Genomic DNA, 221370 nt, shown 5'->3' with positions numbered 1-221370 from the left:
CGTGCTGCAGCTTGGCGATCGCGTCGGGCGTCCACATGTGCTCCTCGCCGCGCGTGCGCCAGGCGTATTCGCCGCCGGCGTCGAGCATGTTGGCGAGCACCGGGTCGTTGCCGAACGCGGCCTTGTGCATGCGGATCGCTTCCTGGGCGATCTCGAACACGCCGATGCCTTCGACCCGGCTGGCCGTGCCGGTGAAGTACTTGGCTATCGTGTCGCTGTTGATGCCGATCGCCTCGAACAGCTGCGCGCCGCAGTAGGACATGTACGTCGACACGCCCATCTTGGACATGATCTTCGACAGGCCCTTGCCGATCGCCTTGACGTAGTTGTAGATCGCCTTGTCGGGGTTGAGGTCGCCGGGCAGGTCCTTGTGGATGGAGACCAGCGTCTCCATCGCGAGGTACGGATGCACGGCTTCCGCGCCGTAGCCGGCGAGCACGCCGAAGTGATGCACTTCGCGCGCCGTGCCCGTCTCGACGACGAGGCCGGCCGTGGTGCGCAGGCCTTCGCGGATCAGGTGCTGGTGGATGGACGACAGCGCCAGCAGCGCGGGAATGGCCACCTGCGTCGGCGACACGCCGCGGTCGCTGACGATCAGGATGTTGGCGCCGCCCTTGATCGCGTCGACCGCTTCCGCATTCAGCGAGGCGAGCTTGGCCTCGACGCCTTCGCTGCCCCAGGACACGGGGTAGGTGATGTCCAGCGTGTAGCTGCTGAACTTGCCGTGCGTGATCTTGTCGATGTCGCGCAGCTTGGCCATGTCGGCGAAATCCAGGATCGGCTGGCTCACCTCCAGGCGCATCGGCGGGTTGACCTGGTTGATGTCCAGCAGGTTCGGCTTCGGACCGATGAAGGACACGAGCGACATCACGATCGCCTCGCGGATCGGGTCGATCGGCGGGTTCGTCACCTGCGCGAACAGCTGCTTGAAGTAGTTGTAGAGCGGCTTGTCCTTGTCCGACAGCACGGCCAGCGGGCTGTCGTTGCCCATCGAGCCGATGCCCTCTTCGCCGGTCTGCGCCATCGGCGACATGAGGAACTTGATGTCCTCCTGCGTGTAGCCGAAGGCCTGCTGGCGATCGAGCAGGTCGACTTCGCTCGGCGGGATGGTGCCCGAGGTGTCGGTCAGGTCATCGAGCTTGATGCGCAGGTTCTCGATCCACTGCTTGTAGGGCTTGCTGTTCGCGAGGTTGGCCTTGAGCTCCTCGTCGTCGATCATGCGGCCCTGCTCGAGGTCGATCAGGAACATCTTGCCCGGCTGCAGGCGCCACTTGCGCACGATCTTGTTCTCGGGCACCGGCAGCACGCCGGATTCCGAAGCCATGATCACGAGGTCGTCGTCGGTCACGCAGTAGCGCGAAGGACGCAGGCCGTTGCGGTCCAGCGTGGCGCCGATCTGGCGTCCGTCGGTGAACACGATGGAGGCCGGGCCGTCCCAGGGCTCGAGCATCGCGGCGTGGTACTCGTAGAACGCCTTGCGGCGCTCGTCCATCATCGTGTGCTGTTCCCACGGCTCGGGAATCATCATCATCACGGCCTGCGACAGCGGGTAGCCCGCCATGGTCAGCAGCTCGAGGCAGTTGTCGAACGTGGCCGTGTCCGACTGCGTCGGGAAAGAGATCGGGTAGAGCTTCTTCAGGTCCGCCGCCAGCACCGGCGAGGACATCACGCCTTCGCGGGCGCGCATCCAGTTGTAGTTGCCCTTGACGGTGTTGATCTCGCCGTTGTGCGCCACGTAGCGATACGGGTGGGCGAGCGGCCACTCGGGGAAAGTGTTGGTCGAGAAGCGCTGGTGCACGAGCGCGAGTGCCGAGACGCAGCGCGGATCCTTCAGGTCGAGGTAGTAGGTGCCGACCTGGTCTGCCAGCAGCAGGCCCTTGTAGACCACCGTGCGGCTGGACATCGACGGGACGTAGTACTCCTTCGAGTGCTTGAGCTTGAGGTTCTGAATGGCCGCGCTGGCGGTTTTGCGGATCACGTAGAGCTTGCGCTCCAGCGCGTCCTGCACGATCACGTCGTGGCCGCGGCCGATGAAGATCTGGCGCAGGATCGGCTCCTTGGCCTTCACGGCGGGCGACATCGGCATCGTGTGATCGACCGGCACGTCGCGCCAACCGAGCAGCACCTGGCCTTCGGCCTTCACCGCGCGTTCGAGCTCCTGCTCGCAGGCCAGGCGGGATGCGTGTTCCTTGGGCAGGAAGATCATGCCGACGCCGTATTCACCGATCGGCGGCAGCTCGACGCCCTGCTTGGCCATCTCCTCGCGATACAGCGCATCGGGCATCTGGATCAGCACGCCCGCACCGTCACCCATCAGCTTGTCGGCACCGACGGCGCCCCGGTGATCCAGGTTCTCCAGGATCTTCAGGCCCTGCTGGACGATGGCATGGCTTTTCTCACCCTTGATGTGGGCGACGAAACCGACACCGCAGGCGTCGTGTTCGTTGGCGGCCGAATACAGGCCTTCTGCTTGCAACTGGGAAATCTCGGCGGCCGTCGTCATGGCGCCCTCCTGCGGTACGGACATAGGGAAAGCGAGCATACTGCGCCGCAGCAACCCTGCCAAGCAAAATAAATGGGGTCAGATTCCGATTAAATCGGGTCTGATTTAGTGCAAAGTTAATTGGGGACACATTAAACGCGCCTGTGCTTCGACCCCGAACCGCTGTGGCCTATCCCGCCCGCGGTCGTCCAGCCTTGGCTTTGGCTACGCGACGTTCGGTACGCCGCTGGAGGTCTGCCACATAGTCCGGCTCACCCAATGCCCAGCCCCGGAACGTCGCTTCGGTGAGCGCCTGCTGTTGCTGCGACCCTATGCCGCCGCGGACCAGCTCGGCATAGGCGATGTCGCGGGCGAACGGCGTATTGCCCAGCTCCCAGTACAAGGGATGCGGCGTGATGAGCTTGTCCGAGCGGCGGCCGACGTAGTGCAGATGACTCGACCACGGGTAATCGGCCGGATCCGCGACGAGCCCCGCCCTCACCGGGTTCAGGTCGATGTACACCATGCAGGCGAGCAGATACCGCTCCGCCTGGATCAGCGTCGACTTGTAACGCCCTTCCCACAGCGTGCCCGTGCGACCCTGGCGCGCATTGAAATAGCGCACATAGCTGCGGCCGAGCGCCTGCATCATCTGCGGCACGCCTTCCACAGTCGCAGGGGTTGCCAGCAGGTGGAAGTGGTTACTCATGAGCACATAGGCGTGGATCGCCACGCCGAATTTGCGTGCGAACTCCTCGATCAGTCCCAGCAGCGTTTCGTAATCGGGGGTTCCCGCGAAAATCGCCTGCCGGTTGTTGCCGCGCTGGATGATGTGGTGGGGGTAGCCCGGGAGAGTGAGGCGGGGAAGACGTGCCATGAGCGATCGGACCTTCGGCCCGATCTTAATTGGAATCTGACCCCCATTAGAGGCCGGGGTAGCGCAACGGCTGGAGAGACTGCAGGCCGAATTCGCCCAGGATTGCGCCCAGGTGATCGGCGGCCGCGCGTTTGCGCTGGCCGGTGTAGCTCGCAAGGATCAGCTCGTTCTTCAGGCTGTGCTCCCATCCGACGAGCTCCGTCACGGTGACGCTGTAGCCGCGCGCCTCGAGGTACAGGCAACGCAGGACGTTGGTCAGCTGGCTGCCCATCTCGCGCGTGTGGAGCGGATGTCGCCACAGTTCGGCCAGCGGTGTGCGCGAGAGCGACAGCGCCTTGTCCTTGCGCAGGCACGCCGCGATCTCGGCCTGGCAGCACGGCACGAGCACCATATGCCGCGCCTGCTTTTGCAACCCGAACGCGATGGCGTCATCCGTCGCCGTGTCGCACGCATGCAGTGCGGTGACGACATCGATTCGCTCCGGCAGCACGGCGCTGCCCGCCGCGTCGGCCGCGCTGATGTTCAGGAAGGACATGCGGTCGAAGCCCAGGCGCGTCGCCAGCTCCTGCGATTTCTCGACCAGCTCGGGCCGGGTTTCGATGCCGTAGATCCGGCCACGACCCAGCCGCTTGAAATACAGGTCGTAAAGAATGAAGCCCAGGTACGACTTGCCCGCGCCATGGTCGGCCAGCGTAGGCCCGGCATCGCGCTGCGGCGAGTCCTGCAGCACCTTCTCGATGAACTGCACCAGGTGATAGACCTGCTTGAGCTTGCGGCGCGAATCCTGGTTGATGCGGCCCTCACGCGTGAGGATATGCAGCTCCTTGAGCAGCTCGAGCGACTGGCCGGGCTTGAGCTCCAGCTGTTCCGCCACGTTCATCGGCTCGGCCCCACGTCCAGCGCATCCCAGCCCGCGCGTCCCATCCGGCGCAGCGTTTCCATGTTCGCCTCGTAGATCGATTCCGGATGGGGAAACGCCTCCACCGCGCGATCGATGCTGGCCTCGCGCAGCAGGTGGATCACGGGATGCGGCGAGCGGTTGGTGAAATTGGTGATGTCGTCCTCTTCGGTGCCTTCGAAACGGAAGTGCGGATGGAAGCTCGCGATCTGGATCACTCCTTCGAGCTTGCGCTGGCGCAGGGCACGCTCCGCCTGTCCCAGGAACTCGTTGAAATCGAGGAAATGCTGCAGGCAGCGGGGCACGATGAGCAGTGTCGTTTCGCGAACCTCAGGAGCGACGGCAACGAGCGCGTCGAGTTCCGCGCGCACGTCGGCGAGCAGCTGGCTGGTCTCCGTCGCCGCGCTCACGACATAGTGCACGAGCCCTTTCACGTGCACCGCCTTCGCGAAGGGGCACAGATTCAGCCCGATCACCGCGCGCTCGAGCCAGCGACGCGTATCGCGCACATACACGTCGTCGCTGGATGACATTTCGGGAAGGTGCTGCTGCTCCGGAGCCGACATTATCGACGCGCGCGAACGATCGCGTTGCCGATGAACCCGGCGAACAGGAAGCCCATCACTGCGCAGCCACCGGTCACCGCACCGCTCCACTGCCAGCCGCCCACCGACGATGCGACCAACGCCACGGCCGGCGGGCCGGCGAACTGTCCGATCGCGGACCATTGCTGCATCCAGCCCACGGTCGTGGAGATCGTCGATTCGCCCGGCGCCAGCCGCACCGCGAGCGAGAACAAGGTCGCCGGAACCAGTCCCCCGACCATCGAAAAGAGCAGCACGCCTGCATACCGCAACGACGCGGGCAGGTCCGCGTCGCCGAACGCGACCAGCGCGCCGATCGCCATGGCGGTGAACCCGGCACGCAGCAGATGCGGCGCGGCGACACCCGTTTGCAACAGCCGGCCGGCGGCAACATTGCCCACCATGTTCACGAGCGCAGCAAGCGCCGTTGCCGTGCCGGCGCTCGATGGCGCGAGCCCCGCCTGCGCATACATCGTCGGCAGGAACCCGATGACCGACAACCATTGCGCCGAGTACGCGGCGAAGCTCAGCGCGACCAGCCACGGGCCGCGCGACCGCAAGGTCTGACGCAACCGCTCCCCCCAGGGACGCGAGGGGGACACAGGCGCATGCCGCGGCGGGTCGGCAGGAAGCAGCATCCACAACAGCGCCGCCATGGCGAACGCGATCAGCGCCAGCAGTGCCCACCACCCGCGCCAGGCGACGAAGTGCATCACGGGCGCGCCGGCGACGAGTGCGAACGCCGTGCCCACAGGCATGTAGGCGCCCCAGATGCCCAAGGCCGCATTGACGCGTGAAGGCTCGACCAGCCGGCGGATCAGGCCCGGTGCGGGCATCGACGCCAGCAAGAAGCCCAATCCTTCGATGCCGCGCAACAGCATCAACGTGCCGGCATCCTGCGCAAACGCGCCGGCGGCGCTGGCGAGCGACAGGAGCAGCAGGCCGCCGGCCATCGTGCGCTTCAGGCCCAAGGTGTCGGCGCCCAGGCCGACAGGCAACCCGAGCAGCATGCCCGCGAACTGTACGAGCGATAACAGGAAACCCGCCTGAACCAGCGTCACGCCCAGCGCGTCACGCAACACCGGCAGGGCGGTGGGCAGCTTGCCGACGTGCAGCGCGGCCGCCACGCCACCGGCGACGACCAGCATCGCGGGATCGATTCGCCGTACGCTCACGAAAGCAGCTTGCGCCCCGTGAGCCGTTCGTGCTCGCGCGCGGCGAAGCGGTCGGTCATCCCGGCGATGTAGTCGGCCACGGATCGCGCGCGGTCCGGACGCGCCGCGAAATCGGCGGGCAGCTGCGCGGGATCGGCCATGTAGGCGTCGAACAGTTCGCGCACGACTTCCTTCGCCTGCGCGGTCATCGCCATCACCTGCGGATGGCGATAGAGGTTGTGCAGCAGGAATTGCTTCAGCGCGGCCGAAGCGGCACCCATTTGTCCACTGAACTTCACGAGCGGCGGTGCCCGGCGCGCCTCGTCGACCGAACGCGGGTCGGCCTGCGCCAGCAACGCTCGCGTCGTGTCGATCACGTCGTACACCTGTGCGCTGAGCATCCGGCGGATCGCCTCGTACAGCACGCGCCGGCCGCGAAGGTCCGGGAACTCACGCTGCGTCTCGGCGCGGAAGCGCTCGAAGAGATCGACGCCCTCGAGCTGTTCCATCGTGACCAGCCCCGAACGGACCCCGTCGTCGATGTCGTGCGCGTTGTACGCGATCTCGTCGGCCAGGTTGCAAAGCTGCGCCTCCAGGCTGGGCTGCGTGCGATCGAGGAACCGTCGCGCGACACCGCCCGGTTCGGCAGCTTCCAGCTTCTGCGCGTTGGCGCGCGAGCAATGCTTGAGGATGCCTTCGCGCGTCTCGAACGTCAGGTTCAGGCCGTCGTACTGCGGGTAGCGCTCCTCGAGTTCGTCCACCATGCGCAGGCTCTGCAGGTTGTGCTCGAAGCCCCCTTCTTCGCGCATGCAGTCGTGCAACGCGTCCTGGCCCGCGTGGCCGAACGGGGTGTGCCCCAGGTCGTGAGCGAGCGCGATCGCCTCGACCAGGTCTTCGCTCAGGGCCAGCGAGCGAGCGATGGAGCGCGCGAGCTGCGCCACCTCGAGGGAGTGCGTCAGGCGCGTGCGGAACAGGTCGCCCTCGTGATTGAGGAACACCTGCGTCTTGTAGACCAGGCGGCGGAACGCCGTCGAATGGACGATGCGGTCGCGGTCTCGCTGGAACTCGGTGCGCGTGGGCGCGGGCGCCTCGCGCCAGCGGCGCCCACGCGACTGCGCCGGATCGCAGGCATAGGGCGCAAGCCGCATGGCGTTCAGGCGCTGCAGCGCTCGATCACCTCGCGCACGACCGCGTCGGGCGCGCCGCGCATGATCGCGCTGCCGGGCCGCTCGATCACGACGAACTTCGTTTCGCCGGCCTCCGCTTTCTTGTCGACGCGCATGAGCTGGACGAAGCGATCGGCACCCAGCGAGGGCGCGCGGACGGGCAGTCCCGCCTTGTCGACCAATGCCGTGAGCCGCTGGACGAAGGCCGAGTCGATGAAGCCAAGCCGTTGCGACAGATGCGCCGCCATCACCATCCCGCAGCCCACCGCTTCACCGTGCAGCCACTGGCCGTAGCCCAGGCCCGCTTCGATCGCATGGCCGAAGGTGTGGCCGAAATTCAGGATGGCGCGCAGGCCCGATTCGCGCTCGTCCTGTCCGACCACCTGCGCCTTGATCTCGCAACTGCGGCGCACGGCGTGCGCGAGCAGCACTGGATCGCGCGCCATCAAGCCCTCGATGTTGCGCTCGATCCAGGCGAGGAAGTCCATGTCGGCGATCGGGCCGTACTTGATCACCTCCGCCAGGCCCGCGCTTAATTCGCGCGCCGGCAACGTGGCGAGCGTATCCAGGTCGCACACCACCAGCCGCGGCTGGTAGAAGGCGCCGATCATGTTCTTGCCCAGCGGATGATTGATCGCCGTCTTGCCGCCCACCGAGGAATCGACCTGCGCCAGCAGCGTCGTGGGCACCTGCACGAACGGCACCCCGCGCATGTAGCACGCAGCGGCGAAACCGGTCACGTCGCCAACCACCCCGCCGCCGAGCGCGTACAGCACGGTCTTGCGGTCGCAGGTCCTTTCAAGCAGCGCGTCGAAGATTCGGTTGAGCGTTTCCCAGTTCTTGTATTCCTCGCCATCGGCAAGCTCGACGACATGCACCTGCGGATGCCGCGACGCAATCGCGCGCTGCAGCCGCTGCGCGTACAACGGTGCCACCGTGGTGTTCGTCACGATGAGCGCCTGCGCGGATTGCGGCACATCGGCCCACACGCCGGCCGCATCCAGCAGCCCGGCACCGATCAGGATGGCATAGCCGCGGTCGCCGAGCTCGATGGCGACCCGCTCGCAGGAAACGGGTGAGGACATGCCCCGAGTTTAAGGGCGGGGCGGAAGCGAACCGGTGAGCTCCAGCTGCATGATGATCATGTTGACCAGCGTCGGCACGGTGGGCCGCCCGGTCTCGATCACGAAGTGCGCAGTTTCGCGGTACAACGGATCGCGCTCCGCGAACAGGTCGCGCAGGCGCCCCAGCGGATCGGCGACCTGCAGCAGCGGCCGGCCCTTGTCGTGGCGCACGCGCCGGAACACATCCTCGGGCGCGCTGCGCAAGTAGAACACGTGGCCCGAGGCACGCAGACGCTCGCGGTTGGCAGGTCGCAGCACCGCCCCGCCGCCCGTCGCGATCACACCCTCGCGCGTACACAGCTCGGCGATCACCTGCTCCTCGACATCGCGAAAGGCCTGCTCACCTTCGCGCTCGAAGAACGAACGGATCGAGCAGCCGATGCGCTGCTCGATCACGTGGTCCGAATCGCTGAAGGGCAACCCGAGCCGCCGGGCCAGTTGCCGCCCGACGGTGGACTTGCCCGAGCCGGGCAAGCCAATGAGGATCAATTTCACACCCGGGACATTAGCGCATCGCGGCCGCAGCCAGGATCACTTTCAGCGGGCGGGGCCGCGGTCCGCGATCATCTTCGGCGTGATGAAAACCAGCATCTCCTGCTTGTTCGTATCGCGGCTCCTGTTCTTGAACAGGTTGCCCGCGATCGGAATGTCACCCAGCAGCGGCACCTTCGTTTCCGTGTCCAGCTCGGTCAGCTCGAAGATGCCGCCGATCACGACGGTGCCGCCGTTTTCGACCAGCACCTGGGTCTTGACATGCTTGGTGTTGATGGCGATGCCCGCCGCCGTCGTCTCGCCGCGGCTGTCCTTGTTGATGTCCAGGTCGAGAATGATGTTGCCTTCGGGCGTGATCTGCGGCGTCACCTCCAGCTTGAGCGTCGCTTTGCGGAACGACACCGAAGTGGCGCCACTGGACGTCGCCTGCTGGTACGGGAATTCCGTGCCCTGCTCGATCAGCGCTTTCTGGTTGTGCGCCGTCACGATGCGCGGGCTGGACACCAGCTTGCCCTTTCCGTCGGCTTCGAGTGCCGAGAGTTCCAGGTTGAGGAACCGGCTGGCGGTCGCGTTGAACAGCGAAATGGCGAACGAGGCGGGGGCGAAGCCGCCAACGCCCGGGGAAGGCAGGTTCACGAACGGATCGGCGACGGTGCCCGTCGCACCCGTACCGGTGCCGGTCACCTGGCCACGCTGGGCCGCGACGGCATCGTAGGTCGAGCCCACCACGCCGCGGTTGCCGCCGCCGATGCCGAAGGACGGCACCTGCGCGCCAAGCTTCACCCCGAGCGACCGGCTGAACGTGTCGGACGCTTCCACGATGCGGGCCTCGATCAGCACCTGGCGCACCGCGATGTCCAGCTTGCCGATCAGGTCGCGCACCTGGTCCAGCTTCGACGGGATGTCAGTGACGAACACCTGGTTCGTGCGCGGCTCGGCCATGACGCTGCCGCGCGGCGAAAGCATGCGCGCCGCGCCGGTCCCGGTGCTGATCTGCGCGGCGATCTCGGCCGCCTTCGTGTAGTTCAGCTGGAAGGATTCGGTGCGCACCTGCTCCAGGCTCTGGATCGTCGCCTTCGATTCGAGGTCGAGCTTTTCCTTGGCGGCGATCTCGTCCTTCGGCGCGATCCACAACACATTGCCGGATTTGCGCAGGCCCAGGCCCTTCGCCTGCAACACGATGTCCAGCGCCTGGTCCCACGGCACGTCCTTCAGCCGCAGCGTCACGGAGCCGTTGACCGAGTCCGACGTGACGATGTTGAAGTTGGTGAAGTCCGCGATCACCTGGAGAAGCGACCGCACCTCGATGTTCTGGAAGTTCAGCGACAGCTTCTCGCCCGTGAAACCGGGACCCTGCGAGAGCTTGGTCGGGTCCTGCTTCACCTGGCGCACTTCGACCACGAACTGGTTGTCGCTCTGGTAGGCGCTGTGTTCCCAGGTGCCCTTGGGTTCGATGGTGACGCGGACGCGGTCACCGACCTGCGTGGTCGTCACCGTCTGCACCGGCGTGCCGAAATCGGTGACATCGAGGCGGCGGCGCAGGCCTTCGGGCAGCGAGGTCTTCAGGAAGTCGACCACCAGGTTCTGGCCCTGCTGGCGGATGTCCACGCCGATCTGGTTGCTCGGCAGCGCCACGATGACGCGGCCCGCACTGTCGGCGCCGCGGCGGAAATCGAGGTCACGCAGGGGTAGCACCTCGGTGTTGCGGCTTTCGGCGAACGCCGGCTGCTGCGTCACCGGCGCGGCAGCGGCCGCGACGGTGTCGAATACGACCAGCAGCGACTTGCCCTGCAGCTGCGCGCGATAGCCCGCGGGCGCCTTCAGGTTGACCACCAGGCGCGTGCGGTCGCCGGACTGCACCACATTCACCGAGCGTACGTTGCCCTGGTTGATCTCCACCGTGTTGCGGCCCATGCCGTTGGTCGCGCCGGGCACGTCGAGCGCCACGCGCGCCGGCGCCTGGATCGAGAAGCCGGCGGGAACCGCGGCGAGCGGCTGGGCAAAATCGATGCGGATGACTTCCGCGCCGCCCTGGATGGTGCCGGTCACGGCTTCGATGGCATTCTGCGCGCGCGCCGAGAAGGCCAGCCCGGTGGCGACCATCGCGAGCGCGAACGCCCAAGCCTGCCGCCAGGTGAGCATCTTGTTGTTCATTTCGACCTCTCTTGCAGTTGCAGTGTGGCTGTCCGCTCGGTCCACTCGCCCGCAGCGTCCTGCACGATCTCGCGCAGAACGACTTCGGTCTCGTTCACCTTCACGATCTTTCCGTAGTTCTGGCCGAGGTAGTTGCCCGGCTTGACCTGGTACAGCAGGTTGTCGATGCGCAGGAGCGCGACGGGGTGGCCTTCCTTGAGCAGGGATCCGACCATCTTCATGGAATCCAAGGGGAAAGCCTCCAGCGGCTCCTTGCGGCGCGCCAGCTCGGGGGCGAGCAGCGCCGCGTTCGACGTCGACTGCGCCGAGTCGCGCTTGAGCGCCTGCGTGAGCTTCAGGTTCGAGAACGGATCCGTGGCACCTTCCTGGGTGTACGCCTGCGGGGTGAATTTCTTCGGCTCGGGAATGGGCGTGACGTGCGGTTTCGTCGAGGCACGTTGCTGGTTCATCCATTGCTGGACTTCCTCCTGGCCGGAGGCACCGCAACCCGCGAGCGCGGCGGCAGCCGCCACGGCGGCGAGCAGATGGCGGCCTGTCATTTCTTCTTCCCTCCCTGGGCCTTGCGTTGCGCCGCCACTTCGTCGGGGTCGAGATAGCGGAAGGTCTTGGCCGTCGAATCCATCACCAGCGTGCCGTCCTTGCCCGGGGTGATCGCGAGGTTGTTCAGCGTCACGATGCGCGAAAGGTTCGCGATATCGGAGGCGAACGAGCCCACGTCGTGGTAGCGGCCGGTGACCCTCAGCGCGATGGGCAGCTCCGCGTAGTAATCGCGCACGCTCACGCTGCCCGGGCGGAACAGCTCGAAGCTCAAGCTGCGGCCCAGGCCCGCCTGGTTGATGTCCGACAGCAGCGCGTCCATTTCCGCCTTGCTCGGCAGCTGTTTTTCGAGCTGCGTCACGTACTGCTGGACCTGTTCACGCTGCTTCTTCAGCGCGTCGAGGTTGATCGCCTTGGCCAGCTTCGTCTTGTATTCATCGCGAAGCTGCAGTTCCTTCTTCTCGGCTTGCTGCAGTTCCTCGTCGGAGCTGTTCAACCAGAGAAACCACAGGGCCGTGACGATCGCTGCCGCGACCACGACGAACAGCGCGAGCTGCGGAAGGATCGGCCACGAAGGCGGATCATTGGGATTGAGGCCGCGGAACTGGCTGACCAGCAGCTGCTGGAGGGCCGAAGTCTTGGCGGGAGTGTCCTGCTTGGTCGCCATATCAGCTCCTTGCCACGCCGGATGCCGACGAGGCCGGCGCGGAAGCGCCGCTCGCCGCGGACGCCGCCTTCTGTGCCTCGCTCGCGCGCAGCAGCTTGACTCTCAGCGCGAAATTTGAAACACGCCGCGTGTCACGCGGCCCCAGTTGCACCGACGCTGCAGTGATCTCGCTCAGGTCCGGGCGGACGATCCACTGGCTCTTGCTGCCGAGGTTGCGCAGCAGCTCGGAGACCCGCTCGTTCGACTGCGCCATGCCCGTGATCGTGATCACCTGGTTCTCCTGCTTGACGCTCGTGAGATAGACGCCATCCGGCAACTGCGCCACCAGCTCGTTGAGGAGGTGGACCGGCAGGTTGCGGTCGGCCTGCAGGTCTTCCACGGCCTGCTGGCGGGCGCGCAAGGCGGCGATCTCGCTCTCCAGGCTCTCGATTTCCTTGATCTGGCCCTCGAGTGTCTTGATTTCCTTCTGCAGCAGCGCGTTGCGGCTCTGCTGGTTGGCAATCTGGGCCGCGTACCAGCCATAGATGCCCACGGCGACCAGGCCGCCGATCACGGCAGCGGCACCGAGCGACATGAAGAACGCCTCGCGCCGGCGTTTGCGGGCCGCCTCGCGGTGCGGCAGGAGGTTGATCAGGATCACTGGGTGAACCTCCGCATGGCCAGGCCACAGGATGTGAGATACGAGGGGGCCTCGCGGCGCATCTTCTTTTCGCGCACGCCGTCGCCGACCTGCATGCCTTCGAACGGGTTCGCGAGCGTGCAGGGGAAGGAGGTGTGCGCGGTCACCGCGTCGGCGAGGCCGGGCAGCGCCGCCGAGCCCCCCGCCAGCATGATGTAGTCCACCCGGTTGTGGGGCGTGCTGGTGAAGAAGAACTGCAGTGCGCGCGCCACTTCCTGCGCCATGCTGTCCACGAAGGGCTTCAGCACGCTGCCTTCGTAGTCTTCGGGCAGGTCGCCGTTGCGCTTCTTCGTTTCCGCTTCCTCCGGGGAGAAGCCGTACTGCCGCACGATCAGCTGCGTGAGCTGCGCGCCGCCGAACGCCTGGTCCCGGTCATAGAGCACTTCGTCGTTGCGGATCACCTGCATGCTGGTAGTGAAGGCGCCGACCTCGAACAGGGCCACCATGGTGTCCACGCCTTGCTGGGGCAACGCCTGGATCAGGCGGCCGGCCGCCAGGCGCGACGCATAAGATTCGACATCGATGATCAGGGGCTTGAGGCCCGCGGCTTCGGCCAGGCCCTGCCGGTCCTGCACCTTTTCCTTGCGCGAGGCCGCGATCAGGACCTCGACATCGCCACTGGACGTGGAGCTCGGCCCGATCACGCAGAAGTCCAGGCTCACTTCGTCCAGCGAGAACGGGATGTACTGGTTGGCTTCGGCCTCGACCTGCACCTCCAGCTCCTGCTCGGACAAGCCGCCCGGCAGGATGATTTTCTTGGTGATCACGGCCGACGGAGGCAGCGCCATGGCCACGTTCTTGGTACGGGTCCCGCTCTTCTTGACCACGCGCCGCATGGCTTCCGCGACTTCCTCGAATTTCTCGACGTTGCCGTCCGTGATCCAGCCGCGTTCCAGCGGTTCGATGGCGCAGCGCTCGAGCACGTAGTTGCCGCTTTTGTCGCGGCCGAGTTCCACCAGCTTCACGCTCGACGAGCTGATGTCCAAGCCCAGCAATGACGCGGACTGGCGGCTGAACAAGGACCCCAGTGAGATCACATCCGTCTCCTGAAACGCCATATTTCGGCGTGTAACAAACCTAAGACTTCACTTCAATGCTAGCAGTGACATCGTTGTCGGACAAAGAGATTTTCGATTTCCGGGAGTACCCCCCGTTGCCAAAAACCGACGTCGTTACCTGCCATACTGGTGAACCCCAACTACAACACGGAATCTCATCCGTGTGGCAAGCCCCCGGCGCCGACCCGCTTCGGCCGGACTCATCGGGGCTTCCTAAAATGACCGTCCACCCTCCTCGATAAGTCATGTCCTCAGAGCAATCCGCCGCCGACCCCGGCTCGCCGTCCCCGGCGCCCCGCCGCCCCATGAGTTGGGCTGTCCGCATGCTGCTGTGGGCCGCGGCCATCGCTGCCGCGGGACTGGCATGCCTCCTGATCGTCGTCGGCGTCGCCCTGGCGGTCGCGTATCCGAACCTCCCGGACGTTTCGGACCTGTCCGATTACCGGCCCAAGCTGCCGCTGCGGGTCTATTCGGCCGAAGGCATCCTGATCGGCGAATTCGGCGAGGAGCGGCGCAACCTCACGCCGATCAAGGACATCCCGAAGGTCATGAAGGACGCCGTGATCGCCGTGGAGGACGCGCGCTTCTATTCGCACAGCGGCGTCGACTATCTGGGCGTGCTGCGCGCGGGCCTGGCGAACCTGGGCAAAGCCAAGAGCCAGGGCGCCTCGACCATCACCATGCAGGTCGCGCGCAACGTGTACCTGTCGTCGGAGAAGACGTTCACCCGCAAGCTGTACGAAGTCCTGCTCACGTTCAAGCTCGAACACCAGCTCACGAAGGAGCAGATCCTCGAGATCTACATGAACCAGATCTTCCTGGGCAACCGTGCCTACGGCTTCGCGGCCGCGGCGGAGACCTATTACGGCAAGCCGCTGAAGGACATCACGATCGCGGAAGCCGCCATGCTCGCGGGCCTGCCCAAGGCGCCTTCGGCCTTCAACCCGCTCACGAACCCCAGCCGTGCGCATGCCCGCCAGCAGTACATCATCGACCGCATGGTCGACAACGGCTTCATCACGGCCGAAGAAGGCGAGGTAGCGAAGAAGCAGGAGATGCATTTCCGCAGCGCCTCCGAGCTGTCGGGTCCGCACGCCGAGTACGTCGCCGAAACCGTCCGCCAGCTGGTGCATGCCCAATACGGCGACGAGGCGTACACGCGGGGCCTGAACGTTTACACCACGGTGAAGGCCACGCAGCAGGAAGCGGCTTACAAGGCCCTGCGCAAGGGCATCATGGATTACGAGAAACGGCAGATCTACCGCGGCCCGGAGGAATTCATCGAGCTGCCGGCCGATCCGAAGGAAGTCGAGGATGCGATCGACGATGCGCTCGCCGACCACCCGGACAACGGCGACGTCATGTCAGCGGTGGTCCTGGAGGCGAATCCGAAGAAGATCGTGGCGATGCGCTCGGGCGACGAGCAGGTCGAGATCACGGGCGAAGGCCTGCGGCCCGCGCAGTCGGGCCTGTCGGCGAAGGCGCCGCCCAAGACCAAGATCCGCCGCGGCGCCGTGATCCGCGTGATGAAGACGCCGAAGAACACCTGGGAGATCACGCAGCTGCCCGAGGTGGAAGGCGCATTCGTCGCGATCGACCCGCGCGACGGCGCTGTCCATGCGATGGTCGGCGGCTTCGATTTCAACAAGAACAAGTTCAACCACGTGACGCAGGCCTGGCGCCAGCCGGGTTCGGGCTTCAAGCCGTTCATCTACTCGGCGGCGCTCGAGAAGGGCTTCACGCCGAGCACGGTGGTCAACGACGCGCCGCTCTTCTTCGACGCAGGGGTCACCGGCGGCCAGCCGTGGGAGCCGAAGAATTACGACGGCAAGTTCGAAGGGCCGATGCCGCTGCACACGGCGCTGGCCAAGTCCAAGAACATGGTGTCGATCCGGATCCTGCAGGCGGTGGGCACGCAGAACGCGCAGGAGTGGATCACGCGCTTCGGCTTCGACGCCGAGAAGCACCCGGCCTATCTCACCATGGCGCTGGGCGCCGGCTCGGTCACGCCGATGCAGATGGCCACGGGCTACGCCGTGTTCGCCAATGGCGGCTACCGCGTCAACCCCTGGCTGATCACCAGGATCACCGACCAGAAGGGCCGCACGCTCGTCGAGAGCCAGCCCCCGCTGCCCAACGAGTCGGTGCGCGCGATCGACGCACGCAACGCGTTCATCATGGAGCGTCTGTTGAACGAGGTGGCGCGGTCGGGCACGGCCGCCAAGGTCTACTCCACCTTCAAGCGGCCCGACCTGTACGGCAAGACCGGCACGACCAACGACTCGGTGGACACCTGGTTCAACGGCTTCCATCCGTCGCTGGTGGCGATCGTGTGGATCGGCTTCGACCAGCCGAAGTCGCTGGGCGACCGCGAGACCGGCGGGGGCCTGAGCCTGCCGGTGTGGATCAGCTTCATGGAAACCGCCCTCAAGGGCGTGCCCATCATGGAGCCGGCGGCACCCCAGGGCGTGGTCAACGTGGCCGGCGAGTGGTACTACGAAGAGTACGCGCACGGCGGCGGCGTGACGAGCATCGGTGGCAGCTCGGCGGACCTCCTGCCGCCCGGTTCGGCGCCGCAGCCCAACGTGCCGCTCGACCGCGGACCGCTCTCGTTCTCGGATGGAGCGGCACCGGCGCCGGCGCCGGCGCCCGCCCAGCGTTCGACGCCCGAGGATCGCAAGAGCATCCTCGACCTGTTCAGGAACTGAAGGTCAATCGAACGTGAGCGGGCGGCCGGCCTGCTCGCTCGCGTACTTCGACAGGTTGGCGAAGAACTCGCCGTTGCCCTTCGTGTCCAGCCACTGGCGGCCGTCGAACTTGTAGTGGAAGCCGCCGGCGCGCGCGGCCATCCACACCTCGTGCAGGGGCTTCTGCAGGTTCACGACGATCTGGCTGCCGGCCGGGAACGTGAGCGTGACCATGCCGCCGACGCGCTGGTTGTCGATGTCGGCGTCCGTCGCTTCGTTGATGCGGTCGCAGCCCGCTTCGACTTTCGCGAGCAGCGCCTCGGCACGGTCCATGTACTCGGGGTCGGTCATTACAATTTGCCGATGTTGAAGGTTGCTGCCATTCTAGGACTCGCGATTTTCCTTTCCGCCTGTGGGCAGAAGGGCCCGCTCTACCTGCCCACCGGTGAGGCCGCCGCCGCGCGCGCCTCCTTGCCGCAGACCTTGAACCCGATCCCTGCCGCCTCCGCGCCGGTCGAAACGGGCACTGGAACTGCCAACCCGGCGCCGCGCCCATGAACACGCTGCCCGGCCAACCGTATTTCCATTACCAAGGCGAGGAGCTCTTCGCCGAAGGCGTGAGCGTGGCCGAGCTGGCGCGCACCCACGGCACGCCGCTGTTCGTCTATTCGAAGGCATCCATGCTGTCCGCCCTGGCCGCCTACCAGCGCGGCTTCGCCGGACGGCGCGCGAAGATCTGCTACGCGATGAAGGCCAACTCGTCGCTGGGCATCCTGCAGGTGTTCGCGCAGGCGGGCTGCGGCTTCGACATCGTGTCCGGGGGGGAGCTCGAGCGCGTGCTCGCCGCGGGCGGCAAGCCGGCCGACATCATCTTCTCCGGCGTGGGCAAGACGCGTGCGGAGATGCGCCGCGCCCTCGATGCGGGCATCGGGTGCTTCAACATCGAGAGCGAAGCCGAGCTGGAAGTGCTGAGTGACGTGGCACGCATGGCCAGCAAGACCGCGCCGGTGAGTATCCGCGTCAATCCGGACGTCGATCCGAAGACGCATCCCTACATCTCGACGGGCCTGAAGGGCAACAAGTTCGGCATCGCGCATGACCGCACGCTGGCCGCATACCAACGCGCCGCGTCGCTGCCCGGCCTGAAGGTCGTGGGCATCGATTGCCACATCGGCTCGCAGATCACCGACGAATCGCCTTACCTCGACGCCATGGACCGCATCCTGGACCTCGTGGAGGCGGTCGAAGCCGCAGGCATTGCCCTGGCGCACATCGACTTCGGCGGCGGCCTGGGCATCACGTACAAGGGGGACGAGCCGCCGGCGGCCGACGACCTGTGGCGCAAGCTGTTCGAGCGCATCGACGCCCGCGGCTTCGGGCAGCGGCAGTTCATGATCGAGCCGGGGCGTTCGCTGGTCGGCAACGCCGGCATCTGCGTGACCGAGGTGCTGTATCTCAAGCCGGGCGAACACAAGAATTTCTGCATCGTCGACGCCGCGATGAACGACTTGCCGCGGCCCGCGATGTACCAGGCGTTCCATGCGATCGAGCCGGTGCGCAAGTCGCCGGGCACGACCGATACCTACGACGTGGTGGGCCCGGTGTGCGAAAGCGGTGACTGGCTCGGGCGCGACCGCCCTCTCGCCGCGCAACCGGGCGACCTGCTGGCCGTGATGTCGGCCGGCGCCTATTGCATGAGCATGGCCAGCAACTACAACACGCGCGGCCGTGCGGCCGAGGTGCTGGTCGCCGGCGACAAGGCTTTGCTTATCCGCGAACGCGAAACGGCTGCGGACCAGATGCGCTCGGAACGGCTCGCGCCTTCGTCTTGAGCCGGTCGGCCACGCGCCAGCCGAGCAGCGTCGCCAGGATCGCCGCGTAGACCGCGACTTCGGCGAAGTTGTGCTTGCCCGCGCGCATCCAGAAGAAGTGCAGGATCGCGAGGCCGGCGATGGCGTACACCAGCTTGTGCAGCGCTTGCCAGCGCTTCGCGCCGATCGCCTTCACGGCGCGGTTGAAGGATGTTGCGGCCAACGGCGTGAGCAGCACGAACGCCGTGAAGCCCACCAGGATGAACGGGCGCTTGGCGATGTCCCTGGCGATGTCGAACCACACCAGCTCCTTGTCGAACACGCTGTACGCGAGCAGGTGCACGCACACGTAGAAGTACACGAACAGGCCCAACATGCGGCGAAAGCGCGCCAATGCCGGCGTGCCGCTCATCACGCGCAGCGGCGTGACCGCCAGCGTGATGCAAAGAAAGCGCAGCGTCCAGTCGCCGGTCGAGCGGATCAGGTGCTCCTGCGGGTTCGCGCCGAGGTTGTTCGTCAGCGCGGCATACAGCAGCCACGCGAACGGCAACAGGCACAGCGCGAACAGCACCGGCTTCGCGGCCCGATGCAGCAGGACCTTCGACGCGCTCGCCATCAGTAGTTCTTCTTCAGGTCCATGCCGGCATAGAGCTGCGCAACCTGCTGCTCGTAGCCGTTGAACATCAGCGTCTTGCGGCGCTTGGCGAACAGGCCCTCGCCCTCGCCGATGCGCCGCTCGGTGGCCTGCGACCAGCGCGGGTGGTCGACGTCCGGGTTCACGTTGGAATAGAAGCCGTAAGACGTGAGCTGGCGCAACCCGCATTGGCTCTGGCGTGGGCCAGCGATGTGTGAGCGTGTACTAACCATGTGCTGGGCGTTCCGACAAGCGTGTCCGTTGGAACTCAGTCTAGGTCGATTTGCCATGCCGAGCCTTACAAGTGGCTTGAGCTACATTCCAACAAGCTCAGCATTGAGTAGGACGGGGAGGGGACCAGAGTGAAGAGATTACTCGCTAACGGCTACTTCCCGTCCGAACTGCCGCCGCCATTTCACACGCGCACCTATGCTGACTTTCTGCTCGCAAGCGCACCGCCCTCCCCGTTTACGCTGGACAAGAAGAAAGAGCCGCAATTTACGACACGGCCCGTCATGTACAACTTGGCCAGAGCGGGGACGCTCCGCCGACAGCTTGGCATTCCAAATCCTGTCAATTTCTACTTGCTCGCCAAAGTGTTGGACGGCATGTGGTCTGAGTTGTCGACTAAGTGGTATCCAAAGCCCGGGACGTCCCTGAGCAAGCCAAAGAAGACCCTAGTTGGGCAAACGCGGCGAGCGTTCGAATGGTCTGGCTCATTTTCAGAACTGCCATACCATCGTGCTCGAATTCGCACGGGAATGCGATACGGTCTGAGAACGGACATCAAGGGCTTTTACCCCTCGATCTACACGCATTCGATCCCGTGGGCTCTGCACGGCAAAGAAAAGTCGCAGCAAAACATTGGCTGGGAGAAGCTCCGAGGGAACAAGATCGACCGGCTGCTTCAAATCGGCCAATTGAAGCAAACAAAAGGCATTCCCATTGGGCCAGACACCTCCTATTTGGTCGCGGAAGTGCTGCTCACCAAATTGGACCGACTGATCGGGCGCGAAATTGGCGACCGCTACATCAGATATCTCGACGACTTTGAGTTTGCGTTTCCCACGTTCAATGAGGCCGAAAAGGGACTCGCGCGCTTCCAAGAAATCCTAAGTCAGTACGAAATGATGGCCAATGAGGCGAAGACAGAAATCTTCGAACTCCCGGCGGAATTGGATAACTCTTGGCCGAGAGAAATCCGGACCATGGCTTTGGCGGAGTCGAACAAGCCAGCTGCACAGCGAACGTTACTCGTCGACTTGTTCAATCGATCGATGGAGCTTCGGGGCGAAAACCTGGATCAAGGTGTTGTCCTCTATGCCGTTCGGAAGACCGCAGGCGTCATCGTTTCAGAAGACAACTGGCCGCTTTATCAACAGCTACTCTTCCAATGGGCGCAGGCAGAGCCTTCTGTGCTCCCCATCGTTCTGGACATCATTTCAACCTACAAAGGAGCCAACTACAACGTTGACACCGACGGCCTTGCGGAGTTGTTGTTCGTCATGGTGAACTTGCACGCTCCCCGAGGGCATACCAGCGAGATTGCTTGGGCGATTTGGGGTCACATTCTTTTCAACGTGAGTCTTGAGACTTCCGCTTCGACGACGGTGCGCCGCATTGACAACTCTGTCATTGCCCTGCTCGCGTTGGATGCGAGATCCAAAAAACTAATCGCCTCCAAGGCCCCAATCGGGGCATGGAAGAAGCACATGACGCCTGAATCGCTGCTTGGTGAGCAATGGCTTCTGTCCTATGAAGGGCGCGTCAAGAAATGGGTCCCCCCGGTCGCTTCCAAGGAGTATGTGAAAACTGCTCCCGGCTTCGGCTCACTGGCGCAGGCGAATGTCTCGTTCTACGACGACACGTGCTCCCTAACGTATCGTCCGCCGTCGATGCAGTTGCTTCGCCTGCGGTTGAAGATGATTGCGCAAGCGGCCGAAGACTATCCCGATTGAAGGATCGCTACTCTTAACGGATCAGGGCTTCTTGCGCTTTTCTTCCCATGTCTGCAGCACAAACATGGCGAGCGCGCCAGAGAGGTTTACTGCAAGCTCGGCATGTCGAGGACGTGGCTTCGCAGCGATCTTTCCTTTGCCGTGGGCATCGGAGAGTCGATTGCGGAGTGTGCCCAGACCCTCAACTGCGGCCGTGCAACCGCCAAGAATTTGCTTGAAAACCTCTTCGGTGTGCTGAGAGGGAGCGATGTTCAACCTTTCCGATGTCAGCCTGTACAACTTCGGTAAGTCATCCTTGTCGTTATAAGTGATGCTCTCTTCGTCTAGAACGTGCTTGCAGACGGACTCCAGCAGAGTTCGCGCAGAGGTGATCGCTCCTTCTACATCGCTGGAGCGGCGGTCAAGCGCCTTGTTCCAAGCTCCGGCAACATGCTCCGCGTCAAACTTCGTGAGCACGTCAGAGACAAGTGCGTCGGCGGGTGCCCTATTACCTTGCTCTAGATAATCCATCAGCGGTTGGAACGCCGCCCAAATGTACTCCCGCCTAGGCTGATACTGCCCCGACCGCTTTTTGATGTAGCTCCAGAACTGCATAGGGTCACGGCATGTCTTCACGAACGATGGGAGAAGCGATTCAATCGTCTTCTCCCTAAGAAGCTCGTTCCGTTCAAGCGAGAAGGCTAGGCCGTCGACGGCATCGCCGCCTGTCGCTATTGACAGCATCATGTTCGTAAGCGTCCGGTGATCCCGTTCTTGACGCCGCTATCCGGGGGCCAACACCATTGCCACCCGCCCGAGCAAACGCATGCCGAGCGAACAGGAGTTGGCCGTTCCTTTGCGAGCCTCAACGACCCCCATCGGCACGAGCGATGGGCAAGCGCATCGTGAAGATGCAGCCTACACCAGGGAGGTTGCGCACGCGCAGCTGCCCCCCCTGAGCCTCGACGCTGCGCAGGGCGATGGACAGCCCGAGGCCGAGGCCCGAGCGGTCGGCACCGCTTTGGGCAAAGGGACGGAACAGGCCGTCTTCTGCGCCGCCCTTCAGGCCGCCGCAATGGTCTGCCACCTCCACTTCCACTTCGTGCTCTCCGGCCCGGGCTTTCAACGTCACCAGCGTTCCCGACCGGGTGAACTTGAAGGCGTTCTGCAGGATGTTGCCGAGGGCGGCGAGGAGCAACGCGCGGTTGCCGGCCACCTGGATATTCGCATCCGCAACGTCCACCTGGAACTGCGCGCCCTTCGCCTCGGCGTACAGTTGCGCCGCCTCTGCTGCTTCCCGAATAAAGTCGGACAGCACGAATATCTGGGCGCCGGCGGCTTGCCGCACCTCGCTGATCGCCACAGCGATCAAATTCTTCATCTCCTGGATGCTGCGCTTCAGGACGCCGCCCGTCGCGCCAGAAACCGGCAAGTTGCTCTGTTCCAGTGCGGCAAGCGCCAGTGATGCCGTCAGGAGGGTGTTGCGCAGTTCGTGCGCCAGTGAGCCGAGGCGCTCGTTGCTCAGGTCCGCCTGCGCTCGCGCAACGGAAGCCTCCCACTGGATGCTGAACGCTGTCACGGCTTCGGCGATGGCGTTGTCAAGGCAGCGATTCAGGGTTCGGAACTCCTGGACGCCAAAAGGCGCGTCCATTTCAACGGCGAGATCGGTGATGGCTTGACAAACATCTCCATAGTCGTGGACCACCTGGTCGATGGAATAACCAAGCTCCAGCAGCCTGCGTCCATGCGCGACCGCGCTCACGCCCACTTCCGACTGCGTGCTCGCGTCACCGCCGGGCGAGCCGGAGATCTTGAGGCTCTCGACCGCCTCACCATCTTCTTCAGCCTTCAGCGTGCGTTCAAGCTGCTCCAGGAAAATCGGGATCCCGTTCTTCAGTTGTTCATCGGTAGCTCCACGGGCTGGCCGGCGGGCTACCTTGGCCTTGCAGCGCTCTATCAGCTCCGAGCGGTGGTTGCGCAGGAACGTGTGCATCATGGCTCCAATACGAGAACACGATACGCCCGCGCTGGGGGCGTGAAAACCGCTCTTGAACCGATGTGTTACGCGGCGTATCGCAGCACGACGGTGAAGTCTGCAGCTTCCCGGCCGCGTGTCGCCCTTTCGGGAGGATGCCAAGGGAACCGCGCGGTGCGCAGCGTAGGAGAAGGACCATTGCCGGTCGCGCGAATGGACGGCTGCCAGGACAAGGGTTCCCTCGGAGGATGGGACACCGCAGTACATCCAGCGGCCAAGGATCAAATGCGTAATCCATATATGACGAGGAATCCGTTCATGAGCGCATGGCTCAGTTCGGCGAACAAAGTACTGGCATCTGCTCGCGGCCAAAGCGCTGCTGCCGCAAAACGCCATGCCACTTCGATTCAGGCAGAAGCGGCCCGACAGGTGCTGGATTTCTGGAGTGGCAAGGTGGCCGCCCCGGCGGGGCGTAAGAGCAGAACACGGCCGTAGGCATCCAGCGTCGGCCTTCGCCCCCAGCGATCTCGCCGCCGCCAGGAGGACAACCGTGCAGACTACCGTGACACAGGCAGGCATCCAGGACGTGAGTTAAATACTCTTCGTAAGGCGCCCCCCGGCACTCCTCCTTTCACGAGAAAACCATGATGCTTCCCGATTGGCCCGTGCTGAACGCGGTCCTTGACTGGCTCGCGAACGGCATGTGGCGCCTGTCCTGGTGGCAGATCGTGCTGTACATGCTCGCCGCGACTCACATCACCATTGCTTCGGTCACGATCTTCCTGCACCGCAGCCAGGCGCACCGCGCCCTGGACCTGCACCGGATCCCATCACATTTCTTCCGTCTCTGGCTGTGGCTCGGCACCGGCATGGTGACCAAGGAGTGGGTGGCGATTCACCGCAAGCACCACGCCAAGTGCGAAACCGAGGATGACCCGCACAGCCCACAGACGCGCGGGCTCGAAACGGTCCTGTGGCGCGGCGTCGAGCTCTATCGCGCCGAAGCGAAGAACAAGGAGACGCTGACCAGGTACGGCCACGGCACCCCCAATGACTGGATCGAGCGCAATCTGTACTCGCGCTACACCTGGCAGGGCGTGGGCCTGATGCTGATCCTCAATCTGGTGCTCTTCGGCGCCCTAGGCCTGACGGTTTGGGCCGTGCAGATGATCTGGATTCCGCTCATCGGAGCGGGCATCGTCAACGGCATCGGCCACTACTGGGGTTACCGCAACTTCGAAACTGCCGACACCAGCACCAACATCTCGCCCTGGGGCCTCATCATTGGGGGCGAGGAGTTGCACAACAACCATCACACCTACCCGACCTCGGCCAAGCTCGCGGTCAAGAAGTACGAGTTCGACCTCGGCTGGGTCTACATCTCTCTGCTGCGCAGGATCGGTTGGGCCACGGTCAAGAAGGTGCCGCCCAAGATGCGGCTGGGTGCCATCCGTGCGGTGGCTGACGACAAGACGCTGGAGGCGCTGATCGCCAACCGGTACGAGCTGATGGCGACCTACGCAAGCGAGATGAAGCGGGTCTGCAAGGCCGAGATCGCCGGCCTCAAGGCCAGGCAGTCCGATTTCTCCGCGCTCAAGTCTGCCAAGCGCTGGCTGCACCGCGATGAAGATCGCGTGCCGGCGTCGGCTCGGTCGCAGCTGGCCCTGGCGCGTGCTGAGTACCCGGAGATCGACAAGATGCTCGCGATGCGCGAAGAGCTGCGCCAGATGTGGCTCAACACATCGCGGTCGCGCGAGCAGCTCGCCGCCGACCTGCAATCCTGGTGCCGTCGCGCCGAAGAAAGCGGCATCGTGGTCCTGCAGCAGTTTTCGATGCGCTTGCGTTCCGCGCACGCCTGATCCAGGTGTCCGCCCGCAGGGGCCACTCGGCCCCCTTTTACTTTTTCTTTAGGCGTCCCGCGTAGCCGCCCGGTAATCCCGTGTTGATGACGGTCTGCGGCCTCAGGCCGCAGCTTCAGCCGATGTCCAGCGGTGCGGCAGCAGTTCATCGATGCGGCTGGCCGGCTGCGTCGGCAAGCGTTCGAGCACGTCGCGCAGGTACGCGTGCGGCTCGTGCCCATTCATCCGGGCTGAGTGGATCAGGCTCATGATCGCAGCCGCGCGTCTCCCAGCGCGCAAGCTGCCGGCGAACAGCCAGTTCGAGCGCCCGATGGCGATCGGCCGGATCTGGTTCTCGACCCAGTTGTTGTCGGCCGGCAAGTCGGCGTCATCGATGTACCGCGTGAGCGCCCGCCATCGCCCGAGGCTGTAATCAATGGCCTTGGCCGTAGCCGACCCCGGCGGCACCTTCTGGCGCTGTGCCGTGAGCCAGGCGTGCAGTGCATCGGCGACCGGCCTGGCCTTTTCCAGTCGGATGCTTCGTCGTCGATGCGGGTCCTGGTCGGCGGCTTCGCGTTCGATCTCGTACAGCTTTGCGAACAGCGCCAGCGCCTGCTCGCCGACAGGGCTCTGGTGATTGGCCCAGAGCTCGTGGAACTTGCGACGTGCGTGCGCCAGGCAGCCGGCTTCGTTCACTCCGCTGGCGAACAGAGCCTTGTAGCCCGAGTAGTCGTCGCACACCAGCGTGCCGCGCCAGCCACGCTCGCCAGGATGGCCCAGGAACTGCGCCGGGTGCCGGCTCGCGCGGCTTTCAGCGAAGTCGAACACGACCAGCTTTGTCGGCTGCAGTTTCGCGCTGCAGTAGGTCCAAAGGTACGCGCGGTGCGTCTTGCCCGCACCCGGCTCGAGCATCGCGACCGGGGTCTCATCGGCGTGCAGCACGCGTTGCTGCAGCAGCTGCGTCCTCATCGCGTCGACCAGCGGCTGCAGCTGCACGCCGCAGCTTCCCACCCATTGCGCCAGCGTAGATCTGGGGATCGCGAAGCCCGCGCGCTCGAAGATCCCTTCCTGCCGATACAGCGGCAGATGGTCGGCGAACTTGGCCACCAGCACGTGCGCGAGCAGGCCGGCCGTCGGCACGCCCTTGTCGATCACGTGAGGCGCAACAGGTGCCTGGACCAGCTTCTCGCACCTCGCGCATGCCCACTTGCCCCGCACGTGCCGCTCCACCGTGAACACGCCAGGCTCGTAGTGGAGTTTTTCTGCGACGTCCTCTCCGATGCGCTTCATCTGACAGCCGCAGCTGCAGGTCGTGCTCTCTGGCTCGTGGCGGAACTCGCGTCGGGGCAACTGCGCGGGCAGGGGCTGCCGCTTGGGCTTGGAGATGTCGGCGGGCTTGCCCGGCGGGACGAGCCGCTCGATTTCCTCCGAGACGGCCTGCATGTCAGCATCCAGCATTTCTTCCAGCAGGCTGCGCTGCTCGCCATCGAATCGCTCGGATTGGGCAGCGAACTTCAGCCGCTTCAGCACGGCGTTCTCGTGCGTGAGCTTCTCGATGACCGCCTGCTTGTGCAGCAGGTCGGCCTGCAGGCGCGCCACCAGCTCGCGCAGCTGCTGCGCGTCGAGGCTGTCGGTGTTGTCCGCGGCGTTCACGGGTACCGATGCTGCCAGCCGCCCATGCTCGGCCGCCTCGGCAGATGCCTGTATTGCGCTACAGCACCGAGATCACGCCGGCCTCGCCGATGCGCTGCCATGCAAGTCCGAGCACGAGCGCATCGAACTGCGCACGCGTGAGCCCGACGCTCGGAGCTCCATCGTTTGTCCAGACGAAGCGGCCCTGGTTCAGGCGTCTGGCCGCAAGCCACACGCCGATGCCGTCGTGGACCAGGACCTTCAGTCGATTGGCCCTGCGGTTGGCGAACAGGTACGCGTGATGTGGGCGCGCCGCACCGAACACGCGCACCACCCGCGCAAGCGCCGCTTCGGTGCCGGCGCGCATGTCCAGCGGTTCGACGGCCAGCCAGATCGCATCGATCCGGATCACTTCAGCAGCTCGCGCATCCAGGCCGCACACTCCGCCGCTGCGGCCGCGGGCCACGTCACCGCCATGCGCGTTGCGCCATGCTGCAGCTCGATGCGGATGTCAGCTGCCGTCGCCGTTGGCGGCGCGGGCAGCGCCAGCGGTACAAAGCTGGGTGCTGGCGCAGACTCGATGGCGCCCGCATCTTGCCGCCGCCACTTGTGCACGACGTTGGCGTTGATGCCGTGCGACAGCGCCACGCGCGCCACCGAAGCGCCGGGCTCAGCACACTCGGCAAGGATCTGCGCCTTGAGCTCCTTGCTGTGGCGTCGGCGAGGCAGCTTCCTGTGATCTGTCATGGTGTCCATCTAACTTCTGAACCGACCCCCACAAGTTGGACACTTGAACCGCGAGAAGCTAAAGAGGTGCCTCTCGCAAACGAAACGACACTGGGCTGGTCCTCAGCCTCGTTTTGATTCTCTCCTCGTTGTAGTAGCGGATGTACTGTTGGATCCCGTCTGCCAGTTGCTCGATCGAGGCGAACTCATTCAAGTAGAAGAATTCGGATTTCAGAGTGCCGAAGAAGCTCTCCTTGATCCCGGCGACACCGTGTGCCTGGTAGCCAGCCACCCACGCTCGCAGCGAATGGAAGCCGACTCCGTGCGCTTCTGCGGTTGCTTTCATTCCGCGGTGCCCCGCCAGATAGGCCTTCACCGCTGCCAATCTGACCTTCTCCGAATACTTCTTCCTCGACATCTGATCCCCATGTTGTCGTCCAACTTCTGGGGGTCAGGTCACTTCTTGGTGGACACCATCCTTGCCGCTTATGCGCCAGCGCTCAAGGGTGAGATGGCCGGACGCTTACTCATGTTCTGCAACGATTCAGCGTGAAGCAACATGCTCTTGGGATCCATGGAGCGGCATTTTCTGCGACTGGGGCAGAATGCGCTACATGCCGAACATCGAACTCGCGAAACGGCTTGAAGAGATAGCTTGAAGGATGACGATGACTCCCAAAGAACAACTCCAGCAGCACCTCGCCAACTTAGAGAGCTATGTCGGCGTATTACAGAAGAAGATCGACCTTGCCGCTGTGGCGTTGCAGGCGACAGAAGCATCCTTCGGCCTCGAAGCCGCCCATGCCCGGTTGATTGAGGGACGTGCGCTGACAGTCGACGAACTCAAAGCATTGCAAGACGCCCGAAACAACTCCTGCGACTCGCTGACGCAAGCGCTTGACGGGATGGCCGCGCTTCGAAAAGAAATCGCAGAAGCACAGAACATCCTCGCTCGGTGGCGAGACTAGGCGTCGGCTTCCCACGCCACACGAGCATTTAGGTTCTCGAGCTGTCTCACTGTGGCCAAATTTCTGGCCTGATGGTGAACAGCTTTACACCCGGAGGCATCCTCGCGCCACCGCGTCTCGTGCCGCATCCCTCTCGGCCCTTTGTTCACGTTGGCTCGGCGCCCCAGCCGTACCCGCTCCAGCCGTTCTTGATCCGGTTCAAGATGGTGGTGCGTGCGACACCGCGAGCTTTACCTGCCTCAGTGAGACTTGGATAGCAAACTCCTGCTGCGATCACTGGCTTGCTGCGGTCGGGGAGCCGCGTGTGCGCCTTCCGTTTGATAGCTGCTCGTCGCATGCGTTGCTTCGTCTTCTTGGACTTCTTCTTGCCCGCGTGGACTTGGCGCAGCTTCTGCCGGCTCTCTTCGCTCCAGAAACCCGGGCCGGCTTCACGTCTGTTCTCCGTCTGCGTCTTGATGACCACATTCCCGACCGCGTAGGGCCCCACGTCAGGCCCGAGCCGTGCCATGCAGTATTGCTTTCCCTTAATGCCTCGCTGGTCCCACTTTCCACTTGCGAGCCAAACCCACTGCCACTCGGCAAACGACATGAGGAACGGAATACCCCGCTTCTTCGCCCCCAACCTGTGCTCGTAGAACGCTTTGAGCGCACGACAGTTGTTCTTTGTCGCCTTTACCGTCAGCTCCATCGCTGCTTCTCCTTGTTTTCTCCACTCTACTTAGCCGGTCGGCGGTAGTCAAAATTGGCGCGCGAACGAATGCCGCACCGTGGTGACTGCTCTTTGCGTTCACGTTTGATTGGGGCCACACCCGGCGTTCCACTCGGTTGCACGGCGCTATTGCCGTGTCAATTGAGGAAACTGCAATGTCGTCCACCAAAGCCCCGCAGAAGAACGCTTCCGCCACCCAACCCGCACAGCCGGCGAACAACCCGTCCGCGTTCTTGGCTTCGCTCGCAAAGCACGTCACGCCCATCGAGAAGCTGTCCGCGTCCCAGGTGCAACAGGATCCCCTGCTCGCGATGCGAACGCGCTTCGCCAACAAGGTCACCGAACAGATCAGGCTGATCCAGTCCGGTGCGCCGAAATCGCGCTGGTTCACGAAGCTTGTCGATGGCAGCTTCGAGCTGACCGTGCGGAACTCCAACATCGCGCTCTCGCTGGCGGACAAGACGCACTTCGCGGCCAAAGATGCCGCGGCCGCCATCGCATTCCTCGAAGCGATCGCCACCGGCGCGAAGGCCGGCGAACTGGATGCGCAGCTGAAGGCCACGACACGCAAGCCGCCGCAACGGAAACCCAAGGCCCCCAGCGCTGCCGCAGAGCAGAAGTAGTCCGCGTACTTCCTACGCGCTGCGGGCCCGTAATGGGCCCGCCAATCATGCCTACGGGCTTGTTTGTCGCGTAACACGACTCGCTGCACGAACTGCACGCGACAAATGCCACACCGCGCGACGCGCTCTTTCGCAAAAGGTGATTTCTCGGCCGCCTGATCCAACCATCCGTCTGTACCGCAACTCATTGAGGTACACGCGATGCACTTCCCGACAATCAATGAACAGTACGTCAATGACTACCTTGACCTGCTGGCCGTCGGCGCAACTCACGAAGAAGCCGTGCGCCAGGTCGCGCTCCAGAATGAAATTGAAGTCTCTGCCGTCGAAGCGGCCGTCGAGGAAGCGGAATGAGTTTCGCGCTCGGTCGCATCGTCTGCACCCGCGCACTGCTGGAGCACTTGGTCAAGATCGGGGACAGCACGCTGCCGTACGTCGAGAGGCACCGCAATCGCGTATGGGGTCTGCTGTCCTCCGAAGACAAGCGAGCCAATGACATGGCGCTGATCCGAGGTGAGCGTGTTCTGTCCAAGTACAAGCTCAAGGACCGTGTCAGCCACATCTACGTCATCACAGAGGCCGACCGCAGCTACACGACCCTGATGTTCTGCAACGAGTACTGACAATAAGCAGACGAGCGTCCGTCCGTTCGCTTCGGCTCCGCACCATCATAAATAGATGTGAAGGCAGCGGGCTAGGTTGCGCACGATTTCGTAGGGTTGGTGGGGGACGAGACGCCAATCAACCATACACAGAAAGCCACGTACTAGCCCTACGTGGCTTTCATCTTTTCCAGCCAAGGTCTGAGACACGCCAACTACGGGACGTGTAGGTGCAGGGGGTAAAGGACCTGCACTCGGGAGCAAAGACGCTCTTGTAAGACGAGAAGCAGCAATGCTTCCAGGCCGCCCTAGGTATTCTGGAGTGAACGAGAGTTCGCCAGACCTGCGCACTAGGGGACGAACGGCAGACGCGACAGACCCCGTAAGAACGGGTTGAGCGCAGGCGGTGCGACCAGCAGGAGCTGGGTGCCGTAAGAGGAGGATGCGTTAGCGGCGAACCTCTCCAGCAATGGGGAGGAGGATTAAGGGATACCTGCGTCCGTTGAATTGTTGAATGCAATCCCAAGTGACAAGCAATGCAGCGAAGCGGATGCGGAGCAGACGCTGAGTGAATGCGCAGTCACTTGCCGACACCTGCTGGTGCCGTGCAGTTGACCTCACAATGTCCGCGAGTATCCCATTTCAAGGCTGACCACTGGCGCTTGGGGCGGCTCTTTGTCCCGCGTCGACAACCTCCACGACGACACGCTACGCATGTCTTAGCTGCCTGCTCTTCGCTCCACTCAGAACAGGCAGGGCGCACGCGCTACGCCCTTCGGGCTGGCGGCGCTCGCAGGCTCGCTTGCCCGACGCGCTACGCCGCGTGACACACAGGTGTTCTGGAGGAAAGGCAGTGGGCAGGTGGTGGCGACTTGTTCGCCGAGTGATGGAAGCGAGTCGGCTCGACACACGATGTCAATGCCTAGGGAAAACACCAGCCTCTTGTTTTTATCTACCGTTCACCTACAGTTCTTGTAAGTTGCCACCTACAAGCCGGGTGGTTGCTGTCCGACAGGACGATCTAGAATGGCTGCGCCGGTCCCGAAAGGGACGCGACCCAAGCAAAGTGGTGTCGCCACAAGGCAAATCGGCTGGAAGTCCCAGCCGATTGCCTGAACCAACGGTTCAAGAGTTGGACCCTTCTGTGAAGTGCCCGTCTTAAGCAACGCAATCTTCTCACAGAGCGTCCTAGTCCTTGTCCGGAGTAGTACGTAACTGTATGCATGCACAGAAGGCTGTGCAGGAGATTGCCATGTCATCCAAGAACCCTCCGCCGCAGAAGATTGGCCGTGACGCGGAAACCGGCCAGTTCATTCCTGTGAAGGAAGCGCAGCGCCATCCGCGCACGTCGGTCGTGGAAACGATCCGCCGCCCGCCGGCGCCTGCGCCGAGCCGCAAGAAGTAAAGCGGCAGCCGGTCGGCTAGGCCGACCGGCCTTTTTTACTGCTGCGCTAGCGCGAATGACGAAGAAGCACGACGACCGCCGATCCAAGACTGGTCCCGGACAGCCCGACGACGATCGACGTGTATCTCGTGGCTCGAACGTCAAGATCGCGCGCGACTCAAGAACCGGCCAGTTCGTCCCTGTCAAGGAAGCGAGCAGGCGTCCGTCGACAACAGTTGTGGAGACAGTCAAGAAGGCTACTCCACTCAAAACGCCGAAAAAGAAATGAGCAACCTGTTTAACTGGCCAGGTCAACCTGACGATGAGCGCAGAAGCCCCATCCCCCGACCGGATGACAAAGGGAAGCCGCGGCCAAAGGGGTAGCCCTTAGGAGCAGCGCCAGAAGATCCACACGCCGAGGCCACTAAGGATCGGCGTGATAGTCGCGAGTCCGCGTATCCAATTGAGGCGCGTGCTCATGACATTGTTGCGCTTAACCGCCCGAGCGATACGTTCGTCGATGTTGCGCAGCTCGGCGTAGCGCCATTGATCGAACGTCCATCCATACGACGGACGCTCAAGGAGTTTTCCCGGCTGGTTATAGACAGCGGGGATTGGTGCAATCCGCAGGCACAAGAACACAAGCGCCATCGCGAGCACGGTCAACCAAACCCCAGCAACAACCGCCGCGATTGCACCTGCGGTCGCCTCATCGTCCAAAAGCTTCACAGCGTAAGCCCATGCCCCACCTGCGCCAGCAAGTAGGACGGTCAGTGTGGTGACCGCCTCTTTGGCAAGAGTATCAGCAGTCGCTAGCCGGCCTTTTAGGTTTTCGATCCCCGCCTTCTCGACCCAGTCATACTCGTCCTTCTCGAACGGGTAGCTGGGTGGCATTTCGCGCTGATCGCTGCTGCTCATGTCCTTCATCATAGGGCTTGAATCGCTAAATCCTCCGATGACGCCAAATGAAGGAGGTTTCGATGCGATGGACTACGAGGCGGCTTACGAGCGCTTGATCAGGCGAGCAAGGCAGAGACATCCATTCGGTACGAGCGAGCGGCATCACATCCTGCCGCTCTCGATGGGAGGGACAGACGATTGGGACAACCTAGTGCGCCTGAGCCCGCGCGAGCATTACGTCGCGCACCTATTGCTATTCCGAATTGGGCACCTCAATCAGATCTTCTCTGCGATGCTGATTTGTGAGCGGCATCGTCTGCGAAAGAGGCGGTGGCTCCGAAAGTGGCATGCGTGGGCACAAGCGCGTGTAATTCGAGAGGCGAACCGACGACGACTGATAGACAGGTGACAGCGTTCGGCCTCGGCTGCCCAGCGGCGGAACTAACCTCGCACCTTCGCGGCTTTCAGCATGCATTGGGAGAGCCGATCGAAGTGCTTGAGCGCCGCTTGCGTCAAGTCAATCTGCTTCCGGCGAGCATCTTCCGTTTCTGCCAGCGTGATCCATCCCTTTTCCCTCAAGGACTTGAGGCGGCTGTGGATGGTTGCCGGTGCGCCCAAGTCCTTCAGTCCCATCATGTCTCGCACGCAAAGGCGTTGCTCGCTCTGCCGCGCGAACGCAACGATACTGAGCATGCGCTCTTCTAGCGGGTCCAGCGCTGGCAACGTCGGCAGTCCACGTATGGCCTCCGCCAGCTGCAAGAACCGGAAATACACGTCTGCGGGCCGCGTACCCATGCATTGACCTATTGCTGAATGAATCGTTGCTAGCTACGCTCCCAGATTGTTCCGGGAATTGAATCGATTCTACCCAAAGTGCGGCACGAGGCATCTAGCCCTGGCTTCTTCGTCAGCATGGTCATCGTCACGATGGCGATGTTCCTTGGCGCCTTAGCCGTCAATGACTGGCTCTTCGCTCGGCTGGAATTTGTGCCAGGAATTAACTGGGTCTATTTGCCGGCAGGTGTCCGCCTGCTTTCGACCTTGCTGTTTGCCGAGGCGGGAGCCGTCGGCCTCCTGCTTGTGTCGTGGCTGGTCAGCTTCGTGTACTTCTTTCCGGATGACCACGTTCGCGCGTTCGTTGGCGGAATCTTGGCCACAGTAGCACCCTATGGCGTTTATCGCCTCGCCCAGAAGGTATATGGCCTTGACGCGTCGCTGCGAAACCTGACTCCCCGCCGCCTATTCGCCTTGATCATCGCCTATTCCGTAGCGAGCCCTCTCCTGCATCACCTCTGGTTCGCGCTGCGCGGCCAGGGCGACCTCTTGCGCGGATTCCTCGTAATGGCCGCTGGCGATCTTCTCGGGACGTTACTTGTCGTGTATGGCGCGAAGGCGGTGCTCCGCGCGCGCCCAGAGCTCCGAGGAAAGGCACGATAGGCGCGTTGACTGGCTACTGTACTCGTTATACCCTCCTTATCGTTCTGTTTTTTAGAACAGCAAGCTACGGAACGGAGAATCAGATGGAGAAGGAGCGAGCTCAGGAACCCCAGAGCAGTGTTTGGTTAGGTCTGTGGACAGGCAGCCGGTTGAAGACGCAACTAGGGGTGGCAGCATGCGCCGCCGTGCTGGCGGCGTGCGGGGGTGGTGCCGTCGCCCCCACGCAAACGAACATTTCCGCGCCCGTGTACGCACAGAGCGCGGAGCTCACCGGAGCTTCCATTCCCACGCGCGAATACCTGCCCGATGCCTCGGGACTGCGAACTTATATCGACTACGACCCCGAAGGGACGGTTGCGCAGGTGTTTCGCCTCTATCGCGCGGCGCTGGATCGGGAAGCCGAAGCCGCGGGGCTGGGGTGGTACGTCGACGTGATGGAAAACCGAGGTGCTGCCCTGCGAGACGTCGCTCTGGGCTTCATCAACAGTCCCGAGTTCAACGAGAAGTACGGCTCGCTGAACGACGCTGAGTTCGTCACACGCCTCTATGCCAACGTGCTCGGGCGCGCACCAGACCCGGGGGGCTACGAGTTCTGGACCACGCGGCTTGCGAATGGCGTATCGCGTGGAGACATTCTGCTGGGATTCTCAGAGTCGCCAGAGAACAAGCAGAACACGATCGCGTCGGTCATCAAGGGTATGCGTTTCACCGAGCCGGCTGGTTACGTTCCCGGCTTGGCGACTCCGCCGACGGTCATTAAGGTCCAGGCGACATCACAGCTCAACGCAAAGAACCTTGACATCGCGCCGCACGCCATCCCAACCTTTCCCACGACGTCCGACTACGCTGAAGTAGCGACGGGCGGAATCGCATTCGCTGACTTCCTGCGAGAGGGTCAGGTATCGGCGCTGATCGCAACGAATCACTTCAACACCGACGCCACCAAGCCTCCGACCGCCGGAAGGCTCTACGTCTTCAAGTACGTCAATGGCGTTCCCGTAGATGTCTCCAGCAGCGTTCTTGATAGCCAGGACGGCTGCGAAGCTCCGCGCAGAATCATCGTCGCGGACTTCAACGGTGATGGCCGTCCAGACGCATTTGTCAGCTGCCATGGCAACGAATGGGGCTCCGTTGGTACCTGGAAGGGAGAGCATCCTCGGTTCGTTCTGAGCCAGCCCGATGGCCGATACACGAACGTCGCTGCTGACTTCACGTGCTACTGCCATGCGGCAACTGCCGGTGACGTGAACGGCGACGGCAAGGTCGACATCGTCCTGAGCGACATGAACGCGATCTTTGTGCCGGCACCGAGCTACATGATGCTGATCAACGACGGCACCGGGCACTTCACCCTAAAACACAGCGGCGATGGCAGCTGGCTGGCACCAGCAGCCGATTATCAGGACTTTGATCGCCGCTACTACAAGGCGTCTTTCAACCTCGAGTTGATCGATGTAGACGGTGACGGGAAGCTAGATCTCTTCATGGGCAACAGCCAAACAGGCGGAGGCGACTACGTGCTGAAGGGTGACGGTTCTGGGAACTTCCTCAAGGTGCTTAGTGCGATGCCGAATGGCGGAAGGGAAGCGCTCAGCGTCGATGCCTCGTATGTCTCCGGCGTACTGTACGAATACCTCACCACAGCGGGAGGCTCTGCTGGCATTGGGTACATGGTGCGCAAGTGGTCGAGTGACTTCTCCAGCTTCACTATCCTGGTCGACACTCCCCTCGACAACGGAATAAACGACCCTGTGTTTCTGATGCCCTACAACGGCTCGCTGGTTCCGTACAACGCCCGATTCGGCCTGGCAGTCCGGCTAGAGTGAGCGAAGAGTCTGCTTGCGGTGGTCGCAGGCACTTCGGGCAAATGGATTGATCTCATAGTCACCCGAGTGCATCCTCTGGTCGTGTTACACGACCAGAGGATGCAGTGGCACTAACGGAACGAAACGGAATCTGGCACTGGCGGAAAATCATCCAGGGACATGCGTTCGCGAGAAGCACGAAGACCCACGACAAGAAGCTGGCCGAGCAGATTTCGGCGCTTTGGGAAGCGGAAGCGATCAAGGAGGTCGTGCTCAAGGGCACAAAGCCAGTCCTATCGCACTCGGTCATCAAGACCTTCCTCGACGCCCGGAAGGGAACCGGGGGGCATTCCAACGCCCAGGTCCATTTGAGGCACTTCCTTGCGCTGCCGAACGTCCGCATGGGCGATCTGACCCTCGCGCAGTTGCAAGGCGTGATCCAAAAGCGCCGCGATGCAGGGGCGTCGCACAACACGCTGGTTGTGACGGTGAGCTACTGGAATGCGGTCGTCCGGTTCGCCGAGGAACAGAAGTGGGGTACCGCGCCGAAGCTGCCGCGCATGTACGCAGAGAAAACGCGCGTTCGCTATCTTTCAGCCGAAGAAGAGGCTGCGCTGTTTGCTTCAATCGATCCCAACGGGCAGTACCCGGGCAAGTGCGCGGCGACCGACAAGGCCCGCCAAGATAACTCCGATTTGCTGCTCGCTCTGATACACACTGGCTGCCGCTACCGAGAGATCGCCCGTTTGACGTGGGCACAAGTTGACCTGGATGCACGAAAGCTGCGCATCCATCGGCAGAAGGGCGGCGTCGACAACACCCTCGTCATGAGCTCGAAGCTTCACGCCATGCTCGGCCGTCGCAAGGCGGGCGCACGCGATGAGTGGGTGTTCCCGACCAAGCGCCATCACAACAACAACCATGCGTGGTTACGCAAATCTCTTGCGCGCGCGGGCATTACCGAAGATGCCGGGCGCATAACGCTCCACACTGCGCGTCACACGTTTGCCTCGCGAATGCTCAATGGCGGGATGTCTCTGGTGGAAGTCCAGAGCTTGCTCGGACACAGAAGTATCCAGAGCACCATGATCTACGCGCACGTGGAAAGTGGTGCGGTAGCCGAGAAGGCCGCGCGCACCTTGGACCGAGTGTCCATAGCGCCCATGAAGCCCGTCGCGACTGCCCCCAAATTGACCGTCGTTCGTTAGCCTCGGGTGGAGCGGCCTTTCCAACAGCTTTGAGCCGAAGGGACCGTCGCCCGTACTTAGGCGCGAGATGTCCAGCATTTCGGTCATGAGCCGCCCCGCGGATGAATGGTCCGAATGCGGCACTGGCGAATCATGGCGATGCCGCCTAAGCTGCCAGGGTGTACCAGCCCCACCCCAGCCAAAAACTCACGGAGATGTTCCGTGCCAAGCCCTACCAAGGGGCCCGACCCGACACTGCAGAGTTCATCTTCGTGGGTCTAGATGCGAACTACGACGCAAACATCGAAAGCAGTCCGGCCTTCCTGCGCGTGCTCGAGTACCACGAGGACGGCGTTGCATTCTGGCGACGCCACAAGGTCCACCACCCGTTTCTTCTGCGCGACTACAAGGGCGACGGCCAACCGTATCACCTCAACTTCCGAAGAATCGGTTTCGAACCTGAGGACGCGGATCGCGTTTCGTTTGTCGAGCTGCTGCACATCCCAACTGTTGGGGGCAGTAAGCTGATGGCGAGCGACCTCGACTCGGCGCACCTGGACGAGTTGAACGCTCTCATCCTCCGCGGCCGAGCCGGGCGGAACGTCTTCCTATCGGACAAAGTGGTCCGGGTCATGCGGGCCAGCGGGCGCTTTCGCTGGCTACGCAGACCCATCGCCAACCAGGTGCTTCCTGTGCTGCACAGTCTCGGAGAGACCACAATCTACCAGCACCTGCACTTCTCCAACTATGGAGTATTCCAGGCACGCATGCTGCTCGAGGCGGCCGCTATAGCGCGACTGCGGACTGAGCCGACGCGCGTGAATTCTTGCGTGACATCCTGAAGCGCGCGCGTATCTGGATGCCGCGCGGCGCACCTCCTGTTCCTGCGTGTCGTCTGTTGAAGCCGTTCCAGTGCCACACTGAGAGACAGACAGAAGACGATTCCGCGCGTTCCGCCTGAAATTCTCGTAAATACATTTGGAGGTAATTTCCGATGAGATATTTTGAATTTGCGAGAATTTCAGAGTCGAGCGAGGCAGATTCGCGTGCCAAGCAGAGGGCGCGAGTTATCAAACGCTTGCGGCAACTCGATCGACGTCGAATCGAATCGCTAGCCAACGCGGCCCAACGCGAATTGCGCAGTCAATTTATTTCAGCCGAAGACCTGCATCGCTTCGACCTAGAGCAAGAATTGGAGAAATTGCGCTGACGGCGAGCGCGCCGCGCTGACTCCCGAAATACTGTGGCCGCGTGCTGCAATATTTTTTGTATTGCATGCCTCTTGCGAAGCCAGAAGGCATGCGGCTTTGCCGACGGTCTGCCGCGCCGTATGGAATTTGCGCGGAAACGCGCGGGAAATTCGGGAGGAATAGTACCTTTCGCGGACACCGGCTTGCGCGGGGGCATTCCTGCGCGGATCAGCGCGATGCGCGTTTACGTCTTCGGTCCGATACCCCGCGCCTGGTCGCTCTCGATCCGTTCCCCCACACCTTCTAAGGTCGCCAAGACTTTTTGGGCAGTCGCCACGTAGTCGCGGGCCGCGTCTTCGTCGGGCTCGAAGCGCGAGTGGGCGACCTGATTGCGCAGGCGGCTCAAGTCAAGAATGATCTTCAGCAGCTCCTTGGAGAAAATCTCGGAATTGTTGAAACCCTTGGCGATGGACAGCCACGTGCCCGACTTCGGCTCTTCACGTCGATATATGCGATGTAGCTCATATATGTAAGCCTCGATTGAGCGCCATGAGTCGAGGATCGCGGCTGTCGGCCGAATCGGTCCCACCAAGTACTGAGCGAGGTCATCGACGTTTGCCTCTTGGTATGGCACCGCCGCAGCCTTAGTGCTCCCCAGTTGTGCAGAAGGCTCGGGAATGTGACGCACTTCAGCCGCAACCTCCAGTACCTGCTCTGTAAAGTTCGCCTTCGTTCCGGCCGGACCTTCAATAGTTTTCAGCTTCCCAAGCAGCTTCTTGATGTCTTCCCTGAACAGCACTGCGACGATAACAACTGCGCAAGGCCAAGCCAAGTGACCTATGACCGTCGCCCAAAATTCGAGCCATTCCATTCCCTGTCCTCCTCCACCAATCCTAGCAGTGTGAAAACGGAGCCAGCATCTCGACGCTTCAAATTCACCTCTAGGTAGGAGCGCCACTGTCAAGAAATGGCCGCAGGTCGGGTGTCCAGTGACTTTGGAAGCGAAGTCCCGATCCATGTTCTTGTGATCTGGTTCGCAGAAATTTGCGCCACCGTTGGCGCTTGCTTCCGCTCCCAGTACGATGCTGAAATTCAAGGAGGCGGAATGCAGTGGATTTTCAAGCAGCCGAAGCTGGCTCGAATGGTCGGACAGGGGCTGTTCTCAGTTGCCGGATTCATCATCGTGTGCGGTTTGGTTGGTCGTGCAGGAATCACCGCAATCAACCAGGCGCGCTCGATCGGGAAGATGCCGCCCCTCACCGGTCTTTCTGAAGCGTATCCCATGTACCCGCTTTGGTGGGTGCCCGAGAACTTCGTCGGCTATGTGGTTTGTGCCGCCCTGGCTGGCGCAGGTGTCTACCTCGCGCTCAACGCCAAGTCTGTCCTCAAGACCATGGGCGACGGAAGGAGGCGCTATGGCTGACGTTTTCATTAGCTACAGCGCCAAGGACGAAGAACTGGCGCAGTTCGTCCGGCAGCACCTTCAGGCCCAGAAGCTTTCCGTGTTCATCGCCTCGCTGAGCCTGAATGCAGGGGAGCGATGGACACCCAAGATCGTTTCCGAGCTTAAGGGCGCTCAGTGGGTTGTCCTGCTAGCCACCAAAGACGCCCTCGTCTCGCCCAGCGTGCAGATGGAGGCCGGGGCCGCAATCTTCGGGGACAAGAACGTCGTTCCGATCATGTGGAACGTGAAACCCGAGGAAGTACCCCGCTGGATTTCGGACTACCAGGGCATCGTTCTGAACGACGCCACGATGGAGAACCTGGGCCTCCAAGTCGCTCAACTGGCCTCAAAGATCAAGGCGAACAAAGACGTTGGCTTCCTGATCGTCATGGGCATTGCCGCCGCACTGATGATCTTCGGCCGTGCCGGGTGAGGCTGACCGAAGCGCCACTAGCCTTAGCCAATTCGGCCCCTAGCAACTCGTAGAAGATCGGGCAGAGGTCAGCGTCCAACTCGCTTACCTCGATGCCGGGGATGAAAGGCTCGGGATCGTTCGCGGCGTCTTGCTGGAGTGCAGGCGCCAGTGCAGTTGCCGTTTTCATGGCCACAGATGATGCGAGCCCAAGTCCACTAGCCGCTGCGGATTAGCGCTGAAATTCCTGTGATGGAGCTCACTGAACTACGCGCTCAGCGAACTCTCGCCAGCAGACGCAGCTAGTTTCGGCCCCTGCTACAGTGGCGAAACATGGAGGCAGCGGTGACTACAGCACTTGGGGCGCGCGTGCGCACTCTGATTGACGACCGGCTTTTCAAGGCCTTTTGGGAAGCCGCAGAACACTTCGACGACCGCGACCTCGTCGTGTTCTTCGATGAAAGCGATCCCCAACCGGTGAGCGTCCTGCCTCGCAAGTCGATGATCGACGCGCCAGGACTGCCCGATGTTTTCCGCAACAAGATCCGCAGGCAGGCCGGCGATGCCGCAGTTCACCTCAAAGGCGCCGAGACTGCATTTTGGTTCATGGTCATGTTCGCTGACGGCGAAAGCACCTGCCTAGCGATCAACGCGAAGCCACTCGCGCCGGGCGGAACCGCCTAGCCACCGTACTGGCGGCTTCGCTGCCCTGCCTAGCGGCCAATCAGTGTCTCAAGCCGCTGCTGCAGAACCCTTTTCATCGCGTCGAGACCCTCGCCATTGTGAAGGTACGTGAGGGCCCGATGCGCCCTCAGGTCGAACGGGATGTCGTCGATGCTCTGAGCAATCAAGACTACATCTTTCCCCAGCGAGTGGGCGATTCCCGCTTCGTACAGCACGTTGGGATTCTTCCTGCTCAAGTCGCATACAACAATTCGAGCTCGACAGATGATGTTGATGATGTCTTGGATGATGGTGTGCTCTTCCCAAATGTCGTCCGCCCTTTGGCATCTCAGTCCGGCTCCCGCCGCCGCCTCCCCAATGGCTGCGTAGACGTTCTTGAATTCGGGCGAGAACGGCATCATCACTGCAACAAGTTTGCCGTCGCGCTCTTCCGTGAACTTGAACGCAGTGGGATTCAGCTGACTCGTCCCAAGCCGGTGCCGCAACAACACCTCGAAGAGGTCTACGTCCTTGATTGCCCAATGCGTCGTAGTCCACTCCCAGGACTTTGAGTCGCCGATGCCAAGCTCATTGCCGAAACTTTCAAGAACGTCATAGGGGATCGGCGGAATGTCAGGGTCGCCTACATAGTCAAGAACGTAGCCTCGTCCCTCGGGTCGAACGCGTGTGATGCGCACAATCCGCGCCGGTTCCGCGTCCGAGGACCGCTCACTAGCAAGCAGCGCAGGCAGATCACACACGGCATCCAGATCGAGCTTGCCGTCTGGCTTGAACCGCTCGACCAGCTCGTCCGACGTGTATTGGAATACGCGTCCGCCAATCATCGTGTCGCGGCTCTTGGCCCACCCCGAGCCTGAAATTAAGAGGTTATACAAAGTTCTCTCCGTGCGATGCCACCTTCAATCCTACCGGAAGGCATAGCAGCACCCTGATCCGCTGCGGCCGCTGTACTCACTGCGCCACTGCCTTCCCCATAGCCAGATGTGTAACGACGCGGTAGCATGTGCCTCCGGAGGGATGGCATGCCGGACGTAAACAACATTCTAGAACTGGACTTCAGCACGAAGTTGCAGGTCACGATCAACAACGAGAAGCCAGTTGTCCTCATTGACCTCACGATGGCATTGCTCGGCGTCAGTCAGCAGTTTGAGCGGTTCATCGAGTCAGAAACCAACGAGCAGCACCAGATTGGCAGTGAGCTGTACATAAAGGAAGTCCGCTCCGGGTCGATCATCGTTGAACTGATCGCACAAGCCGCGCCGGTCGTGCCTCTGCTCTGGACAGGCGGCAGTCTCAAGGAGTGGGTTGACTACGCCAAGAGCACCATCGAATGGCTTACTGGGAAGCTCAAAGACCCGCCCAAGGAAGTCACGAAGCAGGATTTGAAGCAGTGGAAGAACATTCTGGAGCCGGTCGCAAAGGACAACGGTTCACAGATGAACTTCTCGGTCTCGGATGGCGGGGTTGTCATCAACCAGTATTTCGTGAACTCTGTGCAGGCCAACGCCGCACAGAATCGCATCACGCGCGAGTTAGAGAAGCTAGAAGAGCCCGATGACCACGTTCAGCGCAAACGTGTCATGACCTGGCATCAGACGCGCTTCGTTGACGACTCTCCCACCGGAGACAAGGCGATCATCGAGAGCATCTCAAAGCAGCCGGTCAAGGTTCTTTTCGAGAACAACGCGGTCAAGAAGGCCATGCTTCATGGTGATGCTCGCTTCGGCAAGCCTTGGCACGAATTGGCCTATGTCGTTGATGTCCGCGTGCAGACGATCAATGGCGTTCCCAAGGCTTACACGATCCTTGATTTCCACGACGATGACACTTTCGATCCTGCCGCGTGAGGCAGAATCCGCCACATGCCAAACATCGCAAGCGTTCTTAAAGACGAAATCAGCCGCCTTGCTCGTAAAGAGCTAAAGGCCAATACGGAGAGCTTGAAGAGAGCAGTCGCAACCTATAGGTCCGAGATTGCTGCGCTGAAGCGCCGCATCGACCAGCTGGAACGTCAAGCAAAGAAGACGGCAAAGGCATTCCCTGCTAAGCCCCTAGAAGACGCTGAGAGCGACACTGCACACCGCTGGCGTGCAGCGGGGTTCGCACAGCACCGCAAGCGCCTAGGGCTCTCTGCTGCGGAAGCTGGCAAGCTGCTTGGCGTTAGCACGCTGTCCGTGTACAAGTGGGAGAGCGGGCAAGCGCGCCCCCGCGCCAAGTACCTCCCCGCTATCGCAGCACTGCGGTCGATGGGCAAGCGCGAAGCCGCTCGGCGTCTTGAAGCGCTTGTCGACTAGCAATAACGCACGGAGCCTCGCGCTCGGCTCGGCTAAGATTGTTGACGCTGGACGACAGCGTCACAAGCATGAGGGGAACGGTGTGTTGTTGAATCCTAAGAAAGCTCTGAACAAGGCGTTCCTTCGAGCGCCCTTGCAGAGGGAGCTGCTCGATCGTTTCAAGCAGAACTTTGCCGCGTTCGCTGACAAGCTCGATCACTCGGCCAGCGAGGAGTTCAACAAGAACATCCTCGCTGACTTCATCAAGGAGACGTACTACTCACCTGATTTCTACGTGAATGTAAGCGACAAGATCGATTTGGCGATTCACATCGGACCCGCATCTCAGACGCCAACCGGCGTGATCATTGAGACGAAGCGCGGAGATAACGCGAACGAGATGTGCCGGACGGACCGGCTCAACTCGAAGGCCATGCAGGAGCTTCTCCTGTACTACTTGCGCGAGCGGGTGGGCAAGTCGAACCACAACATTCGACATCTGTTGATTACGAATTTCCGAGACTGGTTCGTATTTGATGCCCATGAATTTGACCGCGCCTTTTACCGGAACCCCCAACTTCTCAAGCAATACCGCGACTTCTCCGAAGGACGGCTTGCGGGCACGACGACCGACTTCTTCTACCAGCACGTGGCATCGCCTGCCATAGCTGGAGTCGAATCGTCAATTGTGTTCACTTACTTCACGACGGCAGAAATTGAGAAGCTGATTAGGAAGGGGGACTCACAGGCCGAACGAAATCTCGTCCCTTACTTGAAGGTCTTCTCACCCGAGCATCTTCTTAAGCTTCCCTTTCAGAACGACAACAATACGCTGAACAAGGGGTTCTTCGACGAGCTTTTGCACATCATCGGCCTGCAGGAAACCCGCGATGGTTCGAAGAAGCTGATCACGCGGAAGAAGGCCGGAAAGCGAGACCCGGGTTCTCTGGTCGAAAACGCCATTAGTCAGCTCCAGTCACTTGATCGTCTTTCGTCGGTCAAGGGCCTAGCTGACTACGGCGAAACCGAAGACGAGCAGCTGTTCAACATCGCACTCGAGCTCTCGCTTTCTTGGATCAACCGAGTCCTGTTCCTCAAGTTGCTCGAAGCACAGTTACTCAAGTACGCACAGGGCGACCGCAAGTTCGCCTTTCTGAACTTCGACACGGTTCGCAGCTATGGCGAACTCAACGTGCTGTTCTTCCAGGTTCTAGCGGAGCCGGAAGGGTCGAGGGCACAGCACGCTAGGAAGAAATTTCCGCACGTTCCCTATTTGAACAGCTCGCTCTTCGAGATTACCGATCTTGAGAAGCAGACGCTCGTGGTCAGCAACCTCTTGGATGACGTTGCGCTAACTGCCCCACTACGAACTGTCTTCAAGGACGCAAACGGACGCAGATTCAGCGGCAGCAAGCCCACTCTCCGTTACCTCTTCGAGTTTCTCGACGCCTACGACTTTTCCAGTGAAGGCGCAGGGGAGATTCACGACAGCAAGGTCTTGATCAATGCGTCGGTCTTAGGATTGATCTACGAAAAAATCAACGGCTATCGTGAAGGCAGCTTCTACACGCCTGGCTTCATCACGATGGGCATGACCCGGGCGGCAATCACTCAAACGGTTGTCCAGAGATTCTCCGAGCGATTGGGGCACCCGTTCAAATCGCTGCATGACGTCTACAACGCCATTAAGGATCTTGGCGCAGCGAACGCGATCGTTAACAGCATTACGATCTGCGACCCGGCCGTTGGCAGCGGGCACTTTCTCGTTAGCTCCCTAAATGAAATGCTGTCCATCAAGTCGCAGCTAGGCATTCTTTGCGACAAGAGCGGAAAGCGACTCAAGGACTACGTCTTGTTGGTCGAGAACGACGAGCTTGTCGTTTGCGACGACGAGGGAAACGTCTTTGAGTACAACCCGGCAAGCACCGAGAGCCAGCGCGTGCAGGAGACAATTTTCAATGAGAAGCGACAACTCATTGAATCGTGCCTCTTCGGGGTCGACATCAACAAGAACTCGGTCAACATTTGTCGACTTCGACTGTGGATCGAACTGCTCAAGAACTCCTACTACCGTCCGGACGGCACGCTTGAAACGCTGCCCAACCTAGACATCAACATCAAGTGCGGGAACTCGCTGCTCAGCAGGTTACCACTCGATTCAGACCTGAAATCCTACCTGAAGAAGAACAAGACGACTCTCAAGGACTATAGAGCAGCGGTTCAAAAGTATCGGAACGCGGCGAACAAGGCCGAGAAGCGTGACATGGCGACTTTGATCGCGAAGATCAAGGGCAACTTTGGGACGGAGATTCTGTACAACGATCCACTCGCTCTCAAGGTGGAAACACTAAAGCGACAGATCAAGACGTTGGAGTTGCCTCAGAGCCTTTTCGGTGAGTCCAAGCAGGAGAAGCAGCAGCGAGAAGAGCGTCACAAGAAGCTGACTGCGGATCTCGCGAAGTTGCAAGCTCGGATTGTCGAAATCGAGAAGAATCAGATTTTCGAGCACTCCTTCGAGTGGCGAATCGAGTTCCCGGAGGTGCTGGACGACGATGGTGCGTTCGCGGGATTTGACGTAGTTGTTGGCAATCCGCCATACATCAGCGCGATCGGACTTCAGAAAATCATCGGACCAAGAGAGTACGCGCATCTGAAGAAGGAGTACGAGACTGCTCGTGGGACCGTCGATCTGTTCGTCTACTTTTTTGAGCTTGCAGGGCGCGTGGTCAAAGACCATGCCTCCATTTGCTACATCACGCCAAATCGCTACCTATCTGCCAATTACGGGGCGGAACTGCGGAAGTACCTGATCGAGCGTTTCACGTTCCAAGACGTTGTTGACTACTCTCGCGTGGATGTTTTCGAAGAGGCTGCGACTTACCCCGTCATCACGCACATCAAGAAGGGCCGAAGTGGCGATTACTCATTTCACGTCTACACCCAGAACGAAGGCGGGAAGAGCGAGGTTCGGGAGTTCCACTCCTCACAACTCACGTTCACTGAGGACCACAACCTCGGGTTCCTCTTGAGTGACAAGTACGACCTCGCGAAGAAGGTGGTCGCTGCGTCTGTTCCGCTTACCCGTGCCGGCCAAATCAACGCGACCAGCACCGCAGCGGAGGCTGACGAGTTCAGTAAGTTGATCACCGAAGGAGGCAAGGGTTTCAAATTGGTCAACACTGGAACAATTGACAGGTTCACTGCTCGTTGGGGAGCATCGTCACTCACAGACAAAAAGAGAGCCTTCAAGCGCCCGCGACTCCCGCGAGACCCCGCAGAACTTGGACCACGCAGGTACGAGTTGTATTCAGCTCCTAAGATCGTCTTTGCGAAGATTGCCCGCCGCGCGGAGGCTTTCTATGATGCAGACGGTGAGTATGCGTCGATAAACACCAACTGCATTCACACTTTCAGCAAGGACTTCGACCCCCTCTACGTCCTGGCATGGGTGAACTCTCGATTGTTTCAGTACGTCTACGAGTGCTTTTTCGATGGATTGCGTATGGCTGGAGGGTTTCTCGCATACTCGGCGCCCTACCTCTCGAGCATGTTCATCAAGGAAATCAGTCGCGGCAAGCAGCAAGACTTCGCCCGACTCGCGGAGAAGATCGCGGCTCTCGCAGCAGGCGATGAGGACTACAGGGAGCTTGAGCGAAGGCTGGATGCCGCGTTTTACGCGCTCTATGACCTGAGCGACGAAGAGGTTCAGTGGGTAGAGCGGTGTTTCGTTGACGCGGAGACCCCTGACCGGGTGCCTGAAGAGGTTTCCGAGTGAGCCGCCCGCACGGCACACCAGTCGCCCTCGCTCTCCCACTAAGCCTGCATTCGCTCGTGTGTTCTTTCTCCGCTGCCAAGATCCTGGCTTGATGGTCGAACAACGGCTTGGCACGCGGAGGGGCCGTGCACCACCACGCCTGCGTGTCGCAGATCGAGTGCTTGCGACCCTTCTTTGATGACGCCTGAACAGCAGATAGAAGTTATCTCCGAACGCCTCAGTCGATGGCCTTGGCCTCTGACGCGGGCTTGGCGACATACGCTTTTACGGGCTCGGATTCCGGTTCCCAACCGACGACTTCGGGGTAGGTCAGCGCTGCGATAGCCGCGTCTTCCTGCGAGAGCGTCCAATCGAAGCGGAACAGATAGAACTCGAAATCGTACTCGTCAGGATACGACGCATACGGATCGATGAATCGCCATCGGGTGTTAAAGCTCCAATCGACCTCTTCCGCTCCCTTGTCCGGGTCGGAAATCGTGTAGCCCTCGTCCCAATAGCGCTCCCCACGCATGCCGATGGGCCTGGAGTTCTTGATTCCGACGGACCGAGCGAGCCCCCTGCACCACGTGGACTCGAACACCTCGATGCCTTGCAAGGAATTGAATGAGGAAAATCTGCGCATCTCACGACGTACCTGAACGAACCACCTATAGACGAATCTCGCGTGGTCGTGCGTCCAATCCGGTCTAGCACGGACTGAAAAGCGGGCGCCGGGATGCCCAAGCAACTCCTTCGCCTCGTCGCTCCAGTCGTACCCAGTTAGGAAGCAATCGCAGGTCCACATCAGCGCCTCGACGCGCAGCAGGTCTGTCGAAAACAGGCTCAAGGCGTCACCCCGGCCAACTGCAACTGCGTTGTGAAGTCGCCGTAGTCCCGCACCGTCTGGGCGATTGCCGCGAGAGTCGCCGGGTCAAGCGTCATCCCCAATCCCTTGAGAATGTTTTGCCCGACAGCGATCAACGCCTGCGGATGCGGCAAATTCATCTCGATCTTTTGACAGCGCCGCGCAATGCTGCCATCGAGCGCAGGAAGGTCATTCGTCGTCAGAATGAAGATCGCGTGATCTGCCTTTCCCATCACCGATCGGAGGTTGGTCTGCGTCTGCCTAGCCAGCGCCTGCATCTCATCGAATATCAGGTAGCGGTAGCCGGCAAGTGAGCATTCGATCTCGGAGTTGATTTCGGCCTCGATCTCTTCCAGCAGCTTCGCAGGCTTGGTCTCGCCGCAGGGAACGAACTTCACCGCTCCGTCCAGCGTCTTTGCCTTGATGAAGTTCGCCGTCGCGGGAGTAGCGGGCAAGTGCCCGCTCTTCTCCAACATCGAGGGCAGCAACTTCGCCAGCGTCGTCTTCCCTGTGCCGTAGGTCCCGAACAGGCAGATGCCGTTGACGCCGCCGTTGAACACGGGGAAGGTCAGCTTCCCGTTCAAGATGCAATCCAGCAGATGCCGGTCCTTTGCATGCGTGAACGGGAAGTCGTTCAACGATGTTGGAACGAACATCAGGCGTTGTCCTTCTTCTTCGCCAGCGCCCACGCAACGCACACCGCGTTGATCGACGGGTTGTCGTGTTTCAGGACTCCGTTGACGATGAGGTCGCCGGTGTTCGTGTACTTGCCGATCACGACGACGATCTTGTCTTCGCTGTCAGGGCCGAACAACTTGCCAGCGGGCACGCTGCCCTTGTTCTCTTGCGCGAGCGCCGAGCGTGCCGCCTTGACGCGGGCCTCATGCAGCGCTTTGCCGTCTTGGCTGCGGTTGCCGTATCCGCGCGCACCTTCCCACCCGCCTTGTTCCTCCAGCCAGTCAGCGAGCTCAGCCGGTTTGACGCCCTGGTCGAACGCGTTCTTCATGGCGATGCCGTAGACGCTGACGCGGCGACGGCTCTCGTCTTCCGCACCGACGACTGCCTTCGTAACCCGGTGGAAGATGCTGGTGGTGTCCTTCGACCTCGCGTTGATCGACTTGAGGTAGTCGTCGAGCGCTTGCTTGAGCACCGTGCGTTCATCGTCAGGAGTCGCGTCTGATTCAATACGGTAGCCCATCGCATAGACCGTGCTGGCGAACCATTCGTGCTGTGCGCGATGCGTGCGGAGCAGCGCGTCAGTGATTGCCGTTTCGGTGCTGCCGTACTGCTTGCCCCAGACACTGAAAAGGCGCGAAGCCGCGCCGGCGGTGCCTTTCGCCGCCAACAGCTCGTCCAGCGTGAAGTCCTGCTGCACCGAGATCTGCGGCGGGTTGCCCGTCGAAGTCGTGGTGATGGTCTGAGTCATGGTCATGTGAGTCCTTTCAGGTTGTCCGCAGCGACTTGCTGCAATGGACGTACTGTGAGTCATCTCAACAGGTAAAGCTGCACACAGGTACAATGACGGCGTAGTTGTGTAGATCACGAAGATGGCCGGAGCCTCTCCGAAAGCGCCAGTTGGCCGCAAGTCAGTGCTCATGCCGACTGCCAAGGAGTACTCCTTGGAGGGGAAGCACGCCGATCAGAAGGACGCGAAAGCGCACTGGCTGTTCTTTCAATACCTGCGTTTCAGTCCTAGCTTCAACCTAGCCATTGAAGAGAGCGCAGGAAGACTCAGCGATGAGCAAAAGGCGAAGCTGCCAAAGGACTTTGACGAGGTAAGACGAACGCACGCATTGCTCGGTGACGTTCACCGCATCCTGTACCGCGACTGGTGGATAGAACGGGGGCTGAAAGCATTCGGGATGCCGGGCTTGAAGTCACGGATACACCAGCTGGCAACTTTCGGAGCGGGCGAAGACGTATCCGCTCCGGACGTTCAGCCGTTAATCAACTACCTATCCCAAACGCGAGTGGACGAAGCTTTACCTCGCGCAATAGTGCTGGCGATCCCCTTGGATCGCCCCAAGTCGCAACTGCTGCGGCAGCTCGGAGCTTTGCTAGATCGAGAAGCGCCAGCGCGCCCAACGCCGGTTACGCCTGCTTTGGTCTTGCAGGGCCGCCTTCGCCGCCCCGAACTCATGCGTGGTATCAATTTGCTGACAGTGCAAGCCTACTTCCCTGAATGGCCTCAATGGCTGGTTGCGGCGTATGTTGGCCTGTACCCCGACGTTGCCAAAGAGATCGACTGGAGACACCCCGAAAAAGCGGACACCGCTGACAAGAGCCAGATGATGAACGTCGCCAGCCGCGAGTTTAAGAAGTGCAAGGCCATCGCTGAAAACGCAGCGCGCGGTCGCTTCCCTTGCCAAGATTTTGTCGAACAAGCTGCTTGGGATTGGAGGGCGATCGGCAAACAGGTCAGGGCTCGTAGTAAGTGGCAGCAGGCAGAGGAAGCGCGCTTCCAAGAGTGAGAGTCGCTTTAGCGACCCGTCGTGTTACACGACTGACTTACTTAGGCACGACCGCTCAGCACCGCTGCTGCCTTTTCCGCCACTGCGCCAGTCTCGATGTGCGAATAGACCATCGTGCTGGTCAGCTTGCGGTGTCCCAAGAACTGCTGCACTTCCAGAATGCTCAAGCCGCCACGAATTAGACGGCTGGCCGCCGTGTGCCGCATCGTATGGAGCGAAATTGGAACTGACGTGTCGATGTTCGCGCGTTCAAGTGCGGCTTGCAGCCAGTTATGGTTGTTGTTGAACTTCTTCTTGCTGCTGAACACCCATTCGTCCGTCGCCACTGCCTTGCGACGAGAGAGCATCGCGTACACCTGATCCGACATGACGAGCGTGTTGTTGATTCCTCGCTTCTTGCGCAATACCAAAACCGTGCGCGATGTGAGGTCGATTTGGTTCCACTTCATTTCCGACGCTTCGCTGAACCGGCAACCGATGTGAAGCAGGAAGAGCAGCAGGTCTGAGTTGTCTTGCCGCGCACGGTCGGTCTTCGGGTTCTTGCCCGGATACGAAGCATTGGGGTCGATTGCCGCGAACAGGCGCGCCTCTTCGTCAGCAGTCAGGTAGCGCAATCGGGTCTGCTCTTGCTGCACTCGCGGCAGCTTCGGGCCAGTGCTCCACTTGCGCTTTTCGCACATCCGGCAGACGGCGTTCCAGTAGTTGGTCGCCACGACCAGCGTGTTGTGTGATGCCCCATCGTCACGCCGCTTGTCGATGACGCCTTGCACCTGTGCAAGTTGCAGTTCGTGCATGCGGATGTTGGGCAGTGCCCAGAAATGTTTGAGGTGATTGCGGCAGGAGTTGTAGCCCCGCGTGCCTTCGCGTTCTTTGAGGAAAGCATCGAGCGCTTCGTGTACGAGCGCGGGCTTGTGCCCCATCACAAGCACCTGCTGGATTAGCTCGCCCTCCCAAACTGATGCGATCTGCTCGGCGAGCTTCTTGTCGCCAGTCCTGGTCGTGCGAGCGTAGAGCTCTCCATTGACCATCTTCTTCCAGTGCCATATGCCGTTGCGCAGTGTTAGTGTCATCTCAGCCTCTGTTTTCCGAGGTCGAGACTGGAACGTCAGGCTGCGGCGAGATCAAGCACTATTTGTTTGCTCGCGATCCCTATTTGTTGGGTGCCTCTGTGCTAAATCTGTGCTAAACGGAGCGCTGCTTCAGAGGGAGCACCGTTGCGCGGGCCGCGCCAGTGACGACAAAGGCAGCCGAATGCCAGCGGAACTGTGCGACGTGTTTGTTGGTGCTCGCCAAAGCCCCCATGGAGCGTCTGCTCACAGCGTTAGTACTTGCGTGCTGAATCCATGCCCCAAAGCGTGGCAGGGCGTTCTGGCCAGTCCTAGGGGGATTCTGGCTAGTAGTTCTTCTTCAGGTCCATGCCGGCGTACAGCTGCCCGACCTGCGCTTCGTAGCCGTTGAACATCAGCGTCTTCGTGCGCTTGGCGAAAAGGCCACCGCCCTCGCCGATGCGGCGCTCGGTGGCCTGGGACCAACGCGGGTGGTCCACGTTCGGGTTCACGTTGGAATAGAACCCGTACTCGTTGGCCGCGGCCTTGTTCCACGCGGTCTTCGGCTCGTTCTGCGTCAAGCGGATCTTCACGATGCTCTTGGCGCTCTTGAACCCGTACTTCCAGGGCACGACGATGCGCAGCGGCGCACCGTTCTGGTTGGGCAGCACCTCGCCGTACATGCCGAAGGCGAGCATCGTCAGCGGATGCATCGCTTCATCCATGCGCAGGCCCTCGGTGTAAGGCCAGTCGAGGATGCGCGAGCCGACGAAAGGCATGGTCTTCGGGTCGGCGAGCGTCTCGAACTCGATGAATCTGGCGTTGCCCAGCGGCTCCACCTTCTCGATCAGCTTCGACAGGGAATACCCGACCCACGGCACCACCATCGACCAGCCTTCCACGCAGCGCAGGCGGTAGATGCGTTCTTCCTGCGCGCTGAGCTTGATCAGGTCCTCGATGCCGAACTTCATCGGCTTCTTCACCAGGCCGGTCACTTCCACGGTCCACGGCGACGTCCTGAGCGTGTGGGCGTTCTGCGCCGGGTCGGCCTTGTCGGTGCCGAACTCGTAGAAGTTGTTGTAGCTGGTCGCGTCCTTGTACGCGGTGGGCTTTTCCATGGTCACCGCGCCGTCGACCCTGGATGGCACCGCATCGAGCGGGGCCAGTTTGCCGGGCCGCTGCACCGCCGCGCGGGCATCGCGCGCCGCCCACGAAGCGAGGACCGAGCCTGCCGCGCCCGAGGCGAGGAGCTTCAGCAGCTCGCGCCGGCGTTCATAGACCCCGCGCGGCGTGATCTCGCTCGGGACCGGATGGATGAAACCGTCACTGGACATCTTGATCTGCATCGCCCCGCCTTTCCAAGGTTGCCGTTGGTCCGGCGGCCCCTGCGCAGTCTTACAGCCGCCCGTAGCTGTGCAGCCCCGACAGGAACATGTTGACCCCGAGGAACGCGAAAGTCGTCACCAGCAGGCCGACGCAGGCCCACCAGGCCGACACGCCGCCACGCAGGCCCTTCATCAGGCGCATGTGCAGCCAGGCCGCGTAATTGAGCCACACGATCAGCGCCCAGGTTTCCTTCGGGTCCCAGCTCCAGTAGCCGCCCCAGGCCTCGGCGGCCCAGAGCGCACCCAGCACCGTGGCGATCGTGAAGAACGCGAAACCGACGGCGATCGACTTGTACATCACGTCGTCGAGCACTTCGAGCGTCGGCGTGGCGAGATTGATGCGGCCGCGCGCCGCCACCAGTGCGGCGTCGATCAGGACCACCGTCGCGCCGATGCCCATCGTGCGGATCACGCTGCCGGTGGTATCGGGCGACAGTCCGCCGAACAGCAGGAACACCGCCGGCGCGAGGACGGCGAAGAACGCCGGGAACGCGACGAGGCCGATCCACAACGCGCGCGTACTCGCCTGCTTGAGCAGGTAAGCGAGCGAGACCATCGCTGCCAGCGAGAACGTGCCGTAGCCGATGAAGTTCGCGGGCACGTGCAGCTTCATCCACCAGCTCTTGAGCGCGGGCACCAGCGGCTGGATCTCCTGCGCCTCGCGCGCGAGGGCGTACCAGGTCATGAAGCCAACGGCGGCGCTGATCACGAGCAGCACGAAGGCGCCGAGGGCACGGGTCTGGTAGCGGTCCTCGAAGTAAAGATAGAAGACGGCCGTCAGCCAGCTGAAGAGCACGAAGACTTCGTAGAGGTTGCTGACCGGGATGTGCCCGATGTCGCTGCCGATCAGATAGCTCTCGTACCAGCGCACCATCGTGCCCACCAGCGCCATGGTCACCGCCGCCCAGACCAGGCGCGAAGCGATGCGGTTCATCACGGCAGCCTGGCCGCGGGCGAACATGCCGATCCAGTAGAACACTGTGCTCATGACGAACAGCACGCTCATCCACAGGATCGCGGACTGGCTGGAAAAGAAGTACTTGAGCCAGAACACGCTCTCGGCATTGGCCAGCGTGCCGTGGTAGGAGGCGATCGCGAGCAGCGATGCGCCCGCCATGACGAGCATCAGCACCCGCATCGGCCGCCAGAACCAGCCCACCCAGATCGCGGCCGGCACGGCGGCGACGAGGATGCCTTTCTCGTACACGTCCATGTACGGCGCATAGCTCGCGAACGCGTACGCGCCGCCCGCGATCGCGATCGCGGCGAAGAGCCAGTCGAACCAGCCGCGGTTCGAGAAGAATCCCGGGTTCAGCGTCAATGTGGTCGTGGCGGCAGTCATGATTTCACCCCGAGGAGTTGGTCCTTGAGTCCTTCGAATTCGCGGTCGGTGTCCAGCGTTCGCCGGTTGGTCGACAGCGCCATCGTGCAACGTGCTCCATTGTCCTCGCCGCGCACCCAGCACCAGACCCGGCGCTCCCGCACGTAAAGCATGGCAAACACGCCCAGAATGAGCAAGGCGCATCCGAGATACACGATCAGCTTGCCGGGCCCGCGCGTCACCTGGAACACGCTCGCCTGGACCTGCCTGAAATCCTGCAGCTCGAACGCCATGGGCACGGGATACGCGTTCACGTCCGACAGCGCGAGCACCGCCTGGGTCATGAAGCCCTGCGTCTTCTCGCTGGGCTCCAGCGGCTTCAGGCCCGCCTGTTCGCGCGTCATCTGGGCCAGCTCGAAGAGCGAGCCGTTGAGGATGCGCACCAGCACCTCGCCGGCGCGTGCACGCTCGCCTTCCGGCAGGTTCGCTTCCATGAAATCGGAAATCGCCTGCAGGCCGGCGACCGGCTTGCCGTCCGGTCCGGGCGGCGTGCCCACGCCGGCGAACATCGACAGCGCGCGATTGGCCGAGGCCGCGAGCTGGTCCGCGAGGCCGGGCTTGGCCGGATCGGTCGCCTTCCTCGCGTAGCGCTTCACGGCTTCTTCGCGCATCGCGGAATCCAGCAGCGCGAGGCGCAGGCGCATGAAGCCGTCGAGGCGACCCTGGTCGTCGGCGGGGATACGCAGGTAGCGGAACGGTTCGGCCGGCGTGTCCCGCACGCCCATCAGGAACACCGGCGCGCCCTCGCCCATGTCGACCGGCAGCATGTAGTTGTTGAATTCACGTGCCTGTCCCGCCGCGTCGCGCAACTTGTAGCCGATGCTCGGCCCGATGTTGTGCAGCTCCTTCTTCATGGCGGACTTGTTGGCCGCCCCGAATTGGGCGTCGATCGAGGAACGCAGGTCCACCTTGCGCACGTCGGTGCCCTGGTTCGCGGCACCCAGGTTCTCGACGTTGATGACGCGTAGGCCGGTGAATTCGAGCGTCATCTTCTCGGCGCCGGTGCCCTGGCCGCGGGTCAACTGGGTCGAGCTGCCGATCGTTCCTTCGACCTCGAACGGATGACCGCCGTTGATCGGCACGGCCTTGAGCTTCACGCTCGAGCCGCCGTCGTCGAAGCTCGACTGGTAGATCTCGACCCCGCGATAGCTGGCCGGATGGTTCACCTCGACGCGCGCCGGGATCGCTTCGCCCGTTTCGCGATCGTGGATCACGATGTCGCTGGCGAACAGCTTGGGCATGCCCGTGGAGTAATAGTCCACGATGAACTTCTTGAGTTCGATCGTGAAGGGCAGTTCCTGCACCAGGATGCCGTCGGACTGGTTCAGGATCGCGCTGCCCGACGCCGTGCCTTCGGCCACCAGGAGGTTGCCGCGGAAGGTCGGGTTGCTGGCGGGCAGCCGGTGCTCCGGCTTGACGTCGGCGATCATGCCGCCGCCGGTGTAAGGCGTCTTGCCACCGAGCCACATCTGTGCGCGCACGATCATGTCGCCGTCGAGCAGCCCGCCCAGGCACACGAGCACGATGGCGCTGTGTGCGGCCAAGTAACCGATCTTGTTGGCGCCGCCGCGCTTGGCCGCGACCATCCAGCCGGTCGGGCGCTGCTGCAGCCTGACCTTCCAGCCACCATGCACCAGCACCTGGCCGATGCGGCGAGCGGCGGTTTCGGGCGTTCCGGTCACCGGCGCCTCGGCCCGGTGATGGAACGCCCGCAAGCTCTGCTCGCGGATGTTCTCCTTGTACGCCTTCAGGTCGCTGACGATCTTCGGCGTGTTGCGCGCGATGCACAGCGACGTGCTGACCACCAGGAACGTGAGGATCACCAGGAACCAGCCGGCGCTGTAGACCGCGTTGAGCTTGAGCGCCATGAACAATTCCGCCCAGAAGGGGCCGAATTTGTCGACATAGTTCACGAGCGGCTCGCCTTGCTGCACGATCGTGCCGATCACCGACGCGATGCAGATCACCGTGAGCAGGGAGATCGAGAACCGCATGGATGACAGCAATTCGACCGCGACGCGCAGGCGCGGCGATCCGGTTCTCAGATGGAGGCCTTCGGTGGCGGTGGTCATCGGTCCCAAAAAGCAAAAAAAGGCGGGCCCCAGCAGGCGCCCGCCCTTCTTAGGCTAGTTCTTCGGCGGTTAGTTCAGTTGATTCAACGCAAGCCGGCGATGTAATCGGCCACGGCCTTGATTTCCCGGTCGCTGAGCTTGCTGGCGATGTCGGCCATCTGGGCGCTGTTCTTGCGCGTGCCGTTCTGGAAGGCCGTCAGCTGGGCGGCGGTGTAGTCGGCGTGCTGGCCCGACAGGCGCGGGTACTGGGCCGGGATGCCCGCCCCGTTCGGGCTGTGGCAGCCGGCGCAGGCGGGCACCTGCTTGTCGGCGATACCGCCGCGATAAATCTTCTCGCCGAGCTGGACCAGTTCCTTGTCCTTCGCGAAGCCCGGCTTGCCCTTCTGCGAGCCGGCCCAGAAGGCGATGTTGCGGATGTCGGCATCCGACAGTCCCGCGGCCATCGGCTGCATGATCGGGTTGACGCGCTTGCCGGCCTTGAAGTCCTGCAGCTCCTTCATGATGTATTCCGGATGCTGCTGGGCGAGCTTCGGGTTCGCCGGGACGCCCGAGTTGCCGTCCGCGCCGTGGCAAGCCGCGCAGGTCGCGCCGAATTTCGTGCCGCCTGCGTTCAGGTCGGGCTTGGCCGGTGCCGGCGCCGTGGTGGCCGGTTGCGGCGCGCTGCCATGGCCTTCCTGGGCCAGCGACGGAACGAACGGCGCCGCCAGTGCGGCAGCAATCAGCAGGGAAGCAATCGGCTTCATGGTGGCGTGATCTTTTTGTAGGCGCAAAACTTCGTGATTCTACAATGCGACCCATGGCCCCTCCCTCGCCCCCCGCCGCGGGCACCGCAGCGGCGCAGGCGCTGGCCTGGCTGCACACCGCGCGCTTCCTCACCACGGCGCCGCGCCTGGAATTCCTGCCGCCCGCCGATGTTCCCGAGATCGCGTTCGTCGGCCGCTCCAACGCCGGCAAGTCGACCTGCATCAACACGCTGACGCAGCAAAAGCGCCTCGCCTTCGCCTCCAAGACGCCCGGCCGCACGCAGAGCATCAACCTGTTCACGCTGGGCAAGCAGGGCATCACGGACGCCGTGCTGGCCGACCTGCCCGGCTACGGCTACGCAGCCGTGCCCAGGCAGGACAAGCTGCGCTGGCAACAGGTGATGGCCAACTATCTCGTGACCCGCGAAAACCTGCGCGCGGTCGTGCTGCTGTGCGACCCGCGCCTGGGGCTGACGGAACTCGACGAGGTGCTGCTGGAGGTGATCCGGCCGCGCGTCGAGCAGGGACTGAAGTTCCTGCTTCTGCTCACCAAGGCGGACAAATTGACCCGCAGCGAACAGGCCCGGGCGCTGTCGATTGCGCGACTGCAGTCGGCCGGTGGCGAGGTGAAACTGTTCTCCGCGCTCAAGAAGCAGGGAGTCGGCGAGACCGCCCAACTGCTTTTCGACTGGACGCACGAGGAACCGAAGCCATGATCGAAACCTTCCAGCAGCCGCTGCCGCACGGCATCACCCTGAGCTGCCGCGCGGCGGGCGAGCGCGGCCGGCCCGTGCTGATGTTCCTGCACGGCTTTCCGGAGGCGGCGTTCGCGTGGGACGAGTTGCTCGAGCATTTCGCGGCGGGCGGCTGGCGCTGCATCGCGCCCAACCTGCGCGGCTACGAGAAATCCTCGCAACCCCGGGAGGTCGAGCTCTATCGCGCGAAGTACATCGTGCAGGACATCGCGGCACTGATCGAGCTGCAGGGCGCACCGATCGAATGCCTCGTCGCGCACGACTGGGGCGGCGCCAGCGCCTGGAACATCGCCAACAAGATGCCGCAGTTGATTCGCAAGCTGGCGATCGTCAATTCGCCGCATCCGGGCACTTTCCTGCGCGAGTTGAAGACGAGCCCCAAGCAGCAGGCCGCCAGCGCCTACATGAACTTCCTGATTCGCCCGGACGCCGAACAGCTGCTGCGCGAGAACGGTTATGAGCGCCTGTTCAAGTTCCTCGCGCTGAAAGACGCCGAACAAGGCTGGCTCACCGAGGACCTGAAGCGCAAGTACCGCGACGTCTGGGACATGAGCCTGACCGGCGGGCTAAACTACTACCGCGCCTCGCCGCTGCGGCCACCGCGTGCCGAAGACGCCGCGGCATCGGCAATCGAGGTGCCGCGCGAGATGCTCACGGTGGATGTGCCGACGCTGGTGCTCTGGGGCATGGACGACATCGCGCTGCCGCCGGAACTGGTCGACGGCCTCGAGGACTACGTGCGCGACCTCACGCTCGAGCGCGTGCCGGGAGCCACGCACTGGATCGTCCACGAGCGGCCGCGGTTCGTGGCCGAACGGCTGGGCGCCTTCCTCGAGCGCTGAATCAGTAGACGGGCGCTTCGCCCGGCGGGCGGCTCTTGAAGCGCTTGTGCACCCAGTAGTACTGCTCGGGCATCCCGTCGATGTAGCCCTCGAGCCGCTTGTTCATCAGCGCCGTGTCGGCCGCGATGTCGCTGGTCGGGTACTGGTCCCACGCGGGCATCAGTCGCACCTCGTAGCCCTGGGGCGTCAGCTTCGTGAGCAGCGGCACCACCTTCGCGCGGCACAGCCTCGCGAAGCGCGGCAGCGAGGGAATCGTCGCCGCCTGGATGCCGTAGAACGGCACGAAGATCGAATCCTCCGCGCCGAAGTTCATGTCCGGCAGCAGGTACATGGCCGCACCGCCGCGCACCGCCGCGATCATTTCGCGCACGCCCTCGGAGCGGTGCAGGCCGCGCGAATCCCGCGCGAAGCGGTGCCGGCCCTCGAAGATCCATTCGTCGACGATGGCGTTCGACTGCCGCGTGTACACACCCATGATGCGGCGCTGCGTGAGCAGCGTGAGCGCCGTCACCCCTGCATCGAGCCCGAGGAAATGCGGCACGAACAGGATGACCGGCGTCTCGCCGTCGATCTCATGCACCGCGCCGGCCAGCGCGATCCGCTGGCGCACCATATCGGCCGGCGCATGCCACAGCCAGCTGCGATCCAGCCAGGCCTGTGCGAACGCGATGAAGTGACGGCGCACGACTTCGCGCCGCTGTGCAGCCGGCCATTGCGGGAAGCACAGTTCCAGGTTGCGGGTCGCGACGCGCCGGCGCGGGACCACCACCGCGTACAAAAGCAGCCCCAGGCCCGTCCCCATGGCGCGCACCACGCCCAGCGGCAGGTGCGCGATCGCGCGCATGAAGAGGATGCCCAGCCGGCTGATCACAGCGCAAGCTCCTTGCGCGGTTCCTTGTAGCGCGCGTAGCCCCACAAGTACTGCGCCGGGCATTCGCGGATCAGTGCCTCCATCCGTCGGTTCAGTTGCTCGGCAGCGGCGGCAGGTTCCTGGGCCAGGGGCTCATCCCAGGTCCGCACATGGATGCGGTAGCCCCGCCCCCGCGGGAGACGCTCGCCCCAGACCAGCAGCAGGAGCGCATTCGTCTGCTGGGCCAGGCGCGCCGGCAAGGTCATCGTGTAGGCGGGCTTGCCGAAGAACGGCGCCCACGCACCCATCCCCTGCGGCGGCACCTGGTCGGGCAGCAGTCCCACCGCTTCGCCCGCCTTGAGTGCCTTGAGCAATTGCTTGACACCTGCCAGCGTCGTCGGCGCCACCGCGAGGTTGGCGCGCACGCGCGCCCGGTCCACCAGCTCGCGCAGCCAGGGCTTGCGCGCCGGGCGGTACAGCACCGTCACCGGGCCGAACTGCCGCGCATAGCCTTGCGCTGCAGCCTCGAAACATCCCAGGTGCGGGGTGAGGAACAGGATGCCGCGGCCGGTCGCGCGCGCCGCGTCGACCACCTCTCCGCCGATCCACTCGATGCTCGCCGGCGCGCCGAACCACAGCCGCGGCGTTTCCAGGGCGAGTTTGCCGGATTCGGCCACGGCGGCGCGCACGTCGGGGAACCTGTAGCCGGCCTGCCGGACGTTCTCGAGGAAGCGACGCCTGTAGGTGCCCGACAACAGGAACGACAACCAGCCGACGGCAACGCCCAGCCCGTGCAGCACGGCCAGCGGCAGGCGCGCAAGGGCGCTGATCAGGATATTCACGAGCGGTTAGAATGTCCCTGTCGCCGAGTTACGGAACTACTTGCAGGGCGACGAAAAATAATTCTGCTAAAGCGTTCGCCTCAGGCTCCGGCAAAAGGCAACGCGCCTTGAAGCAAACACTGGAGTTTATCGAATGGCGAACGACTTTCTCTTCACCTCCGAATCGGTCTCCGAAGGCCATCCCGACAAGGTCGCCGACCAGATCTCGGACGCGATCCTCGACGCGATCTTCGCGCAGGACCCGCGCAGCCGCGTGGCCGCCGAGACGCTGACCAACACCGGCCTGGTGGTGCTCGCCGGCGAGATCACCACCAACGCGCACGTCGACTACATCCAGGTCGCGCGCGACACGATCAAGCGCATCGGCTACGACAACACCGAGTACGGCATCGACTACAAGGGTTGCGCCGTACTCGTGGCCTACGACAAGCAGTCCAACGACATCGCGCAGGGCGTGGATCACGCGAGCGACGATTACCTGAACATCGGGGCCGGCGACCAGGGCCTGATGTTCGGCTATGCCTGCGACGAGACGCCCGAGCTGATGCCCGCGCCGATCCACTACGCGCATCGCCTGGTGGAGCGCCAGGCGCAATTGCGCAAGGACGGCCGCCTGCCCTTCCTGCGCCCGGACGCCAAGAGCCAGGTGACGATGCGCTACGTCGACGGCAAGCCGCACAGCATCGACACAGTGGTCCTCTCCTCGCAGCACAGCCCCGAGATGAGCGACGGCAAGCACATGAAGCCGGCCTTCGTCGAGGCGGTGATCGAGGAGATCATCAAGCCGGTGCTGCCCAAGGAGTGGCTGAAGGACACGAAGTACCTGATCAACCCGACCGGCCGCTTCGTCATCGGCGGCCCGCAAGGCGATTGCGGCCTCACGGGCCGCAAGATCATCGTCGACACCTACGGCGGTGCCTGCCCCCACGGCGGCGGCGCATTCTCGGGCAAGGACCCGTCCAAGGTCGACCGCTCGGCGGCCTATGCCGCGCGTTACGTCGCCAAGAACATCGTCGCCGCGGGCCTGGCACGCCAGTGCCAGATCCAGGTCGCCTACGCGATCGGCGTCGCGCGCCCGATGAACGTGACCGTGTACACCGAAGGCACCGGCGTCATTCCCGACGACAAGATCGCATCGCTGGTGCACGACCACTTCGACCTGCGGCCGAAGGGCATCATCCAGATGCTCGACCTGCTGCGTCCTATCTACGAGAAGACCGCCGCCTACGGCCACTTCGGCCGCGAGGAGCCGGAATTCACGTGGGAGCGCACGGACAAGGCGGCCGCGCTGCGTGCAGCGGCCGGTCTCAAGTAATTGAGATCGGCAACCGCGCAGCGGTTCGGCAGCTTTGGTGAACACTCATATCGCGAAGCGATGTGATGTGGTCACACAAGGCGGCCGCGCTGCGTGCAGCGGCCGGTCTGAAGTAAGGAGCTACTCGAGCGCGGCCTGCTGCCGCTCGTACTCGCCGCGCTTCATGGCGACGTACTGGGCGCGGTCCATCTCGTGCAGCTGGCGGGCGTAGCGCTCGGTCGAATCGAACCAGGTCTGGATGCGCTTGTCGAGTTGCTGGTCCGGCGGCGCCGCGAGCGAGGCCAGGTGCGCGTCGATGGCCAGGTAATAGCGCATCACGTTGCGCTCGATCGCGCCGCGCACGCCGCCGATGTAGATCGGCTGGCCGTTGCCGTCGCGTCCGACAACGCTGAAACCCACCTTCGAGGCGCCCGCCGTCGAGAGATAGGCCTGCATCGCGAAACGCCCCATGCCGCCGTAGGCGTATGAATAGCCCAGGTGCATGAAGGTGCGGCGCCCGTCCAGCGGGACCGCCTCGAGCGTGATGCGGTAGTCGCGCGTGCCCACCGGCCCCGCCGCCGACGCGAGGCGGCCTTCGAAATACTCCGGTGTCGCGGCAACCTGCTTCAGGTCGAAATCGAGCCGGTAAGCCTCGCCGGCCGGCTGGTCCGGCTTGCGGCCGATGCGCATCACGAGCTTGGTGCCCTCGCCGTTGCGCACCGGGTGGCAGTACTTGGTGTTGAACGGCAGGATGAGGATCGCGCACCAGTCGTTCGGGTTCTGCAGGGAGCGGCTCAGCACCTCATAGGGATGGTCCAGCACCGCGTAGATGTCGCCGGTGAGCCTGTCGCCGGCCTCGGCCGAATCGATGAAGATCGGCCGGTGGTAGGGGTTGTTGCGCAGCTGCTCGTGCAACTCGTTGTACCTGGCGCGCAACTCGCCGGAGCCCGCCGAAGCCCCCAGCGCCGCGAAACCTAGGACGAACGCTGCCGCGGCTTTCGCCAGCCGCCGGGCGATGTGCGCAGGGGCGGTCGTCATGCGTGGTTCCTGTGTCCGTGCAGTTCGGTGGCATGCGACCGGCCGCGGCCGTCGTGCTCCTCCAGCACCTGCTGGACGTCGAACTGGATGCCCCCCGTGAAGAGCGAGTGGGGCTGCACCGCATACAGGTAACGACCGCGCGGCCCGAGTTCCAGGCACATGATGAGCCTGGGCTCGGCGATCTTTTCCCATTCGCGGATCAGTCGCGTGCGCACCAGGTTGTCGGCGCACTGCAGATATCGCAGCTTGTGGTGGTTGTGCGCGAAGTTCACCGCATCGAGATACGCGGACGCGCCCTTGTTGCGGGTGTGGAAGTTCGGCGTCAGGTCGATCGACAGCGTCAGCACGTTGGCCTCGACCTCCAGCACGAAATTGCGCCCCATCAATCCGTCGGTGCCCTCGCCGTACTTGTACGCGAGGTGCAGGTGCGACGGGGTTTTGCGCAGCGAATGCTTCATGGCGGTTTCCTGGCCCGAGATGCGAGATTGCCTCGCGCGACCCTGCCGGGCTGTAGGACGGTGCAGGCATCGGCTGTGGGTCGGCCCGGTGCGCGCAACCGCCGGACGGATCGGGGTTCTCCTACAGCCGGTCACCTGCTTCGCTGACTGTCCCGCTGGCGCCTCACCTGAAGATGGGGAATGGATTCATCAAGGAGTACACACCATGGCAGCTGAAGACAAGGACATGAATCGCGACCCGGTCACCGGCGAATCCGGATCGCACCCGGTCGGCACGGGCGTGGGTGCCGTGGGCGGCGCCGTCGCCGGCGCGGCGGCGGGCGCAGCGGGCGGTCCCGCCGGCATGGCGGTCGGCGGCGTGGTCGGCGCGATCGTGGGCGGGCTGGCGGGCCACGCGGCGGCGGAAGCGATTGACCCCACGGCCGAGGAAACACACTGGCGCGAGAACTACGAGCGCGAGCCGTATTACGAGCAGGGCCGCAGCTTCGATGACTACGCGCCGGCCTACCGCATGGGTGTCACGGGCCGCACGCGCTACGACACCTGGGATACCGCGGAGCCGCAGATGCGCGAGGAGTGGGAATCGAATCGCGGCACGTCCAGCCTCGATTGGGAGCGCGCCCAACCGGCCAGCCGTGCCGCGTGGGACCGCGTCGACTACTCCCTGCGCGGCGGCGCGACCGGCATGGGCGAGAGCGTCGACACCACCAGCATGGGCCACGCCAACGACCTGGGAATGCAGCCGCAGGGTGCCGCAGCGAAGGTCGGTGCGATGCAGAGCGCCGGCAACACGGGGGGCGACCGCGACGACGTCATCGACGTGCTGCAGGATCTGGTCGAGTGCTCGAAGGACGGCGAATACGGCTTCCAGGCCTGCGCCGAACAGGCTTCGAGCGCCGAGCTGAAATCGGTCTTCACGCAACGCGCGGACGACTGCCGCCGGGCCGTGCAGGAGCTGAACGACAAGATCCGCGAATGCGGCGGCAAGCCCAAGGAGCACGGCAGCGCGGCGGGCGCGATGCACCGGGGCTGGGTCTCCGTCAAGACGACCTTGTCGACCTACGATGACAAGGCGGTGCTGGAGGAAGCCGAGCGCGGCGAGGACAACGCCAAGGCCCGCTACATGAAGGCCCTGAAGGCGCCGTTGCCGGCGGACGTGAAACTGATCGTCGAGCGGCAGATGCAGGGCGTGCAGCGCAACCACGACCAGGTCAAGCAGCTGCGCGACCGCTATCGCGCCCAGGCCTGACCGGCGCAAGCCGCAATGGCGGATGACCGCTCATCCGGCGCACTCAGGACCTACCGCGAGAAGCGCAACTTCGAAGCCACGCCCGAGCCGGCGGGCGGGGGCGTGGCCAACGAGAAGCGACGCGCCTTCGTCATCCAGAAGCACTGGGCGACGCGGCTGCACTACGACTTCCGCCTCGAGCTCGAAGGCACGATGAAAAGCTGGGCCGTCCCGAAAGGCCCGAGCTATGACCCCGCCGACAAGCGCATGGCGATGCCGACGGAGGACCACCCGATCTCGTACAACAGCTTCGAAGGCACGATCCCGCCCGGCAACTATGGCGCGGGCAAGGTCATCATCTGGGACAAGGGCGTGTGGATCCCGACCGAAGACCCGCACAAGGGCTGGCGCGACGGGCGGCTCAAGTTCGAGCTGCAGGGCCACAAGATGCGTGGCCACTGGACGCTGGTGCGCATGAAGGGCCGCGGCGAGGGCAAGCGCGAGGACCCCTGGCTGCTGATCAAGGAACGCGACGAGTGGGCGCGGCCCGCGGGCGAATTCAGCGTGGTCGACGAGATGCCCGACAGCGTGAAGGATTTGGCCGACCGGCCACCGCCGGCGAAGCGCGCAGCCCGGCCTGCGTCGAACGGCCCGCCGGCCGGCGCGCGCAAGGCCGCATTGCCGGCCGATCTCCAGCCCGAGCTTGCGACCCCGGTCGACGAACCGCCCGCAGACACATCGAACTGGATCTTCGAAATCAAGTTCGACGGCTACCGGATGCTCGCACGCGCCGAGCGCGGGCGGGTGAAACTGGTCACGCGCAACGGCAACGACTGGACATTCAGGCTCGGACAGCTGAACGAGGCGCTCGAATCGATGGAGCTGCCCGACGGCTGGTACGACGGCGAAATCATCATGCCCGGCGCGCAAGGACCGTCGGACTTCCAGGCCTTGCAGGGCGCGTTCGACAGCGCGCGCACCGGCGACATCGTCTATTACCTGTTCGACCTGCCGCACTGCGCGGGTTACGACCTGCGGGAAGTGCCGCTGACCGAGCGGCGCGCCGTGCTCAGGCGCATCGTCGAGCGTCGTCCGCACGACAAGGTGCGCTTCTCCGAGGAATTCGATGCGCCGCCCGCCAAGGTGCTTGAATCCGCCTGCAAGCTGGGCCTGGAAGGCGTGATCGGCAAGCGCCGCGACAGCGCGTACGCGAACCGGCGCTCCTCGGACTGGATCAAGCTCAAATGCCATCAGCGTCAGGAGTTCGTGATCGGCGGCTGGACCGACCCGCAGGGCTCGCGCACCGGCATCGGCTCGCTCCTGTTGGGCGTGAACGACGAGGCGGGCCATCTGCAGTACGCCGGTAACGTCGGCACCGGATTCAACGAGGAAACGCTGCGCGACCTGCGCGCGCGTCTGGGCAAGCTCGCCAGCGACAGGAGCCCGTTCGCGCCGAATTCGACGATCCCGAAAAAGCCGCACTGGGTGAAGCCGGAGCTCGTGTGCGAAGTCGCGTTCGGCGAGTGGACGCGCGACGGGCGCATCCGCCATTCCGTGTTCCACGGCCTGCGCGAGGACAAGCGGGCGCGCGGCGTCACGCGCGAACGCGCGCAGCATAATGCGCCGGTGGACAAGCCCGCCCCCACGCCGCTGGTGCCGTCGGGCCTGCGCGTGAGCAATCCCGATCGGGTGATCGATGCCCAGACCGGCCTCAGGAAGATCGACATCGTCCGCTACTACGCGCTCGTGTCGCCGCTGATGTGGCCGCACCTGAGGGACCGGCCGATCGCAATGGTGCGCGCACCCGAAGGCATCGCCGGCGAGCTGTTCTTCCAGAAGCACATGGACCGCTACAGGATGGCCGGCATCGAGCCACTGGACCCCGCGATCTTCCCGGGCCATCCGCCGATGGTCTACGTCGCCCGACCCGAAGGCCTGCTGTCGGCGGCGCAGATGAACGTGATCGAGATCCACACGTGGAATGGAGTGCGCACGGCGATCGACAAGCCAGACCGCGTGACCTTCGACCTCGACCCGGGCGAGGGCGTGTCGTGGCCGCAAATCCAGGAAGCGGCGCAACTGGTGCACGCGTTCCTCGACGAGCTGGGTCTTCCGGGTTTCCTGAAGACCAGCGGCGGCAAGGGCCTGCACATCGTGGTGCCGCTGAAGAAGCAGTACGACTGGGACACCGTCAAGGACTTCTCCCAGGCGATCGTGCAGCACCTGGCGCGGACCATCCCCGACCGCTTCGTCGCCAAGAGCGGCGGCTCCAACCGCGTGGGCAGGATCTTCATCGACTACCTGCGCAACGGCTACGGCGCGACGACCGTCTGTGCGTGGTCGGCGCGGGCCCGGCCGGGTCTGGGCATCTCGGTGCCGGTGCGCTGGGACGAATTGCGCACGCTCAAGGGCGGCGCGCACTGGACCGTGCAGACCGTGCACCAACGGCTGGACGAAGGCAACGACCCCTGGGCTGATTACGACTCGAAGCGCGCGACCCTGGCACGGGCCATGAAGGCCATCGGGTTCAAGCGCGGCTGACCCAGGGCACGATGAGGCGGATGGCGGTACTCTCGCGCTCGATCTGCACGCCGTCCGCGCGGGCGAGTGCTTCGAGGTCTGCCGCCGTGATCGGCCGGTAGGGCGGCGCCGTGGAGAAGCCCGGCTCGCCGGCGGTCTGGCGCAGCGACAGGGTCATCTCCAGACCCGCGGGCCGGGCCTGGGCCGACAAGGAGATTTCCGCGGGCGGCGCGTACTCGTCGCTGAGGTGCACGAGCGCGCCGGTCACGGCGTAGCGGAAGGCGCTGCGTGCCACTTCGCCCTGCACTTCGGGGACGTCGTTGCGCAACGCGAAGCCCCGGAACGTGAAGCTCGTCGCGACCAGCGACAGGCATTCACCCACGCCGTCGGCCGCTGTCGTGGTGGCGCCCTCATCCGGCGCCAGCCAGGTCACGACGTCGATGCACGATGCGAGCGCCGCCCGCGCATAAGTGTTGATCTTGCCTGCCCCTTCGTGGACCTCGTCCAGGTTCGGCTCGGCGGCCTTCAGGCGGCGGTCCATGATTTCGTACACCATGCCGATCGGCTGCAGGTTGACCACGAGGTGGTGCCGCATCGATGGCGCGAGGCGGCGCAACAAGGCGTAACGCGCCGACTCGGCCGCTGCTTGCAGTGCAGCGGAGGATTCGGCGTGCGAAGGCGCAGGAGAAGTCATCGCGGGCGAGCGTAACACCGCAAGAGGTGTTGTCAAACCGCCGCCGGGCCGTGACACTTCGACATCAGCGGGTCTTCTGCTGCTTGTCCTGCCAGTGCGCGTAGGCTTCGTCCATGCGCTGGCGGCGCGCCGCGTCGGCGTCGCGGGAGGTGCCCGGGGCACCCATCGCGCGCGTGTCGCTGCGGTCGTCGCGTTTGGCGGTCTGGCGAGTCTTGTCGCCGGCGCGATGGAGCGCGTGCCGCGTCTTCTCGCCCAGCCGGTGCAGGCTGTCGCGCAATTTCTGGCCGGCCGTTTCGTGCCCCTGCTGTTCCGCACGGGCAGCATCCGTTCCGTGAGTCGTCTTGTCCTGCTGTGCGAAGGCAGCTGTTCCGCAGGCCAGCGCCGCGGCAGTGATCAGAGCTGTGGCTCTCATGTGGATTCTCCCGATTCGTTGCGTGACACTCCATCAAACGGCTTCACCAGGCCCCGGGTTGTCGGAGAAATCCGGCACGGCGAGTCAGAAGGACCGCCCGGGCGTCACTCGACCGTCACACTCTTCGCGAGGTTGCGCGGCTTGTCCACATCCGTCCCGCGCGCGCAGGCCGTGTGATAGGCCAGCAATTGCAGCGGCACCACGTGCAGCATCGGGCTGAGCGGCCCGTAGTGCTCGGGCATGCGGATGACGTGGATGCCCTCCTCGCTCTCGATGCGGGTATCGGCATCGGCCAGCACGTAGAGCACGCCGCCGCGGGCGCGTACTTCCTGCATGTTGCTCTTCAGCTTTTCGAGCAGCGCATCGTTGGGTGCTACCGTGACGACCGGCATCTCGCTCGTCACCAGCGCCAGCGGCCCGTGTTTGAGCTCGCCGGCCGCATAGGCCTCGGCGTGGATGTAGGTGATCTCCTTGAGCTTGAGCGCGCCTTCCAGCGCGATGGGGTAGTGCAGGCCCCGGCCGAGGAACAGCGCATGCTCCTTGTCGGCGAAATGCTCGGACCAGCCGATGATCTGCGGCTCGAGCGCCAGCACCGCCGAGAGTGCCGACGGCAAGTGGCGCATCGCCTTCAGGTGCGCGGCTTCCTGCGCGTCGGTGAGGCGCCCTTTCACCTGAGCCAGCGCGAGCGTGAGCAGGAACAGTCCCGCGAGCTGCGTCGTGAAGGCCTTGGTCGAAGCCACCCCGATCTCCACGCCGGCTCGGGTGATGTAGGCGAGCTTGCATTCGCGCACCATCGCCGAGGTCGAGACATTGCAGACGGTGAGCGTCTTGTTCATGCCCAGGCTTTGCGCATGGCGCAGCGCCGCCAACGTGTCGGCGGTCTCGCCCGACTGGCTCACCGTCACGACCAAGGTGCCGGGATGCGGCACCGATTCCCGATAGCGGTATTCGCTGGCGATCTCGACCTGCGTCGGGATCCTCGCGATCGACTCGAGCCAGTATTTCGCCGTGCAGCCCGCGTAATAGCTCGTGCCGCAGGCCAGGATCAGCACCTGTTCGACTTCCTTGAAGATGCGATGCGCCCCGTCGCCGAACAGCTCGGGCGTGATTCCCTCGATACCTTCGAGCGTGTCCGCCACCGCGCGCGGCTGTTCGAAGATTTCCTTCTGCATGTAGTGGCGGTAAGGACCGAGCTCCGCCGCGCCGCTGTGTGCGAGCACCGTCTTCACCGGCCTCGAGGCGGGCTTGCGGGCCGCATCGACGATCCAGTACTTGCCGAGCTGGACGTCGACGATGTCGCCTTCCTCGAGGTACACGATCTGGTCCGTGACGCCGGCCAGCGCCATCGCGTCGCTCGCGAGGAAGTTCTCGCCATTCTCCTTGCCGACGCCGAGCACGAGCGGCGAGCCCGCGCGCGCGCCGATGACCCGGTGCGGCTCGTCCTTGCAGAACACGGCGATCGCATAGGCGCCATGCAGTCGGGCCACCGCGCTCTTCACCGCATCGAACAGGTCGCCTTCGTACAGGCTGTCCACCAGGTGCGAGATGACCTCGGTGTCGGTCTGGCTCTCGAACACATAGCCGCGGGCTTGCAGCGACGCGCGCAGCTCCGCATGGTTTTCGATGATGCCGTTGTGCACGAGCGCGATGCGCCCGGGGCGCTTGCTCGCGCCCTCACCTGGCCCGTGGCTGAAATGCGGGTGGGCGTTGTGCACGGCCGGCGCGCCGTGCGTGGCCCAGCGCGTGTGCGCGATGCCGGTCATCCCTTCGAGGTGCTCGTCCTCGATCTGCGCCAGGAGTTTCGCGACCCGGTCCGTGCTGCGCGCGCGCTTGAGGCCGCTCGCATAGACCGCGACGCCGCACGAGTCGTAGCCGCGGTACTCCAGCCTCTGCAGGCCTTGCACGAGGATGGGAACGATGTTGCGGGTGGAAACGGCGCCGACGATGCCACACATGAGGAACTCCCGGAAAGATGCGGTCGAGGCACTTTAGGCGCCGACGAATGAAATGTGCTGGCTGAATTGTCGGCTTTTCGGAATACTATTGCATGAAAGTCTTATGATGGAATTCAATTCCTAAATTGCCGCCTAAATGGAATCATTGGACTCGGTCGACATGACCCTCCTGGACCAGCTCCAGGCCGACGCGTCGCTCACCAACCAGGAGCTGGCCGCCCGGGTGCACATCTCGCCCCCGACCTGCCTGCGGCGCGTGAAGCGCCTGCGCGACGCCGGCCTGATCGCCCGCGAGATCGCGGTCCTCGATCCGGACAAGCTCGCGCCGGTGATCGGCCACGGCCTGCAGGCCGTCGTGGAGATCACGCTGGAGCGACAGGGCGACGAGGAGCAGCAGGCCTTCGAGACGCGGGTGATCGCCGACGGCGCCGTGCAGCAGTGCTATCGGGTGTCGCCCGGGCCGGACTTCGTCCTCCTCGTGCACACGCGCGACATGCCGGGCTACCTGCAGCTGGCGCAGCGCCTCTTCACCAGCGATGCCAACGTTCGCAACGTCAAGGCCTACTTCAGCGTGAAGCGCGCGAAGTTCGATCCGCGCATCCCGCTCGCACGCGCGCCGGGTTGAGGCCTACTTCTTCTCGCCTTTTTGGGGCCGCTGCCAGTTGGCGATGGTCGCCTGCCGGCCACGCGCCACCGACAGCGCGCCCGCCGGCGTATCCTTGGTGATCACCGAGCCGGCTCCCACGGTGCCGCCCGCGCCGATCTTCACCGGCGCGACCAGCACGCAGTTGCTGCCGACGTGCACGTCGGCTTCGATCACCGTGCGAAGCTTGTTCGCGCCGTCGTAGTTCGCGGTGATCGAGCCGGCACCGTAGTTGACGCGCTCGCCCACGGTGGAGTCGCCCAGGTAAGCGAGGTGGTTCGCTTTCGCGCCGCGCGCGAGCGTGGAATTCTTGACCTCCACGAAGTTGCCGATGTGCACGTCGGCGCCGAGCTGCGCGCCAGGACGCAGCCGGGCGAATGGCCCGACCAGCGCGCCGGCGCCCACCGTGACGCCCGCCTTCTCGCCGTCGATGTGCGTGAACGGGTGGATCACCGCGCCGGCCTCGATCGTCGCGTTCGCGATCACGCAGTTGGCACCGATGCGCACACCCTCGCGCAGCTTCACGGCGCCTTCGAAGACGCAGTTGACGTCGATCTCCACGTCCTGCGCACACTCGAGCGTGCCGCGCACATCGAAGCGGGCCGGGTCGGCGATGCGCACACCCTGCTCCATCAGCCGCTCGGCTTCGCGGCGCTGGTACGCGCGCTCGAGCGCGGCGAGTTGCACCGGACTGTTCACGCCATCCACCTCCATCTGCTGCGCGGCCTTGACCGCGACGATGCCGGCGCCGTCCTTCACGGCCAGCGCGACCACATCGGTCAGGTAGTACTCGCCCTGCGCGTTGTCGTTGGTCAGGCGCGCGAGCCAGGGCTTGAGCCGGCTCGTGGGCACCGCCATGAAACCCGCGTACACCTCGCGGATCTCGCGCTGCTTCGCGCTCGCGTCCTTTTGCTCGACGATGCCGACGATCGAATCGCCTTCACGCAGGATCCGACCGTACCCGGTCGGATCGGGCATGTCGATCGACAGCAGCGCGAGCTTCTGGCCGCCGCAGGCGTCGACCAGTCGTCGGAGCGTGGAGGGATCGATCAGCGGCACATCGCCGTTGAGGATCAGGGCAATGCCGTCGTCGGGCAATTTCGGCGCGGCCTGCTGGATGGCGTGCCCGGTGCCGAGTTGCGGCTCCTGGCGCACGAACAGCGGGGTGGCGCCTTGCCGCGGCCAGCTCGCCACCGCGGCTTCGACTTCACCGGCGCCGTTGCCCGTGATCACCACGGTGCTGCGCGCGCCCAGGGCGTCCACGGTGGACATGACATGCGCCAACAGGGGACGGCCCGCCAGGCGGTGCAGGACCTTGGGCAGGCGGCTTTTCATGCGCGTGCCCTTGCCGGCCGCCATCACGACCACATCGATTGCTTTCATGCGCGGATTATCCGCGCCCGAGGCTCAATGCTCACCCTTGGAGTGCGACTTGCCTTCTTCCTCGGCCTGCTGGAGGTCGCGCGCTTCCTGCTCGGAGCGGGGCTTGGCGGCCTCGGCGTCCTTCTCGACGTCGTGCGTCTTCATGTAGTCGGCCTGGCGCTTGTTGTAGTCGCGCGTGGCTTCGTAGCTGCCTTCGCCCATCTGCTGCTCTTTTTTGGCACCGGGCTTGTCGCCTTCGTCGGGCGTGGTTTGCGGCTGCAGGATGCGGGGTGTCTTGTCGGACGGCATGGAGGCTCCTCTACTGCGGAGCGGCCAGCTTAGGAGCTCGCCCAACTGCGCGCTGCCGGATGGCCCGCCACCGCCGTGTCAGCGAGGGACTACGCCTGCAGCGATCGCCACATCTCCTGGTCGCGCTCCGCCGTCCAGACGCGCGGGTGCTTGATGCCGCGCGCTTCGTCGTACGCGCGGCTCACGTCGAAGGGCAGGCAGTGCTCGTAGATGAACACGTGGCCGAACACCGGGTCCATGGCCTTGCGGGTATGCGCCATGGTGGCCTTCAGGTCCATGCCCTGCGCCGCCGCTTCCTTCGCCGCCTTGAACAGCGTCTCGACCCAGCGCTTGGTGTAATCGAGCGCCTTGTTCACCGCGGCATTGCCTTTCATCGCCTCGCCGCGGCCGGGGACGATCGCCTCGGCGCGCAAGGCGCGCAGCGCTTCCAGCGTCGCGGGCCATTCCTCCAGGTGCGCATCGCCCGTGTAGACGCCGGCTTCGTACTCGACCAGGTCCCCCGAGAACAGCACCTTCTCTTCCTCGACCCAGGCGATCGTGTCGCCCCGGGTGTGGCCGGGACCGGGATGCCAGATCTGCACGCTCACACCGCCCAGGTCGACCGTCAGCCTGCCGTCGATCACCAGCGTCGGCCAGGTGAGACCCGGGATCGACTCGGCATTGCGAAACAGGCGCGGGAAGCGCTCCATCTCCGACTGCATGTCTTCCTTGCCGCGCTCGACGATCAGCTCGTACGTGCCCTGGCTGGCGATGACTTCGGTCGCGCCCTCGTCGACATAGGCGCTCGCGCCCAGCACGCGCACCGCGTGGTAGTGCGTCAGCAGCACGTACTTGATCGGCTTGTCGCTCACGCTGCGGATGCGGGCAATCAGGTCGCGCGCCATCGCCGGCGTGGCCGTCGCGTCGCTCACCATGATGAACTTGTCGCCGATGATCACGCCGGAGTTCGGGTCACCTTCGGCGGTGTAGGCCCAGCAGTGCTTGCTGAGCTGTTCGAACGTGATCTTCTTCTCGGACAGGTCGGCCCGGCTGGCAAATGCTTTGGACATGCCGGCGATTTTACCTATTCGTAATTGATTACGGATTGTTGAATCGCTGCAAGGCCGCGCATGCACGCGCGGCGACTTCCTCCGGCGGCAAGGTCCCATCGATCACGGCGACCCCGGGCTCGCCGGCCGGGTCTTCGAGGGCGGCGAACTGGCTCGCCACGAGGGCGGGCGGATAGAAATGGCCCGGCCGCGAGGCGACGCGCCGCTGCGCCTCTTCCTGCGAGAGCGCGAGATGGACGAAGCGGAGATCCGGGCTCGCGCGGCGCAGCCGGTCGCGATACGAACGCTTGAGCGCCGAGCAGGTGAGCACGGCGCCTTGCGGATGCGCGGCCAGCTCGCGCGCGAGCACATCGAGCCAGCCGGCGCGGTCGGCATCCGTGAGCGGCACGCCACGGGTCATCTTCTCGATGTTGGCAGGCGAGTGGAACGCGTCGCCTTCGATCAGCGGAAGGCCGAGCGAGTGCGCGATGCGCTGGCCGATTGCCGACTTCCCGCAGCCGGACACCCCCATCACGACGACGTGCCACGCAGTCATGCAGCCAGGCCTCGTTCCAGCATCGCGATCACGTCCTCGGCGAATTGCGCATAGCTCATGGCCCCGCCCGGGCGCAGCCAGGTGAAGGTCCAGTTGATCATGCCGAACAGCATCATCGTGACCGGCGTCTGGTTCGCGGGCGTCACCCGGCCGGGGTACGCGCGGCGCAGGAAGCGCGTGACCGCTGCGACCACGTCGCGCTGCCGGTTCAGGATCACTTCGCGTTGCGCTTCGCCCAGGAATTTCGTGTCATGCAGCAATGCCGCGTGGCGCGTGGCCGAATGCTCGTATTCGTCCAGGAAACAGCGCACCAGTTCATGCAGCGCCGAGCGGTCGTCCAGGTTGCGCCGCTGCGCCGTTGCCTCCACCTGGCCGATCACGGCCAGCAGGCGCTGCGTGTGGCGATCCAGCAGGTCATACAGGATCGCTTCCTTGCTCTCGTAATAGTGATACAGGCGCGCCTTCGACGTGCCGCAGGCCGCGGCGATGTCGTTCATGCTCGCCGCGTGGTAGCTCTTGTCGGCGAAGCACTGCGCCGCGACGTCGAGGATCTCGTCGCGTTTGAGTTCGTGCTGGGAAGATTTCGGCCGGGCCACCTCCCGAATCTAACCCACCCCCGAAGGGCCTGCGGCGCCTCCCCCGAATCAGGTCATCGCGCCGTGCTTGCGGCAGGCGCGTTCCTCGTACGTCTCGCGCGCGCCGAACGCCGACTGCCAGGCGATCGTCGCCAGCCCGGAGACCAGGCGCGCGGCCGCGTGGCCGCCGAAGACCAGCGCGAGACGCAGGTCCGCGAGCGGCTGCACCACGTCCTCGAGCCGCGTGCGGCGAATGGTCTTCGCCACGGGCACCGGGTCCCAGCTGAAATAAGCCGGGCAGCCTTCGTTCCACGATTCGATGACCACGCGCTGGCCGGGCATCAGGCGCAGCTGCTCGCCGACACCGAGCATGTGGTCGCCCGATTCGTTCAGCCGGCCATGGTGCGGCCCCTGGAAGGTGATCCACAGTCGGCCGTGCGCCACCTTCAGGACGCCCGTCTCGCGCGGCTCCAGGGTGATCGCACGTTTGGCCGCCAGCTTCCACGTGCCGGGCAGCGCGGGCTCGGCGCAGCAGGGGGTCAGGGCAGTGATCTGGGGCATCGCCATGGGGTTCTCCATTCAGTGACGTTTCGGCATTGAATGATCGTGGCGGATCGCTTGCCGGTCCAATGAAATACGGATAACCTATTGATTCCCGATTCGCATCAATCCAGGCCTCGCTGCTGTCAGGAACTGGCAACGCCGAATGCAACATTCGCAGACGCACCTTCGCACCCGCCCGATCTCGGCCGGGCACCTGCGCGCCTTCGAAGCGGTGGCGCGCCACCTGAACTTCCGCGCGGCATCCGAGGAGATGGCGCTCACGCAATCGGCCGTCAGCCGCCAGATCCAGTCGCTGGAAGAGGAAGTCGGCGTGCCGCTCTTCCTGCGCCACACGCGCGCGGTCGAACTCACCAGCGCCGGGGCGCAATTGCTGATGGCCGTGAGCAACGCCCTGCCGCGCATCGACAGCGCCGTGCGCCAGATCCGGCAGAGCGCGGGCCGCCGTTCGGTCGCGCTCACCACCTTCGCGTCCTTCGCCTCGATGTGGCTGATCCCACGGCTGGAACAGTTCCAGCGCGATCACCCGGACATCGACATCCGCATCGACGCATCGGACCAGACCCTGGACCTCGACGTCGCCGACGTCGACCTCGCCTTGCGCTACGGCCCGACGGCCACCATGCCGCCACACGCGGTGCGGCTGTTCGGCGAGCAGCTCACGCCGGTGGCCAGCCCCTGGCTGCTCAAGAGCGGCCCGGCGCTGAAGAAGCCCGCGGACCTCGCGAATTTCACCTTGATCGAGGCGGGCGACGCGCATGCCACGCACCTCGAATGGCTCACATGGCGGCGCTGGTTCGACGAGAACGGCCTGACCAAGTCGCAGCCCAAGCGCTGGCTCTATTTCAATTACGCCTACCAGATGGTGCAGGCCGCACTCACGGGGCAGGGGCTGGTGCTCGCGCGGCTGCCTATGATCGCGGAGGCGCTCGCCAATGGCGACCTGGTCGAGCCGCTGCCGCACCAGCGCATGGATTCGCCCATGGCCTACTGGATGATCGTCGGTCCGCGCAGCAGCCAGCGGCCGGAGATCCGGGCCTTCTGCGACTGGTTGATGGCGCAGAGCAAGGTGACGCGCCACGCGATCGGTGAAGTGCCCGACCCGGACACGGTGGACATGCTCGATTAGGCCTGTTCGGCCTGGTCTTCCTCTTCCAGCTGCTGCAGCAAATACAGCCGCTGGTACAGCCCGCCGTCGATGGCCATCAGCTCGGCATGCGTGCCGGTTTCCGCGATTCGGCCGTGGTTGAGCACGACGATGCGGTCGGCGTCGCGGATCGTCGAGAGGCGATGGGCGATCGCGACGATGGTCACCTTGCCGCGCAAGCCGTTCATCGCCCGCTGCACGACCTGCTCGGTCTCGGAATCGATGTGCGAGGTCGCTTCGTCGAGGAACAGGATGCGCGGCTGGCCCGCCAGTGCCCGTGCGATCGCGACCAGCTGCTTCTGCCCGACCGACAGGCGCGCACCGCCCTCGCCCAGCGGCGTGTCGTAGCCGTGCTCCAGCCCCATGATGAAGTCGTGGGCGTGCGCCGCGCGCGCGGCCGCCACGATCTGCTCGTCGGTGAGCTGGCGGCCCATCGCGATGTTCTCGCGCGCACTCGCCGCCAGCAGGAACGGGTCCTGCGGCACCAGGCCAATCACCTCGCGGAAATGCGTTTCGGCGATCGCATCGACCGGCGTGCCGTCGATGCGGATGCTGCCGGCCGGCGCCGGGTAGAAGCGCAGCAACAGCGACATCAGCGTGCTCTTGCCGCTGCCGGTGTGGCCGACGATGCCATGGAAGCTCCCGGCGGGCACCTGCAGGCTCAGGTCGTGCAGCACCGGCTGGCCGGGGTTGTAGGCGAAGGTGAGGCGGTCGATGCCGATCGCACCGTCGGTCACGCGGCCGTGTTCGGCGGCCACCGGCGTTTCGGCTTCCTTCAGCAGCGCATGCACACGCGCGGCACCGACCATGGCCTGCTGCAGCTGCGAGAACTGCATCGTGATCTGGATCAGCGGCTCGATGACGCGGGCGATGTAGTTGATGAACGCGTACAGCACGCCGATCTCGATGGCGCTCATCGCCTGGCCGCGCAACCCCATCACGGCGATCACGGTCGCGAGCAGCATCACGTTGAGCAGGTCCAGCACGGGCCGCAACAGCCAGGCGTTGGCGCGCAGCTCGCTCTGGCGGGAGCGGTAATGCGCCTCGTTCGTCGAGGCGAAGCGCTCGCCGAAGCGGCCGCCCGCGTTGGTGGCCTGCAGCACCGCCATGCCGCCGATCGATTCGGCGATCTGCGCATTCAGTTCGCTGCGCAGTTCGCGCGAGCGCGTCACGGCCGGCGCGGACAGGCGCTGGTAGCCGACCACGATCAGCACCACGGCCGGGACCAGCGTCGCGACGATCAGCATCAAGCGCCAATCGAGCCACAGCATGGCGATCATGGCGCCGGTCAGCACGATGATGCTGTCGAGCATCACGAACAGCACCTGCACGTACAGCGTCTTCACCGCCTCGGTATCGTTGGTGACGCGGCTGACGACCTGGCCGATGATGGCCTTGTCGAAAAAACTCATGGGCAGCCGCAGCACGTGGCCGTACACGTTCTCGCGGATGCGCTGCACCGACCGCATCGCGAGGCCCGCCAGCCGCGTGAGCTGCCGGTAGCGCAGCCAGCTCGCCACCGCGCCCGCGGCCAGTGCGCCGGCCAGCAGCCCGCCGATGGCGGCGAGGTTCGCGTCGTGCGGCAGCAGGAAGCGGTCGATGAAGGTCTTGCCGATCAGGGGGCCCAGCGCTTCCAGCCCGGCGGCGGCCAGCAGCCAGAGGATGCCTCGCACGAGGTGTGCCCGATCCGGCGATGCGGCGCGCAGCAACAGAGTCGCCGCGTCGCCCAGCGTGCGGCGGCGTTCCTTCGGCTCGCTCGGCAAGCCGGTGGTGGTGAGGGCTTCAGCTGGCATCGAGACTGGCCTGCAGTTGCTGGTAGCGCCACTGGCGGGCGTACCAGCCGTTGTGCGCCAGCAGGGCGTCGTGGTCGCCCTGCTCGGCCAAGTGTCCGCCCTGCAGCACCAAGATGTTGTCAGCATCGGCCACGGCGCTCAGGCGATGGCTCACGATGACCACGGTGCGGCCGACGCGCGTTTCGCGCAGGTGCGCCAGGATGCGCGCCTCGGTGTCGGTATCGACGGCCGACAAGGCATCGTCGAGCAGCAGCAGCGGCGCGTCCGCCAGCAGCGCCCGCGCGATCGCGACGCGCTGGCGCTGGCCGCCCGACAGCGTGACGCCGCGCTCGCCGACCGGCGTGTCGTAGCCCCGCGGCAGGCGCAGGATGTCCTCGTGCACGGCCGCCAGCCGCGCCGCGACCTCGATTTCCTCGCGCGTGGCGCCGGGCTTGGCCAGCGCGATGTTGTCGGCGACCGTGGCGGAGAAGAGGAACGCCTCCTGCGGCACCCAGGCGATCGCGCCGCGCAGCGCGGCCAGCGTGTAGTCCTGCAGGTCGATGCCATTCCAACGCAGCGTGCCGGCCTGCGGCGCGTAGTGCCGCAGGATCAGCCGCAGCAGCGTGGACTTTCCGGCGCCGGTCGGGCCGACCAGGCCGAGCGTGCGGCCCGCTTCCAGGCGCAGCGACACGCCCTCGAGGGCCGGCCTGCCCTGGCCCGGGTAGCTGAATCGCAGGCCTCGTGCCTCGACCGGCCCCGGCGTGACCGGCGCGATCGTGCCGTGGTCATCCACCGACAGCGGCGCATCGAGCACCGGCTGCAGCCGGGTCCACGCCGCCTTGCCGCGCTCCATCAGGGACAGCACCCAGCCGGCCGCGAACATCGGCCAGATCAGTTGCCCGAGGTACAGCGAGAAGCTCGTCAGCTGTCCGACCGTGAGTTCGCCGTGCCACACCAGCCAGCCGCCCACGCCCAGCGTGAGCACGGTCGCGGCAGCGAGCGTGAATCCCACCGCCGGCTCGTAGGCCGCTTCCCAGCGCTGCGCGTCGAAGCTCGCCTCCGAGGCCGCCGTCGCGAGTTGCGAGAACTGCGCCTCGCTGCGCGGCAGCAGGCCCAGCGCACGCACCGTGCGCACGCCCGAGAGCGTCTCCTGCACGTGGTCGTTGATCGCGCCGAAGCGATCCAGCGACAGCCGCCACGCCGCATGGACGTGGCGCGAGATCCACCAGAAGCTCCAGGCCATGAACGGGAATGGCAGCAGCGCGAACGCCGCCAGCCGCGCATCGACGCCGAGCGACATCATCGCGACGACCAGCACCAGCGTGAGCGAGCCGTCGAAGCCGGCCAGCATCGCCTCGCCCGCCGCCATCTCCACAGCGTCGATGTCGTTGGTGGCCAGCGCCATCAGGTCACCGGTGCGCTGCTTCTGGAAGAACTGCGGCCCCTGCAGCGCGAGGCGCGCGTACAGGCGCTGGCGCAGCTCGACCCCGAGGCGGTAGGCGGCACCGAACAATTGCAGCCGCCAGGCCACGCGCAGGAAATAGATCACGATGCCCGCGCCGACCAGTTTCACGAGCTGGAACAGCAGCTCATCCCCGGCGAGCGTGTGCGCCGCCAGGCCGTCGACCAGGTGCCCGATCTGCCGCGGGATCCAGACGATCAGGCAGGCGATGCACGCGAGCATGACGCCCGCGGCGGCATACGAACTCCAGTGGCGACGGAGGAACCCGCCGATCAGGCGATACAGCGACATGGAAAGTGAACGGGTGCGCGGGTCAGCCGACCGGCCAGACCACACCGTTGTCGTTGAGGATCGCGTCGAGCGGAACGTCGTGCGGTTCCGGCTCGAGATCGTCGACGTATCCCTGGGTGAACCCCATCCCGACGGTGTAGGGCTTCGGTTTCAGCTGCGCCAGCGTCTTGTCGTAAAAGCCGCCACCATACCCGAGGCGGAAGCCGCCGGGCCCGTAACCCACGCAAGGCACGAACAGCAACGTGGGTACCACGATCTCGGTGTCCTTCGGTTTGGGGATGCCGTAGGCGTCCTCCTCCATCGGGCAACCCGGGAACCAGGCGTGGAACTTCAAGGTCCCGTGCAATTTGTCGACCACCGGCAGGCCGATGCGGCGCAGCTGCGGCTCGTCCAGCAGCTCGCCGTCCTCCTTCCAGCGGTGCAGCGCCGGCAGCGGATCGAACTCGCCCTTGATCGGCCAGTAGGCGCCGATCACGGTGTCGGGCCGGTTCACCAGCCAGATGCGCATCACCCGCTGGAGCATGTCGCATTTCACGAGTCTGTCGGGCAAAGCCAGCCGCTCGGCGACCAAACGCTTGCGCAGGGCTTTTTTCTGTTCCGACCTGTCCATAATCGTGAATGATGTTCGCAAGGATTCTGACACTGATCGCGGCGCTGCTCGTCAGCGGCGCGCAAGCGCAGGTCAAGGGCGATGACCAGGTGGTCGACGCCTACCAGGCCTGGAAGCAAGGCGACCGCGCCAAGCTCGCGCAGCTGCTGCCGCTGGTGCAAGGCCATCCGCTCGAAGCCTGGGTGGCCTACTGGGAGCTCAAGTCGCGCCTGGAGACGGCCGCGCCCCAGGAAGTGCAGGATTTTTTCACGAAGTACGCCGGCACCTACCAGGAAGACCGGCTGCGCAACGACTGGCTGCTGCTCCTCGGGCAGCGGCGCGACTGGGCGAACTTCGCCGCGGAATATCCCAAGTTCCGCATGAACGACGACCGCGAGGTGCGCTGCTACGCCCTGCTGGTGTCCTACCTGAGCGGCGGCCCCTATTCGCCGGACGCGGTCGCCGATGAAGTGAAGCGCCTCTGGTTCGCCCAGCGCGAGGCCGACGACGGCTGCGCGCTGGCCGCCGCGCGCCTGCTGGCGGACGCGCAGCCCCCGCAGCGCCTCAAGGCCGCGGACGTGTGGCACCGCGCGCGGCTGGCGATGGACGCGGGGCGCGTGCGTGCCGCGCAGCAGGCGGTGCTGATGGTCGCGCCGGAAGCGGCGCAGCAGTTCGCCGAAATCAATGCCAGCCCGGCGCGCTTCCTCACGAGCAAGATCGCGGCCGTGCGCAAGGTGCGCAAGGAGATGGTGTCGCTGGCGCTGATCAAGCTCGCAGCCAGTGACCTCGACAGCGCGGCGCGCCTGCTCGACGACAAGTGGGGGCCGCAGCTCTCGCAGGAAGAACGCGACTGGCTCTGGGGCGTTCTCGGCAAGCAGGCCGCACAGCGCCTGTCGACCGATGCGTTGTCCTATTACGAGCATGTCTCGCGCGAGCGCAACCTCACCGACGACATGCTGGCGTGGAAAGCCCGCGCCGCACTGCGCACGCCGCAAGGGGCGCAGTGGCCCGTCGTGCTGAACGCGATCAACGCCATGGGCGAGGAAACGCGCAGCCACAGCGCCTGGGTCTATTGGAAGGCGCGTGCGCTGCTGGCCCGCGGCGGCGACGATCGCACGGCGGAAGCGACGGCATTGCTGCAGTCGATCGCGTCCGTGAGCGGCTTCTACGAGCAGCTCGCGCTCGAGGAGCTGGGGCAGAAGGTCACCATGCCGGCCAAGCCCGTACCGCTCACGCCGGCGGAGAAGGAGGCGGCGCGCCAGAACCCCGGGCTGAACCGGGCGCTGTACGCCATCGCGCTGGGCATCCGGCCCGAAGGCGTGCGCGAGTGGAACTACACGACCAACCTGCACGGCATCGGCGGCATGGGCGAGCGCGAGCTGTACGCCGCTGCGCAGCTCGCCTGCGAGCGCGAGGTGTGGGACCGCTGCATCGCCACCAGCGAGCGCATGAAGGCGGCGTACGACATCGACCAGCGCTACCCGCTGCCGCACCGCGAGCGGGTGGTAAAGCGCGCGCAGGAGATCGGCCTGGATCCCGCCTACGTCTACGGCCTGATCCGGCAGGAGAGCCGCTTCGTCAGCGATGCACGCTCGGGCGTCGGGGCGTCGGGCCTGATGCAGGTGATGCCCGCCACCGCCCGCTGGACGGCGCGCAAGCTGGGGATGGGCGCTTTCACCACCGACCAGCTGAGCGATCGCGACACCAACATCGCGGTCGGCACGGGCTACCTCAAACTCGTGCTGGACGACTTCAGCGGCTCGATGGCGCTGGCCGCCGCCGCCTACAACGCCGGGCCGAACCGGCCGCGCGCCTGGCGCAACGGCCCGATGGTCGAAGCCGCCGCCTGGGCGGAGAACGTGCCGTTCTTCGAGACCCGCGACTACGTGAAGAAGGTGCTCGCCAACACGACGATGTACGCGGTGATCCTGTCGGGGCAGCCGCAGTCGCTCAAGGCCCGGCTCGGGTACGTCGGCCCGCGCGACGCCAGCCAGCCGGAGCCGAACCAGGACCTGCCTTAGGCGTCGGGGCGGCATCAATCCGGCCGTCTTTTTTCATCAATCGCCGCCAGCGCGGCACGTAGCATCGCGGCCATCTCAACCGCAGGAGGCGCCATGCTGCAGCTCTACATCGGCAACAAGAACTATTCGTCGTGGTCCATGCGTCCGTGGGTGCTGCTCAAGCAGGCTGCCATCCCGTTCGAGGAGAAGCTGGTCAAGTTCGACTCGCTCGGCGATCCCGATTCGGCGTTCGGCAGGACGATCCGGAAAGTCAGCCCGGCCGGCCGGGTGCCGGTGCTTGTCGACGACGGCTTCGCGGTGTGGGATTCGCTGGCGATCGCGGAGTACGTCGCGGAGAAGTACCCGGCCAAGCAGCTGTGGCCGCAGGATGCGAAGAAGCGCGCCCGCGCCCGCAGCGTTTGCGCCGAGATGCACTCGGGCTTCGGCGCACTGCGGGACCACTGCACGATGAACATCGAGGCCTCGCTGCCCGAAGCCGGCGCGATCGTGTGGCGCGACAAGCCCGCCGTGCGTGCGGACGTGCAGCGCATCGTGCAGATGTGGACCGACCTGCTGGATCAGAACAAGGGCCCGATGCTCTTCGGCGAGTTCACGGTCGCCGATGCCTTCTACGCGCCGGTGTGCATGCGCATCAAGAACTACGCGCTGCCCGTGCCGGGACACATCACCGACTACATCCGCCGGGTGTGCGCGCTGCCGGGCGTGAAGGCCTGGATCGAAGACGCCCTGGAAGAGAAATCCTTCGTCGTGGAGGACGAACCGTACCGGGCGAAGCGATGACCGGCCCCGCCATCCGCCGCCCGCGCCAGTGGGGCCGGGTGCTCACGGCGATGGTCACGCCCTTCGATGCCACGGGCCGGCTCGACCTGGATGCGGCGCAGCGGCTGGCACGCTGGCTGGCCGCGCGCGGCAACGACGGCTTGGTGCTGGCTGCGACGACGGGCGAAGCTTCGACGCTGGCCGACGATGAGCGTCGTCACCTGATTCGCGCCGTGAGCGAAGCGGTGACGATTCCGGTCATCGCCGGCACCGGCAGCAACGATACGGCGCACACCGTGATGCTCACGCGCGAGGCGAAGTCGCTCGGCGCTGCGGGCGTAATCGTGGTCGCACCCTATTACAGCCGCCCGCCGCAGGCCGGCATCGAGGCGCATTTCCGCGCTGCCGCCGCGGCGACGGACCTGCCCGTGATGGTCTATGACGTGCCGGTGCGCACCGGCCGGCGTATCGCGGCCGACGTGCTGCTGCGCCTGTTCCGCGAGGTGCCGAACATCGTCGCCTTCAAGGACGCGACCGGCGACCCGCCGGCCGCCGCGGCGCTGGTTGCGCAGGCGGGCGACCGCTTCGACCTGTACAGCGGTGACGACAGCTCCACCCTGCCGCTCGCGGCGGTGGGCGCCGCCGGCATCGTCGGCACCAGCACGCACTGGACCGCGCCGCAGTTCCAGCAGCTGTTCGCGGCATTGGAGCGCGGCGACCTCGCCCAGGCGATGGCGATCAATGCGCGATTGATCGAATCCTTCGAATTCATCAACAGCGAGACCTCGGTCTTCTCGATGTCGATCAAGGCCATGCTGCGCGCGCTGGGCCAGGAAGTGGGCGAATGCCGCCTGCCCCTGCCGCCCGCGCCGGCCGAGGTGCACGCCCGGGCCAGGGACCTGGCCCTGCGGCTGGCGCTGTAGCAGACGCTAAACTGCCCGCCATGCAGACGTACATCGTCGGTGGCGCGGTGCGCGATGCCTTGCTCGGCCTGCCCGTCAACGACCGGGACTGGGTGGTCGTCGGCGCGTCGCCGCAGCAACTGATCGCCGGCGGCTTCCTGCCTGTGGGCAAGGACTTCCCCGTCTTCCTGCATCCCGAGACGCGCGAGGAATACGCGCTCGCCCGCACGGAGCGCAAGACGGCCGCCGGCTATCACGGCTTCGTCTTCCATGCCGAGCCGAACGTCACGCTCGAGCAGGACCTCGCGCGGCGCGACCTCACGATCAACGCGATGGCGCAGGACACGCAGGGCCGCATCATCGATCCGTTCGGCGGACAGCGCGACCTGCGCTCGCGCGTGCTGCGCCACGTGACCGATGCCTTCCGCGAAGACCCGGTGCGCATCCTGCGCCTGGCGCGCTTCGCCGCCCGTTTCCCCGATTTCGGCGTCGCGCCGGAAACCATGCAACTGATGCGCGAGATGGTCCAGGCCGGCGAAGTCGATGCGCTTGTCGCCGAACGCGTCTGGCAGGAACTCGCGCGCGGCCTGATGGAAAACAAGCCGTCGCGCATGTTCGATGTGCTGCGCGACTGCGGCGCACTCGCGAAACTGCTGCCCGAGGTCGAGCGCCTGTGGGGCGTGCCGCAGCGCGCCGACTATCACCCGGAGGTGGACACAGGCGTGCACCTGATGATGGTGATGGACATGAGCGCGCGGCTGAAGGCACCGCTGCCGGTGCGTTTCGCCTGCCTCACGCACGATCTCGGCAAGGGCACGACGCCCGCCGACGTGCTGCCACGCCACACCGGTCACGAGCAGCGCAGTGCGCAGCTGTTGCGCGCCGTCTGCGACCGCCTGCGCGTGCCCTCCGACTGCCGCGAACTGGCCGACGTCGTCGCCCGCGAGCACGGCAACATCCACCGCTGCGAGGGATACGGCGCCGCCGCGCTCGTGCGCCTGCTCGAGCGGTGCGACGCTTTCCGCAAGCCGCAGCGCTTCGGGCTCGTGCTGCTCGCCTGCGAATGCGACGCGCGCGGCCGCGCAGGGAAGGAAGAGAGCGGCTATCCGCCCGGGCCGCATCTCATGGCCGCGCTCTCGGCCGCGCAATCGGTCGCCACGCACGAGATCGCCGAAAGAGCGCAAGCGCGCGGCGTGAAAGGCCCGAAGATCGGCGAACTGATCCAGCACGCGCGCATCGAGGCCGTGGCGAAGTCCCTGTCATTGCGGGCTTGACCCATCTTTGCGGTTTATTTATCGCGGGTAGCGCGCGTCAGGCAGTGCCCGTCTGTCCTCATCTAAAAATCGGCCAGCCGGCCACCGCCTGACGCGAGCGACGCGCCGCGCTCGATCGACCCTCTCCGAACACCAGCGATGCAGGGTTGGCGGTCGGGGAGGGCTTTCGCAGGGCCATTCGCGCACCCCAGCGAGCAGTTCTGGCGCAATGGATGGAAAACGACGACTACACGAGCAGCGCGAGCGCCGCGTAATCACCGACGCGATCTTCCAACCCCGCGCCCACCAGGTCGCATTCCGCCGTGAGCGCCGGCAACTTGCCCGCGACCTCGCCCTTCAACTTTGGCAGCAGGTAATCGCGGTTGTGCCAGAACACGCTGCCGCCCAGGCTGATGCGCTGAAGGTCCAACGTGGCGATCAGGTTGTAGAGCGCGCGGCCGATCACCCGGCACAGCTCGTCGACCTTGGCTTCTGCTTCGACATCGCCCGCCTGCGCGCGACGGAAAAGCGTCGGCGCGTCCGCGCCGAAACGGCGCGCGATCGCGCTGCCGGCGGTGATGGCTTCGACGTCGCCGACGTTGCCGCAACCGCACAGCGCATCGCTGTTGTCGGAGACGAACATGTGGCCTGCGTGGCCCGCGTTGCCGTTCTTGCCGCGCAGCACGTGACCGTCCACGCACAGGCCGCAACCGATGCCGGTGCTCCACGTGACGTAGGCGCAATGGTCGAACCCCTGCAGCGCGCCCCAACGCCGCTCGGCTTCGAGCGCGGCCACGCAGTCGTTCTCCACGCGCACTTCGCGAAAGCGCTCGCGCAACGGCGCCTCGAGCAAGGCCGTCTTCCAGTCGTTGGGCAGCCCGCGCGCCGGTCCCGCGATGCCGCCGCAGATGTTGGGCGCGGCGATCTCGATCAGGCCATGGCGCATGACGAAGGGGCCGCACGACGAGACGCCGGCCCGCTCGACCGATGCGGGCGCAAGCCCCAGCTCGGCGCACGATTCGTCGACCATGCGGATGATCTGGCGGGCGAGCGCGTCGTTGTTGCCTTCCTTGGCCGTGGGCTCGCTGCGGTGCGCGAGCAGGTCCAGCCCCGCGCCGCTGTTGAGGCTCACCGCGACCTTGGTCCCGCCGATGTCGACGCAGGCTTTCATGTCAGCCTCCGCACGGCCGCCCGAAGGAGGCTGGGGCCCCCTCGGGGGGCAGCGCACTACACGAAGTGAGAAGCGTGGGGGTCAACATTTCTAGATCAATTTGGCAATCAGGCTGGCCACGGCGCTGAGCACCAGCGTCGACGTCAGCGGGATGAACCACTCGCGGCCCAGCCAACGGAACTTGAGGTCGCCGGGCAGGCGGCCGAAACCGATGCGTTGCAGCAGCGGCGTCAAGCTGTTGATGAGCACGAGCGCGAGGAAGACGACGACGATCCAGCGAATCATTCCGCCGGAGTGTGCCTCACTACAGGCGATCCGTGCGGTCTCCCTCGCGGAAACCGACCGCATCCCAGAACTCGCCGCGATGGAAAGCGATGACCTTGAACAGCTCGCCCATTTCATGTTCGGCGATGAGGCGGTGCCCCGCCGCGCGATCCGGCAGATCCGCATCGGCGAGGAATTTCGCCATTCCGCAGTTGAGCAGGAACCGGCCCTGCGTCGCATAGCCGAGTGTCGGCAGCCCCGCTTCCTGCGCAGCCACGGCGACGTCGGTGAAATTCACGTGCGCGGTGACGTCCTTCTCGCCGGGATCGACCAGTGGGTCCGGATCGCTCAGGTGCCCGCGATGGCACATCAGCGTGCCCATGTGGCGCTGCGGATGGTAGTATTCCGCCTCCGTGAACCCATAGTCGAGGAAGAAGGCGGCGCCCCGCTCGAGATGGTCGGCCAGCGTGCGCACGAACGCCTGCGCGTGAGGGTGGATTTCGGTGACGTAGTCGTGGGCACCTTCTATGTCGACCGGCGGGCGCAAGTCCGTGGGCTGGTCGCGCCAGACGAACGACTCGCCTTCCATCCCCACGCCGCGCTCGTGCCACTGGCCGCCGGTGCGCGCGAGCAGTTTCACGGGCATCGCATCGAGCACCTCGTTGCCGACCACCACGCCGCTGAAGCGCTCGGGCAGCTGCTGCACCCAGTTCACCTGGCGCGAGAAGGCGGCCAGCTTCGCGTGCTGGCGCTCCTGCAGGCTGGCCGACAGGTCGACGATGGTGTAGCGCTGCACGCGATCGCCCAGCTCGAACAGCAGCTGCTCGGCGAGCGCGCCCGACCCCGCCCCGAACTCCCAGATGTCATGGGTGCCCGTCGCCTCCAGCGCGTCGCGCACCTGCACGGCGAGCGCGCGGCCGAACAGCGGCGTCATCTCCGGCGCCGTGACGAAATCGCTGCCGGACGAAGGCATGGGGCCGAACTTGCGCGAGGCGTTGGCGTAGTACCCCAGCTGCGGCGCGTACAGCACCATCGCCATGTAGCGGTCGAACGGCAGCCAGCCGCCGGCGCGCCGGATCGCCTCGGCAACGAGCCGGGTCAGGCCGCGCTTTACACTGGCTGCTTCGGAAGTCACCGGTCTATTGTCCCCGAATGAACGCCCCGTCCGCGCATCGCACCGTCCTCGTCACCGGCGCCGCCAAGCGGCTCGGTCGCGAGATCGCGCTCGCGCTGGCAGCGGCGGGGTGGCAGGTGGCCGTGCATTACCGCTCCTCCGCGTCCGACGCGGCGAAGACCGTCGACGATTGCCGCGCCCTCGCGCCGCAGCTCACGTTCGACGGCGTCGCCGCCGACCTGGCCGACGAAGCCCAGGTGCGCGCGCTGGTGCCGCGGGTCGTGGAACGCTTCGGCACACTGGATGCGGTCGTGAACAGCGCGTCGGTCTTCGAGCACGATTCCATCAGGACCTTCGGCGCCGCGAGCCTGCAGGCCCACATGGCGACCAACACGATGGCCCCGATCCTGCTCGCGCAGGCGCTGCACGAGCACGTCACCGCCCGCGCGGCCGGCGGCGCGGTCGTCAACCTGATCGACCAGAAGCTGTGGAACCCGAACCCCGATTTCCTGAGCTACACGCTGTCCAAGGCCGCGCTGGAAGCCGCCAACACGATGCTGGCGATGGCACTGTCGCCGCACGTGCGCGTGGTCGGCGTGGCCCCGGGGCTCACGCTGCCGAGCCACATGCAGTCGCAAGAGAAGTTCGAGCGGCTGCATCGCCTCGCGCCGCTCGGTCATGCCTCCACCCCGCAGGACGTGGCGGGCGCCGTGCGATTCGCGCTGGAGAACTCATCGATCACCGGCACCACGCTGCTGGTCGACGGCGGCCAGCACCTGATGAAGTTCGACCGCGATTTTTCGCTGATGCCATGACCAAGGCAGGCACGCAAATCCTCACACTCACGGGGCTGCGCTTCGACGCGAACCTCGGCATCCTGGACCACGAGCGCGCGGCGCCGCAGCCGATCATGGTGGACGCGGAACTGAACCTCGGCACCCAGTCGCTGGTGCCGCGCGACGACGACATCAAGCACGTGCTGGACTACCGCAAGGTGCGCGCCATCATCATCGAGGAATGCACCGCCGAGCACGTGAACCTGCTCGAATCGCTGATCGGCAAGCTCGCCAACCGCCTGATGCAGTTGCCCGGGGTGATCGGCGTGCGCGTGAAGATCGCGAAGCTCGAGATCTTCGACGACTGCGAGGTCGCGATCCGGATCGAGACCGGGCTCTGGTAACCGACGACCCTTCCCATCATGAATCAACCGAATCCCCTCCTCGCCGACTGGGACGCGCCCTGGGGCGTCCCGCCATTCGCCGCCGCCCGGCCCGAGCATTTCGAAGCGGCCTTCGACGCCGCGATGCGCGAACACCGTGCGGAGCTCGATGCGATCGGCCGCAGCGCCGAAGCGGCGAGCTTCGAGAACACGCTGGCCGCCTTCGACCGCAGCGGCCGCAAGCTCGATCGTGTCGCCGCGCTGTTCTACAACCTGTGCTCCTCGCACACCTCGCCCGAGCTGCAGGCCGTGCAGCGTCGCATGGCGGTGCCGCTGGCTGCGCACCAGAGCGCGGTCTACATGGATGCCGCGCTGTTCGCGCGCGTGGCGGCCGTGTACCGGCAACGCGAACGACTGGGCCTGGATGCCGAATCGCTGCGCCTGCTGGAGCGCGTGCATCTCGATTTCGTGCGCGCCGGCGCGATGCTCGCCCCCGCGGCGCAGGCGCGCCTGCGGCAAGTGACGCAGGAACTCGCCGAGCTCACCACGGCTTTCGGCCAGAACGTGCTGCACGACGAATCGAGCTGGCAACTCGCGCTGGATGGCGAGGCGGACCTCGCAGGCCTGCCGGATTTCGTCCGCGCCGCCGCGAAGAACGCGGCGACCGAACGCGGACTCGCGGGCCATGCGATCACGCTGTCGCGCTCGTCCATCGTGCCTTTCCTCACCTTCTCCGAGCGGCGCGACCTGCGCGAGCAGGCCTGGCGCGCCTGGGTCACGCGCGGCGAGCATGCGGGCGACCACGACAACCGGCCGCCGGTCGCGCGCATCATGGCCTTGCGCCACGAACAGGCGCAGCTGCACGGCTACGCAACCTATGCCGATTACGCGCTGGTCGACCGCATGGCCAAGGAGCCGAAGGCGGTGTACCGGCTCCTGGACGACGTCTGGGAGCGCGCGAAGCCGGTGGTGGAAAGGGAGCGCGCCCAGCTGAAGGCCGCCGGGGCGCCCGCCGACCTCGAGGCCTGGGACTGGCGCTACTGGGCCGAGAAGGTGCGCCAGCGCGATTACGCGATCGACGACGCGCAGGTGAAGCCCTACTTCGCGCTCGACGCGATGGTGAACGCCGCGTTCGACTGCGCGCAGCGCCTGTTCGGGATCCGCTTCACGCCGCGACCCGACCTGAAGACGTACCACCCCGACGTCAAGGCGTACGAGGTGCACGACGCGCAGGGCCGGCCGGTGGGCCTGTTCTTCCACGACAACTTCGCGCGGCCGACCAAGCGCAGCGGCGCCTGGATGTCGAGCTTCATGGACCAGGCGCGCAACGGCGGCGAGACGCTGCCGGTCATCATCAACAACAACAACTTCGCCAAGGGCGAGCCGACGCTGCTGTCCTTCGACGACGTGCGCACCTTGTTCCACGAGTTCGGCCATGGCCTGCACGGGCTGCTGTCGAACGTCCACTACGCCAAGCTGTCGGGCACGGCGGTGCTGCGCGATTTCGTGGAGCTGCCGTCGCAGCTGTTCGAGCACTGGATGGAAGAGCCCCAGGTCCTGCGCCGGCACGCGCGCCACGTGCGGACCGGCGAGCCCATCCCCGACGCCCTGATCGACAAGCTGCAGGCCGCCCGCCGCTTCGGCCAGGGCTACGAGACCGTGCGCTACTGCGCGAGCGCGCTGGTGGACATGGCCGCGCACCTGCACCCCGACCCGGCGAGCATCGGCGACTGGTCCGCCTTCGAGGCGCAGGTGCTGCGCGAGCGGGGCCTGCCACCCGGCGTGGGCCTGAACCATCGGCTGGTGCACTTCCAGCACCTGTACTCGGGCGATTCGTACGCCGCCGGCTATTACGTCTACCTGTGGGCCGAGGTGCTGGATGCCGACGCGTTCCGCGCGTTCGACGAGGCCGGCGACCCGTTCGCGCCCGAAATCGCCGGGCGCCTGAAGCGCTGCATCTACTCGTCGGGCAACAGCCTTGAGCCCGGCACGGCGTACGAAGCGTTCCGCGGCCGGGCGCCGACGGTCGACGCCCTGCTCGCGCAGCGCGGCCTCATCGAAGCGCCCGACGACGCCCTGGAAACTTGACCGCGGTCAAGAAAGCAAAAACGATTCGGGTTTATCCGGAGTGCTGGAGACAGCGCAGCTCAGCCGTGCGGCGCAGAATGCCCCAGAGCCGGGGGACTCCGGCGGGAGATGAGGCGTGAAGTCATTGACGGACCCATCCAGGGACGATCCCTCCGCCTGGATGGATTCGACCGAGCTGGTCGACCTGCACGACACCAAGCTGCGCCTGAAGGCGCAGTCGTTGACGCAGCTGTGCCGCACCGATCGCGAGAAGGTGCTGGCGATCTACGCCGCGATCAAGCGCATCCCGTTCGCGAAACGGATGAAGCTGCGCCTGCGCACCGCGCATGAGGTGCTGCGCGCCAGGCAGGCCGATGCGGAAGACAAGGCCACGCTTTTCGTCGCGCTGCTGCGCGCCGCGGGCTTTCCCGCCCGCCTGTGCTACATCGAGCTGCACGGCGACATCCTGCGCGGGCTCACCACGGCCATCGCCAGTGCCGGCCGGCCGGTCGTGCAGGCGTGGTTCGACGATCAATGGCGCTCCACCGACACCTACATCTTCGACGCCCATTACGCGTCCGCAGCACGCGCCCGGCTGCGCGAGCTGAAATGGGAATGGGGTTACGGCCTGCACCGGCGCGGCCACATCGTCTGGAACGGGCGCGAGGACGCTTACCTCACGGGTGACGAGCAGGTCGCTGGCGAGATCTCGATGGGCGTGCTGGGCTGCTACCACGATCCGCACGACTTCCTCGTGTCGTCGGTGTGCAGCGAGCGTTATCCGCGCATGTCGCGCGCGCTGCGCTGGAACATGCTGGCTCCGGGCATGAACCGCGCCGTGACGCAGCTGCGCGAGTCGGATGCCGGCGGCAGCTCGCCCAGCCTGGGAACGATCTAGCCCTCGGCCGGGGCCACGCTCGCGCCTTCGATGCCGTGGCGCGCGAGCGCGTCGCGCACGAAGCCGCCCGCCTTCATCTCCTCGACGTAGCGCGCGAGGTAGGCCGCCGCGCCGGTCCCGCGCGAACGCGGGCAGCCCATCGCCTGCCGGATCACCATGAAGCGGCCCGGCAGCAGCCGCAGCCCGCCCACACGCTTCGCGTCGGCCTCCAGCTGCTGCTTCACGCCCGCGGCGATATCGGCCCGGTGCTGGATGAAATGGTCGACCACGGCCGGTGACGAAGGGGCGCGCGCGATCGTCGCATGGCCGATCTCGCGCGTGAGGTACAGGTCATAGGCGCTGCCTTGCCCCACCACGATGACATGGCCCGGCCGGTCCACGTCTTCGTTGCGCTGCAGCGGGGAGTCCTGGCGCACGAGGTAGGCGCCCTCGATCAGAACGTAGGGCGCCGTGAAGGCGATGTGCTCGCCGCGCTTCGGGTCGATGGCGAAGAAACCGATGTCGGCCTGCTCCGTCGCGACCGCGTCGACGGACTTGCCGGCCGTGTCGAGCACGACGAGTTCGAGCGGCACCCCCAGCCGTTGCGCGAAACCCGTCGCCAGGTCGATCGAGACACCCCGGGGCCGGCCGGCAGCGTCCCGGCCCGCGAGGATCGGATTGCCCAGGTTGATGGATGCGCGCAGGCGCCCGGTGGGTGCGAAGGCCTTGATGATCTCGCTCGGGGCGTTCATGGGCAGGTAGGATAGCCGCATGGCTCACGGCTTGAAACTCGGTTGCATCGCGGACGACTTCACCGGCGCGACCGACCTCGCGAACAACCTGGTGCGCGCCGGCATGCGCGTGGTGCAGACGATCGGCGTGCCGGCGCATCCGGTCACGGATGCGGACGCGGTCGTGGTCGCGCTGAAGTCGCGCACCATCGCACCGCAGGATGCGGTGGCGCAGTCGCTGGCCGCGCTGCACTGGTTGCGCGCCCAAGGTTGCCGGCAGTTCTACTTCAAGGTCTGCTCGACCTTCGATTCCACCCCGCGCGGCAACATCGGGCCGGTGGCCGAGGCGCTGATGCATGAACTCGGCGCGCCATTCGCGTGCGTCACGCCGGCCTTCCCGGAGAACGCGCGCACCGTCTACAAGGGCCACCTCTTCGTGGGCGACGTGCTCCTGTCGGAATCGGGCATGCGCAACCATCCGCTGACGCCGATGACCGACGCGAACCTGGTGCGCGTGATGCAGGCGCAGTGCCGGCACGAGGTCGGGCTCATCGCGCACGAGGCGGTGCGGCAGGGCCCGGAAGCGATCCGTGCTCGAATCGCCGCATTGCAGGCCGAGGGCGCGCGCTTCGGCATCGTCGATGCGATCGACGACCGCGACCTGCTGGCGCTGGGCCGTGCGATCGCCGACTCGCCGCTCGTCGTCGCGGGATCGGGCGTCGCGATCGGGCTGCCGCAGAACCATGGACTCGAGCCGTCCTCGCGGGCGGCCCAGCTGCCCCGGGCGCAGGGGCACGCGGCCGTCGTCTCGGGAAGCTGCTCGGTCGCGACCAACGCGCAGGTGCGCGACTTCATCGCGCGCGGGCTGCCGGCGCTCGCGCTCGACCCGATGCGCCTCGCGGCGGGTGCCGACCTCGCCGGCGAAGCGCTCGCGTGGGCACGCGGCCGGGTCGGCGACCAGCCGCTGCTCGTCTATTCGACCGCGACCCCGGACGAGGTGCGCGGCGTGCAGTCATCGCTGGGCGCCGCGCATGCCGGCGAGATGGTGGAGCAGGCCCTGGCCGCCGTCGCCAAGGGCCTGGTCGAGCTCGGCGTGCGCCGGCTCGTGGTGGCCGGCGGGGAAACATCCGGCGCGGCCGTGAATGCGCTCGGCGTTGCGCAGATGCGCATCGGGCCGCAGATCGATCCCGGCGTGCCGTGGTGCTTCGCGCGCGCGAACGCCTGCGGCGCCGACGTGCACCTCGCGCTGAAGTCGGGCAACTTCGGCTCGACCGATTTCTTCACCAAAGCCTTCGCGGCGCTCGCATGAACGACGAGAACTTCGCGCGCGAGGAGATCTGCCGCATCGGACGCAGCCTGTTCGAGCGTGGCTACGCGCACGCCACGGCAGGCAACATCAGCGTGCGGCTGGATGACGGCTTCCTGATCACGCCGACCGACGCCTGCCTGGGCTTCCTCGACCCGGCGCGGCTCTCGAAGGTGGACCTGCAAGGCCAGCAGGTCTCGGGCGCCCAGGCGAGCAAGACGCTGGCGCTGCACCGCGCGATCTATGGCGCGGCGGACGCACACTGCGTGATCCACACGCACAGCACGAACTGCGTCGCGCTCACGCTGGCGCCGGTCGAAGGCGACCTGCTGCCGCCGATCACGCCTTACTTCGTGATGAAGGTCGGCCACGTGCCGGTGATTCCTTACCACCGGCCGGGCGATCCGCGGGTCGCCGACCTCGTCGCCGCCCAGATCACCGCAGGCGCCATGCGCCGCACGCCCATCCGCGCGGTGATGCTCTCGCGCCTGGGGCCCAACGTCTGGCACGACACGCCCGCCCAGGCGATGGCCGTCCTGGAGGAGCTGGAAGAAACGGCCAGGCTGTGGCGCACCGCCGACCCGAAGCCGGCGCCGCTCGCGCGAGCGCAGATCGAGGAGCTGCGGCAGGCTTTCGGCGCCGCCTGGTAGCGGGCGATGCGAAAATAGCGGCATGAGTGCCGTGCTGAAGATCGAACGCGAGAGCCACAAGCTCGAAAAGCGCCTGTGCCGGCTCGCGGGCCAGGCGATCGCCGACTACAACATGATCGAGGCCGGCGACAAGGTGATGGTGTGCCTGTCGGGCGGCAAGGACAGTTATTCGCTGCTGGACGTGCTGCTCAAGCTGCGCATGCGCGCGCCGGTCGATTTCGAGATCGTCGCCGTCAACCTCGACCAGAAGCAGCCCGGCTTCCCGGGGCACGTGCTGCCCGGGTACCTGAAAGGCATCGGGGTGCCGTTCCACATCGAGGAGCAGGACACCTATTCCATCGTCAAGGACAAGATCCCCGAGGGCAAGACGATGTGCAGCCTGTGCTCGCGGCTGCGGCGCGGCATCCTCTATCGCGTGGCCGACGAACTGGGGGCCACCAAGATCGCGCTGGGCCACCATCGCGACGACATCCTGCAGACGCTGTTCCTCAACATGTTCTTCGGCGGCAAGCTCAAGGGCATGCCGCCCAAGCTCGTGAGCGACGATGGCCGCCACGTGGTGATCCGCCCGCTGGCCTACGTGCCCGAGAAGGACCTGGTGCGCTGGGCGGCGCACCGCGCCTTCCCCATCATCCCGTGCACCTTGTGCGGCAGCCAGGAGAACCTGCAGCGCAGGCAAGTGGGCGAGATGCTGCGCGAGTGGGACCGCCGGTACCCCGGCCGCCTGGACAACATGTTCAGCGCGCTGCAGAACGTCGTCCCCTCGCACCTGGCCGACGGAACGTTCCACGACTTCAAGAATCTGAAAGTGACAGGCGTGGCCAGTGATGACGGAGACAGGGCCTTCGACGAGGAAGAGTTCCCTTCGCCGGCCCCGCTGCCCAGCCTTCAGGTCATCCGGATGGAATGAATGAAAGCGTCGATGCTCACAGGATTCGCGCGGGCCGCGGCGATCGCCGCGGTGTTCGGTCTGGCCGGTTGCGCCACCAGCTATACGCTGGATAACACCGTCCAGTCGTTCAGCCAGTTCCAGGGCCCGCCCGCTGCGGCCACCTACCGGTTCGAGCGCCTGCCGTCGCAGCAGGATGCCGCCCATGCCCAGCTCGAGGCGCTCGCGGACCCGGCGCTCGATGCCGCGGGCCTGCGCCGCGACGACGCCAGTCCCCGCTTCTCGGTGCAGGTCAGCGCCCGCACGGCGCAGATCCTGTCGCCGTGGGCCGACCCCTGGTCGGATCCCTGGTTCGGCCCGGGGTGGGGCTGGGGTGGCTGGGGCTGGCGGCGCCACTTCGGCGCCGGCTTCGGCATGCATTACGAGCCGCCGTGGTATCACCGCGAAGTGGACGTGATCGTGCGCGAACTGGCCTCGAACCGCGTGGTTTACGAGTCGCGCGCGATCAACGATGGCCCCTTCTACGAGGGCGCGAAAGTCCTCCCGGCGATGTTCCAGGCGGCGATGCAGGGCTTCCCGAATCCGCCGGCGGGTCCGCGCGTGGTCAAGATCCAGATTCCCGCCTGATCCTTTCGACTCACATTTCGCAACTGAGCCTGACTGGCGCTGGCCGGACGGTTTCCTAGAATGGGAGCGTGGAAGCCACCCGCATCATCGCGATCCGCCATGGCGAGACGTCATGGAACGTCGATTCGCGCATCCAGGGCCAGCGTGATACCTGGCTGAACGAGACGGGCCGCTGGCAGGCGCGCCGCGTCGGCGAAGCGCTCGCCGACGAAGAGATCACCGCCGTCTATTCGAGCGACCTGGCCCGCGCCCACCAGACCGCGCAGGAGATCGCCGAGGCGACCGGCGTCCCGGTGGTGCCCAACGAAGGCCTGCGTGAGCGCGGCTTCGGGGTCTTCGAAGGCCTGACCTTCGACGAGATCCACCAGACCTGGCCCGATCACGCCCAGAACTGGCGCCGCCGCATCCCGGACTGGCAACCGCCCGAGGGCGGCGAGTCGCTGCTCGAATTGCGCGAGCGCGTGCGCAAGACCATGGAAGAGCTTGCCGCGCGGCATCCGGGCGAGCAGATCGTCATCGTCGCCCACGGCGGCGTGCTCGACACGCTCTACCGGATCGCCACGGGCCAGGAAGTGAATTCGCCGCGCACTTGGGAGCTGCCGAACGGCGCCATCAACCGCCTGCTCTGGACCCCCGAGGGCTTCACCCTCGTCGGCTGGTCGGATACTCAGCACCTGGACCAGCCCGCGAGCGACGATGCCACCACCTTCTGAAGCCCTGTCACAGCTCATCGGCCGCGGTGTCGGCGAGATCGACACGCCCGCGCTGGTCGTCGACCTCGATGCGATGAAGCGCAACATCGCGCGCATGGCCGAGTTCGCGCGCAAGCACGACGTCCGCTGGCGCCCGCACGCGAAGATGCACAAGAGCGCGGAGCTCGCGCGCCTGCAGCTCGCGGCCGGCGCGCACGGCGTCTGCGTGCAGAAGACGGCGGAAGCCGAGACGATGGCCGCCGGCGGCGTGCGCGACATCTACATCAGCAACGAGGTGATCGCCCTGCGCAAGCTGGCGCGCGTGGCGCAACTCGCGCACCGGCTGGACGCCGAGGGCGGCCGGCTCGCGATCGCCGTGGACAGCATCGAAGGCATCCGGCGGCTGGCGCAGGCGATGGAGGACATGCGCGCGCAGCTGCGCTCGGAGGCCGTCATCGACACTTTCGTGGAGATCGACGTCGGCCAGGGGCGCTGCGGGGTCGAGCCCGGCGCGGCCGCGCTGGCGCTGGCCCGCGAAGTGCGCGCGCATCCGGCGCTGCGCTTTGCCGGCCTGCAGGCCTATCACGGGCGCGCGCAGCACCTGCGCAGCGCGAAGGAGCGGCGCGACGCGATCGCCGTGGTGGTCCAGGACGTGGTCCATACGCGCCAGTTGATCGAAGCCGAAGGCATGGCCGTCGAGCTGGTCACGGGCGCCGGCACCGGCACCATGGTCTGCGAGGCCGCGAGCGGCGTCTATGGCGAGCTGCAGGCCGGCTCGTTCATGTTCATGGACGCCGACTACGCCGCGAACGAGCGCGACCCGGCGCAGCCGCAGTTCGAGCATGCGCTGTTCGTGAAGACGCAGGTCATCAGCACGCACCCCGAGCACGCCGTGTGCGACGCCGGGCACAAGAGCCATGCCATCGACTCCGGCCTGCCCAAGGTGCTGGCCATCCATGCCGACAGCGAGCTGGATTACTTCAATGGCGGCGACGAGCACGGCATCCTGCGGCCCACGCGCGCCGGCACGCGCGTTCCCGCGATCGGTCGCGCGCTTTGGCTGATCCCGGGCCACTGCGATCCCACCGTCAACCTGCACGACTTCATGATCGGCGTGACGGGCGGGCTCACCCACGGCACCGTCGAGCGCATCATCAGGGTTGACGCGAGAGGCGCCCTGACCTGAGCGCCTTCACAATCCTGGTATGTCACCGTACCAGGTCATCGTCCTCGCGACGCCGGTCTTCTTGCTGCTGATCGCGATCGAGCTCGCCTGGGGCCTGGCGCGCGGACGCAATACCTATCGCCTCGAGGACGCGATCACCAGCATCAGCCTGGGCATGCTGAGCCAGGTGACGCAGGTCTTCACGCGCGTGCTGCGCGTCACGATCTACACGGCCGCCTATGGCGCGATCGCGCTGTGGCACGACGACGCGTTCTGGATGTCGTGGTACGGCTGGCTGCTCGCGCTGCTGTTCTACGACTTCTGCTATTACTGGCTGCACCGCTGCGGCCACGAGAGCGCGATTTTCTGGGCCGCCCACGTGGTGCATCACCAGAGCCAGGACTACAACCTCTCCACGGCCCTGCGCCAGACCAGCTCCGGCGCGCTGCTCGGGTGGATCTTCTACCTGCCGATGGCGATCGCCGGCGTGCCGCCGCTCGTCTTCGCGGTGGTCGCGCTGGTCGACCTGCTGTACCAGTTCTGGGTGCACACCGAGCACGTGCCGAAGCTCGGATGGTTCGACCGCTGGTTCTGCTCGCCCTCCAACCACCGCGTGCACCATGCGGTGAACGACCGGTACCTCGACCGCAATTACGGCGGCGTGCTGATCGTCTGGGATCGCCTGTTCGGCAGCTTCGCGGAAGAGCGCGAAAGATGCGTGTATGGCACGCGCAGCCCGCTCGACAGCTGGGACCCGCTCTGGTCGAACGCGCAGGTGTACTGGGCCCTCGCCAAGGATTGCTGGCACACCGGGAGCTGGCTCGACAAGCTGCGCGTCTGGATCAAGCCGCCCGGCTGGCGGCCGGCCGACGTCGCCGCGCGCTTTCCCAAGGAACCCTTCGACATCGCGAAGGTGCAGCGCTTCGAGCGGCCCATGTCCCGGGCGCTGGCGTGGTTCGCGGGGCTGCAGTTCGCGCTGCTGTTGTGCGGCGCCGTCGCGTTCCTGTGGAACGCGGAAGGCATGCCGTTGGCGCAAGCGGCCGTGTGGGTGCTGGCGCTTTCGGCGGCGCTGTGGGCGGTCGGCGCGGTGATGCAGGGTCGCCTCACGATGACCGAGGTGCTGCTGCTCGAGGCCGCAGCCCTGTCCACGGCGACGGCGGCCGCGGGCTGGATCGACCTGCACCGCGTGTTCAAGCCGCTGGCGATGGTGATCGCGATCGCATTCGTGGTGCGGCGCGGGCACGTGCAATGGGCACTGGCCGCGGCGCTCGCGTTTTCGCTCGTCGGCGACGTGCTGCTGCCGGCGCACTTCATTCCCGGGTTGGTGAGCTTTCTCGCCGCGCACCTTTGCTACGTCGCGCTGTTCACGCAGGACGCACCGTGGTTCGCCAGCCGCAGGGCGCTCGCGGGAACGCTGGCCGCCGCGGCGGCGATGTACGCGATCCTGTTCCCGCACCTCGTGCCGGTGCTGAAGATCGCGGTGGCGGCCTACGCGATCGTGATTGCCTGCATGGCGGCGCAGGCGATCGGGCGCGCGGCGGTCCTGAAGGATGCAAGCGCGGTCGGCGTCGCCGTGGGCACCGTGTTCTTCATGCTGAGCGATTCACTGCTCGCGATCGACAAGTTCGCGCTGCCGCTGCCGGTCGCGGAGTTCCTGGTGCTGGGGACGTACTACGCGGCGCAGATGCTCATCGTGCACAACGCGCGGCCGCGCGCCGCCACGTGCGCTCAGTCGCTGAACAGCTCGCCCGCGCTCCTGGGCGGTGTCACCCCGAGGTGACGGAAGGCGGCCAGCGTGGCGATGCGGCCGCGCGGCGTGCGCTGCAGGTAGCCTTGCTGGATCAGGTACGGCTCGATCACGTCCTCGATCGTGTCGCGCTCCTCGCCGATCGAAGCGGCGATGTTGTCCAGGCCCACCGGGCCGCCGTCGAAACGATGGATGACGGCCTCGAGCAGCTTGCGGTCCATCACGTCGAAACCCTGCGGGTCGACATCGAGCATCGCCAGCGCCTTGTGCGCGATGTCCTGCGTGATCTTTCCGTTGCCCTTCACGTCCGCATAGTCGCGCACGCGCCGCAGCAGGCGGTTGGCGATGCGCGGCGTGCCGCGCGAGCGCCGGGCGATCTCCTCGGCGCCCTGCCCTTCGATCGGCGCATCGAGCAGCTTCGCGCTGCGCCTGACGATGCGCCCGAGCTCCTCGGCCGTGTAGAACTCCAGCCGCGCGACGATGCCGAAGCGGTCGCGCAGCGGGTTGGTGAGCATGCCGGCCCGCGTGGTCGCCCCCACCAGCGTGAACGGCTGCAGGTCCAGCTTGATCGAGCGCGCGGCCGGTCCTTCGCCGATCATGATGTCGATCTGGTAGTCCTCCAGCGCCGGGTAGAGGATTTCCTCGACCACCGGCGACAGGCGATGGATCTCGTCGATGAACAGGACGTCGTTCTTCTCGAGATTGGTGAGCAGCGCCGCGAGGTCCTTGGGTTTTTCCAGCACCGGCCCCGAGGTCTGGCGCAGGTTCACGCCGAGCTCGTGCGCGACGATGTGCGACAGCGTCGTCTTGCCCAGGCCCGGCGGGCCGAACAGCAGCACGTGATCCAGCGCCTCGCCGCGCTTCTTCGCCGCGCCGATGAAGATCTCCAGCTGCTCGCGCGTCTTGGCCTGGCCCACGTATTCGTTCAGGAGCTTGGGCCGCAGCGCGCGCTCGATCGCCTCCTCGTTCGGCGACGCGGGTGCGGCCGACACCACGCGCGAGTCGGGCGCGGGCGCGAAGTCGTCGGTCTTGATCGTCATCGGGCGAGGGCCTTGAGCGCCTGCTTGATGCCCTCGCTCACGCCGATGTCCTTGGGCAGCGACTTGAGCGCCGCGGCCGCTTCCTTGTCGCTGTAGCCGAGCGCCACCAGCGCCTGCAGGATGTCGGTCTGCGCGTCGCTCGTCGCGATCGCGTTCGCGGCGCCGATGTCGGCGCCGAGCTTGCCCTTGAGTTCGAGCAGCAGGCGCTCGGCGGTCTTCTTGCCGATGCCGGGCACCTTCACGAGCCGGCCCGCGTCCTGCGCCGTCACGGCCTGCGCGATGTCGGCCACGCTCATGCCGCTCAATACCGCCAGGGCGGTGCGCGGACCGACCCCGGAAATCTTGATCAACTGGCGGAAGGTCTCGCGCTCGGGGGGCGAGCCGAACCCGAACAGGATCTGCGCGTCCTCGCGCACGACGAAATGCGTGAGCAGCGACACTTTCTCGCCCAGCGCCGGCAGGTTGTAGAACGTGCTCATGGGAACGTCCACCTCGTAGGCGACGCCCTGGCAGTCCACCAGCACCTGCGGCGGGTTCTTCTCGGCCAGCAGGCCCGTGAGGCGCCCGATCACGGGTTCACCAGCCCGCGGCGCGCGGCTTCGAGCGCAGCTTCGGCACGGGAGGACACGTTGAGCTTGCGGTAGATCTGCCTCACGTGGTCGCCGATGGTGTGGCGCGACAGGCCGAACTGCGCGGCGATCTCCGCCATGGTGTAGCCCTTGGCGACGCGCTGCAGCACCTCGGTCTCGCGCGCGGTCAGGTGCGCCTCTTCATCGAGCTGCTTGACCAGGGCCTGCCGCTTCTCGTTCGCGTTGGCGAAATACGCCAGCACGCGCCGGGCGATCGGCGGCGACAGCGGCGGCTCGCCCTGGCTGATGCGCAGCAGCTGCGACACCAGCTGGTCGCGCGGCTGGTCCTTCAGCAGGTAGCCGAACGCGCCGGCCTGGAGCGCGGGGAACAGGTGGTCGTCGTCGTCGTAGATCGTGACCACGACGGCCAGGGCGCGCGGCTGGTGCACGCGCAGCGCGCCCACGATGTCGCCGCCGTTGCCATCGGGCAAACCGAGGTCGATCAGCGCGAGGTCGAACTGTGATTGCTGGATCCGCGCCAGGCCCTCGTCGCGGCGCGCGACGGCGGTCACCTGCAGCCCCGGGAACGCCTCGCATGCGACTTCGCCGAGCCACTGGCGGATTTCGGGCAGGTCCTCGACGACGAGTGCGCTCTTCATGCCGCGTCGATCTTAGCGGATTGCATGCCAAGCGGCACCTGCACGACGAGGCGCGCTCCCCCGGCATCGGGGCGTTCGTGGCGCTGCTCGCCACCCAGCGTGCGGACGCGGCGCTCGATGTTGCCCAGACCGTGGCCGCCGCCGGCCCGCGTGACACCGCGGCCATCGTCCTCGATCTCGATGCGCATGGCGTCGCCCTCGAATGCGATCCGGATCGTGCAATGTTTCGCACCGCTGTGGCGGATGGCGTTCGAGACGGCTTCGCGCAGCACGCGCGTGAACTGCACGTGCAGGCGCGCCGGCAGCAGCAGCCCCGGCGGCGGGTCCTCGCACTCCCAGTGCGGCGCGATGCCGGCGGCGGCCAGGCGTGTGACACATTCAGAACGCCAGTCCGCGATCACGTCCTCCGCGGCCCCGGGCTCGCCCGACAGCCCGCGCACCGACAGGCGCATGTCCTCGAGCGCCTGCCGCGCCATCCCGGCGATGCGTTCGCGCTCCTGCGCCTTCTGGCTCGCCTGCGCGATCGTCAGCAGCTGCGCGCCCAGGTCGTCGTGCAGGTCCGACGCGATGCGGCGGCGCTCTTCGCGCGCGACACGCTCGAAGGCTTCGGCCGACACCAGGCCCTGCCGCACCAGCTCGCACAACTCGCGCGCGATGCGCGCGTCGGCCGGGTTGAACAGGCGCGCGCCGCGCTCGGGCAGCTCCAGCAGCAGTGCCTCGAGCGGCGCGGTCGCGGCCACGACCAGCTCGCGACCCGCAGCGGCGTGCGCCCCCGCCGGGGCCGGCACCATCCGCAGCGGTTCGAACACCGATTCCCACAGCGCGCGCCAACGCGCGTTCAGCACGCGCGCGTCGCCCTGCGCGTGCGTGACGATCTGCAGCACCTGCGGCAACACCGCGCGCGCATCGGGCAGGTTGCCGCGCAACAGCATGCGCCACAGCGCCTGCCGCAGCGGGAAGTAGACCCAGCCCGCGATCGCCATGGCGACCGTGAAGGCGACCTGCTGGCCCCAGTGCAAGGCGCTCACCAGCAGCGCGTCCAGCAGCACCACCAGCAGCCCGCCGAGGAACCACAGCCAGGCCCGCGGCCACCAGGCCTCGAGCTGGAACAGGCCGACGCGGCCGACCAGCGGCACCAGGCCCACGAACTGCAGCGCGACGGTCGCGAGCGTGAAGTTCTGCGACACCTTGACCACGTGGCCGGCGGCGCCGAGCGCATAGGCGACGAACTGGCCGGACAGGCTCGCCAGCAGCAGCAGGCCGAACCACTTGAGCTGTGCGCGCTGCTGGGCATCGTGCCGGCACGCGCGCCACTGCAGGGCATAGACCGTCGCAAGCGTCACCCCGAGCATCACGATCGGCAGGCGAAAGTAGAGCGTGATGCCCGGCCCCCATTGCCAGTGTTCCGTCGCGAGCGCCATGGCACACATGCCCGCCAGCGACCAGGGCAGCCACATGCCGCCGAGCCGCCGCGGATGCAGCCAGAACAACACGCACAAGGCGCCCACCGTCGTGAACCCCGTCAGGTGCGAGACCAGGTGCAGCGTGGGCCAGCCGAAGGGCGGCTGCGTGAGCAGGCGCGAGCCCCACGAGGCCGCGCACAGCACGCTGAAGGCGTAGCCGCCGCTGGACAGGACGTAGCACAGCGTCGCCGAGCCGCGCGGCTGGTAGATCCACATGCCCAGGCCGACGGAGAGGGACAGCAAGGCGACGCCCCATGGCACCCAGAATCGCAGCCCGAGTTCGCCCAGCGCATGATGCGACTGCGGGCGCACCTCGGTGACGCCGCCCGCGTGCTCGATGCGCACCGAAGGCTGGTGCAGGATGTCCCACAGCTGCGCGTGCCGCGCGAAGAAGTCGTTCTGGGCCGTGAACGTGTTGTGCACGCTGACGGTCTCGACCACCAGCGCGCGATCCATCGCCACGCGCACGCCGCCGGCCTCCATCGCCGTGATGCCGGACAGCGCAGGAACGCCGGCGCGCGTCGGCTCGCCGACGACACTGGACTGCGGACCCTCGACGAAGCGCCAGGCGAGCGACGGCTCCATCAGGTTGCGCACCAGCGGGGCCAGGCCCGCCGCGACGATCAGCGCGGCGGCGATCCACCACCGCAGCGTGCGGTTTGGCCCGACAATCAGCACCTTGACTCCACCCTCCGGGAAACCCATCCGTTGATTCTGCGTCATTCGTTCAGCCCGCCCAACAACACCCGCCTGGCCAACTTGTGCGGGCCGACCGACGAACACCTGCGCACCATCGAGACGGCGCTTTCGGTGCGCATCCAGCACCGCGGCGAGCAGTTCCGCGTCGAAGGCGCGAAGGCCCAGGCGCAACGGGCACTCGAGGTGCTCGAAGCGATGTACCAGATGGCGGGTCGCCCGATCGCGGCCGACAAGGTGCAGCTGATGGTGGCGAGCGAGCTGCCGATGGACGAGGACGACGAAGGCGCGATCGTCCTGCACACGCGCCGCACGGACCTGAAGGCGCGCACGCCCAACCAGAGCGTCTACCTGGACAACATCGCCGGCCACGACATCACCTTCGGCATCGGACCGGCCGGCACCGGCAAGACCTACCTCGCCGTCGCCTGCGCGGTCGATGCGCTCGAGCGCAGCACCGTGCAACGCATCGTGCTGACCCGCCCGGCGGTGGAAGCCGGCGAGAAGCTCGGCTTCCTGCCGGGCGACCTCACGCAGAAGGTCGATCCGTACCTGCGGCCGCTGTACGACGCGCTCTATGACCTCATGGGGTTCGACCGGGTGACCAAGGCCTTCGAGCGCAACGCGCTGGAGATCGCCCCGCTCGCCTTCATGCGCGGCCGCACGCTGAACCACGCCTTCGTGATCCTCGACGAGGCGCAGAACACCACGCCCGAGCAGATGAAGATGTTCCTCACCCGCATCGGCTTCGGCAGCAAGGCGGTGGTGACAGGCGACATCAGCCAGGTCGACCTGCCCAAGGGCCAGCTCTCGGGCCTGGTCGATGCCGAGCGCGTGCTCAGGCGCGTGAAGGGCATCGCCCACACGCGCTTCACCAGCGCCGATGTGGTGCGGCACCCGCTGGTCGCCCGCATCGTCGATGCCTACGACGCGGCCCGCAAGAACACCGATGCCTGAGGGCCGCTCGCTCGATTTCACCCTGCAGTTCGGGCGTTTCCCGGACGCGGCGGCCCACCGCAAGATCGTCACGCCCGCCAACGTGCGACGCTGGGTGGGCACCGCGCTCGATCGTGCGGCGGAGGTCGCGGTGCGCGTCGTCGGCGAGGACGAAGGGCGCGCGCTCAATCGCCAGTACCGCGGCAAGGACTACGCCACCAACGTGTTGACCTTCGACTACACCCGGGCGCCGATGGTGGTGTGCGACATCGTGCTGTGCGGGCCGGTCGTGCAGCGCGAAGCCGTGGAGCAGCGCAAGTCGCTGAGGGACCACTACGCGCACCTGCTGGTACACGGCACCTTGCATGCACAAGGCTGGGAGCACGAGACCAACGAGCGCGATGCGCTGGCGATGGAAGCGCTGGAGATCCTGCTGCTGGCATCGCTGGGCATCCCGAATCCCTACTGAAACGGATTGCGGCGGCGCGCGAAACGTGCGACAAGGCCGCATGAGCGCATGGCACCTGCTGGACAAGAAAATCGGAGGCGAGCGCCCGGACCTCGGTACGGACGAGCGGCTGCGCGAATTCGAAGCCGTCCCGTACGACGAGCGCATCGCGGCGGCGAGCACGTATGACGTGATCCGCCTCGGCGCGGCCGCCGATCCCGCCAGGCCGGCGCTGGTCTTCCTGCCCAACGCCGACCCGCAGGAGGCCGGCGTCACGATCTCCTATCGCGACTTCCTCGGCGGCGTGACGCAGGCCGCCAACATGTTCCACGCGCTCGGCGTCATGCCCACCGACGTGGTGAGTTTCCTGCTGCCGCTCGTGCCGCAAGGCTTCTTCACCCTCTTCGGTGCGGAGGCCGCCGGCATCGCGAACCCGGTGAACCCGCTGCTCGAGTCGCCGCAGATCGCCGAGATCCTGCGTGCCGCCGGCACGAAGGTGCTTGTCACGGCCGGCCCGGCAATGAGCGCCGAGATCTGGGCCAAGGTGGAGAAGATCCGCGGCCAACTGCCGCACCTGAGCGCGGTGGTGTGCGTGGGCGGCGCGCCGGCCGACGCCGCGGGCGTGTTCTCGTGGGATGAACTTCTCGAGGCGCAGCCGGCGGACCGGCTCGTGAGCGGCCGGCGCATCGTGCCCCAGGATGTCGCCGCCTACTTCCACACGGGCGGCACGACCGGCATGCCCAAGCTCGTGCGGCACACCCACCGCAACCAGGTCTACCAGGCCTGGGTGATCGGGCTGATGATCCCGAGCGACGCGATCCTGTTCGGGCTGCCGCTGTTCCATGTGGGCGGCGCCCTCACGCAAGGCTTGGGTTCGTTCGGGGCGGGCGCGACGGTGGTGGTCGTGTCGCCGGCGGGCTGGCGCAACCCGAACGCGGTGCGCCATGCCTGGAAGCTGGTCGAGCGCTTCAGGCCGCAGGTGTTCGGCGGCGTGCCGACGGTGCTCGCCGCGGCGCTGAACGTCCCGCTGGACGGTGCGGACGTGTCAAGCATCCAGTACTGCTCGGGCGGCGGCTCCGCGATCCCCGTCGCCGTCGCGCAGGCCTACCAGGCGCAGTTCCATGCGCCGGTGCTCGAGGTCTACGGCATGACGGAGACCTCGAGCGTGCACACGATCTCCTATCCCGACCGTCCGGTGCGCCTGGGCTCGGTCGGCCACGCGGTGCCCTACTCGCGCGTGCGCGTCGTCGAGATGAAGGGCGGCCGCTGGACCGATTGCGCGCCGAACGCGATCGGCGTGGTCGCGATGAGCGGGCCGGGCGTGTTCTCCGGCTACCTGTCGGACAAGCACAACCGCGACGCCTTCATCGAGCCGGGCTGGGTCGACTCGGGCGACCTCGGCCGCATCGACGAGGACGGCTACCTGTGGATCACCGGGCGCGCGAAGGACCTCATCATCCGCGGTGGCCACAACATCGACCCAGCGCCGATCGAGGCAATCCTGTTCCGGCACCCGGCGGTCGCCTTCGCCGCCGTGGTCGGCGAGCCCGATGCGTACGCGGGCGAGCTGCCGGTGGCCTATGTCCAGCTGAAACCGGGCGTGCCCGCCGATGCGGCCGAGCTCACGGCATTCGTGGCCGAACGCACACCCGAACGCGCGGCGACGCCCGTGCAGACCTACGTGATCGACGCGATGCCGCTCACCGGTGTCGGCAAGGTGTTCAAGCCCCGGCTGCGCTTCGATGCGACGGAGCGCAAGGTGACCCGGATGCTCTCGGACCTCGTGCAACCGGGAGTGGAGATCGGCATCGAGGCCGCCACGCATGCGGTCCATGGCCAGGTGATCACGGTGCGGCTGAACGGCGGCGGCGACGCCCTCGAGGCCGAAATCCGCCGGCGGCTCGCCCCGCTGGCCATGCGGCACGACATCAAGCGATCCGCATCGGGATCGTGACCGGCCCGTCGTTGACCAGGTGCACCTGCATGTCGGCGGCGAACTCGCCGGTCGCGACGGCGGGGTGCGCGGCGCGGGCCTGCTGCACGAAATACTCGTAGAGGCGCTTGCCTTCGTCGGGCGGCGCGGCATTGGTGAAACTCGGACGGTTGCCGCCCGACGTGTCCGCCGCCAGCGTGAACTGGCTGACGACCAGCAACGCCCCGCCGACGTCCTGCACGCTGCGGTTCATCTTGCCCGCCTCGTCGCTGAAGATGCGCAGCTTCAGGATCTTCGCGAGCAACTTGTCCGAATGCGCTTGGCCGTCACCGCGTTCGGCGCAGACGAGCACCAGCAGCCCCGCACCGATCGCGCCGATCGTCAGGCCGGCCACCTCCACGTGCGCGCGGCTCACGCGCTGGACCAGGGCGATCACAGCGGATCCTTCTCGTCGTCGAAATGCGCCTCGACGTCGCTGGGCAGCAGCTGGATCGTCGCGCGCAGCCCGGGCACCGCGCTCATGAGCGCCTGCTCGACCGCGGCGCGCACGGCCGCTGCCCGCCCCAGCGTCCAGTTGGCCGGCATGTGCATGTGCAGGTCGACGAAGCGCCGCTGGCCGGACCGGCGGCTCGAGATGTGGTCGAAGCGGATGGTCGGGTGCTGGAACGAAGCCAGCGTCTGCTCCACCACCTCCATCACTTCGGGCTCGAGCGCCTCATCCATGAGGCCTTGCGACGAGCGCCACATCAGCGTTGCGCCTTCGCGCAGGATGTTCAGGGCGACGCCGATGGCCACCGCCGGGTCCAGCCATTGCCAGCCGGTGAATGCGACCAGGGCCACGCCGATCACCACGCCGGCGGAGGTCCACACGTCCGTCATGAGGTGCCGGCCGTCGCCTTCCAGGGCGATCGAGCGATGGTGCCGGCCCGACTGCAGCATCGCCCACGCCAGCGCGCCGTTGAACACCGAGCTGAGCACCGAGAGCGCGAGTCCCCAGCCGAGAGCCTCGAGCGCTTGCGGGTGCAACAGGCGGTCGACCGCCGCCCAGATGATGCCGACGGCCGCGGCGAAGATCGCCAGCCCTTCGAAGCCGGACGAAAAATACTCCGCCTTCGTGTGGCCGTAAGGATGGCCGGAGTCGGCCGGCCGGCGCGCGATCGTCACCATCAGCAGCGCGAATACCGCGCTCGCCAGGTTGACCAGCGACTCCATGGCATCGGACAGCAGCCCGACCGAATGCGTGATCCACCACGCGAGCGTCTTGAGCGCGATCGTGACCAGCGCCACCGCGATCGACATGCGCAGCAGCAGCTGCGGGGAGAGCGACTCGATCCTGGACGCCATGCGCGCCATCAATGAATCGTCACGCGGGCGAACTTGCGCTTGCCGACCTGCACGACGTAGGTGCCGGCCGCAAGCTTCAGGCCCTTGTCGCCGACCACGTTCGAATCCACGCGAACGCCGCCACCTTCGATCAGCCGGTTGGCTTCGCTGGTCGAAGGCGCGAGGCTCGCCTGCTTGAGCAATTGCGCGATGCCCAGCGGCGCACCCGGCAGCATCACTTCCGCGATGTCGTCGGGGATCCCGCCCTTGCTGCGGTTGATGAAGTCCTGCTCGGCGGCATCGGCCGCGGCCGGGCTGTGGAAGCGCGCGGTGATCTCCTTGGCGAGCATCACCTTCGCGTCCTTGGGGTTGCGGCCGGCTTCGACTTCCTTCCTGAGTCGTGCGATCTCCGCCTCGCTGCGGAAGGACAGCAGCGTGTACCAGCGCCACATCAGTTCATCGGAGATCGACAGTACCTTCGCGAACATCGTGTTCGCGTCTTCCGTGATGCCGATGTAGTTGTTCTTGCTCTTGGACATCTTGTCGACGCCGTCGAGCCCTTCCAGCAGCGGCATGGTCAGGATGCACTGCGGCTCCTGCCCGTATTCGACTTGCAGGTGCCGGCCCATCAGCAGGTTGAACTTCTGGTCGGTGCCGCCGAGTTCCAGGTCGCTCTTCAGGGCGACCGAATCGTAGCCCTGCATCAGCGGGTACAGGAACTCGTGGATGCTGATCGAGGCACCAGCCTTGAAGCGCTCGTGAAAATCGTTGCGCTCCATCATGCGGGCGACGGTGTACTTGGCCGCGAGCTGGATCATGCCGCGCGCGCCCAGCGGGTCGCTCCATTCGCTGTTGTAGCGGATCTCGGTCTTCGCCGGGTCGAGCACCAGGCTCGCCTGCTTGTAGTAGGTCTCGGCGTTCGCCTTGATCTGCTCGGCCGAGAGCGGCGGGCGCGTCGTGTTGCGGCCCGAGGGGTCGCCGATCATCGACGTGAAATCGCCGATGAGGAAGATCACCGTGTGGCCCAGGTCCTGCAGCTGGCGCATCTTGTTCAGCACCACCGTGTGGCCGACGTGGATGTCGGGCGCGGTCGGGTCCAGCCCGAGCTTGATGCGCAGCGGCACGCCGGTGGCCTCGGACTTCGCGAGCTTCCTGAGCCAGTCGTCCTGCGGAATCAGTTCATCGGCGCCGCGCAGTGTCACGGCCATCGCCTCGCGGGTGCGGTCCGTGACCGGGAATTGTGTAACAGCGGCTTGATTCATAAGGGTTTTTTCGTGGCCGAGCTCGAGCGCTGCCGCTATACTGCGACAGCCCGTTGGACGACGTTCGATTCTAGTGTCGGCGTCTTTTCTGCCCGGCCGCGCCAACGCAGTTCCTGCGCGCGGACCGCCTACGCGGGCGTAGGCTCACGGCAGGCCACCTAATTCGGATCGGCACTTGATTCACGGTTTCGCCGCCGCTTGCGAAAGATTCAGGCTTCGGGCCGGCCACGCGCTGGAACACCACCCGAAGCAGGCGACGGCCGTCATCGCGCTGCTGCTCCTGGGCGGGGGCGGTGCCGCCTTCGGCGTCGCCACGCTCGACCCCGAGCCCGATCGCATCGCCGTCCACGACGTGCTGCAGGACGTCGTCCCGCTGCCGCTCGACGCGCAATTGCGCGAGCTCGAAGACCACAGCTTCAATCTCTATCGCACCGAGACCACGCGGGCCAGCGACACGGTGGAAGCGCTGCTGACCCGGCTCGGCCTGGCCGACGCGGCCGCCGCATCGTTCCTGCGCCGCGAGCCCTCGTTCCGCGCCCAGGTGCTCGGCCGCAGCGGCCGCGCGGTGTCGGTGGAGGCGAACGACCACAACGAGCTGATGAAGCTCACCGTTCGCTGGACACCCGACAGCAGCGGCTACTTCAAGCGGCTGGTCATCGATCGCGCCGCACCCGGCATCTTCGTCTCGCACGTCGATTCGGCGCCGCTCGTCGCGCGCCTGCGCCTGGGCAGCGCCATCGTGCGCAGCTCGCTGTTCTCGGCCGCCGACGAAGCGCATGTGCCCGATCCGGTGGTCTCGCAGATGGTCGAGATCTTCTCGAACGAGATCGATTTCCGCCACGACCTGCGCCAGGGCGACCGCTTCAACGTCGTTTACGAAACGCTGGAGGCCGACGGCGAGCCGATGCGCACCGGCCGCATCCTTTCGGCCGAATTCGTGAATGGCGGCAAGCCGTACAGCGCCGTGTGGTTCCAGCCGCCGGTTGGCAAGGGCGCCTATTTCACGCTCGACGGCCAGAGCCTGCAGACGCAGTACCTGGCGACGCCGCTCGAGTTCTCGCGCATCTCCAGCGGTTTCGCCACGCGCATGCACCCCATCGCCCACGAGTGGAAGGCGCACCTGGGTGTGGACTATGCCGCGACGACCGGCACGCCGGTGCGCACGGTCGGCGAAGGCACCGTGGAATTCGCGGGCGAGCAGAACGGCTTCGGCAAGGTCGTGATCGTGCGGCACAACAACGCGGAACAGACGGTCTATGCCCACCTGAGCCGCATCGCGGTCCACGCCGGCCAGGAGGTCGCGCAGGGCGACTTCATCGGCGCCGTCGGCCAGACAGGCTGGGCCACGGGACCGCACCTGCATTTCGAGTTCCGCGTGAACGGCGTGCACCAGAACCCGACGCTCATGGCGCGCCGCCACGAGCAGTCGGTGCTCTCGGCGGAGCTGCGGCCGGAATTCGATCGCCTGGCGCGCTCGATGCGCATGCAGCTCGCCGCCGCCGCCCGCGAAACCACGCTTGCCAGCGCGCAGTAGCGCGTTCGCCGCAGCGGCTAAGATCGCCGCGATGCCAGAGCTCTACATCGGCCTCATGTCCGGCACGTCGCTCGACGGCGTGGACGGCGTGCTGGCGGATTTCGGCGATGCCCGGCCGCGGGTCATCGCCCATGCGAGCGCGGCGTTCGCGCCGGAACTGCGCGCCGAACTGCTCGCGCTCAATACGCCGGGCGACAACGAACTGCATCGCGCGGCGCTCGCGGCCAACGGCTTGATGCGCGTGTATGCCGCAGTGGTCGCGCACTTGCTGCAAGAGGCGAAGCTCGACACCCGATCCGTCGCCGCCATCGGGGCGCACGGCCAGACGGTGCGCCATCGCCCCCAGGAGTTCGACGGCACCGGCTATACGCTCCAGCTGTGCAACCCTTCACTGCTGGCGGAACTGGCCGGCATCGACGTCGTCGCCGATTTCCGCTCGCGCGACGTCGCCGCCGGCGGCCAGGGCGCGCCGCTCGCGCCCTTCTTCCATCGCGCCATGTTCGCGCGCGAAGGAGAGACGGTGGGTGTGCTCAATATCGGAGGCATCTCGAATCTCAGCCTCTTGCGCGCCGACGGCACGCAGCTCGGCTTCGACTGCGGTCCGGGGAACGCGTTGATGGATGCGTGGTGCGCGCAGCACACGGGCAAGGCGTTCGACGATGCCGGCGCGTGGGCCGCGTCAGGCCAGGTCGATCAGGTGTTGCTTCGCGCCATGCTGTCCGACCCGTATTTCGCGAAGGCCCCGCCCAAGAGCACCGGCCGCGACCTGTTCAACGCGCCGTGGCTGGACAAGCACCTCGCGTCCCAGGCCGCGGTCGATGTCCAGGCGACGCTCGCTGAACTCACGGCGACCGCGATCGCCAACGACGTGAAGCGCCACCAGCCGGAATTGCCGCGCCTCATCGTCTGCGGCGGCGGCGCGCTCAACAGGCACCTGGTGGGCCGTCTGCGTGCCCAGCTGCCTGCAACATCCGTAAGTTCCAGTTCCGAAGCCGGGCTGCCGCCCTTGCAGGTCGAGGCGGCCGCGTTCGCCTGGCTGGCGCGCCAGTGCGTGCGACGTGAAGCGCTGGCCCTGGAAAGCACAACGGGCGCCCGCGGCGCCCGTGTGTTGGGGGGAATCTACCCGCGTTAGGCCGAGAAGCTCGAGCCGCAACCGCAGGTGCTGGTGGCGTTCGGGTTCTTGATCACGAACTGCGCGCCCTGCAGGTCTTCCTTGTAGTCGATCTCGGCGCCGACCAAGTACTGGTAGCTCATCGAGTCGATCAGCAGCGACACGCCGTTCTTCTGCATCACGGTGTCGTCGTCGTTCTGGATCTCGTCGAACGTGAAGCCGTACTGGAAGCCCGAGCAGCCGCCGCCCTGCACGAAGACGCGCAGCTTGAGGTCGGGATTGCCTTCCTCGGCGATGAGTTCGGCGACCTTGGCCGCGGCGCTGTCGGTGAAGACCAGCGGGGCGGGCATCTCGGATTGGACGTTCTCGGCGACTGCGCTCATGGGATCTCTTTCAAAGGCGAACTGCACCAATAGTACAGCAGTCCGCTCGGGAATTCAGGTCAGGCCGCCGTTGACGCCAGCTTGAGTAAGGGCTTTTCCTCGACCAGGGCATCCAGCGGCCTCATCTGCCCCGCGATCATGGCGCCCTGGTGCATCTCGAGCGCGCGGTAGTGCACATCCCCTTCGATGCGGGCCTTGGGCTGCAGTTCCAGCAGCTGGCGCGCGTGGACCGGCCCGCGCACCGTGCCGTTGATGATCACGTGGTCCGCCTGGACTTCGCCGACGACGACCGCGGCTTCGGAGATCACCAGGATGCTGGGTTCCTCGTTGGCCATGATGTTGCCGAAGCACTCGCCATCCACACGCAAGCCATCGCTGAACCTGAGGTTGCCCTCGATGCGGCTGCCTTGCGCGATGAGGCTCTTGATGGGGGGAGGCGCCTTCTTGCCGAACATTAGTTCTCCTCGGTGTTTCGGTTCTACAGCTCGATGCTCTGCACGGCGCGGGTGACCGTGCCCTCCACCACCTTGGCGGAGACGTTTTTTACCACGGCCTGCGGCGGCAGGTCGACCATTCCTTCGACGCGCCGGTACTGCCTGAAGGCGAGCGCCGGCTGCGGGACATCCATCATCCAGGGTTTGCCGTCGAGCGTGCCGGCAAGCTTCAGCTCGAGCCGGCCGCGAAACTCCGATGCGTTCTTCACCGGGTGGATCAACAACACCTGCCACTTGAGCTGCGTGCCCGCGAGCACTTCGGCCTGCAGGCCGCGGATCGCCACGGCTTCGCCGCCGCTGGCCGGCATCAGGCGCTCGAAGAAGCCCAGGTCGTCGCGCAGGGCGCGGTTCTCGGCCTCCAGCGACCTCACCTGCGCCGCCAGGCGCTCCTGCGCCGCTTTCTCGGCCGTGAGCACGCTGGCCGAGGTGTTGATCACCGACTGGGCCTTGTCACGCTCCTCGCGCAACTTGTCGATGTCGGCGCGCAGGCGCAACACTTCTTCCTTCGCACCGATGTCGATGCCGGCGATGTCCTTGCCGAATTCGAAGGCCCACAGCGCGAACGCGCCGCAGAAGCCGAGCACGATGGCCACCCAGGCCCAGCGCAGGGGCCAGGGCAAGGCGCTGCGCACGGCCATGCGTGGCGCGCTGATGGTCAATCGGCGGCGAAGGAGCTTGAAGCGCATCCCAACGTACTGCTGAGCTTGTATGGCTCAACAATACAGCCAATAAAAAAGCCGCAGCAAGAGGACTTGTGCGGCTTTTTGTATCGGAAGTAAGCGGCTTAGCGTTTGCTGAACTGCTTGCGGCGGCGCGCGGAGTGCAGGCCGACCTTCTTGCGTTCCACTTCGCGGGCATCGCGCGTGACGAAGCCGGCTTGCGACAGCACGGGCTTGAGCGCCGCGTCGTAATCGATCAGCGCGCGGGTGATGCCGTGGCGCACCGCGCCGGCCTGGCCGGATTCGCCGCCGCCGTGCACGTTGACCTGGATGTCGAACGCCTCGGCGTTGTTCGTCAGCATCAGCGGCTGCTTGGCGATCATGATCGAGGTCTGGCGGCCGAAGAACACCGCGATGTCCTTGCCGTTGACCGTGATCTTGCCGGAGCCCTTCTTCAGGAAGACACGGGCCACGCTGCTCTTGCGGCGGCCGGTGCCGTTGTTCCATTCACCAATCATTTGGACACCCCGTTGCCGGTGTTGGAGATTTCCAGCGGCTTCGGCTGCTGGGCGCTGTGCGGATGCTCGGCCCCGCCGTACACCTTGAGCTTCTTGATCATGGCGTAGCCGAGCGGGCCCTTGGGCAGCATGCCCTTGACGGCCTTCTCGAGCGCGCGGCCGGGATGCTTGGCCTGCATGTCGCGGAAGTTGGTGGAGTAGATGCCGCCCGGGAAGCCCGAGTGGCGGTAATACATCTTGTCGAGCTCCTTCGCGCCGGTGACGCGGAGCTTGGAGGCGTTGACAACGACGATGAAGTCGCCGGTATCGACGTGAGGCGTGTAGATGGCCTTGTGTTTGCCGCGCAAACGGAGAGCAACTTCGCTGGCTACTCGTCCGAGCACCTTGTCGGTGGCGTCAATCACAAACCACTCGTGCTTCACGTCAGCGGGTTTCGCGCTGAACGTTTTCATGAATCATTTCTCGAGTGTGTTTGCGCGTCCTTTTCCGCGGTCGGTGTTCCTCTGTCGGGAACCTCTTAGGCGGGATGTTCGATCCGTCGCGGGACGCAAAAAACGCTACGGAACCCGTGATTATATGAAAAACCGGGCAGCCGGGCCCGAAGCGGGCAGGCCGCGGTTAGGATGCCCGCATGTTCAGCTACCGCCACGCCTTCCACGCCGGCAACCACGCCGACGTCCTGAAGCACACGATGCTGATCGCGATCCTGCGCCACCTCACGCAGAAGGACACGGCGCTGATGGTGGTGGACACCCACGCGGGCGCCGGCCTGTACCGTCTGGACGGGGAGTATGCGGGCACTTCGGGCGAGGCGGCCGACGGCGTACTCAAGCTGGCACCGGCTGCGGCTGCTATGAAAGATGTAGCATCGGCGATCACCGACTATCTCGATCTGGTCGCCGCCTTCAACAAGCCGGGCCAGCTGAAGGTCTATCCGGGCTCGCCCTTCATCATCCACCGCCTGCTGCCCGAGGGCGGACGGGACAAGCTCAAATTGTTCGAGATGCACCCGACCGACGCCAAGGCGCTGGCGGGCAACGTCGCGCAGCTCGAGGCGGGGCGCCAGATCGCGGTGGCACGGCAGGACGGCTTCGAGGGATTGAAAGCCTTCCTGCCGCCGCCTTCGCGGCGTTCGCTGGTCCTGATCGACCCCAGCTACGAGATCAAGAGCGACTATGCCAAGGTCACGGCCTGCATCGCCGACAGCCTGAAGCGCTTCGCCACCGGCGTGTACGCGGTCTGGTACCCGATCATCCCGCGGCCCGAGGCGCACGACCTGCCGCGGCGACTGAAGGCGCTCGCCAACAACGCCGGCAAGCCCTGGCTGCACGCGACGCTCTCGATCGGCCATGCGCCGTCGCGCATCGGCGAAGGGCAGCACGGCCCGGGCCTGACGGCCAGCGGCATGTTCGTGGTCAACCCGCCGCACACCTTGAAGCCCGCCCTGCAGGCCGCGCTGCCGCAGCTCGTCGAGATCCTGGGGCGCGGCAAGGGACAGGCCCATGGCCTGGAGTCGTCCTAGCCACCTCGATCAGAAACGATAGCCGAGGCCCACGCCGACCAGCAGCGGGTCGACCTTGAAGGTGCCGAGCTTCACTCCCGCCGCCGACACATCGGTGCGGATGTACACCTTCTTCACGTCCACGTTCAGGACGACGTTCTTCGCGACAGGAATGTCGACGCCCACTTGCAGCGCGGGACCGAAGCTGTTCTTGTCGATGGTGACGGGCGCCGGCAGCTCCACCGAGCTGAAGCGGGTGTAGTTCAGGCCCGCACCGGCGTACGGCCGCACCGAGCCCGAGGGCAGGAAGTGGTACTGCGCCGTGAGCGTGGGCGGCAGGTGGCGCAGGGACCCGATCTTCGTCCCGCTCGCGAAGACGTCGTGCTTCTGCGGCACGGTGAGGACCAGCTCGGCCGCGATGTTCGGCGTGAAGAAATAGCTGATGTCGACTTCAGGCAGCCACTTGTTGTCGATCGACAGGCCCAGGTCCCCGCCATTGGCGCTCTGGAGGTGGACGGCGCGTGCGCGAACGAGCCAGGGGCCCTCGTCGGCAGCATGGGCGGTCAGGCTGGCGGCCAGGAGCAGGCCCGCCGCGGCGGCGAGCGCGAGTTTCTTGTTGATCATGATTGCAATGCGTTCACGAGGCACGGGAACATTCCCATGAAGCATTGCATCGGAGCCCGTCATGCTCAGCCTTGACGCTCCGCAAACTCGGGCAAACCCGGAGCCCGCCGAGGGCGGAAGTTGCGGCAGGTCAAAACTGCGCGTGGCGCAGGGACGTCAGGCGGCCAGCCCGAGCCGCCGGCAGATCTCGATCGTCGCGGCGGCCTGGTTCATCGTGTAGAAGTGGAAGCAGGGCGCGCCGCCGGCACGCAGCTGCTCGCACAGCTGCGTGACCACGTCCAGGCCGAAGGCGCGGATCGACTTCGCGTCGTCGCCGAAGCCCTGCAGGCGCAGGCGGATCCAGCGCGGGATCTCGGCGCCGCAGGCGTCGGAAAAGCGCATCAGCTGCGACGAGTTCGTGATCGGCATGATGCCCGGCACCACGGCGATATCCAGGCCCAGCTTGCGCGTCTCCTCGACGAAGCGGAAATACGCATCGGCGTTGAAGAAGTACTGCGTGATCGCCGTGTCGGCACCTGCGCGCACCTTGGTCGCGAACGCCTGCAGGTCCGCGTCCGCCGAGCGCGCCTGCGGGTGCACTTCCGGGTAGCACGCCACGTCGATCGTGAACGTGTCGCCGGTCTCGGCGCGGATGAAGGCGATCAGGTCACTCGCGTACTGGAATTCGCCGCCGGTGCCGTAGCCGCTCGGCAGGTCGCCGCGCAGCGCCACCAGGCGCTTGACGCCCATCGCCTTCAGCGCGGCGAGCGCGTCGCGCACCTTGCCCTGGGTCGCGCCGATGCACGACAGGTGAGAGGCCGCATCGACGCCCTCCTTCAGGATCTCGGCGACGGTGTCGAAGGTGCCTTGCTGGGTCGAGCCGCCCGCGCCGTACGTGACGGAGCAGAACTCGGGCTTCAACGTGTACAGCTGCTGCCGCGCTTCGCGCAGCTTCGCCGCGCCCTCGGGGGTTTTCGGCGGGAAGAATTCAAGGCTCAGTGCCAGGCTCATTGCGGGCCCTTCGCGGCTTTCGCCGCATGGATGAAAAATTCGCGGTTGCCCTCGCCGCCGGTGATGGGGCTGGCGTACCAGCCGCACACCTGCAACCCGAGCTGCGTGCAGGCCGCGCGGATGCGCTGCTCGACGATCTCATACAGCGACGCGTCGGTGACCACGCCGCCCTTGCCGATCTGCGCGGGCTGCAGTTCGAACTGCGGCTTCACGAGCATCACGAGGTCGCCGCCGACCTTCAGCAAGGGCACCAGCGCCGGCAGCACCAGCGTCAGCGAGATGAACGACAGGTCGCCGACCACCAGGTCGAAGTCACCACCCACCTGCTCGCTCGTGAGTTCGCGGGCGTTGAGCTTCTCGATCGCGACCACGCGCGCGTCGTGCCGCAGCTTCTCGTGCAGCTGGCCGTGGCCGACGTCGACACCGGTGACGCGCGCCGCGCCATGGGCGAGCAGGCAGTCGGTGAAGCCGCCGGTCGACTGGCCGACGTCGAGGCAGCGCTTGCCGCGCACGACGAGGCCGGCTGACGCCAGCGCGCCTTCGAGTTTCAGGCCGCCGCGCGAGACGTAGCGGGTTTCGGCGTCGTCCGTCAGTTCGATCTCCGCTTGCGGCGGCAGCTCGTCGCCGTTCTTGGCGACCGGCTGCCAGCCGCGCGGGCCGCGCCAGCGCACGCCCGCCGCGATCAGGCGCTGCGCTTGCGAGCGCGTGGCGGCGAGGCCGCGTTCGACGAGAAGCTGGTCGGCGCGCATGCCGCGCTGCCAATCAATAGCGGTAGGTGTCCGGCTTGTACGGCCCCTGCTTCGGCACGCCGAGGTACTCGGCCTGCTCGTCGGTCAGCTCCGTGAGCATCGCGCCGAGCTTCCTGAGCTGCAGGCGTGCGACCTTCTCGTCCAGGTGCTTGGGCAGGACGTACACCTTGCCGACCTCGTAGAAGTCCTTGTGCGTGAACAGCTCGATCTGGGCGATCGTCTGGTTCGCGAACGACGACGACATCACGTAGCTGGGGTGGCCGGTGGCGCAGCCCAGGTTCACGAGGCGCCCCTTGGCCAGCAGGATGATGCGCTTGCCGTCGGGGAAGATCACGTGGTCGACCTGCGGCTTGATCTCTTCCCACTTGCACTGCTTCTCGAGCGCGGCGACGTCGATCTCGTTGTCGAAGTGGCCGATGTTGCAGACGATGGCCTGGTCCTTCATCTTCGCCATGTGCTCGTACGTGATCACGTTCTTGTTGCCCGTGCACGTGACGAAGATGTCGCCCTTGTCGGCGGCGTAGTCCATGGTGACCACGCGGTAGCCTTCCATGCAGGCCTGCAGCGCGTTGATCGGGTCGATCTCGGTCACCCACACCTGCGCCGACAGCGCGCGCAGCGCCTGGGCCGAGCCCTTGCCGACGTCGCCGTAGCCGGCCACGATCGCGACCTTGCCGGCGATCATCACGTCGGTGGCGCGCTTGATGCCGTCCACCAGCGATTCGCGGCAGCCGTAGAGGTTGTCGAACTTGCTCTTGGTGACGGAGTCGTTGACGTTGATGGCGCGGAACAGCAGCGTGCCCTTGGCGCTCATCTCGTTCAGGCGGTGCACGCCGGTGGTGGTCTCTTCCGTCACGCCGATGATCGCCGCCGACTTGCGCGAGTACCAGGTCGAGTCCTCCGCGAGCTTCTTGCGGATGGACGCGAACAGGATGCGCTCTTCCTCGCTGTGGCCGTTGCCTGCGACCAGCGCCGCGTCCTTCTCGGCGCGCTTGCCCAGGTGCATGAGCAGCGTGGCGTCGCCGCCGTCGTCCAGGATCATGTTCGGGCCTTCGCCCTCGCTGCCCTTGGCGGCGAACTCGAAGATGCGGTGGGTGTAGTCCCAGTACTCCTCGAGCGATTCGCCCTTCTTCGCGAACACCGGCGTGCCCGTCGCGGCGATCGCGGCCGCGGCATGGTCCTGCGTCGAGAAGATGTTGCACGAGGCCCAGCGCACCTGCGCGCCCAGCGCCTGCAGCGTCTCGATCAGCACGGCCGTCTGGATGGTCATGTGCAGCGAGCCGGTGATGCGCGCGCCCTTGAGCGGCTGGCTCTTCGCGAATTCCTCGCGGATCGCCATCAGGCCCGGCATTTCGGTCTCGGCGATGCGGATTTCCTTGCGGCCCCAGTCGGCCAGCTTGGCGTCGGCGATCACGCAGTCCTGCGTGGTGGAAGGTTTGAGAACGGCGTTCATCGTGGCTCCTGAGTCATGTCGAGGTGCCACTGCCGGGGGAGAGACAAAAAAGCTCACCGCACCGGGACAGTGGGTGAGCGTCGTTGCGAAGGTTTCCGAGCCTGACACCGCGCGGTGTTGCAACGCTCCTCGGATTGGGGCCGATTTTATAGGAATCGGGATGACCCGCGAAAGCGCAACCCTCTGTCAGGCATCACCCGGGTGGCGGAACTACAAGGGCCGATGGCCACCACGCCCGCCACCACGCCGCCGATCGAGCCCATGCTGGCGAAGATCGCCGATGAGCTTCCCCAGGAGGACGGGTTCCTGTTCGAACCGAAGTGGGACGGCTTCCGGGCGATCGTGTTCCGCAACGGCGACGAGGCGTACATCCAGAGCCGCGACCTGCGTCCGCTCAACCGTTACTTTCCCGAGCTCGAGCGTGCCTGCATCGAGCGCCTGCCCAAGGGCTGCGTCATCGACGGCGAGATCGTCGTGGTCGGCGCCGACGGGCTGGACTTCGATGCGCTCCAGCAGCGTCTGCACCCGGCTGCTTCGCGCGTGGCCAGGCTGGCCAACGCGACGCCCGCCTCATTCATCGCCTTCGACCTGCTCGCAGCGGGCGGGCGCTCGACCATGCAATTGCCACAGGCCGAACGGCGCACGCGGCTCGAACGGCTATTGGGCAGCGTGCAGCCCCCGATCCACCTCACGCCCGCGACGCGCGACCGCGCGCAGGCGCAGGACTGGCTCGAGCGCTTCGAAGGCGCGGGGCTCGACGGCGTGGTCGCCAAGCCGCAGTCCGCCCCCTACCAGCCCGGCAAGCGCGCGATGCTGAAGATCAAGCATGCGCGCACGGCCGACTGCGTGGTCGCGGGCTTCCGCTGGTACCGCGACACGGACGACGCGGTCGGCTCGTTGCTGCTGGGCCTCTACAACGAGGCCGGCGTGCTGCAGCATGTGGGCGTGACATCGTCGTTCACGATCGCGATGCGAAAGCAACTGGTCGAGGAGCTCGCGCCCTTGCGCCAGGACGCTTTGAAGAACCATCCCTGGGCGGGCTGGGCCGAGGCCACGGGCGAGGATGCCAATCGCATGCCCGGCGGCCAGAGCCGCTGGAGCGCGGGCAAGGACCTGTCGTGGGAGCCGCTGCGGCCCGAGCGCGTGTGCGAGGTGAAGTACGACCACCTGCAGGGCGACCGCTTCCGGCACGCAGCGACCTTCCTGCGCTGGCGCCCGGACAAGCCGCCGGAAGATTGCCGCTACGACCAGCTCGAAGCGGTCGCGCCTTACGAACTGGCGGACGTGTTCGGCGTGAACGCGTGACTGCGCAAGCGGCGGCGCTTGGGCCGCTCCCGTTTTTCCTGCGGCACCGGGCAGCCTTGCCCGATGTTCTCGAGCGCGCCGGCGAGGCCGTTCAATTCAAGCTCGTGGCGCATCGTGCCTTGCGGCGTGGCTTCCTCGATGCGCACCTTGCGGCTCTGCGCGAGCTTCGCGAAGTCCTCGCCGTTGAACGCGATCGCCTTCAGCTCCTTCTCGCCCGCGCTCAGCGGCCGCTGCGCGCCCATCGGCTGGTCGTCGAAGCCGAAAGCCACGCTCCTGACGTCGTCGCTGGTCTGGATGACGAGCATGTCCTTGCTCAATTGCACGTGGCGGTTGGCGCGGTAGAAGCCCGTGCACGCCACGACGTTGCCGCCGTCGCGCACCGAGCGCACGACGAACCAGGGCCCGCTGCGGTACACCGGCTGGTTGGGGCGGTCGGCGGCCTGGGCGAACGCACAGGCCCCGAGGACGGCGAGGGCGGCCAGGATGGGCTTCATGGGCGCGAATGGTAGCGCGCTAACGCGCCTTGCGGTAGTACGGCGGCCACGGCGCATCGCCCAGGCCGTCCTTCTCCTGCCGCGCCGAGAGTTCGAGCAGTTTCCCGAGCGAACACGCCGCATCGTCGATGCCTTCGTGCGGGTCGCCGATCCGCGCGAAGCGGGCCGGCACCGTCTTCAAGGTGAAGTCGCCGGGATCGCAGGACTGCAGCTCGCCCCAGCTGGCCGGTGCCGAGACGCGCGCCTCCTCGTTCGGCCGCACCGAATACGCGGAGCACACGGTGCGGTCCTTCGCGTTCTGGTTGTAGTCGATGAAGACGCCGTGCCGCTCCTCTTTCCACCACGCGCTGGTGGCGAGCTTCGGCGCGCGGCGTTCGACTTCGCGCGCCAGGGCCAGCGCCGCGCGCCGCACCTCATCGAAGCCCCAGCGCCGCTCGATGCGCACCAGCACGTGGACACCGCGCGACCCCGAGGTCTTGGGCCAGCCGACCAGATCGAAATCCGCGAGCGTCTCGCGCACCAGCTGCGCCACCTGCAGGATCTGCTTCCATTTCACGCCCGGCACCGGGTCGAGGTCGACGCGCAGTTCGTCCGGATGCTCGAGGTCCCCGGCCCGCACGGGATGCGGATGCAGCTCGATGCAGGCGAGGTTCGCCATCCACGCGAGCGCGGCCGCATCGCGCGGCACGATCTCCTGCGCCGTGCGCCCCGACGGGAAACGGATCTCCGCCACCTCGATCCAGTCGGGCCGCGCGGCCGGCACGCGCTTCTGGAAGAAGGACTCTTCGCCGATGCCGTTCGGGTACCGCTTCAGCACGCACGGGCGCCCGCCGGCGCCGCGCAAGGCACCGGGCGCGACGGCCAGGTAGTAGCGGACGAGGTCGAGCTTGGTGACCAGCGCCTTGGCGAACAGCAATTTGGATGGATTGGAGACCACCACGTCGTGCCTGCCCGCCGCCAGCGTTTCATGCTCGACTTTTGCCCCCATGCGGACCAGCGTACGCCCGGCGCGGCACAATAGGGGGTTCGTCGTGACCGGCTGTCCACGACAGTTTCCGGAGTTTTCCCTTGTCTGCCTCGCCCTACGCCGCCGAAGTCCGGCGCCGCCGCACCTTTGCCATCATTTCCCACCCCGACGCGGGCAAGACCACGCTGACGGAAAAGCTGCTGCTGTTCTCCGGCGCGATCCAGATCGCCGGCGCTGTGAAGGGCCGCAAGGCTTCGCGCCACGCGACGTCCGACTGGATGGAAATCGAGAAGCAGCGCGGCATCTCGGTCGCCTCGTCCGTGATGCAGATGCTCTACCGCGAGCATGTGATCAACCTGCTCGACACGCCCGGCCACAAGGACTTCTCGGAAGACACCTACCGCGTGCTGACGGCCGTGGACTCGGCCTTGATGGTGATCGACGCCGCCAACGGCGTGGAAGCACAGACCAAGCGGCTGATCGAGGTCTGCCGCCAGCGCGACACGCCCATCATCACCTTCGTCAACAAGATGGACCGCGAGGTGCGCGAGCCGCTGGACATCCTCGACGAGGTCGAGCGCGAACTCGGCATGCCGTGCGTGCCGATGACCTGGCCGGTGGGCAAGGGCAAGGGCTTCGGCGGCATCATGAACCTGCGCACGCAGGCGATGACGGTGTTCGAGTCGGGCAGCGAGCGCCGTCCGGAGGAGTTCGAGACCATCGCCCTGTCGGATACGGCCAGGCTCCAGGAGCGCTTCGGCAGCGAATACGAGCATGCCGCCGAGAGCATGGAGCTCGCCGCCGGTGCCTCGCCCGAGTGGAACCACGAAGCTTTCCTCGCCGCCAAGCAGACGCCCGTCTTCTTCGGCTCGGCCGTGAACAACTTCGGCGTGATGGAAGTGCTGGAGGCGCTGGTCGACCTCGCGCCGCCGCCGCACCCGCGCACCAGCCACCTGGTCGTCAATCGCCAGGTGCAGGAGAAGGTCATCGAACCCGACGCGCCGAACTTCGCCGGCGTGGTGTTCAAGGTGCAGGCCAACATGGACCCGTCGCACCGTGACCGCATCGCCTTCGTGCGCATGGCCGCCGGCAGGTACCAACCCGGCATGAAGCTGAAGGTGCAGCGCACGGGCAAGGAACTGCGGCCGACCTCGGTCGTCACCTTCCTCTCGCAACGGCGCGAAGCCGTCGACGAAGCGTTTGCCGGCGACATCATCGGTTTCACCACGCACGGCGGCGTGCAGCTGGGCGACACGATCACCGACGGCGCCAACCTGCAGTTCACCGGCCTGCCCTTCTTCGCGCCCGAGCTGTTCCAGGTCGTGATCCTCAAGAACCCGCTGCGCACGAAACAGTTGCAGCAGGGCCTCGCGCAGCTGGGCGAGGAAGGCGCGATCCAGGTGTTCCGGCCGCAGATCGGCGGGCCGATGCTGCTGGGCGCCGTGGGCCAGCTGCAGTTCGAGGTGGTGCAGCATCGCCTGAAGGCCGAGTACGACTGCGACGTGCGCCTCGAAAGCTCGCAATACACCGGTGCGCGCTGGATCACGGCCGACACGCCGCAGGAATTGAAGGCCTTCACGGACGCCTATCCGCAACGCATGGCGCTCGATGCCGCCGATGCGCTCGCGTTCCTGTGCACCTCGCCCTACGACGTGCGGCTGGCGCAGGAGCGCTTCCCGAAGATCCATTTCCATCCGCTGCGGGAACACGCGGGCTTGGCGCTGCACGGCGCGTCGTGAACAATCCGGCGATGCAACCGCTCGCCTCGATGCCGCGCGATGTCGCCGCGCGCATCCACACGCTCTTCGCCGACATCGACGACACGCTGACGACGCACGGCAAGCTCACGGTCGAAGCCTATGCCGCGCTCGAGGCGCTGCAGCGCGCCGGCGTCCGCGTGGTGCTGGTCACGGGCCGCCCGGCGGGCTGGTGCGACCACATCGCGCGCATGTGGCCGGTCGACGCGGTGATCGGCGAGAACGGAGCGTTCTACATGTGGAACGACGCGGCGGCGCGCAAGCTGCGCACGCGCCATGTGTTCGACGAAGCGACGCGCGCCGCCAACGCCGCGCGCATGCAGGCCGTGCGCAAGCGCGTCCTGCGCGAAGTGCCCGGCACCGCGATGGCGTCGGACCAGTTCTGCCGCCTGTACGACATCGCGATCGATTTCTGCGAGGACGTGCCGCCGCTGCCCGCACCGGAAGTGCGGCGCATCGTCGCGATCATGGAAGAAGCCGGCATGACGGCCAAGGTCAGCTCGATCCACGTCAACGGCTGGTTCGGCGACTACGACAAGCGCTCGATGGCGAAGCTGCTGGCCCGCGAGCGCTTCGCATTCGACCTGGACGCGGAACGCGAGCGCTGCACCTTCGCGGGCGATTCCCCGAACGACGCGCCGATGTTCGCGTACCTGCCGCACGCCGTGGGCGTGGCGAACGTCCGGCACTTCCAGTTGCCGCCCGGCCAGGCACCGGCCTACGTGACGCAGGCCGAAGCCGGCGCAGGGTTCGCGGAGCTGGCGCGCCACCTGATCGCGGCCCGTTAAGCCTTCACGCCACCAGCTCGCGTTCGGGCACCGGGCTGCCGGTGCGCGCGGCGAAGTGGTCCCAGCAGGCGCGCACGTAGGCGTTCATGATGCGGCCGTAGCCCTCGTGGCAGCGCCAGCCCCATTCGGGATGGAACTGGAAGCCCCACGCGAAGAACGTCGGGTCGTGCCAGCGGAACGCCTCGACCAGTCCGCAATCGGCATGGGCTTCGGCAACCAGCCCCTGCCCCAGTTCCTTCACGCCCTGCGAATGCAGCGAGCTCACGCCGAAGCGATGCAGCCCCGTGAGCTTTTCCAGTTCGCCGCCTGCCACCAGTTCGACTTCGTGCCGGTCGGCGTACTGCTGCTCGAGCGACTCTTGCGGATCTTCCCAATGCCGCACGCAGCCGCCGCGCTTGCGCAGCGACTGGTGCAGGCTGCCGCCCATGGAGACGTTGAAATCATGGCAACCCCGGCAGAACGAAATGAGGGGCACGCGCCGCGCAATCGCCAGCCGCACGAGCGGCTGCGCGACCGCGTCGCGGTCGTGGTCGTAGCACAGCACGTCGGCCTCTTCCGGTTCGCCGTAGAGGCTGGGATGCACGTGCGTCGCCGAGCCCCCGAGCAGGACACCGTCGACCGTGTCGAGCATCGCGGGGATGCGCTCCGGCGGCACGCCCGGATAGGTCGTCGGCTGCAGCCCCATGTTGAGCAACGTGCGCGTGCCGGCTTCGTCCATCACGGTGTAGACCTGCGGCTTGCCGTGCTCGTTGCCGAGCACGCGGTGGCTGGCCACCACCCAGACGAGAGGCACGCGCGCGCTCGTCATGCCTCCTCCCTCCGTTTTCGATGGTCGATGCAGGCCTGCGCGAATGCCTCGAGCGTGCGGTGGTAGAAGGGGTTGGACTCGTGGTTCCACTCGGGATGCCACTGCACCCCGAACGCGAACGTGGGCGAGCCGTCCACGCGCACGCCTTCGACCAGGCCGTCGGGCGCGAAGGCCTCGGCCACGAGGTTCTGCCCCAGCCGCTTGATGCCCTGGCCGTGCAGCGAGTTGACGCGGGCCTTCGTCGCGCCGGCCCAGGCCGCGAATTCGCTGCCCGGCAGCAGCTCGACGTCGTGGCGTTCGGCGAATTGCACCTCCAGGGGCTCATCCGCCGGTTCGCGATGGTCCATCATCCCCTCTTCCGAATGCAGCCGCTGGTAGAGGCTGCCGCCCAGGGCGACGTTCATCTCCTGCAGGCCCCGGCACACGCCGAGCACCGGCACGCCGGTCGCGATCGCCGCGGGCACCAGCGCCATCGTCAAGGCGTCGCGGCGGGGATCGAGCAGGTCGGTTTCCAGCGCCATCGCCTCGTAGCGCGAGGCGTCGACATTGGACGGCGAGCCCGTCAGCAGCACGCCGTCGACCAGCGGCAACAGGTCGGTGACGTCGCCGGCGCCAGCCATCGGGTAGAGCACCGGCTGCAGGCCGAGCTTGCACACGGCCTGCGCATAGCGATCGGCCAGCACGGTGTAGCCGCCGGGGTCATCGATGTCGAGGTTGCGGTGGCAGGCGGGCAGCCAGACGAGCGGGCGGTGCGCGGAACGCATGGCCCCATGGTGCATGCATGGCGCCTGACGCGCATGGCAGCCCATCAACTCTTCGCGTCGGACCACTCCGACGCGCGTTCCTGCCGGGCTTCGACGCCCAGGGAGAAGTCTCCCCTGCCGAAGGGGAGGTTCCGCCCACGCGTACCGATCCGTGCAGCGCTACCCTGACAGCGGGCAGACTTCAGGGGTGCTGCATTGACGAGGAAACATCCCGCGGCGATCGTCGGCGCCGGGCCACACGGACTCGCGGTCGCCGCCCACCTGCGCCACGCGAAGGTCCCGTTCGTGATCTTCGGCGAGGTGATGAGCTTCTGGCAGCGGCACATGCCTGCCGGAATGCTGTTGCGCTCGGAGCGGCGCGCATCGCACATCGCGGACCCCGAGCACCGGCTGACCCTCGACCACTACGAGGCAGAACTCGGGCGCACGCTGCCCCGGCGGATTTCCCTGGATGACTTCATTGCGTACGGACAGTGGTACCAGCAACGGGCCGTGCCCGACGTCGACCCACGTCGCGTCACCCAAATCGACCGGCAAGGCGCGGACGGGTTCCGGCTGACCCTGGAGGACGGCGATGTCGAGCACGCGCAGCGCGTGATCGTTGCGACCGGATTGCACGGCTTCGCCATGCGGCCGACGGCCTTCGCCGATGTTCCGCCCGAGCTGGCGCCCCATTCCTCCGAGGTCAAGGAACCGGCGGCGTACAAGGGACTGGACCTCGCCGTCATCGGCGCGGGGCAGAGCGCGCTGGAGCTCGCCACCCTGCTGAGCGAAGCGGGCGCCCGGGTGGAGGTGATCGCCCGAGCCCCCGCGCTGCGATTCACTTCGGGCCAGGGCTGGCTGCGGGATTCGGCGGTCCACAAGATCGTCTACCCGCCTGGCGAGGTCGGACCGCCGGGCGTCAATTGGGTGATCGAGCTGCCCGCGGTGTTCCGGTCGCTGCCCACCGGGGCGCGGCGCTGGGTCGCGAGCCGTGTGCGGCCGGTGGGGGCGTTCTGGTTGCAGACGCGCATGAACGGCATCCAGGTGACGGCCGGACGTTCGGTCGCGTCCGCATCGGTGACCGGCAGCGGCAAGCGGCTGCGGGTCGTGCTCGACGATGGCGCGGAACGCGAACTGGACCGCACCGTGCTGGCGACCGGGTACCGGCCCCGCGTCGACCGCAACCCGATCCTCTCATCCGAACTCGCACGTTCGGTCCGGCGAGAGGACGGGTGCGCACCTCAGCTGAACGGCGCCTTCGAGTCGTCCGTGCCCGGGCTCCACTTCATCGGCGCAGCGGCCGCCGCGAGCTACGGACCGCTGATGTTGTTCGTGGCCGGCACCCGCTACGCCGGCCGATCCGTGGCACGCCACCTCGCGGCGGCCGCGTCCGTCTAGAACTGCCGCCATGGTGCTCCAGCGCGCCGTGCTGCTCGGGGGCTCTCATGGATCGCTGGCCCTGGCGCGATCGCTGAGAAAGGCCGGCGTCGAGGTCTGGTTCGTCACGGACGCCGTCGCGATGCCCTGCTACTCCCGTTCCATCGCGAAAGTCATCCGCTGGCCCGGCCCGGACGATCCCGACGCCCTGGTCGCGCTCGAGGCGATCGCGCACGCGAATTCCTTGGCGGGCAGCCTGCTGATCCCCGCCGCGGACGCCGAGGTCCGCCTGGTGGCGCAGGCGCACGAACGCCTCGCCCGCATCTTCAGGGTGATGGTGCAGGACTGGGACCAGCTGCGCTGGGCTTGCGAGAAGGTGCTGACCTATCGCCATGCCGCGCAGCTCGGGATCGCCATCCCCCAAGTCCATGAGCTGAACCTGTCGAGCCCACCGCGCCCGCTGGAGTTTCCGCTGGTCCTCAAGCCATCGATGCGGGTGCAGAGAAATCCCCTCACCGATGCGAAGGCGTGGCGCGTGGACCACCGGGCCGAGTTCGACGAGCGCTACCGCGCCGCTTGCGACCTGGTGGGGGCCGAGAACGTCGTCGTTCAGGAACTGATCCCGGGCGGCGGGGAAAACCAGTTGTCGTACGCCGGCTTCTGGGATGCGGGCAAGCCGGTGATCAGCTTCACGGCCCGGCGCCTGAGGCAGTACCCGCTGGACTTCGGCTACACCTCCACTTACGTCGAGACGGCCGATCTGCACGACGCGACCGAGGCCGCCGAAACGTTCCTGCGATCGATCGATTTCCATGGGCTTGTCGAAGTCGAGTTCAAGCGCGACCCGCGCGACGGCGTCCCGAAACTGCTGGACGTCAACCCGCGTCCGTGGACGTGGCTGTCGCTCGCGGTGGCCGCCGGCGTCGACCTGGGAGCGGCGATCGCCTGCACCGCAGCCGGCCGGCCGGTGCCGGCCATGCGCGTGCGCAACGGCGTCGCGTGGATGTTCGCCTCCCGCGACCTCGTCGCACTCGCCAGTTCCCGCCCCGGGTGGCCCGGCTTCCTGCGCTACTCGGCCGGCTGCTGGCGCGCCCGCGCGTTCGCCGCGTTTTCCTGGGATGACCCGCTGCCGGGGTTCATGGAGTTTCCCGTCACCCTGCTGCGCGTGCTCCAGCGCCGATGGCACGCAGCCAAGCTGTGACCGCCTTGCCCGCGAGGTTCAGCGCGCCAGCACGGGCGCGAGCGCCTCGCCGGTATGCGTCTTCTTCGCGACCAGGTGCTCGGGCGTGCCCGCCGCGACCACGCGACCGCCCGCACTGCCGCCTTCGGGGCCGAGATCGATGATCCAGTCGGCCTCGGCGACGATGTCCAGGTCGTGCTCGATCACGACCACGCTGTGGCCGCCATCGACCAGGCGGTGCAGGACGCGCGCGAGCTTCTCGACGTCGGCCATGTGCAGGCCCACCGTCGGCTCGTCGAGCACGTAGAGCGTGTGCGGCGCCTTCTGGCCGCGCCGCGTGATGTCGTCGCGCACCTTGCTCAATTCGGTGACCAGCTTGATGCGCTGCGCCTCCCCGCCCGACAGCGTCGGCGACGGCTGGCCCAGCGTGAGGTAGCCCAGGCCCACGTCCTTGAGCAGCTGCAGCGGATGGCTGATGTTCGGCATCGAGGCGAAGAACTCCACGGCCTCGTCCACTTCCATCTGCAGCACGTCGCCGATGCTCTTGCCGCGCCAGGTGACGGCCAGTGTCTCCGGGTTGAAGCGCGCGCCGTGGCAGGACTCGCAGGGCACCTTCACGTCGGGCAGGAAACTCATCGCGATCGTGCGCACGCCCTGGCCTTCGCAGGTGGGGCAGCGGCCGTCGCTGGTGTTGAACGAGAAGCGGCCCGGCCCGTAGCCGCGCGCCTTCGCTTCCAGCGTGTCGGCGAACAGTTTGCGGATGGTGTCCCAGAAGCCGATGTAGGTCGCCGGGCAGGAGCGCGGCGTCTTGCCGATCGGCGTTTGGTCCACTTCCAGCACGCGGTCGATCGCCTGGTAGCCGTCGAGCGACTTCGCGCCGGCCCAGTTCGGGCGCTTGCCCCTGTCGTCCGCATCGCGCCCGGCTTTCGTGCTGCGCTGCTGCACGGCCGCCTGCACGTTGGCCAGCAGCACGTCGCGCGCCAAGGTCGACTTGCCCGAACCCGACACACCCGTCACGGCGACCAGCCGTTGCAGCGGGACGTTCACGTCCGCGTCGCGCAGGTTGTGCATGTCCGCGCCGCGCAGCTTCAGCTCCGGTGCCGCGCCATTGCGCCGCGGCTTCACCGGATGCTTCATCGCGTGCAGCAGGTACTTGCCGGTGACCGATTCGTCCACCCGGGACAGGTCTTCCGGCGTGCCCTGCGCGACGACGCGCCCACCCCGTTTGCCCGCGCTCGGCCCGATGTCGATGATGTGGTCGGCGCGGCGGATCGTGTCCTCGTCGTGCTCCACCACCACCAGCGTGTTGCCCTTGTCGCCCAGCTTGTGCAGGGCATCGAGCAGGATCTGGTTGTCGCGCGCGTGCAGGCCGATGGTCGGCTCGTCCAGCACGTAACACACGCCTTGCAGGTTCGATCCGAGCTGCGCCGCCAGGCGGATGCGTTGCGCCTCGCCGCCCGAGAGGGTGGGCGCGCCGCGGTCCAGCGTGAGGTAACCCAGGCCCACTTCCTCGAGGAACTCGAGGCGCGACTTGATCTCGGGGATCAGGTCGCGCGCGATGCCTTTCTCGCGCGCCGTCAGGACGTCCTTCACTTCCAGGCTCTCGATCCAGCGGCGCACGTCGACCACCGACAGCGCGGCGATCTCCGCGATGCCGGTCCGGTCGAACTTCACGTGGCGCGCCTGCAGGTTCAGGCGCGTGCCGTGGCAGGACGGGCAGGCTTCGTCGGCGACGTCCTCGACCTCCGGCTCGGCGAAGGTCTGCTCGCGGCCCTTGTCGTCGGCGTCCTGGATCGTGTCGTCGAAGGCCTTGCGCTGCTCGCGCGTGAGCTTCACGCCGGTGCCGACGCAATCGGGGCACCAGCCGTGCTTGCTGTTGTACGAGAACAGGCGCGGGTCCAGCTCGGGGTAGCTGGTGCCGCACACCGGGCACGCGCGCTTGGTCGAGAACACCTCGACCTTGCCGATGTGGTGGTGCTTGCCCAGCCCTTGCAGCATCGCGCCCTTGAGGCCGTCCAGCGGCGCCAGCACGTGCAGCACGCCCTTGCCGTGTTCCAGCGCTTCGGCGAGCTTGTCGCGCAGCAGCTGCTCGTTGGCGGGCGTGATGTCGAGGTCGCACACGGGCAGCTCGATCGTGTGTTCCTTGAAACGGTCGATGCGCGGAAAGCCCGTCGTCGGCAGGAAGTTGCCGTCCACGCGCAGGTGCGTGTAGCCGCGCGGCCGCGCCCAGTCGGCCAGCTCGGTATACACGCCCTTGCGGTTGACCACCAGCGGCGCGAGCAGGCCGATGTGCTGGCCCTTGTACTTGCGCATGATCTGCGCCGCGATCGAATCGGGCGTCTGCGGCCGCACCTCGGCGCCGTCGTTGACGCAATGCTGCACGCCGAGCTTGACGTACAGCAGGCGCAGGAAATGCCACACTTCGGTCGTCGTGCCGACGGTCGATTTGCGCCCGCCGCGCGACAGCCGCTGCTCGATCGCCACCGTCGGCGGGATGCCGTACACCGCATCGACCTCGGGCCGGCCCGCCGGCTGCACGATGCTGCGCGCATAGGCGTTGAGCGATTCGAGGTAGCGCCGCTGCCCCTCGTTGAACAGGATGTCGAACGCGAGCGTCGACTTGCCCGAGCCGGACACGCCCGTGACCACACTGAACTTGTTGTGCGGGATGTTGACGGACAGGCTCTTGAGGTTGTGTTCCTTGGCGTTGACGATCTGGATCGCCGGAATGGGGCCGGACGCCGCCTTCGCCGGACGATAAGCGGCGAGCGCTTCGGACACGCCCAGCGTCCCGTCGTAGTCGCGCAGCGCCTTGGCCGTGTGCGAGGTCGGATGGTTGCGCACTTCCTCCGGCGGCCCTTCCGCCACCAGCAGGCCGCCCGCGTCGCCGCCTTCCGGCCCGAGGTCGATCAGCCAGTCCGAAGCGCGGATCACGTCGAGGTTGTGCTCGATCACCACGATCGAGTTGCCGCCTTCGAGCAGCTTGCGCAGCGCGCGCATCAGTTTCGCGATGTCGTCGAAGTGCAGGCCCGTCGTCGGCTCGTCGAAGAGGAACAGCACGCCCTTGTTCGCGACGTTCTGCCGCGACTGCGTGGCGCTCTTCGCCGCCTGCGCGAGGAAGCCCGCGAGCTTCAATCGCTGCGATTCGCCGCCCGACAGCGTGGGCACCGGTTGCCCCAACTTCACGTATTCGAGGCCGACGTCGACGATGGGCTGCAGCGCGCGGATCACGTCGCGGTCGTTGGCGAACAGCGCCGCGGCTTCACTGACGGTGAGCTCCAGCACGTCGGCCACGTTGAGGAACTTGCCGCGCTCGATCGTGACCTCGAGGATCTCCGGCCGGTAGCGTTTGCCGTCGCAATCGGGGCAGCGCAGGTAGACGTCGGACAGGAACTGCATCTCGACATGCTCGAAGCCCGAGCCGCCGCAGGTCGGGCAGCGCCCATCGCCCGAGTTGAACGAGAACTTCGCCGCCGTGTAGCCGCGCTGCCTGGCCAGCGGCGCGGTGGCGAAGATCTCGCGGATCGCGTCCCAGGCGCCGACGTAGCTCACGGGGTTGGACCGCGCGGTCTTGCCGATCGGCGACTGGTCGACGAACACCACGTCGCTCAGGTGATCGGCCCCCAGCAGACGGTCGTGCGCGCCCGCCGCTTCGGTGGCCCGCCCGAAGTGGCGCATCAGCGCCGGCGCGAGGATGTCCTGGATCAGCGTGGACTTGCCCGAACCCGACACGCCGGTGACGCAAACGAGCTTTTGCAGCGGGAATTCGACGGCGACGTTCTTCAGGTTGTGTTCGCGCGCGCCTTCGAGGATCAACCGTGGCGTCGCCTCGGTCACCATGCGCTTGAGCCCCATGCCGACGTGCTTGCGTGCGCCGAGGTAAGCGCCCGTGAGCGTGTCGGCGGAACGCAGCTCGTTGACCGGCCCGTCGAACACGATGCTGCCGCCGCGCTCACCGGGACCCGGCCCCATGTCGATCACGCGGTCGGCCGCGACCATGACGGCCGGGTCGTGCTCCACCACCACCAGCGTGTTGCCGGCGTCGCGCAGGCGCATCATGGCCTCGGTGATGCGGTTCATGTCGCGCGGATGCAGGCCGATCGAAGGCTCGTCCAGCACGAACAGCGTGTTCACGAGCGACGTGCCCAGCGCCGTCGTCAGGTTGATGCGCTGAACCTCGCCGCCGGACAGCGTGCGGCTCTGGCGGTCCAGCGTGAGGTAACCGATGCCGACGTCGACCAGGTAGCGCAGGCGCGTGGTGATTTCCTCGAACAGCAGCTTCAGGGCCTGCAGGTCGCCCTGCCCCGCGTGCGCCTTCTCCTGCTGCGGCTCGACCCGGTCGAAGAATTTCCGGAGGCGCTCGATCGGCATCAGCATCAGGTCGTGCAGGCACAGGCCCGGCAGCGCCTCGAGTTGCTCGCGCGACCACTGCACGCCCACCGGCAGGAAGCGCTGCGCAGGCTCCATCACCGCGTCCGCGTCCTCCTTGGTGCCCAGCCGCCACAGCAGCGATTCGAGCTTCAAGCGCGCGCCGCCGCAGGTTTCGCACGGCGTGTAGCTGCGGTACTTCGACAGCAGCACGCGGATGTGCATCTTGTAGGCCTTGCTCTCCAGGTACTGGAAGAAGCGGCGGATGCCGTACCACTGCTTGTTCCAGTTGCCCTCCTTGTAATTGGGCACGCCGTCGATCACCCACTTCTTCTGCTCGGGCGTGAGCTTGTACCAGGGCGTGTCGCGCGGGATGCCCGCGGTCTCGGCATGGCGCATCAGGTCGTCCTGGCATTCGGACCAGGCGGGGGTCTGGATCGGGCGGATCGCGCCCGCGCGCAGCGTGAGCTTGTCGTTGGGGATCACGAGGCCCCAGTCCACGCCGATCACGCGGCCGAAGCCGCGGCACGTCTCGCACGCGCCCACCGGCGAGTTGAACGAGAACATCGACGGGATCGGGTCGGCGTAGCGGATGTCGCTGTCGGGGCAATGCAGGCCGGTGGAGAACTTCCAGTTCTCGTACTCGTCCTCGCCTTTCTGCGCGTACACGGACATGCGCCCGGAGCCGCGCTTGAGCGCCACCTCGATCGCCTCGATGGCCCGCGCGCGCTCGGTGTTCTGCAGCCGGAAGCGGTCGGCCACGACATCCAGCACCTTGCGCGGACCGGTGACCGTCGCGACCTCGCGTTGCGTGTGCACGCGGGTGAAGCCGCTGGCCGCCAGCCACTGCTCGATTTCCTGGGGCGTCGTGTTGGCCGGCAGTTCCACCGGGAACGTGACGACCAGGCGCGGGTCCTCGGCCGCCGTGCGGGCCTTCAGCTCGTCGTAGATCGTGTCCGGCGTGTCGTGCCGCACCGGCCGCGCCGTCTGGCGGTCGAACAGCTGCGCGGCCCGCGCGAACAGCAGTTTCAGGTGATCGTTCAGCTCGGTCATGGTGCCGACGGTGGAACGCGACGAGCGCACCGGGTTGGTCTGGTCGATGGCGATCGCCGGCGGCACGCCTTCGACCCGGTCGACCGCCGGCTTGTCCATGCGATCGAGGAACTGGCGCGCGTAGGCGGAGAACGTTTCGACGTAACGCCGCTGCCCTTCGGCGTACAGCGTGTCGAACACCAGGCTGGACTTGCCCGAGCCGCTGGGCCCCGTGACGACCGTGAGTTCGCCCGTGCGCAGGTCGACGTCGAGGTTCTTCAGATTGTGTTGACGCGCGCCGCGGATGCGGATCAGGCCTTGGGTCATACTGCGGGGGTTCCTCAAAGAAGGCCAAACATTCTAGGGACAAGGAAGTGCAAGCTTCTGTCATGTGGTTTTCCGCATCCGTGGAAGCCACAAGCGACGGTGGCGACACGTCTTCCTAGACTTTCTGACACAAAGCTGTAAGGAGACAACCGTGGGATTCAATCCTTGGAAGAAGGCGGGGCTCGTCCTGGGCCTGGCGATCGCCTGCGCCTCGGCGCAGGCGGATATCCTGGTCGGACAGACCGTGGGCGTGACCGGGGCGGTGTCCGCCACCGTGAAGGAAGCGCTGGTGGGCGTGCACCTGTACCTCGATTGGGTCAACGCCAATGGCGGGGTCAAGGGCGAGAAGATCGAGCTGGTGACGCTGGACGACCACTTCGACGTGAAAACCGCCGCGGAAAACGCGCGCGTGCTGATCGAGGAGAAGAACGCCGTGGTCCTGTTCATGGACCGCGGCACGCCGCATACGCAGGCCATCATGCCGCTGCTGGAGAAGCACGGGATCGCGCTGGTGGCGCCGTCGACGGGCGCCATGCTGTTGCACAAGCCCGTGAACAAATACATCTTCAACGTACGAGCGCCCTACCAGCGCGAGGCGCAGAAGGCGGTGGAGCACCTGGTCACGCTCGGCATCGACCGCATCGCCGTCGTGCACGTGGACGACACCTTCGGCGCCGACGCGCTGGAAGGCGCCACCAAGGGCTTCGAGAAGGCGAAGATCAAGCCGGTCGCCGTGGTGAAGGCCGACCGCGACAAGCCCGACTACCAGCAGATCGTGCCGCCGCTGCTGGCCGCCAACGCGCAGGCCGTGCTGTGGATCGCATCGGGCACCGCCGTCTCCGAAGGCATCAAGGCGCTGCGCACCGCCGGGTCGGCCGCGCAGGTCATCACCCTGTCGAACAATGCCTCGGGCGGCTTCATCAAGCAGCTGGGCACCGCCGGCAAGGGCGTGATCGTCACGCAGGTGTTCCCGTACGAGCGCTCGTATGCCTTCCCGATCGTGCAGGAGGCGGTGTCGCTCGCCAAGGAAACCGGCGTGCAGGAGCTGTCCCCGGCGATGCTGGAGGGCTTTGCCGGCGCGAAGGTGCTGGTTGAAGCGCTCAAGCGCGCCAGCCCGCACCCCACGCGCCAGAAGGTCCTGGCTGCGCTGGAAAGCATCAAGAAGTTCGACCTGGGCGGGCTGGAAGTGACCTACAGCGCGACCGACCACACCGGCCTGGAGTTCGCCGACCTGTCGATCATCGGCACGGACGGGCGTTTCCGGCGCTGATCCGTTCAGCGGCCGTTCAGGCCGGCCGCCGCATCATGGCTGCATCCGAAAGCGTAGGATTCCAGCCATGAAACTGCTCGTCCAAGTCGTGTGCGCGTTGCTCGTCGGCGCGTCCCTGCCCGCCTTTGCCGAGGTCAGCCGCGACAACGCGGCGGCGATCGCCCAGGGCATGGCCGGCGGCGGCCGCGTGCTGTCCGTCGAGCGCAGCGGCCCGACCTGGCGGGTGAAGATCGTCACCGCCCAGGGACAGGTGCGGGTCGTCCTGATCGACGCCGCCACGGGCCGCGCCTCCTGATGCGATTGCTGCTGGTCGAGGACGAAGCCCCGCTGCGGCTGACGCTCGCGCTCAAGCTCGAGGCCGAGGGCTACCGGGTCGACCAGGCCGCCGACGGTGCCGATGGCCTGCACCAGGCGCGCGAGTTCCCGATCGACTTGGCCATCGTCGATCTGGGCCTGCCCAAGCTCAGCGGTATCGAGCTCATCAAGCGCCTGCGCGAGGACGGGCGGAAGTTGCCGATCCTAGTCCTCACCGCGCGCGGCAGCTGGCAGGACAAGGTGCAGGGCCTGGAAGCCGGCGCGGACGATTACCTGGTCAAGCCCTTCGAATACCCGGAGCTCGCGGCGCGCGTGAAGGCGCTGCTGCGGCGCGCGGCGCAAGCCACATCCGACGTGCTGAAGGTCGGCCCGATCGCGATCGACTTCACCGCGCAGGAGGTGCGCCTGAATGAGGCGCCGGTCGACCTCACGACCTATGAATACCGGGTGCTCGAATTCCTGGTGCGCCAGCGTCCGCGCGTGGTGAGCAAGCAGGAACTCGCCGATTACCTCTACCCCCACGACGAGGACCGCGACAGCAACGTGCTGGAGGTGCTGGTCGGCCGCCTGCGCCGCAAGCTCGATCCCGACGGCAAGCTCGCGCCGATCGAAACCGTGCGCGGCCGCGGCTACCGCTTCACGCTCGAATGATGCGGTCGGCGTCCATCCGCAGTCGCCTCGTCATCGGTGCTGCGGTGGTGCTGCTGGCCTTCATGGCCGTCGCCGGCTACGCGGTGGAACGCGCGCACGCCGACAGCGTGCGCTCGGCGCATTTCGCGCGCTTGCAATCGACGGTGTACCTGCTGCTCGCCGGCGCCGAGCTCTCCAGCGACGGCGCGTTGCAGATGCCGCCTTCCTTGCCCGAGCCGCGGCTGTCGCTGCCCGGATCGGGCCTGTACGCGCGGGTGTCGAACGTGGACCGCCACGAGGAATGGCGCTCGCCGTCGAGCGTGGGGCGGGCGCTGCCCTTTCCCGGGGCCGGCCCGGTGGGGGACTGGCGTTTCGATGAATCGGGGGCCTACCTGTCCGCCAGCTACACGGTGAAGTGGTCGGTCGGCCGGCTCGATGCGCCGCTGGCGCTGGCGGTGCTGGAGGACCGGTCGGGCGTGGACCGCGAGATCGGCGCGTTCCGCCGCACGCTGTCCTTGTGGCTGGGCGGTGCGTCCGTGCTGCTGCTGGGTGCGCAGATGCTGCTGCTGGCATGGGGGCTCAGGCCCTTGCGCGACGTCGCGAACGAAATCGCTCGGGTCGAAGGCGGCGAACAGGGCGAGGTGCAAGGCGATTACCCCGCGGAGATCGCGACCCTGACCGGGAACATCAACGCGCTGATCCGCCAGGAGCGGCTGCGCCAGACGCGCTACAAGGAGGCGCTGAGCTTCCTCGCGCACAGCCTGAAAACACCGCTGGCCGTGCTGCGCACCGCGCGCGGCGAGGCGCAGCGGCTGCCGCAGCTGGTCGACGAGCAGGTCGCGCGGATGGACGACATCGTGCAGCACCAGTTGGCGCGCGCGGCCAGCGGCGCGGGCCCGCTGTTCGTCGCGCCGCTGAAGCTGCGCGAGGTGCTGGAGCGCATCCGCGCCTCGCTGCTGAAGGTGTATGCCGACAAGGGCTTGGCGATCGAGGTCGATGCACCCTCGGAGCTCACCTGGCGCATCGTCGAAGGGGACGCCTTCGAGCTGTTCGGCAACCTGCTGGACAACGCGTCGAAGTGGTCACGCGGCACGGTGCGCGTGCGCGTCGCGCGCGAGGGTAGCGACCTGCACGCGCGCATCGAGGACGACGGCCCGGGCTTTTCGGACACGGAATCCATCCTGCAGCTGCACGTGCGCGGCGACGAGAAGGTGCCGGGCCACGGCGTCGGGCTGGCGGTGGTGAGCGAGCTGGTGGCGGCGCACCGCGGCGAGCTGCGGCTCTCGCGCTCCGAGGCGCTGGGCGGCGGCCAGGTGGACCTGGTCCTGCGGACCGCGTGAATGAAAAAAGCCCCGCCGTGCGGGGCTTTCTCTTGTCGTTGGAGGCTCGCCTCAGTCGGCCGCGTAGATGTTCACGTCCTTCGTTTCCTTGATGAAGAGCGTGCCGATCACGAAGGTCGCCGCGGCGATGATGATCGGGTACCACAGGCCGTTGTACATGTTGCCGGTCTGCGCCACGATGGCGAACGCCGTCGTCGGCAGGAGGCCGCCGAACCACCCGTTGCCGATGTGGTAGGGCAGGCTCATCGAGGTGTAGCGGATGCGCGTGGGGAACAGCTCCACCAGCATCGCCGCGATCGGGCCGTACACCATCGTCACCAGGATCACGAGATAGGTGAGGATCAGCGTGACCATGAACTTGTCCATCTTCGCCGGGTCGGCCTTGGTCGGGTAGCCCGCGGCCTTGAGGTCGTCGGCGACGGCCTTCTTGAATTCGGCGTCCTTCTTCTTGGCTTCGTCGGCGGGCAGGCCCCTGGACGTGTAGCTGGGGATCGCGGTCTCGCCGATCTTGATGGTGGCGACGGTGCCCGCGGGCGCGGCGGCGTTCTCGTAGCTCACCGAAGCGCCGGCCAGCACCTGCTTGGCGATGTCGCACGAGCTCGTGAACTTCACGGTGCCGGTCGGGTTGAACTGGAACGAGCACTCGTTGGGGTCGGCGGTCACCACCACCTTGTTCTTGGCCTGCGCGGCGGCGAGGTCGGGATTGGCGGCCTTGGTCAGCGCGCCGAACACCGGGAAATAGGTGATCGCGGCGAGCAGGCAGCCGGCCATGATGATGGGCTTGCGGCCGATCCTGTCGGACAGCGCGCCGAAGATCACGAAGAACGGCGTGCCCACCAGCAGCGAGATGGCGACCAGGATGTTGGCGGTGGGGCCGTCGACCTTCAGCGCCTGCGTCAGGAAGAACAGCGCATAGAACTGGCCCGAGTACCACACCACGGCCTGGCCGGCGGTGAGGCCGACGAGCGCGAGGATGACGATCTTCAGGTTCTTCCACTGGCCGAAGGACTCGGTCAGCGGCGCCTTGGACGTGCGGCCTTCGGCCTTCATCTTCTGGAACGCGGGCGATTCGTTCATCGACAGGCGGATCCACACCGAGATGGCGAGCAGGAAGGCCGAGGCGACGAACGGGATGCGCCAGCCCCAGTCACCGAAGGCCTGCGGGCCGAGCAGCGTCTGCGTGCCGAGGATCACGAGCAGCGACAGGAACAGGCCCAGCGTCGCCGTGGTCTGGATCCACGCCGTGTACGCGCCGCGCTTGCCGTGCGGCGAATGCTCCGCGACGTAGGTCGCCGCACCGCCGTACTCGCCCCCGAGCGCCAGGCCCTGCAGCAGGCGCAACGCGATCAGGATGATCGGGGCGGCGACACCGATGCTCGAGTAGCTCGGCAGCACGCCGACCACGAAGGTCGACAGGCCCATGATCAGGATGGTGACGAGGAAGGTGTACTTGCGCCCGATCATGTCGCCCAGGCGGCCGAAGAAGATCGCGCCGAACGGCCGCACGATGAAGCCGGCCGCGAACGCGAGCAGCGCGAAGATGAAGGCCGAGCCCGAATCGAGGCCGGAGAAGAACTGCTTCGCGATGATCGCCGCGAGCGAACCGTAGAGGTAGAAGTCGTACCACTCGAACACGGTGCCTAGCGACGAGGCGAAGATGACCTTCTTCTCCTCGGGCGTCATCGGCCGCGGGGCGGCAGCAAGGGTAGCCATGCGTTGTCTCCTGAAGAATGAACAGCGCCCGAACCGGGCACCTGGGGGCATTCTTCGCGCGTGCTCTGACCCTGCTCTGACGCGAAACCAACCGGGGCTTGCGCGAAACTTTCGCCGCGCTGACCGATTAAGGTGAAACCCTGTGATGGCGTTTCACGATGCGGGCTTGCTGACTCGTCCGACCGCCGCCGGCAGCTGCGTGACGGCGTTCCATTCCTCGCCGCCGATCCACGCATCGCCTTCGAGGTACGCGCGCAGCATCGCGAGGGCGTCGAAGCCCCAGAAGATCTTGTCGTCCACCACGAAGGTCGGCACACCGAATGCGCCGCGCGCGAGGGCTTCGTCGGTGTTGGCCTTCAGCTCGTTCTTCACGTCGTCGCTGGCCGGATCGCGCCGGGGCTGCAGCGCCTGCTTCAGCGCTTCGGTGCGCGCGGCGTCGCCCGCGTCGGCGCCGCCGCGCCACACGTGGCGGAACACCGTTTCGGCGACATAGCGGTTGATGCTGCCTTTGTCGCCGCACGCCAGCGCGAGCCGCAGCAGCGCCAGCGGATTGAACGGGTGGGCGGCCGGCATCTGCATGGGGATCGCGTTCGCGCGCGCCTGCCAGAGCACCTGGCGATAGGTCCAGTCGCGCTTGGGCCGGACCTCGGCCGGACCCAGCTGGCCGTACTGCTTCAGGAAGGCGGCGAAGAGGACGGGCTTGTAGACGACCGCGTAGCTGAGCCCCTGCAGCGCGTCGGGCAGCTTCTCGAACGCCAGGTAGGCGTAGGGCGAGATGAAGTCCAGGTAGAAGGTGATCTGCTTCATGGGTTGCGCTCCTCGATGCGTTGCGCGATCAGGGCCCAGACCTCGCGCTTGTCCTCGTCGGCCATCCGCCCCCACGCCGCGATCTCGTCCAGCGTGCGAAAGCAGCCTTCGCACAACTCGGTCGTGCCATTCATGCGGCACACGGAAATGCACGGCGACGGCACGTCCTCGCCGAGCCCGGCACCGACCACGCGGGCGCGTTGCACGAGCTGGTCCAGCACGGAACTCACGCGGCCGGGTCCTGCACCACGTCCGCCACCGGTGCGCCGGTGAGTCGCTCCAGGTCCTGCGGCCTGAGCTTGAACACCCCGTGCGGGTGCCCCGCGGCGGCCCAGATCTCGTCGAAGCGGAACAGCTCGCGGTCGATCAGCGTGACGGGGGGCGTGGCATGCGCGACCGGTGACACGCCGCCGATCGAATAACCGGTCTTCGCCTTGACGAACTCCGCATCGGCGCGGCCGGTCTTGCCGACGATGGCATCGACCTTCTTCTCGTCGACGCGCCGGTCGCCCGAGGCGATGACGAGCACCGCCGCGTCGTCGGCCTTGCGCCGGAAGATGATGCTCTTGGCGATCTGGCCGACGTGGATGCCCAGCGCGTCGGCGGCCTGCTGCGCCGTGCGCGCGGCGTCGTCGAGCATCACCGGTGAATGCGGATGGCCCTTCTCGATCAAGGCGCGCGCGACCCGTTGCACGCCTTCGGGCAGGGGTGTCAGTTCGGCGCCGCACATCCGGTCAAGCCGCCCGCTTGTTCAGCAGCGCCGTCGCCGCGCGCGAGTTCGGCTTGCGGCCGAGGAAGTCGCTGATGTACTTGCCCGCATCGATCAGCTTGTCGAGGTCGATGCCGGTCTCGATGCCCAGGCCGTTCAGCAGGTAGACCACGTCTTCGCTGGCGACGTTGCCGGTCGCGCCCTTCGCATACGGGCAGCCCCCCAGGCCCGCGACCGACGTGTCGAACTGCCAGATGCCCATCTCGAGGCAGGCCATGGTGTTGGCGAGCGCCTGGCCGTAGGTGTCGTGAAAATGGCCCGACACGTCGTCGACGTCGTAGTGCTTGAGCGCGGCTTCCATCGCGCGCTGCACCTTGATCGGCGTGCCCACGCCGATGGTGTCCGCCACGCCGACATGCTGCACGCCGATTTCTTTCATCAGGCGCGCGACCAGCTCGACCCGCTCGGGCGCGATCTCGCCTTCGTACGGGCAACCCACGGCGGTGGAAATGGCACCGCGCACGAAGATGTTCTTCGCCCGCGCAGCCTCGACCACGGGCGCGAAGCGCTCGATCGACTCGGCGATCGAACAATTGATGTTGCGCTGGCTGAAGGCCTCGCTCGCCGCGCCGAACACCACGATCTCGTCGGGCCTGGATGCCACCGCCGCCTCGAAGCCCTTCATGTTGGGCGTGAGCACCGAATAGCGCACGCCCGGTTGGCGCTCGATGCCGGCCATCACCTGCGCGTTGTCGGCCATTTGCGGCACCCATTTCGGCGAGACGAAGCTGGTGACCTCGATCTCCTTCAGGCCCGCGTCCTGCAGCAGGTGCACGAGCCGGATCTTCACCTCGGCCGGGACTTCCTGCTTTTCGTTCTGCAGGCCGTCGCGCGGGCCGACGTCGACGAGTTTGACTCTGGAGGGCAACTTCATGATGGTTCCTAGTATCCCCTGTCGCGATCGACCACGCCGGCGACGGGCTCTCCGCGGGCGAGCGCCCGGATCTTGCCGGCGATCTGCGCGATGCTTTCGTCGCGCAGCGTGCGCGCCGAGGTGTGCGGCGTGATCGTCACCTTCGGGTGCTGCCAGAACGGATGGTCCTGCGGCAGCGGCTCGGTGCGGAAGACGTCCAGCGTCGCGCCGGCCAGGTGGCCACTGTCGAGCAGCGCGATCAGGTCTTCCTCGACCAGGTGCGCGCCGCGCGCGACATTGATCACGTACGCACCGGGCAGGAGCCGGGCCAGCGTGCCGCGATTCATGATGCCTTCGGTGTCGGGCGTGAGCGGCAGCAGGCAGACCAGCACGCGGGTGCCGGCCAGGAACGCGTCGAACTCGCCGTCGCCCGCGAAGCACTCCACGCCGTCGACGGCCTTGCGCGTGCGGCTGAAGCCGCGCACCGGGAACTCGAAATGCCGCACGGCCTGCGCCACCCGCTGGCCGAGCACGCCCAGGCCCATGATGCCCACCGGGAAGTCCGTGCGCAGGCGCGGGCGCCGGAACGACCACGCGCCGTGCCTGATGTCGTCCTCGTAGCAATCCAGCTCGCGGAAATGCCGGATCAGCGCGTGGCAGACGAACTCCGCCATCTGCACCGCCATGCCGCCATCGTCGATGCGCACCAGCAGCGCCTGCGGCGGCAACCGCAGCTTGAGCAGCGCGTCGACGCCCGCCCCCGCGTTGAAGATCGCTTGCAGTCCCTGCTGCTCGTCGAACAGCTGCTGCGGCGGCGACCACACGACGGCGCAGTCGGCCGGCGCCGCGCCGGGCTGCCACTCCTGGACGTCGGCGCCCGGCAAGGCGGCGCGCAAACCTTCCACCCAAGGAAGGGCCTTCATTTGCGTGGCGCAGAAGATGATGCGCATGCGTCGCCCTACAGCGTCAGCTTCAGCAACTCCGCCCCTTCCGCCACCTGGTCGCCCGGCGCGTAGAGCAGCTCCTGCACCGTGCCGTCGGCGGGCGCGGCGATGGTGTGCTCCATCTTCATCGCTTCCATCACCGCCAGCGGCTGGCCCTTGCTCACCTTGTCGCCGGCCTTGACGGCGAACGACACGACCTTGCCCGGCATCGGCGCGGTGAGGCGGCCGCCCTCGACGGCGCCCTCGCCCGCATGCGCGAGCAGGTCGAGCGAGACGATGGACGCGGCGCCGCGGTCGGTGAAGATATGGTCGGTCTCGCCGCTGGCGTACACCGCGCAGGTGAAGCGCTCGCCGGCGAAATGCACGTCCAGCCTGTCGGCGAGGCGGGAGAACGCCAGCGCGCCGGAGACGTTGCCCACCGTGAGCGCCAGCGCACCGTCGTGCAGGTAGGTCAGCGTCGCGGCCGCGTGCGTGCCGGCGAAATCGAATTCGAAGCGGCGCGTCGCGACGCCGTGCGAGCGCCAGCCGTCGCGCCGGCTGAACGGGTCGCGCCCCGCGGCCGCACGCTCCTCGAGCAGCGCCTGCGCGATCGCCGCGGCCGCCGCTTCGTGCAGCGAGACCGGCTGCTGCTTGAACAGCACCGCCGCCTCGCGCGGGATCAGCGCCGTGTCCAGGTCGGCCTGCGCGAACGAGCGGCTCTTCACCACGTGGCGCAGGAACTGCACGTTGGTCGCGACGCCCACGATGTGGGTCTGCGCCAGCGCCTCGTCCAGCCGCGCCAGTGCCTGCTCGCGCGTGTCGCCGTGCACGATCAGCTTGGCGATCATGGAGTCGTAGAAGGGCGAGATCGCATCGCCCTCGCCGAAGCCGGTATCCAGGCGCACATCACCGCGAGTGAACGCCACGTGCTGCGGCCAGCGCGCGACCTCGAGCCGGCCGGTTGCGGGCAGGAAGTTGTTGTCGGGGTTTTCGGCGCAAATGCGCGCCTCGATCGCGTGACCGCGGATCTTCAGCTCTTCCTGCTTCAACGGCAGCGGCTCGCCCGACGCCACCCGCAGTTGCCATTCGACCAGGTCGAGCCCGGTGATCGCCTCGGTGACGGGATGCTCGACCTGCAGGCGCGTGTTCATCTCCATGAAGAAGAAGGACATCTCCCTGCCCCGTTGCTCGACGATGAATTCCACCGTGCCGGCGCCGACGTAGTTCACCGCGCGTGCCGCGGCCACGGCCGCCTCGCCCATCTGCCGGCGCATCGCCTCGGACATGCCGGGCGCGGGCGCTTCTTCCAGCACTTTCTGGTGGCGGCGCTGCACCGAGCAGTCGCGCTCGAACAGGTACACGTAATTGCCCTGCGTGTCGCCGAACACCTGGATCTCGATGTGGCGCGGGCGCTGCACGTATTTTTCGATCAGCACCGCGTCGTCGCCGAAGCTGTTGATCGCCTCGCGCTTGCACGAGTCGAGCGCGGCCGCGAAGTCCTCGGCCTTGTCCACCGCCCGCATGCCCTTGCCGCCGCCGCCCGCGCTGGCCTTGATCAGCACCGGGTAGCCGATGCGGTCGGCTTCCTTCTTCAGCAGCGGTGCATCCTGGTTCGCGCCGTGGTAGCCGGGCACCAGCGGCACGCCGGCCTTTTCCATCAGCTGCTTCGACTCGGCCTTCAGGCCCATCGCCTGGATCGCCGACGCGGGCGGGCCGATGAACACCAGGCCGGCCTCGGCGCAGGCGCGCGCGAAGTCCTCGTTCTCGGACAGGAAACCGTAGCCGGGATGAACGGCTTGCGCACCGGTCGCTTTCGCCGCGTCGATGATGCGTTCCCAGCGCAGGTAGCTGTCCTTCGGCGCACTGCCGCCGATGTGCACGGCTTCATCGCAGGCGGCGACATGCTTGGCATGCGCGTCGGCGTCCGAGTAGACGGCGACGGTGCGCACACCCAGCTGGCGCGCGGTCGCGGCGACCCGGCAGGCGATCTCGCCGCGGTTGGCGATCAATATTTTCTTGAACATGAGGTCTACCTGGTCTGCGGGTTGTGCCCGGAAAACAATTGCGCCAGCCGCTGCGCGACCAGCTGCAGGAACTTGAACAGCACGACGAGCAGCAGGATCGCCACCGCGATCGAGAGCAGCAGCGCGATCGCGAAGATCGCCGGGTGCGCCGCCGCGAGCCACAGCATGAAGGCGACGAAGCCGTCCTCGAACAGCGACACCGCGATGTTCGAGAACGGCTCGGGCGAGGTGTTCACCGCCGCGCGCGTGGTGAGCTTGGTGAGGTGGCTGGTCGCCGCCAGGCCGCCGCCGAGAATGGCCGCGATCCAGGTCATCGACTCGTTGTCGGCGCCGAGCGCCGCCGCGGCGAGTGCCGCGCCCGCGGGGATGCGGATCACCGTGTGGATCATGTCCCACAACGTGTCGACGTAGGGAATCTTGTCGGCGAAGAACTCGAGGAAGGCCATCGAGCCCGCCGCCATCAGCACCGCCGGATGCTGCAGCACCTTCAGGCCGTGCGGCAGGTCGATGAGGCCGAAGTAGCCGGCCAGCCCCGTGAGCAGCACGACGGCGTAGAGCCGGATGCCGCTGGCCCAGCCGAGCGCCGCCGCCAGCGCCAGCAGCTGCGGCGTGTCGAGGGCGTGGCGCAGGGCTGCGTCCATGGCTTCAGCCCGGGATCAGCCAGTTGGGCTTGCGCTTGCCCAGGAAGGACTGGATGCCTTCGCGGCCCTCGTCGCTCACGCGGATGTCGGCGATGCCGCGCACGGTGCGCTCGACCAGGCCGTGGTCGATCTCCTCGCCCGCGACGTCCTGCACCAGCGCCTTGCACGCCTTCACGGCCGCCGGGCCGGCAACGACGAACGCCTGCGCGATCTCGCTCACCCTGGCGTCGAGCTCCTCGGCCTTGACCACCTCGTGCACGAAACCGATGCGATGCGCCTCCGCCGCGCCAAAACGCTCGGCCGTGAGGAAGTAGCGATGCGCCGCGCGCGGTCCCATCGCGCGGATCACGTACGGGCTGATCGTCGCCGGGATGAGGCCGAGCTTCACCTCGCTCAGGCAGAAGTTCGCGGTATCCACGGCGACGGCGATGTCGCACGCGGCCACCAGCCCCATCCCGCCGGCGTAGGTGTCGCCCTGCACGCGCGCGATGGTGGGCTTCTCGCAGCGGTACAGCACGCGCAGCATCTGCGCCAGCGCGCGGGCATCGGCCAGGTTCTCGTCGTACGTGTACGACGCCATGCGCTTCATCCAGTTCAGGTCGGCGCCGGCGCAGAACGCGGGGCCGTTTCCCGCCAGAACGATGCAGCGCACCTCGGGCCGCTCGGCGTACTGGGCGATGGTCGCCGTCAGTTCCGTGATCACCTCGTCGTTGAAGGCGTTGCGCACCTCGGGACGGTTGAGCGTGACCGTGGCGATGCCGCCTTCGTAATCGAGTTTCAGGTGTTTCATGCTGGCTGGCTTTCTTCAATAGCGTTTGGCCACTTCCTCGAGCATCACCTCGGTCGCGCCGCCGCCGATGGCGAGCACGCGCGCATCGCGCCACAGCCGCTCGATCGCCGTCTCGCGGATGTAGCCCATGCCGCCGTGGAACTGCTGGCAGGCCTGCACGACCTCGTTGACCAGTTCGCCCGTCAGCGCCTTGAGCATCGACACATCCTGCACGATGTCATGGCCCTGTGTCACGCGCCAGGCGCAGTGGTACATGAACTGCCGGGCCGCGCGGGTCCTGGCATCGAGCATGGAGAGGCGCTGGCGGATCACCTGCTGGTTCCACAGCGGCCCGCCGAAGGCTTCGCGCTGGCGCACGTAGTCCAGCGTCAGTTGCAGCGCGCGCTGGCAATGGCCCACGGCCATTGCCGCCAGGGCGATGCGCTCGGTCTGGAAGTTCTTCATCACTGAGTAGAAGCCCTTGCCCTCTTCGCCCAGCAGGTTCCCAGCCGGGATGCGCACGTTGTCGAACACCAGCTCGGCGGTGTCGGACGACAGCCAGCCGCTCTTCTTCAGCGCGCGGCCGACGGAAAAGCCCGGCGTGCCTTTCTCGACGATGAACATCGAGACCTCGCGCTTGCCCGGCCCGGTCTTCGCCGCCACGAAGTACAGGTTCGCGTGCACGCCATTGGTGATGAACATCTTGGTGCCGTTCAGCACCCAGTGGTCACCGTCGCGGGTCGCGCGCGTTCGGATGCCCGCCACATCCGAGCCCGCGCCCGGCTCGGTGATGGCCACGGCGCAGATGCTTTCGCCGGCCGTCACCTGGCGCAGGTACTTGTCCTTCTGCGCCGCGCTGCCCGCGTGGTGCAAATGCGGCCCCGCCATGTCGGTGTGGACCAGCACGGTGATGATGAAACCGGCATAGGTCGACTGCGACAGCGCCTCGGCGAACACGAGATTGGTGAGCGCGTCCGCGCCACCACCGCCGTACTCCGGCTCGTACATCAGCCCGAGCAGGCCCGCGGCACCCATGCGGCGCAGCACCTCGCGCGGCACGAAGCCCTGTTCTTCCCAGGCGTCGGCATGCGGCTCGACCTCGCGCGCGATGAACTTCGCAACCTGGTCGCGCAGCAGCTCGTGCTCGGGAGTGAAGTAGATCGATTCCTGCATGGCCTACATCCGGAACACGCCGAACTTCGGCTCGACTATCGGCGCGTTCATCGCCGCCGACAGGCCCAGCGCCAGCACGCGGCGCGTATCGGCCGGATCGATCACACCATCGTCCCAGAGGCGGGCACTCGAGTAATAGGGATGCGACTGGTAAGTGAACTGGTCGAGCAGCGGCTGCTTGAATTCGGCCTCTTCCTCCGCCGACCACTTCCCGCCGCGGGCCTCGATGCCGTCGCGCTTCACCGTCGCCAGCACGCTGGCCGCCTGTTCGCCGCCCATCACGGAGATGCGCGCGTTCGGCCACATCCACAGGAAGCGCGGCGAGTACGCGCGCCCGCACATGCCGTAGTTGCCCGCGCCGAAGCTGCCGCCGATGATGATCGTGAACTTGGGCACCGTGGCCGTCGCCACCGCCGTCACCATCTTGGCGCCGTGGCGCGCGATGCCTTCGTTCTCGTACTTGCGGCCCACCATGAAGCCGGTGATGTTCTGCAGGAACACCAAGGGCACCTTGCGCTGGCAGCACAGCTCGATGAAGTGCGCGCCCTTCTGCGCGCTCTCGGAGAACAGGATGCCGTTGTTGGCGACGATGCCCACCGGCATGCCTTCGATGTGCGCGAAGCCGCACACCAGCGTCGCGCCGTAGCGCGCCTTGAACTCGTGGAACTCGCTGCCGTCGACGATGCGCGCGATCACCTCGTGCACGTCGTAGGGCTTGCGCGTGTCCTGCGTCACGACTCCGTACAGCTCCTTGGTGTCGTACTTCGGAGCACGCGGCTCGCGCACTTCCACCGGCCACTCCTTGCGCTTGTCCAGCGTCGCCACCGCCTGGCGCGCGAGCGCGAGCGCGTGCATGTCGTTCTGCGCCAGGTGGTCCGCCACGCCCGACAGGCGCGTGTGCACGTCGCCGCCGCCCAGGTCCTCGGCCGTCACCACCTCGCCGGTCGCGGCCTTCACCAGCGGCGGGCCGCCCAGGAAGATGGTGCCCTGGTTCTTGACGATGATGGTCTCGTCGCTCATCGCCGGCACGTAGGCGCCGCCCGCCGTGCACGAGCCCATCACCACGGCGATCTGCGCGATGCCCTGCGCGCTCATGTTCGCCTGGTTGTAGAAGATGCGGCCGAAGTGGTCGCGGTCGGGGAACACCTCGTCCTGGTTCGGCAGGTTCGCGCCGCCCGAGTCCACGAGGTAGATGCACGGCAGGCGGTTCTGCATCGCGATCTCCTGCGCCCGCAGGTGCTTCTTCACCGTCATCGGGTAGTAGGTGCCGCCCTTCACCGTCGCGTCGTTGCAGACGATCATGCAGTCCACGCCCGCCACGCGGCCGATGCCCGTGATCACGCCCGCGCAGGGCGCGTCGCCGTTGTACATGCCGTGCGCGGCCAGCGGCGCGAGTTCGAGAAACGGGGTGCCCGGGTCGAGCAGCATCTGCACGCGGTCGCGCGGCGGCAGCTTGCCGCGCGCGGTGTGCTTGGCCCGCGCCGCCTCGCCGCCGCCGGCGGCCGCCTTCGCGACCTGCGCGGCCAGGTCGTCGACCAGCGCCTGCATGGCCTGCGCGTTGGACTGGAAATCGGCGGAGCGGGGGTTGAGTTGCGTCTCGAGGATCATGCGGTCTTCTCTTCTGTCAGCCCGAGTTCCTGTTTCATCGCGTCGCGGATGCGGAACTTCTGGATCTTGCCGGTCACCGTCATCGGGAACTCGCTCACGAATCGAATGTAGCGCGGCACCTTGTAGTGGGCAATCTTGCCGCGGCAGAACTCGCGGATCTCGTCTTCGGTGAGCTGCTGGCCCGGCCTGGTGATGATCCAGGCGCACAGCTCCTCGCCGTACTTCGTGTCGGGCACGCCCACCACCTGCACGTCCTGCACCTTCGGGTGCCGATAGAGGAACTCCTCCACCTCGCGCGGGTAGATGTTCTCGCCGCCGCGGATCACCATGTCCTTGATGCGGCCGACGATGTTGACGTAGCCCTCGGCGTCCATGGTGGCGAGGTCGCCGGTGTGCATCCAGCCCTCGGCGTCGATCGCCTCGCGTGTCTTCTCCTCGTCGCCCCAGTAGCCCTTCATCACCGAGTAGCCGCGGGTGCACAGCTCGCCGGTCTGCCCGCGTTCGACGGTGGCGCCGGTCTCGGCATCGACGATCTTCACCTCGAGGTGCGGCTGCACCCGGCCCACGGTGGACACGCGCTTTTCCAGCGGCGTGTCGGTGCTGCTCTGGCAGCTCACCGGGCTGGTCTCGGTCATGCCGTAGGCGATGGTCACCTCGCCCATGTGCATGTCGCTCACCACGCGCTTCATCACCTCGATCGGGCAGGGCGAGCCGGCCATGATGCCGGTGCGCAGCGTGGCGAGGTCGAATTCCTTGAAGCGCGTGTGATCGAGTTCGGCGATGAACATCGTGGGCACGCCATGCAGCGCCGTGCAGCGCTCGGCCTGCACCGTCTCCAGCACGGACAGCGCGTCGAACCCGTCGCTCGGGTACACGATGGTCGCCCCATGCGTGAGGCAGGCGAGGTTGCCCAGCACCATGCCGAAGCAGTGGTACAGCGGCACCGGGATGCACAGGCGGTCGGCCGGCGTGAGCTTCATCGCCTCACCGATGAAGAAGCCGTTGTTCAGGATGTTGCGGTGGGTGAGGGTCGCGCCCTTGGGAAAGCCTGTGGTGCCGCTGGTGAACTGGATGTTGATCGCGTCCTGCGGCTCGAGCGTGGCCCCGATCTGCGCGATGCGCGCATCGGCCGGGTCGCCCGTGGCGATGAGGTCGGAAAAGCGCGTCATGCCCGGCTCTTCCGCTCCTTCGCCCGGCGTGTCGATCCAGACGGTGTGGCGCAGCTGCCGCAGCTTCGCCGGCCCCAGCTCGCGCAGCATGCCGAGGTAATCGCTGGTCTTGAAGCGCGCCATGGTCACCAGCGCCTTGCAGCCCACCTTGTTGAGTGCGTACTCGAGCTCAGCCGTGCGGTAGGCCGGGTTGATGTTGACCAGCACCAGCCCGGCCATGGCGGTGGCCAGCTGCATCAACAGCCACTGCGCGTTGTTGTGCGACCAGATGCCGATGCGGTCGCCGGGCTGGAGGCCGAGATTCAAGAGGGCGCTGGCCAGCCGGCGCGATTCGGCCTGCAGCTCGCGGTAGCTGTAGCGAATGCCTTGGTGACGGCTGACGAAGGCGTCCCGGTCGGGCTGGCGCGCGACGACGGCATCGAAGAAGTCCGCGATGGTCCGCTCGATCAGCGGCGGCTGGTCGGCGCCTCGCGCATAGGCGGGCTGCGCGGCCGAAGGGGCGGCGGTCATGGCGGTCTCCTTTCGCGGGCGGGATGCGAATCCAACGAGCATAGGCAGGCCGGGCCGGCCGCGGGGGCCACGGCGGTAGCAAATCGTGCCATGTAGACTTGAGCTTCCGATGCCCGCGCGCCGCCCCACCCCCGCCACCCCGATGGCCTTCGCCCGCGTGATCGCCGCTGCCATGCGGCGCGGCGGCCTCGATCCGGCCGAGGCGCTGAAGCAGGCACAGATCACGCCAGCCAAGCTCGCGCAGGCCGAGGCGCGCATCACCTCGTTGCAGATGGAAGTGCTGTCGGGCGCCGCGATGCAGGCGCTCGACGACGAAGGGCTGGGCGCGTTCGGCCGCAAGCTGCCCTGGGGCAGCTACGGCATGCTGGCGCGCGCTTCGCTCACCTCCCCGAATCTGGGCGTCGCGATCAAGCGCTGGTGCCGCCACCATGCGCTCATTGCGGACGACATCCGACTGGCGTTGCTGCAGCAGGGCGACACGGCAGCCGTCGTGATCGAGGAGCACGCCGACCTTTCACGCCACGGCGCGGCGGCGCGCGAGTTCTGCCTGGTGCACGTGCTGCGCAACATCCACGGCCTGGCGTGCTGGTACGTCGATTCGCGCATCCCGCTGCAGGGCGCACGCTTTCCCTATCCCGCGCCCGCGCATGCCGACGCCTACCGCTTCATGTTCCCCGGCGGGCCGCTGGCGTTCGATGCGGCCGGGGCGGCCATCGCCTTCGATGCGCGCTACCTGCAGTTGCCCCTGCGGCGCGACGAGAAGGCCCTGCGCCAGATGCTCCGGCGCGCGCTGCCGCTCACGGTGCTGCAGTACCGGCGCGACCGGCTGCTGGTCGAGCAGGTGAGGCAGGCGCTCGTCGCGCATTCGGACAGTGCGCACAGCGCGGAGCAACTGGCCAGGCTGCTGCACATCTCGGTGCGCACCTTGCATCGCCAGCTGAAGGAGGAAGGCGCGAGCCTGCAGCAGTTGAAGGACGAGACGCGCCGCGAGCGCGCGAGCGAGCTGCTGTTTCGCACCGACCGGCCGATCAAGCAGGTGGCCTCGGCCGTGGGCTTTCGCAACGAGAAGAGCTTCATCCGCGCATTCCGGCAGTGGACGGGCACCAGTCCCGCTGGGTTTCGCGCGCAGCGATAGGCGCCGGCCGACGACCGCGCATGGGGCCTCCTTCCTACAAGCCGGCACGACCCCCGCCCCGAGCATGGGCCCAAGTGCGAGGCTTGCTTGCACGCCCCTTGGAGTCATCGATGAAGTTCGCTCTTCTTTGCGCCACGGCCGTGCTGGCGGCCGCCCCCGCCTGGGCCGACGAGCTGGTGGCCAGCAACGGCCAGGATTCCGTCCGCCTCAGCGACAAGCCCTGCTCGAGCCCGCGGGTGCTGGAACAGACCACGCCGCCGGTGCGCGAAAAGATGAAGGACGCCAGCGCCGTCGTGGACGGCCAGTCCTTCCGCGCCTGCTGGATCGTCGAAGGCGCTTCGGCGCACCTGCTGTACGAGGACGGGGACCAGGGCCTGATCCCGCTGTCGGACTTCAAGCAGCCGACATCGACCTGATCAGGCGCCTTCCTGCGCCAGGACTTTCTGCACGCGCGCGTCGGCCCGAAGGCGCGCGTGATGTTCGGCGACCCTGGGGAAGCGTGCGATATCGACACCATCGCCTTCCAGCCAGCCGGCGAGCGTGAACAGGTACGGGTCGCAGATGCTGAACTGGTCGCCCAGCACCCACGGGCCGCGCAGCATCTCGCGCTCGATCAGCTCGAAGCAATCCGCCATGTTCTTCGGCACCTTGGCGCGCATGGCCTCGTGCGCGCGTTCGTCGTCGGCCCAGCGCGCGCCGCGGCGCCGGTGCGCATGCGCGACGTGCACCGTCGAACAGATATAGCTGTTGAATTCGTTCACCTTGGCCAGCGCGAACGGATCATCCAGCGGCGCGAGCGTGGCCTGCGGGTGCGCCTGGGCGACGTACAGCAGGATCGCCGGGGTCTCCGTCAGGATGCCGCGATCGGTCACCAGCGCGGGCACACGCCCCTTCGGGTTGATGCGCAGGTAATCGGGCGAGCGTTGTTCCTGCTTGCCGAAATCGAGGCGCACGGCGTCGTAATCCGCGCCTGCCCACTCGAGGGCGATGTGCGACGCGAGCGCGCAGGTACCTGTGGCGTAGTAGAGGGTCAGCATCTGCCCATCATAGGCAAACACCCCTCGATCCGAGAACTAGCTCACGAAATCGCCCGTTGGCGGTAACTCAATCCCAGCCGTCCTTGCAGCCGGTGACGCATGTAAGCCTATGGATGCGGCTCAGAATGCGGGCCCTTTGGCAAGCAGGAGGTACCAAGGTTGAGCCAGAAGAAACGACGAGGGGCGGCGTGGGCCGTCACGGCCACCCTCACGGCCGCACTGGCGGCCTGCGGCGGAGGCGGCTCCGGCGCCCCAACCGCGTCGTCATCGACGGCCTCGAACACATCGGGCACGCCGACGACCCCGGCAGCCGCCGGCGCATCAAGCACCCCCGCGGCTGCCACCTCCGCCGCCGCCACGAGCCCGCAGCTCGCCGACTGCGACATGTTCCCCTCGAGCGCGATCTTCAACACGCGCATCGACGACCCATCGCGCTTTCCTGCCCATGCCAACAGCAGCGCATGGATCTCGCGGGTCGGCAGCGGCACGCCCTTCATGGCGAACTGGGGCACCAGCAGCAACCCGGCCGACGTGAACAACTACTGGGGCGTGCCGATCAACGTGATCGCCTCGGGCGGCACGCAATGGCCGACCGTCGATTTCAGCGGCGGCTATCCCCAAAAGAGCGACTGCGCCACCGCGACCGATGGCAGCGGCATCGTGCAGGACTGCTCGTCCGTTCCCGCAGGCAATCGCCGCTTTCCCTTCCCGTCGGGCACCACGCTCGTCGAGGGCAACGGCGACCATCACGTGCTGGTGGTCGATCGCAGCGCGTGCCGGCTGTGGGAAGCCTACGCGGCGCAGAACATCGGCGGGCAGTGGTTCGCGCAGGCGACCGCCACCTGGGACCTGCGCTCCAACGCGCTGCGCCCCGACGACTGGGCCTCGGCCGACGCCGCTGGGCTGCCGATCACGCCGCTGCTGGCCAAGGCCAGCGAGGCCTCGACCGGCGAGATCCGCCACGCGCTGCGCGTCACCTTCAGCGATGCCGCGCTGGCGCTGCAGCACGTCTGGCCGGCGCGCTTCGCGGCCGGCGGCGACAACCCGGGGGCGATTCCCTTCGGCTCGCTGCTGCGGCTGAAGGCCGGCTTCGTCATCCCGGACAGCTGGTCGCCACAGGCCAAGGCCGTGGCGCTGGCGGCCAAGCGCTATGGCATCTACGTCGCCGACAACGGGCCGGATTTCTACGTGCAAGGCGAGCCGAGCAGCGGCTGGGATGCCTCCGTCGGCCAGCAGCTGCGCGCCATCACGCTGGGCGACATGGAGTTCGTCGATCTGCGCGCGGTCACCTCCGACCCGCGCTTCTCGGCGAATTCGATGCAGGCGAGCTGGTGAGGCGCCCGCCCGGCACGATCACAGGTTGAGCAGCCGCTCGAAGAAGGAGCGGTAGCGGCGCAGCGCCACCCGCAGGTTCTCGGTCGAGGCCTGCTGGTCGCCGCCGGCCGTGGCCTGGGCCTCGATCTCCTCGCGCGTGCGCGAGAAGCCCTGGGCCAGGTCCTTCATCGCCTGGGCCACGAGCTCGTCGGCCTGCTGCACGGCGCGCCGCGGGTCGTCGACGAAGCCCGCCTGGATGTTGGCCCAGTGCATGCGCATGTCGTCGGCCCGCTGGTGGTCGAACAAGGGCGCGAGCTGCTCGCCGGTGCTGCCGGTGGCGGCCATGTCCCGGCCGTCCATCTCGTTGCGCGGCATGGCGGGCACCTCGCGCTGGCGTTGCTGCGTATCGGCGGCGGCCGCCAGGTCGGCGGTCGACAGGCCATGGTCTTCACGTTCGCGGCTCATGACAGGCTCCTCGCTTCGCTGGCTTCCTCGCGGCGCGTGCCACGGGGCGTTTCGGTTTCGAGCAGTTCGGAGAACAACGCGCGGTAGTGGATCAGCGCCTGGCGCTGGGCCTCGGTGTCGGCCTCGCCCCGGCGGTCGCGCAGCGCGATGTCGTGCGCGGCGCGGTAGTGATCGACCACCGTCGGGTAGTGCACCGAGATGTCGGCGGCGCGTCGCTCGAAGTCGCCCATCGGGTAGCCGCGCTTGTGCATCAGGTCGCGCACCAGCGCGTCGGCCTCGGACAACGAGCTTTTTGGATCGTCGACGAAGCGCGCCTGCAGTCCCTTCCAGGACTCGCTGAAACGCGTGGCGTCCTCACGCGACAGCGGCACGATCTCCAGCTTTTCGACACGGCGCTCGCGCTCGGCCAGCTCGCGCTCGGCCTTCGAGCGGCTGCCGAATTTCGAGACGGTGCGTTCGTACTCGGGGCCGAAGTGCTTCTCGAGTACGTGCGAATGATGGCGGCGCCATTGCAGCAGCGCCGCGACGGCCAGCAGCGCGATGAGGATCAGCGCGACGGCCATCAGGTTGCTGTCCATGGTCATGGAGGTCTCCTAACTTGGTTCCGGTCCACCCAAGTTACGACCGGCGGGCATGCGGCGGTGTCGGATGCACGACCGCGCCGAGGCTGCCCGGGAGACGATGCGCGTGTAGGAGGGCCCGCGCGAGCCGCGCCGCGGCCGAAGCTGGTCAGCGCCGCTGGGGAGGGCGGGCCGGCCGCGGCGCGTCGGGGCGCCGCTCCGGCAGGTGCCGGTACATGATGCGGCCCTTGTTCAGGTCGTAGGGCGAGAGCTCCAGCGTGACGTCGTCGCCCGCGATGATGCGGATGTGGTTCTTGCGCATCTTGCCGCCGCTGTAGGCGACGAGTTCGTGCCCGTTTTCGAGCACGACACGGTACCGCGAGTCCGGCAGCACTTCCGCCACCCGCCCGCGCATTTCGATGAGTTCTTCCTTGGCCATGTACCGGCCATTGTAAAGAGCTGCGGCCGCCCCGGCCGGCGTCAGGTTTCTTCGCTGGCCCGGTTCAGAAAATCGAGCGTCCCGGCGTCGAGTTCGAGCTGCGCCGCCCGCACGATTTCCTGCAGCTGCCCCAGGTTGCTGGCGCTGGCGATCGGGGCGGTGACGGCGGGTTGGGCCATCACCCACGCGATCGCGATCCGTGCCGGCGGCGCGCCCGTGCGCTTCGAGGCTTCATCCAGGGCGGCGAGCACCTTCAGGCCGCGCTCGTTCAGGTACTTGCTGACCGTGTTGCCTCCGCGCGCGCTCCGGGCCGCATCCTCGGGCTTGCGGTACTTGCCCGAAAGAAAGCCTGCCGCCAGCGCGTAGAAGCTGAACACGCCCAAGCCTTCCTTCGCGCACAAAGGCCGCAGCTCGCGCTCGAACGCCGCGCGGTCGTACAGGTTGTAGAGCGGCTGCAGGCTTTCGTAGCGCGGCACGCCCAGCCGCCGGCTGGTGTCGAGCGCCTGCGCCAGCCGCGCCGCGCTGTAGTTGGAGGCGCCGATCGCGCGCACCTTGCCGGACTCGACCAGCCGGGCCAAGGCCTCCAGCGTTTCCTCGAGCGGCGTGGCCTCGTCGTCCTTGTGCGCCTGGTACAGGTCGATGCGTTCCAGCCGCAGTCGCCGCAGCGAATCGTCCACGGCCTGCGTGATCCACCTGGCCGACAGGCCGCCGCGTCCTTCGCCCATGTCGAAGCCCACCTTGGTGGCGATCACCACCTTGTCGCGCCGGCCGCCCTGCGCGAGCCACTTGCCGATCACCGTTTCCGATTCGCCGCCCTGGTGGCCGGGCGCCCAGCGCGAATACACGTCGGCCGTGTCGATGAAGTTGAAGCCGGCGTCCACCCAGGCATCGAGGATCGAGAACGACGTGCGCTCGTCGGCCGTCCAGCCGAAGACGTTGCCGCCCAGGCAGATGGGCGAGACGGACAGGCCGCTGCGGCCAAGCTGGCGGTAATTCATGCGGGTCTCCTGTGCGTGCGCATTTTCGGCGAATCATTGCTCATGCGTGGGGACGCCACCGTCATGCCGTTGAGCTTGCGTCCTACGCGTTCACTCGTTATCAGGGAAGTAGCATCCCGCGCATGATCGAAGAGGCACAGCAAGCCTTCGAAGCATGGAAGAGTGCCGATGCGCAAGCGCGCGGCGCCGAGACGCGGGTCGCGCAGGCGTGGAACGGCTACTTCGCAGGCAAGGGCGAGCCACCCTCGCGCGAGCTGGTGGGCGAAGCCTCATCGTTGCGCGCCGCGGCCGACCAGCGGCTCGCGGCCGCGATGCAGGCCCTGGGCATGGGGACCGAGCGGCCGTCGGCCTGAAGCCGGGGCGCGTTCCTACAGCCGGGCGGCGCGAGGCTCCATAGATTGGTGGGTTCGCATCCACAGGAGACACCCATGCCCAATCCGAGGGACAAGATCAAGGCCAGCGGCGACGTCCACCTGCCCGAAATCGAATCGGAAGACCTGCAGAACCAGGGCGCCCATCCCGAAGGCAGCGGCACGCCTGAAGGCCGCCCGCCGCGCGGCGGAAACCACGCCGGCGTGATCAGGGACCGCGAGGCCCCGACCGACGACGGCGACGCGAACGCCCGCGACGCTGGCGGCGAGGCCGGCTAGCCTTTCAGAAGATACTTTCCTTCACGAACAGCACGTCGCCCGCCTGGACGGTGTCGGTGAGCTTCGGTGAAAGCTCCACGACCCGGCCTTCGGGCGTCTTGCGCGTGAGCTGCAGCCGGCTCTGGCTGCCGCGCGGCGTGATGCCGCCGCCGGTGGCGATCGCCTGCATCACCGTCATGCCGGGCTCGACCTTGTAATAGCCGGGCTTTTGCGCCTCGCCGTAGATGTAGTACACCGGCGCCTTCGCGACGTAGATCGTGTCGCCGGGCTGCACGAGGATGTCCTCGCTGCCCCCCTTGCCCGCGAACAGCGCCGACGTATCGACGGACTTGCGGAACGGCTTCCTGTTGCGGATGCCGGTGACGACCACCACGTCGTCGCCCTGCGGCGTGATGCCGCCGGCCGCGGCGACCATGTCGCTCACGCGCACGTTCATCGCCTCGAGCGGGAAACGACCGGGCTTGCTCACCTGCCCCAGCACCGCCACCTGGCTGCCGCGCACCTGCGTGACGTTGATATTGACCTGCGGCGCCTTGAGGATGCGGTTCTTCTTCAGCGCCTGCGCGATGCGCGCCTCGGCATCGGTCACCGTGAGGCCGCCGATGCTGATGCGCCCCACCAGCGGATAGTTGATGACGCCGCTTTCCGACACGCGCGCTTCGAGCGACAGGTCCGGACTCTGGTACACCTGCACCTTGATCGAATCACCGGGCCCCAGCCGGTAGTCCGGCGCCGAGAGCGCCAGCCCCGAGGCGGCGGCGAACACCGCGGCGACGGCGACGCGAATGAACGGGTACTTCATGAGCACTTCTCCCATCAGGTTGAGCGTGCATGATGGTCCGCCTGCGGGCGTGGCTCTGGCAATGGCCCGATGGAACTACCATCCGCGCATCACTTGAGGATGCGCATGCCCCAGGCGACCAGGCCGAGGATGAAGAAGCCGATCGCGATCGCGTAGAGGATGGCCGCCACCAGCGAATAGGGCCGCGGGTCGCTGCTGTGCCGTGCGAACAGCATGCCCGCGAAGGCGGCGACCAGCGCCATCACGAAAGGGACGATCTCGGCGGGGGTGATGTCGTACATGGCTGTGCCTTGGCAATCGCAATGCAGCCATGGTTGCGCGTGCCACATCCAGCGTATGTCGGAGAGCTCCGACTATTCCGGATGCGCAGCGAGGTCTCGGCCCCGAACTGGCCGTGCTCAGGCGAAGTGGGCCGCGAAGCGCTGCCGCAGTTCGCGCTTGAGCAGCTTGCCGCTCGGGTTCTTCGGCAGGGCGTCGACGAACACGACGCCCTTCGGCGCCTTGAAGCCGGCCATGTGCCTGGTGCAATGGTCGATGACGTCCTGCTCGCCCAGGTGCTGGCCGGCCTTGACGACGATCACCGCGCACACGGCCTCGACCCACTTCGGGTGCGGCACGCCGATCACGGCGACCTCGCTCACCGCGGGCAGGCGATAGATCATCTCCTCGACTTCGCGACTGGCGACGTTCTCGCCGCCGGTCTTGATCATGTCCTTCTTGCGGTCCACCACCGTGATGAAGCCTTCCTCGTCGACGGTGGCGAGGTCGCCCGAGTGGAACCAGCCGCCCGCGAAGGCGGCCTTCGTCTTCTCGTCGTCGTGGAAGTAGCCCAGCATCAGGTGCGGGCTGCGGTGCACGAGCTCGCCGACCTCGCCGGGCTTCACGTCGCGCATCTCGTCGTCCACCACGCGCGTTTCCACGTTGAGCACCGCGCGGCCGCACGAGCCCGGCTTGCGCAACTGGTCGTCCGGGCCGAGCATGGTGGCGAGCGGCGCGATCTCGGTCTGGCCATAGAGGTTCCAGAAGCCGACCTCGGGCAGCCGCTGCTTCAGCTCCTTGAGCACTTCGACCGGCATGATCGACGCGCCGTAATAGCCCTTGCGCAGCGACGAGAGGTCGGTCTCGTCGAACAGGGGCGAGCGCAGCAGCGCGATCCACACCGTCGGCGGCGCGAAGAAGCTCGTGATGCGATGCTTCGCGATGAGCGGCAGCAGGTTGTCGGGCGTGGGCCTGGCGGTGACGATGCTGGTCGCGCCCACGTACACGGCGGGCCCGAGGAACACGTCGAGTTGCGCGCAGTGGTAGAGCGGCAGCGCGTGCAGCATCACGTCGCCGGTGGCGATGCTCGCGTCCACCGCGCAACTCGCGTACTGCCAGATCACGGCGTCGTGCGTGAGCATCGCACCCTTCGGCATCGATTCCGTCCCACTGGTGTAGACGATCTGCGCGAGGTCGGTGCTGGCCAGTTGCGGCGTCGCCGGTGGCGCGCCCTCGGTGCGCGCGAGGTCCTCGAACGAGGTCATGCCGGCGACCGGCTGCGACGGGTCTTCGGAGGGCAGCCACACGAACTGCGTTACCGCCGTGTCCATCGCCGCGGCGCTGCGCGCCAACTCGGCCAGGCCCGAATCGGTGGCGAGCATCTGCGCCTGCGCGTGCTTGAGGATGTAGGCGACCTCCTCGGCCTTCAGCATGAAGTTGATCGGCACCAGCACCGCGCCCAGGCGCGCCAGCGCGAAACGCAGCGCCGCGAACGCGTGCGAGTTGCGCGCCAGCACGGCCACGCGGCTGGCATGGCCGATGCCCATGCGCGCCAGGCCCGCCGCCACGCGATCCACCACCGCATCGAACTGGGCGAAGGTCCAGTGCGTGGCGCCGCAGACGAGGCCCGGCTTGTCCGGGTACCGCTTCGCGGTGCGATGCAGGAGGTCGGCGACCGTCTGGCGTCGGATGGCGCTGTCCATGGGTGTTCCTTTCACGCAAAAGTATCCTCCAAGCGGCTGCTCGGGACACTGCGGTCAACACGGTCGATCGCGTGTTCATTGTCCGGCGCCGCGCGCGAGGCTTCGACGCCATCGCTCTTCTCGTCGGTGGATCAAGGCGTAGACTGGTCGGTCGTCACGGCGGCCACGCTGATGACGTCGGCACCGCTGCTGGTGGGCTTCCTGCTCTTCCAGCGGCAGTTCGTCCAGAGTTTCATGCGCGCGGGAATCAAGTGAGATGAAGCTGGTCACCTTCAACACGCAGTGGTGCTGCGGTCTCGATGGCGTGGTCAGCCCCCAGCGCATCGTCGAGGCCGCCCGTGCGCTCGCGGACTTCGACGTGCTGTGCCTGCAGGAGATCGCCGTGAACTTCCCGCGCCTGCGCGGCGACGCGAGCCACGACCAGCCGGCTCTGCTGCGCGAGCTGCTGCCCGGCTTCCAGGTCTTCTTCGCGCCCGCCGTGGACGAATGGAAGGACGGCCGGCGGCGGCAGTTCGGCAACCTGATCGCGACGCGCCGGCCGGTGGTGCAGGTGCAGCGGCACATCCTGCCGTATCCGGCCGATGGCGGCGTGCTCAGCATGCCGCGCGTGTGCGGAGTGGTGACGGTGCAGGACCCGGCATTCGGCCCGCTGCGCATCATGACGACGCACCTGGAGTTCTATTCGAAGAAGCAGCGCATGGCCCAGGCGCATGCGGTGCGCGAGCTCCACGCCGAGTACTGCGCCCTCGCGGCCGCCCCGCCCCAACCCTGCGACGATGGCACGCCCTTCGAGACGCGGGTGCACACCGCGAACGCCATTGTTTGCGGCGACTTCAACCTGGAGCCGCGCGAGCCCGAGTACGCGGCGCTGACGCAGGCCTTCGCGCACGGCCGGCTGTGGGACAGCTGGCGCCTGCTCAACGGCACGAAGCCGCACGCGCCCACCTTCCGCCTGTATGACCGCACCTATGGGCCCGACCCGGTCGCGTGCGATTTCGTCTTCGTCAGCGACGGACTGAAGGACAAGGTCCGCGCGCTCACGATCGACAGCGCGACGAAAGTTTCGGACCACCAGCCGGTCGCGGTCGAGCTGGATTGACGCGTACGATTCGGGCCGTGCCCTCGGCCCTTCGTTCGCGCATCTCCCACGCTCCCTCATCCGCCGACGCCCGCCGCTATCTGCCCTGGGTGGTCGCGATCGTCATGTTCATGGAGACGCTGGACACGACCATCGTCAACACCGCGATCCCGACGATGGCGGCGAGCCTGCAGGTGCAGCCGCTCAGCCTGAAGGCGGTGGTGGCCAGCTACATCCTGAGCCTCGCGGTCTGCATCCCGGTCAGCGGCTGGATGGCCGACCGCTTCGGCACGCGGCGCGTGTTCTTCACGGCCGTGTCGATCTTCACCGCGGCCTCGCTGCTGTGCGGCATCTCCGTCAACGCGCCGATGCTGGTCGCCGCGCGCCTGCTGCAGGGTGCCGGTGCGGCGATGATGATGCCGGTCGGCCGGCTCACGATCATCCGCACCTTCGGCAAGGCGGAGCTGCTGCAGGCGATGAACTTCGTCGTGATGCCGGCGCTCGTGGGACCGCTGCTGGGGCCGACCATCGGCGGCCTGATCGTGCACGTCACGTCATGGCGCGTGATCTTCTTCGTCAACCTGCCGGTGGGCCTCGTCGCGCTGGCGATGGTCGTGCGCTACCTGCCCGAGTACCACGCGGATTCGCCCCGGCCGCTGGACATCGTGGGATTCGTGCTGTTCGGCTCCGGCGTTGCGCTCCTGTCCTGGCTGCTGGAGATCTTCGGCGAGCACCGGCTGGACCTCACTTCGGAAGGCGTGCTGTTCGTCGTCGCCCTGGGCCTCCTCGCGGCCTATGGGGTGCACGCCGCGCGCCATCCGCACCCGCTGCTGCGGCTCGCGCTGTTTCGCGTGCGCACCTTCCGCCTCGCGGTCGGCGGCGGCTTCATCACGCGCATCGGCATGGGGGGCATGCCCTTCCTGCTGCCGCTGCTGTACCAGCTCGGCCTCGGGCTGCCCGCCTGGCAATCGGGCCTGCTCATGATGCCCAGCGCCGCCGCGGCGATCACGATGAAGACGGCCACCAAGCCGATCCTCAACCGGTTGGGCTACAGGCGCGTGCTCACGATCAACACCGTGCTGATCGGCTGCGCCATCGCGACGTTTTCGCTGGTCGGTCCGGGCACGCCGTGGTACCTGATCGTGCTGCTCGCCCTGTGCCTCGGTTTCTTCAATTCGCTGCAGTTCTCGGCGATGAACACGCTGGCCTACGCCGACGTCGAAGGCCCGGACACCAGCATGGCCAGCACGATCGCGAGTTCCATGCAGCAGCTGTCGATGAGTTTCGGCCTGGCGGCCGGCTCGCTGGTGGCCGCGTGGTTCCTCGACGGCCTGCCGCAGACGGACCATGCGCAGGTGACCGGCGCGCTGCACCACGCGTTCCTCACGCTGGCGGCGATCACCATCGCGTCGTCGGCGACGTTCTGGCGCCTGCGCCCGGGCGACGGCGAGGCCGTGAGCCGCGGCAGCTCGGGCAAGGTGGTGGAGGAAGGCGCGGCCTAGCGCTGCGCGGCACCGCCGCGTTCGATGTCGCGCCCGAGCATGCCCAGCTGGTGTGCCAGCAGGTGTTCTTCATGCTGTAACGCCGTGCAGGCATCGGTGCTGGCGGACAGGCGCCTGAGCAGTGCCTCGTGGACCTCGACGGCCTGGGGCAGGCCTCGCAGCGCTTGGCGCCCGGCCTGCAGGTCGGCGACGATGGCCCGAACGCCCGGCAGCCAGGCCTTGTCGAACGCGTCCATGTGGCTGCCCGCCTGTTCGAGCAGGGCAGTGCGGCGCGCGAGCACGCTCTTGCTGCGCACGCCGATCTCGTGGACCTGCGCGCCCAGGGACTGCAGGTATTTGAACTCCTGCGTGTAGAACTGCGCCGTGTCGGCGAGTACCGCAAGATGCCCGTGGTCGTCGCCCGGCGTGCGGGCGTGGGCCAGTTGCGTGCACATTTCCTGCAGCCGGGTCACGCCCTGGTCGATGGCGGCGTCCAGGGCATGGCCTTCGAACTCGAGTTCGGCCAGCACGCGGCGCGTCTGCGCCACCCGCTCGGCGTGGCCGGCGCCAAGCTGGGCCAGCTGGTCCTTCGTTTGTGAAGCGCAGGCGACGGCGCGTTCGCATGCCTCCAGGAACTGGATGCGGGCGGTACGCTGGCACCCGGTCAGCCGGGCGAACCAGCCCTGGCGCAGGGGCGGGAAGAACATCGAGCCAGCCGCCGAGTGCAGGGCCCCCAAGGTCTGCGCGAGCAGCGCATCGTCCCAGTCGAACACCAGCGACTGCAGCCGCGCACGCAATTGCAGCAAAGTCTGCACTTGCACGCCGTGCATCGAAGCCAGCTGCTGCTGGATCCGGGCGGAGAGTTCGTCGGTCGGCAGGGGCTTCGCCGCGTTCGGGTGCCCCGCTGTGCAAGCGCTGTCCATCGGTAGGCCTTCGATACACACGGTAACCGTCGGCCACCCACCGGGGCAAGTGCCATATGTCACAGAAGCGGGAAATACCCCGCTTTCGCGAGCGTGCTTACAGCCCTGCCGTACTGGAAAGATACCTTTCCATCACCTCCAGCTCGGCGGCCGAGGGCGCGCCCTTGCCGGTGATGACGGCGAACACATTGCCGCCGAATCCCGGCTGCGGATAGAACTGCTGGAAACCCCAGCCGATCATCATCTGGTCGCACAGGCTCGGGCCGATCACGCCCGATGCGCTGGCGACCACCGCGGAATTCACCCGCAGGCGCTGCGCCCCCGGCGCGCAGGTGAACGTGAGCACGGACGGAGTGCCGGCCGGGAGCGCGCCGGGCGCAGTCAGCGTCACGGCGTTGTTGCCGGCATCGATGCAGTGCGCATGCGGCCGCCCGCCCGCGATCGCGAGCTGCGTGGCCGCCACCACGTAGGCGTTCGAAGCCTGGAAGACGATGCCGTCCTGCGCCGCATTGAGGCTGACGGCGGCCATCATGAAATGCGGATCGCCGACGGTGTACGGGATCAGGTTGCGCGGATTCGGCTGCTGCTCCGGTATCGGGAAGCTCTTGCGGCACCAGAAGCCGGACGTGGACGCGCCCGAGAGGTCGGCGGCGGGCTTGCCGTTGACGATGCGCATCACCGGCGGCGGCAGGTTCGCGAGCGATGCGCTGTCGGTGTTCATCCAGTTGAGCATCTCCATCGCGTTGCCGACGCTCGAGCCGTAGCCGGAATCCGCGATGGCGCGCATCTGCTGGCCGGGTTGCGCCGGCGCGCCGAACTGGTAGTCGGTGTAGCCGTCGGCCATCTCCCACTTGCACGCGCCGTACTTCGCCACGAGGGCACGCGCGGCTTCGGCGAGGTTGGTCGCGGCCAGCGCGACCGGGTCCACGAGCGAATACACCTTGCGCGGCGGCGGCGCGTTCAGGCCGCCCGACACGCTGTAGGCGAGCGTGGTGATGCGGTCCGACCCCGGCGTGAAGGTGTAGCTCGCCTGCGGATTCGCGCCCGCCGCGATCGTCAGCGTCGACGTGCTGAGCGTGCCGCCGTTGTTCGAGCTGACGGTCACCGTGACGGGGCTGGCGAGGTAGCCGCGCGCGTAGACGGTGATGGTGATGGGCGTCCCCGCGAGGGCGTAACCCGGCCCGTCGTCGAACAAGGTCGCAAGCGGGACGTTGCCGCTCTTCTTCATCACCCCCGAGACCGTGGGCTCCAGCGTCCTGTTCTGGTGCCAGCCCGGCACGAAGTGCATGGGGTTGTTGTGCAGCGGCCAGTGGCTCCCGCCGTTCCAGGGGTAGACCTCGACGCCGTTGGCGCGCGCGTAGTCCACGAGCCGCTGGAACATCTCCTGCCAGCGCGGATCGTCGATCGGCATGCCGGTCTCGCCCAGCGCGAGCTTCATGTTGCGCGGCGCCGCGAAGTCGACGGCGAGCTTCAGCCGCTTCCAGCCGGTGTCGGCATCGATCGGCACCGGCCCGATGCCGACGCTGGTTCCGCGCGCGACTTCCGTGTCGTAGTCGAAGCGCTGCCCGGTCGAGAACGCGTCGAGGTACATGTGCACGTCGTAGATCAGGTTCGTGCCCCGCAGCGGCCAGGACGGGTTGTTCTGCGCCAGCGTGAACGCCGCGCTCCAGTAGTTGCTGTCGAGATAGATCGGCGTGGCCGGGTCGATCGCGCGGATCGCGTCGATCGCCGCCTGGGCGAACACGGGCCAGATCGTCAGGTCCTGGTTCGTGTCCGTCCCTGCCACGATCGTGCCCGGCGCCGGCATGTCGTAGGGCTCGTTCATGAGGCCCCACCCCCCCAGGCCCGGGTGGTCCTTCCACAGCCGGACCGCGCGCGTCCAGAAGTCGGTGAAATGCTCCGGGCGAAGGGTGGCGCCCGGCGCGGTGGCGAAGATGCGCGTGATGACCTGGGTCGCGTCGCTGGTGTACGGGTAGATGCCCGGATTGGCCGGCCTGACCAGCCCGCGCACGGAGCCGTCGGCCTGGTAGACGAAGTCGATGTAGCGGCAGTAGTTGTGCAGGTCGAGGAAGCACTTGATGCCCGCCGCGGCATGCGCATCGAGCACGCCGGTGATGTAGGACTGGTAGGTCGCGTTGAACTCGCCCGGGTTGCCCACGACGGCGCGGGTCGCGGCATTGACGTTGGTGTCGAACAGCACGGGCTGCAGCATCTCCCACTGGATGGGCAGCCGGTTCATGCTGTAGCCGTTGGCCGAGAGCCAGTTCACGTCGGCGCGCCGCGGCACCGCCCAGTCGATGTTCACCTGCGTGCCCTGGCCGAAGCGCATGTTGCCGATAGCGGCCTGCATGCCCACCAGGTTGGCGCCCATGCCCTGCGCGCGATTCGGCGGTGGGGGCGGAGGCGTCGGCGCCGGAGTGGGCGCCGGAGTGGGCGCCGGTGCCGGCGCGGGTGAGGGCGCCGCTGATGGCGGTGCCGAGGGGGCCGCCCCCGGCGCCGGGGCGGGAGAGCCGCCCGCGGTGGGCGCGGGCGCCGCGTCGCCACCGCCACCGCCACCACCGCATCCGGTGACCGCCACGGCGACGGCCATCGCTGTCGCCTTGTTGAATTCGCGCCGCCTGATCTTCATACCGACATCCTTCGAGCAACGCCGTGATGGGACTGCCGCGGCAGTATCGAATGGATGAAGCGCCGTCAGGCGTGCGCCTAGCTCCAACGGGCCTCAGGAGCAGCACTGACGCCGGTGTCGGAGCGCGCCGACACGATGCGTTCAGTCGAGCGTTTGCCGGTACCGCTTCAGCGCGATGACGACGGCGACGGCCATGAAGGCGAGCATGGGCCACAGCTCGGGCCACAGCTCCACGATCGTGTTGCCCTTGAGCATGATGCCGCGCACGATGCGCAGGAAGTGCGTGAGCGGCAGCAGCTCGCCGATCCATTGCGCCCAGTCGGGCATGCCGCGGAACGGGAACATGAACCCCGACAGCAGGATGCTCGGCAGGAAGAAGAAGAACGTCATCTGCATCGCCTGCAGCTGGTTGCGCGCGAGCGTCGAGAAGGTGAAGCCGACCCCGAGGTTGGCGACGATGAACACGCCGATCATCGCGATCAGCAGCAGGAAGCTGCCCTCGAGCGGCACCTTGAACAACAGCCATGCCGCGCCGAGGATCACGCCCAATTGCACGTAGCCGAGCACGACATAGGGCAGGATCTTGCCCGTCATCACCTCCGACGGCAGCACCGGCGTGGCCAGCAGGTTCTCCATCGTGCCGCGCTCGCGCTCGCGCGTCATCGCCAGGCCCGTGAGCATCACCATCGTCATGGTGAGGATGGTGCCGATCAGCCCCGGCACGATGTTGTAGCGCGACAGGCCTTCCGGGTTGTAGCGCTTGTGCACGACCACCTCGAACGGCGGCGCCTGCGCCGTGAGCGAACGCAGGTTTCCGGTGAGCTCGCGCGACAACGCCTGATCGGTCGCGGCCGTCAGCGCGGCGAGCGCATTGCCCGACGCCGAGGGATCGGTCGCGTCGACGGCCACCAGCAACTGCGGCTTCTCCCCGCGTACCAGCCGCCGCGAAAACTGCGGCGGAATGACGACCAGGAACTGCACGTGGCCCTCCTCCAGCAGCCGCTCGCCCTCGCCCTCGCTCGTGCCCTCGTGCACGATCCTGAAGTAGCCGGTGTTCTGCAGCGTCGCCACGATGCTCGCCGCCATCGGCCCGGCGTCGGCGGCGACCAGCGCCGTCGGCAGCCCCTTGGGGTCGGTGTTGATCGCATAGCCGAACAGCACGAGCTGCAGGATGGGCACGCCCACCGCCATCGCGAAGGTCAGGCGGTCGCGCATCATCTGCTGGAACTCCTTGACGAAGATCGCGACCATGCGCGGGAACGAGAACAGCGTCATACGCGTTCCGCCTGCTCCGGCGCGAAATTGTCCTGGGCCCGCGCGATCAGGGCGATGAAGGCATCCTCGAGATTGCCGCCCGCGACGCCGGCCTGCTGCAGCACTTCGCCGCCGGTGCCGCGCGCGAGCACGCGGCCGTAGGCGATGTAGACCAGCTCGTCGCAGCGCTCCGCTTCGTCCATGTAGTGCGTCGAAACGAGCACGGTGATGCCATCTTCGTGCGCGAGGCGATGGATGTGGTCCCAGAATTCGCGCCGCGCCTTCGGGTCCACGCCCGCCGTCGGCTCGTCGAGGAGCAGCAGGCGGGGGTTGTGGATCAGGCAGGCCGCGAGTGCGAGGCGCTGCTTCCATCCGCCCGAGAGCGCACCGGCCAGCTGCTTCTGCCGCTCGATGAGCCCGAGCCGCTCGAGCGCTGCGTCGACCGCATGCGGGCGATCGGGCACTTCGAACAGGCGCGCGATGAAATCGAGGTTCTCGCGGATCGACAGGTCCTCGTACCAGCCGAACTTCTGAGTCATGTAGCCGGCCTGGCGCTTGATCTGCGCGGCCTGGCGGATGATGTCCAGCCCGAGGCAGGTGCCCTCGCCCGCATCGGGCTTGAGCAGCCCGCACAGCATGCGGATGGTCGTGGTCTTGCCGCTGCCGTTGGGCCCGAGGAAGCCGCAGATGGTGCCGGCGCGCACCTGCAGGTCCACGTGGTCCACCACGACGCGCTCGCCGTACTTCTTCGTCAGCCCCCGCACGTCGATGGCCAAGTCGTTCATGTCATCTGGAAGCCGTGACCGACAGCGGCTGGCCGGGGCGCAACTTCGCCGCGTCGGTGGGCGCGGGCTTGGCCTCGACCAGGAACACGAGCTTGGCGCGCTGCTCGTTCGAATAGATCACGGGCGGCGTGTACTCGGGCTTGGTGGAGATGAACGTCACCCGCGCGGCGATCGGCGCGCAGCCGTCGCAGTGCAGCGTGACGTTGCCGCCCAGCGCGACCTGCTGCACCTGCGTCTCCGGCACGTAGAAGCGCGCCTTCACGTTCGCGGGCGGCAGCAGCGAGACGACCGGCTGGCCCGCGTTGACGAACTCGCCCGGCCGGAAGAACGTGTCGGCCACCTGCGCATCGACCGGCGCGGCCTGCTGTTTCTGCTGCGCGCGCCATTCGTTCTGGCGCAGCACCTGGCGCGCGGCATCGACCTGCGCCTCGGCGGCGGCCCGCTCGTCGATGCGCGCCGGCAGCCGAGCCACCTGCACCGCCGACGTGAGCTCCGCCACGCGCGCGCGCGCCTGCTCCAGCGTGTGCGCCGCCTCGTCGACCTGCGCCTGCGCGATGAAGCCCTTGGCGAGCAGCTCGCGCTTGCGCGTGAAGTCGTGCTGCGCGATCTCGGCCTGCGCACGGGCCTGCGCGAGCTGTGCCTGGTTGACCGAGACTTCGGGCTCGCGCTTGCCCTTTTCGGTGTCGGCTGCCTGGTAGCTCGCCGCGGCGAGCCGCGCCGTCGCTTCCGCGCGCGCCGCCTTCTCGGCCTCGTCGTCCAGCGCGAAGAGCGGCTTGCCCCGGGTGACCTGCTGCCCCGCGGCGACGTACAGCGCGCCCAGCTGCCCTGAGAGCGGCGCGGCGACATAGACGTAATCGGCGTCCGCGTAGCCGGACCAGCCTTCGTCCTTGTGCGAGCCGCAGGCCGCGAGCAAGGCCATCACGCCGGCGAGCGTGATCGCCGGGAGAAGGCGGTAGCGGGCCAGGCCGTGCATGGGCGATTATCGGCCGCGCCCGCGACTCGCCGTCAAGCCCGCGGCGACAGCCTTTGCTCGCGCCGCATGCGCAAGGCCGTGACGGTGAGCATGATGCCGAACACGAGCGCATAGGCCCCGAGCCAGATCACCAGCGCAATGGCGCCCGCCCCGGGCCACGCCAGCAGCAGTGCGCCCCACACGACGGAGACGACGCCCGCGAAGGCGAGCCAGCCGCGGCCCTCGTGCACGCGCGCGGACAGCGCCGCGACGGCGAGCAGCACGCCGGTCGCGCAGGCCCACACGCCGAGCAGCACGATGAATGCGACCACGGTGATGCCCGGCCAGAGCACGCTGGCCGCGCCAGCCGCGAGGTCCAGCACGCCTTCGAGCGCGAACCAGCCCCATCGTTCGCGGGCCCGCGCGGCGCGCACCCCGGCCAGGATCGCCAGCACGCCGTCCACCAGCAGGTAGGCGGCGAACAGCAGGACGAGCGACGCGAGCGCCGTGCCGGGGACCAGCAGCGCGATCAGGCCGAACACGATCGCGGCGATGCCGCGCACCAGGATCGGCGTGGCGGAGGAATGGGGCGTGTCCATCACTTGTTTCCCTTCTGAGGTTGTTGCGGCGGCAGGTTCGCGTAGTAGCTCGCGACCTGCTTCACTTCGTCTTCGGTCAGTGCCTTCGCGATCGTGGGCATGGCGCCGCTCGCGTCGTTGTGGCGCGAGCCGTCCTTCCATGCGGCGAGCGTGGCCACGAAATAGCTTTCGTTCTGGCCGGCGAGCGACGGGTTCTCCGACGCATCGCCGGTGCCCTGCGCGCCATGGCAGCTCGCGCAGGCGGGGATGCCGCGCCCGGAATCGCCGCTGGTGACCAGCGCCGGCGCAGGGATCGGGCCGGTGTTCGTTCCCGCCGCCGTCGCGGCCAAGCCGGCATAGAAGGCCGCCACCGCCACGCGCTGCTGCGCGCTGAGCGCGCCGGCGACGGGCGTCATCACCGGGTTCGCGCGCGTGCCATCGGCATAGCTGTTCAACTGGCGCTCGATGTACGGGCGCGCGAGCCCGGCCAGGCGCGGCACGCCGGCCTGGGCGTTGCCTTCACCGCCCCCGCCATGGCAGCTCGCGCACGCGGCGGCGCCCGGCGCGCCTTGCAGCGCGAGGTTGCGGCCCGCACCCAGGTCCGGCGCGGACGGGGCCACGCGCGGCGCGGATGCCCGTGCGGACGCGGCCGGCGCGGCGCCGGCCACATCCGGCTGACGCTGGCAGGCCACGAGCGCCGCCGCGATCGCCACCCCGGTCAGGCTGATCACTCTCATCGCGAGGAGAGCATACGGACGAATCGCCCGGCTGTGGGCCCAGGCATAAGCATCTGACCGCCAAGCATGAGCGGGCTGGGATAATCCAGGGTTCACCCCCTGCCGACCATGAGCGCCTTCAACGAAGAAAAAGTCCTGGACGTCCACCACTGGACGGACCGCCTGTTCACCTTCAAGACCACGCGCGACGCGTCGCTGAGGTTCTCCAACGGCCATTTCACGATGATCGGCCTGAAGGTGAACAACAAGCCGCTGCTGCGCGCCTACTCGATCGTGAGCGCCAATTACGAGGACCACCTCGAATTCCTCTCGATCAAGGTGCCCGACGGCCCGCTCACCTCGCGCCTGCAGCACATCAAGCCGGGCGATTCGGTCATCGTCGGCCGCAAGCCCACGGGCACGCTGCTGATCGATTACCTGCTGCCGGGCAGGCGCCTCTTCCTGCTGTCCACCGGCACGGGCCTCGCCCCGTTCATGAGCATCGTGCGCGATCCCGACACCTACAACAAGTTCGAGCAGATCGTGCTCGTGCACGGCGTGCGCCAGAAGGACGAACTCGCCTATCACGACCTGCTGCTGGAACACCTGCCGGCGCACGAGTTCCTCGGCGAGATGGTGAGCAGCCAGCTGCGCTACTACCCGACGGTGACGCGCGAGCAGTACAAGAACATGGGCCGCGTCACCGACCTGATCGAGACCGGCAAGCTGTTCCAGGACCTGGACATCCCCAACCTCGACCCGAAGGAAGACCGGGTGATGATCTGCGGCAGCCCCGCCATGCTCAAGGACCTCAAGCACATGCTGGAGACGCGCGGCTTCAACGAGGGCAACACCTCGCGCCCGGGCGATTTCGTGATCGAGCGGGCTTTCGCGGAGCAGTGATCAGGCGAGCAGCGACGGCAGGTCTTCCATCCGGCTGAAGACCCGGCTCGCGCCCGCGTGGCGCAATGCGTCGGGCCCGTCGTGACCGGCTTGCGGCGGGCTGTAGCCAAACACCGTCGCGCCGGCGGCAATGCCCGCCGTGGTGCCGATCGTCGTGTCTTCCACCACCAGGCACCTGGAGGGATGCACCCCGACGGCAGCGGCCGCGGCCAGATAGACATCGGGCGCGGGTTTCGATCGCGGCAGCTCGTGGCCGCTGAAGATGCGGCCCTGGAAGTAGGGGATGAAGCCGCACTTGGCCAGCTGCAGCTCCACCTTCTTCCGGTCCGCGCCCGAGGCGCATGCGATCCGGCCTTCGAGCGCGCCATGCAAGGCCGTCACCGCCGCCAGTGCACCGGGGATCGCCCCGACATGCTGTTCCAGCAGCGCGTCGCGGCGGGCGCGAAACTCGGCCAGCCATTCCTCCGTGAGGGGACGACCCGTGTTCGCCTCGATGCGCGCCGCTTCGGACCGGATGGTCCGCCCCAGGAAGATCCGCATGCACTCGTCGGACGTGAGCTTCCAGCCCTGCTCCTCGAGCATGTCGCGCAGGACACCATTGGTGATGGATTCGCTGTCGACCAGCACCCCATCGCAGTCGAACAACACCGCATCGAATTTCATCGCGCGCATCGTACCGCGCGCGATCGGCCCGGGCTTTCAGCCGGCAGCGGCAGTGCCGATCGGCCGCGAAACGCCGGCGCCTGCGGCGGCCGTATGCCTCCAGAGGTTCACGGCGAAGACGATGATCCCGGCGCCGACGACGAAAGACGCGATCGCCAGCACCGGCTCGATGGCCGCCATGCCGCGCAGCAGCAGGAACAGCGTCGCCATCTGCACGAAGTGCGCCGGCACGTAGACCCAGAAATGCACTTTCGCGAGCTTGCTGGCGGCCGCCGCGGGAAACATGCGGTAGAAGATCGCGAACAGGCTCATGCTCACCCAGCCGAGCAGGTTCATGTGCGCGTGCACGGGAAACGCGGAATGGTCGTGGCTCGCGGCCATGAACAGGCCCAGCGAAATGCCGGCGAGCAGCCAGCACACGGCCAGGCGGAAGAACCAGTTGCTGATATTGGGCATGGCACGATCTCCTCGGGGTGAAAGTGGCGCGAGTCTAGGCTCGGGCTGTCCCCGTGTGAAGTGGACTTGTCACAGAATCGGGGTGTCGACCGTCTGAACTCCATGACCGATGCCCTCCTGGCTGAACCGTTCGACCGTCTCCGGCCGCGCCTCTTCGGCATTGCCTATCGCATGCTGGGCGTGCGCGCCGACGCCGAGGACGTGCTGCAGGACGCGTGGCTGCGCTGGCGCGAAACCGATCGCGCCGCCCTGCAGTCCGCCGAGGCCTGGCTGGTGACCGTCGTCACGCGGCTGGCGATCGACCGGCTGCGCGCGCGCAAGACCGAGCGCGAAGCCTATGCCGGCGAGTGGCTCCCCGAGCCGCTCGTGGAATGGCACGACGACTCGCCCGAGCGGATCGCCGAGCGCGCGAGCGAGCTCTCGCTCGCCTTCATGCACATGCTCGAGCGGCTGGGCGCCGACGAACGGGCGGCATTCCTGCTGAGGCAGGCCTTCGACTACGACTACGGCGAAATCGCCCGCATGCTCGACAAGAGCGAAGCGGCGGTGCGCCAGATGATCCATCGCGCCGGCGAGCGCCTGCGGCTGGAGCGCCCGCGCTTCGAGGTGCCGCGCCAGAAGCACCGGCGCCTGCTCGAGCGCTTCGTCGAGGCGGCGCAGACGGGCGACCGCGCCGCGATCCGCGCACTGCTGGCCGACGAAACGGAAGTGATCGGCGACGGCGGCGGTAAGGTTCCGTCCATCGCGGGCGGCCTGCACGGGGGCGAACGCGTGACCAACCTCTTTTGGGCGCAGTTCCTGCGGCTGCGCGATCGCATGCAATACCGGCTGGTCACGATCAACGGCGAGCCGGGCGTGCTGCGCTACATCGACGGCCGGCTCGAATCGGCGCAGTCCTTCGTCACCGACGGCGAGCGGATCGTCGCGATCTATGCCGTGCGCAACCCCGACAAGCTGGCGCGCATCGCGCACGGCGCCTGAGCGCTGTCACAGGCACGCGCCGCCGCGCGTCTAGTGAACGCAAAGGAGAAAACCATGTCGCAAGAACCTCGCCTCAATTACTACGCCGCGGCGCCCAAGTCCGCCCAGGCGCTCGTCGCCTTCTCGATGGCCGCCGCGCCCAGCCTCCAGCCGCGCCTGCGCGAGCTCGTCAACTTGCGTGTCTCGCAGATCAACGGCTGCGCGTTCTGCCTGGACATGCATGCGCACGCGCTCGCGCGCCAGGGCGTGGACGCACGCACGCTGGCCACCGTCGCCGGTTGGCGCGAGGCGCACCGCTTTTTCAGCCCGCGCGAACGCGCCGCGCTGGCCTGGGCGGAAGCCGTGAACGCCGTTCCGCACCGCTCGCCGAGCGACGCGGAATTCGCAGCCGTGCGCGAGCAGTTCAACGATTCCGAGATTGCCGAACTCACGTTCGCCGTCGGCGCGATCCGCGCGTGGAACATGCTCAATGCGAGCTTCCACACGCCGGTGCCCGAGGTGCCTTACGGCGTGAACGAGTGAGTCCTCAACGCACGTCGCCGTCGACGTAGTACCAACGGCCGTTCTCGCGCACGAAGCGCGATCGCTCGTGCAGCCGCTGCGCGCGAGCGCCGCCCACGCGGTAGCGCGCGACGAATTCGACCTCGGCGTGATCTTCATCGATCACGCGATGGTCCTTCACGGCTAGCCCCAGCCACTTGATGGCGGAATCGAGTTCGAGCGATGCCGGCCGCGTCGATGGGTGCCAGCTCGCGAGCAGCCAGTCGCGATCCAGCGCGACGTAGGCCGCATAGCGCGAGCGCATCAGCGCCTCGGCATCGCGCGGCCATTCGCGATCGGTCACAGCCCGCGCGCGATGATGATCTTCTGCACGTCCGACGTGCCTTCGTAGATCTGGCACACGCGCACGTCGCGCCAGATGCGCTCGACCGGGAAGTCGTTGACGTAGCCGTAGCCGCCGAGCGTCTGGATCGCGGCGCTGCAGATCTGCTCGGCCGCTTCGCTGGCGAACAGCTTGGCCATCGCGGCTTCCTTCAGGCACGGCTGGCCCGCATCGCGCAGCGTGGCCGCGTGCCAGATCAACTGCCGCGCCGCTTCGAGCTTCGTCGCGCATTCGGCCAGCCGGAAGCTCACGGCCTGGTGGTTGAAGATCGCCGTGCCGAAACTCTGGCGCTCCTTCGCGTAGTCGATCGCCACCTCGAGTGCGCTGCGCGCCATGCCGACCGACTGCGCGGCGATGCCGATGCGTCCGCCCTCCAGCGCGGACAGAGCGATCTTGTAGCCCTCGCCTTCCTCGCCGATCAGGTTCTCGGCGGGGATGCGGCAGTTCTCGAACGTGATCTGCGCCGTATCGCTCGAGTGCTGTCCGATCTTCTCCTCGAGACGCGAGACGATGTAGCCCGGCGTGTCGGTCGGCACGAGAAAAGCGCTCATGCCCTTCTTGCCCGCGCCCTCGTCGGTGACGGCGATCACGACCGCCAGCTGGCCGTTCTTGCCGCTCGTGATGAACTGCTTCACGCCGTTGATCACGTACGCGTCCCCTTCGCGCTTCGCCGTGGTCTTCAGCGCGGAAGCATCGCTGCCCACATGCGGCTCCGTGAGACAGAACACGCCCAGCAACTCGCCTTGCGCGAGGCGGGTGAGCCACTTTTTCTTCTGCGCCTCGGTGCCGTAGCGCATCAGGATCGCGTTCACCGGGCAATTGGTGACGCTGATCGCCGTGGACGTGCCGCCATCGCCGGCGGCGATCTCCTCGAGCACGAGCGCGAGCGTCAGATAGTCGAGCCCTGCCCCGCCGTATTCCTCCGGCACGCAGATGCCATAAGCGCCGAGCGCGGCGAGGCCGGCGTGCGCCTCGCGCGGGAAGGTGCGTTCACGGTCCCAGCGCGCGGCGTTCGGCCACAACTGCTCTCTCGCAAACGCGCGGACCGCGTCGCGGACCATCTCCTGATCTTGGCTGAGAATCATGGCCCCGATTGTGCCCCGCGCGCACCGCCGCTCTCCGGTGTTGGGGGACAATGGCCCATCCCGCGTTCGCAGGCAACTCATCCACACCGCGTATGACCATCCAGCGCCGCAACAACGTGAAAGCCACCGGCTCCGGCCGGGACACGCTCTTCTTCTGTCACGGCTTCGGTTGCGATCAGAACATGTGGCGCTTCATGGCGCCCGCGTATGCAAAGCGCTACCACGTGGTCTTGTTCGATCTGGTCGGCAGCGGCGGCTCGGACCTGAAGGCCTACGACTTCGGCAAGTACGGCACGCTTCACGGCTACGCGGACGACGTGGTGGAGATCGCGCGCGAGTTCGGCTCAGGCCGCAGTGTCTTCGTGGGGCACTCCGTCAGCTCCATGATCGGCCTGCTCGCCGCGGTTGCCGATCCCGCCGCGTTCGCCGCGCAGGTCATGGTCGGCCCGTCGCCCTGCTACATCAACGATGGGGACTACGTGGGCGGTTTCGAGCGCAAGGACATCGAAGGCCTGCTCGACACCATGGAGAGCAACTACCTCGGGTGGTCGAGCACGATGGGCCCGGCGATCATGGGAGCGCCCGACCGACCCGAACTCGGCGAGGAGCTCACCAACAGCTTCTGCCGCACCGACCCCGAAATCGCCGCCCATTTCGCCCGCGTGACGTTCCTGTCGGACCTCCGCGCCGAGTTGCCGAAGCTGCATGCGCCCACGCTGATCCTGCAGTGCAGCGACGACATCATCGCGCCCGTGGCCGTGGGGGAATACATGAAAAAGGTCATGCCGCATGCGGAGTACGTGCTCATCCGCAACCAGGGCCACTGCCCCCACATGAGCGCACCGGGGCCCTGCGTCGAGGCGATGGACAGGTTCCTCGCAACCCACGGCTTCTGAAGGAAACCGCATGCCGCAGCCGTTTGAGCCGCTGCCGGAGGCGCGGTCCGCGCTCGAAGACGCGCCCTGCGGCCTGGTCCAGGCGGACTCGGACGGGCTCATCTTGTGGGCCAACCGCACGTTTTGCCGCTGGCTGGGTTACGAACCGGGCGAACTGGCGGCGCGCAGTGTGCAGGACTTGCTCACGATGGGTGGCCGCATCTTCCACCAGACTCACTGGCTCCCCTTGCTGCACATTCAGGGATCGCTGGCCGAGGTGAAGCTCGAATTCGTGGACAAGACGGGACAGGCGGTTCCCGTCATCATCAATTCGGTCTTGCGCGACTGCGATGGGATGCGCTTGCAGGAAATCGCGGTTTACGTTGCGCGCGACCGCGACAAGTACGAACGCGAGCTGGTGCTGGCACGCCGCAGGCTGGAGGAAATGCTGGGCGAAACCGAGCGGCTGCGCGACGAGGCCAAGGACCGCGCGCGCTTCGCGGAGCAGATGGTGGGCATCGTGAGCCACGACCTGCGCAACCCGCTGTCGGTCATTCACATGAGCGCCTTGCTGCTCGAGCGCATCGGCGTGACGCCCCAGCAGGAGGCGGTGGTCGGCCGGATCGCGCGCTCCGCGGACCGCGCGATCCGCCTGATCGCCGAACTGCTGGACTTCACCCAGGCGCGCCTGGGCGGGGGGATCAAGGTCGCGCCTCGCCCGCTGCGGCTGCGCGCCTTCGTCCACGACACGGTGGACGAATTGAAGGCGGCCTTTCCCAATCGCCTGCTGCGGCACGAACACGAGGGCGACGAGCTGGATTGCAGCGGGGATCCCGACCGGCTCACGCAGCTGATAGGCAACCTCGTCGGCAACGCGATGACATACGGCGACCCGCACAAGCCGGTCACCGTCAGGTCCAGCCCGGGCCAGGCTTCCTTCTCGATCACGGTGCATAACTTCGGCACGCCGATTCCGCAAGAGCACCTCGCGACGATCTTCCTGCCGATGGAACGCGGCGACAAGGCCGCGACGTCGGCCGGCCGCAGCGTGGGCCTGGGCCTCTACATCGTGAGCGAAATCGCCAAGGCGCACGGCGGCGGCGTCGCCGTGCGCAGCAGCGAGGCGATCGGCACGGAGTTCACCGTGACGATCCCCTGCGGCGCTGCGGCTTAAAGCAGTTCGATCGCGACGGCCGTGCCTTCGCCGCCGCCGATGCACAGCGTCGCGATGCCGCGCTTGAGGCTCCGCGCCTTGAGCGCATGGATCAGCGTGACCATGATGCGCGCACCGGACGCGCCGATCGGGTGGCCCAGCGCGCAGGCGCCGCCGTTGACGTTGACGATGTCGTGGGAGACCTTCAGTTCTTCCATCAGCGCCATCGGCACGACGGCGAAGGCTTCGTTCACTTCCCACAGGTCGACGTCGCTGACCTTCCAGCCGGTCTTGGCGAGCAGCTTCTGCACGGCGCCGACGGGCGCGGTGGTGAACCAGTTCGGCTCCTGCGCGTGCATCGCGTGGCCGACGATGCGGGCGATCGGCTTGCCGCCCAGGCGCGAGGCGGTCGACTCCTTCATCATCACCAGCGCCGCGGCGCCGTCGTTGATCGACGAGGACGACGCGGCGGTGATCGTGCCGTCCTTCTTGAACGCGGGTTTGAGCTGCGGGATCTTGTCGAGCTTGACCTTGCCGGGGCCCTCGTCGATCGAGACGACGCGCTCGCCGGCGCGGTCCTTCACGATCACGGGCGTGATCTCGGTGGCGAAGGCGCCGGTCTCGGTGGCCTTCTTCGCGCGCTGCACGCTGGCCGTGGCGAACGCGTCCTGCGCCTCGCGCGTGAACTTGTACTTGGCGGCGCAGTCCTCGCCGAAGGTGCCCATCGCGCGGCCGGGCTCGTAGGCGTCTTCCAGGCCGTCGAGCATCATGTGGTCGTACACCTTGTCGTGGCCCATGCGGTAGCCGCCCCGGCCCTTGAGCAGGAGGTAGGGCGCATTGGTCATGCTTTCCATGCCACCGGCGACCATGATCTCGTGCGTGCCGGCCAGCAGCATGTCGTGCGCGAACATCGCGGCCTTCATGCCGGAGCCGCACATCTTCGACAGCGTGACGGCGCCGGCGCTCTTGGGCAGGCCGGCCTTGAACGCCGCCTGGCGCGCGGGCGCCTGGCCTTGGCCGGCCATCAGGCAGTTGCCGAACAGCACTTCGCCGACGGCGTCGCCGGAGATGCCGGCGCGCTCGACGGCGGCCTTGATCGCGGCGCCGCCGAGGTCATGCGCGGCCAGGGGCGCGAAGTCGCCCTGGAACGCGCCCATGGGGGTGCGCGCGGCGCCGGTGATGACGATGGAATCGGACATGTGTTTCTCCTTACTGGAACGAGGTTCGCGGCCTAGTGACCGATGATGAAGGCGCTGATGTCGGCCACGACGCTGCCTTCGATGCCGTTGTAGCCGTGGTGGGAAAAGGGTTCGCAGGGATCGCCAGCCGAGATGCCGCCGCTGGCCATCAACAATTTGGCGTTCGGCGAGGGCAATTTCAATTCCCGCAGCAGCGCGGGCGCACAGATGGGGCACGGGTCACCGTCGTGGTGGACGACCAGGACCGGAATCCTGAGCTTCTCCAGCGGCTGCACCGGTGTGCCCGGGTCGCGCTTGCTGCGCGCGAGGATGGACGAGGTGAGCACGATGCCGTCCGGTCCGCGAGGATCGCCCGCAAGCGCCACCGCCGCATGGGCGGCGGACTGCGTCCCGCGGCTCGTGCCGACGAGCCACACGGGCTTGCGCCATTTCTCGCGCGCCCAGTCGATCGCGGCGGCCAGGTCGGTCACGTGGTCGGCGCTCTCGCGGAAGCTCACGGCCATGCCGTTCGCCTGGTCGCTCGGCGCATCGAGCACCAGCGCGGCCAGGCCCTGCTGCACGAAGAGATGGCGCGACCGCACGAGGAAGTTGCCCTCGTTGCGGATGCTGCCGTTGTCGAAGATCTTCACCCGGCCCGGTCCGCCCGCGAGCAGGATCACTGCGGCTTTCGGCGCCTCGGGCGCGATCACCACCATGCGCTCCGTCACGCCCGGGCGCGTGGGCAGATCCACGACCTCCGTCGTCTGCGCGAATGCGGCCGCGGCGCCCAGCGCGAGCATCGCGACGAGCAGGTGCAGCGCCTTCATGCCGCGGCCTCCACCGGCTCGGGCCGCACCAGCGCCGGATGCCGGCGCACGAAGCGCTTGTCCCTGTCGTAGGGAAACACGTCGTGCACGTAGCCCGCCAGGATACGTTCCTTGTACGCGCTCCAGAAGGCCGGGTCGAGCAGGTCGGCGTGGTGCTTCATGAACACCTCGCGCACCGCCGGGTTGCCCAGCAGGAAAGGCTCGAAGGTTTCCGGGAAGACGTCGTGGCGCCCCACCGGGTACCAGACCTCGCCCGACAGCTCCTCCTCCTCGTTGTGCGGCCGCGGCACCTTCTTGAACTGGCAGTCCGTGAGGTACTCGATCTCGTCGTAGTCGTAGAACACGACCTTGCCGTTGCGCGTCACGCCGAAGTTCTTCCACAGCATGTCGCCCGGGAAGATGTTGGCGGCGACCAGGTCCTTGATCGCGTTGCCGTACTCGACCACGGCGGCCTCGATCTGCCCCTTCGCGTGCTGCGCGGCGGCGCTCGCGGGCTCGACCGCTTGCAGGGCGTCGAACGCCTCCTGCAGGTAGATGTTCAGCGGGATCATGCGCCGCTCGATGTAGAGGTGCTTGATGACCACTTCCTCGAAGCCGTCGCCGTCGCGATCGCCCACTTCGAGCATGGACGGGGCGTACCTGCGGATCTCGTCCAGCAGTTCGTCCTCGAAGCGGTCGCGCGAGAAGGCGACGTCGCTGTATTCCAGCGTGTCGGCCATGCGGCCCACGCGGTCGTGCTGCTTCACGAGCAGGTACTTGCGCTTGATCTGCTCGCGCGTGGTTTCCTTCTGCGGCGGGAAGTACTCGGTGTCCTTGATCAGCTTGAAGACGTAGGGGAAGGACGGCAGGTCGAACACCAGCATCACCATGCCCTTGATGCCGGGCGCGATGCGGAACTTGTCGCTCGAATGCTTCAGGTGGTAGAGGAAGTCGCGATAGAACAGCGTCTTGCCCTGTTTGGCGAGGCCGATCGCGTTGTAGATCTCGTTGCGCGGCTTGCGCGGCATCAGCGAGCGCAGGAACTGCACGTAGGCCGACGGGATCTCCATGTCGACCATGAAGTAGGCGCGCGCGAACGAGAACAGCGCCTGGATGTCGTCCTCGCCGAACAGGCAGGTGTCGAGGTACAGCTTGCCGCTGCGGTTGTGCAGGATCGGCACCGCGAAGGGCACCTCGTTGAAGCCGTTGATCAGCTTGCCGACCACGTACGCGCCCTTGTTGCGGTAGAAGAGCGAGGACAGCACCTGGATCTGGAAGTTCGCGCGCAGCTTCACCTGCGCGAGCCGGCCGCTCATGGCTTCCAGCACGAAGCCGGCGTCGCGCGACAGGTTCTCGAACGGCCGCTGCAGCTGGAAGTTGTCGACGATGCGCACGATGGTCTCGTGCAGCGTCTCGCGCCTCGGGTAGTACGAGCGGTAGGTCGGCATCGCGGCCGGTTCGTCGTTCTCGATGTACTCCGTGCTCACGGCCGGCCGCACGAAGATGAAATCGTTGTGGAAGTGCGTGCGGTGCAGGATCTTGGTGGTGACCGAGTTGAAGAAGGTCTCGGCCAGCTCCGGCTGGTGGTGGTCCACCAGCAGGCCGATGTAGTGCAGCTTCACCTGCTGCCACACGTCCATGGGCTGATCGCCCGCCTTGAATTCCTTCTCGAGCCGGATCACCGCTTCGCGCACGCGCAGGTCGTAGAACTGGATGCGTTCGCGCTGCGCGCGCTGCTGGCCATGCCAGTCGGCCGTCTCGAAGCGGTGCTTGGCGCGCGCCGATTCCGTGCGGAACAGGCGGTAGTGCCGGTTGAACCCGTCCAGCATCGCCTTGGCGATGTCGTACGCCAGCGGCGAGTCCAGTCGCTGGGGGAACATCGGCATGGCGGCGCGACCCCTTCCCTAGCCGCGCGTGGCGATCACGGCTTCGATCGCCGCGCGGTACGCGGGCTCGATGGCATCGGTGCCCGACACGTCCATGTGCAGGTCCTGCAACAAGCCATCGTGCACGCCATAGGCCCAGCCGTGCACGGCGATCTTCTGGCCCTTGGCCCAGGCGTCGCACAGCACGGTGCTCACGCACACGTTCACCACCTGCTCGATCACGTTCAGCTCCACCAGGGCGTCGAAGCGTCGCGCCTCGGGCAGCTTCTCCAGCAGGGCGCGATGGCGGTCGCGCACGTCGGTGATGTGGCGGATCCAGTTGTCCGCCAGGCCGATGCGCCGGTTCTCCAGCGCGGCCTGCACGCCGCCGCAGCCGTAATGGCCGACCACCATGATGTGCTCGACCTTGAGCATGTCCACCGCGAACTGGACGGACGACAGGGCGTTAAGGTCCGAGTGCACCACCACGTTCGCGATGTTGCGGTGGACGAACACCTCGCCGGGCTCCAGTCCCGTGATCTGGTTGGCCGGCACGCGGCTGTCGGAGCAGCCGATCCACATGTACTTGGGCGACTGCTGCTGCTTCAGCGACGAGAAGAAGCCCGGGCGCTCCTTCTCCATCTGCGCCGCCCAGGCGCGGTTGTGGGCGAAGAGGTCCTGCAGCGTCGTCATGCTTTCATTGTCACATCGTTTCCGCGAACAGCTCGCGGCCGATCAGCATGCGGCGGATCTCGCTGGTGCCGGCGCCGATCTCGTACAGCTTGGCATCGCGCCACAGGCGCCCGAGCGGGTACTCGTTGATGTAGCCGTTGCCGCCGAAGACCTGGATGCCCTCGCCCGCCATCCAGGTCGCCTTCTCGGCACACCACAGGATCACCGATGCGCAGTCCTTGCGCACCTGGCGCACGTGTTCCGCGCCGAGCAGGTCGAGGTTCTTTCCGACGGTGTAGCAGAACGCGCGCGCGGCCTGCAGCACCGTGTACATGTCGGCGACCTTGCCCTGGATGAGCTGGAACTCGCCGATCGACTGGCCGAACTGCTTGCGGTCGTGGATGTACGGCACCACGTTGTCCATGACGGCCTGCATGATGCCGATCGGGCCGGCGGCGAGCACGGCGCGCTCGTAGTCCAGGCCCGACATCAGCACCTTCGCGCCGCCGTTCAGCGCGCCGAGGATGTTGGCCGCCGGCACTTCGACGTTGTCGAACACCATCTCGCCGGTGTGCGAGCCGCGCATGCCCAGCTTGTCGAGCTTCTGCGCCGTGGAAAAGCCCTTCATGCCCTTCTCGACGATAAAGGCGGTGACGCCGCGCGCGCCCAGCTCGGGCTCGGTCTTGGCGTAGACGACCATCGTGTCCGCATCGGGCCCGTTGGTGATCCACATCTTCGTGCCGTTGAGGACGTAGTAGCCGCCGCCCGAGGCACTCGGTTCTTTCCACTCGGCCTTCAGCTTCATCGAGATCACGTCGCTGCCCGCACCCGGCTCGCTCATGGCCAGCGCACCGACATGCTCGCCGGAGATCAGTTTGGGCAGGTACTTGCGCTTCTGCTCCTCGCTGCCGTTGCGCTTGAGCTGGTTTACGCAGAGGTTCGAGTGCGCCCCGTACGACAGGCCCACCGACGCGGACGCGCGCGAGATCTCCTCCATGGCGATCATGTGCGCCAGGTACCCGAGATTGGCGCCGCCGTATTCCTCCGGCACGGTGATGCCCAGCACGCCGAGCTCGCCCATCTTGCGCCACAGGTCCATCGGGAAACGGTCGCTGCGGTCGATCTCGGCCGCGCGCGGCGCGATCTCGGCTTGCGCGAAGTCGCGCACGGCGTCGCGCAAGGCGGTGATGTCCTCGCCGAGCTGGAAGTCGAGTCCTGGAAGTTGCGTCATGGGGTGTCTCCTGTCAGTGCTTGACGTCGTCGCGTCCGGTGATGGTCATCTCGGTGGCCGTCATGGTGGCGACCAGCTTTTCCCTGCCGTCGTCGATCGCCCAGGCCTTGCCCTCGACAACGGTGATCGTGCGCCCCGGCCTCACGACCACGCCCTCCATCCGGAAGAGCTGGCCCTTGCCCGGTGCGACGAGGTTGATCTTGTACTCGATGGTCAGCACGCCCGCGTCGTGCGGCATCAGCGTGAACGCAGCGTAGCCGCAGGCCGAGTCCAGCGCGGTGGCGATCATGCCCGCGTGCATGAACCCGTGCTGCTGCGTGAGCGCGGCCGAATACGGCAGCTCGATCGTCACGCGGCCGGGGTCGACGACCGACAGGAACGCGCCGATGGTCTTCATGGCCTGCTGGCGCTCGAAGCTCGAGCGCACGCGCTGCCCGAACTGCGGGTCCTGCGGCTGGAACACGGGATCGGCCATGGTCGCCTCGAATTGACGTTTACGTAAACGTCAATTATGCCCGGGCGGGGCCCGGCTGTCCAAGCGGCCCTGGCCCGTTCGGGCGCTTGTGCTTTGCGGCGCGGCGGGTACCGTGGCACCGTGCCTTGCTCCGAACGCGTCCGCAGTCGCTTTCGCTGCAGTTGCTGCGGCGGCGGATTGCGTCACGCGGACGACGGGCTCGAATGCGCCGAATGCGGCATGGCGTACTGGCAGAACACGCGCGGCGTGTTCGACTTTCGTCCCGCCAGGCTTCGCAGCGTCAGCGTGGACTTCCACCTCGGCCGCGACCTGCTGGCCGACTACGCCGCCCTCGATTTCGCGCCGCTGGAGAGGAACGCCACGCCCGCCGTGGACTTCAGCCGCATGCCGGTGCCGCACCACATGACGCCCGAGCTGATGAGCCATTTCCCGAAGGCGACGACGCCCGGCAGCCTGATGCTGGACCTGTGTTGCGGCAACGGCGTGCACCGGGGCATCTGCGAGCACGCGGGCTTCGAGTGGGTCGGCGTCGATGCCGATCCGCGGCTGGGGGCGACCGTGGTGGCTGACGGCCACGCGCTGCCGTTCCTGGATGAAAGCTTCGAGTTCGTGCTGTCCGTCGCCTCCTTGCACCTGATGCGCCAGCCGCACGTGGTGCTGAAGGAGGTCCGTCGCGTGCTGCAGCCGGGGGGAACCTTCATCGGCACCGTGGCCTTCCTCGAGCCTTTCCACGACGGCGGCTACTACCACCACACGCACCTGGGCATCCTGAATTCGCTGGACAACGCGGGCTTCCGCGTGCACCGCATCGCGCCCAGTGCGGACTGGACCGGGCTGCGGGCGCAGGCGCGGATGGGGCTGTTTCCGAGAATGCCGGCGGCACTGGGCAGCGCGCTGATGTTCCCGATCGAACTGTTGCACCGCGTGTGGTGGCGCGCGGGACGCGCGCTGAGCCGCAGCCCGAACGCGAGCGAGACGGCCCGCGTGCGCAACCTGACGGCGGCCTTCGCCTTCGTCGCTTCTGCGAGCTAGGCCGCCTTCTTGTCGATCTTGGCCAGCAGCGACTTCGCTTCCCGCTCGTGCGTCTTCACCTCGTCGAGCTGGGCCTGCAGGTCGGCCATCTGGTCCTCGAGCTGCTTGCGGTGGGTGGCCAGGATCGCGAGGAACTTGCGCAGCTGCGGACCCGTATCGCGCGGGCTGTCGTACATGTCGATGATCTCTTTGGCCTCGTTCAGCGACAGGCCCAGCCGCTTGGCGCGCAGCGTGAGCTTGAGGCGCGTGCGGTCGCGCGCGGTGTAGATGCGGTTGCGCCCGCCCGGCCCGGTGCGCTGCGGCTGCAGCAGGCCCATGTCCTCGTAGAAGCGCATGGCGCGCGTGGTGAGGTCGAACTCCCTCGCCAGATCGCTGATCGTGTACGTCTGTGTGGCCATTGGTATGCCGGTCCCTGTGCCTGTATGCCCGGTGACAGCTTCGCTCGTGGCGAGCCGCCTACAATGCCCCATTACATCTGACGTTTACGTCAACGTCAATTCTCCCCCATGAACCCCCTCGAACAGCGCCTCTCGTACGCCTTCGGCGACACCCTTCCCGCCCCCGGAGACACGCTGGAAGTCGCGCCCGGCGTGCGCTGGATCCGCATGGCGCTGCCGTTCGCGCTGGACCACATCAACCTGTGGCTGCTGCGTGACGAGATCGACGGCCGCGCGGGCTGGACCGTGGTGGACACCTGCATCACGCGCGACGAAGCCAAGGCGCAGTGGGAGACGGTGTTCGCGACGCAGCTGCAGGGCCTGCCGATCCTGCGCGTGATCGTCACGCACATGCACCCGGACCACGTGGGCCTGGCCTGGTGGTTGTGCGAGCGCTGGAACGCGCCGCTGTGGATCAGCGCGACCGACTTCAACGCGGCGCGCCTGGCTTCGCAATCGACCACCGGCTTCGGCGGCGGCGCCGCGGCGGATTTCTTCGCCTCGCACGGGCTCACCGATCCCGAGTCGCTGGAGAAGATCCGCGCCCGCTCGAGCTATTACCCCAGCATGGTGCCGCAGGTCCCGCAGCGCTTTCGCCGCATGCAGGACGGCGACGTCGTTCGCATCGGCGCGCGGGACTGGCGCTGCATCTCCGGGTACGGCCACGCGCCCGAGCACATTTCGCTGTACTGCGACGAGCTGCGGGTCCTCATTTCCGGCGACATGCTGCTGCCGCGCATTTCGACCAACGTGAGCGTGTACGACGTCGAGCCGGAGTCGAATCCCCTGCGCCAGTTCCTCGGCTCCATCGACAAGTTCACATCGCTGCCCGAGGACACGCTGGTGCTGCCTTCGCATGGCAAGCCGTTCCGCGGCGTGCACGAGCGCGTGCGGCAGCTGCACGAACATCACGACCATCACCTGCGCGAGGTGATCGAGGCCTGCCGCGAGCGTCCGCAATCGGCGGCCGACGTGCTGCCGGTGCTCTTCAAGCGCAAGCTCGACCTGCACCAGACGACGTTTGCGATGGGGGAGTCGGTGGCGCACCTGCATGCGCTGTGGCACGCGGGCGAGCTCAAGCGCGCGAAAGACAGTCAGGGCGTCTGGCGCTTTTCGCTCGCCTAGGAGCCTGGGCGGCAGAGAAACGAGCCTGCGCCACCCAGGCTCCCACATCACCAGGGCGGCAGCGCCTCGTCCTTCAACTGGCCGCGCAACTGCATGTAGTCGGGCACCACGCTGGCCACGGTGTCCCAGAAGCGCGGGCTGTGGTCCATCACGCGCAGATGGCTGAGTTCATGCGCGACGACGTAGTCGATCACCGGCAGGCGGAAGTGGATCAGTCGCCAGTTCAGGCGAATGGTGCCGTCGGCATGCGCCGTGCCCCAACGCGTGCCCGCATTCGACAGCGCGAGCTTGCGCCAACGCACACCGAGCTTGGGCGCATAGTGATCGAGCCGCTCGGTGAATACGCGTTGCGACTGGCGCATCAGCCAGGCCTGCACCGTGTCGCGGATTTGCGTGGGCTGCGCCTGATGCGGCAGGCCGACGCGCAATTGGCGCGGCGGGGCGCCGGCCCCGGTTTCGAGCACCGCGCCCGCGTCGCCCGCCGCGCAGGTGGGATCGAGCACGATCGCCAGGTCCTCGCCGAGGAACGGGAGCAGCGCGCCGTCGCGCCAGTCGATGCGTGCGGACTCGACGCGGCGCTGGCGCTCGCTCGCATCGCCCAGCTTTTTCAGGATCCACGGTGTCTTGCTACGCACCGCATCGTCCACCTCGTACAAGGGCACCCACTTGGGCGCACTGACGGTGAGGCCTTCGGGGCCGACCATGAAGCCGATGTTGCGGCGGCGGGCACGCTTGAATTCGAACGCGACCACCGAATTGCCGAGCACGGCTTCGCGGTTGGCGCGCGGATGGCGAAAGGACGCGGGCTGCAGCAGCTCGTCCAGGCGCGGCGCGGGCGTGGTCGGCCCGATGCTCGGCGGTTCAGCGATGGGCCTGGCCGGGCGCGGCGCTTTCGGCTTGGCCGACACCGGATCGGCCGGGACCGATTCGAAAAAGTCCAGTGTGAGCTGCAACAGCCGGTGCATGGGCGCCGAGTGTAGCTGTGCTTTGCGCGAGCGCGGATAGCACGTTCGAGCTAACCGGCTTGTGCGCGACTTATTTCTTGTAGGCCTCGGGGTCGAGCCGGTGCATTTCCGCTTCGATCCAGGTTTCGACCTCGCGCAGCAGCTCGTCCGGCTCGCGGCCCTGGCTCGGGATCGGCTGACCGATGGAGACGTCGACCACGCCCGGGTGCTTGATCAGCGCCTTGCGCGGCCAGCATTTCGCCGACGAGACCGCGATGGGGATCACGGGCGCGCCGGTTTCCACCGCGAGGCGCGTGCCGCCGTGCTTGTACTGGCCTTTCTCGCCCCGTGGGATGCGCGTGCCCTCGGGGAACATGATGATCCAGATGCCTTGCGCGAGCAGCTGCTTGCCTTGCGCCACGACCTTCGCGAAGGCCTGCGTGCGCTGGCTGCGGTCGATGTGGATCATGTCCAGCCGCGCCATCGCCCAGCCGAAGAAGGGCACATACAGCAGCTCGCGCTTGAAGACGTACGCCAGCGGATGCGGCATCAGGAGCGGCATCAGGAAGGTCTCGAGCGTGGACTGGTGCTTCACCAGCAGGATCGCCGGCGTGGTCTGCCCGACCGGCAGGTTCTCCATGCCGCTGACGCGCCAGCGCACACCGCAGATCACGCGCAGTCCCTGCATGGCCAGCCAGAGCCAGCCCTGCGCGAGCCGGTACATCGGCACGCCGCGCACGAAGATCGACGCGATCAGCATCATGATGCCCCAGGGCACCACGGTGACCACCATCCAGAGACCGTGGATCAGCGAACGCAGCCCCGCCATGTCAGGCCGCAGCCTTGGCGTGGCGTGCGATCAGCCAGTCGGCGAACGCGGCGAGGTCCTCGTGCACGCGCGTGCCGGCCGGGTACTCGGGCGGCAACGGCTGGCCGCGCAGTGCCGCGCCCTTGCCGGTGAGCACCAGGTGCGGCTCGCAGCCGGCAGCGGCACCGGCCTGCAGGTCGCGCAAGCCGTCGCCCACGACCGGCACACCCTTCAGGTCGACGCCGAAGCGGTCGGCGATCTGTTCGAACAGGCCCGGGCTGGGCTTGCGGCAGCGGCAGCCTTCGTCCGGGCTGTGCGGGCAATAGAAGACCGCGTCGATGCGCCCGCCTTGCGCCGACAGCATCTTGTGCATCTTCGCGTGCACCGCGTTGAGCGAGGCGACATCGAAGAGGCCGCGGCCAAGCCCCGACTGGTTCGACGCGATCACGGCGTGCCAGCCCGCGTGGTTCATGCGCGCGATCGCTTCGAGCGCGCCGGGCAGCGGCTGCCACTCCTCGGGCGACTTGATGTAGTCGTCGCTGTCGGCGTTGATCGTGCCGTCGCGGTCGAGGATGACGAGCTTCATGGCGTGGAGTCTAGACCGCCAGGCGGGACAGGTCGGCGACCCGGTTCATCGCCTGGTGCAGCGTGGCGAGCAGGCCGTGGCGGTTGGCGCGCAGGTCGGCTTCTTCCGCATTGACCATCACGTCGTCGAAGAACTGGTCCACCGGCGAGCGCAGGGCGGCCAGCGTCTGCAGGGAGGCGGTGTAGTCGCCCGCGTCGAACTGGGACTGGGCCCTGGGCGCGAGGTCCTTCATCGCCGCATAGAGCGCCTGCTCCGCCGGGGCCTTGAGCAGCGGCTCGCTCACGCGCGCCTGCACGGCCTGCTCCGACTTCTTCAGGATGTTGCCGATGCGCTTGTTGGCCGCGGCCAGCGCCGGCGCCTCGGGCAGCGAAGCGAAGGCGCGCACGGCAGCCAGGCGTTTGGCGACATCGCCCAGGCGCTGCGGACGCAGTGCGAGTACGGCATCGACTTCCTGTGCGCTGTAGCCCTGCTCGCGCAGCATGCCGGCGAGGCGCTCGTAGACGAAATCCGTGAGCTGCTGCGCCGTCTCGGGCTTGGCCTGCGGGAACAGGCCGAGCGCCTCGATCACGATCGCGTTGAGTTCGAGCGGCAGGTCCTTTTCCATCAGCATGCGCACGATGCCCAGCGCATGGCGACGCAGCGCGAACGGGTCCTTGTCGCCGGTCGGGAGCTGCCCGATCGCGAACAGGCCGGCCAGTGTCTCGAGCTTGTCGGCCAGTGCGACGACGATGCCCAGCGAATTGCGCGGCAGCGAATCACCGGCGAAGCGCGGCTTGTAGTGGTCCTCGATCGCATCGGCGATCTCCACGCCCAGGCCGTCGTTGAGCGCGTAGTAGCGGCCCATGATGCCCTGCAGCTCGGGGAACTCGCCCACCATGTCGGTGAGCAGGTCGGCCTTCGCGAGCTCGGCCGCACGGTCGGCCTCGTGCGCCAGGTGGTCGCTGCCCAGTTGCGCGCCGATCACCTTCGCGATCGCACGCACGCGCTCGATGCGCTCGCCCTGGGTGCCCAGCTTGTTGTGATAGACGACCTTGGCCAGGCCGGGCACGCGCGAAGCGAGCGTCTTCTTGCGGTCCTGGTCGAAGAAGAACTTCGCGTCGGCCAGGCGCGGGCGCACGACTCGCTCGTTGCCGCCGACCACCGCGCTCGCGTCCTGCGGGCGGATGTTGCTCACGACGAGGAACCTGTTCGTCAGCTTGCCGTTCGCGTCGAGCAGCGGAAAGTATTTCTGGTTCGCCTTCATCGTGAGGATGAGGCATTCCTGCGGCACGTCGAGGAACTGCTTCTCGAACTGGCAGACGAGGACGTTGGGCCGTTCGACCAAGGCCGTGACCTCGTCGAGCAGCGCGTCGTCCTGCACCGGCTGCACGCCGCCGCCGACCTTCCGCGCGGCATCGGCCAGCTGCCGGGCGATCTCCGCGCGGCGCTTGTCGAAGCTGGCGATCACCGCGCCTCGTTCCTGCAGCGCCGGCTCGTATGCATCGGCATCGGCGACGCGCACCGTATCCTGCGCGGCTTCGAAGCGGTGGCCGTGCGTGACCTGGCCCGCCTTCAACCCGAGCGCCTCGATCGGCACGACCTCGCTGCCGTGCAGCGCCAGCAGCGCATGCGCCGGCCGCACGAACTTCACGTCGGTCCAGCCGTCCGCGAGCTGGTAGGTCATCACCTTCGGGATCGGCAGCCTGGCGATGCTTTCGTTCAGCGCCTTCTGCAGGCCTTCGGCCAGCGTCGCGCCCCTGGCGGTGCTTTCGTAGAAGAGCGCCTCGGCCTTGCCATCCATCGCGCGCTTCAGTTGCGATGCCGCCGCCGCATCGGCGCCGAGCGATTGCAGCTTCTTCACCAGCGCCGGCGTCGGCTGGCCGCTGGCATCGAGGCCGACGCTCACCGGCATCAGTTTCTGCGTCACGGCCTTGTCCGCCGCCTGCGTGGCAACGGCCGTGACGTGCGCGCCCAGGCGGCGCGGCGACGCGAACGGCGTCACTTTCGATTCGGCCGACGAGAGGCCCTGCGCCTTCAACTGCTCGAACAGCACGTTGGCAAAGCTCTCGCCCAGCTTCTTCAATGCCTTGGGCGGCAGTTCCTCGACGAACAGTTCGACGAGAAGATTCTTCGTGGCCATCTTCACGCCGCCTTCTTCTGCAGTTGAGCGACCCACTCGCGCGGCGCCATCGGGAAACCCAGGCGCTCGCGGCTGTCGTAATAGCTTTGCGCGACGCTGCGCGCGAGGTTGCGGATGCGGCCGATGTAGGCGGCGCGCTCGGTCACGCTGATCGCGCCGCGGGCATCGAGCAGGTTGAACGAATGCGCGGCCTTGAGCACCTGCTCGTAGGCGGGCAGCGCCAGTTGCTGTTCCATCAGATACTTTGCCTGCTTCTCGTGCGCGTTGAACGCCGTGAAGAGGAAATCGGTGTCGCTGTGCTCGAAGTTGTAGGTCGACTGCTCGACTTCGTTCTGCTTGTAGACATCGCCATAGGACAGGCCTTCCGTCCACTTCAGGTCGTAGACGTTCTCCACGCCCTGCAGGTACATCGCCAGACGCTCCAGGCCGTAGGTGATCTCGCCGGTGATCGGCTTGCAGTCGATGCCGCCCACCTGCTGGAAGTAGGTGAACTGCGTGACCTCCATGCCGTTGAGCCAGACTTCCCAGCCCAGGCCCCAGGCGCCGAGCGTGGGATTCTCCCAGTCGTCCTCGACGAAACGGATGTCGTTCTTCTTCAGGTCGAACCCGAGCGCCTCGAGCGAGCCGAGGTACAGCTCCAGGATGTTCTCCGGCGCCGGCTTGAGCACCACCTGGTACTGGTAGTAGTGCTGCAGGCGGTTGGGGTTCTCGCCGTAGCGGCCGTCCTTGGGCCGGCGGCTCGGCTGCACATAGGCGGCCTTCCACGGCTCGGGCCCCAGCGCGCGCAGGAAAGTGGCCGTGTGCGACGTTCCCGCGCCCACCTCCATGTCGTACGGCTGCAGGAGCGCGCAGCCCTGCGCGTCCCAATAGGACTGGAGCTTGAGGATGATTTGCTGGAACGTGAGCATCGCGGGGCCGCAGGGAAACCACCGATTTTACGGGCGGGTTTTCCTGCGGCCCGGCAGCAGCGCGGGAGCGACCGCCGCGAGCGCGAGCAGCCACAGCGGCAACAGGCCGAAGCGCGCCAGCCAGCCGGCGTAGGGCGTGATCTCCGTGCGGCCTTCCACTTCGCCCGTCAGCACGCCGCGCGTGAGGCGCGGCAGCAGGTGCGTGACCCGCCCGTGCGCATCGACGATCGCCGTCGCGCCGGTGTTGGTCGCGCGGATCACCGGCCGGTCGAACTCGATGGCGCGCATGCGGCTGATCTGCAGGTGCTGGTCGATGGCGACCGTGTCGCCGAACCAGCCGATGTTGCTCATGTTCACCAGGATGGTCGGGGCACGCGATGCATCGCCGAAGTTCGCCGCGATCTCTTCGCCGAACAGGTCCTCGTAGCAGATGTTCGGAGCCAGCCGCTCGCCCTGCCAGGCGAAGGGCGCCTGCGCGACGGCGCCGCGGTTGAAGTCGCCCAGCGGGATGTTCATCATGCGAACGAACCACTTGAACAGCGGCGGGATGAATTCACCGAAAGGCACCAGATGGTGCTTGTGGTAGCGGTAGGTGGCCGCGCCCGGCGCGAGACCGATGGCCGAATTGGTGTAGCCCTCGCTGAAGCTGCCGAGTGGAATGCCGATGAGCGCGGCCTGCTGGCCTCGGGCGAAGCGCTCGTTGATGGCCTCGCCGTAGCCCGGCGGCAGCTGCTGCGGCAGCAGCGGGATCGCCGTCTCGGGTGTGACAACGAGCGATGCCTGGCTTTGCTGCAACTGCCGGGCGTACCACTCCAGCGCGATCGGGACGCCCGTGCCCGGCTCGAACTTCTCGTCCTGGGGGATATTGCCTTGCAGGAGCGCGATCGACAGCTTGGGCCGCGCGGCAGGCGCTTCGGCAGGCTTCACCATGATGCAGGCAGCGAGCAGGGCAATCGCACCCCCAACAAAGCCCCACGACCGCCACGATGTGCGCATGGCAGGTTGCACCAGCGCCGCCAACCCGAAGGAGAGAAGCGCGGCAACGAAGCCGATGCCATACACGCCGATCCAGGGCGCAAGCGCCGCGAGCGGCCCGTCGACGTGCGCATACCCCAAGGCGCCCCAGGGAAACCCCGTGAAGATCGTCGCGCGCATCAGCTCGGCGAGCAGCCAGGCGCCGGCGAAGACGATGGCCTGCAGGCCCGCACCCGGTTCGCGCGCCAACCAGAAGATCACCGCCGCGAGTGCGTAGTACAGCGCGAGAAAGGCGGCGAGCGCGAACACGGCGACGGCCGCCAGCGGCGAAGCGAGCCCGCCGTACACGTGCATGGAGATGAACAGCCACCAGAAGGTGCCCGCGAGCCAGGCGGTCGCGAACGTCCATGCGGCCAGCGCGGCTTCGACTCGCGAACGGCTGCGTTGCAGCACGCCCGCGAGCAGCGCGAGCGACAGCAGTTGCAACCACCACTGCGGCTGTCCGTTCCATGGCGCGGCAATCGAGAAGGCCTGGCCGATGCCGGCCAGCAACGCGGCGATGACGAAAGCGATGCGCACTAGCCGGTGCGGTCGTCGCCCTCGACCGGCGACACCTTGAACCAGCGCACCGCCCCGCCCTTGGTGTGCATCACGACGAAGTTCAGGCCCGCGATCTGGATGTGCTCGCCGCGCCGGGGCACATGGCCCATCTCGTGCGCGATCAGGCCGCCGATCGTGTCGAACTCCTGCTCGACGTCGGTGGGCGCGATCGCGACGCCGAACGCCTCGGCCACGCGTTCGGGCGAGGTGTCGCCGCTGACGCGGTAGGTGCGGTCGGCCAGGCCGAAGATGTCGCCCTCGTCCTCGGCGATGTCGAACTCGTCCTCGATCTCGCCGACGATCTGCTCGAGCACGTCCTCGATGGTGACGAGCCCCGCCACGCGGCCGAACTCGTCGATGACGATGGCGAGGTGGTTGCGGTTGCCGCGGAACTCGCGCAGCAGGTCGTTGAGGCCCTTGCTCTCGGGGATGAACGACGCGGGCCGCAGCAGCGCGCGCAGGTTCAGCTCGGGCGCGCGCTGGAGCTTGAGCAAGTCCTTCGCCAGCAGGATGCCGATGATGTTCTCGCGGTCGCCCTCATACACCGGGAAGCGCGAGTGCGCCGTCTCGATCACCGTGTGCAGGATCTCATCCCACGGCGAATCGATGTTGATCAGGTCCATCCGCGGCGTGGGCACCATCACGTCGCCGGCCGTGAGGTCGGCCATGCGGATCACGCCCTCGAGCATCACGCGCGATTCGGCGCCGATGACGTCGTTGTCCTCCGCATCGGCCAGCGTCTCGATCAGCTCGGCCCGCGAGTCGGGGCCCGGATGGATGAACTCGGCGATCTTCTGGAAGAAGGTGCGCTTGTCCTCCTTGTCGGAGGGGCGCGCAGGGTGCGGGTCGGACACGTAGGCGTGCGGTCGTTGCGGGACGACTAGGATAGCCCAAAGGCACCGCGCCCCCGTGACCGGTGCGAATCAGCTGCCCGACTTGTGCCGGCCTTCGCGCACGCCTCGCCGCACTTCCTGCACGCCCGCGAGGAAGGACCAGAAGCGCTTGGCCTGCTGCTTGAGGCGATAGTCGGTCTGCGCGACCTGCTCTTCCACGAGCTCGGCCACGCGACTGTCGAAGGTCGCGGGCGGCAGACGCAGGAAGGCCTCGGTTTCCGAGCCGGCACGCTCCATCCTGGCGCCCGCCTTGATCGCGATTCGCAGCATGGCGCGGTTCTCGGTGAGTGCGTGGATGAAGAGCATCTCCACGCCTTCGTTGCGTGCGTGCATGACGGCGCGCTCGAACAGGCGCTGGCCGTAGCCGCGCCCGCGCGCCTTCCTGAGCACCGACACGCCGAACTCGGCGCACGAGGTCATGCCCGGATCGGCCGAATACGCGAGGTGCGCCACCGCGATCAGCTCGAGCTTGCGGTTGTAGATGCCGAAGATGTCGTCGCGCTCGAAGTCAAGCCCGGCGACGTAGCGATCGATCTGCTCGTCGGTCGCGGGATAGCCGAAGCGCAGGTAGCGGTCATCCGCATCCAGCGCCTTCAGGTGCGCAGCGATGCGGCCGCGGTGGCTCGGGCCGAGCGAGCGGATCGGCACGACCACCGGGGATGACTTGACGACTTCCGTGTCCATGAAGGCGACTGTACGGGTTTTCCCTAGAAAGTGCAGCCCGGCGCGCGACACCCGTAATGGCACGTAGGTGAGTGCCTGCTAAACGGGGATGGCCGTCGTGGCCTTGACCCGATCCAGCACGAAGCTCGTCTTGCAGTCCTCCACCGAGGGGTGCTTGAGCAGGGTCTCCATGATGAAGCGGCTGTAGTGCGCCATGTCCTGCACCACCACCCGCAACAGGTAGTCCATCTCGCCCGTGAGCGCGACGCACTCGACCACCTCCGGCCAGGCCTGCACGCTGGCGCGGAACACGTCCATCGGGTTGCGCTTGTGCGTTTCGGTGTGTTTTTCCAGCCGCACGTTCAGGTAGGCCGTGAGGCCCAGGCCCACGGTCTCGGGCTTGACCAGCGCCACATAGCGGTCGATCACGCCCGCATCCTCCAGCCGCTTGACCCGGCGCAGCACCGCGCTCGGGGACAAACCGATCTTCTCGCCGATGACGTCGTAGGTCTCGCGGCCGTTCTGCTGCAGCCGGCGCAGGATGGCTTTGTCGAGCTTGTCGAGTGTCTCCGATGGGCGCATGACGCAGGATTATTGCGCCTGCCGGCCGCGATGCGCCACATCACGCGCGAAAAATGAACGGGCGGCGGCTTACAGTGCGCGGCATGAACAAGACTTGGGACAACCCGATGGGCACCGCCGGCTTCGAATTCATCGAGTACGCGGCGCCCGACCCCAAGGCCATGGGCGAGCTGTTCCAGCGCATGGGCTTCCGGGCGATCGCGCGTCATCGCCACAAGAACGTGATCCTGTACCGGCAGGGCGGCATCAACTTCATCGTCAATGCCGAACCCGATTCGTTCGCGCAACGCTTCGCACGGGCGCACGGCCCCAGCATCTGCGCCATCGCCTTCCGCGTGCAGGACGCGAAGGCGGCGTACGAGCGCGCGATCTCGTTGGGCGCGTGGGGCTACGCGGGCCAGGCCGGCCCGGGCGAATTGAACATCCCCGCCATCAAAGGCATCGGCGATTCGCTGATCTACCTGGTGGACCGCTGGCGCGGCAAGAACGGCGCGGCCGAAGGCGACATCGGCAACATCGGTTTCTACGACGTGGACTTCGAGCCGCTGCCCGGCATAGCCGCGCGCGATGCGCTGGACCCGCGCGGCCACGGCCTGACGTACATCGACCATCTCACGCACAACGTGCATCGCGGCCGCATGGCCGAGTGGTCGGAGTTCTACGAGCGCCTGTTCAACTTCCGCGAGATCCGCTATTTCGACATCGAAGGCCAGGCCACGGGCGTGAAGAGCAAGGCCATGACCAGCCCCTGCGGGATGATCCGCATCCCGATCAACGAGGAAGGCAACGAGAAGGCCGGCCAGATCCAGGAGTATCTGGACAAGTACCACGGCGAAGGCATCCAGCACATCGCGCTGGGTTCGACCAACCTGTACGACACGGTCGATGCGCTGCAGATGGCGGGCGTGAAGCTGCTGGACACCAGCGACACCTATTACGAGCTGCTGCCCAAGCGCATCCCCAACCTGCAGGAGAACATCGAGGCGCTCAAGTCGCGCAACATCCTCGTGGACGGCAAGCCCGGCGAGCTGCTGCTGCAGATCTTCTCGGAGAACCAGCTCGGCCCGATCTTCTTCGAGTTCATCCAGCGCAAGGGCAACGAAGGCTTCGGCGAGGGCAACTTCAAGGCGCTGTTCGAGACCATGGAGCTGGACCAGATGCGGCGGGGGGTGCTGCAAGCGGGCACCACTCAGTCCTGACCCGCAGGCGTTGCGCGAGCGCCTCGTCCGTTTACACTCGAGTCGCATTTTGCAAGGTCGCAACGCCAGCAAGACAGGAGGGTTCCCATGGGCTTTTTCATGAAGCACAACGACATCCTGATCGGCAGCATGCTCGATCAGCTGAACCTGCGCTTCGCGCCGCCGCAAGGCAAGGAGAAGACGTACGGCGGCATCGACGAGATGGTCGCCTTGCAAAAGGAATTCAACATCTTCAAGAAGGGCCGGCCGTTCGCGAAGAGCGTCGCCGTGCTGAACCTCGCGGCCTACAACAACGACGCGAAGAACCACTGGCATGACCTGCTGGGCAACCTGGCGCAGCACAAATCCAATCGCGGCAAGCTGAACGGCGATCAGGCCGTCGTGGATGCGCTGGCGAAGAACCTGGCGGCCAGGAACCCGTTGCCCGTCTACTTCACCTCGCACGACATGCGTCAAGGCGGCGAAAGCAAGAACGTGCTGATCACCGACAAGGGGCGGCCGCTGTTCTACATCGAGCGCGATTACCTGGTGATCTCGCTGCCCATGCAGCCGTGGGAGGGGTCGGCACAGCGCGCCGCTCCGGCCAAGGGCAAGACCAGCACCAGCAAAAAGAAATCGAAGTAAGCGGCGGGCCCTAACCGAGCACGACCTCGGGCAGGGCCTTCACGCGGAACGACAACGCGCTGGCTTCGCTGGCGCGCACCAGGCCGCGCGCACGGGCCAGCAGGTCCTCGGCTGCGCGAACATCCGTTTCCGTGCTCTTGGCCCGCAGTACCGCACTCGCGATGACCAGCGCCCGCACGTGCTGGTGGCGGTTGCTGCGCTCGCGCGACAGGTCGATCGCCTCCTGGCAGAAGCGTTCGGCCGCATGCAGGTCACCGACCGCGTAGCAGCACTCGGCGAGGCAGGCGAGCAATTCCGTTTCGAATTCCTTGGCCACGTTGTGCTGGCGCACGACGTCCAGCGCCTGGCTGAAGCCGCTGATGGCCGGCAGGAACTGACCGCGTGCCTGATCGACCAGTGCGCCACATGCGTGGGCAAAGCAGCTCATGTAGGCGTTGTCGTGCCGTTCCGCCACTCGGGCGACGACGCGGGCGTGATGCTCGGCACGTTCCAGGTCCTCGGCCGCGCACGCCACTTCCGTCATCCCGTAGTGGGCGATCTGGAGCAGCACGGGATCGACGGTGTGCTGCGGCAATGTCGTGACGTCCGCGATGCAGCCGGCCGCTTCTTCGAGCCGGCCCAGGCGCGCCAGCACGCGTCCACGCAGCACGAGCAGCCACTGCTTGAGGCTGTAGCCGATGAAGTCTTCCTCGAACCGGTCGACCGCATCGATGCCTGCCAGGGCGGCGTCGCTCGCGGCGAGCGCCTTGTCGAACATGCCGGCCCACCCGTACGCCTGGCACAGCCCGATGTTCAGGAGGACCTTGCTGCCGGCCGGCGCATCCGGCTCCATCGAGGCCAGCGCTTCACTCACGAGCTCGGCATAGCGATCCACGGAGCCGCCGTTGGCCTGCAGCATCCGCCCTTCGAGGAACAGCAGCAAACGCATGATGCGCGTGTCGCCCGTGCCTGCGATACGGCGCGCTTCGTGGATCAGGGCCATGACCTCGGCCATCGGCGTGCCCTCCCGCCAGCTCAGCCATGCCGATTTCGCGAGCGCCAGGACTTTCAGGCTGTCGACCTCGGCGTCCTGGTGCGTCTGCGTAAGCAGCTCGCGCACCTTCCGCCAAGCATTCATCGCACGGCGGGAATCCGCCGACGCGACCCAGTTCGCCGCGTGGGCGTGGTAGCGCGCGGCCGGCCAAGGCTCCTTGGCCTGCTCGAAGTGGTAGGCGATCAGGCCCGCGTACTCGTCGATCTGCTCGGTGTAATAGAGCTCCATCGCCGCCGCGACGCTGGCGTGCACCTGCTCGCGCCGCACCTTCAGCTGTGCGCCGTACGCCACCTCCTGGATCAGCGGGTGGCGGAACGCGAAGTGGCGGCCGCCTTCGGACGGCTGCGGCAGGATCAGGCCCGCCCGGCACAGTCCCTCCAGGCCGATCTGGATCTGGCTGGCGAGCGGGCTCGCCACGTGCTCCAGCACCGCCAGCGGAATCTCCTTGCCGATGATGGCGCACATCTGCAGCAGCGTCTTCTCGGGCTCGCCCACGCGGTCCAGGCGCGAGCCGATGACGGCCTCCACAGTGGCGGGCAGGGCGTGTTCGACGGCTTCGAGACCGCCTGCCGGCAAGCCGGTGTCCACCGCGAACAGCCGGCTTTCCACGAGGGTGCGGGCCAGCTCCTCCGCGAAGAACGGATTGCCGCCCGCCCGCTGGCACACCAGCCGGCACACATCGGGCAACGCCGTGACGGGAGCCAGCAGGTCGGCGACGAGGACGTCCATGTCGGCCCGGGGAAGCTCCGCCAGGTCGACCTGCTGGAAGTGCGGCTCACCGGCCCAGGGCGCGCGGTAGGTGCTGCGGTAATTGAGCAGCAGCAAGGTGCGCGTGCCGGCCACCGCCTCGACCAGGGCGGACACGAACTCCTCGCTGGCCTCGTCGAGCCAGTGCAGGTCCTCGATCAGGATCACCCGCTCGACGTCGGCCTGCTGCTTCACGAGCCCGCGCACCAGGGCGAGCAGGCGCGCCTGGCGCGCGCGCGGGCCGAGCGCCAGGGCGGGCGCCTCGGCCGAGGCGACACCGAAGAACTCGTACAGCAGTTGCATGTCGCTCGCTGACGACGTCACGGGCGCGAAGCATTCGTCGATGCGCGCGCGCGCGGCGGCCGCTTCGTCGCACGCGGCCAGGCCGAAGAAATGCACCCGGAACAACTCGAGGATGGGCTGCAGCGGCAGGGCGTGGCCGTACAGCTGGGCGCGAACCTCATGCACGGGCACGCCGCGTTGGGCGCACAGCTGCGCGAATTCCTGGCACAGGCGGCTCTTGCCGGCGCCGGGCTCGCCCGCCACGCCGATCGTCCTGCCGCGGTCGGCCCGCGCCTCGCCCAGCGCCACCATCAGCAGCGACAGCTCACGGCCCCGGCCGCGGAACGTGGACGCCGACGCGGCCGGCCGCGTCGGCGCCGACGTCGACAAGCCCGCCAGCCGGAAGATTTCCACCGGCTGCGGAATGCCTTTCAAGGGATGCAGGCCCATGGCCTCGACCGCGCAGCCCGGGCCGGCGGCCGCGCGGCAGGCGTCGGTGACGCAGATGCCGGCGGCCGGCGCGAGCGCGATCACGCGGCTGGCGACATGGATGGTCACGCCGTGCGCGCCACCGCCGCGGCCGTCTTCGGCATCTTCCGGGTCCGACGCCACCTGGCCCGAGTGCAGGCCGACGCGGATCTGCAGGCCGTCGCCGGCATTCCCGAAAGCCGCTTGCATGTGCAGCGCGGCCTGGCACGCGAGCAGCGCGTGGCCTTCCAGCGCGCGCGGCACGCCGAACATCGCCATCACGCCGTCGCCGAGCGTGCGCAGCACCGTGCCGCCGAAGCGCTCGATCGAGTGGCGCATGCGCAGGATCGCCGGGCGCAGGCGCGCCATGGCCTGCTCCGGGTCCAGGTGCGACACCATGTCGGTGGAGCCGACGATGTCGGCAAAGAGCACGGTGGCCTGCTTCAGCTCGCCCCACTTGGGTGGCGCATCGGCGGCGCCGGCGCCCAGCACATGGCCGCAGTTGCCGCAGAAGCGCGCGAGCAGGTTGACGTCGTGCCCGCACTTGGCGCAGGCCAGCTGCAACTGCTTGCCGCAGTTCTCGCAGAACCTGTTCCCCTGCGGGTTATCCGTCATGCAGGACCGACAACGCATGCCTGCTCTCGCCTTCGTCTTGTTACCGCGGCAGGAGCCGCGGTAACAAAGCATAGCAAGGAAGTGCTGCGGTGCCCATCACGCCCTGTTCAAAAACGCCGCACGTCGCCCGCTCCGCTACACTCGGACAAGCCGTTACATTCGTAACGACATGATGTGAGGAGCGGAACCGATGGGCGATTTCATGAAGGAGCACGATGTCTACGTCGGACATCTGCAGGAACAACTCAACCTGCGCTTTGCGCCCAACATGGGCAAGAGCAACGAGCACGGCCTGGCCGAGATGGTCAAGCTGCAAAACGAGTTGGGCATCTTCAAGGAGGGCCGCTCGTTCGAGTCCAGCATCCGGGCGCTGAATGTCGTCGGCCAGATCCACCAGGACGCCAAGGACGGTTTTCACAGCTACCTGCGCAGCTTGCGCCGCGCGAAGTCGAACGTCACGGGCCTGAACGGTGACCAGGCGATCGTCGCATCGCTCGTGAAGAACCTGTCCGCCAAGAAACCGCTGCCCGTGTATTTCGACCTGCACGACATGAACGCGGACGGCAACGACAACCGCGTGGTGATCACCGGCAAAGGCCGGCCGCTGTTCTACATGAAGCAGGACTTCATGGTCGTTTCCCTCCCGCTGGGCGCGAGCGGCGCCGCACCGGCGAAGAAGGCGACGAAAGGCAAGCCGAAAAAGGCGAAGTGAGCACCTCGCCGGCCCCGCTGGCGGACATCGCCCGCTACTACGACGGCAAGGTCCTCGCCTTCGGTGCGACCGCACTGGGCGTCGACTGGCCGAGCCTGCCGTCGGTGCACGCGCGATTGTTCAAGCTGCTTGAACTCGGGACTCTGCACCCGGGCACGTCGGTCAATGATCTCGGATGTGGCTGGGGCGCCGCGCTGGAGGTGATTGACCATCTGCAAGGCGAAGGGCCGGTCGATTATTGCGGAGTCGACGTTGCGCCGGCCATGATCGACGCGGCGCGAATGCGCTGGGCCGACCGGCCACGCGCGAGGTTCGCGGTAGGAACGCGCTGTACGCGGGTGGCCGATTACGCCATCGCCAGCGGGATTTTCAACGTGAAGCTCGCGCATCCGCTGACCGAATGGGAAGAGCACGTGCGAGAAACGCTGCACGACATGCACCGTCACGCGACGAAGGGTTTCTCGGTGAATTTCATGCTGCCTTCGGCCGCTGCACGCCAGGTGCCCGAACTCTATTGCCCGGCCCCGGAACCCTGGGTGCGCTTTTGCGAGAGCTTGCCGGGCCGCCGGGTGCAGGTGGCTCAGGTGCCCGGCCTCGCCGAATTCACTTTGCTGGTTCGCTGACTGCCCCGGCGGCGAGCACGCCTGTCGTCAGCCGCGCGGCCACAGCGTCCAGCTGTTTTGCGTAGGCACGGGCACCCGTCTCGTCGAGCAGTGCGCGCGCCTTCGCGACGAGCGAGGCGGCTTCCTGCGGATCCGCATGCGCGTCGAGCAGCGCCGCCGCCAAGGTGATCATGGCGCGGCATTGCGCGACCCGCATGGTTCTTTGCTCTGCGATCTGCAGGGCTTGCGTCACGGCTTCGCGTGCCAGGTCCAGGCTGCCCGAGCGCCGGCGCGCCTCGGCCAAGCCCAGCAGCAGGTCGGTCTCGTATTCGGATGCCGCGCTGCTGCCGCGGACCTGCTCGAGTCCCTGCAAGAACGCATCGATCGCGCCGTCCCATTCGCCCGACAAGGTGAATGTCGTCCCGCGGCAATACAGCGCAAGGGGTTTGAGATAGGAGACAGGGTGCTGCTGGGCGAGGTCCCACAGCGCCTCCGTGTGCTGCAGCGCGAGCTGGTAGTCGTCCTCGTGAAAGGCGAGCTCGACATAGCCCAGGTGCCGAATGCCGTGGACGGTCGGGTCGGCGACGGCTTCCCGCACCGCCAGCATGCGCTCCCAGCAGTCCCGGGCTTCTTCCACGCGGTCGCAGCGCGCCAGCGCGCGTCCCCGCATGCCGTAGACCCATTGCGCGATGCTGAATCCCATGAACTCGCGGTCATCGCGGTCGATGAGATCCAGTCCGGCGATTGCGATCTCGCTCGCTGCCAGTGCCTCCTGCAGCCGCCCGGCCCAGCGGTAGGCCTGGGTCAGTACGGCGTTGAGCGTGGCGACGCGACCCCGGTCCCCGGGGTCGACCAACTGCAGCGCGTGTTCCACCCGCTCCACATACCAGTCCGCCGGCCCGCCGCTCGCCTGCAGCATCCGCCCTTCGACCGTGAGGAGCAGCTGCGTGAGCCGCTTGTCCACCCGGGCAGCGAGCTCCATCGCCTCGTCGAGGAAAGGCTGGACCTGTTCCAGGCTCAGGCCCTCGCGCCAGCCGAGCAGACAGATCTGGCTGCACGCGGCGGCTCGCAGCTGTTCCGATTCCGACTCGCCGGCGTGCTCCGCCAGCAGGCGGCGCACCTTGTGCCAATGCGCGATCGCCTGGGACGGATCGGTGGCGCCCAGCCAGCGTGCGGCGCGCGCGCAGTAGCGGGCTGCGGCCATGGCCTGGCCGGCCTCTTCGAAATGATGCGCGACGAGCGCGGCGAATTCATCGATCTGCTCGACGTAGTGGCGTTCCATCGCCGTCGCCACCGTCGCGTGAATGGCCGCACGCTTGGCTCGCATCTGCGTGCCGTATGCCACTTCCTGGATCAGCGGGTGGCGGAACGCATAGCGGCGGCCGCCGACCGCCGGCTGCGGCTGGATCAGCTCCGCCCGGCAAAGGCCATCGAGCGCGGGATCGAGCTCGGCACGCGGGATTCCCGCGACCTCCTCGAGGATCGCAAGCGGCACCTCCTTGCCGATGATGGCGCAGGTCTGCAGCACCGACTTCTCGCCTTCACGCAGGCGATCGATGCGCGCCCCGATGACGGCCTGGACAGTGGCGGGCAGCGCCCGCTCTACGGAGACGAGGTTGTTGCCGGCATGGGCCGGATCGCCCGACAGCACGCCTCGCTCGGCGATGGCCCGCACCAACTCCTCCGCGAAGAAGGGGTTGCCGCCGCTGCGCCGCGCGATCAGTTGCGAGATGTCCTGGAACTCGCGGCGGTGGCTGATCATCTCGCGCACGATCGCCTCGGTGTCGGCGGCGTTCAGCTCGCCGAGCGCGATCTCGCGGAAGTTGTCGCGAGCCGCCCAGGGCGAGCGGTACGAAGGCCGGTAGTTCAGAACCACGAGCGTTCGCGTGGCGGTCACGGCCTCCACCAGCGCCGCGACGAACTCTTCGCTCGCTTCGTCGAGCCAGTGCATGTCTTCGATGAGGATGACGGCGACGCTGGGCGCCGAGTGCTTCACCAGCGCCGTCATCAGCGCCAGCAAACGCGCACGCCGGGCCCGGGGCAGCTGCGTGAGCGGCGCTGCCTGCTCGTCGGCCACACCGAGAAATTCGAACAGCAGTGCGTCGTCCGACGGCACGTGCTCCGGCAGATGCGCGAGGCGCTGCACGATCTTCGTGCGCGTCTGTGCCGATGTGTCCGCGGACGAGATGCCGAAGAAATAGACCCGCATCAACTCCAGGACCGGTTGGAGCGGCGTCGCGCTGCCGTAGACCTGCGCGCGTACCTCGAAGACCGGCTTGCCGCGCGAGCGGCACCACTGCGCGAACTCGTAGCACAGGCGGCTCTTGCCGGCGCCGGGACCGCCCGCCACGCCGACCACCTGCGCTTCGCCCATTTCGGTGAGCCGCTGCGCCTGCTGCAACAAGGTCATTTCCTTGTCGCGGCCGCGGAAGGGCGTGAGCTTGCCCTGGCGGAAATTCGCGCTCGCGAACGCGGGCTTGAGCGAGCGCAGCATGAAGATCTCGACCGGATGGCTGATGCCCCGCAGCGGCGGGCTGCCGACCGATTCCGCTTCGACCGACCCGCGCACGAGCGAATAGCAGTCCTGCGTGATGGCGATGCCGCCGGGCTGCGCCATGCCGATCACCCGGCTGGCCAGGTGGATCGTGAGCCCATGCGCGCCACCGCCCTTGCCCGTGTCCTGCGCGTACGGGTCGGAGGCCACGAGGCCGGAGTGCAGGCCGACGCGGATGCTCAGGCCCTGCGTGTTGCCGGCGATGGCCTGCAACATGTGCAGGGCCGCCTCGCAAGCCAGGGTCGCATGGCCTTCGAGCGCCTTGGGCACGCCGAACAGCGCCATCACACCGTCGCCGAGCGTTCGCATCACGGTGCCGCCGAAGCGCTCCACCGCGTCGCACATCACCTTGACGGCCGGCTTGAGCCGGTCCATCGCCTGCTCGGGATCGAGCGTCGCGATCTGTTCGGTCGAGCTCACGATGTCGGCGAACAGCACCGTGGCCTGCTTGAGTTCGCCCCACGAGGCTGCCGGCACCGAGACACCCGGCGGACGCCCGCCGGGGGCCGGGTTCGCGGCTGTCGTTGCGGCGCGGTTCACGGACGCGCCGCAGCCGCCGCAGAATTTCGCGGTGGGGGTGCAATCGAAGCCGCACGCCGGGCACTTGAAGGCCAGGCTCACGCCGCAGTTCTCGCAGAACCGGTTCGTCTCGGGATTCGCGGCGTTGCAGGCAGCGCAATGCATAGGCCAATGGTACGTCCGGACCGCTGTCAGTCCAGGACGCCCACCTCTTTCCAGCCGGCTTTCACGGCCTGGTGGACCTTCGAGCCGGTGCCGTGCACCGTCGCCGCGGCGTGGGCCGTTGCCTTCGCGGCGTCGCGGAAGGTCGCTTTCGCCTGCAGCGCGTCATAGCCTTGCAACCACACGACGGCGAAGTTCTCCCAGGTCTTGCCGCCTACGTGCGTAGCCGCGACGTAGAACGCGCGGTTGGCGATGCCCGAGGCGGTATGCGCCTCGTCGCCCGGCTTGTACTGGCTCCAATGCTTGATCTGGTCGTCTTCCGGCCAGGTCAGGTGCCGGTTGCCCGGGTCGGCGAGCGAGCGCACGGCCTTGCCCGTGCCGTGCGCGAGGACGTCCTCGCCGAGCAGCCAGTCGGCGCTGGCGGCATCCTGCCCCGCATGCCATTGCTTGACCATGCTGCCGAACACATCGGAGAACGACTCATTGAGCGCGCCGGCTTCGCCCGCCAACGCAGGCGGCTTGCCCGGCTCGAGCACCACGCCCAGCCCGTGCGGCACGAGGTGCTGCGACACGCCATGGCAGAACTCGTGGGCGATCAGGCCGAGCGAGCCCGCCAGGCCCGCGACGTGGTGTCCGTCGCCGTCGCCCACGATCATCTGCTCGCCGGTCCACATCGCGTTGGCGAAGCGAAAGCCGTAGTGCACCGAGGCGTCGATGCGCATGCCGTGGCCATCCGCCGAATCGCGCTGCAGGACGGACTTGAAGAACTGCAAGGTGACGCCCAGGTTGTCGTAGAGGCGATTGGCATCGGTGTCGTGCGACGCGGCGCCGCCCTCGTCGCGCAGCACCTGGCCCGGAAGCATCGTCTGGCCCTGGGCGGTGTAGATGCGCCGACGCAGCTTGTTCGCGCCGGTCTTCCTGGGTGGCGGACTTGCCGTGTGCGCCGCGCGCTGCGAACGCACCTGCTGCGAGTGGTCGATCTGGTCCAGCAGCGCCTGCCGATGCTCGCCTTCGCTGCGGTCGGCCAGATGCTGGATCAGCTTGCGCGGCAGCGCGCAGCAAAGGCAGGCGTAGCGCATGTCACTCACCACCGCGCCATCACCGCAAGTGGGCGAAGGTCGCCAGGCTGCGGTATGTTTCGGTTTCGCTCTTGAGCAAGCCGGCGAAATCCTCGCGGCCAGTGGCCGGCACACCACCCAGCTCGCCGATCCGCTTCTGGTATGCCGGATCCTGCAGCACGCTGCGCAGCCCCTGCATCAGGCGGGCTTCGACGCCTGCAGGAATGCCTTTCGGCGCGAGCACGCCGATCCAGCCGGTGAGTTCATAACCGGCGAGTGCCGGATGCTCCGACAGCGCCGGAACGCCGGGCAGCATCGGCAGGCGCTCCCGACCCGAGACCGCGACCGCGACGAGGCGGCCACTCTGGACAAGCGGCGCCGCGGCCGAGGTCGACAGGAATCCGAATTCGATCACGTTGCCGACGAGATCCGACGTGAGCGTGTTCACGCCTCGGTACGGGATGTGGGTCATGAACAACCCGGCGCGCTGTTTGACCAGTTCGCCCGCAAAGTGCATCGTGGAGCCGATGCCTGGACTGCCGTAGCTGAACTTGCCGGGATTGCGCCGGGCGACTTCGACGAACTCGGGCAAGGTCTTCACGCCGCTTTTCGGGCCGGCCACGAGAACCAGCGGAGCGCTGGCTGCGAGTACCAAGGGCGTGAAATCCCGGCGACCGTCGTACTTCTGCTCTGGATTGAGGATGCCCGTGCCCACCAGCTCGTTGCTCGAGCCCACGAGCAGGGTGTATCCATCCGGCGCGGCAGCCGCCACGCGGGACGCCCCGATCGCGCCGGCGGCTCCCCCGATGTTTTCGACGACGACCTGGGCATCGAGCTTCGACGCCAAGGCATCGGCGAGGATTCGCCCGACCACGTCCACCGATCCCCCAGGCGGATAACCCACGACGAGTTTGATGGGTCGTGAGGGGAACGACTCTTGCGCCGCCAGGGGCAGTGCGGCAGATACAAGGCACGCCGCCCACAGGGCCCCAACAACGCGGCGCTTCATCCGGAATCTCCTCTTTCTTGCTGTTCAGGAATCGGTGCGGCCGGCGGACAGGAAGGACTGCGCCAAGCTGACCCAATACGAGGCTACCACGGGCAGGCTCTCGTCATTGAAATCGTAACCCGGGTGGTGGGTCATGCAGTGACCCTCCCCGTTTCCGTTGCCGACGATGAAGTAGCAACCGGGACAGGCTTGCAGCATGAAAGCGAAATCCTCGCTTCCCGGCAAAGGCTCGAGGTCCTCGATCAGGCCTTCGTTGCCCAGCCAGTCGCGCGCGACCTGTTCGGCGAAGGACGTGAGCCCGGCGTCATTGGACAGCGGCGGATAGCGCCACTGGTACTCGATCTCGGCGCGCGTACCCAAGGTGCGAGCCTGGGTGTCGATGACTTCCACGATCCGGCGGCGCAGGAATTCGCGCGTCTGCGGCCGGAACGCGCGCACGGACAACTGCATCTCGACCGAATCGGGAATGACGTTGGCCGCCGCGCCTGCATGGATCGAGCCGACGGTGACGACCGCCATGTCGCGCGGATCCACGTGGCGCGAGACCACGGTCTGCAGCGCGAGGATGATGTGAGCGGAAGCCACCACGGGATCGAGCGTGAGGTGCGGTGCCGCGCCGTGGCCGCCGCGGCCGAAGACTCTCACCATCACCGTGTCGGACGATGCCATGAACGTGCCGGCGCGAAACCCGAACTTGCCTGCCGGGTATCCCGGCATGTTGTGGAAAGCGAATACCGCGTCGCACGGAAACAGCTTGAACAGGCCGTCCTCGATCATGCGGCGCGCGCCCCCCAGGCTCTCCTCGGCGGGCTGGAAGATGAGGTTGAGGGTTCCATCGAAATTGCGCGTGCGCGCGAGATGGCGCGCCGCGGCCAGGAGCGTGGCCGTGTGGCCGTCGTGCCCACAGGCGTGCATCTTGCCGGGGTTTCGGCTGGCGTAGGGCAAATCCGTCCGCTCCTGGATGGGCAGGGCGTCCATGTCGGCGCGCAGCCCGAGGCGTCGCCCGCCCTTTCCCGCACGCAATGTGCCCACCACCCCTGTGCCGCCCAAGCCGCGATGGACCTCGTACCCGTAACGCGCGAGTTCGCCCGCCACGATGTCGCTCGTCACGACTTCCTGGAAACCCAGCTCGGGATTCGCATGGATTCGTCGACGCAGTGCCACCATGTCGTCGGTGATCTCGCGGATGCCCGCCAGCACGGCGTGTGGCAACAAGGACATCAGATCACCTTGGATATGCGCCGGGCCGCCGAAACCGTCGCCTGCGCGGCACCGGCCGTGGCCATGGGCTTGCAGAACATCCCGGGCGGGATGGCGAAGCAGATGCAGCCGTCGAAATGACTGTTCATCGGGTCTCCCTCAGGCGCCGGAGCATAGGCGAAGAGTCCCCCACCGTCACGCGCCGTCGATCACGGCGCGTGTGAGGTATTCACCAACGGGCCGGCAGCTTCTTCTTCAGCGTGATGCGCTTGACGCCCAGCTCGACGTAGCCGCCCTTTTCCAGGTCCTTGAGCAGGCGGCTGACCATCTCGCGCGAGGCGCCGACGCGGCTGGCGAGCTGCTGGTGCGTGATCTGAGTGAGGACGACCGGGTTATCGGGGGCGCCCGGGCCCTTCTGGCTTTCGAGCGTGGCGATCACGCGGCCATAGACGTCCAGCAGCGCCATGTTGCGCGCCGTCTCGGTGGCGGCGCGGGCGCGGCGGATCACCTGGGAGACGAGCTCCAGCGCGAACTCGGGCTCCTCGGCCAGGTGGTCGCGCAAAGCGTTGCGGCCGACCACCGAACACACGGCCGGCTCGAGCGTCATCACGGATGCCGAGCGCGGCCCGCCATCGAGCCACATCTCGGCGAAGTAGTCGCCCGCCTCGACGATGTTGTAGGTGATCTCGCGGCCGTCCGCGTCGGTGGAATAGACCTTGACGCGACCCTCCAGCAGCACGAAGAGCGAATCGCCGATCTCGCCCTCGTTGATGATGACGCTGTTCTTGCGGTAGCTGCGAATGGAGCCGCGCAGCGCGAGGGCGCGCAGGCTCGGGCTCAAGGCGGCGACCAGCTTCTCGTGGGCCGCCGACGGGTTCTGCGTTGTCATTTCTTCTCCCCCGGACGGCGATCACTCTAGCATGAGAGACCGCAATGCCGCAGGGGGGATGCCCCCCTTGTTGCTTCAGCGCGCCAGGGCTTAACGGACCGCCTCGTGCGGAAACGCCGGCGCGACCGGCGGCAGGACGGCCAGGCGGCCGACCAGCTCGCGCACGCCGCCCGAGCGCGTCTTGGCCGACAGGCTGCGGATGTGGCTGCGCACCGTGGACACGGCGACTTTCATCTGCTGCGCGATCTGCGGGGCGGACAGACCCTCGCTCAGAAAGCCCAGCACCTGCTGTTCGGTCGGCGTGAGGCCGTGGCGCTGCGCGAAGAAGCAGAGCATCAGCGGATCGCACACCGCGGGCCGCGCGAAGACGATGGCCGCCCGCGCGGGCTCGCCGGCCTGGGACTTCAGCGGCAGCACGGCCACGGGCACGCCGGGTCCGTCGGTGGCCTCCAGCTGGAGCAGGCTGCGTTTGCCCTCGGCGGCGCGGCCCAGCGCAAGGTGCAGTTCGGCATCGCAATCGGCGCGGCAGGCCTGAACGTTCCCCTCGTGCAGGGCGACGATGCGGCCGCGCGCCAGCTCGTGGCGGGCCGCCTGGTTGGCGTGGAGCAGCCGCCCGTCCAGCGCGACGACGAGCGTGGCATGGGCGAGTTCATCCATCAACGCGGCGAGGCCCGTCCCCCCGGACCCCGCCGCATTGCCGGCCACGAGGCCGCCCTCCCTGTTGCCCTCCTGCGCGATCAATTCGAGTTCCACCCCATCTCCCAGTGGTATGGCGGCAAGGATAGGAAGGGGCTGCGGCAGGGCGTATGAACTGCGGCCCACCGTTCCTGTGAGAAATTAACCTTGTTCTTGCAGGATCTCGAGCGCGTGAGCGAACACCTGCGGCTGGAACGCGAGTTCCACGTGCGCGACGCCGCGCGCGAAGCGGTTGTCGGCGCCGGGCAGCGTGGCGGCGGACGGCGGGAAGACGACGTTGTCGCAGTTCGAATACCAGCAGGTGAAGGGAACGGAGCCCGGCTCCTGTGCGAGAGCCAGCACCCAGTCGCCATCGAGCCGCATCTGCCGGCCGTTGGGCGTGTGGCTGAAGCGGCCGAGCCAGGTGCCGCGATGCGGCGTGCCGATCGTGATGACGCGCTGCACGCGCGCGGCGTCGCGCTGCGCCCGCAGCCAGGCGCGCACGGCGAGACCTCCCATGCTGTGGGCGACGACGAGCGGCGGCTGTCCGGTGAGCAGCACCATGCGCTGCACAGCGGCGTCGATGATGCCGCAGTAGTCGTCGATGGAGCCGAACACCGGTTCCAGGTTCACGGCGATGAACGGGTGCCCGCTGGCGCGCAGCTTCGCCATCCACGGGTTCCACAGCGCGCGGTTGCAGACGAACCCGTGGACGAACACGACGCCGCGCCGGCCGCGCATGCGGGGATCGAGGAAGTCCGGCTGCGCCTGCGAGCGGAACGGCTGGCGCCAGAAGAACACGACGAAGGCCGTCCATGTTTCGGCCCACCAGGCGCGCAAGAGTTCGGCCCAGCTCGGTCGTGGCGCCGGATCGCTGCGCGCGACGACCTTCACCAGTACGAATTCGATGGCGAGGACGAACGAGTAGAAGAAGAAGATCGCGAGCGCGCCCGCGATCGCAAGGGTCGGGGAACGCTGCCAATGCCACACCGCCCACGCAAGCGACAGGCCCAGCAGGCCGAGGGTCGTCACCTGCTGCAGGCCGGCCAGGGCGGAGCGCGCGTGCATCACGCGAGTATCACATCGCGGTCCGTGAGACGCTTGACCAGGCCCTGAGCGAGCCGGTTGACGATGCCGTAGATCGACAACTGCGGGTTCGCGCCTATGCTGGTCGGAAAGATCGAGCCGTCGTGCACCGACAGGTTCTCGAGCTGCCAGTGGATGCCGTCGGGCCGGACGACGCCCAGCTCCTCCTCTCCGCCGAGGCCGCAGCCGCCCATCACGTGGGCGCTCACCACCTTGGTGAGCAGCGGCTTCATCGGCAACGCGGCGATGGCCCCACGTGCCTGCGCCCACGACGAGAGCGGCTGCGCGAGTTCATGCACCGGCAACACCTCGCGCGCGCCGGCGGCGAACTGGATCTCGGCCATCGCGAGCAGTGCGCGCCGCGCGCCTTCCATCACGTAATCGTTCAGAGGGTAGTCCAGCACGGGCGAGCCGTCGCCGCGCAGCTTCACTTCGCCGCCCGCCGATCGCGGATGGAAGCCGTCGCGCAGCAGCGCGAGCAGCACATGCGTGTGCGGGAACTGGCGCAGCAGGCGCGCCTGCGATTCGCCGAAGCCGGTGACCGTCGATGCGAAGATCACGGGATGCAGCGGCGGCGCTTCGAGCTTGAACCCCATGGGCCCGTCGATGGCCTGCGTGTGCAGGAAGTGGTCGGTGTAGATCGACTGCGGCGCGCCCTGCCAGCCGGCGACGGCCTGCTCCATCAGGCCGGCGGACAGCACGACGGGATGCAGGAACGTGCGGGTGCCGAGCCGCCCGTGGGGGTCGGGGGCCTGCGAGCGCAGCAGGACCGCGGGTGAATTGATCGCGCCGCCACCGAGCACGTAGTGCTGCGCCACGATCGTCGCGGTGCCGCAGCGCAGCGCGCGCACCCGCCCCTTGGCGATGTCGAATGCTTCGGCGCGCGTCTCCACCAGCAGGGTCGCGCCGCGATCGAGCGCCGCGGGGATGGTCGTGACGAGCATCGACTGCTTCGCGTTGGTCGGGCAACCCAGGCCGCACGAACCCAGGTTCCAGCAGCCTTTCACGTTGCGCGCGATCGCCGCGGCCGGGATACCGAGCTTCGCGGCGCCGCGCCGCAGCAGGTCGTTGTTTTCGTTGGGCGCGGCCAGCCAGGTGGCGATGTTCAGGCGCCGCTCCGCCTGCTCGAAGTAAGGTGCGAGCCGGTCGCTGTCGAAGCCGTCGAGCCTGAACCGAGTACGCCAGTGATCGAGCGTTTCCTCCGGCGTGCGGAAGGAGCTGGTCCAGTTCACCGTGGTCGAGCCGCCGACGCAGCGCCCCTGCAGGATGGTGATCGCCTTGTCGGCCGTCTTGCGTGCCGCGCTTTCCTGGTACAGCGCGGGATACGCCTCGGACTCGCGCTGGTGGAAATCGGCGCTGCTCTTGAGCGGCCCCTCTTCGACGATCACGACCTGCAGGCCGGCCTTCGTGAGCAGTTCCGCCGTGATGCCGGCGCCCGCGCCCGAGCCGACGATGGCGACGTCGCACACGATGCGCGCAGGCACTTCACCATGCGGGCCGCCGCGCACCTTCCAGCCGCGGCCCAGGCCTTCCCGGATGGGATCTGGAACCCGGCCCATGCGCCCTCAGACCGTGTCCGGGCCGGGATAACCGATGCCCGGCCAGGTCGCCTCGTCGGCGAAGTACGCGGCGCCCACGATATCGTGCAGCGCCTGGTAGGCCTGCTGGCGCAAGGAGACTCTCGACGTGCGCATGGCTTGCAAGGCATCCTGCATCTGCGGCACGGTGGCTTCCGTCCACGGGGGCGAGAGCCCGGCGAACCCACGACGGCCGGGCGCGCTCGCCAGCAACGCGAGCAGCTGCGACAGCTCGCCCTGGGCATGCGGCGGCAACGCGGCGACGAGCGCATCGATACGCGCGAGCAAGGCCTGCAGCGACGATGCATCGTGCGGCATCGTGCCGTCGAGGATCGCGCGTGCGGCACCCGCGAACACTTCGCGGCCGGTCGACGACAGCTTCGCATCGTGGAGGCCGGGCTGCATCAGCGCGAGCGAGCCGCCGCCGACCGCCAGGGCCGCCGCCGAGAACGCGCCGAGCGCGAGCCAAGTCCTTCTTCGCATGCGGCCGACTATCGCACGCACCTCGCGGTGCGCCTTAGAGGCACGCGCCTAGATAGACTCGGGGTTTGCATGGAAGCGGCACGAACCATCCGAAGCGCCGTAGCGCGCGTCTCCGCGCTGCGCGAGGCGGCATCGGCCGAGGCGGGGCTGCGCGAAGCGGTGCTCGCGGTGAAGGCGCTGCAGGCCCGCCGGTTTGCCGGCACCTATGCGGACATGCTCGCCGGCGGGCCGTTCGCCGCGCCCGCGCGCTTCTTCCTCGAAGAGCTCTACAGCGACAGGGACTATGCCGAACGCGACGCGCAGTTCGCCCGCATCGCCGGGGCGATCGAGAAGTTCTTTCCCGCGTCCGTGGTGGAGACGGCCGTCGGGCTCGCGCAGTTGCATGCGTTGACGGAAGGGCTCGATGACGCGATGGGGCGCGAGTGGCTGCGGGCGGATGACAAGCGAGGCGAGGCGCATCGGTATGTCCAGGCGTGGCGCGCCGTCGGGCGGCGCGGCGATCGCAGCTCGCAGCTCGAGACCGTGCTCGCCATCGGCGAGGACATGATCCGGCTCACGCGCACGCCCGGCCTGCGCATGATGCTTCGGCTGATGCGCAGCCCGGCCGCCGCAGCGGGACTCGGCTCCTTGCAGCGCTTTCTGGAAGCCGGCTTCGACACTTTCGCGGCGCTCGCGCGGGGCGAGAGCGCGCACCAGTTCCTGCGCACGATCGGCGAGCGCGAATCGGCGCTGATCGCGAGCCTGTTCGACACCCCGGCTGTCGCGTGTGAGACCGGGCTGGCTCGCACCCTAGGAGAAGCACCCTAACGGCGGCGCGGGAGCAACTCGACAATCGCCGACGAAGGAGACCACCCCGCATGGACAAGCCCTGGCTCGCCAGCTACCCGGCCGACGTGCCGCACGAGATCAACCCGGACCAGTACGGCTCGCTCACGCAGCTGCTGGAGGAATCGTTCCGCAGGAATGCGTCGCGGCCGTTTTCCGTGTGCATGGAACACTGGATGACGTATGGCGAGCTCGACAACCTGTCGGCCGCACTCGGCGCCTGGCTGCAGGCGCAGGGGCTCGAGCCCGGTGCGCGCGTGGCCATCATGCTGCCGAACATCCCGCAGTTCGGGGTGACGATGGCCGCCGTGCTGCGTGCGGGCTACACCTGCGTCAACGTGAATCCGCTCTACACGGCGCGCGAGCTCGAGCATCAGCTCAAGGACTCGGGCGCGACGGCCATTGTCATCCTGGAGAACTTCGCGAAGACGCTGGCCGAGGTGGTCGACCGCACGCAGGTCAGGCACGTGGTGATGGCGGCGATGGGCGACCTGCTCGGCTTTGCCTACGGCAGCTGGATCACGTTCGCCGTGCGGCACCTTGCGAAGATGGTGCCGCCCTACAAGATGCCGCTCACGAACGGCCGCAGCGTGACGCCGTTCAACCGCGCAATCACCGAGGGCATGTCGAAGACGCTGAAGCCCACGCCGCAGACGCTCGATTCGGTGGCGTTCCTGCAGTACACGGGCGGGACGACAGGGCTCTCGAAAGGCGCGGTGCTCACGCATCGGAACATCGTCGCGGCGATCCTGCAGGCCGAGGCGTGGTTCAGCCCGGCTCTCAAGCGCCTGGGCGATGCGTCGAAGACGAACAGCATCACGGCGCTGCCGCTGTACCACATCTTCGCGCTGACGCTGTGCCTACTGTCGATTCGCTGGGGGGCGTATCTCACGCTGGTGCCGAACCCGCGCGACTTCGGGAAGTTCATCGAGGTGCTCAAGCGCCGGCCGTTCCACCTGTTCCCCGGGGTGAACACCTTGTTCAATGCGCTGATGCAGCATCCGCAATTCAAGAGCATCGATTTCTCGCAGCTTTGCCTGACGCAGGCCGGAGGCATGGCGGCCTCGGAGGGGACTGCGCGGCAGTGGCAGCAGATGACCGGCTGCCCGATGGTGGAAGGCTGGGGCATGAGCGAGACCTGCGCGATCGGCACGAACAACATCGTGACGAGCAGGCAGTTCACCGGCACGATCGGCCTGCCTCTGCCGGGTATCGACATCGCGATCAAGGACGATGCCGGCAAGTCACTGGCACTGGGCGAAGCCGGCGAGATCTGCATCCGCGGGCCCAACGTCATGCCCGGCTACTACAACCAGCCTGCCGAGAACGAAAGGGCCTTCACGGCCGACGGCTTCATGCGCACCGGCGACATCGGCATCATGGACGAGCGCGGCTACACGAAGATCGTCGATCGCAAGAAGGACATGATCCTGGTCAGCGGGTTCAACGTGTTCCCCAATGAGCTGGAGAACGTCATCTCGATGTGTCCCGGCGTGACGGAAAGTGCCGTGATCGGCGTCCCCGACGAGAGACAGGGAGAAGCCATCAAGGCCTTCGTGGTGAAGAACGACCCGATCCTCACGGAAGAAGACGTGATGAAGTACTGCCGCCAGAATCTGACGGGCTACAAGGTGCCGAAGTACATCGAGTTCCGCGACGACCTGCCCAAGACCAACGTCGGCAAGATCCTGCGACGGGAGCTGCGCGCCACGCGATGAACGGCCCGACTCGACTGCCGGCGGGAGTGACCGTTTTCGAGCGGGGCTGGCTGTCGTCCAACAACGTGGTGTTCGCGTCCGGTCGCACGGCGATCGTGGACACCGGCTACGTCACGCATTCACCGCAGACGGTGGCCCTCGTGCGCAATGCATTGGCCGGCCAACCGCTCGAGCTGATCGTCAACACGCACCTGCACAGCGACCATTGCGGCGGCAACGCAGCGTTGCAGGCGGCTTACCCGCAGGCACGCACGCTGATTCCGCCCGGGCTCGCGGACGCGGTCCGCTCCTGGGATGAGGATGCGTTGAGCTACGCACCCACCTCACAGTCGTGCGCGCGTTTCCGGTTCGACGATGTCATGCGGCCCGGCACCGGGATCGATTTGGGTGAAAAGGTTTGGCAGGTGCACGCTGCGCCGGGGCACGATCCGCACTCGGTCGTGCTGTTCGAGCCCGAATCGCGCGCGCTGATCTCGGCGGATGCCTTGTGGGAAAGCGGCTTCGGTGTTGTATTTCCGGAACTCGAAGGCGTGGCCGCCTTCGACGAAGTCGCCGCCACGCTCGATGTGATCGAGCGCTTGAATCCGGAAGTCGTCATTCCGGGCCATGGCGGTGTGTTCGGCGGCACCGATCATGTCGCTTCGGCACTGGCCCAGGCCCGGCGGCGGCTCGACGGTTTGACGAATGACCCGCCGCGCCACGCATCGCATGCGGTCAAGGTGCTCATCAAGTTCAAGTTGCTCGAATGGCAGTCGATATCCGTCGACGACTTCCTGGCCTGGGCCGCGGCGATGCCGTATGTCCACATCGTGCACGACCGCTTTTTTGCCGGGGTCCCATTGGCCCGCTGGCTCGAGCATCTGCTGGCTGATTTGGAGCGCTCGGGCGCGCTGGCCCGCCGGGGCGGCATCCTCTGTAACATCTGAGCTTGAACTGGAGTCCGCCGATGTCCGAAGCGCGCCGTTTCCGCTGGTCCCCTGTCGCCGCAGCCTGCTTGTCCCTCGCTGTTCTTTTGCAGCCGATGGCGGCGGATGCAAAAGCGCCCGATGCTCACAGTGGTATCGCGTGGCAGGTGGCGTCGTCGGACGCGGAAGTCGATCGCGCTTTCGCGTTGGCCAAGCAGAGCGGCAAGCCGGTCTTCCTGTACTGGGGCGCGGTGTGGTGCCCACCGTGCAATCAGGTGAAGGCGACGCTCTTTTCGCGACCGGACTTCATCGAGCGTTCGCGCGCGTTCGTTCCTGTTTACGTCGACGGCGACAAGCCGGGCGCCCAGAAGGTCGCTTCGCGCTTCAAGGTCTCGGGCTATCCCACCATGATCCTGTTCAAGCCGGACGGCTCCGAGATCACCCGGCTGCCGGGCGAGGTGGACCCGCAGCGTTATCTGCTGACCCTGACTTCAGCCCTCGATGCGCAGGTCCCGGTCAAGGATCTTGTGCAGCGCGCGCTCGGGAAGCAATCGCTGACGCCGGAGCAATGGCGCCTGCTTGCTTTCTATTCGTGGGAGACGGACCAGCAGCAACTCGTGAAGTCTGCGGACCTGCCGCAGCGCCTTGCGGAACTCGCGGCTGCAGTGCCTGCCAACCTTCCGCTGGTTCGCGATCGCCTGGCTTTCAAGGCGGTGTATGCGCGTGCCGATGCGGCCGGTGACAAGAAGACGGCCGACGCGGCGACGCTCGAGGCCGATCGAAAGACGGTTGATCGCATCCTGGCGGCGGGGGCCGGTTCCGAGGAGCTCGCGGATCTCGTCTTCTACTACGCGGAGCCGGTCGTGAAGTATCTGGCGCCCGAGGGTAAGGAGCGTGTCGCATTGGCCCAACGCTGGGAACAAGCGTTGAATCGCCAGCTGGCGGCGCAGGCGGTGGCACCTTCCGTGCGCATCGATGCGCTGGATACGCGGGTGGCGCTGTGGAAGTTCCAGGAAGGCGACACCCTGAGCGCTGCGCATCGCCAGCGGATCCAGAGCGACGTGGCACAGATCGTCACGCAGACGACCGACCGCTATGAGCGGCAGGCGGTGATTCCCTCGGCCGCGCATGTGTTGACGGCGGCGGGACTGATCGACGAGTCCGACAAGTTGCTGAAGGCGGAGTTGCCGCGCGCGGTCGCACCATACTACCACATGCTCGGCCTTGCCGGGAACGCGAAGAAGCGGGGCGACGCGAAGGCTGCCTTGCAGTGGTATGAGCAGGCCTGGAAGAAGTCAGAAGGACCGGCCACCCGAATTCAGTGGGGTGCCGGCTACGTCAGCCATATCGTCGAGCTGACTCCGAACGACGCGACACGCGTCTTTGCCGCGGCGAGTGCACTCGTCTCCGGGCTCGAGCCTAAGGACGAAACGTTCTTCGAGCGCAACGAGCGGTCGCTGCAGCGAATGGCGAAGCGCCTGAAAGATTGGCAGGGCACCGACCCGGTGCGAACCCGTACCGTAGCCAGGGTGAGAGATCAGCTGGCGAAGACGTGTGCGAAGCTGCCGGCGGGTCAGCCCGGGCGCTTGAACTGCGAGGCTGTCTTTTCGGATTCGACGAGCTGAGGTTTCGTCAACGGCACGGAACCGAGCCGCTCATGCCGGCTTTCTCCCGGGTAGCTGCGAATCAAGACGACTTCACCAGCAGTCCACATCAACGGTTGCACCGAGCAGGGCGCGGGTTGCCCGCCAGGATACGCGATCGTCATGTGGGGCGTTCGCTGCGGCTCCGCCGACATGCCGGCCTTGCGAAGCAAGAAGGCAAGCTTTTTCCCGAGTTCGACGACGCCCGGATTGTCGCCCGTCAGGGCGTATGCGCCTCCACCAAGTAGCTGCACACGGTCGAAGCTCACTCGAGCTTCGGAATGCTGCAGACTGGAAACGGCGGCGAGTACGGCTTTAGCGTAGAGGTCTTTGGACGCCGCCTCGGCGTAGTCCGGCATGGCACACACTGTGACGTGCAGAAGGTCTTCCCGCGTCAATCCCCGGCGCAGCTGCCGCGACTCTCTGAGCTGCCGCTGGATCGTCACGGCGCCCTTGCCCGCCAGGGGATCGGGCGGGAGCGCGAAAAAGATGTGCTCAAGCGGATTTCGATCAACGCCCTCGTCCGAGGGCAACCCAAACCCAGGCAGTGACGTTTGATCCGGCATGGTTCAAGCCCCGGCATCCGAAAAGACAAAAAGCCCCGTGATTTCTCACGGGGCTTCCTGCGGCTGTAATAGCCTGACGATGTCCTACTTTCACACGGGAATCCGCACTATCATCGGCGCAGAGGCGTTTCACTGTCCTGTTCGGGATGGGAAGGAGTGGGACCACCTCGCTATGGTCATCAGGCATAACTTGTTGCCGACTTGCCTTGCGGGCAAGACGACCAATTCATAGAGCTTCGAATCAGCTTCTTGATTGCGTACTTGGCATAACACCCTTGATCTGACCGATCAAAGTTATAGGGTCAAGCCGCACGAGCAATTAGTACTGGTTAGCTTAACGCATTACTGCGCTTCCACACCCAGCCTATCAACGTCCTGGTCTTGAACGACTCTTCAGGGGGCTCGAGGCCCCGGCAGATCTCATCTTGAAACGAGTTTCCCGCTTAGATGCTTTCAGCGGTTATCTCTTCCGCACTTAGCTACCCGGCAATGCCACTGGCGTGACAACCGGTACACCAGAGGTGCGTCCACTCCGGTCCTCTCGTACTAGGAGCAGGCTTCCTCAAATCTGCAGCGCCCACGGAAGATAGGGACCAAACTGTCTCACGACGTTTTAAACCCAGCTCACGTACCTCTTTAAATGGCGAACAGCCATACCCTTGGGACCGGCTACAGCCCCAGGATGAGATGAGCCGACATCGAGGTGCCAAACACCGCCGTCGATATGAACTCTTGGGCGGTATCAGCCTGTTATCCCCAGAGTACCTTTTATCCGTTGAGCGATGGCCCTTCCATACAGAACCACCGGATCACTATGTCCTGCTTTCGCATCTGCTCGACTTGTCAGTCTCGCAGTTAAGCACGCTTATGCCATTGCACTATCGCCACGATGTCCGACCGTAGCTAGCGTACCTTCGAACTCCTCCGTTACGCTTTGGGAGGAGACCGCCCCAGTCAAACTGCCTACCATGCACTGTCCCCGACCCGGATAACGGGCCTAGGTTAGAACCTCAAACGCACCAGGGTGGTATTTCAACGTTGGCTCCACCAGATCTAGCGACCCGGTTTCAAAGCCTCCCACCTATCCTACACAGATCCGTTCAAAGTCCAATACAAAGCTACAGTAAAGGTTCATGGGGTCTTTCCGTCTTTCCGCGGGGAGATTGCATCATCACAAACATTTCAACTTCGCTGAGTCTCGGGAGGAGACAGTGTGGCCATCGTTACGCCATTCGTGCAGGTCGGAACTTACCCGACAAGGAATTTCGCTACCTTAGGACCGTTATAGTTACGGCCGCCGTTTACTGGGACTTCGATCAAGAGCTTGCACCCCATCACTTAATCTTCCAGCACCGGGCAGGCGTCACACCCTATACGTCCACTTTCGTGTTTGCAGAGTGCTGTGTTTTTATTAAACAGTCGCAGCCACCGATTTTTTGCAACCTCATTGGGCTCCATCCGCGAGGGACTTCACCTACTAAAGGCACACCTTCTTCCGAAGTTACGGTGTCAATTTGCCGAGTTCCTTCTCCCGAGTTCTCTCAAGCGCCTTAGAATACTCATCTCGCGCACCAGTGTCGGTTTGCGGTACGGTCGTGTGCAGCTGAAGCTTAGTGGCTTTTCCTGGAAGCAGGGTATCGCTCACTTCGGAGGCAAGCCTCCTCGTTATCACCTCTCACCTAAGCCCGGCGGATTTACCTACCAGGCACGGCTACAGGCTTGAACAGACACGTCCAACAGTCTGCTGAGCTAACCTTCTTCGTCCCCACATCGCACTGCACATCGGTACGGGAATATTGACCCGTTTCCCATCAGCTACGCATCTCTGCCTCGCCTTAGGGGCCGACTCACTCTACGCCGATGAACGTTGCGTAGAAAACCTTGCGCTTACGGCGAGCGGGCTTTTCACCCGCTTTAACGCTACTCATGTCAGCATTCGCACTTCCGATACCTCCAGCATCCCTTACGGGACACCTTCACAGGCTTACGGAACGCTCTCCTACCACTTGCACTTGCGTGCAAATCCGCAGCTTCGGTAACTGGCTTAGCCCCGTTACATCTTCCGCGCAGGACGACTCGATCAGTGAGCTATTACGCTTTCTTTAAATGATGGCTGCTTCTAAGCCAACATCCTGACTGTTTTAGCCTTCCCACTTCGTTTCCCACTTAGCCAATTTTAGGGACCTTAGCTGGCGGTCTGGGTTGTTTCCCTCTTGAGTCCGGACGTTAGCACCCGGTGCTCTGTCTCCCAAGCTGTACTCTGCGGTATTCGGAGTTTGCATAGGTTTGGTAAGTCGCCATGACCCCCTAGCCTAAACAGTGCTCTACCCCCGCAGGTAATACTTGAGGCACTACCTAAATAGTTTTCGGAGAGAACCAGCTATTTCCAAGTTTGTTTAGCCTTTCACCCCTATCCACAGCTCATCCGCTAGTTTTGCAACACTAGTCGGTTCGGACCTCCAGTACCTGTTACGGCACCTTCATCCTGGCCATGGATAGATCACTTGGTTTCGGGTCTACACCCAGCGACTG

The 221370-nt window shown here is 66.5% G+C and carries 215 protein-coding genes, 2 rRNA genes, 4 pseudogenes and 1 riboswitch (2 of these 222 running past the window's edge); of the genes and pseudogenes, 83 read left to right on the top strand and 138 right to left on the bottom strand.

What is annotated here, in order from left to right:
• From AC3EF3_RS01995 to AC3EF3_RS01935, 13 genes are all read right to left on the bottom strand, one after another.
• On the bottom strand, positions 1-2503 hold the 5' portion of the coding sequence (locus AC3EF3_RS01995; RefSeq protein WP_488530485.1) for a glutamate synthase-related protein. It extends 2228 nt beyond the left edge of the window; 2503 of the gene's 4731 nt are visible here — the first part of the coding sequence; its start codon is at positions 2501-2503; the stop codon falls past the left edge of the window.
• A 169-nt stretch (positions 2504-2672) separates the two neighbouring features.
• The gene (locus tag AC3EF3_RS01990; RefSeq protein ID WP_488530484.1) at positions 2673-3359 is read right to left on the bottom strand and encodes a transposase; all 687 of its coding nucleotides are present in this window, start codon (positions 3357-3359) and stop codon (positions 2673-2675) included.
• 46 nt (positions 3360-3405) lie between these two features.
• Positions 3406-4239: a class I SAM-dependent methyltransferase gene (locus AC3EF3_RS01985; RefSeq protein ID WP_488530483.1), complete on the bottom strand. Its 834-nt coding sequence runs from the start codon at positions 4237-4239 to the stop codon at positions 3406-3408.
• Positions 4236-4790, bottom strand: coding sequence for a DUF1415 domain-containing protein (locus AC3EF3_RS01980; RefSeq protein WP_488530482.1), 555 nt, complete (start codon positions 4788-4790; stop codon positions 4236-4238). The genes AC3EF3_RS01985 and AC3EF3_RS01980 overlap by 4 nt, the downstream gene beginning before the upstream one ends.
• Positions 4791-4822: 32 nt before the next feature.
• Positions 4823-6016 carry an MFS transporter gene (locus tag AC3EF3_RS01975; protein ID WP_488530481.1) on the bottom strand — a complete coding sequence of 398 codons (1194 nt, stop codon included), beginning with the start codon at positions 6014-6016 and terminating at the stop codon, positions 4823-4825.
• Positions 6013-7143 carry a deoxyguanosinetriphosphate triphosphohydrolase gene (locus tag AC3EF3_RS01970; protein ID WP_488530480.1) on the bottom strand — a complete coding sequence of 377 codons (1131 nt, stop codon included), beginning with the start codon at positions 7141-7143 and terminating at the stop codon, positions 6013-6015. The genes AC3EF3_RS01975 and AC3EF3_RS01970 overlap by 4 nt, the downstream gene beginning before the upstream one ends.
• Before the next feature lie 5 nt (positions 7144-7148).
• On the bottom strand, positions 7149-8246 hold the full coding sequence (gene aroB / locus AC3EF3_RS01965; RefSeq protein WP_488530479.1) for a 3-dehydroquinate synthase: 1098 nt from the start codon (positions 8244-8246) through the stop codon (positions 7149-7151).
• A gap of 9 nt (positions 8247-8255) precedes the next feature.
• Positions 8256-8780, bottom strand: a complete 525-nt coding sequence (locus AC3EF3_RS01960) for a shikimate kinase (protein ID WP_488530478.1) — start codon at positions 8778-8780, stop codon at positions 8256-8258.
• A 42-nt stretch (positions 8781-8822) separates the two neighbouring features.
• Complete coding sequence (locus AC3EF3_RS01955) at positions 8823-10931, bottom strand: type IV pilus secretin PilQ (RefSeq protein WP_488530477.1); 2109 nt, start codon at positions 10929-10931, stop codon at positions 8823-8825.
• On the bottom strand, positions 10928-11470 hold the full coding sequence (locus tag AC3EF3_RS01950) for a pilus assembly protein PilP (protein ID WP_488530476.1): 543 nt from the start codon (positions 11468-11470) through the stop codon (positions 10928-10930). The genes AC3EF3_RS01955 and AC3EF3_RS01950 overlap by 4 nt, the downstream gene beginning before the upstream one ends.
• A complete protein-coding gene (locus tag AC3EF3_RS01945) occupies positions 11467-12135 on the bottom strand; it encodes a type IV pilus inner membrane component PilO (RefSeq protein WP_488530475.1) in 669 nt (222 codons plus the stop codon). Before AC3EF3_RS01945 ends, AC3EF3_RS01950 begins: the two co-directional genes overlap by 4 nt.
• A gap of 1 nt (position 12136) precedes the next feature.
• The gene (locus tag AC3EF3_RS01940) at positions 12137-12775 is read right to left on the bottom strand and encodes a PilN domain-containing protein (protein ID WP_488530474.1); all 639 of its coding nucleotides are present in this window, start codon (positions 12773-12775) and stop codon (positions 12137-12139) included.
• Positions 12772-13851, bottom strand: coding sequence for a pilus assembly protein PilM (locus AC3EF3_RS01935; protein ID WP_488530473.1), 1080 nt, complete (start codon positions 13849-13851; stop codon positions 12772-12774). The genes AC3EF3_RS01940 and AC3EF3_RS01935 overlap by 4 nt, the downstream gene beginning before the upstream one ends.
• A gap of 326 nt (positions 13852-14177) precedes the next feature.
• On the opposite strand from AC3EF3_RS01935, the gene AC3EF3_RS01930 reads away from it, so the two are divergent.
• Positions 14178-16580, top strand: a complete 2403-nt coding sequence (locus AC3EF3_RS01930; RefSeq protein WP_488530472.1) for a penicillin-binding protein 1A — start codon at positions 14178-14180, stop codon at positions 16578-16580.
• Between the two features lie 3 nt (positions 16581-16583).
• On the opposite strand, the gene cyaY is transcribed toward AC3EF3_RS01930, so the two are convergent.
• Positions 16584-16910, bottom strand: coding sequence for an iron donor protein CyaY (cyaY, locus tag AC3EF3_RS01925; protein ID WP_488530471.1), 327 nt, complete (start codon positions 16908-16910; stop codon positions 16584-16586).
• A gap of 12 nt (positions 16911-16922) precedes the next feature.
• Between cyaY and lptM the strand changes: the two genes are divergently transcribed.
• Together lptM and lysA are read left to right on the top strand one after the other, a co-directional pair.
• Positions 16923-17117, top strand: coding sequence for an LPS translocon maturation chaperone LptM (gene lptM, locus AC3EF3_RS01920; RefSeq protein WP_488530470.1), 195 nt, complete (start codon positions 16923-16925; stop codon positions 17115-17117).
• Positions 17114-18391 carry a diaminopimelate decarboxylase gene (gene lysA, locus AC3EF3_RS01915; protein WP_488530469.1) on the top strand — a complete coding sequence of 426 codons (1278 nt, stop codon included), beginning with the start codon at positions 17114-17116 and terminating at the stop codon, positions 18389-18391. The genes lptM and lysA overlap by 4 nt, the downstream gene beginning before the upstream one ends.
• Here lysA and msrQ read toward each other — a convergent pair.
• The gene (msrQ, locus tag AC3EF3_RS01910; RefSeq protein ID WP_488530468.1) at positions 18327-18986 is read right to left on the bottom strand and encodes a protein-methionine-sulfoxide reductase heme-binding subunit MsrQ; all 660 of its coding nucleotides are present in this window, start codon (positions 18984-18986) and stop codon (positions 18327-18329) included. The genes lysA and msrQ overlap by 65 nt on opposite strands.
• Positions 18986-19168, bottom strand: a pseudogene (locus AC3EF3_RS01905) (protein-methionine-sulfoxide reductase catalytic subunit MsrP); the annotation flags it as partial. The pseudogene AC3EF3_RS01905 and the gene msrQ, both read right to left, overlap by 1 nt.
• 198 nt (positions 19169-19366) lie before the next feature.
• Here AC3EF3_RS01905 and AC3EF3_RS01900 point away from each other — a divergent pair.
• Positions 19367-20962 (top strand): RNA-directed DNA polymerase, encoded by a 1596-nt coding sequence (locus AC3EF3_RS01900; RefSeq protein WP_488530467.1) that lies wholly within the window; start codon positions 19367-19369, stop codon positions 20960-20962.
• 21 nt (positions 20963-20983) lie between these two features.
• Here AC3EF3_RS01900 and AC3EF3_RS01895 read toward each other — a convergent pair whose 3' ends face one another.
• The gene (locus AC3EF3_RS01895) at positions 20984-21688 is read right to left on the bottom strand and encodes an abortive infection family protein (protein WP_488530466.1); all 705 of its coding nucleotides are present in this window, start codon (positions 21686-21688) and stop codon (positions 20984-20986) included.
• A 118-nt stretch (positions 21689-21806) separates the two neighbouring features.
• Positions 21807-22937, bottom strand: coding sequence for a sensor histidine kinase (locus tag AC3EF3_RS01890; RefSeq protein WP_488530465.1), 1131 nt, complete (start codon positions 22935-22937; stop codon positions 21807-21809).
• A gap of 297 nt (positions 22938-23234) precedes the next feature.
• Between AC3EF3_RS01890 and AC3EF3_RS01885 the strand changes: the two genes are divergently transcribed.
• Complete coding sequence (locus tag AC3EF3_RS01885) at positions 23235-23411, top strand: hypothetical protein (RefSeq protein WP_488530464.1); 177 nt, start codon at positions 23235-23237, stop codon at positions 23409-23411.
• A 149-nt stretch (positions 23412-23560) separates the two neighbouring features.
• Positions 23561-24775 (top strand): DesA family fatty acid desaturase, encoded by a 1215-nt coding sequence (locus AC3EF3_RS01880; RefSeq protein WP_488530463.1) that lies wholly within the window; start codon positions 23561-23563, stop codon positions 24773-24775.
• A 102-nt stretch (positions 24776-24877) separates the two neighbouring features.
• On the opposite strand, the gene tnpC is transcribed toward AC3EF3_RS01880, so the two are convergent.
• From tnpC to AC3EF3_RS01855, 5 genes and pseudogenes are all read right to left on the bottom strand, one after another.
• Positions 24878-26407 (bottom strand): IS66 family transposase, encoded by a 1530-nt coding sequence (tnpC, locus tag AC3EF3_RS01875; protein WP_488530462.1) that lies wholly within the window; start codon positions 26405-26407, stop codon positions 24878-24880.
• Positions 26408-26465: 58 nt separating this feature from the next.
• Positions 26466-26798 (bottom strand): IS66 family insertion sequence element accessory protein TnpB, encoded by a 333-nt coding sequence (gene tnpB, locus AC3EF3_RS01870; RefSeq protein ID WP_488530461.1) that lies wholly within the window; start codon positions 26796-26798, stop codon positions 26466-26468.
• Complete coding sequence (gene tnpA / locus AC3EF3_RS01865; protein ID WP_488530460.1) at positions 26795-27133, bottom strand: IS66-like element accessory protein TnpA; 339 nt, start codon at positions 27131-27133, stop codon at positions 26795-26797. The genes tnpB and tnpA overlap by 4 nt, the downstream gene beginning before the upstream one ends.
• A 58-nt stretch (positions 27134-27191) precedes the next feature.
• Positions 27192-27365, bottom strand: a pseudogene (locus AC3EF3_RS01860) (IS3 family transposase); the annotation flags it as partial.
• A 12-nt stretch (positions 27366-27377) separates the two neighbouring features.
• Positions 27378-27530: pseudogene (locus AC3EF3_RS01855) on the bottom strand (transposase); the annotation flags it as partial.
• 250 nt (positions 27531-27780) lie between these two features.
• Here AC3EF3_RS01855 and AC3EF3_RS01850 point away from each other — a divergent pair.
• A complete protein-coding gene (locus AC3EF3_RS01850) occupies positions 27781-28080 on the top strand; it encodes a hypothetical protein (RefSeq protein ID WP_488530459.1) in 300 nt (99 codons plus the stop codon).
• Between the two features lie 145 nt (positions 28081-28225).
• On the opposite strand, the gene AC3EF3_RS01845 is transcribed toward AC3EF3_RS01850, so the two are convergent.
• Complete coding sequence (locus AC3EF3_RS01845) at positions 28226-28768, bottom strand: hypothetical protein (protein ID WP_488530458.1); 543 nt, start codon at positions 28766-28768, stop codon at positions 28226-28228.
• Positions 28769-28944: 176 nt separating this feature from the next.
• Between AC3EF3_RS01845 and AC3EF3_RS01840 the strand changes: the two genes are divergently transcribed.
• From AC3EF3_RS01840 to AC3EF3_RS01825, 4 genes are all read left to right on the top strand, one after another.
• Positions 28945-29412, top strand: coding sequence for a hypothetical protein (locus AC3EF3_RS01840; RefSeq protein ID WP_488530457.1), 468 nt, complete (start codon positions 28945-28947; stop codon positions 29410-29412).
• Between the two features lie 201 nt (positions 29413-29613).
• Positions 29614-29766, top strand: coding sequence for a hypothetical protein (locus AC3EF3_RS01835; protein WP_488530456.1), 153 nt, complete (start codon positions 29614-29616; stop codon positions 29764-29766).
• Positions 29763-30035: a hypothetical protein gene (locus tag AC3EF3_RS01830; RefSeq protein ID WP_488530455.1), complete on the top strand. Its 273-nt coding sequence runs from the start codon at positions 29763-29765 to the stop codon at positions 30033-30035. Before AC3EF3_RS01835 ends, AC3EF3_RS01830 begins: the two co-directional genes overlap by 4 nt.
• 1231 nt (positions 30036-31266) lie before the next feature.
• Positions 31267-31419 (top strand): hypothetical protein, encoded by a 153-nt coding sequence (locus tag AC3EF3_RS01825; protein WP_488530454.1) that lies wholly within the window; start codon positions 31267-31269, stop codon positions 31417-31419.
• A gap of 366 nt (positions 31420-31785) precedes the next feature.
• On the opposite strand, the gene AC3EF3_RS01820 is transcribed toward AC3EF3_RS01825, so the two are convergent.
• Both AC3EF3_RS01820 and AC3EF3_RS01815 read right to left on the bottom strand, forming a co-directional pair.
• Complete coding sequence (locus AC3EF3_RS01820) at positions 31786-32316, bottom strand: hypothetical protein (protein ID WP_488530453.1); 531 nt, start codon at positions 32314-32316, stop codon at positions 31786-31788.
• Positions 32317-32739: 423 nt separating this feature from the next.
• Positions 32740-33093 carry a winged helix-turn-helix domain-containing protein gene (locus tag AC3EF3_RS01815; RefSeq protein WP_488530452.1) on the bottom strand — a complete coding sequence of 118 codons (354 nt, stop codon included), beginning with the start codon at positions 33091-33093 and terminating at the stop codon, positions 32740-32742.
• A 117-nt stretch (positions 33094-33210) separates the two neighbouring features.
• Here AC3EF3_RS01815 and AC3EF3_RS01810 point away from each other — a divergent pair, with 117 nt between their 5' ends.
• From AC3EF3_RS01810 to AC3EF3_RS01795, 4 genes are all read left to right on the top strand, one after another.
• Positions 33211-33735, top strand: a complete 525-nt coding sequence (locus AC3EF3_RS01810) for a hypothetical protein (RefSeq protein WP_488530451.1) — start codon at positions 33211-33213, stop codon at positions 33733-33735.
• A gap of 83 nt (positions 33736-33818) precedes the next feature.
• Positions 33819-35561, top strand: coding sequence for a DUF4214 domain-containing protein (locus AC3EF3_RS01805; protein WP_488530450.1), 1743 nt, complete (start codon positions 33819-33821; stop codon positions 35559-35561).
• A 104-nt stretch (positions 35562-35665) separates the two neighbouring features.
• Positions 35666-36748 (top strand): tyrosine-type recombinase/integrase, encoded by a 1083-nt coding sequence (locus tag AC3EF3_RS01800; RefSeq protein WP_488530449.1) that lies wholly within the window; start codon positions 35666-35668, stop codon positions 36746-36748.
• A 194-nt stretch (positions 36749-36942) separates the two neighbouring features.
• The gene (locus AC3EF3_RS01795) at positions 36943-37569 is read left to right on the top strand and encodes a hypothetical protein (protein WP_488530448.1); all 627 of its coding nucleotides are present in this window, start codon (positions 36943-36945) and stop codon (positions 37567-37569) included.
• A gap of 592 nt (positions 37570-38161) precedes the next feature.
• On the opposite strand, the gene AC3EF3_RS01790 is transcribed toward AC3EF3_RS01795, so the two are convergent.
• Complete coding sequence (locus AC3EF3_RS01790) at positions 38162-38788, bottom strand: hypothetical protein (protein WP_488530447.1); 627 nt, start codon at positions 38786-38788, stop codon at positions 38162-38164.
• A 234-nt stretch (positions 38789-39022) separates the two neighbouring features.
• On the opposite strand from AC3EF3_RS01790, the gene AC3EF3_RS01785 reads away from it, so the two are divergent.
• The 3 genes from AC3EF3_RS01785 to AC3EF3_RS01775 all read left to right on the top strand — a co-directional run bounded on the left by AC3EF3_RS01785 (position 39023) and on the right by AC3EF3_RS01775 (position 40457).
• Positions 39023-39340, top strand: a complete 318-nt coding sequence (locus tag AC3EF3_RS01785) for a hypothetical protein (RefSeq protein ID WP_488530446.1) — start codon at positions 39023-39025, stop codon at positions 39338-39340.
• Positions 39333-39794: a toll/interleukin-1 receptor domain-containing protein gene (locus tag AC3EF3_RS01780; protein ID WP_488530445.1), complete on the top strand. Its 462-nt coding sequence runs from the start codon at positions 39333-39335 to the stop codon at positions 39792-39794. Before AC3EF3_RS01785 ends, AC3EF3_RS01780 begins: the two co-directional genes overlap by 8 nt.
• A 312-nt stretch (positions 39795-40106) precedes the next feature.
• Entirely contained in the window at positions 40107-40457 is a 351-nt protein-coding gene (locus AC3EF3_RS01775; RefSeq protein ID WP_488530444.1) for a hypothetical protein, read from the top strand.
• A 29-nt stretch (positions 40458-40486) separates the two neighbouring features.
• Here AC3EF3_RS01775 and AC3EF3_RS01770 read toward each other — a convergent pair whose 3' ends face one another.
• The gene (locus tag AC3EF3_RS01770; protein WP_488530443.1) at positions 40487-41332 is read right to left on the bottom strand and encodes a hypothetical protein; all 846 of its coding nucleotides are present in this window, start codon (positions 41330-41332) and stop codon (positions 40487-40489) included.
• A gap of 147 nt (positions 41333-41479) precedes the next feature.
• Between AC3EF3_RS01770 and AC3EF3_RS01765 the strand changes: the two genes are divergently transcribed.
• The 3 genes from AC3EF3_RS01765 (at position 41480) to AC3EF3_RS01755 (ending at position 46505) form a co-directional block, all read left to right on the top strand.
• The gene (locus AC3EF3_RS01765; RefSeq protein WP_488530442.1) at positions 41480-42304 is read left to right on the top strand and encodes a hypothetical protein; all 825 of its coding nucleotides are present in this window, start codon (positions 41480-41482) and stop codon (positions 42302-42304) included.
• A 15-nt stretch (positions 42305-42319) separates the two neighbouring features.
• Entirely contained in the window at positions 42320-42751 is a 432-nt protein-coding gene (locus AC3EF3_RS01760; protein WP_488530441.1) for a helix-turn-helix domain-containing protein, read from the top strand.
• Positions 42752-42839: 88 nt separating this feature from the next.
• A complete protein-coding gene (locus AC3EF3_RS01755; protein ID WP_488530440.1) occupies positions 42840-46505 on the top strand; it encodes a type IIG restriction enzyme/methyltransferase in 3666 nt (1221 codons plus the stop codon).
• A gap of 217 nt (positions 46506-46722) precedes the next feature.
• On the opposite strand, the gene AC3EF3_RS01750 is transcribed toward AC3EF3_RS01755, so the two are convergent.
• The 3 genes from AC3EF3_RS01750 to AC3EF3_RS01740 are packed head-to-tail and all read right to left on the bottom strand — an operon-like array spanning position 46723 to position 48775.
• Complete coding sequence (locus AC3EF3_RS01750) at positions 46723-47331, bottom strand: hypothetical protein (protein ID WP_488530439.1); 609 nt, start codon at positions 47329-47331, stop codon at positions 46723-46725.
• A complete protein-coding gene (locus AC3EF3_RS01745; RefSeq protein ID WP_488530438.1) occupies positions 47328-48005 on the bottom strand; it encodes an AAA family ATPase in 678 nt (225 codons plus the stop codon). Before AC3EF3_RS01745 ends, AC3EF3_RS01750 begins: the two co-directional genes overlap by 4 nt.
• Entirely contained in the window at positions 48005-48775 is a 771-nt protein-coding gene (locus AC3EF3_RS01740; protein WP_488530437.1) for a hypothetical protein, read from the bottom strand. The genes AC3EF3_RS01745 and AC3EF3_RS01740 overlap by 1 nt, the downstream gene beginning before the upstream one ends.
• A 193-nt stretch (positions 48776-48968) precedes the next feature.
• On the opposite strand from AC3EF3_RS01740, the gene AC3EF3_RS01735 reads away from it, so the two are divergent.
• Positions 48969-49820 (top strand): hypothetical protein, encoded by an 852-nt coding sequence (locus AC3EF3_RS01735; protein WP_488530436.1) that lies wholly within the window; start codon positions 48969-48971, stop codon positions 49818-49820.
• Positions 49821-49861: 41 nt separating this feature from the next.
• Here AC3EF3_RS01735 and AC3EF3_RS01730 read toward each other — a convergent pair whose 3' ends face one another.
• The 5 genes from AC3EF3_RS01730 to AC3EF3_RS01710 all read right to left on the bottom strand — a co-directional run bounded on the left by AC3EF3_RS01730 (position 49862) and on the right by AC3EF3_RS01710 (position 56447).
• Positions 49862-50890, bottom strand: a complete 1029-nt coding sequence (locus AC3EF3_RS01730; protein ID WP_488530435.1) for a tyrosine-type recombinase/integrase — start codon at positions 50888-50890, stop codon at positions 49862-49864.
• 323 nt (positions 50891-51213) lie between these two features.
• Positions 51214-52212, bottom strand: coding sequence for a protein-methionine-sulfoxide reductase catalytic subunit MsrP (msrP, locus tag AC3EF3_RS01725; RefSeq protein WP_488530434.1), 999 nt, complete (start codon positions 52210-52212; stop codon positions 51214-51216).
• Between the two features lie 49 nt (positions 52213-52261).
• Positions 52262-53593: a c-type cytochrome biogenesis protein CcsB gene (ccsB, locus tag AC3EF3_RS01720; protein ID WP_488530433.1), complete on the bottom strand. Its 1332-nt coding sequence runs from the start codon at positions 53591-53593 to the stop codon at positions 52262-52264.
• Positions 53590-55704: a cytochrome c biogenesis protein ResB gene (locus AC3EF3_RS01715; protein WP_488530432.1), complete on the bottom strand. Its 2115-nt coding sequence runs from the start codon at positions 55702-55704 to the stop codon at positions 53590-53592. Before AC3EF3_RS01715 ends, ccsB begins: the two co-directional genes overlap by 4 nt.
• Positions 55705-55787: 83 nt before the next feature.
• A complete protein-coding gene (locus AC3EF3_RS01710; protein WP_488530431.1) occupies positions 55788-56447 on the bottom strand; it encodes a c-type cytochrome in 660 nt (219 codons plus the stop codon).
• A 53-nt stretch (positions 56448-56500) separates the two neighbouring features.
• Between AC3EF3_RS01710 and yihA the strand changes: the two genes are divergently transcribed.
• Together yihA and AC3EF3_RS01700 are read left to right on the top strand one after the other, a co-directional pair.
• Positions 56501-57163 (top strand): ribosome biogenesis GTP-binding protein YihA/YsxC, encoded by a 663-nt coding sequence (gene yihA / locus AC3EF3_RS01705; RefSeq protein ID WP_488530430.1) that lies wholly within the window; start codon positions 56501-56503, stop codon positions 57161-57163.
• Positions 57160-58044: an alpha/beta fold hydrolase gene (locus AC3EF3_RS01700; RefSeq protein ID WP_488530429.1), complete on the top strand. Its 885-nt coding sequence runs from the start codon at positions 57160-57162 to the stop codon at positions 58042-58044. Before yihA ends, AC3EF3_RS01700 begins: the two co-directional genes overlap by 4 nt.
• 1 nt (position 58045) lies before the next feature.
• Here AC3EF3_RS01700 and AC3EF3_RS01695 read toward each other — a convergent pair whose 3' ends face one another.
• Positions 58046-58915 carry an LpxL/LpxP family acyltransferase gene (locus AC3EF3_RS01695; RefSeq protein ID WP_488530428.1) on the bottom strand — a complete coding sequence of 290 codons (870 nt, stop codon included), beginning with the start codon at positions 58913-58915 and terminating at the stop codon, positions 58046-58048.
• Positions 58912-59736, bottom strand: a complete 825-nt coding sequence (locus tag AC3EF3_RS01690) for a lysophospholipid acyltransferase family protein (RefSeq protein WP_488530427.1) — start codon at positions 59734-59736, stop codon at positions 58912-58914. Before AC3EF3_RS01690 ends, AC3EF3_RS01695 begins: the two co-directional genes overlap by 4 nt.
• Before the next feature lie 133 nt (positions 59737-59869).
• On the opposite strand from AC3EF3_RS01690, the gene metK reads away from it, so the two are divergent.
• On the top strand, positions 59870-61051 hold the full coding sequence (gene metK / locus AC3EF3_RS01685) for a methionine adenosyltransferase (protein WP_488530426.1): 1182 nt from the start codon (positions 59870-59872) through the stop codon (positions 61049-61051).
• Positions 61052-61171: 120 nt separating this feature from the next.
• Here metK and AC3EF3_RS01680 read toward each other — a convergent pair whose 3' ends face one another.
• Together AC3EF3_RS01680 and AC3EF3_RS01675 are read right to left on the bottom strand one after the other, a co-directional pair.
• Positions 61172-62068, bottom strand: coding sequence for a hypothetical protein (locus AC3EF3_RS01680; protein WP_488530425.1), 897 nt, complete (start codon positions 62066-62068; stop codon positions 61172-61174).
• Positions 62065-62526, bottom strand: coding sequence for a hypothetical protein (locus AC3EF3_RS01675; RefSeq protein WP_488530424.1), 462 nt, complete (start codon positions 62524-62526; stop codon positions 62065-62067). Before AC3EF3_RS01675 ends, AC3EF3_RS01680 begins: the two co-directional genes overlap by 4 nt.
• Positions 62527-62731: 205 nt before the next feature.
• On the opposite strand from AC3EF3_RS01675, the gene AC3EF3_RS01670 reads away from it, so the two are divergent.
• Together AC3EF3_RS01670 and ligD (AC3EF3_RS01665) are read left to right on the top strand one after the other, a co-directional pair.
• Positions 62732-63775 (top strand): ferritin-like domain-containing protein, encoded by a 1044-nt coding sequence (locus AC3EF3_RS01670; RefSeq protein ID WP_488530423.1) that lies wholly within the window; start codon positions 62732-62734, stop codon positions 63773-63775.
• Positions 63776-63790: 15 nt separating this feature from the next.
• Complete coding sequence (gene ligD, locus AC3EF3_RS01665; protein WP_488530422.1) at positions 63791-66295, top strand: DNA ligase D; 2505 nt, start codon at positions 63791-63793, stop codon at positions 66293-66295.
• On the opposite strand, the gene AC3EF3_RS01660 is transcribed toward ligD (AC3EF3_RS01665), so the two are convergent.
• From AC3EF3_RS01660 to glmS, 3 genes are all read right to left on the bottom strand, one after another.
• The gene (locus AC3EF3_RS01660) at positions 66282-66968 is read right to left on the bottom strand and encodes a hypothetical protein (RefSeq protein ID WP_488530421.1); all 687 of its coding nucleotides are present in this window, start codon (positions 66966-66968) and stop codon (positions 66282-66284) included. The two genes, ligD (AC3EF3_RS01665) and AC3EF3_RS01660, sit on opposite strands and share 14 nt — an antisense overlap.
• 64 nt (positions 66969-67032) lie before the next feature.
• On the bottom strand, positions 67033-67380 hold the full coding sequence (locus AC3EF3_RS01655; RefSeq protein WP_488530420.1) for a hypothetical protein: 348 nt from the start codon (positions 67378-67380) through the stop codon (positions 67033-67035).
• A gap of 104 nt (positions 67381-67484) precedes the next feature.
• Positions 67485-69335, bottom strand: coding sequence for a glutamine--fructose-6-phosphate transaminase (isomerizing) (glmS, locus tag AC3EF3_RS01650; RefSeq protein ID WP_488530419.1), 1851 nt, complete (start codon positions 69333-69335; stop codon positions 67485-67487).
• Between the two features lie 136 nt (positions 69336-69471).
• On the opposite strand from glmS, the gene AC3EF3_RS01645 reads away from it, so the two are divergent.
• A complete protein-coding gene (locus AC3EF3_RS01645) occupies positions 69472-69960 on the top strand; it encodes an Lrp/AsnC family transcriptional regulator (RefSeq protein ID WP_488530418.1) in 489 nt (162 codons plus the stop codon).
• A 3-nt stretch (positions 69961-69963) separates the two neighbouring features.
• Here AC3EF3_RS01645 and glmU read toward each other — a convergent pair whose 3' ends face one another.
• From glmU to AC3EF3_RS01615, 6 genes are all read right to left on the bottom strand, one after another.
• A complete protein-coding gene (gene glmU / locus AC3EF3_RS01640; protein ID WP_488530417.1) occupies positions 69964-71361 on the bottom strand; it encodes a bifunctional UDP-N-acetylglucosamine diphosphorylase/glucosamine-1-phosphate N-acetyltransferase GlmU in 1398 nt (465 codons plus the stop codon).
• Between the two features lie 24 nt (positions 71362-71385).
• Positions 71386-71649, bottom strand: coding sequence for a hypothetical protein (locus AC3EF3_RS01635; RefSeq protein WP_488530416.1), 264 nt, complete (start codon positions 71647-71649; stop codon positions 71386-71388).
• An 89-nt stretch (positions 71650-71738) separates the two neighbouring features.
• A complete protein-coding gene (locus AC3EF3_RS01630) occupies positions 71739-72698 on the bottom strand; it encodes an MBL fold metallo-hydrolase (protein WP_488530415.1) in 960 nt (319 codons plus the stop codon).
• 28 nt (positions 72699-72726) lie between these two features.
• Positions 72727-73233, bottom strand: coding sequence for a gluconokinase (locus tag AC3EF3_RS01625; protein WP_488530414.1), 507 nt, complete (start codon positions 73231-73233; stop codon positions 72727-72729).
• Positions 73230-73829: a TetR/AcrR family transcriptional regulator gene (locus AC3EF3_RS01620; protein ID WP_488530413.1), complete on the bottom strand. Its 600-nt coding sequence runs from the start codon at positions 73827-73829 to the stop codon at positions 73230-73232. The genes AC3EF3_RS01625 and AC3EF3_RS01620 overlap by 4 nt, the downstream gene beginning before the upstream one ends.
• Before the next feature lie 48 nt (positions 73830-73877).
• Positions 73878-74375 carry a DUF2917 domain-containing protein gene (locus tag AC3EF3_RS01615; protein ID WP_488530412.1) on the bottom strand — a complete coding sequence of 166 codons (498 nt, stop codon included), beginning with the start codon at positions 74373-74375 and terminating at the stop codon, positions 73878-73880.
• 139 nt (positions 74376-74514) lie between these two features.
• On the opposite strand from AC3EF3_RS01615, the gene AC3EF3_RS01610 reads away from it, so the two are divergent.
• Positions 74515-75498 (top strand): LysR substrate-binding domain-containing protein, encoded by a 984-nt coding sequence (locus AC3EF3_RS01610; protein WP_488530411.1) that lies wholly within the window; start codon positions 74515-74517, stop codon positions 75496-75498.
• Here the strand turns inward: AC3EF3_RS01610 and AC3EF3_RS01605 are convergent.
• From AC3EF3_RS01605 to AC3EF3_RS01595, 3 genes are read right to left on the bottom strand one after another with little or no spacing between them, the layout of a single operon-like run.
• Positions 75495-77309 carry an ABC transporter ATP-binding protein gene (locus tag AC3EF3_RS01605; RefSeq protein ID WP_488530410.1) on the bottom strand — a complete coding sequence of 605 codons (1815 nt, stop codon included), beginning with the start codon at positions 77307-77309 and terminating at the stop codon, positions 75495-75497. The two genes, AC3EF3_RS01610 and AC3EF3_RS01605, sit on opposite strands and share 4 nt — an antisense overlap.
• Positions 77299-79041 (bottom strand): ABC transporter ATP-binding protein, encoded by a 1743-nt coding sequence (locus AC3EF3_RS01600; RefSeq protein ID WP_488530409.1) that lies wholly within the window; start codon positions 79039-79041, stop codon positions 77299-77301. The genes AC3EF3_RS01605 and AC3EF3_RS01600 overlap by 11 nt, the downstream gene beginning before the upstream one ends.
• Positions 79042-79063: 22 nt before the next feature.
• Entirely contained in the window at positions 79064-79651 is a 588-nt protein-coding gene (locus AC3EF3_RS01595) for a 5-formyltetrahydrofolate cyclo-ligase (RefSeq protein WP_488530408.1), read from the bottom strand.
• A gap of 8 nt (positions 79652-79659) precedes the next feature.
• Between AC3EF3_RS01595 and AC3EF3_RS01590 the strand changes: the two genes are divergently transcribed.
• The 4 genes from AC3EF3_RS01590 to AC3EF3_RS01575 all read left to right on the top strand — a co-directional run bounded on the left by AC3EF3_RS01590 (position 79660) and on the right by AC3EF3_RS01575 (position 84586).
• On the top strand, positions 79660-81651 hold the full coding sequence (locus AC3EF3_RS01590; protein WP_488530407.1) for a lytic transglycosylase domain-containing protein: 1992 nt from the start codon (positions 79660-79662) through the stop codon (positions 81649-81651).
• A gap of 93 nt (positions 81652-81744) precedes the next feature.
• On the top strand, positions 81745-82431 hold the full coding sequence (locus AC3EF3_RS01585; RefSeq protein ID WP_488530406.1) for a glutathione S-transferase family protein: 687 nt from the start codon (positions 81745-81747) through the stop codon (positions 82429-82431).
• Complete coding sequence (dapA, locus tag AC3EF3_RS01580) at positions 82428-83333, top strand: 4-hydroxy-tetrahydrodipicolinate synthase (RefSeq protein ID WP_488530405.1); 906 nt, start codon at positions 82428-82430, stop codon at positions 83331-83333. The genes AC3EF3_RS01585 and dapA overlap by 4 nt, the downstream gene beginning before the upstream one ends.
• Before the next feature lie 20 nt (positions 83334-83353).
• Positions 83354-84586, top strand: coding sequence for a multifunctional CCA addition/repair protein (locus tag AC3EF3_RS01575; protein ID WP_488530404.1), 1233 nt, complete (start codon positions 83354-83356; stop codon positions 84584-84586).
• A gap of 226 nt (positions 84587-84812) precedes the next feature.
• Here the strand turns inward: AC3EF3_RS01575 and AC3EF3_RS01570 are convergent, their stop codons facing one another.
• The 3 genes from AC3EF3_RS01570 to AC3EF3_RS01560 all read right to left on the bottom strand — a co-directional run bounded on the left by AC3EF3_RS01570 (position 84813) and on the right by AC3EF3_RS01560 (position 87135).
• On the bottom strand, positions 84813-85736 hold the full coding sequence (locus AC3EF3_RS01570; RefSeq protein ID WP_488530403.1) for an ROK family protein: 924 nt from the start codon (positions 85734-85736) through the stop codon (positions 84813-84815).
• 90 nt (positions 85737-85826) lie between these two features.
• Positions 85827-86021: a DUF2905 domain-containing protein gene (locus tag AC3EF3_RS01565; protein WP_488530402.1), complete on the bottom strand. Its 195-nt coding sequence runs from the start codon at positions 86019-86021 to the stop codon at positions 85827-85829.
• 19 nt (positions 86022-86040) lie between these two features.
• Positions 86041-87135 carry a class I SAM-dependent methyltransferase gene (locus tag AC3EF3_RS01560; RefSeq protein WP_488530401.1) on the bottom strand — a complete coding sequence of 365 codons (1095 nt, stop codon included), beginning with the start codon at positions 87133-87135 and terminating at the stop codon, positions 86041-86043.
• A 17-nt stretch (positions 87136-87152) separates the two neighbouring features.
• Between AC3EF3_RS01560 and AC3EF3_RS01555 the strand changes: the two genes are divergently transcribed.
• From AC3EF3_RS01555 to AC3EF3_RS01540, 4 genes are all read left to right on the top strand, one after another.
• The gene (locus tag AC3EF3_RS01555) at positions 87153-87929 is read left to right on the top strand and encodes an SDR family oxidoreductase (protein ID WP_488530400.1); all 777 of its coding nucleotides are present in this window, start codon (positions 87153-87155) and stop codon (positions 87927-87929) included.
• Positions 87926-88294: a dihydroneopterin aldolase gene (locus AC3EF3_RS01550; protein ID WP_488530399.1), complete on the top strand. Its 369-nt coding sequence runs from the start codon at positions 87926-87928 to the stop codon at positions 88292-88294. Before AC3EF3_RS01555 ends, AC3EF3_RS01550 begins: the two co-directional genes overlap by 4 nt.
• Positions 88295-88312: 18 nt before the next feature.
• Positions 88313-90361, top strand: coding sequence for a M3 family metallopeptidase (locus AC3EF3_RS01545; protein ID WP_488530398.1), 2049 nt, complete (start codon positions 88313-88315; stop codon positions 90359-90361).
• A gap of 115 nt (positions 90362-90476) precedes the next feature.
• The gene (locus tag AC3EF3_RS01540) at positions 90477-91238 is read left to right on the top strand and encodes a transglutaminase-like domain-containing protein (RefSeq protein ID WP_488530397.1); all 762 of its coding nucleotides are present in this window, start codon (positions 90477-90479) and stop codon (positions 91236-91238) included.
• On the opposite strand, the gene AC3EF3_RS01535 is transcribed toward AC3EF3_RS01540, so the two are convergent.
• Positions 91235-91969 carry an ABC transporter substrate-binding protein gene (locus AC3EF3_RS01535; RefSeq protein ID WP_488530396.1) on the bottom strand — a complete coding sequence of 245 codons (735 nt, stop codon included), beginning with the start codon at positions 91967-91969 and terminating at the stop codon, positions 91235-91237. The genes AC3EF3_RS01540 and AC3EF3_RS01535 overlap by 4 nt on opposite strands.
• A 19-nt stretch (positions 91970-91988) precedes the next feature.
• On the opposite strand from AC3EF3_RS01535, the gene otnK reads away from it, so the two are divergent.
• The 7 genes from otnK to AC3EF3_RS01500 all read left to right on the top strand — a co-directional run bounded on the left by otnK (position 91989) and on the right by AC3EF3_RS01500 (position 99057).
• Positions 91989-93257 (top strand): 3-oxo-tetronate kinase, encoded by a 1269-nt coding sequence (otnK, locus tag AC3EF3_RS01530; protein ID WP_488530395.1) that lies wholly within the window; start codon positions 91989-91991, stop codon positions 93255-93257.
• A complete protein-coding gene (locus AC3EF3_RS01525; RefSeq protein ID WP_488530394.1) occupies positions 93254-93904 on the top strand; it encodes a class II aldolase/adducin family protein in 651 nt (216 codons plus the stop codon). Before otnK ends, AC3EF3_RS01525 begins: the two co-directional genes overlap by 4 nt.
• A gap of 22 nt (positions 93905-93926) precedes the next feature.
• Positions 93927-94814: a tRNA 2-thiocytidine(32) synthetase TtcA gene (gene ttcA / locus AC3EF3_RS01520; protein ID WP_488530393.1), complete on the top strand. Its 888-nt coding sequence runs from the start codon at positions 93927-93929 to the stop codon at positions 94812-94814.
• A gap of 12 nt (positions 94815-94826) precedes the next feature.
• Positions 94827-95420, top strand: coding sequence for a DUF4136 domain-containing protein (locus AC3EF3_RS01515; protein WP_488530392.1), 594 nt, complete (start codon positions 94827-94829; stop codon positions 95418-95420).
• Between the two features lie 68 nt (positions 95421-95488).
• The gene (locus tag AC3EF3_RS01510) at positions 95489-96133 is read left to right on the top strand and encodes a histidine phosphatase family protein (RefSeq protein WP_488530391.1); all 645 of its coding nucleotides are present in this window, start codon (positions 95489-95491) and stop codon (positions 96131-96133) included.
• Positions 96117-97298, top strand: a complete 1182-nt coding sequence (locus tag AC3EF3_RS01505) for a DSD1 family PLP-dependent enzyme (protein WP_488530390.1) — start codon at positions 96117-96119, stop codon at positions 97296-97298. The genes AC3EF3_RS01510 and AC3EF3_RS01505 overlap by 17 nt, the downstream gene beginning before the upstream one ends.
• Before the next feature lie 19 nt (positions 97299-97317).
• Positions 97318-99057, top strand: coding sequence for a lysoplasmalogenase family protein (locus AC3EF3_RS01500; RefSeq protein WP_488530389.1), 1740 nt, complete (start codon positions 97318-97320; stop codon positions 99055-99057).
• On the opposite strand, the gene ruvB is transcribed toward AC3EF3_RS01500, so the two are convergent.
• From ruvB to AC3EF3_RS01480, 4 genes are read right to left on the bottom strand one after another with little or no spacing between them, the layout of a single operon-like run.
• Positions 99006-100064: a Holliday junction branch migration DNA helicase RuvB gene (ruvB, locus tag AC3EF3_RS01495; protein WP_488530388.1), complete on the bottom strand. Its 1059-nt coding sequence runs from the start codon at positions 100062-100064 to the stop codon at positions 99006-99008. The two genes, AC3EF3_RS01500 and ruvB, sit on opposite strands and share 52 nt — an antisense overlap.
• Complete coding sequence (gene ruvA / locus AC3EF3_RS01490) at positions 100061-100636, bottom strand: Holliday junction branch migration protein RuvA (protein ID WP_488530387.1); 576 nt, start codon at positions 100634-100636, stop codon at positions 100061-100063. Before ruvA ends, ruvB begins: the two co-directional genes overlap by 4 nt.
• Positions 100633-101292, bottom strand: a complete 660-nt coding sequence (locus tag AC3EF3_RS01485; RefSeq protein WP_488530386.1) for a response regulator — start codon at positions 101290-101292, stop codon at positions 100633-100635. The genes ruvA and AC3EF3_RS01485 overlap by 4 nt, the downstream gene beginning before the upstream one ends.
• Positions 101289-103460, bottom strand: coding sequence for a sensor histidine kinase (locus tag AC3EF3_RS01480; RefSeq protein WP_488530385.1), 2172 nt, complete (start codon positions 103458-103460; stop codon positions 101289-101291). The genes AC3EF3_RS01485 and AC3EF3_RS01480 overlap by 4 nt, the downstream gene beginning before the upstream one ends.
• Positions 103461-103463: 3 nt before the next feature.
• Between AC3EF3_RS01480 and AC3EF3_RS01475 the strand changes: the two genes are divergently transcribed.
• The 3 genes from AC3EF3_RS01475 to AC3EF3_RS01465 are packed head-to-tail and all read left to right on the top strand — an operon-like array spanning position 103464 to position 106789.
• Positions 103464-104408, top strand: a complete 945-nt coding sequence (locus tag AC3EF3_RS01475; RefSeq protein ID WP_488530384.1) for a PhoH family protein — start codon at positions 103464-103466, stop codon at positions 104406-104408.
• Positions 104401-104856 (top strand): rRNA maturation RNase YbeY, encoded by a 456-nt coding sequence (ybeY, locus tag AC3EF3_RS01470; RefSeq protein ID WP_488530383.1) that lies wholly within the window; start codon positions 104401-104403, stop codon positions 104854-104856. The genes AC3EF3_RS01475 and ybeY overlap by 8 nt, the downstream gene beginning before the upstream one ends.
• Positions 104857-104896: 40 nt before the next feature.
• Entirely contained in the window at positions 104897-106789 is a 1893-nt protein-coding gene (locus AC3EF3_RS01465; protein WP_488530382.1) for an acyl-CoA synthetase, read from the top strand.
• Here the strand turns inward: AC3EF3_RS01465 and dtd are convergent.
• Genes dtd through tyrS form a run of 3 tightly spaced genes read right to left on the bottom strand, consistent with a single transcriptional unit; the run spans position 106764 to position 109353 of the window.
• A complete protein-coding gene (gene dtd, locus AC3EF3_RS01460) occupies positions 106764-107204 on the bottom strand; it encodes a D-aminoacyl-tRNA deacylase (protein WP_488530381.1) in 441 nt (146 codons plus the stop codon). The genes AC3EF3_RS01465 and dtd overlap by 26 nt on opposite strands.
• The gene (locus AC3EF3_RS01455; protein WP_488530380.1) at positions 107201-108112 is read right to left on the bottom strand and encodes a cation diffusion facilitator family transporter; all 912 of its coding nucleotides are present in this window, start codon (positions 108110-108112) and stop codon (positions 107201-107203) included. The genes dtd and AC3EF3_RS01455 overlap by 4 nt, the downstream gene beginning before the upstream one ends.
• A gap of 8 nt (positions 108113-108120) precedes the next feature.
• On the bottom strand, positions 108121-109353 hold the full coding sequence (gene tyrS, locus AC3EF3_RS01450) for a tyrosine--tRNA ligase (RefSeq protein ID WP_488530379.1): 1233 nt from the start codon (positions 109351-109353) through the stop codon (positions 108121-108123).
• Positions 109354-109528: 175 nt separating this feature from the next.
• Between tyrS and AC3EF3_RS01445 the strand changes: the two genes are divergently transcribed.
• Both AC3EF3_RS01445 and AC3EF3_RS01440 read left to right on the top strand, forming a co-directional pair.
• Entirely contained in the window at positions 109529-110887 is a 1359-nt protein-coding gene (locus tag AC3EF3_RS01445; RefSeq protein WP_488530378.1) for a peptidoglycan DD-metalloendopeptidase family protein, read from the top strand.
• Positions 110888-110918: 31 nt separating this feature from the next.
• The gene (locus tag AC3EF3_RS01440; protein WP_488530377.1) at positions 110919-112019 is read left to right on the top strand and encodes an anhydro-N-acetylmuramic acid kinase; all 1101 of its coding nucleotides are present in this window, start codon (positions 110919-110921) and stop codon (positions 112017-112019) included.
• Here the strand turns inward: AC3EF3_RS01440 and erpA are convergent.
• From erpA to rplM, 5 genes are all read right to left on the bottom strand, one after another.
• Entirely contained in the window at positions 112016-112381 is a 366-nt protein-coding gene (gene erpA / locus AC3EF3_RS01435) for an iron-sulfur cluster insertion protein ErpA (protein ID WP_488530376.1), read from the bottom strand. The two genes, AC3EF3_RS01440 and erpA, sit on opposite strands and share 4 nt — an antisense overlap.
• A gap of 59 nt (positions 112382-112440) precedes the next feature.
• Positions 112441-112836, bottom strand: coding sequence for a bactofilin family protein (locus AC3EF3_RS01430; protein ID WP_488530375.1), 396 nt, complete (start codon positions 112834-112836; stop codon positions 112441-112443).
• Positions 112837-112859: 23 nt separating this feature from the next.
• On the bottom strand, positions 112860-113561 hold the full coding sequence (locus tag AC3EF3_RS01425) for a DUF6776 family protein (protein ID WP_488530374.1): 702 nt from the start codon (positions 113559-113561) through the stop codon (positions 112860-112862).
• 98 nt (positions 113562-113659) lie between these two features.
• Complete coding sequence (rpsI, locus tag AC3EF3_RS01420) at positions 113660-114052, bottom strand: 30S ribosomal protein S9 (RefSeq protein ID WP_488530373.1); 393 nt, start codon at positions 114050-114052, stop codon at positions 113660-113662.
• On the bottom strand, positions 114049-114504 hold the full coding sequence (gene rplM / locus AC3EF3_RS01415; protein ID WP_488530372.1) for a 50S ribosomal protein L13: 456 nt from the start codon (positions 114502-114504) through the stop codon (positions 114049-114051). Before rplM ends, rpsI begins: the two co-directional genes overlap by 4 nt.
• A gap of 179 nt (positions 114505-114683) precedes the next feature.
• Between rplM and AC3EF3_RS01410 the strand changes: the two genes are divergently transcribed.
• Positions 114684-115574, top strand: a complete 891-nt coding sequence (locus tag AC3EF3_RS01410; RefSeq protein ID WP_488530371.1) for a 23S rRNA (adenine(2030)-N(6))-methyltransferase RlmJ — start codon at positions 114684-114686, stop codon at positions 115572-115574.
• Between the two features lie 9 nt (positions 115575-115583).
• On the opposite strand, the gene AC3EF3_RS01405 is transcribed toward AC3EF3_RS01410, so the two are convergent.
• The 4 genes from AC3EF3_RS01405 to ahcY all read right to left on the bottom strand — a co-directional run bounded on the left by AC3EF3_RS01405 (position 115584) and on the right by ahcY (position 119369).
• On the bottom strand, positions 115584-116177 hold the full coding sequence (locus AC3EF3_RS01405; RefSeq protein ID WP_488530370.1) for an OmpW/AlkL family protein: 594 nt from the start codon (positions 116175-116177) through the stop codon (positions 115584-115586).
• A 156-nt stretch (positions 116178-116333) separates the two neighbouring features.
• A complete protein-coding gene (metF, locus tag AC3EF3_RS01400) occupies positions 116334-117167 on the bottom strand; it encodes a methylenetetrahydrofolate reductase [NAD(P)H] (protein ID WP_488530369.1) in 834 nt (277 codons plus the stop codon).
• On the bottom strand, positions 117164-117916 hold the full coding sequence (locus AC3EF3_RS01395; RefSeq protein WP_488530368.1) for a TlyA family RNA methyltransferase: 753 nt from the start codon (positions 117914-117916) through the stop codon (positions 117164-117166). The genes metF and AC3EF3_RS01395 overlap by 4 nt, the downstream gene beginning before the upstream one ends.
• 13 nt (positions 117917-117929) lie before the next feature.
• Positions 117930-119369: an adenosylhomocysteinase gene (gene ahcY, locus AC3EF3_RS01390; protein ID WP_488530367.1), complete on the bottom strand. Its 1440-nt coding sequence runs from the start codon at positions 119367-119369 to the stop codon at positions 117930-117932.
• Between the two features lie 68 nt (positions 119370-119437).
• Positions 119438-119506: riboswitch (S-adenosyl-L-homocysteine riboswitch) on the bottom strand.
• Positions 119507-119591: 85 nt separating this feature from the next.
• Between ahcY and AC3EF3_RS01385 the strand changes: the two genes are divergently transcribed.
• Positions 119592-120674 (top strand): ATP-dependent DNA ligase, encoded by a 1083-nt coding sequence (locus AC3EF3_RS01385; protein ID WP_488530366.1) that lies wholly within the window; start codon positions 119592-119594, stop codon positions 120672-120674.
• On the opposite strand, the gene AC3EF3_RS01380 is transcribed toward AC3EF3_RS01385, so the two are convergent.
• Together AC3EF3_RS01380 and ligD (AC3EF3_RS01375) are read right to left on the bottom strand one after the other, a co-directional pair.
• Positions 120638-121168, bottom strand: a complete 531-nt coding sequence (locus tag AC3EF3_RS01380) for a hypothetical protein (RefSeq protein WP_488530365.1) — start codon at positions 121166-121168, stop codon at positions 120638-120640. The genes AC3EF3_RS01385 and AC3EF3_RS01380 overlap by 37 nt on opposite strands.
• 19 nt (positions 121169-121187) lie before the next feature.
• A complete protein-coding gene (gene ligD, locus AC3EF3_RS01375; protein ID WP_488530364.1) occupies positions 121188-122156 on the bottom strand; it encodes a non-homologous end-joining DNA ligase in 969 nt (322 codons plus the stop codon).
• A gap of 80 nt (positions 122157-122236) precedes the next feature.
• Here ligD (AC3EF3_RS01375) and AC3EF3_RS01370 point away from each other — a divergent pair, with 80 nt between their 5' ends.
• Entirely contained in the window at positions 122237-123874 is a 1638-nt protein-coding gene (locus tag AC3EF3_RS01370; protein WP_488530363.1) for a peptide chain release factor 3, read from the top strand.
• 11 nt (positions 123875-123885) lie between these two features.
• The gene (locus AC3EF3_RS01365) at positions 123886-124680 is read left to right on the top strand and encodes an HAD-IIB family hydrolase (RefSeq protein WP_488530362.1); all 795 of its coding nucleotides are present in this window, start codon (positions 123886-123888) and stop codon (positions 124678-124680) included.
• A 4-nt stretch (positions 124681-124684) separates the two neighbouring features.
• Here AC3EF3_RS01365 and AC3EF3_RS01360 read toward each other — a convergent pair whose 3' ends face one another.
• On the bottom strand, positions 124685-125488 hold the full coding sequence (locus AC3EF3_RS01360; protein WP_488530361.1) for a gamma-glutamyl-gamma-aminobutyrate hydrolase family protein: 804 nt from the start codon (positions 125486-125488) through the stop codon (positions 124685-124687).
• Complete coding sequence (locus tag AC3EF3_RS01355; RefSeq protein ID WP_488530360.1) at positions 125485-126252, bottom strand: gamma-glutamyl-gamma-aminobutyrate hydrolase family protein; 768 nt, start codon at positions 126250-126252, stop codon at positions 125485-125487. Before AC3EF3_RS01355 ends, AC3EF3_RS01360 begins: the two co-directional genes overlap by 4 nt.
• A gap of 195 nt (positions 126253-126447) precedes the next feature.
• On the opposite strand from AC3EF3_RS01355, the gene AC3EF3_RS01350 reads away from it, so the two are divergent.
• Together AC3EF3_RS01350 and AC3EF3_RS01345 are read left to right on the top strand one after the other, a co-directional pair.
• Positions 126448-127632: an NAD(P)-binding domain-containing protein gene (locus AC3EF3_RS01350; protein ID WP_488530359.1), complete on the top strand. Its 1185-nt coding sequence runs from the start codon at positions 126448-126450 to the stop codon at positions 127630-127632.
• 10 nt (positions 127633-127642) lie between these two features.
• A complete protein-coding gene (locus AC3EF3_RS01345) occupies positions 127643-128812 on the top strand; it encodes a carboxylate--amine ligase (protein ID WP_488530358.1) in 1170 nt (389 codons plus the stop codon).
• An 18-nt stretch (positions 128813-128830) separates the two neighbouring features.
• Here AC3EF3_RS01345 and uvrA read toward each other — a convergent pair whose 3' ends face one another.
• On the bottom strand, positions 128831-134518 hold the full coding sequence (gene uvrA, locus AC3EF3_RS01340) for an excinuclease ABC subunit UvrA (RefSeq protein ID WP_488530357.1): 5688 nt from the start codon (positions 134516-134518) through the stop codon (positions 128831-128833).
• 151 nt (positions 134519-134669) lie between these two features.
• Between uvrA and AC3EF3_RS01335 the strand changes: the two genes are divergently transcribed.
• From AC3EF3_RS01335 to AC3EF3_RS01320, 4 genes are all read left to right on the top strand, one after another.
• Positions 134670-135788 (top strand): ABC transporter substrate-binding protein, encoded by a 1119-nt coding sequence (locus tag AC3EF3_RS01335; RefSeq protein ID WP_488530356.1) that lies wholly within the window; start codon positions 134670-134672, stop codon positions 135786-135788.
• A gap of 67 nt (positions 135789-135855) precedes the next feature.
• Complete coding sequence (locus tag AC3EF3_RS01330; RefSeq protein ID WP_488530355.1) at positions 135856-136083, top strand: PepSY domain-containing protein; 228 nt, start codon at positions 135856-135858, stop codon at positions 136081-136083.
• Positions 136083-136754, top strand: a complete 672-nt coding sequence (locus AC3EF3_RS01325; protein ID WP_488530354.1) for a response regulator transcription factor — start codon at positions 136083-136085, stop codon at positions 136752-136754. Before AC3EF3_RS01330 ends, AC3EF3_RS01325 begins: the two co-directional genes overlap by 1 nt.
• The gene (locus AC3EF3_RS01320) at positions 136751-138073 is read left to right on the top strand and encodes an ATP-binding protein (protein ID WP_488530353.1); all 1323 of its coding nucleotides are present in this window, start codon (positions 136751-136753) and stop codon (positions 138071-138073) included. The genes AC3EF3_RS01325 and AC3EF3_RS01320 overlap by 4 nt, the downstream gene beginning before the upstream one ends.
• 51 nt (positions 138074-138124) lie before the next feature.
• Here the strand turns inward: AC3EF3_RS01320 and AC3EF3_RS01315 are convergent, their stop codons facing one another.
• The 12 genes from AC3EF3_RS01315 to AC3EF3_RS01260 form a co-directional block, all read right to left on the bottom strand.
• Complete coding sequence (locus AC3EF3_RS01315; RefSeq protein WP_488530352.1) at positions 138125-139786, bottom strand: MFS transporter; 1662 nt, start codon at positions 139784-139786, stop codon at positions 138125-138127.
• A 153-nt stretch (positions 139787-139939) separates the two neighbouring features.
• Positions 139940-140593, bottom strand: a complete 654-nt coding sequence (locus tag AC3EF3_RS01310; protein ID WP_488530351.1) for a 2-hydroxychromene-2-carboxylate isomerase — start codon at positions 140591-140593, stop codon at positions 139940-139942.
• On the bottom strand, positions 140590-140823 hold the full coding sequence (locus AC3EF3_RS01305; RefSeq protein ID WP_488530350.1) for a DUF1289 domain-containing protein: 234 nt from the start codon (positions 140821-140823) through the stop codon (positions 140590-140592). Before AC3EF3_RS01305 ends, AC3EF3_RS01310 begins: the two co-directional genes overlap by 4 nt.
• Positions 140820-141323 carry a YbaK/EbsC family protein gene (locus tag AC3EF3_RS01300; protein WP_488530349.1) on the bottom strand — a complete coding sequence of 168 codons (504 nt, stop codon included), beginning with the start codon at positions 141321-141323 and terminating at the stop codon, positions 140820-140822. Before AC3EF3_RS01300 ends, AC3EF3_RS01305 begins: the two co-directional genes overlap by 4 nt.
• A 4-nt stretch (positions 141324-141327) precedes the next feature.
• Positions 141328-142236 (bottom strand): hydroxymethylglutaryl-CoA lyase, encoded by a 909-nt coding sequence (locus AC3EF3_RS01295; protein ID WP_488530348.1) that lies wholly within the window; start codon positions 142234-142236, stop codon positions 141328-141330.
• 8 nt (positions 142237-142244) lie between these two features.
• Positions 142245-143165, bottom strand: a complete 921-nt coding sequence (locus AC3EF3_RS01290; RefSeq protein ID WP_488530347.1) for a 2-hydroxyacid dehydrogenase — start codon at positions 143163-143165, stop codon at positions 142245-142247.
• An 8-nt stretch (positions 143166-143173) separates the two neighbouring features.
• Positions 143174-145162, bottom strand: a complete 1989-nt coding sequence (locus AC3EF3_RS01285; protein WP_488530346.1) for an acetyl/propionyl/methylcrotonyl-CoA carboxylase subunit alpha — start codon at positions 145160-145162, stop codon at positions 143174-143176.
• Between the two features lie 5 nt (positions 145163-145167).
• Positions 145168-145803, bottom strand: coding sequence for a DUF4126 domain-containing protein (locus tag AC3EF3_RS01280; RefSeq protein WP_488530345.1), 636 nt, complete (start codon positions 145801-145803; stop codon positions 145168-145170).
• Between the two features lie 4 nt (positions 145804-145807).
• The gene (locus AC3EF3_RS01275) at positions 145808-146593 is read right to left on the bottom strand and encodes an enoyl-CoA hydratase/isomerase family protein (protein ID WP_488530344.1); all 786 of its coding nucleotides are present in this window, start codon (positions 146591-146593) and stop codon (positions 145808-145810) included.
• Positions 146594-146608: 15 nt separating this feature from the next.
• Positions 146609-147745, bottom strand: coding sequence for an acyl-CoA dehydrogenase family protein (locus AC3EF3_RS01270; protein WP_488530343.1), 1137 nt, complete (start codon positions 147743-147745; stop codon positions 146609-146611).
• Between the two features lie 3 nt (positions 147746-147748).
• Entirely contained in the window at positions 147749-149353 is a 1605-nt protein-coding gene (locus tag AC3EF3_RS01265) for a carboxyl transferase domain-containing protein (protein WP_488530342.1), read from the bottom strand.
• A complete protein-coding gene (locus AC3EF3_RS01260) occupies positions 149350-151032 on the bottom strand; it encodes an AMP-binding protein (protein ID WP_488530341.1) in 1683 nt (560 codons plus the stop codon). The genes AC3EF3_RS01265 and AC3EF3_RS01260 overlap by 4 nt, the downstream gene beginning before the upstream one ends.
• Before the next feature lie 109 nt (positions 151033-151141).
• Here AC3EF3_RS01260 and AC3EF3_RS01255 point away from each other — a divergent pair, with 109 nt between their 5' ends.
• Both AC3EF3_RS01255 and AC3EF3_RS01250 read left to right on the top strand, forming a co-directional pair.
• Entirely contained in the window at positions 151142-152167 is a 1026-nt protein-coding gene (locus AC3EF3_RS01255; RefSeq protein ID WP_488530340.1) for an AraC family transcriptional regulator, read from the top strand.
• Between the two features lie 110 nt (positions 152168-152277).
• The gene (locus AC3EF3_RS01250) at positions 152278-152583 is read left to right on the top strand and encodes a hypothetical protein (RefSeq protein ID WP_488530339.1); all 306 of its coding nucleotides are present in this window, start codon (positions 152278-152280) and stop codon (positions 152581-152583) included.
• On the opposite strand, the gene AC3EF3_RS01245 is transcribed toward AC3EF3_RS01250, so the two are convergent.
• Positions 152584-153204 (bottom strand): glutathione S-transferase family protein, encoded by a 621-nt coding sequence (locus AC3EF3_RS01245; RefSeq protein ID WP_488530338.1) that lies wholly within the window; start codon positions 153202-153204, stop codon positions 152584-152586. It abuts the gene before it with no gap.
• Positions 153205-153363: 159 nt separating this feature from the next.
• On the opposite strand from AC3EF3_RS01245, the gene AC3EF3_RS01240 reads away from it, so the two are divergent.
• A complete protein-coding gene (locus AC3EF3_RS01240) occupies positions 153364-154539 on the top strand; it encodes a hypothetical protein (protein WP_488530337.1) in 1176 nt (391 codons plus the stop codon).
• A gap of 18 nt (positions 154540-154557) precedes the next feature.
• On the opposite strand, the gene AC3EF3_RS01235 is transcribed toward AC3EF3_RS01240, so the two are convergent.
• From AC3EF3_RS01235 to AC3EF3_RS01220, 4 genes are all read right to left on the bottom strand, one after another.
• A complete protein-coding gene (locus tag AC3EF3_RS01235) occupies positions 154558-154983 on the bottom strand; it encodes a hypothetical protein (RefSeq protein ID WP_488530336.1) in 426 nt (141 codons plus the stop codon).
• Positions 154980-155567: a hypothetical protein gene (locus AC3EF3_RS01230; protein ID WP_488530335.1), complete on the bottom strand. Its 588-nt coding sequence runs from the start codon at positions 155565-155567 to the stop codon at positions 154980-154982. The genes AC3EF3_RS01235 and AC3EF3_RS01230 overlap by 4 nt, the downstream gene beginning before the upstream one ends.
• 145 nt (positions 155568-155712) lie before the next feature.
• Positions 155713-155982 (bottom strand): translation initiation factor IF-1, encoded by a 270-nt coding sequence (gene infA / locus AC3EF3_RS01225; protein WP_488530334.1) that lies wholly within the window; start codon positions 155980-155982, stop codon positions 155713-155715.
• Between the two features lie 41 nt (positions 155983-156023).
• Positions 156024-156980: an aldo/keto reductase gene (locus AC3EF3_RS01220; RefSeq protein WP_488530333.1), complete on the bottom strand. Its 957-nt coding sequence runs from the start codon at positions 156978-156980 to the stop codon at positions 156024-156026.
• 122 nt (positions 156981-157102) lie between these two features.
• Here AC3EF3_RS01220 and AC3EF3_RS01215 point away from each other — a divergent pair, with 122 nt between their 5' ends.
• Both AC3EF3_RS01215 and AC3EF3_RS01210 read left to right on the top strand, forming a co-directional pair.
• On the top strand, positions 157103-157333 hold the full coding sequence (locus tag AC3EF3_RS01215; RefSeq protein WP_488530332.1) for a hypothetical protein: 231 nt from the start codon (positions 157103-157105) through the stop codon (positions 157331-157333).
• A gap of 75 nt (positions 157334-157408) precedes the next feature.
• Positions 157409-157630, top strand: a complete 222-nt coding sequence (locus AC3EF3_RS01210; protein ID WP_488530331.1) for a hypothetical protein — start codon at positions 157409-157411, stop codon at positions 157628-157630.
• A gap of 4 nt (positions 157631-157634) precedes the next feature.
• Here the strand turns inward: AC3EF3_RS01210 and epsE are convergent, their stop codons facing one another.
• From epsE to AC3EF3_RS01195, 3 genes are all read right to left on the bottom strand, one after another.
• Complete coding sequence (epsE, locus tag AC3EF3_RS01205) at positions 157635-158447, bottom strand: polysaccharide export protein EpsE (protein WP_488530330.1); 813 nt, start codon at positions 158445-158447, stop codon at positions 157635-157637.
• Positions 158448-158521: 74 nt separating this feature from the next.
• Positions 158522-158713, bottom strand: coding sequence for a hypothetical protein (locus tag AC3EF3_RS01200; RefSeq protein WP_488530329.1), 192 nt, complete (start codon positions 158711-158713; stop codon positions 158522-158524).
• Between the two features lie 117 nt (positions 158714-158830).
• Complete coding sequence (locus AC3EF3_RS01195; RefSeq protein WP_488530328.1) at positions 158831-160393, bottom strand: acyl-CoA synthetase; 1563 nt, start codon at positions 160391-160393, stop codon at positions 158831-158833.
• A 114-nt stretch (positions 160394-160507) separates the two neighbouring features.
• Here AC3EF3_RS01195 and AC3EF3_RS01190 point away from each other — a divergent pair.
• The 3 genes and pseudogenes from AC3EF3_RS01190 to AC3EF3_RS01180 form a co-directional block, all read left to right on the top strand.
• Positions 160508-160648: pseudogene (locus AC3EF3_RS01190) on the top strand (carbohydrate ABC transporter permease); the annotation flags it as partial.
• 1 nt (position 160649) lies between these two features.
• On the top strand, positions 160650-161492 hold the full coding sequence (locus tag AC3EF3_RS01185; protein WP_488530327.1) for an endonuclease/exonuclease/phosphatase family protein: 843 nt from the start codon (positions 160650-160652) through the stop codon (positions 161490-161492).
• 89 nt (positions 161493-161581) lie between these two features.
• Positions 161582-162973 carry a DHA2 family efflux MFS transporter permease subunit gene (locus AC3EF3_RS01180; protein WP_488533714.1) on the top strand — a complete coding sequence of 464 codons (1392 nt, stop codon included), beginning with the start codon at positions 161582-161584 and terminating at the stop codon, positions 162971-162973.
• Here AC3EF3_RS01180 and AC3EF3_RS01175 read toward each other — a convergent pair.
• From AC3EF3_RS01175 to AC3EF3_RS01145, 7 genes are all read right to left on the bottom strand, one after another.
• On the bottom strand, positions 162970-163875 hold the full coding sequence (locus AC3EF3_RS01175; RefSeq protein ID WP_488530326.1) for a hypothetical protein: 906 nt from the start codon (positions 163873-163875) through the stop codon (positions 162970-162972). The genes AC3EF3_RS01180 and AC3EF3_RS01175 overlap by 4 nt on opposite strands.
• A 97-nt stretch (positions 163876-163972) precedes the next feature.
• On the bottom strand, positions 163973-166504 hold the full coding sequence (locus tag AC3EF3_RS01170) for a glycoside hydrolase family 5 protein (protein WP_488530325.1): 2532 nt from the start codon (positions 166502-166504) through the stop codon (positions 163973-163975).
• 141 nt (positions 166505-166645) lie between these two features.
• Positions 166646-167779, bottom strand: coding sequence for an ABC transporter permease (locus tag AC3EF3_RS01165; RefSeq protein WP_488530324.1), 1134 nt, complete (start codon positions 167777-167779; stop codon positions 166646-166648).
• Complete coding sequence (locus tag AC3EF3_RS01160) at positions 167776-168543, bottom strand: ABC transporter ATP-binding protein (RefSeq protein WP_488530323.1); 768 nt, start codon at positions 168541-168543, stop codon at positions 167776-167778. Before AC3EF3_RS01160 ends, AC3EF3_RS01165 begins: the two co-directional genes overlap by 4 nt.
• Position 168544: 1 nt before the next feature.
• Complete coding sequence (locus tag AC3EF3_RS01155) at positions 168545-169516, bottom strand: HlyD family secretion protein (RefSeq protein ID WP_488530322.1); 972 nt, start codon at positions 169514-169516, stop codon at positions 168545-168547.
• Between the two features lie 32 nt (positions 169517-169548).
• Positions 169549-170094, bottom strand: a complete 546-nt coding sequence (locus AC3EF3_RS01150) for an HdeD family acid-resistance protein (protein ID WP_488530321.1) — start codon at positions 170092-170094, stop codon at positions 169549-169551.
• Positions 170094-170810, bottom strand: coding sequence for a c-type cytochrome (locus AC3EF3_RS01145; RefSeq protein WP_488530320.1), 717 nt, complete (start codon positions 170808-170810; stop codon positions 170094-170096). The genes AC3EF3_RS01150 and AC3EF3_RS01145 overlap by 1 nt, the downstream gene beginning before the upstream one ends.
• A 108-nt stretch (positions 170811-170918) precedes the next feature.
• Between AC3EF3_RS01145 and AC3EF3_RS01140 the strand changes: the two genes are divergently transcribed.
• Positions 170919-171692: a ferredoxin--NADP reductase gene (locus AC3EF3_RS01140; RefSeq protein WP_488530319.1), complete on the top strand. Its 774-nt coding sequence runs from the start codon at positions 170919-170921 to the stop codon at positions 171690-171692.
• Here AC3EF3_RS01140 and AC3EF3_RS01135 read toward each other — a convergent pair whose 3' ends face one another.
• Both AC3EF3_RS01135 and AC3EF3_RS01130 read right to left on the bottom strand, forming a co-directional pair.
• Positions 171693-172355 carry an HAD family hydrolase gene (locus tag AC3EF3_RS01135; protein ID WP_488530318.1) on the bottom strand — a complete coding sequence of 221 codons (663 nt, stop codon included), beginning with the start codon at positions 172353-172355 and terminating at the stop codon, positions 171693-171695.
• A gap of 36 nt (positions 172356-172391) precedes the next feature.
• Positions 172392-172811, bottom strand: coding sequence for a hypothetical protein (locus AC3EF3_RS01130; RefSeq protein ID WP_488530317.1), 420 nt, complete (start codon positions 172809-172811; stop codon positions 172392-172394).
• 102 nt (positions 172812-172913) lie between these two features.
• On the opposite strand from AC3EF3_RS01130, the gene AC3EF3_RS01125 reads away from it, so the two are divergent.
• Both AC3EF3_RS01125 and AC3EF3_RS01120 read left to right on the top strand, forming a co-directional pair.
• A complete protein-coding gene (locus tag AC3EF3_RS01125; protein ID WP_488530316.1) occupies positions 172914-173792 on the top strand; it encodes an RNA polymerase sigma-70 factor in 879 nt (292 codons plus the stop codon).
• A gap of 54 nt (positions 173793-173846) precedes the next feature.
• Positions 173847-174314: a carboxymuconolactone decarboxylase family protein gene (locus tag AC3EF3_RS01120; RefSeq protein WP_488530315.1), complete on the top strand. Its 468-nt coding sequence runs from the start codon at positions 173847-173849 to the stop codon at positions 174312-174314.
• A gap of 4 nt (positions 174315-174318) precedes the next feature.
• On the opposite strand, the gene AC3EF3_RS01115 is transcribed toward AC3EF3_RS01120, so the two are convergent.
• Both AC3EF3_RS01115 and AC3EF3_RS01110 read right to left on the bottom strand, forming a co-directional pair.
• Positions 174319-174636 (bottom strand): YchJ family protein, encoded by a 318-nt coding sequence (locus AC3EF3_RS01115; protein WP_488530314.1) that lies wholly within the window; start codon positions 174634-174636, stop codon positions 174319-174321.
• Complete coding sequence (locus AC3EF3_RS01110) at positions 174633-175760, bottom strand: acyl-CoA dehydrogenase family protein (RefSeq protein ID WP_488530313.1); 1128 nt, start codon at positions 175758-175760, stop codon at positions 174633-174635. The genes AC3EF3_RS01115 and AC3EF3_RS01110 overlap by 4 nt, the downstream gene beginning before the upstream one ends.
• A gap of 92 nt (positions 175761-175852) precedes the next feature.
• Here AC3EF3_RS01110 and AC3EF3_RS01105 point away from each other — a divergent pair, with 92 nt between their 5' ends.
• Entirely contained in the window at positions 175853-176656 is an 804-nt protein-coding gene (locus AC3EF3_RS01105) for an alpha/beta fold hydrolase (protein WP_488530312.1), read from the top strand.
• Positions 176657-176666: 10 nt separating this feature from the next.
• Positions 176667-177809, top strand: coding sequence for a PAS domain-containing sensor histidine kinase (locus AC3EF3_RS01100; RefSeq protein WP_488530311.1), 1143 nt, complete (start codon positions 176667-176669; stop codon positions 177807-177809).
• Here the strand turns inward: AC3EF3_RS01100 and AC3EF3_RS01095 are convergent.
• From AC3EF3_RS01095 to AC3EF3_RS01070, 6 genes are read right to left on the bottom strand one after another with little or no spacing between them, the layout of a single operon-like run.
• Positions 177806-178987, bottom strand: a complete 1182-nt coding sequence (locus tag AC3EF3_RS01095) for an acetyl-CoA C-acyltransferase (protein WP_488530310.1) — start codon at positions 178985-178987, stop codon at positions 177806-177808. The two genes, AC3EF3_RS01100 and AC3EF3_RS01095, sit on opposite strands and share 4 nt — an antisense overlap.
• Positions 178988-179019: 32 nt before the next feature.
• Positions 179020-179793 carry an alpha/beta hydrolase gene (locus AC3EF3_RS01090; protein ID WP_488530309.1) on the bottom strand — a complete coding sequence of 258 codons (774 nt, stop codon included), beginning with the start codon at positions 179791-179793 and terminating at the stop codon, positions 179020-179022.
• Complete coding sequence (gene aceK / locus AC3EF3_RS01085) at positions 179790-181652, bottom strand: bifunctional isocitrate dehydrogenase kinase/phosphatase (RefSeq protein ID WP_488533713.1); 1863 nt, start codon at positions 181650-181652, stop codon at positions 179790-179792. Before aceK ends, AC3EF3_RS01090 begins: the two co-directional genes overlap by 4 nt.
• A gap of 24 nt (positions 181653-181676) precedes the next feature.
• The gene (gene can, locus AC3EF3_RS01080; protein WP_488530308.1) at positions 181677-182330 is read right to left on the bottom strand and encodes a carbonate dehydratase; all 654 of its coding nucleotides are present in this window, start codon (positions 182328-182330) and stop codon (positions 181677-181679) included.
• 10 nt (positions 182331-182340) lie between these two features.
• Positions 182341-183540 (bottom strand): isovaleryl-CoA dehydrogenase, encoded by a 1200-nt coding sequence (locus tag AC3EF3_RS01075; RefSeq protein ID WP_488530307.1) that lies wholly within the window; start codon positions 183538-183540, stop codon positions 182341-182343.
• A 13-nt stretch (positions 183541-183553) separates the two neighbouring features.
• On the bottom strand, positions 183554-184015 hold the full coding sequence (locus AC3EF3_RS01070) for a PaaI family thioesterase (protein ID WP_488530306.1): 462 nt from the start codon (positions 184013-184015) through the stop codon (positions 183554-183556).
• 219 nt (positions 184016-184234) lie between these two features.
• On the opposite strand from AC3EF3_RS01070, the gene AC3EF3_RS01065 reads away from it, so the two are divergent.
• A complete protein-coding gene (locus AC3EF3_RS01065) occupies positions 184235-185047 on the top strand; it encodes a class I SAM-dependent methyltransferase (RefSeq protein WP_488530305.1) in 813 nt (270 codons plus the stop codon).
• Here AC3EF3_RS01065 and AC3EF3_RS01060 read toward each other — a convergent pair.
• Entirely contained in the window at positions 185044-185445 is a 402-nt protein-coding gene (locus AC3EF3_RS01060) for a MerR family transcriptional regulator (RefSeq protein ID WP_488530304.1), read from the bottom strand. The genes AC3EF3_RS01065 and AC3EF3_RS01060 overlap by 4 nt on opposite strands.
• Before the next feature lie 108 nt (positions 185446-185553).
• On the opposite strand from AC3EF3_RS01060, the gene AC3EF3_RS01055 reads away from it, so the two are divergent.
• Complete coding sequence (locus tag AC3EF3_RS01055) at positions 185554-186609, top strand: MBL fold metallo-hydrolase (protein ID WP_488530303.1); 1056 nt, start codon at positions 185554-185556, stop codon at positions 186607-186609.
• 47 nt (positions 186610-186656) lie between these two features.
• On the opposite strand, the gene AC3EF3_RS01050 is transcribed toward AC3EF3_RS01055, so the two are convergent.
• From AC3EF3_RS01050 to AC3EF3_RS01010, 9 genes are all read right to left on the bottom strand, one after another.
• Positions 186657-187574 (bottom strand): M48 family metallopeptidase, encoded by a 918-nt coding sequence (locus AC3EF3_RS01050; protein ID WP_488530302.1) that lies wholly within the window; start codon positions 187572-187574, stop codon positions 186657-186659.
• Between the two features lie 70 nt (positions 187575-187644).
• Entirely contained in the window at positions 187645-188382 is a 738-nt protein-coding gene (locus AC3EF3_RS01045) for a lysophospholipid acyltransferase family protein (protein WP_488530301.1), read from the bottom strand.
• A 1-nt stretch (position 188383) separates the two neighbouring features.
• Positions 188384-188947, bottom strand: coding sequence for a D-glycero-beta-D-manno-heptose 1,7-bisphosphate 7-phosphatase (gene gmhB, locus AC3EF3_RS01040; RefSeq protein WP_488530300.1), 564 nt, complete (start codon positions 188945-188947; stop codon positions 188384-188386).
• Positions 188948-188957: 10 nt separating this feature from the next.
• The gene (glyS, locus tag AC3EF3_RS01035) at positions 188958-191066 is read right to left on the bottom strand and encodes a glycine--tRNA ligase subunit beta (RefSeq protein ID WP_488530299.1); all 2109 of its coding nucleotides are present in this window, start codon (positions 191064-191066) and stop codon (positions 188958-188960) included.
• 2 nt (positions 191067-191068) lie between these two features.
• Positions 191069-191974, bottom strand: coding sequence for a glycine--tRNA ligase subunit alpha (gene glyQ, locus AC3EF3_RS01030; RefSeq protein WP_488530298.1), 906 nt, complete (start codon positions 191972-191974; stop codon positions 191069-191071).
• Positions 191975-192001: 27 nt separating this feature from the next.
• Positions 192002-193528 (bottom strand): apolipoprotein N-acyltransferase, encoded by a 1527-nt coding sequence (gene lnt / locus AC3EF3_RS01025; RefSeq protein WP_488530297.1) that lies wholly within the window; start codon positions 193526-193528, stop codon positions 192002-192004.
• Entirely contained in the window at positions 193528-194403 is an 876-nt protein-coding gene (locus AC3EF3_RS01020) for a CorC family transporter (protein ID WP_488530296.1), read from the bottom strand. Before AC3EF3_RS01020 ends, lnt begins: the two co-directional genes overlap by 1 nt.
• A 69-nt stretch (positions 194404-194472) precedes the next feature.
• Entirely contained in the window at positions 194473-195126 is a 654-nt protein-coding gene (locus AC3EF3_RS01015) for a GNAT family N-acetyltransferase (RefSeq protein ID WP_488530295.1), read from the bottom strand.
• Between the two features lie 78 nt (positions 195127-195204).
• Complete coding sequence (locus tag AC3EF3_RS01010; RefSeq protein ID WP_488530294.1) at positions 195205-195687, bottom strand: Lrp/AsnC family transcriptional regulator; 483 nt, start codon at positions 195685-195687, stop codon at positions 195205-195207.
• Positions 195688-195770: 83 nt separating this feature from the next.
• Between AC3EF3_RS01010 and hppD the strand changes: the two genes are divergently transcribed.
• Both hppD and AC3EF3_RS01000 read left to right on the top strand, forming a co-directional pair.
• Positions 195771-196886, top strand: coding sequence for a 4-hydroxyphenylpyruvate dioxygenase (hppD, locus tag AC3EF3_RS01005; RefSeq protein WP_488530293.1), 1116 nt, complete (start codon positions 195771-195773; stop codon positions 196884-196886).
• An 87-nt stretch (positions 196887-196973) separates the two neighbouring features.
• Positions 196974-197510, top strand: coding sequence for a hypothetical protein (locus AC3EF3_RS01000; protein ID WP_488530292.1), 537 nt, complete (start codon positions 196974-196976; stop codon positions 197508-197510).
• A 10-nt stretch (positions 197511-197520) separates the two neighbouring features.
• Here the strand turns inward: AC3EF3_RS01000 and AC3EF3_RS00995 are convergent, their stop codons facing one another.
• Positions 197521-200655, bottom strand: coding sequence for an AAA family ATPase (locus AC3EF3_RS00995; protein ID WP_488530291.1), 3135 nt, complete (start codon positions 200653-200655; stop codon positions 197521-197523).
• Between the two features lie 190 nt (positions 200656-200845).
• On the opposite strand from AC3EF3_RS00995, the gene AC3EF3_RS00990 reads away from it, so the two are divergent.
• Together AC3EF3_RS00990 and AC3EF3_RS00985 are read left to right on the top strand one after the other, a co-directional pair.
• Positions 200846-201367: a hypothetical protein gene (locus tag AC3EF3_RS00990; protein ID WP_488530290.1), complete on the top strand. Its 522-nt coding sequence runs from the start codon at positions 200846-200848 to the stop codon at positions 201365-201367.
• Entirely contained in the window at positions 201364-201990 is a 627-nt protein-coding gene (locus AC3EF3_RS00985) for a class I SAM-dependent methyltransferase (protein ID WP_488530289.1), read from the top strand. Before AC3EF3_RS00990 ends, AC3EF3_RS00985 begins: the two co-directional genes overlap by 4 nt.
• Here AC3EF3_RS00985 and AC3EF3_RS00980 read toward each other — a convergent pair.
• The 10 genes from AC3EF3_RS00980 to AC3EF3_RS00935 all read right to left on the bottom strand — a co-directional run bounded on the left by AC3EF3_RS00980 (position 201971) and on the right by AC3EF3_RS00935 (position 213181).
• Entirely contained in the window at positions 201971-205207 is a 3237-nt protein-coding gene (locus AC3EF3_RS00980; protein ID WP_488530288.1) for an adenylate/guanylate cyclase domain-containing protein, read from the bottom strand. The genes AC3EF3_RS00985 and AC3EF3_RS00980 overlap by 20 nt on opposite strands.
• Positions 205208-205233: 26 nt before the next feature.
• Positions 205234-206283: a M4 family metallopeptidase gene (locus tag AC3EF3_RS00975; protein ID WP_488533712.1), complete on the bottom strand. Its 1050-nt coding sequence runs from the start codon at positions 206281-206283 to the stop codon at positions 205234-205236.
• A gap of 19 nt (positions 206284-206302) precedes the next feature.
• Positions 206303-207271 carry a Bug family tripartite tricarboxylate transporter substrate binding protein gene (locus AC3EF3_RS00970; protein ID WP_488530287.1) on the bottom strand — a complete coding sequence of 323 codons (969 nt, stop codon included), beginning with the start codon at positions 207269-207271 and terminating at the stop codon, positions 206303-206305.
• Between the two features lie 24 nt (positions 207272-207295).
• Complete coding sequence (locus tag AC3EF3_RS00965) at positions 207296-208492, bottom strand: M20 aminoacylase family protein (RefSeq protein WP_488530286.1); 1197 nt, start codon at positions 208490-208492, stop codon at positions 207296-207298.
• Positions 208492-208620 carry a hypothetical protein gene (locus AC3EF3_RS00960; protein ID WP_488530285.1) on the bottom strand — a complete coding sequence of 43 codons (129 nt, stop codon included), beginning with the start codon at positions 208618-208620 and terminating at the stop codon, positions 208492-208494. The genes AC3EF3_RS00965 and AC3EF3_RS00960 overlap by 1 nt, the downstream gene beginning before the upstream one ends.
• Positions 208621-208700: 80 nt before the next feature.
• Complete coding sequence (locus AC3EF3_RS00955; protein ID WP_488530284.1) at positions 208701-209360, bottom strand: Crp/Fnr family transcriptional regulator; 660 nt, start codon at positions 209358-209360, stop codon at positions 208701-208703.
• A gap of 90 nt (positions 209361-209450) precedes the next feature.
• Positions 209451-210113 carry a helix-turn-helix transcriptional regulator gene (locus AC3EF3_RS00950; RefSeq protein ID WP_488530283.1) on the bottom strand — a complete coding sequence of 221 codons (663 nt, stop codon included), beginning with the start codon at positions 210111-210113 and terminating at the stop codon, positions 209451-209453.
• 84 nt (positions 210114-210197) lie between these two features.
• On the bottom strand, positions 210198-211103 hold the full coding sequence (locus AC3EF3_RS00945) for an esterase/lipase family protein (RefSeq protein WP_488530282.1): 906 nt from the start codon (positions 211101-211103) through the stop codon (positions 210198-210200).
• The gene (locus tag AC3EF3_RS00940) at positions 211103-212680 is read right to left on the bottom strand and encodes a GMC family oxidoreductase N-terminal domain-containing protein (RefSeq protein WP_488530281.1); all 1578 of its coding nucleotides are present in this window, start codon (positions 212678-212680) and stop codon (positions 211103-211105) included. The genes AC3EF3_RS00945 and AC3EF3_RS00940 overlap by 1 nt, the downstream gene beginning before the upstream one ends.
• Positions 212681-212686: 6 nt before the next feature.
• Positions 212687-213181: a hypothetical protein gene (locus tag AC3EF3_RS00935; protein ID WP_488530280.1), complete on the bottom strand. Its 495-nt coding sequence runs from the start codon at positions 213179-213181 to the stop codon at positions 212687-212689.
• Positions 213182-213250: 69 nt separating this feature from the next.
• Between AC3EF3_RS00935 and AC3EF3_RS00930 the strand changes: the two genes are divergently transcribed.
• From AC3EF3_RS00930 to AC3EF3_RS00915, 4 genes are read left to right on the top strand one after another with little or no spacing between them, the layout of a single operon-like run.
• Positions 213251-213988, top strand: a complete 738-nt coding sequence (locus tag AC3EF3_RS00930) for an FFLEELY motif protein (protein WP_488530279.1) — start codon at positions 213251-213253, stop codon at positions 213986-213988.
• Between the two features lie 50 nt (positions 213989-214038).
• The gene (locus AC3EF3_RS00925) at positions 214039-215724 is read left to right on the top strand and encodes an AMP-binding protein (protein ID WP_488530278.1); all 1686 of its coding nucleotides are present in this window, start codon (positions 214039-214041) and stop codon (positions 215722-215724) included.
• On the top strand, positions 215721-216650 hold the full coding sequence (locus AC3EF3_RS00920; protein ID WP_488530277.1) for an MBL fold metallo-hydrolase: 930 nt from the start codon (positions 215721-215723) through the stop codon (positions 216648-216650). The genes AC3EF3_RS00925 and AC3EF3_RS00920 overlap by 4 nt, the downstream gene beginning before the upstream one ends.
• 20 nt (positions 216651-216670) lie before the next feature.
• The gene (locus tag AC3EF3_RS00915) at positions 216671-218254 is read left to right on the top strand and encodes a thioredoxin family protein (RefSeq protein ID WP_488530276.1); all 1584 of its coding nucleotides are present in this window, start codon (positions 216671-216673) and stop codon (positions 218252-218254) included.
• On the opposite strand, the gene AC3EF3_RS00910 is transcribed toward AC3EF3_RS00915, so the two are convergent.
• On the bottom strand, positions 218203-218631 hold the full coding sequence (locus AC3EF3_RS00910; protein WP_488530275.1) for a 2'-5' RNA ligase family protein: 429 nt from the start codon (positions 218629-218631) through the stop codon (positions 218203-218205). The genes AC3EF3_RS00915 and AC3EF3_RS00910 overlap by 52 nt on opposite strands.
• Before the next feature lie 15 nt (positions 218632-218646).
• Between AC3EF3_RS00910 and AC3EF3_RS00905 the strand changes: the two genes are divergently transcribed.
• Positions 218647-218823 carry a hypothetical protein gene (locus AC3EF3_RS00905; protein WP_488530274.1) on the top strand — a complete coding sequence of 59 codons (177 nt, stop codon included), beginning with the start codon at positions 218647-218649 and terminating at the stop codon, positions 218821-218823.
• Positions 218824-218909: 86 nt separating this feature from the next.
• Here the strand turns inward: AC3EF3_RS00905 and rrf are convergent.
• Together rrf and AC3EF3_RS00895 are read right to left on the bottom strand one after the other, a co-directional pair.
• A 5S ribosomal RNA gene (gene rrf, locus AC3EF3_RS00900) occupies positions 218910-219022 on the bottom strand.
• Positions 219023-219136: 114 nt separating this feature from the next.
• Positions 219137-221370: ribosomal RNA gene (locus AC3EF3_RS00895) — 23S ribosomal RNA — on the bottom strand; it runs 642 nt beyond the window's last position.

This window comes from Ramlibacter sp. GS1-15 (genome assembly GCF_057785015.1).
The sequence above is the reverse complement of the archived record's forward strand: the minus strand, read 5'-3'. Positions and strand labels throughout refer to the sequence as shown.

What these genes read in the sequence shown, in the direction of transcription:
- AC3EF3_RS01215 (WP_488530332.1), top strand. Translation starts at nt 157,103, where the DNA reads ATGATCGAAGAGGCACAGCAAGCCTTCGAAGCATGGAAGAGTGCCGAT.
- AC3EF3_RS01765 (WP_488530442.1), top strand. Translation starts at nt 41,480, where the DNA reads ATGCCGGACGTAAACAACATTCTAGAACTGGACTTCAGCACGAAGTTG.
- AC3EF3_RS00995 (WP_488530291.1), bottom strand. Translation starts at nt 200,655, where the DNA reads ATGACGGATAACCCGCAGGGGAACAGGTTCTGCGAGAACTGCGGCAAG.
- AC3EF3_RS01405 (WP_488530370.1), bottom strand. Translation starts at nt 116,177, where the DNA reads ATGATCAACAAGAAACTCGCGCTCGCCGCCGCGGCGGGCCTGCTCCTG.
- AC3EF3_RS01740 (WP_488530437.1), bottom strand. Translation starts at nt 48,775, where the DNA reads ATGACTCAGACCATCACCACGACTTCGACGGGCAACCCGCCGCAGATC.
- uvrA (WP_488530357.1), bottom strand. Translation starts at nt 134,518, where the DNA reads ATGACCCAAGGCCTGATCCGCATCCGCGGCGCGCGTCAACACAATCTG.
- AC3EF3_RS01265 (WP_488530342.1), bottom strand. Translation starts at nt 149,353, where the DNA reads ATGATCCTCGAGACGCAACTCAACCCCCGCTCCGCCGATTTCCAGTCC.
- AC3EF3_RS01775 (WP_488530444.1), top strand. Translation starts at nt 40,107, where the DNA reads ATGGAGGCAGCGGTGACTACAGCACTTGGGGCGCGCGTGCGCACTCTG.
- ybeY (WP_488530383.1), top strand. Translation starts at nt 104,401, where the DNA reads ATGCCTGAGGGCCGCTCGCTCGATTTCACCCTGCAGTTCGGGCGTTTC.
- AC3EF3_RS01825 (WP_488530454.1), top strand. Translation starts at nt 31,267, where the DNA reads ATGTCATCCAAGAACCCTCCGCCGCAGAAGATTGGCCGTGACGCGGAA.
- msrQ (WP_488530468.1), bottom strand. Translation starts at nt 18,986, where the DNA reads ATGGCGAGCGCGTCGAAGGTCCTGCTGCATCGGGCCGCGAAGCCGGTG.
- can (WP_488530308.1), bottom strand. Translation starts at nt 182,330, where the DNA reads ATGACGACGCTGCAGGACCTCTTCGCCCACAACCGCGCCTGGGCGGCG.
- AC3EF3_RS01345 (WP_488530358.1), top strand. Translation starts at nt 127,643, where the DNA reads ATGGTGCTCCAGCGCGCCGTGCTGCTCGGGGGCTCTCATGGATCGCTG.
- AC3EF3_RS01155 (WP_488530322.1), bottom strand. Translation starts at nt 169,516, where the DNA reads ATGCACGGCCTGGCCCGCTACCGCCTTCTCCCGGCGATCACGCTCGCC.
- AC3EF3_RS01805 (WP_488530450.1), top strand. Translation starts at nt 33,819, where the DNA reads ATGGAGAAGGAGCGAGCTCAGGAACCCCAGAGCAGTGTTTGGTTAGGT.
- AC3EF3_RS01710 (WP_488530431.1), bottom strand. Translation starts at nt 56,447, where the DNA reads ATGAAGCCGATTGCTTCCCTGCTGATTGCTGCCGCACTGGCGGCGCCG.
- AC3EF3_RS01810 (WP_488530451.1), top strand. Translation starts at nt 33,211, where the DNA reads ATGGTCATCGTCACGATGGCGATGTTCCTTGGCGCCTTAGCCGTCAAT.
- AC3EF3_RS01410 (WP_488530371.1), top strand. Translation starts at nt 114,684, where the DNA reads ATGTTCAGCTACCGCCACGCCTTCCACGCCGGCAACCACGCCGACGTC.
- AC3EF3_RS01100 (WP_488530311.1), top strand. Translation starts at nt 176,667, where the DNA reads ATGCCGCAGCCGTTTGAGCCGCTGCCGGAGGCGCGGTCCGCGCTCGAA.
- AC3EF3_RS01270 (WP_488530343.1), bottom strand. Translation starts at nt 147,745, where the DNA reads ATGCAGGAATCGATCTACTTCACTCCCGAGCACGAGCTGCTGCGCGAC.
- AC3EF3_RS01585 (WP_488530406.1), top strand. Translation starts at nt 81,745, where the DNA reads ATGCTGCAGCTCTACATCGGCAACAAGAACTATTCGTCGTGGTCCATG.
- AC3EF3_RS01145 (WP_488530320.1), bottom strand. Translation starts at nt 170,810, where the DNA reads ATGAGAGTGATCAGCCTGACCGGGGTGGCGATCGCGGCGGCGCTCGTG.
- AC3EF3_RS01485 (WP_488530386.1), bottom strand. Translation starts at nt 101,292, where the DNA reads ATGAAGAGCGCACTCGTCGTCGAGGACCTGCCCGAAATCCGCCAGTGG.
- rpsI (WP_488530373.1), bottom strand. Translation starts at nt 114,052, where the DNA reads ATGATTGGTGAATGGAACAACGGCACCGGCCGCCGCAAGAGCAGCGTG.
- AC3EF3_RS01605 (WP_488530410.1), bottom strand. Translation starts at nt 77,309, where the DNA reads ATGCCAGCTGAAGCCCTCACCACCACCGGCTTGCCGAGCGAGCCGAAG.
- AC3EF3_RS01110 (WP_488530313.1), bottom strand. Translation starts at nt 175,760, where the DNA reads ATGATTCTCAGCCAAGATCAGGAGATGGTCCGCGACGCGGTCCGCGCG.
- AC3EF3_RS00920 (WP_488530277.1), top strand. Translation starts at nt 215,721, where the DNA reads ATGAACGGCCCGACTCGACTGCCGGCGGGAGTGACCGTTTTCGAGCGG.
- AC3EF3_RS01535 (WP_488530396.1), bottom strand. Translation starts at nt 91,969, where the DNA reads ATGAACGCCCCGAGCGAGATCATCAAGGCCTTCGCACCCACCGGGCGC.
- AC3EF3_RS01135 (WP_488530318.1), bottom strand. Translation starts at nt 172,355, where the DNA reads ATGAAATTCGATGCGGTGTTGTTCGACTGCGATGGGGTGCTGGTCGAC.
- AC3EF3_RS01325 (WP_488530354.1), top strand. Translation starts at nt 136,083, where the DNA reads ATGCGATTGCTGCTGGTCGAGGACGAAGCCCCGCTGCGGCTGACGCTC.
- ruvB (WP_488530388.1), bottom strand. Translation starts at nt 100,064, where the DNA reads ATGACGATCAAGACCGACGACTTCGCGCCCGCGCCCGACTCGCGCGTG.
- AC3EF3_RS01815 (WP_488530452.1), bottom strand. Translation starts at nt 33,093, where the DNA reads ATGGGTACGCGGCCCGCAGACGTGTATTTCCGGTTCTTGCAGCTGGCG.
- AC3EF3_RS01285 (WP_488530346.1), bottom strand. Translation starts at nt 145,162, where the DNA reads ATGTTCAAGAAAATATTGATCGCCAACCGCGGCGAGATCGCCTGCCGG.
- AC3EF3_RS01295 (WP_488530348.1), bottom strand. Translation starts at nt 142,236, where the DNA reads ATGAAGTTGCCCTCCAGAGTCAAACTCGTCGACGTCGGCCCGCGCGAC.
- AC3EF3_RS01990 (WP_488530484.1), bottom strand. Translation starts at nt 3,359, where the DNA reads ATGGCACGTCTTCCCCGCCTCACTCTCCCGGGCTACCCCCACCACATC.
- AC3EF3_RS01280 (WP_488530345.1), bottom strand. Translation starts at nt 145,803, where the DNA reads ATGGACGCAGCCCTGCGCCACGCCCTCGACACGCCGCAGCTGCTGGCG.
- AC3EF3_RS01220 (WP_488530333.1), bottom strand. Translation starts at nt 156,980, where the DNA reads ATGAATTACCGCCAGCTTGGCCGCAGCGGCCTGTCCGTCTCGCCCATC.
- ccsB (WP_488530433.1), bottom strand. Translation starts at nt 53,593, where the DNA reads ATGACTGCCGCCACGACCACATTGACGCTGAACCCGGGATTCTTCTCG.
- AC3EF3_RS01260 (WP_488530341.1), bottom strand. Translation starts at nt 151,032, where the DNA reads ATGACCGCCGCCCCTTCGGCCGCGCAGCCCGCCTATGCGCGAGGCGCC.
- AC3EF3_RS01980 (WP_488530482.1), bottom strand. Translation starts at nt 4,790, where the DNA reads ATGTCATCCAGCGACGACGTGTATGTGCGCGATACGCGTCGCTGGCTC.
- AC3EF3_RS01675 (WP_488530424.1), bottom strand. Translation starts at nt 62,526, where the DNA reads ATGAAGCATTCGCTGCGCAAAACCCCGTCGCACCTGCACCTCGCGTAC.
- AC3EF3_RS01760 (WP_488530441.1), top strand. Translation starts at nt 42,320, where the DNA reads ATGCCAAACATCGCAAGCGTTCTTAAAGACGAAATCAGCCGCCTTGCT.
- AC3EF3_RS00990 (WP_488530290.1), top strand. Translation starts at nt 200,846, where the DNA reads ATGGGCGATTTCATGAAGGAGCACGATGTCTACGTCGGACATCTGCAG.
- AC3EF3_RS01885 (WP_488530464.1), top strand. Translation starts at nt 23,235, where the DNA reads ATGAGCGCATGGCTCAGTTCGGCGAACAAAGTACTGGCATCTGCTCGC.
- AC3EF3_RS01430 (WP_488530375.1), bottom strand. Translation starts at nt 112,836, where the DNA reads ATGTTCGGCAAGAAGGCGCCTCCCCCCATCAAGAGCCTCATCGCGCAA.
- AC3EF3_RS01015 (WP_488530295.1), bottom strand. Translation starts at nt 195,126, where the DNA reads ATGGACACGGAAGTCGTCAAGTCATCCCCGGTGGTCGTGCCGATCCGC.
- AC3EF3_RS00910 (WP_488530275.1), bottom strand. Translation starts at nt 218,631, where the DNA reads ATGCCGGACTACGCCGAGGCGGCGTCCAAAGACCTCTACGCTAAAGCC.
- AC3EF3_RS01700 (WP_488530429.1), top strand. Translation starts at nt 57,160, where the DNA reads ATGATCGAAACCTTCCAGCAGCCGCTGCCGCACGGCATCACCCTGAGC.
- AC3EF3_RS01655 (WP_488530420.1), bottom strand. Translation starts at nt 67,380, where the DNA reads ATGAGAGCCACAGCTCTGATCACTGCCGCGGCGCTGGCCTGCGGAACA.
- ligD (WP_488530364.1), bottom strand. Translation starts at nt 122,156, where the DNA reads ATGGGGGCAAAAGTCGAGCATGAAACGCTGGCGGCGGGCAGGCACGAC.
- AC3EF3_RS01065 (WP_488530305.1), top strand. Translation starts at nt 184,235, where the DNA reads ATGGCGTACTGGCAGAACACGCGCGGCGTGTTCGACTTTCGTCCCGCC.
- cyaY (WP_488530471.1), bottom strand. Translation starts at nt 16,910, where the DNA reads ATGACCGACCCCGAGTACATGGACCGTGCCGAGGCGCTGCTCGCGAAA.
- AC3EF3_RS01440 (WP_488530377.1), top strand. Translation starts at nt 110,919, where the DNA reads ATGCCAGAGCTCTACATCGGCCTCATGTCCGGCACGTCGCTCGACGGC.
- AC3EF3_RS01575 (WP_488530404.1), top strand. Translation starts at nt 83,354, where the DNA reads ATGCAGACGTACATCGTCGGTGGCGCGGTGCGCGATGCCTTGCTCGGC.
- AC3EF3_RS01055 (WP_488530303.1), top strand. Translation starts at nt 185,554, where the DNA reads ATGAACCCCCTCGAACAGCGCCTCTCGTACGCCTTCGGCGACACCCTT.
- AC3EF3_RS01365 (WP_488530362.1), top strand. Translation starts at nt 123,886, where the DNA reads ATGCAACCGCTCGCCTCGATGCCGCGCGATGTCGCCGCGCGCATCCAC.
- AC3EF3_RS01780 (WP_488530445.1), top strand. Translation starts at nt 39,333, where the DNA reads ATGGCTGACGTTTTCATTAGCTACAGCGCCAAGGACGAAGAACTGGCG.
- AC3EF3_RS01290 (WP_488530347.1), bottom strand. Translation starts at nt 143,165, where the DNA reads ATGCGCATCATCTTCTGCGCCACGCAAATGAAGGCCCTTCCTTGGGTG.
- infA (WP_488530334.1), bottom strand. Translation starts at nt 155,982, where the DNA reads ATGGCCAAGGAAGAACTCATCGAAATGCGCGGGCGGGTGGCGGAAGTG.
- AC3EF3_RS01950 (WP_488530476.1), bottom strand. Translation starts at nt 11,470, where the DNA reads ATGACAGGCCGCCATCTGCTCGCCGCCGTGGCGGCTGCCGCCGCGCTC.
- gmhB (WP_488530300.1), bottom strand. Translation starts at nt 188,947, where the DNA reads ATGAAGCTCGTCATCCTCGACCGCGACGGCACGATCAACGCCGACAGC.
- AC3EF3_RS01635 (WP_488530416.1), bottom strand. Translation starts at nt 71,649, where the DNA reads ATGCCGTCCGACAAGACACCCCGCATCCTGCAGCCGCAAACCACGCCC.
- aceK (WP_488533713.1), bottom strand. Translation starts at nt 181,652, where the DNA reads ATGTTCCCCCAGCGACTGGACTCGCCGCTGGCGTACGACATCGCCAAG.
- AC3EF3_RS01515 (WP_488530392.1), top strand. Translation starts at nt 94,827, where the DNA reads ATGCTCACAGGATTCGCGCGGGCCGCGGCGATCGCCGCGGTGTTCGGT.
- AC3EF3_RS01150 (WP_488530321.1), bottom strand. Translation starts at nt 170,094, where the DNA reads ATGGACACGCCCCATTCCTCCGCCACGCCGATCCTGGTGCGCGGCATC.
- AC3EF3_RS01820 (WP_488530453.1), bottom strand. Translation starts at nt 32,316, where the DNA reads ATGAGCAGCAGCGATCAGCGCGAAATGCCACCCAGCTACCCGTTCGAG.
- AC3EF3_RS01320 (WP_488530353.1), top strand. Translation starts at nt 136,751, where the DNA reads ATGATGCGGTCGGCGTCCATCCGCAGTCGCCTCGTCATCGGTGCTGCG.
- AC3EF3_RS01790 (WP_488530447.1), bottom strand. Translation starts at nt 38,788, where the DNA reads ATGGAATGGCTCGAATTTTGGGCGACGGTCATAGGTCACTTGGCTTGG.
- AC3EF3_RS01795 (WP_488530448.1), top strand. Translation starts at nt 36,943, where the DNA reads ATGTTCCGTGCCAAGCCCTACCAAGGGGCCCGACCCGACACTGCAGAG.
- AC3EF3_RS01715 (WP_488530432.1), bottom strand. Translation starts at nt 55,704, where the DNA reads ATGACCACCGCCACCGAAGGCCTCCATCTGAGAACCGGATCGCCGCGC.
- AC3EF3_RS01070 (WP_488530306.1), bottom strand. Translation starts at nt 184,015, where the DNA reads ATGGCCGATCCCGTGTTCCAGCCGCAGGACCCGCAGTTCGGGCAGCGC.
- AC3EF3_RS01570 (WP_488530403.1), bottom strand. Translation starts at nt 85,736, where the DNA reads ATGAAAGCCTGCGTCGACATCGGCGGGACCAAGGTCGCGGTGAGCCTC.
- AC3EF3_RS00965 (WP_488530286.1), bottom strand. Translation starts at nt 208,492, where the DNA reads ATGTCCTTGTTGCCACACGCCGTGCTGGCGGGCATCCGCGAGATCACC.
- epsE (WP_488530330.1), bottom strand. Translation starts at nt 158,447, where the DNA reads ATGGGAGAAGTGCTCATGAAGTACCCGTTCATTCGCGTCGCCGTCGCC.
- AC3EF3_RS01895 (WP_488530466.1), bottom strand. Translation starts at nt 21,688, where the DNA reads ATGATGCTGTCAATAGCGACAGGCGGCGATGCCGTCGACGGCCTAGCC.
- erpA (WP_488530376.1), bottom strand. Translation starts at nt 112,381, where the DNA reads ATGAGCGCAGTCGCCGAGAACGTCCAATCCGAGATGCCCGCCCCGCTG.
- AC3EF3_RS01310 (WP_488530351.1), bottom strand. Translation starts at nt 140,593, where the DNA reads ATGAAGCAGATCACCTTCTACCTGGACTTCATCTCGCCCTACGCCTAC.
- AC3EF3_RS01245 (WP_488530338.1), bottom strand. Translation starts at nt 153,204, where the DNA reads ATGCTGACCCTCTACTACGCCACAGGTACCTGCGCGCTCGCGTCGCAC.
- AC3EF3_RS01130 (WP_488530317.1), bottom strand. Translation starts at nt 172,811, where the DNA reads ATGCCCAATATCAGCAACTGGTTCTTCCGCCTGGCCGTGTGCTGGCTG.
- AC3EF3_RS00975 (WP_488533712.1), bottom strand. Translation starts at nt 206,283, where the DNA reads ATGCGCTACGCCTGCCTTTGCTGCGCGCTGCCGCGCAAGCTGATCCAG.
- AC3EF3_RS01845 (WP_488530458.1), bottom strand. Translation starts at nt 28,768, where the DNA reads ATGGAGCTGACGGTAAAGGCGACAAAGAACAACTGTCGTGCGCTCAAA.
- AC3EF3_RS01045 (WP_488530301.1), bottom strand. Translation starts at nt 188,382, where the DNA reads ATGGCGGGGCTGCGTTCGCTGATCCACGGTCTCTGGATGGTGGTCACC.
- ttcA (WP_488530393.1), top strand. Translation starts at nt 93,927, where the DNA reads ATGAGTGCCGTGCTGAAGATCGAACGCGAGAGCCACAAGCTCGAAAAG.
- AC3EF3_RS01565 (WP_488530402.1), bottom strand. Translation starts at nt 86,021, where the DNA reads ATGATTCGCTGGATCGTCGTCGTCTTCCTCGCGCTCGTGCTCATCAAC.
- glyS (WP_488530299.1), bottom strand. Translation starts at nt 191,066, where the DNA reads ATGGCCACGAAGAATCTTCTCGTCGAACTGTTCGTCGAGGAACTGCCG.
- AC3EF3_RS00925 (WP_488530278.1), top strand. Translation starts at nt 214,039, where the DNA reads ATGGACAAGCCCTGGCTCGCCAGCTACCCGGCCGACGTGCCGCACGAG.
- AC3EF3_RS01590 (WP_488530407.1), top strand. Translation starts at nt 79,660, where the DNA reads ATGATGTTCGCAAGGATTCTGACACTGATCGCGGCGCTGCTCGTCAGC.
- AC3EF3_RS01210 (WP_488530331.1), top strand. Translation starts at nt 157,409, where the DNA reads ATGCCCAATCCGAGGGACAAGATCAAGGCCAGCGGCGACGTCCACCTG.
- ligD (WP_488530422.1), top strand. Translation starts at nt 63,791, where the DNA reads ATGGCGGATGACCGCTCATCCGGCGCACTCAGGACCTACCGCGAGAAG.
- AC3EF3_RS01500 (WP_488530389.1), top strand. Translation starts at nt 97,318, where the DNA reads ATGTCACCGTACCAGGTCATCGTCCTCGCGACGCCGGTCTTCTTGCTG.
- AC3EF3_RS01525 (WP_488530394.1), top strand. Translation starts at nt 93,254, where the DNA reads ATGAACGACGAGAACTTCGCGCGCGAGGAGATCTGCCGCATCGGACGC.
- AC3EF3_RS01985 (WP_488530483.1), bottom strand. Translation starts at nt 4,239, where the DNA reads ATGAACGTGGCGGAACAGCTGGAGCTCAAGCCCGGCCAGTCGCTCGAG.
- AC3EF3_RS01555 (WP_488530400.1), top strand. Translation starts at nt 87,153, where the DNA reads ATGAACGCCCCGTCCGCGCATCGCACCGTCCTCGTCACCGGCGCCGCC.
- AC3EF3_RS01730 (WP_488530435.1), bottom strand. Translation starts at nt 50,890, where the DNA reads ATGACACTAACACTGCGCAACGGCATATGGCACTGGAAGAAGATGGTC.
- AC3EF3_RS01275 (WP_488530344.1), bottom strand. Translation starts at nt 146,593, where the DNA reads ATGAAACACCTGAAACTCGATTACGAAGGCGGCATCGCCACGGTCACG.
- msrP (WP_488530434.1), bottom strand. Translation starts at nt 52,212, where the DNA reads ATGCAGATCAAGATGTCCAGTGACGGTTTCATCCATCCGGTCCCGAGC.
- dapA (WP_488530405.1), top strand. Translation starts at nt 82,428, where the DNA reads ATGACCGGCCCCGCCATCCGCCGCCCGCGCCAGTGGGGCCGGGTGCTC.
- AC3EF3_RS01355 (WP_488530360.1), bottom strand. Translation starts at nt 126,252, where the DNA reads ATGCGTTCCGCGCACCGCCCGCTCGTCTGGCTGCCCGCCTGCCACCGC.
- AC3EF3_RS01545 (WP_488530398.1), top strand. Translation starts at nt 88,313, where the DNA reads ATGAATCAACCGAATCCCCTCCTCGCCGACTGGGACGCGCCCTGGGGC.
- AC3EF3_RS01395 (WP_488530368.1), bottom strand. Translation starts at nt 117,916, where the DNA reads ATGCGCGCCGACCAGCTTCTCGTCGAACGCGGCCTCGCCGCCACGCGC.
- AC3EF3_RS01835 (WP_488530456.1), top strand. Translation starts at nt 29,614, where the DNA reads ATGCACTTCCCGACAATCAATGAACAGTACGTCAATGACTACCTTGAC.
- AC3EF3_RS01630 (WP_488530415.1), bottom strand. Translation starts at nt 72,698, where the DNA reads ATGTCCAAAGCATTTGCCAGCCGGGCCGACCTGTCCGAGAAGAAGATC.
- AC3EF3_RS01165 (WP_488530324.1), bottom strand. Translation starts at nt 167,779, where the DNA reads ATGACGCTGTTCTCGTTCCCGCGCATGGTCGCGATCTTCGTCAAGGAG.
- AC3EF3_RS00930 (WP_488530279.1), top strand. Translation starts at nt 213,251, where the DNA reads ATGGAAGCGGCACGAACCATCCGAAGCGCCGTAGCGCGCGTCTCCGCG.
- AC3EF3_RS01360 (WP_488530361.1), bottom strand. Translation starts at nt 125,488, where the DNA reads ATGACGAGCGCGCGCGTGCCTCTCGTCTGGGTGGTGGCCAGCCACCGC.
- lptM (WP_488530470.1), top strand. Translation starts at nt 16,923, where the DNA reads ATGTTGAAGGTTGCTGCCATTCTAGGACTCGCGATTTTCCTTTCCGCC.
- glmU (WP_488530417.1), bottom strand. Translation starts at nt 71,361, where the DNA reads ATGAAAGCAATCGATGTGGTCGTGATGGCGGCCGGCAAGGGCACGCGC.
- rplM (WP_488530372.1), bottom strand. Translation starts at nt 114,504, where the DNA reads ATGAAAACGTTCAGCGCGAAACCCGCTGACGTGAAGCACGAGTGGTTT.
- AC3EF3_RS01000 (WP_488530292.1), top strand. Translation starts at nt 196,974, where the DNA reads ATGGGCTTTTTCATGAAGCACAACGACATCCTGATCGGCAGCATGCTC.
- AC3EF3_RS01670 (WP_488530423.1), top strand. Translation starts at nt 62,732, where the DNA reads ATGGCAGCTGAAGACAAGGACATGAATCGCGACCCGGTCACCGGCGAA.
- AC3EF3_RS01120 (WP_488530315.1), top strand. Translation starts at nt 173,847, where the DNA reads ATGTCGCAAGAACCTCGCCTCAATTACTACGCCGCGGCGCCCAAGTCC.
- AC3EF3_RS01385 (WP_488530366.1), top strand. Translation starts at nt 119,592, where the DNA reads ATGGCCACCACGCCCGCCACCACGCCGCCGATCGAGCCCATGCTGGCG.
- AC3EF3_RS01330 (WP_488530355.1), top strand. Translation starts at nt 135,856, where the DNA reads ATGAAACTGCTCGTCCAAGTCGTGTGCGCGTTGCTCGTCGGCGCGTCC.
- AC3EF3_RS00960 (WP_488530285.1), bottom strand. Translation starts at nt 208,620, where the DNA reads ATGAACAGTCATTTCGACGGCTGCATCTGCTTCGCCATCCCGCCCGGG.
- AC3EF3_RS00945 (WP_488530282.1), bottom strand. Translation starts at nt 211,103, where the DNA reads ATGCACGCGCGCTCCGCCCTGGCCGGCCTGCAGCAGGTGACGACCCTC.
- AC3EF3_RS00935 (WP_488530280.1), bottom strand. Translation starts at nt 213,181, where the DNA reads ATGCGAAGAAGGACTTGGCTCGCGCTCGGCGCGTTCTCGGCGGCGGCC.
- tnpA (WP_488530460.1), bottom strand. Translation starts at nt 27,133, where the DNA reads ATGACAGATCACAGGAAGCTGCCTCGCCGACGCCACAGCAAGGAGCTC.
- AC3EF3_RS00980 (WP_488530288.1), bottom strand. Translation starts at nt 205,207, where the DNA reads ATGCATTGCGCTGCCTGCAACGCCGCGAATCCCGAGACGAACCGGTTC.
- AC3EF3_RS01465 (WP_488530382.1), top strand. Translation starts at nt 104,897, where the DNA reads ATGAGCGCATGGCACCTGCTGGACAAGAAAATCGGAGGCGAGCGCCCG.
- AC3EF3_RS01095 (WP_488530310.1), bottom strand. Translation starts at nt 178,987, where the DNA reads ATGTCCGATTCCATCGTCATCACCGGCGCCGCGCGCACCCCCATGGGC.
- otnK (WP_488530395.1), top strand. Translation starts at nt 91,989, where the DNA reads ATGGCTCACGGCTTGAAACTCGGTTGCATCGCGGACGACTTCACCGGC.
- AC3EF3_RS01610 (WP_488530411.1), top strand. Translation starts at nt 74,515, where the DNA reads ATGCAACATTCGCAGACGCACCTTCGCACCCGCCCGATCTCGGCCGGG.
- aroB (WP_488530479.1), bottom strand. Translation starts at nt 8,246, where the DNA reads ATGTCCTCACCCGTTTCCTGCGAGCGGGTCGCCATCGAGCTCGGCGAC.
- AC3EF3_RS01745 (WP_488530438.1), bottom strand. Translation starts at nt 48,005, where the DNA reads ATGTTCGTTCCAACATCGTTGAACGACTTCCCGTTCACGCATGCAAAG.
- AC3EF3_RS01160 (WP_488530323.1), bottom strand. Translation starts at nt 168,543, where the DNA reads ATGAACGACTTGGCCATCGACGTGCGGGGGCTGACGAAGAAGTACGGC.
- AC3EF3_RS01945 (WP_488530475.1), bottom strand. Translation starts at nt 12,135, where the DNA reads ATGGCGACCAAGCAGGACACTCCCGCCAAGACTTCGGCCCTCCAGCAG.
- AC3EF3_RS01175 (WP_488530326.1), bottom strand. Translation starts at nt 163,875, where the DNA reads ATGGACAGCGCTTGCACAGCGGGGCACCCGAACGCGGCGAAGCCCCTG.
- AC3EF3_RS01125 (WP_488530316.1), top strand. Translation starts at nt 172,914, where the DNA reads ATGACCGATGCCCTCCTGGCTGAACCGTTCGACCGTCTCCGGCCGCGC.
- AC3EF3_RS01840 (WP_488530457.1), top strand. Translation starts at nt 28,945, where the DNA reads ATGTCGTCCACCAAAGCCCCGCAGAAGAACGCTTCCGCCACCCAACCC.
- AC3EF3_RS00915 (WP_488530276.1), top strand. Translation starts at nt 216,671, where the DNA reads ATGTCCGAAGCGCGCCGTTTCCGCTGGTCCCCTGTCGCCGCAGCCTGC.
- AC3EF3_RS01850 (WP_488530459.1), top strand. Translation starts at nt 27,781, where the DNA reads ATGACTCCCAAAGAACAACTCCAGCAGCACCTCGCCAACTTAGAGAGC.
- AC3EF3_RS01660 (WP_488530421.1), bottom strand. Translation starts at nt 66,968, where the DNA reads ATGACTTCTCCTGCGCCTTCGCACGCCGAATCCTCCGCTGCACTGCAA.
- AC3EF3_RS01955 (WP_488530477.1), bottom strand. Translation starts at nt 10,931, where the DNA reads ATGAACAACAAGATGCTCACCTGGCGGCAGGCTTGGGCGTTCGCGCTC.
- AC3EF3_RS01970 (WP_488530480.1), bottom strand. Translation starts at nt 7,143, where the DNA reads ATGCGGCTTGCGCCCTATGCCTGCGATCCGGCGCAGTCGCGTGGGCGC.
- glyQ (WP_488530298.1), bottom strand. Translation starts at nt 191,974, where the DNA reads ATGCTCACGTTCCAGCAAATCATCCTCAAGCTCCAGTCCTATTGGGAC.
- AC3EF3_RS01425 (WP_488530374.1), bottom strand. Translation starts at nt 113,561, where the DNA reads ATGCGCTTCAAGCTCCTTCGCCGCCGATTGACCATCAGCGCGCCACGC.
- AC3EF3_RS00940 (WP_488530281.1), bottom strand. Translation starts at nt 212,680, where the DNA reads ATGGGCCGGGTTCCAGATCCCATCCGGGAAGGCCTGGGCCGCGGCTGG.
- AC3EF3_RS01890 (WP_488530465.1), bottom strand. Translation starts at nt 22,937, where the DNA reads ATGATGCACACGTTCCTGCGCAACCACCGCTCGGAGCTGATAGAGCGC.
- AC3EF3_RS01645 (WP_488530418.1), top strand. Translation starts at nt 69,472, where the DNA reads ATGGAATCATTGGACTCGGTCGACATGACCCTCCTGGACCAGCTCCAG.
- AC3EF3_RS01105 (WP_488530312.1), top strand. Translation starts at nt 175,853, where the DNA reads ATGACCATCCAGCGCCGCAACAACGTGAAAGCCACCGGCTCCGGCCGG.
- AC3EF3_RS01600 (WP_488530409.1), bottom strand. Translation starts at nt 79,041, where the DNA reads ATGTCGCTGTATCGCCTGATCGGCGGGTTCCTCCGTCGCCACTGGAGT.
- AC3EF3_RS00970 (WP_488530287.1), bottom strand. Translation starts at nt 207,271, where the DNA reads ATGAAGCGCCGCGTTGTTGGGGCCCTGTGGGCGGCGTGCCTTGTATCT.
- AC3EF3_RS01255 (WP_488530340.1), top strand. Translation starts at nt 151,142, where the DNA reads ATGCCCGCGCGCCGCCCCACCCCCGCCACCCCGATGGCCTTCGCCCGC.
- AC3EF3_RS01930 (WP_488530472.1), top strand. Translation starts at nt 14,178, where the DNA reads ATGAGTTGGGCTGTCCGCATGCTGCTGTGGGCCGCGGCCATCGCTGCC.
- metF (WP_488530369.1), bottom strand. Translation starts at nt 117,167, where the DNA reads ATGAGCCTGGCACTGAGCCTTGAATTCTTCCCGCCGAAAACCCCCGAG.
- hppD (WP_488530293.1), top strand. Translation starts at nt 195,771, where the DNA reads ATGAACAAGACTTGGGACAACCCGATGGGCACCGCCGGCTTCGAATTC.
- AC3EF3_RS01170 (WP_488530325.1), bottom strand. Translation starts at nt 166,504, where the DNA reads ATGAAGATCAGGCGGCGCGAATTCAACAAGGCGACAGCGATGGCCGTC.
- AC3EF3_RS00955 (WP_488530284.1), bottom strand. Translation starts at nt 209,360, where the DNA reads ATGACAACGCAGAACCCGTCGGCGGCCCACGAGAAGCTGGTCGCCGCC.
- AC3EF3_RS01140 (WP_488530319.1), top strand. Translation starts at nt 170,919, where the DNA reads ATGAGCGCCTTCAACGAAGAAAAAGTCCTGGACGTCCACCACTGGACG.
- AC3EF3_RS01235 (WP_488530336.1), bottom strand. Translation starts at nt 154,983, where the DNA reads ATGAGCCGCGAACGTGAAGACCATGGCCTGTCGACCGCCGACCTGGCG.
- lysA (WP_488530469.1), top strand. Translation starts at nt 17,114, where the DNA reads ATGAACACGCTGCCCGGCCAACCGTATTTCCATTACCAAGGCGAGGAG.
- AC3EF3_RS01880 (WP_488530463.1), top strand. Translation starts at nt 23,561, where the DNA reads ATGATGCTTCCCGATTGGCCCGTGCTGAACGCGGTCCTTGACTGGCTC.
- AC3EF3_RS01615 (WP_488530412.1), bottom strand. Translation starts at nt 74,375, where the DNA reads ATGGCGATGCCCCAGATCACTGCCCTGACCCCCTGCTGCGCCGAGCCC.
- AC3EF3_RS01315 (WP_488530352.1), bottom strand. Translation starts at nt 139,786, where the DNA reads ATGGCTACCCTTGCTGCCGCCCCGCGGCCGATGACGCCCGAGGAGAAG.
- AC3EF3_RS01480 (WP_488530385.1), bottom strand. Translation starts at nt 103,460, where the DNA reads ATGGGTTTCCCGGAGGGTGGAGTCAAGGTGCTGATTGTCGGGCCAAAC.
- AC3EF3_RS01830 (WP_488530455.1), top strand. Translation starts at nt 29,763, where the DNA reads ATGAGTTTCGCGCTCGGTCGCATCGTCTGCACCCGCGCACTGCTGGAG.
- AC3EF3_RS01060 (WP_488530304.1), bottom strand. Translation starts at nt 185,445, where the DNA reads ATGGCCACACAGACGTACACGATCAGCGATCTGGCGAGGGAGTTCGAC.
- AC3EF3_RS01250 (WP_488530339.1), top strand. Translation starts at nt 152,278, where the DNA reads ATGAAGTTCGCTCTTCTTTGCGCCACGGCCGTGCTGGCGGCCGCCCCC.
- AC3EF3_RS01230 (WP_488530335.1), bottom strand. Translation starts at nt 155,567, where the DNA reads ATGACCATGGACAGCAACCTGATGGCCGTCGCGCTGATCCTCATCGCG.
- AC3EF3_RS01300 (WP_488530349.1), bottom strand. Translation starts at nt 141,323, where the DNA reads ATGTGCGGCGCCGAACTGACACCCCTGCCCGAAGGCGTGCAACGGGTC.
- AC3EF3_RS01680 (WP_488530425.1), bottom strand. Translation starts at nt 62,068, where the DNA reads ATGACGACCGCCCCTGCGCACATCGCCCGGCGGCTGGCGAAAGCCGCG.
- yihA (WP_488530430.1), top strand. Translation starts at nt 56,501, where the DNA reads ATGGCCCCTCCCTCGCCCCCCGCCGCGGGCACCGCAGCGGCGCAGGCG.
- AC3EF3_RS01380 (WP_488530365.1), bottom strand. Translation starts at nt 121,168, where the DNA reads ATGAAGCCCATCCTGGCCGCCCTCGCCGTCCTCGGGGCCTGTGCGTTC.
- AC3EF3_RS01185 (WP_488530327.1), top strand. Translation starts at nt 160,650, where the DNA reads ATGAAGCTGGTCACCTTCAACACGCAGTGGTGCTGCGGTCTCGATGGC.
- AC3EF3_RS01200 (WP_488530329.1), bottom strand. Translation starts at nt 158,713, where the DNA reads ATGTACGACATCACCCCCGCCGAGATCGTCCCTTTCGTGATGGCGCTG.
- metK (WP_488530426.1), top strand. Translation starts at nt 59,870, where the DNA reads ATGGCGAACGACTTTCTCTTCACCTCCGAATCGGTCTCCGAAGGCCAT.
- AC3EF3_RS01505 (WP_488530390.1), top strand. Translation starts at nt 96,117, where the DNA reads ATGCCACCACCTTCTGAAGCCCTGTCACAGCTCATCGGCCGCGGTGTC.
- AC3EF3_RS01090 (WP_488530309.1), bottom strand. Translation starts at nt 179,793, where the DNA reads ATGAAGGCGCTGCACCTGCTCGTCGCGATGCTCGCGCTGGGCGCCGCG.
- AC3EF3_RS01455 (WP_488530380.1), bottom strand. Translation starts at nt 108,112, where the DNA reads ATGGCGTCCAGGATCGAGTCGCTCTCCCCGCAGCTGCTGCTGCGCATG.
- glmS (WP_488530419.1), bottom strand. Translation starts at nt 69,335, where the DNA reads ATGTGTGGCATCGTCGGCGCCGTTTCCACCCGCAACATCGTTCCCATC.
- AC3EF3_RS01625 (WP_488530414.1), bottom strand. Translation starts at nt 73,233, where the DNA reads ATGACTGCGTGGCACGTCGTCGTGATGGGGGTGTCCGGCTGCGGGAAG.
- AC3EF3_RS01785 (WP_488530446.1), top strand. Translation starts at nt 39,023, where the DNA reads ATGCAGTGGATTTTCAAGCAGCCGAAGCTGGCTCGAATGGTCGGACAG.
- AC3EF3_RS01195 (WP_488530328.1), bottom strand. Translation starts at nt 160,393, where the DNA reads ATGGACAGCGCCATCCGACGCCAGACGGTCGCCGACCTCCTGCATCGC.
- AC3EF3_RS01075 (WP_488530307.1), bottom strand. Translation starts at nt 183,540, where the DNA reads ATGACGCAACTTCCAGGACTCGACTTCCAGCTCGGCGAGGACATCACC.
- AC3EF3_RS01550 (WP_488530399.1), top strand. Translation starts at nt 87,926, where the DNA reads ATGACCAAGGCAGGCACGCAAATCCTCACACTCACGGGGCTGCGCTTC.
- AC3EF3_RS01050 (WP_488530302.1), bottom strand. Translation starts at nt 187,574, where the DNA reads ATGCACCGGCTGTTGCAGCTCACACTGGACTTTTTCGAATCGGTCCCG.
- AC3EF3_RS01595 (WP_488530408.1), bottom strand. Translation starts at nt 79,651, where the DNA reads ATGGACAGGTCGGAACAGAAAAAAGCCCTGCGCAAGCGTTTGGTCGCC.
- ahcY (WP_488530367.1), bottom strand. Translation starts at nt 119,369, where the DNA reads ATGAACGCCGTTCTCAAACCTTCCACCACGCAGGACTGCGTGATCGCC.
- AC3EF3_RS01010 (WP_488530294.1), bottom strand. Translation starts at nt 195,687, where the DNA reads ATGCGCCCATCGGAGACACTCGACAAGCTCGACAAAGCCATCCTGCGC.
- tyrS (WP_488530379.1), bottom strand. Translation starts at nt 109,353, where the DNA reads ATGAATCAAGCCGCTGTTACACAATTCCCGGTCACGGACCGCACCCGC.